The sequence below is a fragment of the Pseudomonas sp. Marseille-Q5299 genome (genome assembly GCF_943737035.1).
Lineage (GTDB): Bacteria > Pseudomonadota > Gammaproteobacteria > Pseudomonadales > Pseudomonadaceae > Aquipseudomonas > Aquipseudomonas putida_E.
Genome location: NZ_CALSFR010000003.1, coordinates 512287 through 734428, shown reverse-complemented (window position 1 = coordinate 734428; position 222142 = coordinate 512287). Strand labels below are relative to the sequence as shown.

Here is a 222142-nt window from a genome sequence, read left to right as displayed (position 1 = left end):
CATCTTCATTGCGCAGGGTTGGCGGCTGGAACACCGGGATGTCATGGGCCACCGCCAGCGCTTTGACCGCGCTTGGCATCAGCTTCTGGCCACGGCCGGCCGGGCGGTCGGGCTGGGTGTAGACGGCCACGATCTCGTAGGGGCTGTCGAGCAGGGCCTTGAGGTGTTCGGCGGCAAACTCTGGAGTGCCTGCAAAGACGATGCGCATGGAGGTCTCGCTTCAAAAAAGAAAAAGGCTTGCCGGAGCAAGCCTTCTGGAAGGTGGGATCAGGCTTGCTGGCGGTGCTGCTTTTCCAGCTTCTTCTTGATCCGGTCGCGCTTGAGCTGCGACAGGTAGTCGACGAACAGCTTGCCGTTGAGGTGATCGAACTCGTGCTGCACGCATACCGCCAGCAGGCCTTCGGCTTCGAGCTCGAAAGGCTTGCCGTCACGGTCCTGCGCCTTGACGCGCACACGCAGCGGACGGTCGACGTTCTCGTAGAAGCCCGGCACCGACAGGCAGCCTTCCTGGTACTGGCCCATGTCGTGGGTCAGCTCTTCGACCGACGGGTTGATGAAGACCCGCGGCTCGCTGCGGTCTTCGCTCAGGTCCATGACCACAATCTGTTTGTGGACGTTGACCTGGGTGGCAGCCAGGCCGATGCCAGGCGCTTCGTACATGGTTTCAAACATGTCGTCGATCAGCTGGCGCAGGGCGTCGTCGAACTCCGTCACCGGTTTGGCGATGGTGCGCAGGCGCGGGTCTGGGAATTCGAGAATGTTCAAAATGGCCATAGGGTCAGGCAATCACTGTGCGTTCGGTTGAAAACTGAGCATACATAATAAAGGGAATCGACGATTTCGGCACCTGGCAAGCTCGTCTAGGGTGTTTATGGGCTTGATAGCGTCCATTTAATGGACAGCTTTTCAAAGTGTTACCCACAAACTTATCCACAGGTTGTGCCACGTAAATGGCCCTGTTTCGATCAAGGATGATCTCTATGCCGTTCAACCATTCGTCGCTTTGCCCGCCTGCCGAACTGGAAGCGCGGTTACGTCTACACCGCCTGCCCGAGACGGGATTGCGTCGTTTTCACACCTTGCTGCAAGCCTTTGGCAGTGCTTCTTCAGCGCTCAGTGCACCGGCGGGTGCCTGGCGTGCGCTGGGCATTGCGCAGGCCACCATCGACGCCCGGCGCAGTGCCGAAGTACGCGACGGGGCGCTGGCTGCAATGGCCTGGATAGAGCATCCGGGCCAGCATTTGCTGATGTGGGACAGCCCTGGCTACCCCGCGCTGCTGGGCGAAATCGATGATGCCCCGCCGCTGCTTTTCGTCGCAGGCGACCCGGCTTTGCTCGAACGGCCACAGCTGGCAATAGTGGGCAGCAGGCGTGCTTCACCCCCGGCGCTCGACACCGCCAAGGCATTTTCCCGTTACCTCTCGCAGGCTGGCTTCACCATCACCAGTGGGCTTGCTTTGGGCATCGACGGTGCCGCTCATCGGGCCGCATTGCAGGCCGGGGGAGGCACGATCGGTGTGTTAGGCACTGGGCTGCAAAAACTTTATCCACAGCGCCACCGTGACCTGGCCAAAGCGATGATCGACAGCGGTAGCACGCTGGTTTCCGAGTACCCGCTCGATGCCGGGCCGCTGCCGGGTAACTTTCCGCGACGCAATCGCATCATCAGTGGCCTGTCACTTGGCGTGCTGGTGGTTGAGGCGAGCCTGGCCAGCGGTTCTTTGATCACAGCCCGCCTGGCCGCCGAGCAAGGCCGTGAGGTTTACGCCGTTCCCGGCTCGATCCACCACCCCGGCGCCAAAGGCTGCCACCAGTTGATTCGCGACGGCGCACTGCTGGTTGAAAGTGTGGGGCAGATACTGGAAAGCTTGCAGGGTTGGCAGAACCTGCCGCCGGCAGTTGTGGATAAACCGTCCCATCCATTGCTTGCCTTGCTGCATGCTGCACCGCAGACCAGCGAGGCACTGGCTGCTTGTAGCGAGCTGCCCCTGGCGCAAGTACTGGCGCAATTGACCGAGCTGGAGCTCGAGGGCCGGGTGACCAATGAAGCCGGGCGTTGGTTTGCCCGCGCTGGCTAAGTAAACTGCGCGCATGGCTTAAATGCGGAGAGACACAAATGGTGAGCAGTTGGCGTGTGCAACAAGCCGCGCGTGAGATTCGGGCCGGTGCGGTGATCGCCTACCCGACTGAAGCGGTCTGGGGCCTGGGCTGCGACCCATGGAACGAGGATGCGGTGTATCGCTTGCTGGCGCTCAAGTCGCGGCCTGTGGATAAAGGGCTGATCCTGGTCGCCGACAACATCCGCCAGTTCGACTTCCTGTTCGAGGATTTTCCAGAGGACTGGATCGACCGCATGGGCAGCACCTGGCCTGGGCCCAATACCTGGCTGGTGCCGCACCAGGACCTGTTGCCGGAGTGGGTGACGGGGCAGCATGACACGGTGGCACTGCGGGTCAGTGATCACCCGCAGGTGCGCGAGCTGTGCGCGCTGGTCGGGCCGTTGATTTCCACTTCTTGCAACCCGGGCGGGCGCCCGGCGGCGAAGAGCCGGTTGCGAGTGGAGCAGTATTTCCATGGTGACCTGGACATGGTGCTGGGTGGGGCGCTGGGCGGGCGGAAGAATCCGAGTGTGACTCGTAACCTGGCCACGGGCGAGATCGTTCGCCCGGGTTGACGCTGGCGAGGGCTGCGCCCTCGAATCGCCGGCAAGCCGGCTCCCACAGGGGTTGCGTGTAAGCCGGCTTGCCGGCGAATGGGCCGCAAAGCGGCCCTGAATGCTGCCAGCACATCAGTTTGGGAAAACTCCTACAACCCGCATCGAATACCATCACCTTCTCAGTGGGAAGTCTTGTCTCTAGGCTTCAGACCGTCGCTGAACAACTTGGCGATCGGGTGTGGTAACCCGGGTGGTCTGGAGTCACAGTCTATGGCGGCTGTGCGCGGGAGGCGTTTGCCTGCCGGGGAATGCTCCAGCCCGGTTTACCACCCCGCGTACAGCTGCCACCTAATCCGTGTGGTAACGGATGGATGTCAGCTTCAATCTCTGGAGCTAATCATGAAAAAGCTAGTGCCCGATCCACCACTTCCCTGCACTTCCACCCGCCCCTTCGGCCGCTGCGACGCCGGCCATTCAGCGCTGTTCAGCGTAAACCCCAACATTTCCGCCGCCGACGCCTTGGTCCACGTAGCCCTCTACCTGCGGTGTGCCTACGAGACTGGCTACAAGACGCTCGATTACCTGCGCGAAGAAGGCCGCGGCATGTACTGGTCGAACCTGCATGCGATCGAGATGGCAGAGGGGTTGGTAGAGGCGATGCTTGAAGGTATCGAGTCAGCGCCTGCGCAGCAGAGGTAGCTGTGAGGCTTGCAGGTGCTCGCCTTGGTTTTTGCATTGTTGCGTAGAACGAGCGCCGTCCACACGGCGCTCTATCTCAAAGGCTCTAAAAGCGCCAAGCCAGGCACTCAAGGCAACAAAACAGTCGAACCCACCGTCCGCCGCGCCGACAGTTCGCTCTGCGCCTTGGCCGCCTCGCTCAACGGATACCGCTGCTGGATATCCACAACCACCTTGCCACTTGCGATCACCGCAAACAGGTCATCCGCCATGGCCTGGGTGTTCTCGGCATTGTTGGCATAACTGGCCAAGGTCGGCCGTGTGACATACAACGACCCTTTCTGCGCCAGGATCCCCAGGTTCACCCCGCTCACGGCGCCCGACGCATTGCCAAAGCTCACCATCAAGCCGCGCGGTTGCAGGCAGTCCAGCGAGGTCAGCCAGGTGTCGGCACCCACGCCGTCATACACCACCGGGCACTTTTTGCCATCGGTCAGCTCCAGCACCCGCTTGGCCACATCCTCGCGGCTGTAGTCGATGGTCTCCCAGGCGCCCAGTGCCTTGGCCCGCTCTGCTTTCTCGGCCGAACTGACGGTACCGATCAGCTTGGCCCCCAGCGCCTTGGCCCATTGGCACGCGAGCGAGCCGACGCCCCCGGCGGCGGCGTGGAACAGGATCACCTCGCCCGGCTGCACGGCGTAGGTCTGCTTGAGCAGGTACTGCACGGTCAGGCCCTTGAGCATCACCGCCGCCGCCTGCTCGAAGCTGATGTTGTCGGGCAGCTTGACCAGGTTGGCCTCCGGCAAGGTGTGCACCTCGCTGTAGGCACCCAGCGGGCCGCCGCCATAGGCCACGCGGTCGCCCACTTTCAGGCGGGTGACGCCCTCACCTACCGCCTCGACTACCCCGGCACCCTCGGTGCCCAGGCCTGAAGGCAGCGCAGGCGGGGCATACAGCCCGCTGCGGAAATAGGTGTCGATGAAGTTCAAGCCGATCGCATGGTTACGCACTCGAACCTGCTGCGCCCCGGGCGGTGCCGGGTCGAACTCCACCAGCTGCAATACTTCCGGGCCGCCATGCTGGCTGAACTGGATACGCTTGGCCATCTCGCACTCCTGTTGTCGGGATCGGGAAAGGCCTTCTATCGGACGCCTTTGCTTGATCGCCGTCAACTGCGGCGCGCCAGCTGCCGGTGGTATGCTACGCGGCGAATTCTTCCCTGCCCGTTCCTGGTGACCCGATGACTAGCCGCACCGAGGCCGTGAAAGCCTACCTGCTCGACCTGCAAGACCGCATCTGCTCTGCCCTCGAAACCGAGGACGGGGGCGCCCGCTTCGTCGAGGATGCCTGGGTGCGCGAAGCCGGTGGCGGGGGCCGCACGCGGGTGATCGGCGACGGCAAGCTGATCGAGAAAGGCGGCGTCAACTTCTCCCACGTGTTCGGTAGCGGCCTGCCTCCGTCGGCCAGCGCCCACCGCCCCGAGCTGGCAGGCCGTGGCTTCGAGGCCTTGGGCGTGTCGCTGGTGATCCACCCGCATAACCCGCACGTGCCGACTTCCCACGCCAACGTGCGTTTCTTCATCGCCGAAAAAGAAGGTGAAGAGGCTGTGTGGTGGTTTGGCGGCGGCTTCGACCTGACCCCCTACTACGGCAACGAGGAAGACTGCATCCACTGGCACCGTGTGGCCGAGCAGGCCTGCGCGCCGTTCGGCGCCGACGTGTACCCGCGCTACAAGGCCTGGTGCGACCGTTACTTCCACATCAAGCACCGTGGCGAGCCGCGCGGTATCGGCGGGCTGTTCTTCGATGACTTGAACGAGTGGGGCTTCGATACCTGCTTCGCCTTCATCCGCGCCATCGGCGATGCCTACGTCGACGCCTACCTGCCGATCGTCCAGCGCCGCAAGGACACGCCCTATACCGCTGAGCAGCGCGAGTTCCAGGAGTACCGCCGCGGGCGCTATGTGGAGTTCAACCTGGTGTATGACCGTGGCACCCTCTTCGGCCTGCAGTCCGGTGGCCGTACCGAGTCGATCCTGATGTCGCTGCCGCCGCAAGTGCGCTGGGGCTACGACTGGAAGGCCGTACCTGGCAGCGAAGAAGCGCGCCTGACCGAGTACTTCCTGCAAGACCGCGATTGGCTTGCACAGTAAGCTTGTGGATAACCGAGGAGCCCTCATGGACCAGTACGTCGTATTTGGTAACCCAATCGGCCACAGCAAGTCGCCGTTGATTCACCGCCTGTTCGCCGAACAGACCGGCCAGGACCTGGAGTACGCCACCCTGCTGGCGCCGCTTGACGAGTTCAGCGACTGCGCCCGGGGCTTTTTCAAGCAAGGCAGTGGCGCCAACGTGACCGTGCCATTCAAGGAAGAGGCCTACCGCCTGTGTGACAGCCTCACCCCGCGCGCCCAACGGGCCGGGGCGGTGAACACCTTGAGCAAGCTGGCCGATGGCTCGCTGCGGGGCGATAACACTGATGGCGCGGGCCTTGTGCGCGACCTTACAGTGAATGCCGGGGTTGAACTGACTGGCAAACGTATTCTGATCCTTGGCGCCGGGGGCGCAGTGCGCGGCGTGCTGGAGCCGATCCTGGCGCATGACCCTCAGTCCTTGGTAATTGCCAACCGCACACTGGAAAAGGCCGAGCAGCTGGCACGCGAGTTCGATGAGATGGGGCCGGTGATGGCCAGCGGTTTCGCCTGGCTGCACGAGCCGGTGGACGTGATCATCAACGCCACGTCGGCGAGCCTGTCCGGCGAGCTGCCGCCGATTGCCGACAGCCTGGTCGAGGCCGGGCGCACCGTGTGCTACGACATGATGTATGGCAAGGAGCCGACGCCATTCTGCCAGTGGGCCAGCAAGCTGGGGGCGGCCAAGGTGCTGGATGGGCTGGGCATGTTGGCAGAGCAGGCGGCGGAGGCGTTCTTCATCTGGCGTGGGGTACGTCCGGAAACGGCGCCGGTGCTGGCTGAGTTACGCCGGCAGCTCGCTCGGGGCTGAGATTTATGGGGCCGCTTTGCGGCCCATCGCCGGCAAGCCAGCCCCTACAGGTACAGCGCCGGCCTCAGGCCTTGGCAAGCAGCCCCGACGATCACTCCGCAAATTGGATGGGGCAAAGCTCCACCCCTTCCAGCTTCTGCAATTCCTCGACCACCTGCGGCCTTGCCCGAAGCAAGGTCAGGCTCCCTCCGGCCCGGCGCAACCGCCGTGCCTCGCGGTGCAACATGTCCACACCCGAGTAATCGATGAAATTCACCTGGCGTGCATCGATCACCACATGCGGGCCCTGGCAACGCTGCAGGCGCACCTGCAGGTAGTGCGCCGCACCGAAGAAGATCGACCCGCCCACCCGCAGCACGTCGGCCTGCCCTTCGCGGCTCTGCTGTACGCGTGGCCGTGAAGTGCGCTTGAGGTAGAAGAACAGCGAAGCCAGCACACCGGCATAAATCGCTGTCTGCAGCTCCAGCAGCAAGGTTGCTGCAGCGGTCAGGGCCATAACCAGGAACTCCGACCGGCTGACCCTGAACAGCGCACGGATGCCCCGGTGGTCCACCAGGCCCCAGCAGATCAGCAGGATACTGCCGGCCATGGCCGGTATCGGCAGGTGTGCGATCAACCCTGCACCGGTGACGGCGAACAGCGCCACCCAAAGCGCCGAGAACACCCCGGCCATGGGCGAACGGGCGCCAGCGTCGTAGCTAAGCCCAGAGCGGGTGAAGGAGCCAGAAGACAGGTAGCCTGAAAAGAATGAACCGACGATGTTCGACATACCTTGGGCGCGGATTTCCTGGTCGGCGTCGATCAGCTGTTCGGAGCGTGCCGACAGCGAACGGGCAATCGACAGGCTGGTTACCAGGCCCAGCATGCCCACCGCTACGGCACTGGGCAGCAGGCGCAGTATCAGCTCCACATCCAGTAGCGGCAGTGGGCTGAGTGGGGGGAGCTGGCCGGTGAACGCTGGCACCCGCGGTACATGGCCAAAGAAACCAGGCAGCGACCAGGCCACCAGGCTGATTACGATGAGGCTTATCAACAGGCTCGGCCAGCGTGGCCGCCAAAGTTTGAAGGCCACACCGACAAGGACGGTGCTCAAGCCCAGTATCAGGGACGGCAAGTCGACCTCACCAGCATGGCTTGCCAGGTCTTGTACTGTTTTAAACGCCGTGGCCTGGCTCGGCAAATCCATACCCAGCAGGTTGGGTAACTGGCCGAGGGCAATGACGATGGCGGCGCCCAGGGTGAAGCCAAGCACCACCGAATGGGAAACGAAGTTGACCAGTGCGCCGAAGCGCAGCAGCCCGAGCAGCAACTGGAAGATGCCAGCGAGGAAGGTCAGCAGCAGCACGAGGGTCACGTAATCGGCACTACCGGCCACCGCCAAGGGGCTGATGCTGGCGTAAAGGACGATGGAGATGGCGGCGGTCGGCCCGCAAATCAGGTACCAGGACGAGCCCCACAGGCAGGCGACCAGTACCGGCACGATGGCCGCATAAAGACCGTATTCGGCAGGCAGGCCGGCGATCAGGGCGTAGGCGATCGATTGCGGCAGGGCAAGGATGGCACCGCTCAGGCCGACCAGCAGGTCCTCGCGCAGGCTGCGGCCCGATTGACGGGGCAGCCAGGTCAAGAAGGGCAGCAGGTGGTTTAAGCGGGGCATGGGCAGTTCCTGATTCAAAAGCGCAGGCGAGGGCTTTGCCCTCGTTTCGCGACACAAGGCCGCTCCTACGCCAAATCGTACCCTGCGTGTAGGAGCGGCCTTGCGTCGCGAATGGGCCGCAACGCGGCCCCAGCAACCTAACAGATAAACCAATCAGAGTTTGGCGTTGACAGCCTCTTTGGCATCGCCGCCAGAAGTGGTGGTCACTCCATCAAGCCATTTTTGAAGCAGATCTGGATGCGCCTTGACCCACGCCTTGGCCGCTTCATCGAAACTGATCTTTTTATCCACAACCTCCGCCATGATGCTGTTTTCCATGTCCAGGGTGAATGTCAGGTTACCCAACAATTTTGCGGGGTTAGGGCAGGCTTGTGGATAACCTTTGCGCGTCAGGGTATAGACCTCACCCTTGCTGCCAAACCACTTCTCCCCGCCCGTCAGGTAATGCATCTTCAGTTTCACGTTCATCGGGTGCGGGGTCCAGCCCAGGAAGGTGATGAACTGCTTCTTCTTCACGGCGCGGTCGACCTGCGCCAGCATTGCCTGTTCGCTCGATTCGACCAGCTTCCATTGGCCGAGGTCGAATTCATTCTTGTCGATGATCTGCTTCAGCGACAGGTTGGCGGGCGCGCCTGAGCCGATTCCGTACAGCTTCTTGTCGAACTGATCGGCATGCTGTTGCAGGTCGGCGAAGCTCTTCACGCCGGCATCCCACACGTAATCGGGCACCGCCAGGGTGAACTCGGTGCCTTCAAGGTTGCGCGACAGCTGCTGCACATCGCCATTGGCAACGAACTTGTCATGAAAACCCTGATGCGCCGGCATCCAGTTACCCAGGAAGGCATCGACCTTACCGTCCTTGAGGCCGCCGTAGATGATCGGCACCGCCAGGCTGTCGATCTTCACCTGGTAGCCCAGGCTCTCCAGAAGCAAGCGGGCGATGGCGTTGGTGGTGGCGATATCGCTCCAACCAGGGTCGGCCATCCTTACGGTGCTGCATTGCGCGTCTTCGGCGTGGGCCGTGGCGGTGCCCAGGCTCAGGGCCAGGGCGAACACGATGGTGGAGAACTTCTGCATGGCGGCTTCTCTTCTCAATCCAGGGGTGCGGGCTGTGGATAACGTGCCTTGCGCTCGAGGTCGTCGAGATCGATGTGGTTGCGCATGTACTGTTGGCTGGCATCCACCAGCGGTTGGTGGTCCCAGCTTTTAAGTTTGCCGATGGCCAGCGCTTCGGCCACCAGGCGGCGGCGCCGCTGGCTGGCCAGTACCTGCTGGCGCAGGCTGGGGATATCCCAGCGCTGGCGTGCTTCGTCGACAAATGCCTGCAGCAGCACCTGATGGTCCGGGCTGCCGGTGAGGTTCTCCCGCTCGTGCGGGTCGCGGCTCAGGTCATAGAGTAAACATGGGTCGTCTTCGCTGTACACGAACTTGTACGAGCCACGGCGGATCATCATCAATGGTCCGACGGTACCCTCGGCCATGTACTCGCCGATCACTTGGTCGTGGCCACCCTGCCCTTGCAAGTGGCCGAGCAGCGATTGCCCATCCAGATGCAAGCTTTTATCCACAGTACCGCCGGCAAGCTCGACCAGCGTCGGCAGCAGGTCGCAGGTCGATACCGAGGCACTGACCCGGGCCGGGGCGAAGCGCTTGGGCGCGTGGACCAGCAGCGGCACCCGCGCCGACATCTCGAACCAGTGCATCTTGTACCAGAGCCCGCGCTCGCCAAGCATGTCGCCGTGATCGCCAGAGAAAATGACCAGGGTGTCGTCGGCCAGGTCGCACTCCTCCAGGGTCTGCAACAGCTGGCCGATGTTGTCGTCGATGTAGCTGCAGGCACCGAAGTAGGCACGGCGTGCATCGCGGATCTTGTCCACAGGCAGGGGCTTGTTCCACAGGTCGTACACCTTGAGCAGGCGCTGTGAGTGCGGGTCGAGTTCGTGCTGGCCGAACTCGGCGCGGGGCATTGGGATATCCACACCCTCGTAGCGATCCCAGTAGCGCTTGGGGATGGTGTACGGGTCGTGGGGGTGGGTCATGGACACGGTGAGGCAGAACGGCCGACCATCGTTCTCGCGGACATGGTCGTAAAGGTACTGGCGGGCCTTGAATACCACTTCTTCGTCGAAATCCAGCTGGTTGGTACGCACGCAAGGGCCGGCCTGCAATACCGATGACATGTTGTGATACCAGCTTGCGCGCTCGTCCGGGGCATCCCAGTTAACTGCCCAGCCGTAGTCGGCGGGGTAGATGTCGCTGGTCAAGCGTTCTTCGTAGCCGTGCAACTGGTCCGGGCCGCAGAAATGCATCTTGCCCGACAGCGCGGTGCGGTAGCCGAGCCGGCGCAGGTAGTGGGCGTAGGTCGGGATATCGGCCGGGAAGTCGGCAGCGTTGTCGTAGGCGCCAATACGGCTGGGCAACTGGCCGCTTACCAGGGTAAAGCGCGAGGGTGCGCACAGCGGGCTGTTGCAGTAGGCCGAATCGAACACCACCGCCTGATCGGCCAGGCGGCTCAGGTGGGGCATCTGGATTGGTGAAGGGCCATATATCGGCAAGAGCGGCGCGGCCATCTGGTCGGCCATGATGAACAGGATATTCGGGCGCGTCATGGTTGGCTTCCATCGTTGAAGGTTATGCGAATAGCTTGCCTATCAAGATGCGACTGCAAGTAACATGGGTAAAGCCCATGGCGGGCAATGTCTGGGATTAGTTAAGCTTATGTTTGATCACCTGACCGACTTGTCGCTCGACGCACTGCGCGTTTTCGAGGCCGCTGCCCGCTTGCGTGGTTTCACGGCTGCGGCCCTGGAGTTGGGCACTACCCAGCCGGCGGTAAGCCAGCAGATCAAACGGCTGGAGGCTCGGTTGAACACGCGTCTGTTTGACCGTATCTACCGCGGCATCGCGCTGACCGATGCCGGGCAGGTATTGTTCGAGCAGGTTCATCAAGGCCTGCAGGCCATGGATGACGGCATTGCCCTGGCCAGCGGGCGCAGCCAGCGCGAGGTGCTGCAGGTGGCCACCGACTTTGCCTTCGCAGCGTTCTGGCTGATGCCGCGGTTGCAGCGGTTTCACGAGGCTTATCCACAGGTGGACGTTAGCCTGGTGACCGGTGAGCGCAGCCAGGGGATGCTGCGGCCGGACATCGATGTGGCGGTGTTGTTTGGGGATGGGCGGTTCCATCAAGGCGAGAGCCGCTGGCTGTTCGATGAAGAAGTATTCCCGGTCTGCAGCCCTCGACTGACTCGTGGCAAACCCTTGTCAGCCGTGGCTTTGCAACGTTTGCCACTGCTTCATCTGCGCGGCGAGCAGGCCAGCCGCTGGTTCGACTGGGCGGGGGTGTTTCGTGGCTTTGGCGTGGAAAGCCCGCCGCCGCCCGGGCAGCTACGGTTCGATAACTACACGCTGTTGGTCCAGGCGGCAATTGCCGGGCAAGGGGTGGCGATCGGCTGGCGGCATCTGGTCGATGGGCTGGTCGAGCAAGGGTTGCTGTGCCGGCCGCTGGAGGGGAGCTTGCGCTCGACGCGGGGGTATTACGTAGTGTTGCCGCCGCGCAAGCGGCGTGGGGCGCTGATCGAGCGGTTTGTGGGTTGGCTGGAAGATGAGCGGAATCAGTGATTGGGCCTGCTGCGCAGCCCATCGCCGGCAAGCCAGCTCCCACAGGTCCGTGGCAGGACTTGAGCTCGCGCAGTACCTGTAGGCCCCGGTGCTCTACGTCACGAAGTTCAGATGCTCGCCCCGATGCAGATCCAGCTCGAGCATATCGGCCATCCCCGCCGCCATTCGCTCCAGGTCCATGAGTGCCTGTGGCGCATTGATCAGCGTCCAGTGCAATGGGCTGCGTTGCAGCGCATCCACAACCTGGTCCACGCACTCACGTTCTGCTTCGGTGTACTTGCCCGGCGCATCCAGCACATCGAAATCGCCCACCAGCAGCACCCGGCGTATAGTCGTGCGAGAAAGCCCGGCCACCAACGCTTCGCTCATCTGCCCTTGCGCTGCAAGGTCACCCGGCGCCAGCGCCGACAACAGGGCAATCACCGCCGAGCCCCCTGCTGCGCCCTGCTCCGCCTGGTCGGCATCACCCAGCCCGCCTAGCTTGAAATGCAGGCCCGGGCGCGGCGCATGGCGGTTGAGGTCATCGACCACGGCAGTGACCTCGTGCTGACGTGACAGCAACTCGACCATCAGGGCACTGCCCAGGCTGCTTTGAGCCCCGAACAGCACCAGCTTGAACACTGGGGTTTCGGCATTTTTCACTGCATCACTCCCTTTGCGGGTGGGTGATGGTTTGACCGCAATCAGGAGACATCGTGCAGAGGATCAAGGGCTATCACGCCCACGTTTATTACGACGCATCGACTATCGAGCAAGCGCGTGAGCTGTGCGAGGAGGCGGCGCGGCTGTTCCCCGTGACCATGGGGCGCATGCATGAGAAGCCGGTAGGGCCGCACCCGGACTGGAGCTGCCAGCTGGCGTTCGGGCCGGAGGTGTTGGGGGTGGTATTGCCGTGGTTGGCGTTGTATCGCAAGGGGTTGGTGGTGTTTCTGCACCCGCTGACTGGGGATGAGCTGGCGGATCACCGCGATCATGCGATCTGGATGGGGGCTTTGCGGCCTTTGAAATTATCGGTTTTTGGCGGTTAGCGATGTGTTGGCTTCTTCGCGGACAAACCCGCGAAGAAGCCACACGGCTCAGCGCCGAGCGCCGCGCACGCCTTCAGCCAGCGCAGAGCACAGGCTCAATACATCGGCAACAGCCTGATCGGCGTCTTTGGCCTGGGCGATCTTGTCGACCAGCGCCGAACCTACCACCACGCCATCAGCCAGGCGCGCAATCGCTGCGGCCTGCTCTGGCGTGCGAATGCCGAAGCCAACGCTGATCGGCAGGTCGGTATGCCGACGCAGGCGGGCGATTGCTTCGGTGACGTGCTCGGTGGTTGCCGAGCCGGCGCCGGTCACGCCTGCCACCGACACGTAATAGACGAACCCCGAGCTGCGCTCCAGCACCCGTGGCAGGCGCACATCGTCGGTGGTCGGGGTGGTCAGGCGAATGAAGTCGATGCCAGCGGCCTGGGCCGGGGTAGCGAGCTCAGCATCGTGCTCCGGCGGCAGGTCGACGATGATCAGGCCATCGACACCCGCTTCTTTGGCTTCTGCGACGAATTTCTCTACGCCAAAGCGGTGGACCGGGTTGTAGTAACCCATCAGCACGATCGGTGTGGCCTGGTTGTCGACGCGGAATTCACGCACCATCTGCAGGGTCTTGGCCAGGTTCTGGCCTGCTTCCAGCGCACGCAGCGTGGCCAGCTGGATAGCTACGCCATCGGCCATCGGGTCGGTGAACGGCATGCCCAGTTCGATCACATCGGCACCGGCCGCCGGCAGGCCCTTGAGGATCTGCAGCGAGGCATCGTAGCCAGGGTCGCCGGCAGTGACGAAGGTGACCAGTGCGGAGCGGCCTTCGGCTTTCAGCTCGGCAAAGCGTTGTTCAAGACGGCTCATGCCTGTTTCTCCTGGGCGGCCATGTGGTTCATCACGGTTTGCATGTCTTTGTCGCCACGGCCTGACAGGCAGATGACCATCAGGTGGTCCTTGGGCAGGTTTGGCGCGCGCTTGATCGCTTCAGCCAGGGCGTGCGAGGTTTCCAGGGCCGGGATGATGCCTTCCAGGCGGCAGGTGGCGTGGAACGCGTCGAGGGCCTCATCGTCGGTGATGCTGACGTACTCCACACGCTTCACTTCATGCAGGTAGGCATGCTCGGGGCCGATGCCCGGGTAGTCGAGGCCGGCCGAAATCGAGTGGGCGTCAGTGATCTGGCCGTCACCGTCCTGCAGCAGGTAGGTGCGGTTGCCGTGCAGCACGCCGGGTACGCCACCGTTGAGGCTGGCCGCATGCTTGTCGGTGTGCACGCCATGGCCACCGGCTTCCACACCAATGATCTTGACGCTCTCGTCTTCGAGGAATTCGTGGAACAGGCCCATGGCATTGGAGCCACCGCCAACACAGGCAATCAGGCTGTCGGGCAGGCGGCCTTCCTTCTCTTGCAACTGGGCGCGGGTCTCTTTGCCGATGATCGACTGGAAATCGCGAACCATTGCAGGATACGGGTGCGGGCCGGCCACGGTACCGATCAGGTAGAAGGTGTCGTCGACGTTGGTGACCCAGTCGCGCAGGGCTTCGTTCATGGCGTCTTTCAATGTGCCGGTGCCGGCTGTAACCGGAACGATCTCGGCGCCCAGCAACTTCATGCGGAACACGTTGGCCTGCTGGCGCTCGATGTCGGTGGCACCCATGTAGATCACGCAGGGCAGCCCGAAGCGTGCGGCGACGGTGGCAGTGGCCACGCCGTGCATGCCGGCGCCGGTTTCGGCGATCAGGCGTTTTTTGCCCATGCGCTTGGCCAGCAGCACTTGGCCGATGCAGTTGTTCACCTTGTGCGCGCCGGTGTGGTTGAGCTCTTCACGTTTGAAGAAAATCTTGGCGCCGCCGCAATGCTCGGTCAAGCGCTCGGCGAAATACAGCGGGTTGGGGCGGCCGATGTAGTCGCGCTGGAAGTAGGCCAGTTCTTCGAGGAACTTGGGGTCGGCCTTGGCGGCTTCATATTCGCGGGCCAGATCCAGCACCAGCGGCATCAGGGTTTCGGCCACATAGCGGCCACCGAACGAGCCGAACAGGCCGTTGGCGTCGGGGCCGGGGCGGTATTGGGACTGGGTCATGGGGCGCTCCAGGGCGTAATGAATGAGTGATGGGCTTTACTCTAACCACGGCAAGCCCGGCTGAAAACCGATAAGATTGCGCAAACCTGTCAGGAAAACTCACACGTCAAATGGCCCACGACCTCCCTCCCCTGAACGCCCTGCGGGCCTTCGAAACCACCGCCAGGCTCAATAGCGTCAGCCAGGCTGCCGAAGCGCTGCATGTGACTCATGGCGCCGTGAGCCGGCAGATCAAGGTGCTGGAGGAACACCTGGGCGTGGCCTTGTTCGTCAAGGACGGGCGCGGCATCAAACTCACAGATGCCGGCGTCAGGCTGCGTGATGCCAGTGGTGAGGCGTTCGACAGGCTGCGCAGTGTCTGCGCCGAACTCAGCCGGGATGTCAGCGAGGCGCCATTCGTGCTGGGGTGCTCGGGTAGCCTGCTGGCGCGATGGTTCATTCCCCGGCTTGGGCGCCTGAAGGCGGATTTGCCAGAGCTGCGCCTGCATCTGTCAGCAGGGGAAGGCGACCTTGATCCGCGTCGGCCGGGGCTCGATGCGCTGCTGGTGTATGCCGAACCCCCTTGGCCTGCGGACATGCAGGTACATGTACTGGCCGAAGAGCGTATCGGGCCTGTGTTGAGCCCACACTTTACCGGTTTCGAGCGGTTGCGCAGTGCGCCCGCCGTGGCGCTGCTGGACGAAGCCTTGCTGCATACCACTTCACGCCCGCAGGCGTGGCCGACCTGGGCCGGACAACAGGGGTTGGACCCGGCTGCACTGCAGTATGGGCAGGCCTTCGAGCATTTGTATTACCTGCTGGAGGCGGCCGTGGCAGGGCTGGGGGTGGCTATCGCACCGCAGCCGCTGGTGGCGGATGACTTGCGTGCCGGGAGACTCAGCGCACCGTGGGGCTTTTCCCCTACTGCAGCGGCGCTGGCGCTGTGGGTGCCACGGCGCGCCGCAGACGGGCGCGCCGAGCAGCTGGCGCAGTGGCTGCGCCGCGAACTGGAGCGGCAGGCAGGTTAGTTGCGGCGGTATAACAGGTAGGCCGCGAGCAGGCCGAGCGCGCCGATGGCTACGCCAGCAGTGGTCACCGGGTGCTCCTGAGCATAATCACGGGTTGCGATACCGGTCTGGCGGGTGCGGGTCTTTACTTCCTCATAAGCATCGCTAAGCAGGCTGCGCGAGTGTTTCAACGCGCTTTCGGCGTTGCTGCGGATTGCCTTCACGGACTTCTGCGACTCCTCCGACGCATCATGCTTGAGGCTCTCCAGGCTCTTAAGGAGGCTTTCGATCTCCGCTTCCATGCTTTCCAGGGATGTTTTACGCAGCGAATTGCGGTGCATGGTGACTCTCCTTTGCAGTATGGACTGTATGGATTGCGACTGCGGCCCGGGGCGAAAGTGCGATCGAACTTTCGCCCAGCCTGACGGCTCGCAGGTAAACCAGGCCGGCACTGCTAGGCTCAATTTCACTGTCACCCAAGGAGAGCGCTCATGACCGATCATCACACCTACAAGAAGATCGAGCTGGTAGGTTCCTCGACCACCAGCATCGAAGACGCCATCAACAATGCGTTGGCCGAAGCGGCCAAGAGCATCAAGCATCTGGAATGGTTCGAAGTGGTCGACACCCGTGGCCACATCGAAGGTAACAAGGTGGCGCACTTTCAGGTCACGCTCAAAGTGGGCTTTCGCATCGCCAATAGCTGAAACAGGGTCGGGCTGGCAACGGCCGGCGTGATGGCGTTATACAGACAGGGGCGCCTTTGCCGGCGCCCTTTCCCATTTTCATCTGCACAAGGAAAGCGAGTGATGAAGAAACTGATTCTGGCGGTGGGCCTGATGATGCTGGCGGGTGGCGCGCTGGCGGCGGGCAAGCCTTGCGAGGAGCTCAAGGCCGAGATTGCCGCGAAGCTGGATGCCAAAGGTGTGAAGGGCTACACACTGGAGATCGTCAGTAAGGGCGATCCCGCTGGCAAGGTTGTGGGGAGCTGTGAAGGTGGCAGCAAGGAAATTGTCTACCGGCGTGGTTGAGCGCTGGCCCAACCGCCAGCAAGCCTGCCCCACTGCGTTTCCAATATCTCGCGGCCTTGGAGTTCCCAGTGGGAGCCGGCTTGCCGGCGATTGGGGCCTACTCAGATTTCAAGGCTTGCGCCAACAATTCATAAGACCTGATCCGGTCCTCATGCTCATACAGGTCGCAGGTAAAGATCAGTTCGTCCGCCCCGGTCTGCTCCAGTAGCACCTCGACCTTGGCCCTCACCTTCTGCGGGCTGCCGATCATCGCCAGGCCCAGGAAACTACCCACCGCATCGCGCTCATGTGGCAGCCACAACCCATCCATGCTCGGTACCGGCTTGCGCTGCATCAGGCTCTGCCCGCGTATCAGGGCAAGAATACGCTGGTACACCGAAGTGGCCAGGAACTCGGCCTTGTCGTCGGTTTCGGCCACCACCATCGGAATGCCCAGCATCACGTAAGGCTTGTCGAGCGTGGTAGAGGGCTTGAAATGGTCGCGGTAGATACGGATCGCCTCATGCATGTAGCGCGGCGCGAAGTGCGAGGCGAAGGCGTAGGGCATGCCGCGCATGCCGGCCAGCTGTGCGCTGAACAGGCTGGAGCCCAGCAGCCACATCGGCACCTCGGTGTCGTGGCCAGGTACGGCGATCACTTTTTGATCATCTGTGCGCGGGCCCAGGTAGCGCGACAATTCTTCGACATCGTCCGGGAAATCGTCGGCGCTGCCCGAACGCTCCCGGCGCAGGGCGCGTGCGGTCATCTGGTCGGAGCCCGGCGCACGGCCCAGGCCCAGATCGATACGCCCTGGATAAAGGCTGGCCAACGTGCCGAACTGCTCGGCGATCACCAAGGGGGCATGGTTGGGCAGCATGACGCCACCCGAGCCGACACGGATGGTTGAAGTACCCCCCGCCAGGTAACCGATCAGCACCGAGGTCGCGGAGCTGGCGATGCCGTCCATGTTGTGGTGTTCGGCAACCCAGAAGCGGTTGTAGCCAAAGCGCTCGACATGCTGGGCCAGGTCCAGCGAATTGCGCAACGCTTGCGCCGGGCCGGAGTCGGCCCGCACTGGCACCAGGTCGAGGGTGGAAATTTTCAGGTCACGCAGCTGCGTCATTGGAGCCTCCGCAAAAGTGATTGGCCGAAGGCCTTTTAAACTCTGTATGGGCACATTCGGAAGATTCAATGCTTGCGGTGCGATTGATCTGAACTTGCCGAAGGTGAGTAGCCTCTGAACCCATAGATACGTAACCGAGTGACCAGGAGGCATCATGAAAAAGACTGCATCGGCGATCTGGCAAGGTGGCCTGAAGGACGGCAAAGGCGTTATTTCGACTGAAAGCGGCGCGCTAAAGCAGAACCCCTATGGTTTCAACACCCGCTTCGAAGGCTCGCCCGGCACCAACCCAGAGGAGTTGATCGGCGCGGCCCATGCCGGCTGCTTCTCGATGGCGCTGTCGATGATGCTCGGCGAGGCGGGCCTGACGCCCGACCGTATCGATACGATCGCTGAAGTGACCCTGGAAAAACAGCCTGATGGCTTTGCCATCACTGCTGTGCACCTGGTGCTGAAGGCCAAGGTTCCTGGCGCGAGTGAAGCCCAGTTCCTTGACATTGCCAACAAGGCCAAAGCAGGCTGCCCGGTGTCCAAGGTGTTGAACGCGAAGATCAGCCTGGACGCCACCCTGGTGGGCTAAGCGGCGCAACAGCTTCGGTTTGCTGTAGTCTAAACAGCATCGGCAGCGCAGCTGCCCATCCAGGAGCCGTGCCATGATACGCGTCGCAATCGCCGTGTTGGCGTCTCTGTTGGCCACATCTGCCGTGGCGGCGGTCAAGCCGTGTGAGGAACTGAAGGCCGAGATCGAAGCCAAGATCCAGGCTCAGGGTGTGCCGTCGTACACGCTGGAGATCGTGCCCAACAGTGAGGTCAAGGATCAGAACATGATCGTTGGCAGCTGTGATGGCGGGACCAAAAAGATCATTTATCAGAAGAACGAATGATCGCCAATTGAAACCGGGGCTGGTAAGCAGCCCCCCGGTTTCAGGGAATGCAGAACACATTGCTGGGTTCGTTGACCACCACTGTGCGGTTGGCGTCGTACAGCAGCACCTGTGGTTCCATTACTGGTGCACGCGCCTCCAGGCGATAGCGTTCGCCTGCCTTGAAATCGTCAAAGCGCACGGTCAGGTAACAGGTCCGATCCCTGGGCTGGCTCATCATGCCGCCCCCGTAGATTTCATAATCGAAGCGCACCACCAGTTCGTGCTTGCCAGGTGTGACCTGGAAGTAACGGCCGTCCTCCAGGCGCTTGCCATCGAGCTTGTCCGCCATGATGACTCGGCCGGGCGTGATGGTGTAGAGGTCGACCCAGGCCTGCTTGGGGTCTACGGGGGGCAAGGGGCTGGCGCATGCCCCCAATGCACTGAGGGCCATCAGCATCATGGGCTGGCGCATGGCGAAACTCCCACTTGCGATTCACAAGTTACAAGCATAGCGCCGTTTGCGGGCTTCAGGTGCGTTGGCAGCCCGCCGGCAGGCCTTGGCTGAGCAGTTTCTGCTGGTGGTCATAGAGCTTGATCCAGGGCCGGAAGCCGATGCTGCCTGCTTGCAGTTGATAACGCTGGCCGGCGTTGAAGCCCTTGAAGGTCAGATTGAGCTGGCAGTCGCGCCACAACGGTTCCCCGACCGGGCCGATATTGCTGGGTGTGACCGGGAACTGGTAGCGGACGGTCAGCTCGTGGCTGCCGGGCTGAACCTCGAAATAGCGGGTGTCTGCCCAATCGCGCTCGTCCACCTGCACCGCGTGCAGCGAGGTTTCGTCGTGCGGGGTGAGATCGATCCATGCCTGGTTCGGGTCCGGGTCGGGCAGGGTCGAACAGGCAGACATCAGCAGCATTGAGCTGGCGATGAACAGTGCACGCATGGCGAAACTCCCCCTTGGCGAGATAGTCTTGGAGCGCATCGGCCGTGAGCGAATGGATAGCCCAAGATGGTCTGGTTTTTTCTTTTGAAGCGCTCAGGCCCTGGGCCACTCGACCGCGTTTTCAGCACTTTGGTTCCCGTGCTGGGCGCCTTTCTGCTCAGTGGTTGCAGCAGCCTTGCCTATTACGGCCAGTTGGCCGATGGCCAGTGGCAACTGTTGCGTGCACGTCAGCCGGTGGAGCGAGTACTCGCCGACCCGGCCACCAGCCCGCAGTTGCGGGCCCGTCTGCAACACGCCGAGCAGGCGCGGCTGTTCGCCAGCAAACGACTGGGCCTGCCGGACAACGGCAGCTATCGGGTGTATGCCGACCTTGGGCGGCCCTATGTGGTGTGGAATGTGTTTGCTACGCCTGAGCTCTCGCTGCAACCGGTGACGCACTGTTTCCCTGTTGCCGGTTGCGTCGCCTACCGCGGTTATTACCAGCAGGGCGCGGCCCGCGGCGCGGCGGCGGTGATGCGTCAGGCGGGCATGGATGTCTATGTGAGCGGTGTCGAGGCGTATTCGACGCTTGGCTGGTTCGACGACCCGATCCTGTCGTCGATGGTCGGCTGGGGTGATGAGCGCCTGGCCACGTTGATCTTCCACGAACTGGCGCATCAGCGCGTCTATGTGCAGGACGACACGGAGTTCAACGAGTCCTTCGCCACGTTCGTCGAGCAGGAAGGAACGCGGCAATGGCGCGCCGCCCGTGGGCTTGAAGCGACTCAGGGTGAGCAGAGCCTGCAGCGTGACCAGTTCATACGGCTGATTCTGGCCAGCCGCGAGCGGCTGCAGGCGCTCTATGCCGGGCCGCTGGATGATGCGCACAAACGTGCGGCCAAACAGGCAGAATTCGACCGGTTGAGGCGCGATTATCGCCAGGTTCGAGATAGCCAGTGGGCTGGGGACAAGCGTTATGACGCCTGGATGTATGGGCCGATGAGCAATGCCAAGCTATTGCCGTTTGGGCTGTATGACCAATGGGTGCCGGCGTTTGCGGCGGTGTTTCGCGAGGCTGGGGGGGATTGGGTACGCTTCTATCAGAAGGTAGAAGCGCTAGGACGGTTGCCGGCCGAACAGCGCAAGGCGGTGTTGGCTCGATTGGTGGCGAGTCAGTGAGCGCTGGGGCCGCTTAGCGGCCCATCGCCGGCAAGCCGGCCCTTACATACGCGCTCAGGCCTTGATGAACGCCTGATGCATCTCAGCCAAGGTGGCGTAGTGGAATTCAGGCGTGTGGGCCTTCAGTTCTTCTTCGCTGCCGAACCCATACCCCACTGCCACTGCCTGCAACCCATTGCTGCGCGCCCCGATCAGGTCGTGCTTGCGGTCGCCGATCATCAGGGTCTGCGCCGGGTCCAGCCCTTCCTCGTCCAGCAGGTGGCGAATCAGCTCGACCTTGTTGGTGCGGGTGCCGTCCAGTTCGCTGCCGTAAATCACCTTGAAGTGATGATCGAAGGCGAAGTGCCTGGCGATCTCACGGGCGAATTCCCAGGGCTTGGACGTCGCGATGTAAAGCGTGCGGCCCTGACCGTTCAGGGCCTGGAGCAGTTCCGGCACACCTTCGAAGACCAGGTTTTCGTAAAGGCCTGTGACACGGAAGCGTTCCCGGTAAAAATTCACCGCCTCCCACGCCTTGGCTTCATCGAAGCTGTAGAACTGCATGAAGGCCTGTAGCAGGGGTGGGCCGATGAAGTGCTCGAGGCGCGCCAGGTCCGGCTCGTCGATGCCCAGTTTGGCCAGAGCGTACTGGATCGAACGGGTAATGCCCAGGCGCGGGTCGGTCAGGGTGCCGTCAAGGTCGAAAAGGATATTCTGCTGGTGCATGGTGGTCTCGGTAGTCAGGTTCATTCCGGGCGGTCGTAGCCTTCGGCCAGGTGCTGGTCCTTGAGCTTCACGTAGTTACCGGCGCTGTAAGGGAAAAAGGCGCGTTCCTTGTCGGTCAGTGGCCGTGCCTGCTTTACCGGGCTGCCCACATACAGGTAGCCGCTCTCCAGGCGCTTGCCGGGCGGCACCAGGCTACCGGCACCGATGATCACCTCGTCTTCGACGATGGCGCCATCCATGATCGTGCTGCCCATGCCGACCAGAATGCGGTTGCCAAGGGTACAGCCATGCAGCATGACTTTGTGGCCGATGGTCACTTCGTCGCCGATGATCAGCGGGAAGCCGTCCGGGTTGAACGGGCCGGCGTGGGTAATGTGCAGCACACTGGCGTCCTGCACGCTGGTCCTTGCACCGATGCGGATGCGGTGCATGTCGCCGCGAATCACCGTCAAAGGCCATACAGAGCTGTCTTCACCGATTTCCACGTCACCCAGAACCACTGCCGAACGGTCGACGAAGGCCCGTGGCCCAACTTTCGGAGTGTGTTGCTGGAAGCTACGAATGGCCATGATAGGGTCTCTCATCTGTGCCGATAGGCAGGCTGCCTGCTGCGGTCGGCGTCGATTGTAATTAAGATGGGGCAGTGTTTCTTCTGCCAAGGTAGCCAAACCGTGAGTGCGAACAACCCGCTTCTGCAGTCTTATGATCTGCCGCCCTTCTCGGCGATCCGTGCCGAACACGTGCTGCCGGCGATCGAAGAGATCCTGGCCGATAACCGTAAAGCCATTGCCCAGATCCTCGAAAAGCAAGGCAAGAACCCCACCTGGGCCGGCCTGGTGCTGGCCATGGACGAGCTCAATGACCGCCTGGGCGCTGCCTGGAGCCCGGTCAGCCACCTCAATGCGGTGTGCAACAGCAAAGAGCTGCGTGAGGCCTACGAGTCCTGCCTGCCGGCGCTCAGTGCCTACTCTACCGAACTGGGCCAGAACCGTGCGCTGTTCGAGGCCTATGAGGCACTGGCCAACAGCCCTGAGGCCGCAGGTTTCGATGTGGCGCAAAAAACCATCCTCGAGCATGCACTGCGTGACTTCCGCCTGTCGGGCATCGACCTGCCACCCGCCCAGCAGCAGCGTTACGCCGAGGTGCAGAGCAAGCTCAGCGAGTTGGGCAGCCGTTTCTCCAACCAACTGCTCGACGCCACCCAGGCCTGGACCAAGCACGTTACCGACGAAGCCGCGCTTGCCGGCCTGACCGATTCGGCCAAGGCGCAGATGGCTGCTGCCGCCCAGGCCAAAGGCCTCGATGGCTGGCTGATCACCCTGGAATTCCCCAGCTACTATGCGGTGATGACCTACGCCAGTGACCGCGCCCTGCGTGAAGAGCTGTACGCGGCCTACTGCACCCGCGCCTCCGACCAGGGCCCGAATGCCGGCCAGTTCGACAACGGCCCGGTGATGCGCGAGATCCTCGACCTGCGCCAGGAACTGGCCGGGCTGCTGGGCTACAAGAACTACGCCGAGCTGAGCCTGGCCACCAAGATGGCTGAGTCCAGCGATCAGGTGCTGAGCTTCCTGCGCGACCTGGCCAAGCGTTCCAGGCCGTTTGCCGCCCAGGACCTGGCGCAGCTCAAGGCCTATGCCGCCGAGCAAGGTTGCCCCGAGCTGGCCAGTTGGGACGCCGGTTACTTCGGTGAGAAGCTGCGCGAGCAGCGCTACAGCGTGTCCCAGGAAACCCTGCGCGCCTACTTCCCGATCGACAAGGTGCTGTCCGGCCTGTTCAGCATCGTCCAGCGCCTGTACGGCATCGAAATCGCCGAGCTCAAGGGTTTCGACAGCTGGCACCCGGACGTACGCCTGTTCGAAATCAAGGAAAACGGCCAGCACGTCGGCCGCTTCTTCTTCGACCTCTATGCCCGCGCCAACAAGCGTGGCGGTGCCTGGATGGATGGTGCCCGCGACCGTCGCCGTACCGCTGGTGGTGAGCTGCAAAGCCCGGTGGCCAATCTGGTGTGCAACTTCACGCCCGCTGCGCCTGGCAAGCCTGCGTTGCTGACCCACGACGAAGTCACGACCCTGTTCCACGAATTCGGCCACGGCCTGCACCACCTGCTGACCCGTATCGAGCATGCTGGCGTGTCTGGCATCAATGGCGTGGCTTGGGATGCGGTCGAGTTGCCGAGCCAGTTCATGGAAAACTGGTGCTGGGAGCCGGAAGGCCTGGCACTGATCTCCGGCCATTACGAAACGGGGGCTGCCCTGCCCCAGGACCTGCTGGACAAGATGCTGGCGGCGAAGAACTTCCAGTCCGGCATGATGATGGTGCGCCAGCTGGAGTTCTCGCTGTTCGACTTCGAGCTGCACGCCAGCCACGGCGACGGCCGCAGTGTGCTGCAGGTGCTTGAAGGCGTGCGCGACGAGGTGACGGTCATGCGCCCACCGGCGTACAACCGCTTCCCGAACAGCTTTGCGCACATCTTCGCTGGCGGTTACGCGGCGGGCTACTACAGCTACAAATGGGCCGAAGTACTGTCGGCTGATGCCTTCTCACGGTTCGAGGAAGAAGGCGTGCTCAACGCCGAGACAGGCCGCGCCTTCCGCGAGGCCATTCTGGCCCGTGGCGGTTCGCGCGAGCCGATGGTGCTGTTCGTCGACTTCCGTGGCCGTGAGCCTTCCATCGATGCATTGCTGCGCCACTGTGGGCTGAGTGAGGGCGCGGCGGCATGAGCGAGGTAGCTGTGAACAAAACCAAGAAGCGCTTCATCGCCGGGGCGGTCTGCCCGGCGTGCAGTGAGCCGGACAAGCTGATGATGTGGAGCGAAGACGACGTGCCGCACCGTGAGTGCGTAGCCTGTGGCTTCACCGACACCTTGAATGAACAGGGCCTGTCGGTACCCAAGGAACTTGGGACGCGGGTCAACCACCTGGCGCCCAAGGCGGCGCCGGCCAAGGTGCAGACGGTGCAGTTCTTCCCCAACCCGAAGCTCAAGAAACCGGCCGAGTAAGGCCTGCCCGCCTGCGTCGGGGTGGTAGATATTCAAGCCTCTACCGCTCCGCCAGGCAGGCATGCTCGCCCGCTCATGAACCTGAGCAAGGCGATGCACCATGAACAATCCCCTCCTGCAAAGCAGCAACGCCCCTATTGATTTCCCTTCGATAACCCTGCAAAACATGGCCGCTGCTTTCGACCATGTGCTTTCGGCGCATGAGCAAGGTATCGCGCGCATCATCGAACGACAGCAGGCACAGCCCACCTGGGACGACCTGGTGCTCGCCGTGGATGAGCTGGACGCGCAGTTGTCGGGCACGTTGTATACCGTCATCCCGCTCGTGGGCCGGGACCAGGACTGGGCCGAATCCATTCTGGGGTTCTATGGCAGAACAGTTGCGCGTTTCGAGCAGAAAGATACCGACAGCAGGCTGCATGCCTTGTATGAACGGTTGGCGCGCAGTGACATCGGCATCAACCTGGCCGCGATGAAGCGCGCTACCTTGCGCTGGCATCTCGACAGGTTTGCAACCAGTGGCGCAGCGTTGGACGAACACGACAAAGCCCGCCTCGCCGAGCTGCAAGCGCAGATCGGTACGTTGCGGGAGGCCTTTGTGCGCGATATCGACCGGCCGGGGTTGCTGATCGAGGACGAGGCCGAACTGATTGGTCTTTCGCAACGGTTGCGAGATGAGCTGGCCGCCCGGGCCAGCGAGGCTGGCTTGCAAGGTTGGCTGGTTGCCTGTGAAAGCGCCCCAACCGAGGCGGTGCTTCGGCAAGCGAAGCACCGCCCCCTGCGCGAAAAGCTCTACCGCGCCTTCCACACCCGTGGGGTCGATAATGACCTGCAGGAGGACAACGGTACGCGTTTGCAGCGTTTGGCCGAACTGCTGGATGACAAAGCCCGCCTGCTCGGCTTTGCCAGCCACCTCGAGCTGAGCCTGAGTACCAAAAGTGCCGGCTCGGTCAGCGCTGTTCGGGGTTTTCTGCAAACCCTCGCAGCCAGCGTACGACCCGCCCTGCAACGATGGCGTGAGGGCGTTGGGCAGAAGGCGCTCGTGCAGGGCCTCACGCGCGTGCAGCCTTGGGATGTCATTCACCTGCAGGCATTGCCGGCGCATGCGCAACCGAGTGAGGTGTTTCGCGAGCACTTCCCCTTGAGTGCCGTGGTCACTGCACTGGCCCGGCTGGCGCAGCAGCTGTTTGGGCTTGAGCTGCGTCCAGCCCGAATGCCTGCCTGGGATGCCAGCGTGCAGACCTTCGAAGTCTGGCAAGACCAAGCGCCTATCGGCCTGTTCTATCTGGACGCCGTGCAACACGCCGGGAAACAGGCTGACGCCGTGTTCACCACGTACGTGCGCAACCGGCGTATTGATGCCGAGGGTATCTACCATGCAGCGGTGGTGGTGGTTAACAGTGACATCCCCGCAGCGTTGGGCGAGAGTGAGCCGCTTTTGGACCACCTGGCATTGCGCAAGCTTTATCACGAGTTTGGCCATGCCTTGCATCACTTGCTGGTCCGCACCAGCAACAATGTCATGTCCAATGTTTCGGAGCTGGGCACCGATGGCATGGAACTGTTCGGCAAGTTGGTGGAGCGCTGGGTGTGGGATGCAGGCTACCTGGCCAGCATCGCCGTGCCGGACCAGTCTGGCAGTAGACTGAGCACGGCTGGCGCTGCAGCGTACCTGAAACAGTTCAAGCAGCAGGGGATCGAGGAAATTGGCCGCGACCTGAGCCTGGCGCTGTTCGACCTGGACCTGCACGGCACGCCGTATGACGGCAGAACGCTCGAGCAGCGGCTCGACGATGCCCGGGAGCGATGCGGCTATTGGCCATTGGCAGATTTCGAGCACCCCGCGCATGCCTTCGACCATCTGGTCAGCGGATACGATGCTGGCTATTACGCTTACCTGTGGGCCGATGTGCACGCGTTTGACCTGTTTACCCGTTTTGAAACGAACGGTTTGCTTGACCGCGCAACGGGCCAGGCGCTTGCGCAGGCATTGTTCGAGCCCGGCGCTTCGCGGCCACTGCGCGAGGGCCTTGAAGCCTTCCTTGGGCGCGCCCCAAGCCATGCCCCCTACCTGAGTTGGCACGGGCTGGCCTGACCGGAGGTGCTGGCAAGATGAGCCTTGCCCCTATACTGTTCATATATACAGCATAGGGCTTGGCGATGAATCCTCCAGCACCACAGAAAGGCCGTGGGACGGCGCATAATCCACACAACCGCTTCGCCCCGAGCCATTCGGTGGCTGAGGATGACGGCTGGCATCAGGAGGTTCCATTGACCCAAGGCACCGAGGTGCGGGTTGAAACGGCCAAGACGATCATCAGCCGCAACACCTCACCCGACCTGCCCTTCGATCGCTCCATCAATCCCTACCGAGGCTGCGAGCATGGTTGCATCTACTGCTATGCCCGCCCCTCGCACGCCTATTGGGACTTGTCCCCAGGGCTGGATTTCGAAACCAAACTGATCGCCAAGACCAATGCCGCCGAGGTGCTTGCCGAGCAACTCAGCAAGCCGGGCTATGTGTGCGCCCCCATCAACCTGGGTGCCAACACAGACCCCTACCAGCCGATCGAACGTGAGCACCTATTGACCCGGCGCTTGCTGGAAGTGTTGTTGCGTTTTCGCCACCCGGTGACCATCGTCACCAAAGGTTCGCTGGTATTGCGTGACCTGGATTTGCTGGCCGAAATGGCCAGCCAGCGGTTGGTGCGGGTGATGATCAGCCTGACCACGCTGGACGACGGCCTCAAGCGGGTGCTCGAGCCGCGTGCGGCCTCGCCCAAGGCCAGGTTGCGGGCAATCCGGGTGCTGCGCGAGGCGGGTGTGCCGGTGGGCGTGTTGTGTTCGCCGATGATTCCCATGATCAACGACAGCGAACTGGAGCACCTTTTGGACGCCGCCAAGGAGGCTGGCGCGCAGAACGCAGCCTACATGATGTTGCGCCTGCCGCTGGAAGTGGCACCGCTGTTCGAGCAGTGGCTGCAGGACCATTACCCGCAGCGCGCCAGCCATGTGTTGAGCCTGATTCGCCAGAGCCGGGGTGGCGAGCTGTATGACAGCCGCTTCGGTGCGCGCATGCGTGGTGAGGGTATTTTCGCAGAGCTGCTGGCGCAACGCTTTGCCAAGGCCATGCGCAAGCTGGGCATGGAGGGGCGGGAGGGGCAAATGCTGGATTGTTCGGCGTTCTGTCCCCCCGGTGGGCAAATGGCATTGTTTTGACCCTCAATGCAACTAATCCAAGCACATAATCTTATTCAGGGCTCTTGGCATTTGATGTGTTTTTGCTATTATTCAATTCCCGCCTTATCTATCTGGAACACCCGTTCTAGAGCCTCCGAATTAAGTTTCAGTTAAGTTTTCCCCGCTAGCGTAGGAAACCAGTCCACGAAGACTGTGATCTATGGCCTGTGCGTGTCATCTAATTCCTCGCATAGCCAGAATCTTTCACCGGTAAAATGGATTTACCAACTCACCGTCAAGAGGATGAATCATGCCCGTCAAGGACCCATCCAAGGTCGTTCCGCAGGCCCCCGCGGAGAGCGCCGATGCCGCCCTCAAGCACATCGTCGACGGCTTCCTGCGTTTCCACCATGACGTCTTCCCCGAGCAGCAAGAGCTGTTCAAGAAGCTCGCCACCGCGCAAACGCCGCGCGCCATGTTCATCACCTGTGCCGACTCGCGCATCGTCCCCGAGCTGATCACCCAGAGCTCGCCAGGCGACCTGTTCGTGACCCGTAACGTTGGCAACGTGGTACCGCCGTATGGCCAGATGAACGGCGGCGTTTCCAGCGCCATCGAGTACGCCGTGTCGGCGCTGGGCGTGCACCACATCATCATCTGTGGCCACTCCGACTGCGGCGCGATGCGTGCGGTACTCAACCCGCAATCGCTGGCCAAGATGCCGACCGTTTCCGCCTGGCTGCGTCATGCCGAAGTGGCACGCACCGTGGTCGAGAACAACTGCTCCTGCGGCAGCGAGCATGAAACCATGCAGGTGCTGACCCGCGAAAACGTCATTGCCCAGTTGCACCACCTGCGCACCCACCCGTCGGTGGCGTCGCGCCTTGCGGCTGGCGAGCTGTACATCCATGGTTGGGTCTATGACATCGAGACCAGCCGGATCGAAGCCTACGATGCCGCCAGCGACAGCTTCATGCCCCTGGCCGCCGGTGAGCCGGTGCCCTGCGCGACTCCGAGAGGCCGCTACTAAGCGACCCATCCACCGCTAGAACCTTGATAGCCGGCTGCACCCCGCAGGGGTGTGGCGCGGCCTTCGGCTGCCTTGAATTCCCTGACTGCCCTGCCGGCATGCTCGCTGGCGGCCCGCGCCTGCGCGTTTGTCAGGGGCCAAACGTGCCCATGGCCAGAGGAAAGGCCATGTGACAGAGAAAGGAGAAACACGGTGAACATTACACAGTTGAAAGCGGCCTTGCCGCGAGAGTTGCTGGCGTCGGTTGTGGTCTTCCTGGTGGCCCTGCCCTTGTGCATGGGCATTGCGATCGCTTCGGGCATGCCTCCTGCCAAAGGCCTGATAACCGGCATCATCGGCGGTATCGTGGTGGGCTTTCTGGCCGGTTCGCCACTGCAGGTCAGTGGCCCTGCCGCGGGCTTGGCCGTGCTGGTGTTCGAACTGGTGCGCCAACACGGCGTTGCCATGCTCGGGCCGATCCTGCTGCTGGCGGGGGTGTTGCAATTGCTGGCCGGGCGTTTGCGCCTGGGCTGCTGGTTCCGCGTCACCGCCCCGGCGGTGGTGTACGGCATGCTGGCAGGTATCGGTGTGCTGATCGTGCTGTCACAGGTGCATGTGATGTTCGACACCGCGCCGCAACCTTCGGGCTTGCAGAACCTGATCGGGTTCCCCGCTACAGTGGCTAGCGCCCTGCCCTTTGAAAGTGCCGGCAGTGGCTGGCAGGCCGGCCTGCTCGGTGTGGGGACCATCGCCGTGATGTGGGGTTGGGAACGCTTGCGGCCACAGCGGCTGCGGTTCGTACCTGGGGCCTTGCTCGGTGTGGCGGGCATGACGTTGGTCAGCATGTGGCTGGCACTGCCCGTCAATCGCGTGCAAGTGCCGGCAGACTTGACCGAGGCCATCGACTGGCTGCGCCCCGAGGATTTGCTGCAACTGGCTGATCCGACCTTGCTGGTGGCCGCCTTCGCCCTGGCTTTCATCGCCAGTGCCGAAACGCTGTTGTCTGCCGCGGCGGTGGACCGCATGCACAGCGGCCAGCGCTCGGACTTCGACCGTGAACTTTCCGCGCAGGGTATCGGCAACATGCTATGCGGTGTATTGGGCGCGCTGCCGATGACCGGAGTGATCGTCCGCAGTTCGGCCAATGTGCAGGCAGGCGCGCAAACCCGTGCATCGGCGATCCTCCACGGCTTGTGGCTGTTGGCTTTCGTGGTGGTCTTGAGCAGTGTGCTGCAGCAGATCCCGGTGGCAAGCCTGGCGGGCGTGCTGGTTTACACCGGTATCAAGTTGGTGGACTTCAAGGCCTTTCGTGGGCTTGGCCGCTACGGTCGCATGCCCATGTTCACCTATGCAGCTACCGCGCTGGCGATCATCTTCACGGATCTGCTGACCGGTGTACTGCTGGGCTTTGCCCTGACGCTGCTGAAGCTGGCACTCAAAGCGGCCCGCCTGAAGATCAACCTGCTCAGCCTGGACCGGCCGGGGCACATGGAGCTGCGGCTCACCGGCGCCGCCACCTTTCTCAAGGTGCCGGCACTGACCCAGGTGCTGGAAACGGTGCCCCCTGGCACTCAGCTGCACGTACCTCTGGCCAACCTCAGTTACATCGACCACTCGGTACTGGAGTTACTGGAAGATTGGGGGCGTACACAGCGCAGCGCCGGATCACGCCTGCTCATAGAGCCGCGTGGGCTCAAGCGGCGTATCGAAGGGGGCTTGCGCACTGCGGCAGAGTGTTGAGGTCAGTCTTCCTCGACGACACGGATGGAGGGCGAGCCGGGCCAGGTACCGTACAGGTTGATGGTCCGGCTGCCGCCAACCCACTGGCTGAGGGGCGTCGCCCAGTGCCGCTTCAACGTTTGATTGGCGCCCAGGTTGACGAATTCGGCGCTGAAGTCGAGATTCCTGGCGCCGAGCGGAATGGTGAAGTTATGCGACAGGCCGCCGGAAATGGTCATCGGGCCAACCGTGGTGCGGCGTTCACCTGGCCGATCATAGGCAATCGATACCTTGGTGATGTAGGTGGTGGCGGAAGTGGCCTTGCTGTCGACATGCAGTTGCAAGCTGCCAACTTTGCGCACCCAGATCGGAATGATCATTCTGTCGGGGCCAAAAGAGGCAAAGCTGTAGGCCACAGGCAGCGGGATGGTCGCAACCTGGCCATCTTGCGCAGGCAGCGTGTGCGATTCCACCGAAGCGGTATCGCGGATGGAAATGAACGTTGCCCCACCTTTGCCTGAAATACCGTCTTCGCCCAGCAAGGTGTTCAGGCCGCTGGCTGAACCCGAAAGGGCGAATTTGGCATTCTTGCTCTTGGCCCCGGCATTCACGCCGCTACTGGCCAGAATGACGCTCGTTACCACGCCAAAACCTTCTGCAATCCTGCCATTGCTGGCCATGCCGACTTTCTCGGCCTGTGCATATAGCCAATCGTACTGGTCGTGGATCAAGGCCAGGTCACTCAGACGTTGCTCACCATGAAGGGCAAACTCCGAAGCGATCGACTCCTCTTTACCGAAGTTCCACTCTAGCGTCAGGTCTGGCTTGACCTGAGCGCCGGTGGCAGGGTCGATCACCGTCCCTGAAACATTGGCCTTGGTCTCCCTGCGTGATACGTCCTTGGAGCTGATGGCCCAGCGGCGCCCTTGCTGAACATTGGAAATCTGCACGGTGGGCAACGCTTCGTTGACCAGGGTGAAATCGCCGGAAGCCGGGTCGATGATGCCCACTGCACCGGGTTTGATGACCGGGTTGAGGGCCCAGTTGCCCCAAAGGGTGGAGCGGCTGCCGCGTAACAGGTCCGTGTAGAGCCTGTTCCATTTGATGCTCATGGTTCTTCCTCGCCTTGTTAGGTCAATGCCTACCCGATAGGGGGGGGCGGGAAGAATCTATCTGTGCGCGGTACAGCCGATCAGTTGGAGCCTGTTCCCATGGGGCTGCTGGCAGCGCTCAGGCCGGCTGGCCCAGTTCGACACCCAGCTGGCGCGACAGGCATGGCCAGCGTTTCCAGGCCTCGCCAGTCTTCGGGCTGCTCAAGGTTTCCCGGTAGGCTTCTACGGATTCGGTAGCAAAGCTTTCCTCGTTGAGCATTTCATCCACCGAATGGTGCACCACCTCATCGAGCTGGTTGGCGAAGGTCTCTCCGATCAGTTGATGGGCAATCAAGTTGGCCATGGTGGTATCGAATGGGATCAGTGGTTGCTGGAAGTGGCGGATATAAAGGTCGTTCACCTCCTCCACCAGACGGTGCGCCAGGTAGGCTTCATCCAGCAGGCAGTCCAGGCCCACGTGCCCTTGCATCACGCTCGGCGGCTGCAGGAAATAGGCTTCGGCGATCTTCAGTACAGGTTTGATCTGCGACTCGATACCGGCCTCGAGCGCCACCGCGTGGGCAGCCTCCAGCAACTCCGGCACCTGGTCGATATAGGCGCTGACGAAGCGCGCCAAAGTACCCTGGGCGTCCTGCTCAGGCAGTTGGATCGAGGGGTGCAGATGGGGCAGTTGCAGCTCGAGACGCTCTTTCAGTTGGCCGGTATGGCGTTCGTGATCGTGGGCTTGGCTTATTTGCTCGCGTACAGCAGCGATGTTCATGACAACTCCAGGGACAATACGTTTCAAACGGAAGACACTAAATTAGCTCGGTATACAGAATACCTAAGACGCATTTGTTATAAATCGCGCAAACGTGTGCGCTGTTGGGTATATGCAGATGCCACCATTATGCCACTTAGCGTCTAGAGCAGGCCTTGCAGGCGATTTCGCGATTTCATGAAGATCATTTCACCTGCGTCGTTGCGTGCCATTGGTCGCTGTCTATACTCGGGTTGAACGTGATTCGCTGATGAGGCCCGACTGCTTTTCGCAGGGGCTCGGTCGTCGAAGCCAGGCAGTCTTGACCGCCGTTCCCTCTTGCCGCAGGCCACGCCTCCGGGACAACAAGAATTAGAAGGGGAACCCGCAATGATGCGACATCCACCAGTCTGGATGGGCCTCCTGTTGTGGTTGGTTTTAGGTCAGGCCAACGCCGCCTGGACCGTGAACATGGCGCCGGGGGCGACGGAAGTCTCCAACGCCGTGTTCGACCTGCACATGACCATCTTCTGGATCTGCGTGATCATCGGCGTCGTGGTGTTCGGCGCGATGTTCTGGTCCATGGTCATCCACCGCCGTTCCACCGGCCAGCAAGCTGCGCATTTTCACGAGCACACCTGGGTGGAAATCCTGTGGACCGTGGTCCCCTTGCTCATCCTGGTGGCCATGGCCATCCCCGCCACCAAGACCCTGATCGATATCTACGACGCCAGCGAATCGGACATTGATATCCAGGTTACGGGCTACCAGTGGAAATGGCACTACAAATACCTGGGCCAGGACGTGGAGTTTTTCAGCAACCTGGCCACCCCTGCCGACCAGATCCAGAACAAGGCGCCCAAGGATGAGCACTACCTGCTTGAGGTCGACCAGCCGCTGGTGCTGCCGGTAGGGGCGAAAGTGCGCTTTCTGGTGACGGCCGCCGACGTGATCCATTCCTGGTGGGTACCGGCTTTCGCGGTCAAGCGTGACGCCATCCCAGGCTTTGTCAATGAAGCCTGGACGCGCGTCGAGAAGCCCGGCATCTATCGCGGCCAATGCACCGAACTGTGTGGCAAGGACCACGGTTTCATGCCGGTGGTGGTGGAGGTCAAGTCCAAGGCCGACTACGACACCTGGCTCGGCGAGCGCAAGGCCGAGGCGGCCAAACTCAAGGAGCTGACCAGCAAGGAATGGACCCTTGAAGAGTTGGTCGCGCGCGGCGACAAGGTTTACCACACCACCTGCGTGGCCTGTCACCAGGCAGAAGGCCAGGGCCTGCCGCCGATGTTCCCGGCTCTCAAGGGCTCGAAGATCGCCACCGGCCCCATAGATGCCCACTTGAACATCGTCTTCCACGGCAAGCCCGGTACCTCCATGGCGGCCTTCGGCAAGCAACTGTCTGAAGTCGATATCGCCGCCGTGGTCACCTACGAGCGCAACGCCTGGGGCAATGACAAAGGCGACATGGTCACACCGAAGGACGTGCTGGCGCTCAAGCAGGCACAAGCGCAATGAACCGGGTTACTCGCGGCAGTCAGTGGGCTGCAGGAGACAGGACATGAGTGCAGTGATCGACGACCACGCCCACGGCCATGAGCATGCCCACGGCCCGGCAAAGGGCTTGATGCGCTGGGTGCTGACCACCAACCACAAGGATATCGGCACGATGTACCTGTGGTTCAGCTTCATCATGTTCCTTCTTGGCGGCTCGTTCGCCATGGTGATACGCGCCGAACTGTTCCAGCCCGGGCTGCAGATCGTCGAGCCGGCATTTTTCAACCAGATGACCACCATGCACGGCCTGATCATGGTGTTCGGCGCAGTGATGCCGGCCTTCGTCGGCTTGGCCAACTGGATGATCCCGCTGATGATCGGCGCGCCGGACATGGCCCTCCCGCGGATGAACAACTTCAGTTTCTGGCTGCTGCCGGCAGCGTTTCTGATGCTGGTATCGACCCTGTTCAGCCCTGGTGGCGGGCCGAACTTTGGCTGGACCTTCTACGCCCCGCTATCGACCACCTATGCCCCCGCCAGCGTGACCTTCTTCATCTTTGCCATCCACTTGATGGGTATCAGTTCGATCATGGGGGCCATCAACGTCATCGCCACCATTCTCAACCTGCGCGCACCGGGCATGACCCTGATGAAAATGCCGCTGTTCGTCTGGACCTGGCTGATCACGGCCTTCCTGCTGATCGCGGTGATGCCGGTGCTGGCCGGTGTGGTGACCATGATGCTGATGGATATCCACTTTGGCACCAGCTTCTTCAGCGCCGCCGGTGGCGGTGACCCGGTGCTGTTCCAGCATGTGTTCTGGTTCTTCGGCCACCCAGAGGTGTACATCATGATCTTGCCGGCCTTCGGCGCGGTCAGCTCGATCATCCCGGCGTTCTCGCGCAAGCCGCTGTTCGGCTACACCTCGATGGTCTATGCCACGGGTGCGATCGCATTCCTGTCGTTCATCGTCTGGGCGCACCACATGTTCGTGGTCGGCATCCCGGTGGTGGGTGAGTTGTTCTTCATGTACGCGACCATGCTCATTGCCGTGCCCACCGGGGTGAAGGTGTTCAACTGGGTCAGCACCATGTGGGAAGGCTCGCTGACCTTCGAGACGCCGATGCTGTTCGCCATCGCCTTCGTCATATTGTTCACCATCGGTGGGTTCTCCGGGCTGATGCTGGCCATCGCGCCGGCAGACTTCCAGTACCACGACACCTACTTCGTGGTGGCGCACTTCCATTACGTGCTGGTGCCTGGGGCGATCTTCGGCATCTTCGCCTCGGCCTATTACTGGCTGCCGAAGTGGACCGGCCACATGTACGACGAAACCCTCGGCAAGCTGCATTTCTGGCTGTCGTTCATCGGCATGAACCTGGCCTTCTTCCCCATGCACTTCGTTGGCCTGGCCGGCATGCCGCGGCGCATTCCTGACTACAACCTGCAGTTCGCCGACTTCAACATGGTGTCATCGGTCGGTGCGTTCATGTTTGGTGCCACGCAGATCTTCTTCCTGTTCATCGTCATCAAGTGCATTCGCGGCGGCGCGCCGGCCCCGGCCAAACCCTGGGATGGTGCAGAGGGCCTTGAGTGGTCGGTCCCTTCGCCGGCGCCGTATCACACCTTCCAGACGCCACCGGATGTGAAATAGGTAACCGCCCATGACCGGCCAACCGCTCAAACGTCTGGTGCTGCGCCTGCTGATGCTGACGGTGGTGATGTTCGCCTTCGGCTTTGCCCTGGTGCCGATCTACGACGTCATGTGCAGGGCCTTCGGCATCAATGGCAAGACCGGCGGGCAGTATGAGGGTAGCCAGGTCAGCGATCCGACGCGTTCGGTGCGGGTGCAGTTCATGTCGACCAATGCCGGCGACATGGTCTGGGACTTCTATGCCACTGCCGACCAGCTCGCGGTCAACCCGGGGGCCGTCAACCAGATGATCTTCGTGGCTCACAACACCACTGACCGGCCGATGAGCGCCCAGGCCGTACCCAGCATCACACCGGCCGAGGCCGCGGCGTATTTCCACAAGACCGAGTGCTTCTGCTTTACCCAGCAGGTGCTGCAGCCCGGCGAACGTATCGAGATGCCTGTGCGCTTCATCGTCGACCGGGACCTGCCGGCCAGCGTGAAGCACCTGACACTGGCCTACACCTTGTTCGACATCACCGCTCGCCACCCGCCGGTCGCGCATGTCGCGCCCCAGGACGTTCAGGGCGCCCGTTAAGGGAAGGAGAACAGCAATGGCAAGTCATGACCACTACTACGTCCCTGCGCAGAGCAAGTGGCCGATCATTGCCACCATCGGCATGTTCGTCACGGTGTACGGCCTTGGCACGTGGTTCAACGACCTCAAGGCTGGCCACCCTGACTCCCATGGGCCGCTGATTTTCTTCGTCGGTGCCCTGCTGCTGGCCTACATGCTGTTCGGCTGGTTCGGGGCGGTGGTTAAGGAAAGCCACGCCGGGCTGTATAGCGCGCAGCTGGACCGCTCGTTCCGCTGGGGCATGAGCTGGTTCATCTTCTCCGAGGTGATGTTCTTCCTGGCCTTCTTTGGCGCGTTGTTCTACGTGCGGGTACTGGCCGGGCCATGGCTCGGTGGTGAAGGCGACAAGGGGGTCGCACACATGCTGTGGCCCAGTTTCGAATTCACCTGGCCCCTGCTCAATACCCCGGACCCCAAGCTGTTCCCGCCGGCCAAGGACGTCATCGACCCTTGGCACCTGCCTTTGATCAACACCATTTTGCTGGTCAGTTCGAGCGTGACCATCACCATCGCCCACCATGCACTGCGACGTGACCACCGTGGGGCGCTGAAGCTGTGGATGGCAATCACCATCCTGCTGGGGTTGAGCTTCATCGCGCTGCAGGCCTACGAATACTTCGAGGCCTACACCAAGTTGGGCCTGACGCTGGGCTCGGGGATCTACGGCGCAACCTTCTTCATGCTCACAGGCTTCCACGGTGCCCACGTTACCTTGGGCACGATCATTTTGATCGTCATGTTCGTGCGCATCCTGCGTGGGCACTTCAACCCGGACAAACACTTCGGCTTCGAGGCGGCAAGCTGGTATTGGCACTTCGTCGATGTGGTGTGGGTCGGTTTGTTCATCTTTGTATATGTGCTGTGAAGGGCGACGCAGCCCTTGTAGGAGCGGCCTTGTGTCGCGAAAGGGCCGCAGCGCGGACCCTGGATGTCGGCTCAAACGCATAAAGTGCCGGGGCTGCTCTGCACCCCTTTCGCGACACAAGTGGCGCAGAGAAGCTTAAAAAGGAGCGTGGGAGACCAACTGGCCACTGATGAGGCCATAAGCAACCAAGGCGATGGTCAGGCAGGCCAAGGTGACACGCACGGTCAGTGCCTTGAGCAGGCGGGTCGAGTTCTCATCGTCCTTGACCAGAAACACCAGGCCGCTGAACAGGCTGGCAATGGTGGCCAACAGCATCATGACAATCGCGGCCTTGAGCATGGCGTTTCTCCGGGGGGATGCGGTGATGTGGATAAGTATAGCGAGGCGCCCGTGAGGCCGTTTCGCCCGGGCTGGGTACCCACCCTGGTAGTGCTTGCGCTGCTGCCGGGGTTGATTGCCCTTGGCTGCTGGCAATTGGGCCGAGCCGACGAAAAGCGCGCATTGCTGGCCAACCATGCCGAGCGCAGCGTCGACGCGCCGCTTTCCGCGGCCCAGTTGCAGTTGAGCAACGATACCGCCTTCCGCCGTGTGCACCTCTACGGCCGCTTCGATGCCGAGCACAGCATGCTGCTGGACAATCGCATGCGCGACGGCCAGGCAGGCGTCGAGTTGCTGCAGCCCTTTCTCGACCAGCCCAGCGGCTTGTGGCTGTTGGTCAACCGTGGGTGGTTGCCCTGGCCCGACCGCCGCGTACCGGTGCCCTTCGACACCCCTGCGCAGGCTCTGGCCCTGGATGCCTCGGTATACGTAGCACCCGGCAGCACCTTTCAACTACACCCCGACCCCGTTGGGGGCCAGTGGCCGCACCTGCTGACGGCCGTGAACCCTGCACAACTGTGGCAACAGCTCCAGCGCGAAGGATTTGCCCATGAGCTGCGCCTGCAGCCCGGCCCGGCGGCTTACCGCCTGGACTGGCCAGTGGTGGCCATGGGGCCGGAGAAACACTTGGGCTATGCCGTGCAGTGGTTCGCCCTGGCCACCGCCCTGGTGCTGCTCTACCTCTACTTTGGCTGGCACAACAAAAAGGAGAACCGCCATGGCCGCCACCACCACTCCACTGGACCTGCCTGAACGTCGCAAACCCAGGGCCCGCGGGCGTTTGCAGCTGATCCTGATTCTGCTGGTGGTGCTCGGCCCGATGATCCTGGCCACCAGCATGTACAAGCTCAAGTTCTGGGTGCCGGAAGGCCGAAGCTATCACGGGACGATGATCGGCAATGGCCAGAGCCGCAGCGATATCGGCATCGCTGGCGAAGACGCACGTTGGCAACTGCTGGTCAGCGCCCCAGAAAGCTGTGCCGAAGACTGCCAGCGCCTGGTTTACCTGGCGCGGCAGATCCAGATTGGCCTTGGCCGGGACGCCAGCCGTGCCAGCCATGCCCTGGCCGCTGCCCAACCGTTGAGTGCCGGCTACCAGGCCTTGCTGGGGCGCGAGTACCCACAGCTGCAGCGTTATCCACTCGATACGCAGCGCTACCTTCAGAAGGTAGGAGACCCCGCGCCGCAGCTGTGGATCGTCGACCCGCACGGCAACCTGGTGCTGCGCTATGACGGCAAGGTCAGCGGCAAGCATGTACTGGATGACCTGCGCCACCTGCTCAAGCTGTCCAACATCGGCTAGGAGCCCTGCCATGGCCAGACCCGGATTCCGCCTCGCTGTGTTCGCCACCCTGCTGGCGCTGCTGGTCGTACTGCTCGGTGCCTATACCCGTCTGACCCATGCTGGCCTGGGCTGCCCAGACTGGCCTGGCTGCTATGGCTTCATCAGCGTGCCGAAAACCGACGCGCAGCTGGCCCATGCCGAGCTGCACTTCCCCGAGCACCCGGTGGAGGTCGCCAAGGGCTGGGCCGAGATGGTCCATCGTTACTTTGCCGGCACGCTCGCCTTGGTGATTGCCTTGCTCGCCTTCCAGGCCGTGCGCCGGCATTCGCGCGACGGCCAGCCCTACCGCCTGCCGGTGCTGTTGCTAGGCGTTGTACTGGCCCAGGCGGCATTCGGCATGTGGACAGTGACCCTCAAGCTGTGGCCGCAGGTCGTCACCGCACACCTGCTGGGTGGCTTCACTACCCTGGCCTTGTTGTTCCTGCTGGCGCTGCGCCTGTCACGGGCCTTTGCACCGTTGCCTAAATTACCGCTGAGCTTGCGGCGGATTGCTGCCTTGGCGCTGCTGGTGGTGATCGGCCAGATTGCCTTGGGCGGCTGGGTCAGTTCCAACTATGCGGCCGTTGCCTGCACAGACTTGCCGACCTGCCATGGCCAGTGGTGGCCGGCAGCGGACTTCAGCAACGGTTTCCACCTGACCCAGCACGTCGGCCCCAACTACCTGGGCGGGCAACTGGACAGCGATGCGCGCACGGCCATCCACATCAGCCACCGCCTGGGCGCGCTGCTGGTCACTGGTGTGCTGCTGATGCTCAGCTGGAAGCTGCACCGCTGTGGCTTGCCTGGGTTGGGGCGCCTGGTACTGCTGGTGCTGGCGCTGCAGGTAGGCCTGGGCATCAGCAATGTGCTGCTGCACCTGCCTCTGGCGGTGGCTGTGGCGCATAACGCAGGCGGCGCCCTGTTGCTGCTGAGCATGGTGCTGGTCAACTACCGTATCCGCGTCGTCGACAAGGTGCGCGTGGGCCAGGGCTGGCGCCTGACGCCGGTGACAGGCGTGGGCGCGGCCCATCACTTGAGGAACGACTCGTGGCGACGCTTCTAACTGCGCAGCGTGCAGGCTGGCGCGACTATCTGGAGCTGACCAAGCCCAAGGTGGTGGTGCTGATGCTGATCACCTCGCTGGTGGGCATGTTCCTGGCGACCCGTGCCGGGGTACCTTGGAGCGTGCTGTTGTTCGGCAACCTGGGGATTGCCCTGTGCGCCGGGGGCGCTGCGGCGGTCAACCATGTGCTGGACCGGCGCATCGATGCGCTGATGGCCCGCACCCACAAGCGGCCGCTGGCCCAAGGGCGGGTCGCGCCACTGCCGGCGCTGCTGTTCGCCCTCGCCCTGGCGCTGCTGGGCATGGCCCTGTTACTGATGTTCACCAACGCCCTTGCCGCCTGGCTGACGCTTGCCTCCCTGCTCGGCTATGCGGTGCTCTACACCGGCTTTCTCAAGCGTGCGACGCCGCAGAACATCGTTATCGGTGGCCTTGCAGGCGCGGCCCCGCCGCTGCTTGGCTGGGTGGCAGTAAGTGGCCAAGTCAGTGCCGAGCCCTTGTTGCTGGTGCTGATCATCTTCGCCTGGACGCCGCCGCACTTCTGGGCCCTGGCCATTCACCGCAAGGAGGAGTATGCCAAGGCCGATATCCCGATGCTGCCGGTAACCCACGGCGAGCGCTACACCAAGCTGCACATCCTGCTCTATACCCTGATACTGCTGGCGGTGACCCTGCTGCCCTACGCCATCCACATGAGCGGCCCGTTGTACCTGGCCTGCGCCCTCGCCCTTGGCCTGCGCTTCCTGCAATGGGCCTGGGTGTTGTACCGTGGCAGCCGGCCGCACGCGGCGATCGGCACCTTCAAGTACTCTATCGGCTACCTGTTCGCGCTGTTCATTGCGTTGCTTGTTGACCACTATCTGTTGCTGAACCTATGACCCGAACCCAGAAAACCGTCTTCATCCTCGTTGCCCTGGTCGCGTTGATCATGGGCCTGACCGTCAACAAGGTGCTAAATGGCAGTGACCAGCCAAACCCCACCGAGCTGATCGATGCCGGCATCATCCTCTTGCCGCAGAGCCGCACAGTTGCCGACGTGACCATGACCAACCAGGACGGCCAGCCGGTGCAGCTCGACGATCTCAAGGGCAAGTGGTCGCTGCTGTTCTTTGGCTATACCTATTGCCCGGATATCTGCCCCACCACCCTGGCCCAGTTGCGCCAGGTGAAGAGCGAGCTGCCCAAGGAAGCGGTCGACCGGCTGCAGGTGGTACTGGTGAGTGTCGATCCGAACCGCGACACGCCGAACCAGCTCAAGCAGTACCTGGGTTATTTCGACAAGGATTTCGTCGGGGTGGTGGGGTCGATCGAGGATACCCAGAAGCTGGCCAATGCCTTGAGCATTCCGTTCATTCCGGCGGATACCAGCAAGCCCGGATATACCGTGGATCACAGCGGTAACCTGGCGATTGTCGGGCCGGATGGACGTCAGCGTGGGTTCATACGCGCGCCGTTCAACAACCAGAAGCTGGTGGCGCAGTTGCCGGGCCTTGTGAAGCGGGATTGAGATTGCTGGCCTGCTTTGCAGGCCATCGCGACACAAGGCCGCTCAACAAGGAACCGCGCTCTTCTGCAGGAGCGCGCGGTCCTGTTGCAAGACGGTATCAAGTCCCGGACTTGATCCTGGTCCAGGCCCGCGTCCTCGCCCGCTCTGCCTCACGCGTCAAAGGCTTGAGCGTATACAGCTTGGCCATCGCCTCCGCCGTTGGATACAGGTTGGGGTTGTTGCGGATCGCTGGGCTGACCTGGTCCGTCGCATCCTTGTTCGGGTTCGGGTACCCGACAAAGTCGCTGATCGGCGCAATCACCTCTGGGCGCAGCAGGTAGTTGATGAACGTATGCGCATCCTCCGGGTTGGCAGCGCCCTTCGGAATCGCCAGCATGTCGAACCAGATCGGCGCGCCCTCCTTGGGCAAACGCATGTCCACCACCACACCGTTTTTCGCATCCCGGGCGCGGTTTGCTGCCTGGGAGAAGCTGCCGGAATAACCAACGGCAACGCAGATGTCACCGTTGGCGATATCCGCCATGTACTTGGAAGAGTGGAAGTAGGTGATGTAGGGGCGGATCTTCTGCAGCAGAGCCTCGGCTTGCTTGTAGTCATCCGGCTTGCTGCTGTTGGGGTCCAGCCCCAGGTATTGCAACGCCAGCGGCAGGATCTCTGATGGCGAGTCGAGCAGCGCTACGCCGCACTGCTTGAGCTTGGCGATGTTCTCTTCCTTGAAGAGCAGGTCCCAGCTGTCCACGGGGGCCTTGTCGCCCAGTACCGCCTTGACCTTGTCCGGGTTGAAGCCGATCAGCACCGTGCCGTACATGTAGGGCACGGCGAACTTGTTGCCTGGGTCGTTGGCCTCGATGAGCTTCATCAGTGCCGGGTCCAGGTGTTGCCAGTTCGGCAGCTTGCTGCGGTCCAGTGGCTGGAACACCCCCGCCTCGATCTGCTTGGCGAGAAAGACGTTGGACGGTACTACCACGTCGTAGCCGGAGTTGCCTGTCAGCAGCTTCGCTTCCAGGGCTTCGTTGGTGTCGAAGATGTCGTAGACCAGCTTGACGCCGCTGTCCTTCTGGAAGCCGGTCAAGGTTTGCGGGGTGATGTAATCGAACCAGTTGTAGACGCGCAAGGTGCGCTGTTCGGCTTGTGCCTGGACGGCGCCGGTGAACAGGGTGGCAGCTATGAGTGGGGCGAGCAGGCGCTTGAGTCGGGCCATTATCGGGCTCCTGGCTGGGCGAGCTGGAAGCCTTCCAGCACATTGACCGCGTTGATACCGATTTCTTCCACTGCGTAGCCGCCTTCCATCACGAACAAGGTCGGCTTGCCGAGCTGGGCGATGCGTTTGCCCATCTCCAGATAGTCCGGGCTGTCCAGCTTGAACTGGGAGATAGGGTCATCCTTGAAGGTGTCCACGCCCAGAGAGATGACCAAAACGTCGGCATCGTAATCGGCGATGCGCCGGCAGGCGTCTTCCAGCGCGGCGCTCCAGGCTGCCCAGTCGCTGCCGGCAGGCAGCGGGTAATTGATGTTGCAGCCTTCGCCCGCGCCTGCGCCGGTTTCGTCCGCGTAGCCCAGGAAGAACGGGAACTCGTCTTGCGGGTCGCCGTGGATCGAGGCGAAGAACACGTCATCGCGCTGGTAGAAGATGTCCTGGGTGCCATTGCCATGGTGGTAATCGACGTCAAGGATAGCCACCTTGGCCCTGCCTTGGTCGAGGAAGGCCTGGGCAGCAATCGCGGCGTTGTTCAGGTAGCAGTAACCTCCCATGACCTCGGCGGCGGCGTGATGCCCTGGTGGGCGGCACAGGGCGAAGGCCGCATGGGCGCCTTGCTCGATTGCAGCTTGGGCGGTGAGGGCAACCTGTGCTGCGCTGTAGGCGGCCTGCCAGGTGCCTGCGGTGATGGGCGCGCCGGCATCGAAACTGTAGTAGCCCAACTCGCCATGCAGGCCGGTGGGTTTGACTTGGCGCAAGGTGCGTGCCGGCCAGGTGAAGGGCAACAAGTCGCCCTCCTGACCCAGCGCCGCCCAACGTGCCCAGGCACCTTCGAAGAAGTCGAGATAGTCTGCGCTGTGGATGCGCTGCAGTGGTGCACGGCCAAAATCGGTCGGGGCCTGGACATCACCGAGGTTGCGCTTTTTCACCTGCTCGAGCACATGGTCAGCACGCGAAGGCATTTCGAAGCAGGGCATCAGCTTGCCGTCGATCAGCTCGCAGCGGCCGTGGTGCAGGCGGTGGTCATCGGAATAGATCGTCAGCATTGTTGTTCTCCGGTAGTACTGGCGTTGGCCCATTTTCACGGGCTGCCGGGCGCGGGAGAACGACGCAAACGGCCAAAAGGGGATCGATGTGGCCAAGCTCGCCGGCCTTGATCAACCTCGGAAATGGCTGGGCGCCACACCGCTCCAACGCTGGAAGGCATGCCGGAAGCTTGCCGTCTCACTGAACCCCAAGCGCTCGGCAATTCGGTAGATCGGCATCTGCCCCTCGGCCAGCAGCTGCTTGGCTCGCTCGAATCGCAGCTCATCGAGCAGCTGTTGATAACTGCTGCCCAGCGCCTGTAAGTGCCGGCGCAAGGTACGAGACGAGCAGTTCATCTGCCGCGCCAAGCCTTCCAGGCCGGGGGCAGCGTCCAGTTGCTGCAGCAGTAATTGGCGTATCCGCCCCAGCCAGGCCTGGCGCCCGGTGAATTCAAGGTTCAGGCGCCGGCAGCGCTCGCTCATGGCTTTGTGGGTGATCGGGTCGGCCAGGGGCAGTGGGGCGTCCAGCCAGCGCCGCTCGAAAGCAAAAGCGTTGTCCGGCGCGTCGAACCCGAGCGGGCACGGGAAAGCATCGGTATAGCGGGCGTGATAGTCGGGCCGAGCATGTTCGAAACGCGCGCCGAGCAGCGGCAGCGGGCGGCCCAGCAGGTCGTCACAGATGACTTTGAGCGAGACCAGGCAGAACTCGGCATTGAAAGCGGCCAGCGCCGGGAGGTCGCGGTATTCATCGGCGCTAAGCCAGATGCGCTGGCCATCGTCTATCAGGCGTAAGCGAAAGACTGTTCCCAGCAGTGCCGGATACTGCAAAGCAAGGCGCAAGGCGTCACCCAAAGTGGCACTGGAGAGCAGGGCGTAACCCAGCATGCCGTAGCACGACACATGCATGCGTCTGCCCAGCTCCAGGCCAATGTCTTCACGCCGTGCCACGGCGTTGGCGCATACCTGCAGCTCTTGCTGGGTGGTGATGCGGGCATCGGCATGGCCAAGGTCTGCCGGGCCTATACCGCTGCCAGCCAGCAGCGCCGTTGCCTCGCACCCCTGTTCCTGAAACAGGTTGAGGATCAGCGAAACCGCGTTGAGGGTGGTCAGGTGGCTGTGCAGCATGCTCGCTATTCCCGGGACAGGTATGAATAGATGAGCAATTTGCATGCCGTTATCGCAATCGGCGTTGACTCGCGGAAGGTACAATGCCCGTGGCGATCATTAAAGCCACCGGCCAGGAGCCCAGTGTGACTGCGCTACGCACTTGGCTCCCGCCGAGGGGCTTAAGGATGCAGCCAGAAAGGCTTGGTTACATTGGCGCGACGTCCCGGCATTGCCTGGCCAAGCGTCATCCGCTTTGGTTTGCCGGCGATCGGGTTCACCTGGAAAGCAACGATAATCATCTTGGCGCTTAGACGGCACTCGAAATGACGACGGCCAACATATCCGCCAACGTATCTGTCCAGAAATTTGCTGTGTCGAATTTACCGGCGCCTCCATAACTCGTCATTCCGTTTCCGCTGCGGTAGAGGGTGCAAACAACAACTTCATCATCTGCTATCGAGTTTTCATCGTAGGTTTTTGACCTATTCAGCGAGCGACCTTGATCCGCGTTCTTGATGGGCCAGGGTATCCCGTGGTCTGGCATGGAACTTCCCCGCATCCACATAATACGGTCGTTTTCTTCTTTTGCCGCTTTCATTTTTGCAGCTTGACTATCAATCGTATCCCATTTTGGCTTGGCTATCCGCTCCAGGAAAACGTCCTGCCCTCTCAATGATTTGATAACTGGCGCTAAAACTTCATTGATGGTGTCAGCCTGGTTTATATAGAACTCTAGTGGCAAAAGCATGTAACTGCTGTCATAAATATTTGCAGGGATGGTGTTGCTTTTCACGATCACCACCATGCGTAGTTTTCTGATTTTTTCTCCTAATTCGACTACGGATCCAGGAAAAAGCTTATGGGCGAGGACTGGCAGAACGAAGGTATCACCTTGCCTTTTTGCTTCCCCGCTATTCCAGGTGCCCATCAGCAGGGTGGTATCAGAGGGATCATAAATGAAGTTTTTATCGAGTAGCCCCTCGTAGCTGGAAGCATTGCCTAAACTATAGTCGCCCAGGCGATGTTCAGGGGAGTGCGGACTGGCGGGGTCTTCAATAACATAAGGATGAGTTTCAAAGCCTGTCCGAGGAGCCTTTACGATGCGAGTGATTTTATAGTTTTTCATGACACGTCTCTTTGAGGAGTTGGTAGTCCGAATGCTAATTTCACTCAATGGCTGCGGCAACTGGTAAAAATGATAGTTTTGACAGGTAAACAAGGGCAGTGGCGCTAAGCTAATTTGAGGCCCTTATTCGAAACGACATTCAGATATAAAAGGTGGTGGGCTTCCGGAAAGAGATTTCTCACCCCCAAGAGAAAGAACCTGCTGTTCCGCTTGTCTTAGGCAGGCGCAGTCATCGCTTCACAATCCCAAGCGGTGGTGGGGCTTTGGTTTGCTCGCACGAATATCACCCATCAATCCGGCGTCCTTGTTTGCGTCTTTCCCGGATTGCGTGAAGAACAAAAAAAGGGCCCGGAGCGTGCGCTCGGGCCCTTGAAAGGTCGAGAGGTGTCTAGTCCCTCAAACCTGGTGAGACTGTTTGCAGCAGCCGGGTTACGCCTTCAGCGGAACCAGACGTGGAGCGATCATGTTTTCCGGGCGCAGGATGTCGTTGAGCATCACTTCGTCCAGCAGCTGTTCTTCGCGCACCAGTTCCAGCACACCACGGCCGGTTTCCAGGGCTACGCGGGCGATACGGGTGGCGTTTTCGTAGCCGATGTAGGGGTTCAGGGCGGTGACCAGGCCGATCGAGTGCTCGACCAGTTCACGGCAGCGCTGTTCGTTGGCAGTGATGCCGACGATGCAGTGCTCGCGCAGCATGTCCATGGCACGCTGGAGCAGGCGGATCGAGTCGAAGATCTTGTAGGCGATCAGCGGCTCCATCACGTTCAGCTGCAGCTGGCCACCTTCGGCGGCGACGGTCAGGGCCAGGTCGTTGCCCATGATGGCGAAGGCAACCTGGTTGACGGCTTCCGGGATGACCGGGTTGACCTTGCCTGGCATGATCGAGCTGCCTGGCTGGCGCGCTGGCAGGTTGATCTCGTTGATGCCGGTGCGTGGGCCGCTGGACAGCAGGCGCAGGTCGTTGCAGATCTTCGACAGCTTGACCGCAGTACGCTTGAGCATGCCGGAGAACAGCACGAAGGCGCCCATGTCGGAGGTGGCTTCGATCAGGTCGGCAGCCGGTACCAGCGGCTGGCCGCTGATGGTCGCCAGGCGCTGTACGGCCAGGGCCTGGTAGCCAGGGTCGGCGTTGATGCCGGTGCCGATGGCGGTACCGCCCAGGTTGATTTCGGTCAGCAGTTCCGGGGCCAGCGAGCGCAGGCGCTGCAGGTCTTCGGTCATGGTGGTGGCGAAGGCGCGGAATTCCTGGCCCAGGGTCATCGGCACGGCGTCCTGCAGCTGGGTGCGGCCCATCTTCAGTACGTGGTCGAACTCTTTACCTTTGGCAGCGAAGGCCTGGATCAGGCTGTCGAGGCTGGCCAGCAGCGCGTCGTGGCCCAGCAGCAGGCCCAGACGGATGGCGGTCGGGTAAGCGTCGTTGGTCGACTGCGCCATGTTCACGTCGTTGTTCGGGTGCAGGTACTGGTACTCACCCTTCTGGTGGCCCATGGCCTCCAGTGCGACGTTGGCGATGACTTCGTTGGCGTTCATGTTGGTGGAAGTACCAGCGCCACCTTGAATCATGTCCACAACGAACTGGTCGTGGAAGTCACCGCGGATCAGGCGGGCGCAGGCCTCGCTGATGGCGGCGTGCTTGGCATCGCTCAGGTGCCCCAGCTCGCGGTTGGCGTCGGCAGCGGCCTGCTTGACCATGGCAAGTGCCACGACCAGCTTCGGGTAGTGCGACAGCGGAACACCGGAGAGATGGAAGTTGTTGGCAGCGCGCAGAGTCTGGATGCCGTAGTAGGCATCGGCAGGGACTTCAAGGGTACCAAGCAGATCTTTTTCGACGCGGAACGATGCAGCGGAGGACATGATGGATATCATCTCGATTTTGACCCGGCACATGCCGGAATGGCGCCAATCCTAGGCCTTAAGGGGATTTTGCGGCCAATGCTGTTGCACGCTAACCTATGCACAAACGGCATAGTGTTTGATGTGACGCCAATTGACATTCGAGCGTGTTCCATTTTGGTGCATGCCGGGAGATTCGCTTAGTGAACCTAGAAAGCAAATGGCTGGAAGACTTCAGTGCGCTGGCCGCCACCCGTAGTTTTTCCCAGGCGGCGGAGCGCCGTTTCGTCACCCAGCCGGCGTTCAGCCGACGTATTCGTAGCCTGGAGGCGGCGCTTGGCCTGACGCTGGTGAATCGTTCCCGCACGCCCGTCGAGCTGACGGCGGCTGGTCAACTTTTTCTGGTTACGGCGCGCACAGTTGTCGACCAGTTGAGCGAAGTTCTACGCCATTTGCATCATCTTGAAGGTGGCCAGGGCGAGGTGATCCAGGTGGCGGCGGCGCACTCGCTGGCATCAGGCTTTTTCCCTCGCTGGGTTGCACAACTGCGTAACGATGGTTTGAACATCGCCACACGGCTGGTAGCCACCAACGTCGGTGATGCTGTGCATGCCTTGCGCGAAGGCGGCTGCGATTTGATGCTGGCTTTCTATGACCCGGATGCGGCGCTGCAGATGGACGCCGAAATTTTCCCGTCGCTGCACATGGGGACCACCGAAATGCTTCCCGTCTGCGCCGTGGGGGCCGATGGAAAGCCGATGTTCGACCTTGAGGGCGATGCCAGCGTACCGTTGCTTGCTTACAGTGCCGGCGCCTTCCTTGGCCGCTCCGTGAGCCTGCTGCTGCGCCAGCGTAATTTGCGTTACACCACGGTCTATGAAACAGCCATGGCTGACAGTTTGAAGAGCATGGCGTTGGAAGGCATGGGCGTTGCCTGGGTGCCCCGGCTTTCAATGCGTGGCGAACTGGAGCGTGGCGAGTTGGCCATCTGCGGAGGGGCCCAGTGGCATGTGCCACTGGAAATCCGCTTGTATCGCTGTGCATTGGTGCGCAAGGCCAACGTGCGCCTGCTCTGGCGCAAGCTCGAGTCCGCTGGTGCTCAAGGTGAAGGCTCAGTGTGAGTTGTACTTGAGGTAGTCGGCGATGTTCGCCCGGTTCTTGTCGCTGTACCGGTAGCAGTTCGATCGGGCCGGAATTCGGGGGTGTGTGTAGGTTTCGCACACCCATCCGTTGAACTTCAGTTCGGCGTCTTCATGCGTGGCGGAAAGCAGATGGCCGATTTCATGGGCGGCGCTGCTGTAAGCGGCCAATGAGGCGATGGCGGTGTTCTGTTTGAAGTACGCCAGGCCCGCATTGTAGTTAAGCCCGCTGTGGTCATAGCTGTTGCGCGTCATCAGCAGGTGCTTGTTCATGAACGAGAAGGGGTGGTTCGAGGTCAGTTCAAGCACTCCTTGGGTGAACGCCTCAAGAATCTGACTCGATGGCACGCCTTGATAATCAATATCGGTGATGCCGGGCACGTTGCGTCGCAAGATCAGTTCCGTGGGGTGGGAGGTGAAACTGCGCATCTCATCGAGCCAGTGCTGAAAGTAATCGTTGTGCAATTGCTCGTCGCTGATGCTGGCCAGTTCGTCGTGAAGGTAAACGGTCACAACCAGCGACTTGGCCGCTACTGCGCAAGGCAGCTGCAGGGACAGCAGGAGGCTGAAAAAGAACGTGAGGGTCTTGGGCATGGCGATTCTCCAAGGAGATTGAAATTGGCGGGCGCAATCGTCACCACCCGGAATGCCTTTCGGCAGTGGGAAAAAGTTGTCCCACGAGACAGCTTGCCCTTTGATCCGACATGTGCTTGTAGGGGTGGGCGGGCCGACTTGAAATACGCTACAATCCCGCGCCTTCGGCCGACCCGGTCGATTCAGAATCCGTATGACAAGCCACGCCGGTCCACCTGCGTGGCTTGTTGCTTTTAGCGCGCCAGAAGGCGCTTGCAGGAGAGGCTCGACGATGAGTGCACTGGTTGGCGTGATCATGGGCTCCAAGTCCGATTGGTCCACCCTTAGCCACACCGCCGATATGCTGGAAAAACTCGGCATTCCCTACGAAGTGAAGGTGGTTTCCGCCCACCGCACCCCGGATCTGCTGTTCCAGTACGCTGAAGAAGCCGAAGGGCGTGGCATCGAGGTGATCATCGCCGGCGCTGGTGGCGCTGCGCACCTGCCTGGCATGTGCGCCGCCAAGACCCACCTGCCGGTGCTGGGTGTGCCGGTACAGTCGTCGATGTTGTCGGGTGTCGACTCGCTGCTGTCGATCGTGCAGATGCCTGCCGGCGTACCGGTTGCCACCCTGGCCATCGGCCGTGCCGGCGCGGTCAACGCCGCGCTGCTGTCGGCGAGCATCCTCGGTGCCAAATACCCGCAGTATCACGCGGCGCTCAAGCAGTTCCGCACCGAGCAGACCGACACTGTGCTGGACAATCCAGACCCACGTCAGGCTTGAGGCTGAACCCATGAAGATCGGTGTTATCGGTGGCGGCCAGCTGGGCCGCATGCTGGCTCTGGCGGGCACCCCGCTGGGCATGAACTTCGCCTTCCTCGACCCGGCGCCGGACGCCTGCGCGGCGCCACTTGGCGAGCACCTGCGTGCCGACTACGGCGACCAGGACCACCTGCGCCAGCTGGCAGACGAAGTCGACCTGGTGACCTTCGAGTTCGAAAGCGTCCCGGCCGAGACCGTCGCCTTCCTCTCGCAGTTCGTCCCGGTGTACCCGAGCGCCGAAGCGCTGCGTATCGCCCGCGACCGCCTGTTCGAGAAGAGCATGTTCCGCGACCTGGGCATTCCAACCCCGGCCTTCGCCGACATCCTCTCGCAGGCCGACCTTGATGCGGCGGTGGCCAGCATCGGCCTGCCGGCCGTGCTCAAGACCCGGACCCTGGGTTACGACGGCAAGGGCCAGAAGGTTCTGCGCACCCCTGAAGATGTGGTGGGTACCTTTGCCGAGCTGGGCAGCGTGCCGTGCCTGCTGGAAGGCTTCGTGCCGTTCACCGGCGAAGTGTCCCTGGTGGCCGTGCGAGCACGCGATGGCGAAACCCGCTTCTACCCGTTGGTGCACAACACCCACGAGAGCGGCATCCTGCGCCTGTCCGTGGCAAGCCAGGCGCACCCTCTGCAGGGCCTGGCCGAAGATTATGTCGGCCGTGTGCTCAAGCAGCTGGACTATGTGGGTGTGATGGCCTTCGAGTTCTTTGAAGTCGACGGTGGCCTCAAGGCCAACGAGATCGCGCCGCGTGTGCACAACTCCGGGCACTGGACCATCGAAGGCGCCGAGTGCAGCCAGTTCGAAAACCACCTGCGCGCCGTTGCCGGCCTGCCGCTGGGTTCGACTGCCAAGGTTGGCGAGAGCGCCATGCTCAACTTCATCGGTGAAGTGCCGGCAGTGGACAAGGTCATCGCCATCGATGACTGCCACCTGCATCACTATGGCAAGGCCTTCAAGGCCGGGCGCAAGGTCGGCCACGCCACCTTGCGTTGCCAGGACATGGCCACCCTCGAGCGCAAGATTGCCGAAGTAGAGGCCCTGATCAGCAACTGATCGGGCATCTGATCGAACTTCTGCAAGCGGTTCGCCCTCTGAAATGGCAACAAGCCAAAGCGCTGTCTAGGCTTTGGCTTGCTCCATCTTCACTGCAGAGGGATTGCCATGGGTATCATTGGAACTATCTTCATCGGCCTCATCGTTGGTCTGCTGGCGCGCTTCATCAAGCCCGGTGACGACAGCATGGGCTGGATCATGACCATCCTGCTGGGTATTGCCGGCTCCTTGATCGCCACGTATGGCGGCCAGGCGCTGGGTATTTACCAGGCCGGGCAGGCAGCGGGCTTCTTCGGCGCGCTGGTGGGTGCCATCGTCCTTCTGGTGATCTACGGATTCATCAAGAAACGCTGAATACTGGTTAGAATGCCCGGCAATTCATCCGAGTTGCCGAGCATCTTCATGCGTGCGTTATTCCTCATCCCCATGCTCCTGGCCAGCTCCCTGGCCCATGCCGAACTGCCTGAAACCGACTGGCTCGAGCTGATGCCCAAGTCGGACCAGAAAGCCCTCGAGCAAATGCCCGAGATCGACCACAACTCGCCGGAGGCGATGGGTACCTTCACCGACAAGGGCGGCTTGAAGCAAAGCAAGGGCCTGCCGGCGGTGATGTACTCGACCAAGACCGTGGCCGCCATGAATGGCAAGGAAATTCGTCTCGGTGGTTACCCCGTGCCGCTTGAAAGCGATGCCAAGGGCAACAGCACGCTGTTCTTCCTGGTGCCGTACCCGGGCGCCTGCATCCATGTACCGCCGCCGCCACCCAACCAGCTGGTGCTGGTGCGCTATCCGAAGGGCTTGAAGATCGATGACATCTACACGCCGTTGTGGGTCAGCGGGACGTTGAAGGTGGAAAAGGTCAGCAACGACCTGGCCGATGCGGCGTATGCGCTGGAAGCCCGGAAGGTGAGGGTGGTGGAGGACGCTGACCTGTGAAGGGGCTGCTCCTGCAGGTATGCGCGATCTCTGAGCGGCCTTGTGTCGCGAAAGGACCGCACAGCGGTCCCAGGCAGTTGAATCAAAGCGCTACGCTGCCAATTGCCACTTGCAGCGAATGGAACGCCCCAGGCTTCAACTCCACCACATCGTCCCAGACATTCGCCGTCTCGATGCACAGCATCCGCTGCCAGCCATCATCGGCCATGTCAGGCAAATCCCGGGCTCTGTCGGTCCATGGGTTCCAGATCACCGCTGAACGTGAACCGCTGCTGGTCAGGGTAATGCGCCGGTTCCAGTGCGGGTCGACAATGCTCAGTTGTGCAGGCGTATTCAGGTAGATGCGATCGGTCTCACCGGTGAACGTCAGCGCACCCTGCTGCTGGCGCTGTTCCCAGTCAGCCAGGGTCTCGATGTAGCCCAGCCCGTCGACACCCTCGACGCGCGCCTGGCGCACATCGCTGACGGCAAAGTAGCTGTGCAGGGCCTGGCTGATGGTGACAGGGGTATTGCCCCTGTTACGGCTGGTGAGGGTCAGTTCAAGCGCATCACCCATGACGATCAGCAGCTTCAGCTCCACATCATGCGGCCACTCTGGCAGATCGCCCTGGGCCTTTGGCAGTTCGAATTCGATGCGCAGCGCGCCGGCTGCCTCTTCGATGCCCAACAGTTGCCAGTCACATGTGCGGGCCAACCCATGGGCGGGAGCCTGCGTGCCACGGTACATGCCCTGAACGGATTCGGGGTTGCGCTGCAGGTTGCCGAACCACGGCCAGCACACCGGCACGCCTGCGCGCACCGACTTACCCTGACGGAACATGGCCTGGTCACTCAGCCACAGCAGCGGCGGCTCGCCAATGTGCTGGTAGCTGAGGATCTGGGCGCCTTGCTGGGCGATCAGTAGTTCGGCACGGTCGCTGGTGATACGCCAGCAGTTGAGTTCGCCGTGTTGCTCGGTTACGACCTGGTAGGTAGCCATTGCGCTCGTCTCATTGATTGCCTGTGGGCCTTGGACCCGGTGCCTTGCAATGAGTTTACCGCTCGCGTGGCTTAGCGACGAGGCACCGAGCGGGTGCGGCCGCTGCCATCGATGGCGACGAAGACGAACACTGCTTCGGTAACCTTGCGCCATTCGCTGGACAGCGGGTCGTCGCTCCACACTTCGACCATCATCTGGATCGAGCTGCGGCCGATTTCCAGCGTCTGGGTATAGAACGACAGTTGTGCGCCCACGGCCACAGGCACCAGGAAGGCCATGCGGTCAATGGCCACTGTTGCCACCCGGCCACCCGCGACGCGGCTCGCCATGGCAGTGCCTGCCAGGTCCATCTGGGCGACCAGCCAGCCGCCAAAGATGTCGCCAAAACCGTTGGTTTCGCGGGGCAACGCAGTGATTTGCAGGGCCAGGTCGCCTTGCGGGATAGGATCTTCTTGTTCGAGCTCAATCATGCGGTGGGGCCTCTGACCCGTGACGCTTTCGTTGGTGTGGCGCAAAGGCCGAGTAAACGATTCAGCTTGAAACATACTACGCCGATTTCGTTTCGCTGGACGGCCGTAGGGAAATTCTGCGAAACCGCCTGACTTAAAAGACCGGCGTTTTCGCACAACATCCCACCGTGGCGGCAACGTTTTCCTACGAACGGGCAGTATATATAGCCAAACGCTCAGCGACGACCGTGCAGTCATGAATATCTGTATGGATTTTGTATCGCTTTCAGCACGCCCCGGCAATTTGCTATCTTCGCCTGTCACCGCCAGAAGCCGCGTGCCAAGCGGCCTGCATGCCCTACAAGAGAAGAACAAGCAATGACCTCCGTGCCGAGCAGTATCGAGCAGCCCTCGCGGCCGCTGACCCGCAGTGACTACAAGACCCTCTCACTGTCCGCGCTAGGCGGAGCCCTTGAGTTCTACGACTTCATCATTTTCGTGTTTTTCGCCACGGTGGTCGGCAAGCTGTTCTTCCCGGCCGACATGCCCGAGTGGCTGCGTCTGATGCAGACCTTCGGCATTTTCGCCGCTGGCTACCTGGCCCGGCCGCTGGGCGGCATCATCATGGCCCACTTCGGCGACCTGCTTGGGCGCAAGAAGATGTTCACCCTGAGCATCTTCATGATGGCCCTGCCAACGCTGATCATGGGCTTGCTGCCGACCTATGCCCAGATCGGCATGTGGGCACCGATCCTGTTGCTGTTGATGCGCGTGATCCAGGGTGCGGCGATCGGGGGCGAAGTGCCTGGCGCCTGGGTGTTCGTGTCCGAGCATGTGCCAGCGCGCAACACCGGCTATGCCTGCGGTACCCTGACCGCCGGCCTGACCGCTGGCATCCTGCTTGGCTCGCTGGTGGCGACGCTGATCAACACGGCCTACAGCGTTGAAGAAGTCGCCGAATACGCCTGGCGCATCCCGTTCCTGCTTGGCGGTGTGTTCGGCCTGTTCTCGGTGTACCTGCGCCGCTGGCTGCACGAAACGCCGGTATTCGCCGAGATGCAGCAGCGCAAGGCGCTTGCCGAAGAGCTGCCGCTGCGGGCCGTGCTGCGTGATCACCGCGGGCCGATCATCCTGTCGATGCTGCTGACCTGGATGCTTTCTGCCGGCATCGTAGTGGTCATCCTGATGACACCGGCGTTGTTGCAGAGCATCTACCACATCAGCCCCACCGACTCGCTCAAGGCCAATAGCCTGGCGATCGTGCTGCTTAGCCTTGGCTGCATCGGCTCTGGGAGCCTGGCCGACCGCTTTGGTGCCGGCCGCGTCTTCGTGATCGGCAGCCTGTTGCTGCTGGTGACATCCTGGACCTTCTACCACAGCCTGCCGACCCACCCGCAACTGCTGTTCCCGCTGTATGCCATCACCGGCCTGTGCGTAGGCGTGATCGGCGCGGTGCCCTATGTGATGGTCAAGGCGTTCCCGGCGGCGGTGCGCTTCAGCGGCCTGTCGTTCTCCTACAACGTGGCCTACGCCATTTTCGGCGGCTTGACGCCGATGGTGGTGACCGCGCTGCTCAAGGTCAGCCCGATGGCGCCTGCTTATTACGTAGCGGGCCTGTGCGCCGTCGGTCTGGTTGTCGGGCTGTATTTGCTGTCGAAAAAACGCTGATATCGCTCTAGCCCCCACGCTTGCAACATTTTGAAAGGCCATCCTGGGTATCCAGTGATGGCCTTTCATCCAATTGTCATATTGGAGTCATATCGTATTCATGCGGCCTGCAGATACTTGGGCCCGATCCATCCAACATCCCAATATTCCTGCTAGGAGCAAGGCATGAAACTGAAGCGTTTGATGGCGGCCCTCACCTTTGCCGCCGCTGGCGTTGCAACCGCCAACGCGGTAGCCGCCGTCGACCCTGCGATCCCGACCTACACCAAGACTACCGGTGTTTCGGGCAACCTCTCCAGCGTCGGTTCCGACACCCTCGCGAACCTCATGACTCTGTGGGCCGAGGCCTACAAGAAGGAATATCCGAACGTCAACATCCAGATCCAGGCTGCCGGCTCCTCCACCGCGCCACCCGCGCTGACCGAAGGCACCGCCAACCTTGGCCCGATGAGCCGCAAGATGAAGGACGTCGAGCTGCAGGCCTTCGAGCAGAAGTATGGCTACAAGCCGACCGCCATCCCGGTCGCCGTCGACGCCCTGGCCGTGTTCGTACACAAGGACAACCCGATCAAGGGCCTGACCATGGCTCAGGTCGACGCGATCTTCTCTTCCACTCGTCTGTGCGGCGCCAAGGCCGACGTCAAGACCTGGGGCGACCTGGGCGTGACCGGCGACCTGGCCAACAAGCCAGTTCAGCTGTTCGGCCGTAACTCGGTATCGGGTACCTACGGTTACTTCAAGGAAGAGGCCCTGTGCAAAGGTGACTTCAAGCCTAATGTCAACGAACAGCCCGGCTCGGCGTCGGTCGTGCAGTCGATCAGCTCCTCGTTGAACGGCATCGGCTACTCGGGTATCGGCTACAAGACTGCCAGCGTCAAGACCGTAGGTCTGGCCAAGAAGGAAGGTGGCGAGTTCATCGAAGACAACGAGGCCAATGCCCTGAACGGCACCTACCCGCTGTCGCGCTTCCTGTACGTATACGTCAACAAGGCCCCGAACAAGCCTCTGGCCCCGCTGGAAGCCGAGTTCGTCAAGCTGGTGCTGTCGCAGGCTGGCCAGCAGGTCGTGGTGAAGGACGGCTACATTCCGCTGCCGGCCAAGGTGGTCGACAAGACCCTGGCTGACCTGGGCCTGTCCCACGCCGGTAACGTTGCAAAGAAGTAAGTAACTGAGGAAAAGGCCGGCACTGAAGCCGGTCTTTTCCACGAATTCTCGGTCCGAAGCCAGGGCTCCTGAGCGGCGGGCTTTTTTGCGTCAACGCACTGTCATGTTTTTGTCATACGGGACCGCTAGGGTGTGCGCATGAATGATCTGGCCAACTCCACCATGACCCAAAAATCCCCTCCCGAGCGGATTGATTTCAATACGCCCGAGTTGCAACGCAAGCGCCGCATGCGCGCGCTCAAGGACCGCCTGACCCGCTGGTATGTACTGGTGGGCGGGCTTGCCGTGCTGGCAGCCATCACGCTGATCTTCTTCTATCTGGCCTACGTGGTGCTGCCGCTGTTCCAGGGCGCCGAGCTGACCAGCAAGAAGGCCCTGGAGCCGACCTGGCTGCAGCAGGATGCCGGTAAGCCGCTGATGATCGCGCTCGAAGAGCAGAACCTGGTCGGCATGCGCGTCTCGGACAAGGGGCAGGCACTGTTCTTCGATACCAAGACCGGTAACGAGCTCAACCGCGTCGACCTGCCGCTGCCGGCAGGCACCCAGGTCAGCTCGATCAGCACCGACCAGCCGGGCAGCCCGCTGGTAGTGCTGGGCTTGTCCAATGGTCAGGCGCTGGTGTTCCACCACACCTACAAGATCACTTACCCGGACAACAAAAAGACCATCACCCCAGGCATCGACTACCCGTACGGCCAGGAGCCGTTCGTGTTGGATGAGCAGGGCCGCGCGCTGGAGCACGTCAGCGTCAACGTAAACGGCGATACCCTGATGCTGGCCGGTTCCACCGGCGCGCACCTGCAGGTGGTCGAGCTGACGCGCACCGAAAACCTGATGACCGAAGAGGTCACCACCGAGCAAAACCGCATCGAGCTGCCGCAAATGACCGAGGTGGTGAAGAACATCTTCATCGACCCGCGCCAGCAGTGGCTGTACGTGATCAACGGCCGAGCCACCGCGGATGTCTTCAGCCTGCGCGACAAGAGCCTCAATGGCCGCTACAAGCTGTCCGAGAGCGCTGACACCGAGATCACCGCCACCGCGCAACTGGTCGGCGGCATCTCGCTGATCATCGGTGACTCCAAAGGCGGCCTGGCCCAGTGGTTCATGGCCCGTGACCCGGATGGCGAATCGCGTTTCAAGCAGATCCGTACCTTCCAGATGGGCAAGGCGCCGATCGTCCAGATCGACGCCGAAGAGCGCCGCAAGGGCTTCATCGCCCTGGACGCCGAAGGCAAGCTGGGCGTCTTCCACAGCACCGCGCACCGCACCCTGCTGGTCGAGCCTGCTGCCGAAGGCCCGGGTATCCTGGCCCTGTCGCCGCGTGCCAACCGTATCTTCATCGAAGAGGGCGGCAAGCTGCTGCCACTGAACCTGAAGAACCCGCACCCGGAAATTTCCTTCAGCGCACTGTGGGGCAAGGTCTGGTACGAGAACTACGACGAGCCCAAGTACGTCTGGCAGTCGACGGCTTCGAACACCGACTTCGAGCCTAAGCTGAGCCTGTCGCCCCTGACCTTCGGTACCCTCAAGGCCGCGTTCTACGCGATGATCCTGGCGGCTCCGCTGGCCATCGCTGCAGCAATCTACACCGCTTACTTCATGGCCCCGGGCATGCGCCGCAAGGTCAAGCCGGTGATCGAACTGATGGAAGCGATGCCGACGGTGATCCTCGGCTTCTTCGCTGGCCTGTTCCTCGCGCCGTACCTGGAAGGGCACCTGCCGGGTGTGTTCAGCCTGTTCCTGCTGATGCCGTTCGGCATCCTGCTGGCGGGCTTCACCTGGAGCCGCCTGCCTGAGTCGATTCGCCTGCGCGTGCCGGATGGTTGGGAAGCCGCCATCCTGATCCCGGTGATCCTGTTCACCGGCTGGTTCGCCCTGACCATGAGCCCGTACCTGGAAACCTGGTTCTTCGGCGGCGACATGCGCCTGTGGATCACCAATGACCTGGGTATCACCTACGACCAGCGCAACGCCCTGGTAGTGGGTATCGCCATGGGCTTTGCGGTCATCCCGAACATCTACTCGATCGCCGAAGACGCCGTGTTCAGCGTGCCGCGCAGCCTGACCCTGGGCTCCCTGGCCCTGGGTGCGACGCCGTGGCAGACCTTGACTCGTGTGGTCATCCTCACTGCCAGCCCGGGTATCTTCTCGGCGCTGATGATCGGCATGGGCCGAGCGGTGGGCGAGACCATGATCGTGCTCATGGCCACCGGCAACACCCCGGTGATGGAGATGAACCTGTTCGAAGGCATGCGTACCTTGGCCGCCAACGTGGCGGTGGAAATGCCCGAATCCGAAGTCGGCGGCAGCCATTACCGTGTGCTGTTCCTCGCCGCTCTCGTGCTGCTGATGTTCACCTTCATCATGAACACCTTGGCCGAGCTGATTCGCCAGCGTCTGCGCAAGAAATACTCGTCGCTTTGATAGAAAGGTAGAGATCCGTGAAAAAGGATTCCCTCAAAGGCTGGTTCAAGAGCGGCGCCCCAGGCGTCTGGATCAGCGGTGGCGCGGTCGCCATGGCGGTCATCATGACCGTCGGCCTGCTGGCCGTGATCGCTGTACGCGGCTTGGGCCACTTCTGGCCCGCCGACCTGGTCCAGGCCACCTACAAGGTGCCGGGCCAGGGTGACCACGTCATCGTCGGTGAAGTGGTTCAGAAAGAAGAAGTGCCCCGCGTCCGCCTCAAGGGTGCCGGCCTGCCGGTTCCTGACGAAGGCCCGGAGTTCATGACCCGTGAGCTGATCAAGGTGGGTAACCGTGACCTCAACGGCAGTGACTTCACCTGGGTGGTCGGTGAATGGTTGGTCGATGAGCAGCGCCCGGTCGACCTGATCGCCCTGGAGCGCCGCGAATGGGGCAACTTCTACGGCTACCTGGTGAGCGTCAAGGAACAAGGCCGCGTGGTCGCCGAGGGCGCTGGCGCCTGGGACGAGCTGCAGGCACGCCTGAAACGCGCCAACCAGCTCAACAGCGAGCTGCAGCAGCTTGAGAAAAAAGACATCGGTGCCATCAACCATGGCCTTGAGCGCCTGCGTCTGCATGGCCGCAAGCTGGAGCTGGAAGGCAAGCTGGACGCTACGGCCCAGGCCGACATGGATGCCGAACGTGCCGAGTTGAACAGCCGCTACAAGGCCATCGAAGACCGCCTCAGCAGCCTGCATCAGGCCTTCTCCCGCGACAGCCTGGTCGCTCGCGACGGCAACGGTCGCGAAGTGGAGATCAACCTGAGCAAGGTCGTGCACGCCATCCAGCCTAACGCCATGTCCGGCTTTACCAAGATGGGCACCTACTTCGCCAAGGTCTGGGAGTTCCTCAGCGACGATCCTCGTGAAGCCAACACCGAAGGCGGTATCTTCCCGGCTATTTTCGGTACCGTGATGATGACCCTGATCATGGCCGTGATCGTCACCCCGTTCGGCGTGCTGGCGGCGGTCTACTTGCGCGAATACGCCAAGCAAGGCCCGGTGACGCGCCTGATCCGCATCGCCGTGAACAACCTGGCGGGCGTTCCGGCCATCGTCTACGGCGTGTTCGGCCTGGGCTTCTTCGTCTATGTGCTGGGTGGTTCGATCGACCGTCTGTTCTTCCCCGAGTCGCTGCCGGCACCGACCCTGGGCACGCCAGGCCTGCTGTGGGCATCGCTGACCCTGGCGCTGCTGGCTGTGCCGGTGGTGATCGTGGCCACCGAGGAAGGCCTGGCGCGTATTCCACGCACCGTGCGTGAAGGCTCGCTGGCGCTTGGCGCGACCAAGGCCGAGACCCTGTGGAAAATCGTGCTGCCAATGGCCAGCCCGGCGATGATGACCGGCATGATCCTCGCCGTGGCCCGTGCCGCTGGTGAAGTGGCGCCGCTGATGTTGGTCGGCGTGGTCAAGCTGGCGCCGTCGTTGCCGCTGGACGGTAACTACCCGTACCTGCACCTGGACCAGAAGATCATGCACCTGGGCTTCCACATCTACGATGTCGGCTTCCAGAGCCCCAACGTCGAGGCCGCGCGGCCGTTGGTATACGCCACTGCGCTGCTGCTGGTGATGGTAATCGCCACCCTTAACCTCTCGGCGGTGTGGATCCGTAACCACCTGCGCGAGAAGTACAAGGCCCTCGACCACTGATTGATGCTTTAAGCCACAAGCGGCAAGCTCCAAGAGGAGTGCCGCTTTGCCCTAACTTGCAGCTTGCAGCTCAAAGCTTGCAGCTACAAACGGAGTGAGACCATGCAGCAAGAATCCCACACCCACGGCATCGACATGGCTGCCCTGGGCCGCGACAAGCAGAGCCTGCGCCTGGCCGAAGAGACCGTGGCCATCGAAGTACCCGGCCTGAGCCTGTATTACGGTGACAAGCAGGCGTTGTTCGATGTCAGCATGAACATCCCCAAGCAACGCGTGACGGCTTTCATCGGCCCGTCCGGCTGCGGCAAGTCGACCCTGCTGCGCACCTTCAACCGCATGAACGACCTGGTTGACGGTTGCCGTGTCGAAGGCGCCATCAACCTGTACGGCAACAACATCTACCGCAAGGGCGAGGACGTGGCCGAGCTGCGCCGCCGCGTGGGCATGGTGTTCCAGAAGCCAAACCCGTTCCCCAAGACCATCTACGAGAACGTGGTGTATGGCCTGCGTATCCAGGGCATCAACAAGAAGCGCGTGCTGGACGAAGCGGTCGAGTGGGCACTGAAGGGCGCGGCCCTGTGGGAGGAGGTCAAGGACCGCCTGCATGACTCGGCGCTGGGCCTGTCCGGCGGCCAGCAGCAGCGTCTGGTGATCGCCCGTACCATCGCCGTCGAGCCTGAAGTGCTGCTGCTCGACGAGCCTTGCTCGGCACTGGACCCGATCTCGACGCTGAAGGTCGAAGAGCTGATCTACGAACTGAAATCCAAGTACACCATCGTTATCGTGACCCACAACATGCAACAGGCGGCCCGTGTTTCGGACTACACCGCGTTCATGTACATGGGCAAACTGGTCGAATTCGGTGATACCGACACCCTGTTCACCAACCCGGCGAAGAAGCAGACCGAAGACTACATCACCGGTCGCTACGGCTAACGGCGCTGTTGGGCGCGCCTGCGGGCTTTGAGCTTCAAGCTTCGAGCTTCAAGAAAAAGCAGCCAGCGCGGAGCCAGGAAACGACACGAACTACTTGAGGCTTGCAGCTTGCAGCTTCGCGGAGCTAAACGATGATCAACAAAGAAAGCCTGACGCACCACATTTCCCAGCAGTTCAACGCCGAACTCGAAGAGGTGCGCAGCCACCTCCTGGCCATGGGCGGGCTGGTCGAGAAACAGGTCAATGACGCGGTCACCGCGCTGATCGAGGCCGACTCGGGCCTGGCCCAGCAGGTGCGTGAAGTCGACGAGCAGATCAACCAGATGGAGCGCAACATCGACGAGGAGTGCGTGCGCATCCTCGCCCGTCGCCAGCCGGCGGCCTCCGACCTGCGCCTGATCATCAGCATTTCCAAGTCGGTGATCGACCTGGAGCGTATTGGTGACGAATCGACCAAGATCGCCCGCCGCGCCATCCAGTTGTGCGAAGAAGGCGAGTCGCCGCGCGGCTACGTCGAGGTGCGCCACATTGGCGACCAGGTGCGCAACATGGTGCGCGACGCACTGGATGCCTTCGCCCGCTTCGATGCCGAGCTGGCTCTGTCGGTTGCCCAGTACGACAAGACCATCGACCGCGAGTACAAGACCGCCCTGCGTGAACTGGTGACCTACATGATGGAAGACCCGCGCTCGATCTCGCGGGTGCTGAGCGTCATCTGGGCCCTGCGTTCGCTGGAGCGTATCGGCGACCACGCGCGTAACATATCGGAACTGGTGATCTACCTGGTGCGCGGTACCGATGTACGCCACATGGGCCTCAAGCGCATGAAGGCCGAAGTTCAGGGCACCGCTGGCGATGAGGCCGAAATTGTTAATGTTCCGGCTGAACCGGACGATAAATAAGATTGCTCCCGAGCATCGACGCCCGGCCTTCGCCGGGCGTTTTCGTTTGCGCTTGAGCAGTCAGCAGGCACCCGCGAACGATGCAAAGAAGTCCCGGCGTGATCCAGGTGTTGGCAAATGGCCACCAATCGGCGGTAGGCTAGTCGGGATTCAAGAGGAGTATCGATGAGTAAAGTCAATGTGCTGGTCGTGGATGACGCCCCGTTCATCCGTGATCTGGTGAGGAAGTGCCTGCGTAATGCCTTCCCGGGCATGGTCATCGAAGATGCGGTCAACGGCCGCAAGGCCATGGCCATGCTGGGCAAGGAAACCTTCGACCTTGTGCTGTGCGACTGGGAAATGCCCGAGATGTCCGGCCTTGAGCTGCTGACCTGGTGCCGCCAGCAGCCAGAAATGAAGAGCCTGCAGTTCATCATGGTGACCAGCCGCGGCGACAAGGAAAACGTCATCCAGGCCATTCAGGCGGGCGTCTCCGATTTTGTCGGCAAGCCATTCACCAACGAGCAGTTGCTGACCAAGGTGAAGAAAGCCCTGACCAAGATCGGCAAGCTTGAAAGCTTGGTCGCCGGTGGCCAGGCGCGGGTGAATTCGGCGTTCGCCAACGATTCGCTGAGCGCGCTGACCGGGGGCAAACCTGAAGCGGTCAAGGCCGCGCCTGCTGCGGCTGCGCCGGCCAAGCCGTTGATCAATGCACCGAAACCGCAGACGGCCGCCGCAGCCGCTGCGCAGACCGGGCGTGGACAAGGCCAGCTGCGCCTTTCCAGTGGTACTCAGCCTTGTGTGATCAAGGCGCTGAGCCTTAAGGAGGCGTTGCTGGTGGTACGTCGCAGTGCAGTGCTGCCACAGGTGCTCGAAGGCGCTGTACTGGACCTTGAGCAGGGCGAGAGCGCTGAAGTTGCCCGCCTGAATGGTTACCTGCATGCCATTGCGGCATTGGAGCCGAAACCTGAAAGCGACTGGCTGCAACTGACCTTCAAATTCGTCGACCAGGATGCACAGAAGCTCGACTACCTGTCGCGGCTGATTGCCCGCGGCACTACGCAGAAGCACTTCACCCCCGGCGCCTAGTTTCGTCGTACTCCGACCCTGTTGGAGCGGCCTTGTGTCGCGAAAGGGCTGCAGCGCAGCCCCCCAGCCATTCTTGCCGCGCTGCAAAACGGGGCCGCTGTGCGGCCCTTTCGCGACGCAAGGCCGCTCCTACAGGGCTGCGGCGGTCTTCCGACCAACTGTCATACCGCTCCCAGATCCCACTGCTAGGCTTCGATAGAACATCACTGTCAAAAAGCCACTATCATGCCCGCCGCCGCCCGCCTGCTGCTGTTCTGTGCCTCGCTCACGGCCTCGGCGTCGAGCCTGGGCATGACCATTTACAAGACCACTGACAATTTCGGGGTGGCTTCCTATTCCGAGCGCCCCAGCCCAGGGGCAAAGGCTCTGGAGCTGGGCGAGCCGATGTTCGAGCAGGTTGAGGGTCAGGTACGCCTGCAAACCGAGCCGTTTCCGGGCGGCGTGCGCTTCCTGGTGCGTAATGAGCTGTACGTGCCCATGCAGGTTGAACTGCGCGTCGATCAGTTGGCCAATGCCTTCGGCGGCAACGGCCCGCGGATCGTGCGAGCCGTAGTCGGGCCACGCTCGACCAAGGTGCTCAGCTCGGTGTTGGCGGCCCCCGGCGGGCCGCTCCGTTATGCCAGCAAATTTCAGTACGCCATGGGTGACCCTGGTCAGCGCTCGCAGGCTTATCGTTATCCTTTCCCATGGAAAGGCGGCCCTTTCCGCCTGACTCAAGGGCCCAACGGCCGCTTCAGCCATTACGGTCCCAAGGGCCGTCATGCCATGGACATCGCCATGCCGGAGGGCACCCCGATCATTGCGGCGAGGGGTGGGATGGTGGTGAAGATCGAGAACAGCCAGAGCGGAAGAGGTACCAACCCCTCGGGCAATTTCGTGCGCATCCTTCACCCGGACGGCACGATGGGAGTGTATCTGCACCTGATGCGCGGTTCAGTGGTAGTGGCCGAGGGGCAGCAGGTGGCGTTGGGGCAGGCGTTGGCCAAGTCGGGCAATACCGGCAACAGCACAGGCCCTCACCTGCATTTCGTGGTGCAGCGCAACGTCGGCTTGGCGCTGGAGTCGATCCCCTTCCAGTTCGACCGGCCGATTGGCGGTTTGCCGAACTTTACTGCGGGAAATCCCTGAAATTGCTTGCCTGGCTGTGATTTATAAGCTACATAAATGCTTATGAAGAGTATCAAACAAACGACCACCTTCAGAAACTGGGAGCAGAAGCTCCGAGACAAACAGGCAAGGGCGATCATCGCTGCACGTGTATTTCGTTTAGCGCATGGTTTAGCTGGTGATGTCCAGCCGGTGGGCCAAGGCGTTAGTGAACTGCGCATCCACCACGGCCCCGGTTACCGAGTGTATTTCCAGCAGCGTGGAAATCAGCTTGTCCTGTTGTTGTGTGGTGGAGACAAGAGCAGCCAGGCGCGAGATATCGAGACAGCTAAAGGCTTGGCCAGTCAGTGGAGGGACGACGAGTGAAAGAGCAATTCTATGACTATGACCCAGCCGAAGCGTTGACGGACGCTGAGTCCATTGCCGTCTTCATGGAAGACGCTTTTGAAACGGGTGATGCTGCCTACATCGCACAGGCCCTTGGCGTAGTAGCTCGGGCTAAAGGAATGTCTGCCATTGCGAATGAGGCAGGTGTATCCCGAGAGCACCTTTACCGGTCCTTCTCGGAAAAGGGTAACCCTACGCTTAAAACTATGCTGGCCGTGATGAGGGCCGTTGGTTTGGACCTGACGTCTCGCAAGCACGTGAAATCTGCACACTGAACACAAGCATCCACGGGGCCGCCAAGCGGCCCCGCCAGCTCAGCCGAGCTTGAGCACCTTGGCCAGCACGATCTTGGGCCCTTTCATCTTCTTGATGATGATGCGCAGGCCTTCGACTTCCAGCACTTCCTCTTCCTCAGGCACGCGCTTTAGCGTTTCGTAGATAAGCCCGGCCAGGGTTTCCGCTTCGATGTGGTCAAGGTCGATGCCCAGCAAGCGCTCCACCTTGAACAGCGGCGTGTCGCCACGCACCAGCAGCTTGCCTGGCTGGTAGGCCAGGATGCCGCGCTCGGTCTTGCGGTGTTCGTCCTGAATGTCGCCCACCAGCACTTCCAGCACATCTTCCATGGTCAGGTAGCCGATCACCTTGCCATCGGCCTCCTCGACCAGCACGAAGTGCGCGCCGCCCTTGCGGAACTGTTCCAGCAGCTGGGACAACGGCATGTGCCGCGATACACGCTCCAGCGGGCGGGCCAAGTCTTCGAGGTCAACGGTTTCCGGCAGGTGCTCGAGTTCGGCCAGTTCCAGCAGCAGATCCTTGATGTGCAAAAGCCCGGTGAACTCCTCACGCTCGGCGTCGTACAGCGGATAGCGGCTGAACTTGTGGCGGCGCACCAGAGCCAGGATTTCCTTGAGTGGCGCATGGGCGTCGATGCTGACCATGTCTTCACGCGAGTTGGCCCAGTCGACCACTTCCAGCTCGCCCATCTCCACGGCCGAGGCCAGCACACGCATGCCCTGGTCGCTCGGGTCCTGGCCACGGCTGGAGTGCAGGATCAGCTTGAGCTCTTCACGGCTGTAATGGTGCTCGTGGTGCGGGCCAGGCTCGCCCTGGCCGGCAAAGCGCAGGATGGTGTTGGCACTGGCGTTGAGCAGGTAGATGGCCGGGTACATCAGCCAGTAGAACAGGTAAAGCGGCACCGCGGTCCACAGCGACAGCAGTTCGGGCTTGCGGATCGCCCAGGATTTGGGCGCCAGTTCACCGACCACGATGTGCAGGTACGAGATGACGAAGAACGCGACGAAGAACGAGACACCCTTGATCAACTCTGGCGTGTCCACGCCCAGGTACGCCAGCAGCGGTTCGAGCAGGTGGGCGAATGCCGGCTCACCGACCCAGCCAAGGCCCAGGGAGGCGAGGGTGATACCCAGCTGGCAGGCCGACAGGTAGGCGTCGAGCTGGTTGTGTACCTTGCGCAGGATGCTGCCGCGCCAGCCGTGCTGCTCGGCAATGGATTCGACACGCGTTGAGCGCAGCTTGACCATGGCGAACTCGGCGGCTACGAAAAAGCCGTTGAGCAGCACCAGGAACAGGGCAAAGAGAATCATGCCGAAATCGGCGAATAACGAGGTGAGGCTGATACCAGGGGAAGGGTCCATGATGGATTTTTTACGGGGTCCGTCTTTGGGGAAGGTAGAAAAAAAGTGCCAGCTTTTGCTGGCACAGGGGGGTCAATGTAGCGGCTGGGGCGGCAAAAGCAAAGTGGCCCTTGGAATCAAGCGTCACCGTTAGCCAGTTGTGCGGGGGCAAAGTGACAGGTGAAGGTACTGCCATGGCCCGGTACGCTGCTGATCTCAAGGCGCCCGCGATGGCGCATGAGCACATGCTTGACGATCGCCAGCCCCAGGCCGGTGCCTCCTGTGTTGGACGCGCGGCTGGAGTCGACGCGGTAGAAACGTTCGGTCAGGCGCGGCAGGTGCTTGGCGTCGATACCGACCCCCGAGTCCTGCACTGACAGGTGGGCGCCCTGGTCGTCGGCCCACCAGCGGATACGGATGTTGCCTTCGTCCTGGGTGTACTTCACCGCGTTGAACACCAGGTTGGAGAAAGCGCTGCGCAACTCCGACTCGCTGCCTTTGAGGCGAAGGCCCGGCGCTGCCTCCAGGGTAATGCGCTGGTTGCGCGGCCCGGACAGCGCCTGGGCGTCGCTCATGATCGCACCGAGCAGGGTGTCGACCGCCACCGGCTGGTTGTCCGACGGGTAATCGGTGGCTTCCAGCTTGGCCAGCAGCAGTAGGTCGTTGAGCAGGGCCTGCATGCGCGAGCCTTGCTGGCTCATCTGCTGCAACGCCCGGTTCCAGCGCGGGTTCACGTCTTCGACGTTATCCAGCAGGGTTTCCAGGTAACCGGCTATCACCGTCAGCGGTGTACGCAACTCGTGCGAGACGTTGGCCACGAAGTCCTTGCGCATCTGTTCGAGCTGATGGATGCGAGTAACGTCGCGCACCAGCATCAGGTGTTCGTTGTTGCCGTAGCGGGTGAGGTGCAGCTGCACGCGCATGCGGTCATTGATGGGGGAGGGAATTTCCAGCGGTTCGGCAAAGTTCTGCGACTCGAAGTATTCCTTGAAGCGTGGGTGGCGTACCAGGTTGGTGACCGGCTGGCCGCCATCTTGCGGAGTCTTGAAGCCCAGCAGGGTTTCTGCGGCGCGGTTCCACCATTCCAGGTTGCCGTCGCTGTCGAGCATGATCACCGCGTCGCGCAGTGCGGCCGTGGACTCCTGTACCCGGTCGATCACTGCCTGCAGACGGCCGCGTACGCGCTGGTCGCGGCGTTGCAGGTGGTAGATGCTGTCGAACACCTCGCCCCACAGGCCATAGCCGTCGGGCGGTGCTTCGTCGGGCTGATGGTTGCGCAACCAGTCATGCAGGCGCAGCAACTGTTTGAGGGTCCAGCCCAGGTACAGGCCCAGGCCGATGGCCAGGCTCCAGCCGTAATAACCGCTGACCAGGCCGCCTATCAGGCAGACAGTGATCAGCAGGAGCAGGTGGCGAATGAGGGTTGCGTGCCAGTTCTGGTTCAATTGACAGATCCTTCGGATCCAGCCGCAAGCTGCGAGCTACAAGCTGCAAGAAGAAGCGGATCGGTGATGCTGATAGTCCTTTTTCCAGCCTGGATGCTGCTGGCTTTTCCTTGCAGCTTGAGGCTGGAAGCTCGCAGCTAGCTTTTGGTCGAGAAGCGGTAGCCAGTGCCCCGGACGGTTTGTACCAGATTTTCGTAGGCTTCACCCAGTGCCTTGCGCAGGCGGCGGATGTGCACATCGACGGTGCGTTCCTCGACGTAGACGTTGCCACCCCAGACCTGGTCGAGCAACTGGCCCCGGGTGTAGGCGCGTTCCTGGTGGGTCATGAAGAACTGCAGCAGGCGGTATTCGGTAGGGCCCATTTCGGCCGGCTTGCCGTCGATGGTCACGCGGTGGCTGATCGGGTCGAGCAGCAGGCCGCCGACTTCGATAGGGGCTTCGCTGTCGCTTGGGCCGGCGCGGCGCAGCACGGCCTTCAGGCGCGCCACCAGTTCACGAGGCGAAAAGGGTTTGGTGATGTAGTCGTCGGCGCCGACTTCCAGGCCCTGGATCTTGTTGTCCTCTTCGCCCTTGGCGGTGAGCATGATGATCGGGATATCGCCGGTGAGCTCATCGCGCTTGAGGCGGCGAGCCAACTCGATGCCGGAGGTGCCCGGCAGCATCCAGTCGAGCAGGATCAGGTCCGGTTTACGGTCGACGATGATTGCGTGGGCCTGTTGGGAGTTCTCGGCTTCCAGGCAGTCATAGCCGGCCATTTCCAATGCAACGGCGATCATCTCGCGAATGGGCGCTTCGTCGTCGACGATCAGAATGTTTCTGCCAACCATGCTTTAAACCTCTCCTGGAATATCGGGTCTGGCCCGCATTAGATAACGGAATTATTGCAGCTGTGTGACAGGGTGTTGGCCATTCTGGCGACATTGCATGACTGGGCTAGGCTTTGAGGGGCCGCTGCGGCGGCTGTTCGAACTCATTCCACCCCCCGAATTCACGGTGATTCCAATGACACGACACACGCTGAGCTGGATGGCCCTTTGCGCTGCACTGGCACTGCCCGGGGTAGCGTCGGCCCACCATGCCATGGAGAAGGACGGCATGTGGGTCGATCACGCGGGCATGACGCTGTACACCTTCGACAAGGATGCTGGCGGCAAGTCGATGTGCAATGGCGAGTGCGCCACCAACTGGCCGCCGCTGCTGGTCAAGGCCGATGACGAGCCTGCCAAGGACAAGTGGTCGGTGGTGATGCGCGACGATGGCAAGAAGCAGTGGGCATATGACGGCAAGCCCCTGTATACCTTCGTGAAGGACAAGAAGGCTGGGGACATGACCGGTGATGGTTTGAAAGACGTCTGGCACGTCGCCAAGCCTTGAGATGGCTGGGGCCGCTTTGCGGCCCAATCGCCGGCAAGCCGGCTTCCACAGGGTGGCTTGCCGAGGTTGTGTTCAGCGCAGGGCGTAATCGAGCACCACACCCATGAATACCAGCAGCCCCGCCCAGTGATTGTGCAGAAACGCCTTGAAGCACGACTCTCTGTCCAGCTTGCGCGTCGACCAGTACTCCCAGGCAAAGCACAGTGCGGCACCCAGCAGCCCAAGGTGGAACCAGCCACCCAGCTCGAAGCGGCTTCCCGCCAGCAACAGGCAGCCCAGCGACAGCATCTGCAGGGTCAGAATGATCACCCGGTCGGACTCGCCGAACAGGATCGCGGTCGATTTCACCCCGATCTTAAGGTCATCGTCCCGGTCGACCATGGCGTAGTAGGTATCGTAACCCACCGTCCACAGCAGGTTGGCGATGTACAGCAGCCAGGCGCTGGCCGGCAACTCGCCGCCGGCGGCAGTGAAGGCCATGGGGATACCCCAGGAATACGCAGCCCCCAGCACTACCTGCGGGTAATAGGTGTAGCGCTTCATGAACGGGTAACAGAACGCCAAAGCCACCGCGCCGAATGACAGCCACACAGTCTTGCTGTTGGTACACAGCACCAGCAGGAAGCTCACCGCCACCAGGATCCCGAACAGCGCCAGCGCCTCGCGTGGCTTGACCCGGCCACTGGCCAGCGGGCGGTCGGCGGTGCGTTTAACGTGGCCATCGACCTTGCGATCGGCGAAGTCATTGATGCAGCAGCCAGCGGCACGCATCAGCACCACGCCTAGGCCGAAGATCAGCACGTTGGCCAAGGTGGGCGAACCAAGGCCTGCAATCCACACCGCCGTCAGGGTCGGCCACAGCAGCAGGTAGATGCCGATCGGCCGGTCCATGCGACTGAGCTGGATGAAGTCCCAGGCGCGCGGGTGCACGCGGTTGAGCGACTTGAGCAGTTGCAGGTACATCAGCAGTTTTCCTCCTTGGCTGCTTGCCACAGTGCCGGCAGGAATACTTCGGCCACCAGCAGATCGAGGCCATCGCGCTCGAAGCGCGAGCGCCGCCCCCACAACCCTGCATGGGCCGCTTCGACAGGTAACCACTGCTGTGGATAAGTGCACACTTCAATGGGGTGACGGATGAACGCCTGGTCGCAGAACAACAACTCGCCCAGCGAACGGCTGCCCAAGGTTTCCAGGTGCAAACCGCCGTGTTCCAAGGCGCTACGGCTGGCCACACTGCGGGCGAAGACCCACGGCTGACCATGGCCGCGCAAGTACACCTCGCGCACCCAGCCTTCAGCGCCTGGCGCGATACCCAGCGCCAGGCATTCGTCATCGCGCAGCGCCTGCCAGCCCTCGAACAGCGGAGTGACGCTGAAATGATCGTGAGACAGTCGGGTAAGGCGGCGAGTCAGGGAACCTTCGTCGAACAGCCAGTCGAGGGCAGGCTGGTCGGTATCGACCGCCAGTTGTGGATACGCCAGCCACGCGACAGCGGCTGCTTGCGGGGATTCGTACGACACGTCGATATGCTTGATTAGAGCCAGAGAGGCGGCGAGCTTAGCATGATTGCCCCAACTGCTTGCATAATGCCCGCGTAAGGGCCCTGAGCCCGATTGACATAGCCTGAGCCTGTACCGAGGAACGACAAATCATGAAGAAGTGGCAGTGTATTGTCTGTGGCCTGATCTACGACGAGGCCCAAGGATGGCCGGATGACGGCATCGCGCCGGGTACCCGGTGGGAGGATGTGCCGCAGGATTGGCTGTGCCCCGATTGCGGCGTCGGCAAAAGCGACTTTGAAATGATCGCCATCGGCTGATCGCCATGCTGTTCAACCAAGAGGAAAGCACGAAATGACGTCCCCCGTGGTCATCATCGGGACCGGCCTGGCCGGCTATAACGTCGCCCGTGAGTTTCGCAAGCTCGATGGCGATACGCCGCTGCTGCTGATTACCGCCGACGACGGTCGCTCCTATTCCAAGCCCATGCTTTCTACCGGCTTCGCCAAGCAGAAGGACGCGGACGGCCTGTGCATGGCCGAGCCGGGGGCCATGGCCGAGCAACTCAAGGCGGTTATCCGCACCCACACGCGTATCAGCGGTATCGACCCTGGCCACAAGCGCCTGTGGATTGGCGAAGAAGCGGTGGAGTATCGCGATCTGGTGCTGGCCTGGGGCGCGCAGACCGTGCAGGTGCCGGTGGAGGGTGACGGGGCAGATCATGTGTTCCCGGTCAATGATCTGGAAGACTACGCACGTTTGCGTGCTGCCGCGGCTGGCAAGCAGCGTGTACTGATCCTCGGGGCCGGCCTGATCGGCTGCGAGTTCGCCAATGACATGCGCCTGGGTGGCTTTGAGGTCGATGTGGTGGCGCCGTGCGAGCAGGTCATGCCGACCCTGTTGCATCCTGCCGCTGCCGCTGCCGTTCAGGGTGGGTTGCAAGGGCTGGGCGTGCGTTTTCACCTGGGCCCCGTACTCACTCGCCTGCAGCAGGTGAGCGAAGGCCTTGAGGCGCATTTGTCCGATGGCAGCGTGATCGCCTGCGACCTGGTGGTATCGGCCATCGGCCTGCGCCCACGCACCGACCTTGCCGCTGCAGCCGGCCTGCAGACCAACCGCGGCGTAGTCGTGGACCGCCAACTGCGCACCTCCCACGGCAACATTTTCGCACTGGGCGACTGTGCTGAAGTCGAAGGTATCAACCTGCTCTATGTGATGCCATTGATGGCCTGCGCTCGAGCCCTGGCCCAGACTTTGACAGGCAACCCGACGCAGGTCAGTTACGGGCCGATGCCCATCACTGTGAAAACACCGGCTTGCCCGTTGGTGGTTTCGCCGCCGCCGCCTGGTTGCGAAGGTACCTGGCAGGTGCAAGGGCAGGGCAGTGACCTGAAAGTGCTCTGTCACGCTGCTGACGGCCAGTTGCTGGGCTATGCCCTGACAGGCAGCGCCGTCATGGAAAAACTGGCCCTGAACCGGCAGCTGCCTGCGCTGATGGCGTAAACAGCGGGCGTTCTGTCGGATTTATCCTGTAGTTGACCGCACAATGGCCGCCCAGATACTGGCGCGGCCCCGGTCGGCGTGCCATTCTCACTTCCGTCTGCCGCAGATTAGAGCCTGCGGTGCCTTGAACGCTGCTTCACGGGCAGCACGGCAATAACAACAAGAATTCCCGTCAAAGAGGCTTCATTATGCGTAAACCAGAACTCGCCGCCGTCATCGCCGAAAAGGCCGATCTGACCAAGGAAAAGGCCAATCAGGTGCTCAATGCCATTCTCGACAGCATCACCGGTGCGCTGGACAAAGACACCGTGACCCTCGTCGGCTTCGGCACTTTTGAAAAACGGCATCGCGGCGCCCGTACCGGCAAGAATCCTCAGACCGGTGAGCCGGTAAAGATCAAGGCCAGCAATACTGTGGCCTTCAAGCCTGGCAAAAACCTGCGTGACAGCGTCAATGTGCCCGCCAAGCCGGCCAAGAAAGCCAAATGACCGACGCTTGACTTGCAGCCTCTGCTCAAACGGGCGCCTCAGTGCGCCCGTTGTGCTTTCGGAAAGCATCGAGCTGCGAATGTGCGTAAATAGTTCAGGAAACGGATAAACTGTGCGCTTCGGTCATTTTATATTCGAGGCGCGTTGATGAAGTTCCGCTTTCTTCTCTGGGCCATGGGGTTGTTGATGGCCAAGGCCAGCCGTAACAACCCGGCATTTCAGCAGCAACTCAAGGACAAGGACCTGGTGTTCCAGATGCAGACGCTCGATGGCAAGGTTGCCCGGCACTTCATCGTCAGTGGCGAACGCATCAGCAGCAAAGGTGGCGCTCATCCGCAGCCAGCCTTTGCCATTGCCTTCAAGGACGCTGCCTATGGCTTCGCCACGATGCAGGCGAGCAACAAGCAGTTGGCGTTCATGCAGGGCATTCAGGACAAGAGCATCCAGATCAAGGGCAATCCGGCGCTGGTGATGTGGTTCCAGGGTTTGATGAAATACCTGAAACCGAAGAAGAAAAAAGGCTGAACAGCTGGGGCTGCTGTGCAGCCCCAACGTTTTCAGTGCGGTGCGTTGAACTGCGACGCCAGTTCGCGCAGCAAACTCTCGGCCTCGAGCACCTTGTTCACGACGTCCTCAGCTTTCTCCCGGGTAATGCCCAGGCGCTCCAGCAATTCGTCGGGGATCGCCTCCTGCGGCCCCGAGCCGATGCCGCGGCAGCGCAGCAGGCGGGTCGCCAGGCACACCAGGTTGGGGTACGCCGAGTATTCGCCGTCATAGGCAGGATCATGCTGGAAGCGCAGCGCGGTCGACAGCTCTTCGGGCATGTCCCACAGCTTCATCAGCCAGGCGCCGATCTGCTCGCGGCTGATACCCAGCAGGTGCTGCTCCACATAGGTGTGGCACAGGTGCGGGTTGACCTCCAGATGGCGGCAGATCAGCGAGAAGTGCGGCGGGAACACATGCGCCAGCAGCAGATAGCCGAAGTTGTGCAACAGCCCGGCCAGGTAAGTCAGGCCGGCTTCAGGGCGTTCGGCCCGAGGCATGGCCCGGGTCAGGCCTTCGATGATCGCCGCGGTGTAGATCGACTGCTGCCAGTAAGGCGTCGCCTGTTGCGGGTGGTCCTTGGGCAGGCTCAACGTCTTGCCCAATGCCAGGCCCAGGGCCAGGTTGATCACCAGATCGAAGCCTAAGACGCGGACGATGGCATCTTCCACCGAGCGGATCTTGCCTGGGGAGGCGTAATAGGGCGAGGCTGCCCAGCTGACCACCTGTGCGGCCAGGGCCGGGTCGGTTTCGACCACGCCGGTGATGTCGTCGATGCTGGCATTGGGGTCGACCCGCAGCTTGATGATTTTCTGCGCCGTATCGGCCAGCGGCGGTATCTCGATGGTTTCTTCCAGGCGCTTCTGGATGCGGCGGGCGGTGAATGCCTGCACTGCTAGGGTAATCTCCCTGGAGTCATCATCCGGGCGGTCGAGATTGGGGCGGATTTCCCTGACGGGTTGGCCGAAAGTGCCAGCGCTGGCCTTTTGCATCATGTGCTTGAAGTCGTCACGCTGGATTTCCAGCAACAGACCGGCTTCGCCGGACTGGATCAGCAGGCGTTCGGCATCGAGCAACTTGCCCTCATAGAGGCAGGGCGAGCTGGTCAGCGCCGGAATCGCAGGCAAGGCCTTCAGATGGTGCTTGTCGAGCATCTGCTTCAGGCGTTGTACAGGCACGGCTTTGAGCTTGCGGCCCGTCAGCTCTTCCAGACGATTGAGGTCCAGCAGCTTGCTCTGCGGGAACAGCACCATCAATGCGCCGATCTCGTCATCCAGCAGGATCGCCTGTACCCGTGAAGCAGCCGGCAGTTGCGTATGCTCTGGCACCTCGCGATAGGCAACACCCAGTTTTTCGAGCAACAGCCGGATGACAGACGGTGCGTGTGGGGTTGCGGTGTCCAGGGCAGCTTCAGTCATGGTCCGTATCCACTGATTCTTTTAAACGCGAAGTATAACCAGTCTGGTCGCAAAGCTGGATCCATTCTGGTACTGACGTCACACTTGGCCATATTGCTGGCCGTGGCGCAGCCAGCGGTCGAGCAGCGGGCTGACGTGCTCGGGCCAGCGTGCAATGAGGGCTTGTGCGGCGTCGCGCACGGCTGGCAACAGGTCGGCATCGCGCATCAGGTCGGCGACCTTGAATTGTAACAAGCCGGTCTGGCGCGTCCCGAGCATCTCGCCCGGGCCGCGCAGCTCCAGGTCCTTTTCAGCGATGACGAAGCCGTCGTTGGTTTCGCGCATGATCCCCAGGCGTTCGCGGCCGATCTGCGACAGCGGCGGGTGATACAGCAGCACGCAGTGGCTCACCGCGCTGCCCCGGCCTACCCGGCCGCGCAACTGGTGCAGTTGGGCAAGGCCCAGGCGTTCGGGGTTCTCGATGATCATCAGGCTGGCGTTGGGCACGTCCACACCCACCTCGATCACCGTGGTTGCGACCAGCAGTTGCAGGTCGCCTTGCTTGAATTCGGCCATCACCGCGGCCTTTTCCGTAGGTTTCATGCGCCCGTGGATCAGGCCCACGCGCAGTTCACCCAAGGCGCTGCCCAGTTCCTCGTAGGTACTCTCGGCTGCCTGGCAGGTAAGTTCTTCGGACTCTTCGATCAGGGTGCAGACCCAATAGGCCTGGCGCCCTTCGGCGCAAGCGGCGCGCACCCGCTCCACCACCTCGAAGCGCCGGCTGTCGGCGACCAGCACGGTGTTCACCGGCGTGCGCCCTGGCGGCAGTTCGTCGAGCACCGAGGTGTCGAGGTCGGCATAGGCGCTCATCGCCAGCGTGCGCGGGATCGGCGTGGCGGTCATGATCAGCTGGTGCGGGCACAGTTCGCCTGCAACACCCTTCTTGCGCAGGGCCAGACGTTGTTGCACACCAAAACGGTGCTGTTCGTCGATAATCGCCAGGGCCAGGTGCTTGAATTGCACTTCTTCCTGGAACAACGCGTGGGTACCCACCACCATCGGCGCACCGTTGGCGATCTGTTCCAGGGCGCTGGCGCGGGCTTTGCCCTTGAGCTTGCCGGCCAGCCAGGCGACTTCCAGGCCCAGCGGCTCCAGCCAGCGCTTGAAGGTGATGTAGTGCTGCTCGGCGAGAATCTCGGTGGGCGCCATCAGCGCCACCTGGTAGCCGGCCTCCAGTGCCTGCAGCGCCGCCAGTGCGGCAACCACGGTCTTGCCGGCGCCGACATCGCCCTGTACCAGGCGCATCATCGGCTCGGCCTGGCTCAGGTCGTAGGCGATTTCATCGGCTACCCGCTGCTGTGCGCCGGTCGGCTTGAAGCCCAGGTTGGCCAGATACTGCACCTGCAGGCTATTGGCCTTGGGCAGAACCGGAGCGCGCAAGCTGCGCAGGCTTTCACGCAGGCGCTGTTGCGACAGCTGGTGGGTGAGCAGCTCTTCGAAGGCAAGGCGATGCTGGGCCCAGTGCTGGCCTTCGGCAAGCTCATCAAGGTCGGCATCGGCCGGAGGGTTGTGCAGGTAGCGGATGGCATCGTCCAGCGGTGCCAAGTGGTAGTCCCGGGCCAGTTCGTCCGGCAACCAATCCGGCAGGCTGCGTGGGCCAAGCATATCCAGGCTCTGCTGGCAGAGCAGGCGCAGGCGCTGTTGTGTGAGGCCTTCGGTGGACGGGTAGATCGGCGTCAGGGTCTGCTCGACCGGCGGCGGCGGCTCGTCGCCATTGAGTGCACGGTACTCCGGGTGGTAGATCTCCAGGCCCGAGGCGCCGGGGCGGGCCTCGCCATAGCAGCGCAGGTGGGTACCGCGCTTGAGGCCTTCCTTCTGCGCATTGCTGAAGTGATAGAAGCGCAGGCTGAGCACGCCGCTGCCATCGCCCAGGCGCACGACAAGGCTGCGGCGTTTGCCCATGGTCACATCGGCGCCACTGACCACGCCTTCGATCACGGCGTCCTGGCCGGGACGCAGGGCGCCGATAGGCACCACCCGGGTGCGGTCCTGGTAGCGCAGCGGCAGGTGGAACAACACGTCCTGCAGGTTTTCCAGGCCGACCTTGGCGAGCTTCTGCGCCATGGCTTCGCCTACGCCCTTGAGCGCGGTGACAGAGACCTTCGACAGCTCAGTCATGACTCAGGCCGGTTGTTCCACAGCGGGCTTGGCTACCGAGCAGAGGCGAATCGAGTCGGCAAGGATCTCGATGGCCTTGGGCCGCGGGAAGCTGGCGCGCCAGGCGATGGCTACGGTGCGGAAGGGTGCCGGTGCGGTAAGCGGGCGCACTTCGATGACCCCCGGCGCGTAGTGGTGGCTGTGCACCGCCGAAAGCGGCAGGATCGACACGCCCAGGCCCGAAGCGACCATATGGCGGATGGTTTCCAGCGAGCTGGACTCCACCGTGGTGTGCTTGGCGCCTTCGCCGCCTTTGTTCAGCGTTGGGCAGGCCTCCAGAACCTGGTCGCGGAAGCAGTGGCCCTCGCCGAGCAGCAGCAGGCTCTTGTCGTTGAGCATGGCGGTGTCGATGGTCTTTTTCGCCGTCCAGGGGTGGTCGGCGGGCATCAGGGCACAGAATGGCTCATCGTACAGTGGCAGCGTCAGCACGTCGGCTTCGTTGAACGGCAGGGCGATGATCACTGCGTCGAGTTCACCATTGCGCAGTTTTTCGCGCAGCACATGGGTGAAGTTCTCTTCGATGTACAGCGGCATCTGCGGTGCCACGCGGTGCAGCTGCGGGATCAGGTGCGGGAAGAGGTAAGGGCCGACGGTGTAGATAGCACCGACCTTGAGCGGGGCGGTGAGCTGGTTCTTGCCGGCCTGGGCCAGTTCGCGGATGCCCTGCGCCTGCTCCAGTACCTTCTGTGCCTGGGCGACGATGCTTTCACCGACTGGCGTCAGGCGCACCGCGCTCTTGCTGCGCTCGAAGATCAGCACGCCAAGCTCGTCCTCAAGCTTTTTGACACCGACGGACAGGGTGGGCTGGCTGACATGGCAACGCTCGGCGGCGTGGCCGAAGTGCTGCTCCTGGGCGAGAGTGACGATGTAGCGTAATTCTGTGAGGGTCATAACGTGCGTCCATGAAGTTGCGAGCCCAGCATAGCGGCTGCAATCGATAGACGCACGTTATCAGACTTACCGATTTGTGACAGAAACAAAAGTATCAGCGACGATCCAGCGAGTAGACGAACGGTGCCACTACTTCGATCGTGCCATTGTTGAGCAATTCGGCAGGCGGCTTGGGTACCTTGCCGGCCCGGCGGATCATTTCCAGGGTTGCCCGGTCCAGTGCCGCGCTGCCCGAACCACCGGCCATGGAGTACGAGACCACCTTGCCTTCGGCGTCGACCACGAAGCGCAGGCGGTTGATGCCCTGAAGGCCCCGGCGGCGTGCGTCTTCCGGGTAGCGCTTGTACTTCGCCAGGTGGCGCAGCAGGTCGCTCTGCCACGTCGGCAACGCTTTGCTGTTCGCGGCAATGCTGGGTGCCGGTGCCGCGGACTTCTGCGGTGGCGTGTTGGTTGGCGGCGTGTCCACGACCTGTTCTTTGGTCGGTGGCTCATCCTTGGGCGGCTCAGGCTTTTTCTCAGGCTTCGGCGGTTGAGGCTTGGGTTTGGGCTTGGGCGGCTTGGCGATGGCGATCTTTGGTTTGGGCGCTTCGGCCACCTTGGGCAGCGGCGGCTCTTCGACTGGTGCCGGTGGCTGTGGAGCGGCCTTCGGTGGTGGTGGCGGTGCGGGCTCGGGCAGCGGTGCCAGTTCGACCATCATGGCTGCCGGGGGCAGCTCGACGGCCTGGGGCACCGACCAGTTGAGCGTGAGCAGCACAGCGACGGCATGGACACCCAGCACAAGTGCCAGGCTGCCGCTGTAACGCGCCAGATTGTGCCGCGTCTTCGTCATTTCTTGGCTGCCGTCTCGAGACCTACCAGACCGACTTTGAGGTAGCCGGCCGCGCGCATGTTGTTCATCACTTCCATCAGGTCACCGTAATCCACGCCTTTGTCGGCCTGGAAGAAGATGGTGGTTTCCTTGTCGCCCTTGGTCTTGGCATCGAGCATCGGGCCAAGCTGGCTGGGTGCAGGCACCTGATCGTCACCGACATACAGCTTCTGGTCGGCCTTGACGCTGACGAACACCGGCTTCTCCGGCCTCGGTGCCGGCTTGGCGGTCGAGGCCGGCAGGTCGACCTTGATGTCGACCGTGGCCAGGGGCGCGGCCACCATGAAAATGATCAGCAGTACCAGCATCACGTCGATGAACGGCGTGACGTTGATTTCGTGGTTTTCGGCGAGGTCGTCGCCACCTTCGTTCAGATGCAGGCCCATGGCTTACCCCACTTTCACCATGTGCGGGGCGACGCGCTCGCCACCCTGGTGGTCCAGGTCTCGGCTGACCAGCAGCAGGACCTGCGCTGAAGCGTCGGAAACCTGGGCTTTGTAGCCGGCGATGGAGCGGGCGAAGACGTTGTAGATAACTACGGCCGGGATCGCTGCGACCAGGCCCAGGGCGGTGGCCAGCAGTGCTTCGGCGATACCGGGGGCAACGACGGCCAGGTTGGTGGTCTGGGTTTTGGCGATGCCGATGAAGCTGTTCATGATGCCCCACACGGTACCGAACAGGCCGACGAACGGCGCGGTGGAGCCGATGGTGGCGAGCACGCCGGTGCCGCTGCTCATGTTGCGGCCGCTGGCATGCACCAGGCGCTCCAGGCGGAAGCTCACGCGTTCCTTGATGCCCTCTTTTTCACGGGCGTTGGCCGACAGTCGCATTTCTTCCAGGGCGTCGTGGACCAGCGTGTGGGCCAGGGTGCCTTCCTTGTTTGAGACCTCGCTGGCTTCCTTGAGGCTGGCAGACTTCTTCAGCTGTGCGATTTCGCCGCGCAGGCGACGCTTGGCGCCCATCAGCTCGAAGCCCTTGGCGATCCAGATGGTCCAGGTGATGATCGAGGCAATGGCCAGGCCGATCATGACCGCTTTCACCACCACGTCGGCGTTCTTGTACATACCCCATGGGGACAGGTCATGGGCCATGCCCAGCGAAGTGTTCTCGACCACGGCTTCGGTGCTTGGGGCCGCTGCCGCCGGCGCATCGAACGGCGTAGCGGCCTGAACGTCGCCAGCAGGTGCCTGGCTTTCGGTGGCTGGGGTGGTCGGTGCGCTTGCAGCTGCTGGGGCGCTGACGTTGGTATTGGGCTCATCGGCCATAGCCGCTGGGGCCAGCACCAGGCTGAACATCAGCGCGGCAATGGCGCGCCAGGCGCGTGACGGGGTTGGCGAAGCGGAAGTGTGAGTAGGTGTCATGCTGGCCGGACCTGATGAAGAAAAAAGTGTGCGTTCTCCAAGGCCTCGAGATAGGCCGAGAACAGATAGGGGTGCCATTATTGCAAGTAATTCTTGTTAACAAAAGTAATCTCGTTGCTTTTTTCGCCCATGGTCTAGCCGCCTATCGTGTAATCCGGCTAGCCTGATCCTTTGGTCTAGGGAGTTAAGTGATGTCAGACCGTTCCGTATTGATCGTAGGTTGTGGTGATGTCGGCGGCCGGCTGGCCCGCCAATTGCTCGCCCGTGGCTGGCAGGTAAGCGGCCTGCGCCGTTCGGTCGAACACCTGCCACAGGGTGTTGTACCGATCGCTGCCGACCTGTCCGATTCGGGCATGCCCCAGGCTTGGCCACAGCATTCCCCGGATTATCTGGTGTATTGCGTAGCCGCCAGCCAGCACGATGAGGCGGGTTATCAAAGCGCTTACGTTGAAGGCTTGCGTCACGTGCTGGGTTGGCTGGCCGAGCGTGGGCAGCGCCCGCGCCGCCTGCTGTTCGTGTCCAGCAGCAGTGTGTTTGCACAAAAGGATGGGGAGTGGATCGATGAGACCGCACCTACCGAGCCGCAAGGCTATTCGGGGCGTGTGATGCTGGAGGCTGAGCGGCTGGCCCTGGCTGGCGGCATGCCGGCAAGCATCGTGCGCCTGACGGGGATCTATGGCCCAGGGCGTGAGTGGCTCCTCAGCCAGGTGCGTCAGGGCTATCGGGTGGCGACCGAGCCGCCGCTGTATGGCAACCGTATCCATGCCGAGGATGCCGCAAGCCTGCTGGCGTTCCTGCTGCAGGCCGATGCCGATGGTGTGGCGTTGGACGATTGCTATATAGGCGTTGATGACGACCCTGCGCCACTGGCCGATGTGGTTGGCTGGTTGCGAGCTTACATGGGCGTTACCGAATGGTCCGATGAGCAGCGGGTGCGCCGCACCGGCAGCAAGCGCTGCAGCAATGCCCGGGTGCGGGCATTGGGTTGGGTGCCGGAGTATCCGAGTTACAAGGAAGGTTACGCGGCGATCCTTAAAGGCGAAGGCTGAAGCCTGCTGTGTTGCTGCTGGCCCTATCGCCGGCAAGCCGGCGATTAGGCCAGTGAAACCAGGCGCGACTTGGGTCAGTCTTTCTCCAGCACCCACTGGCGGGTACCGGCTGCCAGTTGCGGGATTTCATCGGGCTGTGCGCGGTTGAGCGCCTGGAAGATCTCCAGCTTGTCGCCATCGCGCTTGAAGATGAATGGCGCGCCCCGTTGGTTGCGCTCAAGCCAAAGGCTGTCGTTGCTGCCCCCCATGCTTGCGCAATCGCCGGCCAGGCACAGGGCGTAGCGGTCAGGGCCGGGCAGGCCGGTGACGCCGCCGTTATCGGTGAACCGGACGACGCTACCTGTGCCCTGGCCTTCGACAATCTTCCAGTCCCCGCCGAGGTACGCTTGGTACAGTGCTTTCTCGAAGCTGCTGCCCAACGGCACATTACCGGGCTGTTTGGCGCGGACGAAACTGCGTTCGGCACCTGTTGTGTCCGTGGCTTTCAGCTCGTCGCCATCCAGCGCCAGCTGTTCGGTCTGGCCGCCCGGGAAGTTGGCCTGCCATTGCTTGTCAGCGGCGCTCAATTGGCCGTCGGCGGCCTCGAAACCATTGCTGTAGCTGGCCTGCTGGCTGGCCACATCGAGTTTCCACTCGAAGATGGGGCCGTGCTCATTGAGGGCCTGGCGCAGGCTGCCACCTTTGACGGCGGCGTTGATGGCGTCCTGGTTGATCCAGGTGCCGTTGAAATCTTCGGGTTTGTGGCTGGCGCAGCCGCTCAGAAGCAGGGCTGCCAGCGCGAGGGGCAGTGCTTGACGCATGGTAGGTTAACCTTGAACTGAAAGGTGACGGGCAAGGCGCCCGTCACCTGCGGCATCAATCGATGACCAGGATGGCGTCCATTTCTACCTGGGCGCCTTTTGGCAGCGCGGCAACGCCAATGGCGGCACGGGCTGGATACGGCTGCTCGAAGTAGCGGCCCATCACTTCGTTGACCTTGGCGAAGTGGCTCAGGTCGGTGAGGAAGATGTTCAGCTTGACGATGTCCTTGAACGAACCGCCGGCGGCTTCGGCAACGGCCTTGAGATTCTCGAAGACCTGTACGGTCTGGGCTTCGAAGCCCTCAACCAGTTCCATGGTGTTCGGGTCCAGCGGAATCTGGCCCGACATGTAAACGGTATTGCCGGCCTTGATCGCTTGCGAGTAGGTACCGATGGCGGCAGGGGCCTTGTCGCTGTTGATGACGGTCTTGCTCATGATGACTCCTTGCGGTTGGCGGACTACGCACGCATGCGGGTGATGCGGACCACGCCGGTCAGCGTACGCAGCTTCTTGATCACACGAGCCAGGTGCACGCGGTCGTGCACGCTGACCACCAGTTGGACAACGCTGATGCGGCCGTCGCGTTCGTCCATGCTGATCTTCTCGATGTTGCCGTCGGCGGCATTGACGCTGCTGGCCAGCAGGGCAATCAGGCCGCGCTGGTGTTCCAGCTCGACACGCAACTCGACATTGAATTCGCCGGTGATGTCCTTGGCCCAGGAAAGCTGTACGCACTTCTCCGGGTTATGGCGGATTTCACTGATATTGCGGCAGTTCTCCAGGTGCACGACCATGCCCTTGCCTGCCGACAGGTGGCCGACGATCGGGTCGCCCGGGATGGGCGTGCAGCACTTGGCATAGCTCAATACCAGGCCTTCGGTGCCGCGGATCGCCAGAGGGCCTTCCGGTGCGGGGAGCTGTTCGCCTTCGGCTGACAGCAGGCGGCGGGCCACCACATAGGCCATGCGGTTGCCCAGGCCAATGTCTTCGAGCAGGTCTTCGATCAGCTCCAGGCGGTACTCGGCGAGAATCGCGTTGATACGCTCCTGAGGGATTTGCTCGAGGCTGCTGTCGAAACCGGTCAGCACCTTGTTCAGCAGGCGCTCGCCAAGGTTGATCGACTCGGAGCGTCGCTGCTGCTTGAGTGCGTGGCGGATGTGCGTACGGGCCTTGCCGGTGACCACGAAGTTGAGCCAGGCCGGGTTGGGCCGCGCGCCCGGGGCGCTGACGATCTCGACCGTCGAACCGCTCTGCAGCGGCTCGGACAGCGGCGCCAGGCGCCGGTTGATGCGGCAGGCGATGCAGCTGTTGCCCACATCGGTATGCACCGCATAGGCGAAATCGACGGCGGTGGAGCCTTTGGGCAGCTCCATGATCCTGCCTTTGGGCGTGAAGACATAGACCTCGTCAGGGAACAGGTCGATCTTCACGCTCTCGATGAATTCCAGCGAGTTGCCGGCACGCTGCTGCAGCTCGAGGATGCCCTTGACCCACTGGCGAGCGCGCGCATGGTTGCCTTTGGGCTGCTCGTCGTCGTTGGACTTGTACAGCCAGTGTGCGGCGATGCCATTGTTGGCCATCTCTTCCATTTCGCGGGTGCGGATCTGGATTTCGATGGGCACGCCGTGCATGCCGAACAGCGTGGTGTGCAACGACTGATAGCCGTTGGCCTTGGGGATCGCAATGTAGTCCTTGAAGCGCCCGGGCAGCGGCTTGTACAGGTTGTGTACGGCGCCGAGCACGCGGTAGCAGGTGTCGACCTTGTCGACGATGATGCGGAAGGCGTACACGTCCATGATCTCGGTGAAGGCGCGGCGCTTGCCGCGCATCTTCTTGTAGATGCCATAGAGGTGTTTCTGCCGGCCGCTGACCTCGCCTTGAATACCGTCGGCGGCCAGGCAGTTGGCCAGCGAGTGTTCGATCTTGGCGACGATCTCTTTACGGTTGCCGCGTGCGCTCTTGACCGCCCGGTGGATCAGCGACGAGCGCATCGGGTGCATGGCCTTGAAGCCGAGGTCTTCAAACTCTACGCGCACAGTGTGCATGCCCAGCCGGTTGGCGATGGGCGCGTAGATTTCCAGGGTTTCCTTGGCGATGCGTCGGCGTTTTTCGCCAGACAGCACTTCCAGGGTACGCATGTTGTGCAGGCGGTCGGCCAGCTTGACCAGGATCACGCGGATATCGCGGGCCATGGCCATGGCCATCTTCTGGAAGTTTTCAGCCTGCGCTTCGGCCTTGGTCTCGAAGTTCATCTGGGTCAGCTTGCTGACCCCATCGACCAGCTCGGCAACCGTTTCGCCAAACTGCTGGCTGAGGGCTTCCTTGGCGATGCCGGTGTCTTCGATCACGTCGTGCAGCATGGCCGCCATCAGGCTCTGATGGTCCATGTGCATGTCGGCGAGGATGCTGGCCACGGCCAGCGGATGGGTCACATAGGGCTCGCCGCTGCGGCGGCGCTGCCCATCGTGTGCCTGTTCGGCGTAGAAATAGGCCCGGCGAACCAGATTGACCTGCTCGGGGCCCAGGTAGGTCGACAGCCGTTCGGCTAAGGCTTCTATGCCCGGCATGGTTTGACCTCTTGCCGAGGAAGAGGGCCTTGCGCCGCGCGACGTCGACCAGGCATCGATCAGACAGCCTCGTTGGACTCGTCCTCGAACGCGGCGAAGACCGGATCCTCGGTGACGATCTCTTCAGCGGCAATGAATTCGTTGGTGACGATGCCTTCTGCGATTTCACGCAGGGCAACGACGGTCGGCTTGTCGTTTTCCCACGCTACGCGTGGCTCTTTGCCGCCGGTAGCCAGCTGACGGGCGCGCTTGGTCGAGAGCATGACCAGCTCAAAACGGTTATCCACGTGTTCCAGGCAGTCTTCAACAGTTACGCGGGCCATGGTCTTCCTCAGTAGCAAATGCGATGGGCGTGCAGCCCAATATGGGCAGGCGGACTCGATAGTTTAAAAAATCACCAGCCAATAGGGAAGCGCTGTTTTGCCGGATACCCCATCAGGCCTGCATCCCTCACCCTGTGGATGCGGGCTTGCCGGGGCGCCGAACCACCGCGAAAGGGCCGCGACAGACACCTTCATCTTGTATCTCACAACATCGCGCCGCGCAACCTTGGGGTCAGCTCTTCGAACAATGTCTGCACCGAGCGCAAGGCCCGGCAATCGGGCCGGGTCAGCAGCCACAGTTGGGTGTCGCAACCGGCCAGCGGTCCGCTCAGCGCCTCGACCCCAGGCAGTGCATGGACCATGTAGTCGGGCAGCGCCGCAACGCCCAGCCCCGTGCTTACCAGCTGTGCAATGGTCGACATGCTGCTGCACTGGTAGCGCGGGCTCAGCCCGGGGTACTGCTGATTGCGCCAGACCACGGTGGGGTGGTCCTGCATGGAGTCGTCCGGGGCTATCCATGGCACGCTGTTGTGGGACTCGTCCAGGCGCTCGCGCCATTGCGGCTGGCCACAGATCACATAGGACGTCGAACCCAGGCAACGGCCGACCAGGTGCTCGGGCGGCGTATTGGTCAGGCGCAGAGCGATGTCGGCATCGCGCCTGCTGAGGTTGGCGAAGGTGTTGGACGTGCCCATCTCCAGCGACAGAGCCGGGTAATTGGGCATGAACTCGGCCAGCGCCGGCAGCAGCAGGCTGTGCATTACCGCCTCAGTGCATGTCAGACGAACGGTGCCGCTCACCACCTGCTCGCCACTGGTCATGGCGATGCGCGCAGCATCCAGCGCCTGCTCGGCCCGTTCGGCCTGCTCGGCCAGGGCCTGGGCGGTGTCGGTCGGCAGGTAGCCCTTGCGGCTCTTGACGAACAGTGCGGTGCCCAGTGCCGACTCAAGCCGGCGAATCGAACGGAACACGGTCGAAACATCGACCTTGAGCAGTTCGGCGGCCTTGGCCAGTGAGCGCCCGCGCTCCAGGGCCAGGACCAGGGAGAGGTCGGCGTGGGTGATCTGATATTGCATTGGTGCACGCTCTACTTGCCGAAATGCCAATGTCTGTTGCGTTGAGGCCATTTTATAGTGGAACTGCCCCCGGGAATCAATGCGCCCGGTCGGGTAACCAATCCCCACGATGGGAAAGTTAAAAAAACAACAGCTGCAACCATCGTCGCCCGTGAGGCGCCAGCCGTATCCCCACATCGCCGCAGCACATCAAAGGATGTACACCATGACGTCGGTCACCCCGTGCGCCAGTTCTTCCAGCGAGATGAAAGACTTCCTCCAGGCCCATCCGGACACTCAGTACGTCGATCTGCTGATCTCCGACATGAATGGCGTGGTACGTGGCAAGCGCATCGAGCGGGCCAGCCTGCACAAGGTGTACGAAAAGGGGATCAACCTGCCGGCATCGCTGTTCGCCCTGGATATCAATGGCTCGACCGTGGAAAGCACCGGGCTTGGGCTGGACATCGGCGATGCCGACCGGATCTGCTACCCGATCCCCGGCACGCTCTGCAACGAACCCTGGCAGAAGCGCCCGACCGCCCAGTTGCTGATGACCATGCACGAGCTCGAGGGCGAGCCGTTCTTCGCCGACCCACGCGAAGTGCTGCGCCAGGTGGTGAGCAAGTTCGATGACCTGGGCCTGGACATCTGCGCCGCGTTCGAGCTGGAGTTCTACCTGATCGACCAGGACAACCTCAACGGTCGTCCGCAGCCGCCGCGCTCGCCCACTTCGGGCAAGCGTCCGCAGTCGACCCAGGTCTACCTCATCGACGACCTCGACGAATATGTCGACTGCCTGCAGGACATGCTGGAAGCGGCCAAGGAGCAGGGCCTGCCGGCCGATGCCATCGTCAAGGAAAGCGCGCCCGCGCAGTTCGAAGTCAACCTGCACCACGTTGCCGATCCGCTGAAGGCGTGCGACTACGCGATCCTGCTCAAGCGCCTGGTCAAGAACGTCGCCTACGACCATGAAATGGACACCACGTTCATGGCCAAGCCTTACCCAGGCCAGGCGGGCAATGGCCTGCACGTGCATATTTCGCTGCTCGACAAGAAGACTGGCAAGAACATCTTTGCCCATGACGACCCACTGCAAAGCGATGCTCTGCGCCATGCCATTGGTGGCGTGCTGGAGACCATGCCAGCGTCGATGGCCTTCCTGTGCCCGAACGTCAACTCGTACCGTCGCTTTGGCGCCCAGTTCTACGTGCCGAATGCGCCGAGCTGGGGATTGGACAACCGTACCGTAGCGGTTCGCGTGCCGACCGACAGCAGTGAAAACGTGCGCATCGAGCACCGTGTAGCGGGCGCCGACGCCAACCCTTACCTGATGCTCGCGGCAGTTCTCGCGGGGATCCACCATGGCTTGACCAGCAAGGTCGAGCCTGGCGCGCCGATTGAAGGCAACTCGTACGAACAGCTGGAGCAAAGCCTGCCGAACAACCTGCGCGACGCCTTGCGCGCGCTGGATGACAGTGAAGTCCTCAACCAATACATAAGCCCGGACTACATCGATATCTTCGTGGCCTGCAAGGAAAGTGAGCTGGCCGAGTTCGAAGTATCGATCTCCGACCTCGAGTACAACTGGTACCTGCACACGGTGTAAGCCCATGAGCGCAATTGCGGTCCCCTTGATCGGTGTCAGCGCCTGCCGTCAGCAGGTGGGGAAGAACTCGTCGCACACGGTGGGCGACAAGTATGTCGAGGCGGCCGGCTTTGCCGGGCTCCCGCTTATCCTGCCGGCCCGCGACGGGGGCAGCGACACGCAGGCGTTGCTGGCACGGCTCGATGGCATTCTTTTTACCGGCTCGCCTTCAAATGTCGAGCCGCATCATTACAATGGCGCCCCCAGCGCGGAAGGTACCCGGCACGATCTTGCACGTGACCGCCTGACCTTGCCGCTGTTGCAGGCGGCCATTGCCGCCGGCGTGCCGGTGTTCTGTATCTGTCGTGGTTTCCAGGAGTTGAACGTGGCCCTAGGCGGCAGCTTGCACCAGCGCGTGCACGAACTGCCGGGCTACCTGGACCACCGTGAACCTGAGGACGCACCCCTGGAGGTGCAATACGGCCCTCGTCATCCCGTCGGCATTGCGCCTGGCGGGGTATTCGAGCGCCTGGGCCTGGCTGCGCAGTTCGAGGTCAACTCGCTGCACAGTCAGGGCATCGACCGCCTGGCCCCGGGCCTGAGCGTCGAGGCAAGGGCCCCGGATGGCCTGATCGAAGCGGTGTCGATGCCTGACGCGCCTGGCTTTGTGCTTGGCGTGCAGTGGCACCCGGAATGGCGTTTTGCCGACAACCCGGTCTCCACACGCCTGTTCCAGGCGTTCCGCGAGGCCTGCATTGCCCATGCTGCACGGTAGGGTCGTTACCCGAAGGTCTTGGATGACTGATACCGATACGCAAGCTTTCAATGAGTGAAAGCGCCTTGTTCGCAGGGCCTGTGACAACAATTCCAATAGTTACGGCAAATACTCATGAGCGATTACACAGAAGCTGGCCGCCCACCCGATGTGGCCGATTCAGGCAGCACTCAGCGCAGCAAAGGTTTGGCAAAAGGCCGTCTTGGCCTGTTGGCCAGCGTGGTGCTGGGCATTTCGACTATCGCCCCGGTCTATACCCTGACCGGTGCCCTTGGCCCCACCGTGCGGGAGGTCGGCGAGCACCTTCCGGCCGTCTTCATCGTCGGCTTCCTGCCCATGCTGCTGGTCGCCCTGGGCTACCGTGAGCTGAACGCGGCGGAGCCGGACAGCGGTACTTCCTTTACCTGGTCGGCCCGCGCCTTCGGCCCGATGATCGGCTGGATCGGTGGCTGGGGGCTGGTCGTTGCCACCACCATCGTGTTGTCCAACCTGGCCGGGGTGGCCGTTGATTTTTTCTATCTGTTCCTGGCTCAGATCACCGGTAACCAGGCGTTGGCTGCCTTGGCGGATAACCTGCTGATCAACATCACCACCTGTTGCGTGTTCATCGCCATGGCGGTGTGGATCTGTTGTCGCGGCATGGCCACCACCATGAACGTGCAATATGGTTTGGTGGCCTTGCAACTGCTGGTGCTGATCGGCTTTGCCTTCGCCGCCTTCAGTGAGACCACCGCGCCAGCGCCGCTGGAGTTCGACCTGGCCTGGTTCAACCCCTTCGGCGTGGAGTCGTTCTCGGCCTTTGCCGCTGGCCTGTCGTTGTCGATCTTCATCTTTTGGGGGTGGGACGTGTGCCTGACCGTCAGTGAGGAATCGATCGGCAGCGACGAGGTGCCGGGCAAAGCGGCGACCTGGACCGTGCTGCTGATTCTTGGTCTGTACCTGCTCACCGCCATCGCCACCCTGCAATTCGCGGGGATCAGCGAGCAAGGGCTGGGACTGAACAACCCGCGTATCCAGGAGAACGTCTTTGCCCACCTGGCCGGGCCAGTCATGGGGCCGCTGGCGATCCTGATGTCCATCGCCGTGCTGGCCAGCACCGCCGCTTCGCTGCAGTCGACCTTCGTCTCTCCGGCGCGCACGCTGCTCGCTATGGGTTACTACGGTGCGGTGCCAGAGCGCTTTGCCAAGGTTTGCCCGCGTTCGCAGACGCCACGTTACGCAACCATCTGTGCCGGCGTTGCCGCAGGCCTGTTCTACGTGACCATGCGTACCCTCAGCGAAAACGTGCTGGCGGACACCATCACCGCCCTGGGCATGATGATCTGCTTCTACTATTCGCTGACCGCGTTTGCCTGCGTGTGGTATTTCCGCCACAGCCTGTTCGACAGCCTGCGCCACTTCTGCATGCGCGGCCTGTGCCCCCTGTTGGGTGGTGTGATCCTGTCGGTGATCTTCGTGCGCACCGCCATCGACAGCGCGTCGCCGGATTTCGGCAGTGGCTCGCATGTGGCTGGCGTAGGATTGGTGTTCGTGATTGCGGCGATCATTTCGGCACTGGGGATAGTGCTGATGATGCTGTCGCGGATGCGCGCGCCGGCTTACTTCCTGGGGGCCACCCTGCGACAGCAGGCGACTCTGCAGCTGCAGGAATAATGCTGGGTGGGGCGCGTTGCGCCCCAACACCCCGCGGTAGGCGCGGCCTTGTGTCGCGAAAGGGCCGCAAAGCGGCCCCAACTGTCTCTATCTTCAGCCGATCAACTGCTTGAGCAATGCCCCGTGCCGATCCTGCTGCTTGCTCAACAGCAAACGGTTCGAGCGGAACACGGCCTTCAACTCCTCCAGCGCCACATCGAAGTCGTCGTTGATGATGACGTACTCGTACTCGTCGTAGTGCTGCATTTCGCTGACGGCCTCTTTCATGCGGCCGGCAATGATCTCATCGCTGTCCTGCCCACGCCCGTCCAGACGCTGGCGCAGCGCCTCCAGGTTGGGCGGCAGGATGAAGATCGAACGGGCTTCGGGCATCAGCTCGCGCACCTGACGGGCGCCTTGCCAGTCGATTTCCAGAATCAGGTCATCGCCCCGGTCCAGCACTTGCTGCAGCGTGCTACGCGAGGTGCCGTAGAAGTTGCCGAACACTTCGGCGTGTTCAAGGAAGTCGTTCTTGTCGATCAGCGCCTTGAATTCGTCATGGCTGACGAAGTGGTAGTTGACGCCGTGCTCCTCGCCCGGGCGTTTGCCGCGCGTGGTGTGCGAGACAGAAACGCTGACGCGTTTGTCGTCCTTGATCAGGGCGTTGACCAGGCTGGTCTTGCCGGCACCTGACGGGGCCGAGACGATATATAGGGTGCCGCTGCTGTGGTTCATGGTAGGGGTGGCCTTACTCGATGTTCTGTACTTGTTCACGCATCTGTTCGATCAGTACCTTCAGGTTGACCGCCGCTTGCGTGCTACGCGGGTCGAAGGCCTTGGAGCCCAGGGTATTGGCCTCGCGGTTGAGCTCCTGCATGAGGAAGTCCAGGCGCCGGCCAGCGGCCCCGCCGGACTTGAGCACCCGGCGTACTTCATTGACGTGGGTGCTGAGGCGGTCCAGCTCTTCGGCAACGTCACTCTTTTGTGCCAGCAGCACCATCTCCTGCTCAAGCCGTTGCGGGTCGAGCTCGGCCTTGAGGTCGCCGAAGCGGTCGATGATCTTCTGCCGTTGTGCGGCCAGCATCTGCGGTACCAGGGCACGCAGGGTGGTGACCTCGGTGGCCATGCTGTCCAGCCGCTCGTTGATCAGGCGTGCCAGCTCCTGGCCTTCGCGCAGGCGCCCGGCCTTCAATTCGGCCAGGGCCTCGTCGAACAGTGCCACGGCTTCGGCATTGAGCGCCTGCGGGTCGCTGGCGTCGGCCACCAGCACGCCCGGCCAGGACAACACTTCCAGCGGGTTGAGCGGCGCCGGCTGCTTGATCAGGCCGGCCACTTCTTCGGCGGCGGCGACCAGTTGTGCGGCACGCTCGCGGTCGACCTTCAGTGGTTTGCCGTTGCTGTCTTCGTGCAGGCGCAAGGTGCATTCGACCTTGCCGCGCGACAGGCCTTGGCGCAGACCCTCACGCACCGCGCCTTCCAGGTCGCGCAGGGCGTCGGGCAGGCGCAGGTGAGGTTCAAGGTAGCGGTGGTTGACCGAGCGCAGTTCCCAGACCAGGGTGCCTTGGCTGCCTGCGCGCTCGACACGAGCAAAAGCGGTCATGCTGTGCACCATGGGGAGTACCTCGCGTAGATGATGTGAACGGGAAAGCCTTTCGGCTGCAAGGCGCAGGATTGTAGCGCAGTGCGCCCTTGGCGCCCAATCCGCCCATGTTACAGAGCCCTCATCGGCCGGTGGGAAAAGGCGACAGGCTGTGCGCGGCCCGACAATAAGCATGTCCTCACCGGGCTACGGGCTTTATAATGCCGGGCAGATTCAAAGTCCCAGTACAGGTATCCCAGATGAAACGTCCAAGTGGTCGCGCCGCCGATCAGCTCCGCTCGATCCGCATCACCCGCAACTACACCAAGCACGCCGAAGGGTCGGTACTGGTCGAGTTCGGTGACACCAAGGTCATCTGCACGGTCAGCGTTGAAAACGGCGTACCGCGCTTCCTCAAAGGCCAGGGCCAAGGCTGGCTGACCGCCGAGTACGGCATGCTGCCGCGCTCCACCGGTGAGCGTAACCAGCGCGAAGCCAGCCGTGGCAAGCAGGGTGGTCGCACCCTGGAAATCCAGCGCCTGATCGGCCGCTCGCTGCGCGCCGCGCTGGACATGAGCAAGCTGGGTGACATCACCCTGTACGTCGACTGCGATGTGATCCAGGCCGATGGCGGCACCCGCACCGCGTCGATCACCGGCGCCATGGTCGCCTTGGTCGATGCCCTGGCAGTGATCAAGAAACGGGGTGGCCTGAAGGGCGGCAATCCGCTCAAGCACATGATCGCCGCCGTATCGGTGGGCATGTACCAGGGCGAAGCCGTACTCGACCTGGACTATCTGGAAGACTCCGCTGCCGAGACCGACCTGAACGTGGTCATGACCAGTGCCGGTGGTTTCATCGAAGTGCAGGGCACTGCAGAGGGTGCGCCGTTCCAGCCCGAAGACTTCAACGCCATGCTGGCGCTGGCGCAGAAGGGCATGAACGAGATCTTCGAACTGCAGCAGGTCGCTCTGGCCGACTGATTGATCCTGCAGGTATGAAAAAGCCGACTTCAATGTCGGCTTTTTCGTATCTGAACAGTGCTCAGATGGTCAACGTCCAGTCATAGTCGACGATCAGCGGCGCATGCTGCGAGAAGCGCGGCTGACGCGGCAGGCGGGCATTGCGCACGAAGCGGCGCAGGCCCGGGGTGAGGATCTGGTAGTCGAACCGGTAGCCCAGGTTGAGCATCTCGGCCTGCTCGTTGTCCGGCCACCAGCTGTACTGGTCACCTTCACGGCTGACTTCGCGCAGGGCATCCACATAGCCCATGTCGCCAGTGATCGCATCCATCCAGGCACGCTCAGGCGGCAGGAAGCCTGGCGACTGCTGGCTGTCACGCCAGTTCTTGATGTCGAGCTTCTGCTGCGCCACGTAGAACGAGCCGCAATAGATGTACTCACGACGCTTGCGCCGCTGCTTGTCCAGGTACTTGGCGAAGTCGTCCATCAACTTGAACTTCTGGTTCAAGTCGTCGTCGCCGTTCATGCCCGAAGGCAATAGCAGGCTGGCAATACTGACTTTGTCGAAATCTGCTTGCAGATAACGCCCGTAACGGTCGGCTGTCTCGAAGCCCAGGCCGGTGATGACTGCCTTGGGCTGCATGCGCGAATACAGTGCCACGCCACCTTGGGCGGGTACCTCCGCGTCGCAGGCATAAAGGAAATAGCCATCGAGCTGGAAAGCTGGGTCGTCGAGTTCAAAGGCCGAGGCGCGGGTATCCTGAAGGCAGATGACGTCGGCATTCTGGGCTTGCAACCAGCTGAGCAATCCACGCTCGGCTGCAGCCTGAATGCCATTTACGTTCACACTGATGATCCGCATAAATGGCCCCAAAAATCTCGTGCGTGTATGATACCCGAGCTCAACCCATTTAGCTAAATCCGTGGTGTCCGGGACTTTCCATGCAGCCGTATCAGCGCGACTTCATCCGTTTTGCCATCGATCGCGGCGTTCTGCGCTTCGGTGAATTCACCCTGAAATCGGGGCGTACCAGCCCGTATTTCTTCAATGCCGGCCTGTTCAACACAGGTTCTGCCCTGGCTCAGCTGGGGCGTTGCTACGCGGCGGCCATCGTCGACAGCAAGATCCCGTTCGACGTACTGTTCGGCCCGGCCTACAAGGGTATCCCGCTGGCTGCGGCCACCGCCGTGGCCCTGGCCGAGCAACATCAGCTGGACGTGCCGTGGTGCTTCAACCGCAAGGAAGCCAAGGATCACGGCGAAGGCGGCAGCCTGGTCGGCGCGCCACTGGCCGGTGACGTCCTGATCATCGATGACGTGATCACCGCTGGCACTGCCATCCGCGAGGTCATGCAGATCATCAATGCCCAGCAGGCCAAGGCCGCTGGCGTGCTGATCGCGCTCAACCGCGAAGAGCGCGGCAATGGCGAACTGTCGGCGATCCAGGAAGTGGAGCGTGACTTCGGTATCCCGGTAGTCAGCATCGTTTCGCTGACCCAGGTGCTGGAGTTCCTGGCCGATGATCCGCAGCTCAAGCAGCATCTGCCGGCGGTCGAGGCCTATCGGGCGCAGTACGGGATCTGATTGCGGCTCGGTAATGAAAAAGGCGACCTTCGGGTCGCCTTTTTTATCTGTTGCCTTTTACGGCCCTATCGTCGGCAAGCCGGCGATAGGGCCAGTGCAGGCGATCAGCGTGGCTTGCGGTTGCTGATCAAGGTGCCCACGCCGCTGTCGGTGAAGATCTCCAGCAGCACCGCATTCGGCACGCGGCCGTCGATGATGTGCGAGCTGTTCACGCCACCCTGGACCGCTTCCAGCGCGCACTTGATCTTCGGCAGCATGCCGCCGTAGATGGTGCCGTCGGCGATCAGTTCGTTCACCTGCTCGGTGGTCAGGCCGGTCAGGACCTGGCCTTGCTTGTCCATCAGGCCGGCGATATTGGTCAGCAGCATCAGCTTCTCGGCTTTCAGTGCCTCGGCCACCTTGCCGGCCACCAGGTCGGCGTTGATGTTGTACGACTCACCGTTGGCACCCACGCCGATTGGCGCGATCACCGGGATGAAGTCGCCTTTGACCAGCATGTTCAGCAGGTCGGTGTTGACGCTGACCACTTCGCCGACGTGGCCGATGTCGATGATTTCCGGCTGGGTCATCTCCGGCGTCTGGCGGCTCACGGTGAGCTTCTTGGCGCGGATCAGCTCCGCGTCCTTGCCGGTCAGGCCGATGGCGCTGCCGCCGTGGCGGTTGATCAGGTTGACGATGTCCTTGTTGACCTGGCCACCCAGCACCATTTCAACCACGTCCATGGTCGCCGCGTCGGTGACACGCATGCCGTCGATGAAGTGGCTTTCGATCGACAGGCGCTTGAGCAGGTCGCCGATCTGAGGGCCACCACCGTGCACGACCACCGGGTTGATGCCCACGGCCTTCATCAGCACGATGTCACGGGCAAACCCGGTCTTGAGCTCCTCGCTCTCCATCGCGTTGCCGCCGTACTTGATCACCAGGGTCTTGCCGACAAAACGGCGAATGTAAGGCAGTGCTTCGGACAAAACCTCGGCTACATGGGAAGCGGCATCGCGATCGAGGGTCATGCAGGGCTCCTGTAAGGAACAGATAGTCGGTCAGAACGGCAGTTGCAGCTCAGGGGCAACCCGCAGCAACTGGGCGCGGAAAACATCCTTGATACGTTGCAACTCGGCGTCGCTTTCGGCCTCGAAGCGCAGCACCAGCACCGGCGTGGTGTTGGAGGCGCGAACCAGGCCCCAGCCCTGGGCATAGTCGACCCGCACACCGTCGATGGTGGTCAGGCTGGCTTGGCCCCAGTCGGCGTCGCGTTGCAGTGCATCAATGATGCTGAATTTACCCTCGTCGGTCACATCAATATTGATTTCCGGCGTGGAAATGTCGTTCGGGAATGCGGCAAACAGGCTTTCGGCGTCCTGGCCAGCCTTGCTGAGGATCTCCAGCAGGCGTGCGGCGCTGTAGATACCGTCGTCGAAACCGTACCAGCGCTCCTTGATGAAGATGTGCCCGCTCATCTCGCCGGCCAGCAGCGAACCTGTCTGCTTCATCTTCTTCTTGATCAACGAGTGACCAGTCTTCCACATCAAGGCGCGGCCGCCGTGTTGTTCGATCAGCGGTGTCAGGCGGCGGGTGCATTTGACGTCGAAGATGATCTCGGCCCCCGGGTTACGCGCCAGCACGTCCTGCGCGAACAGCATCAGCAGGCGGTCGGGGTAAACGATGCTGCCGGTGTTGGTCACCACACCGACGCGGTCACCGTCGCCGTCGAAGGCCAGGCCGATATCGGCACTGGTTTCCTTGACCTTGGCGATCAGGTCTTCAAGGTTTTCAGGCTTGCCCGGGTCCGGGTGGTGGTTGGGGAAGTTGCCATCCACCTCGCAGAACAGTGGGATGACTTCGCAGCCCAAGGCTTCGATCAGCTGCGGTGCGATAACGCCGGCAGCGCCGTTGCCGCAGTCCACCACCACCTTGAGCTTTTTCGCCAGCTTCACGTCAGCGACGATTTGCTTGAAGTAGCGCTCGAGGATCTCGACCTTTTTCACACTGCCTTCGCCACGGGTCAGGTCGTTGGTTTTCAGGCGAGTCAGCAGGGCCTGGATCTGTTCGTTGGCCAAGGTATCGCCAGCGATCACGATCTTGAAACCGTTGTAATCCGAAGGATTGTGGCTACCGGTGAGCATCACGCCGGACTTGCCGGCCAGGACATTGGCAGCGAAATACAGCGCCGGGGTCGGCACCAGACCGACGTCGCTGACCTGGCAACCGGCATCGGCCAGGCCTTTGATCAGTTGCTCGACCAGCATCGGGCCGGACAGGCGGCCGTCGCGGCCGACGGAAATCTGCGGCTCGCCTTGGGCGAGCGTCTGCGCGCCAATGGCGCGGCCGATCCAGTAGGCGGTTTCGGCGTGCAGGGTCTTGCCGACCACGCCGCGGATGTCATAGGCGCGGAAGATGCTGTCGGGCAGTGCGGGGACCAGGTGGGCCATGTCGTTCATCTCTGGAAGCTCCATTAGTCAAAGGCTTTCTGGGCAGGCGCAAACTGAACGCTTGGACGGTGGTTTCATCAGAGAGTTCGCCATCCATGGCCTGAACGGTCGCCGGTCGGCTCAGTGGCTGCCGGAATGGCCGAAGCCGCCGGTGCCGCGCTGGCTTTCATCGAAGGCCTCGACGACTTCAAAATGCGCTTGCACTACCGGTACCAGCACCAGCTGAGCGATGCGCTCGCCAACGGCGATGGTGAATGGCGTGTTGCCACGGTTCCAGCACGACACCATCAGCTCGCCCTGGTAATCCGAGTCGATCAGGCCGACCAGGTTGCCCAGCACGATGCCATGCTTATGGCCCAGACCCGAGCGCGGCAGGATCATCGCGGCCAGGCCCGGGTCGCCGATGTAGATCGACAGGCCGGTAGGAATCAGCAGGGTCTGCCCCGGCTCCAGGACGGTGTCCTCTTTGAGCAGGGCGCGCAGGTCCAGGCCGGCGGAGCCAGGGGTGGCGTATTGCGGCAGCGGAAATTCACTGCCCAGGCGTGGGTCGAGGATCTTGGCTTGAAGAGCGTGCATGTAACTTATTGAACCTGGTTGAGCCGTTCGGCGATGAAGGCGACCAGTTGCCGGGCAATCTTGCCTTTGCTGGTCTGCGCGAAGAGGGTTTGATGCTGCTGGCGGTCGATCACGGTCAGGGCATTTTCCTCGCTGTTGAAGCCGATGCTGGGGTTGGCCACATCATTGGCGACGATCAGGTCGAGGTTCTTGTCCTTGAGCTTGCGCGTGGCGTAATCGAGCAAATGTTCGGTCTCGGCGGCGAAGCCGACGCTGAACGGGCGGTCGGTGCGGCCAGCGATGGTGGCAAGGATATCGGGATTGCGCACCATCTGCAGCAGCATGCCGTCGGCGGTCGTAGGATCTTTCTTGAGCTTCTGTGTGGCAACGACCTCCGGGCGGTAGTCCGCGACCGCTGCCGAGGCGATGAACAGGTCGCACGGCATGGCCGCCTCGCAGGCTGCGAGCATGTCCCGCGCGCTGACCACGTCGATCCGGTTGACCCGGTCAGGGGTCTGCAGGTGCACAGGGCCGGTGACGAGGGTCACCCGGGCACCCGCTTCTGCGGCCGCCTCGGCCAGCGCGAAGCCCATCTTGCCGGAGCTATGATTGGTGATGTAACGCACCGGGTCGATGTTTTCCTGGGTTGGCCCGGCGGTGATCAGCACATGTTTGCCGGTGAGCGCCTGGCGCTTGAAGCTCTCGGCGGCGCACCAGGCCAGGTCGGTGGCTTCGAGCATGCGGCCAAGGCCCACGTCGCCGCAGGCCTGGCTGCCGGAAGCCGGCCCGAACACCTGGATGCCACGGGTCTTGAGCAGGTCGAGGTTGGCCTGGGTCGCCGGGTCGCGCCACATGGCCTGGTTCATGGCCGGGGCCACTGCCACGGTGGCGTCGGTGGCCAGTACCAGGGTAGTCAGCAAGTCGTCGGCCATGCCTTGGGCCATGCGGGCCATGAGGTCGGCGGTGGCGGGGGCGATCAGCACCAGGTCGGCCCATTTGGCCAGTTCGATGTGGCCCATGGCCGCTTCGGCGGCAGGGTCGAGCAGATCCATGTGTACCGGGTGGCCGGACAGCGCCTGCAGGGTCAGCGGGGTGATGAATTCAGCACCACCACGGGTCATGACGACGCGCACTTGCGCGCCGTGCTCCAGGAGTCGGCGAATCAGCTCGGCGCTCTTGTAGGCGGCAATGCCGCCCCCGACGCCGAGAACGATGCGCTTGCGATACAGCCGCTGCATAGGCTTGCCTTTTTCCAGAGAGAGCGGGCAGCGACGAACAGGATTGCCTGCGGCAGAACGTCGCATGTACGAGGCGAAATAGATTAACACAGGGCCTAAACGTGTCGCAGCAGGGCGCAAAGGAGATGCAATGAAGATAAGCGAGTGGCCAGCCGAGGAGCGGCCCAGGGAAAAGTTGATGCAGCGAGGGGTGGGCAGCCTTTCGGATGCCGAATTGCTGGCCGTGTTTCTCGGCTCTGGCGTGCGGGGCCACAACGTCGTGGAGCTGGCGCGGGGGTTGCTCGTCAAGTTCGGCGGCTTGCGCCAGTTGCTTGAAGCTGACAGGGACGCATTCGTGGGGGCGCTCGGGCTTGGGCCGGTGCGGTATGGCCAATTGCAGGCGCTGCTGGAGATCGGGCGGCGCAACCTTGCCACATCGATCGAGCGCGACTGCGCTCTGGAGAGCCCTTTTGCGGTGCGCAGATACCTGAAAGCCATGCTGCGTCATGAGCCTAGCGAAGTTTTTGGCTGCCTGTTTCTGGATAGCAAACACCGGCCGTTGGCTTTCGAAATCCTGTTCAGAGGGACGATCGACCGGGCCAGCATCTACCCGCGGGAAGTGGTGCGCCGTGCGTTGATGCACAACGCTGCGGCGTTGATCCTTTGCCACAACCATCCTTCGGGCAACAGTGAGCCGAGCCAGGACGACGTGCACATGACGCTTGCATTGAAGCAGGGGTTGGCGCTGATCGATGTGCGGGTGCTCGATCACATCATCGTGGGTGATGGGGAGCCGCTGTCGATGGTGGAGCAGGGGTGGATTGTCGCTTAGTGGCTGCCTGTTTGCAGGCTCGACCAATCTCCGGCAAGCCGGCATTTGGTCGAGCCTGCAAAGCCAGGGTTCAGCGCTTCACCGAAACCTTGCTGAAATCCAGCCGCCCGAACGGGCTTGCCTGGTAACCCTCGACGCCCTCGCGCAACAGCGCTGCCGCCGTCGGGTGCGCCAGCGGTACCCACAGCGCCTGCTGCTGGATCAGCGTCTGCGCCTGCTGGTACAACCGGCTGCGTACGCTCTGGTCGTTGGTGGTACGCCCTGCACTGATCAACTGGTCCAGCCGGCTGTCGCAGAACCGCGCGAAGTTGGTCCCCGACTTTACCGCCGCACAGGAAAACTGCGGGCTGAGGAAGTTGTCCGGGTCGCCGTTGTCGCCGGCCCAGCCCATGAACAGCAGGTCATGCTCGCCAGCCTTGGCCCGACGGATCAGCTCACCCCATTCGATCACGCGGATTTCGGCCTTGATGCCGATCTTGGCCAGGTCTGCCTGGAGCATCTGCGCGCCCAGGCTTGGGTTGGGGTTGAGCAGGCTGCCCGACGGGCGGGTCCAGATCGTGGTGCTGAACCCTTCTGCGTAACCGGCCTTGCTCAGCAGCGCCTTGGCTCGCTTGAGATCCAGCGGGTAGTCGGGCAGGTCCTTGGCATAGCTCCAGGTGTTGGGCGGGTAGGGGCCGTTGGCGGCGGTGGCGGTGCCTTCGAAAACGGCCTTGAGGTAGGCCTGCTTGTCGAAGGCCAGGTTGATCGCCTGGCGCACTTCGGGTTTGTCCAGCGGCGGGTGCTCGCTGTTGATGGCAACGAAAGCGGTCATGAAGGCCGGTGTCGTGACGACCTTGAGGTTACCGTCCTTGCCTGCTTCGGCAACGTCCAGGGGCTTGGGTGACAGGGCCACCTGGCATTCACCACGCTTGAGCTTCTGCAGGCGTACGTTGGCATCGGTAGTGATGGCGAAGATCAGCGGATCGACCGCAGGCTTGCCATCAAAGTAGTCCGGGTTGGCGCGGTAGCGCACCACGGCGTCCTTCTGGTAGCGCTGGAAGACGAACGGGCCGGTGCCGATCGGCTGGCTATTGAGCTTCTCCGGGGTGCCTGCCTTGAGCAGTTTGTCGGCGTACTCGGCGGAGTAGATCGAAGCAAAGCCCATGCTCAAGGTGGCCAGGAAGGTCGCATCGGGGTGGGTCAGGGTGAAGCGTACGCTGTTCGGCTCCGGCGCCTCGATCGACTTGATCAGGCTGCCCAGTTGCAGTGATTGGGCGTGCGGGTAGCCACCCGGTGCGGTCTTGTGCCAGGCGTGGGCGGGGTAGAGCATGCGCTGGAAGCTGAATAGCACATCGTCGGCATCGAGGGCGCGGGTTGGCTTGAAATAAGGCGTGGAGTGGAATTTGACCCCTTCACGCAGCTTGAAGTCGTACACCAGGCCGTCAGCCGACACTGTCCAGCTTTGCGCCAGGCTGGGGACGACCTTGCCTTGGCCTGCGTCGAACTCGACCAGGCGGTTCATCAGTACGTCGGCCGAGGCGTTGGTGGTGGTCAGCGAGTTGTACTGGACCACGTCGAAGCCCTCGGGGCTGGCTTCGCTGCAAACGCTCAGTGGCGCGGCCTGGGCGATGCCGGTAGCAAGCAGGGAGGTGAGCATTAAGGAAAGGGCGGCGGCACGCATCGTGACTCCTTGGCTGTCAGTGGCCCATCTGCCAGTGCAGTCTGGAAACGTCCTACCCTAGTGTGCGCATCAGGAAATGACCACCCTCTTTTTCTACCGGCTGGCGACGAGTGGTCGACAGTTCGCCGGGCTAGCCGCTATGCTGCTCGCGCACGATTTGTCTCCGACAGATGCTCATCAGCAGTTGTTGCAATGCAGTCTTTCTGGTATAAAGCAGCGCTCTTTTCTAGGGGCTCGGCCTGTCGCATCAGCGGATCCGGTCGGTAAGACCTCCAGAATCACGGCGCCTGGCGCCAAAGACTGAGAGATTAAGCGGCCAACCCATGCCGGGTTGGGCATGTGGTTTTAGAGGGCTGAGTCATGTCGAGAGTCTGTCAAGTTACTGGTAAGGGTCCAGTAACCGGGAACAACATTTCCCACGCAAACAACAAAACCCGTCGTCGTTTCCTGCCGAACCTGCAGCACCACCGTTTCTGGGTTGAATCCGAGAACCGTTTCGTGCGTCTGCGCGTATCTGCCAAAGGCATGCGCGTCATTGACAAGCGTGGTATCGACGTAGTGCTGGCCGAGCTGCGTGCTCGCGGCGAAAAGTTCTAAGGAGAACGTCATGCGTGAATTGATCCGTCTGGTTTCGAGTGCTGGCACTGGCCACTTCTACACCACCGACAAGAACAAGCGCACCACCCCGGACAAAATCGAGATCAAGAAATACGATCCCGTTGTTCGCAAGCACGTGGTGTACAAGGAAGCCAAGATCAAGTAATTGATCGGCGACCTGAAAAAACCCGCATCCGAAAGGACGCGGGTTTTTTTTTACGTGGATGCCAACAAGAAAGGGGCTCCGTCTGGAGCCCCTTTCTTGTAGCGATCAGCAGTGGGTATCAGCTGATGTGCAGGCCGTCGATGGTACCGCCAGCGTCGACACGGATCATCACCCTGTCGGAGCGTATGTCCTTGCTGGTGATGTCGTGTGGGCCGGCGGCGGTCGTCAGGCCGGTCAGCTCGAGGATGTAAGGCTTGACGCTTTCTACATACTGCGAGCCAATCACGTGACGAGCGGCGCCGAGGATGTCGGTAGTCATGATGATTCTCCTTGGATTGTCCTGAATTGGACGCTGCAAGGATCACGCTCTTGGCTTGCCGGGCTGTGGTAATTAATCACCACGCCGGCGTCGCACTCATTTCTGCTCGAACATCACATAAATCTTGCGGCACGGCTCCAGCACTTCCCAGGTGCCCTTGAAGCCGGCCGGAATGACAAACCGATCACCGGCACGCAGGGTCTTGGCGCCGCCATCCGGGTCGCGCAGTACCGAAACGCCCTGCACGATCTCGCAGTATTCATGCTCGGTGTAGTTCACTGTCCACTGCCCGACCTCACCTTCCCAGACACCTGCGGCGAACTGTCCGCACGGGGTGGAATAATGGTTGTAGACAGCCTGGTCCGGCTCGCCCTTGAGGATTTTTTCTGCCGCGGGACGGTAGCGTTCAGCCTCGGTGAGGACTTGGGCGAAGTCGATGATGCTGGCGATGTTCATGGTGCAGCTCCTATTTTTGTTTAATAAAATGCACATCAGTAGGCTTTTAGGCCTTATGTGTCAAATATATTGATAGTTTGCACTGGCTGGTTTAGGGTATCGCTTGCCAGTGTGCGCTTGTCGCCCGGCCAGAATTCTGACAACGCCTGTGAGTCCTCAGTGCGGCGTTGCACCTAAACAAGAGGAGGAGTTTCGTATGACCACCCTGACTCGTGCAGACTGGGAGCAACGTGCCCAGCAACTGAAGATCGAAGGACGTGCCTTCATCAACGGCGAATACACCGACGCCGCATCCGGTGAAACCTTCGACTGCCTGAGCCCGGTCGACGGACGCTTCCTGGCCAAGGTTGCCAGCTGCGACCTGGCCGATGCCAATCGCGCTGTGGAAAACGCCCGCGCAACGTTCGATTCCGGCGTCTGGTCGCAGCTGGCCCCGGCCAAACGCAAGGCCAAACTGATCCGCTTCGCCGACCTGCTGCGCAAGAACGTCGAAGAGCTGGCGCTGCTGGAAACTCTGGACATGGGCAAGCCGATCGGCGACTCCTCCAGCATCGACGTGCCGGGCGCGGCCAATGCCATCCACTGGACCGCCGAAGCCATCGACAAGGTCTACGACGAAGTCGCGCCGACCCCTAGTGATCAGCTGGGTCTGGTTACCCGCGAAGCAGTTGGCGTGGTCGGTGCCATCGTACCGTGGAACTTCCCGCTGCTGATGGCCTGCTGGAAGATCGCACCAGCCCTGGCCACCGGTAACTCGCTGGTACTCAAGCCATCCGAGAAGTCGCCGCTGACCGCCATCCGCATTGCCCAGCTGGCCATCGAAGCCGGTATCCCGGCCGGTGTGCTGAACGTGCTGCCAGGCTACGGCCACACCGTCGGCAAGGCCCTGGCCCTGCACATGGATGTAGACACCCTGGTGTTCACCGGCTCGACCAAGATCGCCAAGCAGTTGATGGTGTATGCGGGCGAGTCGAACATGAAGCGTATCTGGCTGGAAGCCGGTGGCAAGAGCCCGAACATCGTCTTTGCCGACGCTCCGGACCTGCAAGCCGCCGCCGAAGCTGCTGCCAGCGCCATCGCTTTCAACCAGGGCGAAGTTTGCACCGCAGGTTCGCGCCTGCTGGTCGAGCGTTCGATCAAGGACAAGTTCCTGCCCATGGTGGTCGAAGCGCTCAAGGGCTGGAAGCCAGGTAACCCGCTCGATCCGCAGACCACCGTCGGTGCGCTGGTCGACACCCAGCAGATGAATACCGTGCTGTCGTACATCGACGCCGGCCACAAGGACGGCGCCAAGTTGCTGGCCGGTGGCAAGCGCACCCTGGAAGAGACTGGCGGCACCTACGTCGAGCCGACCATCTTCGACGGCGTGACCAACGCCATGAAGATCGCCCAGGAAGAAATCTTCGGCCCCGTGCTGTCGGTCATCGCCTTCGATACTGCCGAAGAAGCCATCGCCATTGCCAACGACACGCCGTATGGCCTGGCCGCTGGCATCTGGACGTCGGATATTTCCAAGGCCCACAAGACTGCCCGTGCCGTGCGCGCCGGCAGCGTCTGGGTCAACCAGTACGATGGCGGCGACATGACCGCGCCGTTCGGTGGTTTCAAACAGTCGGGCAACGGCCGTGACAAGTCGCTGCATGCACTGGAGAAGTACACCGAGCTGAAAGCGACCTGGATCAAGCTGTAAATCCAGGGGGGCTGCGCTACAGCCCCAACGACAGCCGGGCCGGTTCACACCGTCCCGGCTGTGTCGTTTCTGCCATTCAAGAATTCTGCCTGGGAGGCTGCTATGCGCTGGGGAACCTACTTTGCCGTGCTGGCATCGGTGCTGAGCGTCGGGCTCGCGCTCGGCGTGAGCATGCCGCTGGTGTCCCTGCGCCTGGAGGCCTGGGGCTACGGTAGCTTCGCCATCGGCGTAATGGCTGCGATGCCCGCGCTGGGCGTGCTGATTGGTGCCAGCCTGGCCAGCCGCCTGGCCGGCTGGGTCGGCGTGCCTTCGGCTATGCGCCTGTGCCTGTGGGGCGGGGCATTGTCGATTGGCCTGCTGGCGGTGCTGCCCAGCTACCCGCTGTGGCTGGCGCTGCGCTTGCTGATCGGCATGTCGTTGACCGTGGTGTTCATCCTTGGTGAGAGCTGGATCAACCAGTTGGTGGTCGAGCAGTGGCGTGGGCGCCTGGTGGCGCTGTATGGCAGCAGCTATGCCTTGAGCCAACTGGCAGGGCCGCTGGTGCTGGGCTTTCTCGGCTCCGACGATGACTTTGGCTTCTGGGCTGCGACCGGCCTGCTGCTGCTATCGCCCTTGCTGCTGTTGGGTCGTGGCGGCGCGCCGAGTACCGAGGCCTGCAGCGTTACCTTCAGCGACCTGTTCGCCTTTTGTCGCCGGCTGCCGGTGATCGCCTGGGCCATCGCGCTGTTCGCTGCCTTCGAGGCGATGATCCTCACCCTGTTGCCGGTGTATTGCCTGCAGCAGGGCTTCACCACCGAGCTGGCGCTGTTCATGGTCAGTACCGTGGTGGTTGGCGACGCGGTGCTGCAGTTGCCGATTGGCGCCTTGGCCGACCACATGTCGCGGCGCGCACTGTTCACCGGTTGTGCCGTGACCTTGCTGTGTTCCAGCCTGGCGATTCCGTTGCTTGTGCACACGCCGGCGATCTGGCCGTTGTGGGTGCTGTTCGGGGCCAGTGCCGGTGGCCTGTTCACGTTGTCGCTGATACTGATCGGCGAGCGTTATCGGGATGATGCACTTGTGCGGGCCAATGCTCATGTGGCGCAGCTGTGGGGTATCGGCTGCCTGCTGGGGCCGTTGCTGGCCGGTGCGGGTAGCCAGTGGCTCAGTGGCCATGCGTTGCCGCTGCTGATGGCAGTTGGGGCGGCCGGGTTGGTGGTGTTGACCCGGCGGCGCGGTGCCTTCGAGCCTGCTGCCGCCTGAGGCCCTGCGCTACAGCATTTTCTCCAGCCCGACGGCCTTGCTGATCCACGCATTGAACCGCCGCCAGAGCCCGCCGGGCTCTGCCGTCAGGGTGTGCAGGTGGCCGTTGTCCTCGGTCACCCAGGCCAGCTTGTCATTCTCTAGCCTGACCTGATAACTCAGCGCAGGCGCCATGCCCTGAACGGCCAGCTCGCGGGTGTATTCGGCCAGCTCCGGGCTGTCCACCAGCACCCCGACCTCGGTATTCCACAACACCGAACGCGGGTCGAAATTGAACGAGCCGATGAAAGTCTTGTGTCGGTCGAACACGATCGCCTTGCTGTGCAGGCTGGAATCCGAACCGCCGTGGAAATTCAGGCGCCCGGCACTGGGGTCACCCGGCTGGCGGCGCAACTCGAACAGCTGCACGCCGTGTTCGAGCAGCGCCCGGCGGTAGGGCGCATACCCGCCATGCACGGCCGGTACATCGGTGGCCTCCAGCGAGTTGGTCAACAGCTTGACCGACGTTCCGGCGTCCGCACGGCCGGTCAGGTACAGCAGCCCCGGCTCGCCAGGGACGAAATAGGCCGAAACCAGGATCAACTCGTGGTGCACGTTTGCCAGGTCAGGGGCCAACTGCTGGCTCATCAGCAGGTGCGGGTCTGGCTCATCGTCTGCCAGCACCTTGCTCGGTGCATCCCACAAGGCCTGGCTGTGGGCCCAGATCAGCTCATTGCGCCAAACATCCAGCCGAGGCTCCGACTGATAGGCCATCAGGCGGTCATACAGCGCCTTGCGCTGCACCCGCGCCTCGGCCAGCGACACCTCCAGGCGGTGGCGGCTGGCGCGCAGGTCGGCGGCATCCGGCAGTTGCCAGAGGAAGTCAGTCACGGGCCGGCTCAGGGCACTGTTCCAGTACTGGTCGAAGCTGTGCCCGAGCTGTTCGGCCACCGGGCCCACGCCGAGCATGTCGATGTCAGTGAAATTCAGGTTGGGCTCAGCATCGAAATACTCATCGCCCAGGTTGCGCCCGCCGACGATGGCCATGCTGTTGTCCACCAGGAACAGCTTGTTGTGCATGCGCCGGTGCTGGCGCGACAGGTTGAACAGGCGGCCCACCGCGCGCGTCACCCCCGTGCTGCGGCCCAGATGCAGTGGGTTGAATACGCGGATCTGGATGTTCGGATGGGCGTCGAGGGTGCCCATGATGGTGTCCAGGCCGTCGCTGGTGGTGTCGTCCAGCAGGATGCGCACGCGTACGCCTCGGTCGGCGGCGCGCAGCAGTTCATGGACCAGGGCCCGGGTGCTCAGGCCGTCGTGGACGATGTAGTACTGCAAGTCGATGCTGGCCTGCGCGTTGCGGATCAGCTCAGCGCGGGCACGGAAGGCCTCGTTGCTGTTGGGCAGCAGACGGAAACCGGACCGTCCTTCATAGGGTGCGGCCTGGCGCAGCACCGAGCGGCCGAAGGCTGAATCTTTGGCCGGCAGTGCCTGGCTGGTCTCGCGGGGTGTACCGACGCTGGCGCAGCCTGCAAGGCCGAGCAGCACCAGCAGCAGGGGCAGAGCTCGCTGGAGTCTCAAGTGTGGATCGTCCTGTGCGGCAAAGGCTTGAGAGGTTGGACCGTATAGGGCGGCGCAAAGTTACCCGTCGGTGTTACTTTGATCCAGTAGACGAAGGGCGGTTTCTCCCACTTTGCGCACCGCGTCCTCGATCTGCGGTGTTGGCCGCGCGGCGAAATTCATCCGCAGGCAGTGGCGGAACTTGCCTGAGGCCGAAAAGATGCTGCCCACGGCAACCTGCACGCCCTGTTCCAGTAAAGCGCGGTTCAGCCGCAACGTGTCGAAATGCTCTGGCAGCTCCACCCACAGCATGAAGCCACCCTGAGGCCGGCTGACGCGCGTGCCAGGCGGGAAGTAACGGTTTACCCAGTCGCTCATCAGGTCGCGGCCGCGCTGGTACTGGCTGCGCATGCGCCGCACATGGGGGTGGTAGTGGCCGCTGGCGATGAAATCGGCAATCGCCAGCTGCGGCTGGGTGGCCGTGCTGCCGGTGCTGATGTACTTCATGTGCAGCACCCGCTCCAGATAGCGCCCTGGCGCCACCCAGCCAATGCGCAGGCCCGGGGCTAGCGTCTTGGAAAACGAACTGCACAGCAGCACGCGACCGTCGTCGTCGAACGACTTGAGAGTGCGCGGGCGGGGGTAGGTGTAGGCCAGGTCGCCATACACATCGTCTTCGAGGATGGCGACGTCATAGCGCTGGGCCAGGTTCAGCAGGGCCTTCTTGCGTGCCTCGGGCATGATGTAGCCAAGCGGGTTATTACAGCTTGGCGTGATCTGGATGAGCTTGATCGGCCACTGCTCAAGCGCCAGTTCCAGGGCTTCCAGGCTGATGCCGGTGATCGGGTCGGTGGGGATCTCCAACGCCTTCATGCCCAGGCCTTTGAGTGTTTGCATGGCGCCGTGAAAGCTCGGCGAATCGACCGCGACAATGTCGCCCGGCTCGCACACCGCGCGGATGCTGCACGACAACGCTTCGTGGCAGCCGGTCGTCACCACCAGGTCCGCCGGGCCCAGGCGGCAGCCAGAGTCCAGCACCAGGCGGGCAACCTGCTCACGCAGAGCGAGGTTGCCATGGATGTTGTCGTAATACAGCCCCGGCATGTCCTGGCGCCGGCTGAGCTGGGCGAGGCTGCGCAACAAGGGCTTGAGGCTCGGGCTGTCGATGTCGGGCATGCCGCGGCCGAGCTGTATGACGTCTTGACGAGGTGTGCTGCGCACCAGCTCCAATACCTGTTCCCACTGCGAAATGTCCACGGGTCGCTGGGCAGGGCGGCTGACGGCGGGCAGTGCGGCGAGGTGGCGATGGTCGTTGACGAAGTAGCCGGACTTGGGGCGTGGCGACACCATGCCGTTGTCTTCCAGCAGGCGGTAGGCCTGCTGCACCGTACTCAGGCTGACCCCATGTTCCACGCTCAGGGCGCGCACCGATGGCAGGCGCTGGCCGGGGCGGTACAGGCCTTGCTCGATACGGGTGCCGAGCAGCTCGGCGAGGTTCAGGTAGAGCGTCACGGCATACTCCTGTGCTCGATTGCAAGCACGACCAGTACAGTTGCGTAGAAAATACAGCATTCAGCCGCAGATCCGCCAATTCTGTATGGGAATAATAAGCCTGTATTGAATCTGTATTGCCGGTGCTGGCAGCGCGCATGCTTTCTCCACAGTAACCACTGAATGGGAGAACGCAGCGATGGGTGGCATGAGCGATGTGCGCTTGCAACTGTTGGCCAGGGAACTGGAAGCCGGGCAGCAGGCCAAGGTGTTCAACGCCCCGCAAGGGATGGGGCGTTGGGGCCTGATGCTGCATCGCTGGCACACCCGCAGGGCGTTGCTGCAGTTGACCGATGAGCAGTTGCGCGATGTTGGGCTGAGCTGGGAGCAGGCCTTGACCGAGGGGCGTAAACCCTTTTGGAAAGACTGATCAACATGACACTGCGCGGTCCATGCAGGACCGTTCAGGTCTCAAGTCAGCTCTTTGAGCCTGTGCCACAACATCCCCAACGCCAGCAGCGGCGAGCGCAGGTGTTTGCCGCCAGGGAAGGTGATGTGTGGCACCTTGGCGAACAGGTCGAAGCGCCCGCTTTGCTGGCCGCTGATGGCTTCACCCAGCAGGCGCGCTGCCAGGTGAGTGGCGTTGAGCCCATGGCCAGAGTAGGCCTGGGCGTAATAAACATTCGGCTGGTTGGCCAGGCGGCCGACCTGTGGCAGGCGGTTGGCGCCGATGCCGATCATCCCACCCCACTGGTAATCGATGCGCACATCGGCCAGTTGCGGGAACACCTTGAGCATCTTCGGCCGCATGTAGGCGGCAATGTCCTGTGGGTCGCGCCCGGAGTAATGGCAGGCACCGCCGAACAGCAGACGGTGGTCGGCGGACAGGCGATAGTAGTCCAGCGCCACGCGCTGGTCGCACACCGCCATGTTCTGCGGCAGCAATTGGCGCGCGCGTTCCTCACCCAGCGGTTCGGTGGCGATGATGTAGCTGCCGGCTGGCAGCACTTTGCCGCCCAATTCGCGGTTGAGGCCGTTGTGATAGGCGTTGCAGCACAGCACCAGGGTTTTGGCGCGCACCCGGCCTTGGGCGGTGTGCACCTTCACTTCGGGGCCGTACTCGATGCGGCTGACCTCCGATTGCTCGTATAGCTGCACACCAAGGCGGCTGGCCACGGCCGCTTCGCCAAGCGCCAGGTTGAGCGGGTGTAGGTGCCCTGAGCCCATGTCGATCAGGCCGCCGACATAACGGTCGGAGCCGACCACGCTGTGGATATCATCTTTATGCACCAGGCGCAGTTCGTGACGGTAGCCCAGGCTGCGCAGTTCATCGGCGTCTTCGGCGAAGCCTTGCAGCTCGCCGGGTTTGTTGGCCAGGTCGCAGTAACCCCAGGTCAGGTCGCAGGCGATGGCGTGGCGCTCGACCCGCTCACGGACGATGTCCACGGCTTCCAGGCCCATCAGCTTCATGCTGCGTACGCCTTCTTCACCGATCACCGCAAGGAACTGCTCCAGGCCGTGACCGACGCCCCGGATAAGCTGGCCGCCATTGCGCCCGCTGGCCCCCCAGCCGAGCTTGCGCGCTTCCAGCAGGATCACCGACAGGCCGCGTTCGGCCAGCTCGATGGCGGTGTTCAGGCCCGAATAGCCGCCGCCAACGATGCACACGTCGGCGCTGTGCTCGCCTTGCAGGAACGGGTGATCGGGGTGTGGCGCGCTGCTGGCGGCGTAGTAGGAGGCGGCGTGCTGCGCGCTGTGGATCATTGGCGGGTCCTGGGTGTCGAGACAGAAGTGGGAGGATAAGCCGGGCTTTCGGGGTCGGGCAACCGGCCTCATTCGCGGCAGGCCGGCGATGAGGCCTATAATTCAGTCTCAATCTTCAATGTGTTCCTCGCCATGTCCTGCAACCGCCACAAGATCCAGTTCCTGCGTGAACTCATCCCTTCCTTCGAATGCGAGCCCGGTTGCCACGACTGTTGTGGCCCGGTTACCACGTCAGCCGAAGAGATGGCCCGCCTGCCGCGCAAGTCGCAGGCTGAGCAGGATGCGGCGCTGCAGCGCCTGGACTGTGTGCACCTGGGGCCCAATGGCTGCACCGTGTATGAAGAAAGGCCGATGATCTGCCGCCTGTTCGGCACCACCCCGCGCATGGCCTGCCCACGCGGCCGTGGCCCGCAACAGATGATCGAGCCGCAAGCCGAGCAGCTCGTCCACCGGTTCATCGCCACCACCCGGCAGGTGCTGGTTTAGCGTCAGTCCGGGATCGGCAGGCAGAGGCTTTCCTTCACCTCCTCCATCACGATGTAGCTCTTGGACTCGCGCACGTGCGGCAGCTTGAGCAGGATGTCGCCCAGCAGCTTGCGGTACGAGGCCATCTCCGAAATGCGTGCCTTCACCAGGTAATCGAAATCGCCCGACACCAAGTGGCATTCCAGCACGTGTGGCAGCTTGAGCACCGCGCGGCGGAACTCCTCGAACGTGTCGCCCGACTTGTAGTCCAGGCTGATTTCCACGAACACCAGCAGGCTGCCCTTCAGGTGCTGAGGGTTGAGCCGGGCGTTGTAGCCCATGATGATGCCCTCACGCTCCAGGCGGCGTACGCGCTCGGTGCAAGGGGTGGTGGAAAGCCCAACTTTCTCGCCCAGTTCGGTGAAGGAAATGCGCCCGTCATTCTGCAGGATCCGCAGGATGTTGCGGTCGATCTTGTCCAGTTCACGTTTGCTCTGGTGCTGGGTTCTCATAGGGGATGCCCCTCCGTGAAAGGCGATTTTGCCGAGAATTCTCGCCAAATATAGGCTTTTATATAGTGAATTGCACTGGGCTGTAATTTTTATACTGCGCGCATCCATGCCATATCAACAAAAATGCGGTGCGCCGCGTGCGAGGGATCAACGATGCGAGTTCTGGTACTTGGTAGCGGTGTAATCGGAACCGCCAGTGCCTATTACCTGGCCCGGCAAGGTTTTGAAGTGACTGTGGTCGATCGCCAACCGGCGGTGGCGATGGAAACCAGCTTCGCCAACGCAGGCCAGATCTCGCCCGGCTACGCCTCGCCCTGGGCTGCTCCAGGCGTGCCGCTCAAAGCCATCAAGTGGCTGCTGGAGCGCCACGCGCCATTGGCCATCAAGCTGACCGGCGACGTTGACCAGTACCTGTGGATGGCACAGATGCTGCGCAACTGCACCGCCAGCCGCTATGCAGTGAACAAGGAGCGCATGGTGCGCCTGTCCGAGTACAGCCGCGATTGCCTCGACGAACTGCGCGCCGAAACCGGTATCGCTTACGAAAGCCGCACTTTGGGCACTACCCAGCTGTTCCGCACCCAGGCTCAGGTTGATGCTGCTGCCAAGGATATCGCTGTGCTCGAGCAGTCGGGCGTGCCCTACGAGCTGCTGGACCGTGATGGCATTGCCCGCGTCGAACCGGCCCTGGCTGGGGTCAAGGACATTCTTGCCGGCGCCCTGCGCCTGCCCAACGACCAGACCGGCGACTGCCAGCTGTTCACCACCAAGCTTGCAGAAATGGCCCTCAAGCTGGGTGTCGAATTCCGCTTTGGCCAGGACATCCAGCGCCTGGACTTCGCCGGTGACCGAATCAATGGCGTATGGGTCGACGGCAAGCTGGAAACCGCCGATCGCTACGTGCTGGCGCTGGGCAGCTACTCGCCGCAGATGCTCAAACCGCTGGGCATCAAGGCGCCGGTGTACCCGCTCAAGGGTTATTCGCTGACCGTGCCGATCACCAACGCCGACATGGCGCCGACCTCGACCATTCTCGATGAGACCTACAAGGTTGCCATCACCCGTTTCGACAACCGTATCCGTGTCGGTGGCATGGCTGAGATCGCCGGTTTTGACCTGTCGCTTAACCCGCGCCGGCGCGAAACACTGGAGATGATCGTCAACGACCTTTATCCTCGCGGCGGTGACCTGAGCCAGGCCAGTTTCTGGACCGGTCTGCGCCCGGCGACCCCGGATGGAACCCCGATTGTGGGTGGCACCGCATTCCGTAACCTGTTCCTCAACACCGGCCACGGTACCCTGGGTTGGACCATGGCCTGTGGTTCCGGGCGCCTGCTGGCTGACCTGATTGCACGCAAAAAGCCGCAAATCAGCGCTGAAGGGCTGGATATTTCACGGTATGGCAAAACCCGGGAAGTCGCCAAGCAAGGCCATACGGCGCCAGTGCATCAGTAATCGGCCTGCGATACCGGCCTCATCGCTGGTACGGCGGCTCCTACACTGACCCTGTGGGAACCGGCTTGCCGGCGATGAATCCAACACTGTTTTCAACCTGAACCACCATAAGGCTGCCGCCATGCGTCCCGCCCGTGCCCTGATCGACCTCCAAGCCCTGCGCCACAACTACCGCCTTGCCCGTGAACTGACCGGCGCCAAGGCCCTCGCCGTGATCAAGGCCGACGCCTACGGCCACGGCGCCGTGCGTTGCGCCCTCGCGCTGGAAGCCGAAGCCGATGGCTTTGCCGTTGCGTGTATCGAAGAGGCGCTGGAGTTGCGTGCTGCGGGTATCAAGGCTCCGATGCTGCTGCTTGAAGGTTTCTTCGAAGCCAGCGAGCTTTCGCTGATCGCCGAGCATGACCTGTGGTGCGTGGTGCATTCGCTGTGGCAGCTGGAGGCCATCGAAAAGACGCCCGTGCACAAGCCATTGACCCTCTGGCTCAAGCTCGACAGCGGCATGCACCGTGTCGGCCTGCACCCCAAGGACTATCACGAGGCTTACCAGCGCCTGCTGGCCAGCGGCAAGGTTGCGCGCATCGTGCTGATGAGCCATTTCGCCCGTGCCGACGAACTGGATGCCGACGCCACTGCGCAACAGATTGCCGTGTTCGAGGCCGCCCGCCAGGGCTTGGCTGCCGAATGCAGCCTGCGCAACTCGCCCGGCGTACTGGCCTGGCCGCATGCCCCCAGCGACTGGGTGCGCCCTGGCATCATGCTGTATGGCGCAACACCGTTCGAGGTGGCGCAAGCCCAGGCCGAGCGCCTGCAGCCGGTAATGACCCTGCAATCGCGGGTGATCAGCGTGCGAGAGTTGCCTGCTGGCGAGCCGGTGGGCTATGGCGCCAAGTTCATCAGCCAACGCCCCACCCGGGTGGGCGTGGTTGCCATGGGCTACGCCGATGGCTACCCCCGCCAGGCGCCGACCGGTACGCCGGTGATGGTCGCCGGCAAGCGTTGCCAGCTGATTGGCCGCGTTTCCATGGACATGCTGTGCATCGACCTGACCGACGTGCCCGAAGCGACCATCGGCAGCCCGGTCGAGCTGTGGGGCAAGCACGTGTTGGCCAGTGAAGTCGCCATGCACGCAGGGACCATCCCCTACCAGATCTTCTGCAACCTCAAACGCGTGCCGCTGGACTACTTCGGCGAATGACACGCTGAAGCGGACAGCCTGAGGGGCGGTGTGTTGTAAATACTGAACGGCATTGCCATGATATCGTTCACATTCACCCCGCCATCTCACCGTTTCAGGAGGCTCCAGCTTTGGACGTCGGCGAACGACTGCAAGCCATCCGCAAGCTCAAGGGCCTGTCCCAGCGTGAACTCGCCAAGCGTGCGGGCGTGACCAACAGCACCATCTCGATGATCGAGAAGAACAGTGTGAGCCCCTCGATCAGCTCGCTGCGCAAGGTGCTAAGCGGTATTCCCATGTCCATGGTCGAGTTTTTCTCCGTGGAACTGGAAGCTGAAAGCCACGCCCAGATTGTCTACAAGGCCCACGAGCTGATCGACATTTCCGACGGTGCGGTGACCATGAAGCTGGTGGGCAAGTCGCATCCCAACCGTGCCATTGCCTTCCTGACCGAGGTCTACCCGCCGGGTGCCGACACCGGAGCCGAGATGCTCACCCACGATGGCGAAGAAACCGGCATCCTCCTTGAAGGCCGGCTGGAACTGGTGGTGGGCACCGAGACCTTCATCCTCGAAGAAGGTGACAGCTACTACTTCGAGAGCACCCGCCCGCACCGTTTTCGCAACCCTTTCGATGAGCCGGCGCGGCTGATCAGTGCTGCAACGCCGTCGAACTTTTGATCCAGCGCAGTGCATTGATTCGGCAATACCCCTTTCCTGAGTAGGGTCGTTTCACGGCTTCCGGGTTCCCGCTATACTTTTCAACGCTCGCATTACCGTGGCCGCGGGCGTGATTAGCCACCATGAGGGTGTTCGCGTGAACCAAATCAAGAAGATGCTGGCCGTACCAGCAGCCGTATTCGCCCTTTGGGCAATGAGCGCAACCGCTGCGACCAATGATGACATTGCCAAACGCCTTGAGCCGGTTGGCCAAGTGTGCGTCCAGGGCCAGGAATGCAAGGGCATGGAGGTGGCCGCTTCGGCTGGCGGTGGCGGTGCCAAGACACCGGATGAAATCATCGCCAAGCATTGCAATGCCTGCCATGGCAGCGGCCTGCTCGGCGCGCCGAAAATTGGCGACACCGCCGCCTGGAAAGAGCGCGCCGATCACCAGGGCGGCCTTGACGGCATCCTGGCCAAGGCCATCACCGGGATCAACGCCATGCCCCCCAAGGGCACCTGCGCCGATTGTTCGGATGAAGACCTCAAAGCGGCCATCCAGAAGATGTCCGGGCTTTGAGCCTGGGTTGAGTTGCCAATAGCCCGCCTTGCATGGCGGGCTTTGTCTTTGCGCAGGCAACGAACCCGCGCCGGTTCATGTCCAACCCCTGAACCCACGGAAGATTCAGGAGGCCACGATGCACCTATGCTCCATCGACCAGGCAGTCGAGCAGGTCTTGTCGCGCTTGCCCGCGCATATCCACATGGGCCTGCCGCTGGGTCTTGGCAAACCCAATGCCTTCGTCAATGCGTTGTACGCCCGGGTGCGTGACCTGCCAGAGCGCCGGCTGACGATCTACACGGCCTTGTCGCTTGGCCGCCCACCTTTGGGCGACGGCTTGCAACGGCGCTTGCTCGAGCCCTTCATCGAACGTGTGTTCGCCGATTACCAGGAGCTCACCTATCTCGCCGACCTGCGCAACGACCAGTTGCCGCCGAACATCCGCGTCGAGCAGTTCTTCATGCAGCCCGGCGGCCTGCTGCACAGTGATTGCGCGCAGCAAGACTACGTCAGTAGCAACTACAGCCACGCAGCCCGCGATATCAACGCCAAGGGCCTCAACCTGATTGCGCAACTGGTAGCCGCCACGCCGGAAAAGCCGGTGCACTTGAGCCTGGCCTGCAACCCCGACATCACCCTCGACCTGCTGCCGATGATCGCCAAGCGCCGCGAGGCCGGTGAAACCATCCTCATGCTCGGGCAGGTGCATGCCGAACTGCCCTACATGCCTGGTGATTCGGAGTTGGGCATGGAAGCGTTCGACCTGCTGATCGATCAGGTGGAGCAACGTCGGCTGTTCTCCACACCGAACATGCCGGTTACCACCCAGGACCATTGCATCGGCCTGCACGCCAGTACCCTGGTGCGCGATGGCGGCACCCTGCAGATCGGCATCGGCGCCATGGGTGATGCCGTGGCCGCTGCGTTGCTGGCGCGCCAAGGCGACAATTCTGGTTACCGGGCACTGATGGGTGAGCTGGATGTAGGGCCATGGCAAACCCTGATCGAGCGGGAAGGGGGGCTCGATGCTTTCGGCCAAGGCCTCTACGGTTGCAGTGAGATGTTCGTCAACGGCCTGCTGGCTCTCGCCGAAGCCGGGGTGGTGCGGCGCCCTGCTGACGAGCAAGGCGTGCTGGTACACGGCGGCTTCTTCCTCGGCCCGCAGGCGTTCTATCAACGCTTGCGGGAGATGCCGTTGGAGCAGCGCGCTCAGTTTGCCATGACGCGCATCAGCTTCATCAACGAGCTGTATGGCCAGGAAGAACTGAAGCGCCGCCAGCGGCGTGATGCCCGCTTCATAAACACAGTGTTCACCATGACCCTGCTCGGCGCGGGTGTAGCCGACCAGCTGGAGGATGGCCGCGTGCTCAGCGGCGTGGGCGGGCAATACAACTTCGTTGCACAGGGGCACGCGCTGGAGGGCGGGCGATCCATCCTCTTGCTGCGCAGTTGGCGCGAGGCGGGAGGCGAGGTCAGCTCAAACCTGCTCTGGGCCTACGGCCATTGCACCATCCCCCGGCACTTGCGCGACATCGTCGTGACCGAGTACGGCATCGCCGACTTGCGTGGGCAGAGCGACAGCGAAGTGATCGCACGGCTGCTGGCGATCAGTGATTCGAGGTTCCAGGGCGAGCTGATCGAGCAGGCCAAGAAAGCCGGCAAGCTCGCAAAAGACTTTCAGCTGGATGCGCGGTTTACCGACAACACGCCTGAGCGACTTGAGCAAATCAGGGCACGGCATGCGCGGCTGTTCCCGGAGTATCCGTTGGGGACTGATTTCACGGCCGAGGAACGGGACTTGTTGCGGGCTTTGAACTGGCTCAAAAGCAAGTTCAGGTTGAGCGAGGTGCTGGAGCTGGGCAAGGCAGCGCTGGATGCGCCGGGGCCGGAGGGGTATACGGCGCAGTTGGCGCGCATGCAGCTGGATGAGCCACGAGGGCTCAAAGACGAGCTGTATCAGCGGTTGCTATTGGCAGGATTGGCGGCGACGCGGTGATTGCTGGGGCTGCTTTGCAGCCCATCGCGACACAAGGCCGCTCCAGCACGGTGGTCCTGTAGGAGCGGCCTTGCGTCGCGATGGGCCGCATAGCGGCCCCAATGGCTGTCACTCGATGAAGCTGACCACGCCACCTTCCAGCGACTTCACCCGGGCCAGCGATTCAACGCGGTAACCCTGGCCGTCCAGCTCGGCACGGCCACCCTGGAACGACTTCTCGATGACGATACCCAGGCCGGCCACGGTGGCACCGGCCTGCTTGATGATCGAGATCAGCGCCTGCGAGGCTTTGCCGTTGGCCAGGAAGTCATCGATCACCAGCACGCGATCGCTGCTGTTGAGATGGCGCGGCGAGATCGCCACGGTGTTCTCGGTCTGCTTGGTGAAGGAATACACCGAGGCAGTCAGCAGGTTTTCGGTCAGGGTCAGGGACTGATGCTTGCGTGCGAAGATCACCGGAACGCCCAGCTTCAGGCCAGTCATCACCGCCGGCGCAATACCCGAGGCTTCGATGGTGACGATCTTGGTCACACCGGCATCGGCGTAAAGGCGGGCGAACTCGTCACCGATCAGCTGCATCAGCGCAGGGTCGATCTGGTGGTTGAGAAACGCATCGACTTTGAGAACCTGATCGGAAAGCACGATGCCTTCGTCGCGAATCTTCTGCTGCAGTGCTTCCACTGTGTATCTCCGATGTAGCAAAGGTGGCCGCAAAGAGCGGCAGAGTTAAAGAGTAATGGTTGATCAGCGTTTGAGCATTGCCCGGATATCGGCCAGTGCGTTGTTGCCACGCGCGGCTTTGACTTCCACTGGCGCATCGTCCAGGCCTTCCCAGGCCAGGTCGTCCGGCGGCAGTTCGTCGAGGAACCGGCTGGGCGTGCAGTCGATGATTTCGCCGTACTGCTTGCGTTTGGCAGCGAAGGTGAAGGCCAGGGTCTGGCGGGCGCGGGTAATGCCCACGTAGGCCAGGCGGCGTTCCTCTTCGATGGTGTCGGCTTCGATGCTCGAGCGGTGGGGGAGGATTTCCTCCTCCATGCCCATGATGAACACGTAAGGGAATTCCAGGCCTTTGGACGCATGCAGGGTCATCATCTGCACGCCCTCGGCGTTTTCTTCCTCTTCCTGCTGGCGCTCGAGCATGTCGCGCAGCACCAGCTTGCCGATGGCGTCCTCGATGGTCATGTCACCCTCTTCGTCCTTCTCGAGGGTGTTCTTCAGCGCTTCGACCAGGAACCAGACGTTGCTGATGCGGAACTCAGCAGCCTTATCGCTGGCCGTCTGCTGGCGGATCCAGTTTTCGTAGTCGATGTCGCGGATCATCTCGTGCAGCGCGGCAATCGGGTCTTCCAGGGCGACCTTGTGGCGCACGCCGTCGAGCCAATGCTTGAAACGCTGTAGACGCTCGGTATAACGCGCGTCCAGGTGCTCGCCCAGGCCCAGTTCCTCGCTGGCGGCATACATCGAAACGCCCCGTTCGGTGGCGTAGTTGCCGAGCTTTTCCAGGGTGGTCGAGCCGATCTCGCGGCGCGGTACGTTGATCACCCGCAGGTAGGCGTTGTCGTCATCCGGGTTGACCAGCAAGCGCAGGTAGGCCATCAGGTCCTTGACCTCCTGACGGCCGAAGAAGCTGTTGCCGCCCGACAGGCGATACGGCACCTGGTGATGCTGCAGTTTCAGCTCGATCAGCTTGGCCTGGTAGTTGCCGCGATAGAGGATGGCGAAGTCGCTGTAAGGGCGGTTGGTGCGCAGGTGCAGGGTGAGGATTTCCATGGCCACACGCTCGGCCTCGGCTTCCTCGTTCTTGCAGCGGATCACACGGATCTCGTCGCCCACGCCCATCTCGCTCCACAACTGCTTCTCGAACGCATGCGGGTTGTTGGCGATCAGCACGTTGGCGCAGCGCAGGATGCGGCTGGTGGAGCGGTAGTTCTGTTCGAGCATGACGATTTTCAGGGAAGGGTAATCCTCCTTGAGCAGCATCAGGTTCTCGGGGCGCGCACCACGCCAGGCGTAGATCGACTGGTCATCGTCACCTACCACGGTGAACTGGTTGCGCATGCCGATCAGCATTTTCACCAGCAGGTACTGGCTGGCGTTGGTGTCCTGGTATTCGTCCACCAGCAGGTAGCGCACGCGGTTCTGCCAGCGCTCCAGCACTTCGGGGTGCTCCTGGAACAGCTTGACCGGCTGCAGGATCAGGTCGTCGAAGTCCACCGCGTTGAACGCCTTGAGCGTGCGCTGGTAGTGGGTATAGACGATGGCGGCGGTCTGCTCGCGCGGGTTTCGCGCTTTTTCCAAGGCTTCGGCGGGCAGAATCAGGTCGTTCTTCCAGGCACCGATCATGTTCTTGATCTCGTCGATGCCGTCGTCGCCGGAGTATTCCTTCTGCATGATGTCCGACAGCAGCGCCTTGATGTCGGATTCGTCGAAGATCGAAAAGCCCGGCTTGTAGCCCAGCTTGTCGTGCTCCTTGCGTATGATGTTCAGGCCCAGGTTGTGGAAGGTACATACCGTCAGGCCCCGGCCTTCCCCCGGGCGCAGCAGGGTGGCGACCCGCTCCTTCATCTCGCGCGCAGCCTTGTTGGTGAAGGTCATCGCGACGATGTACTGAGCACGGATGCCGCAGTTCTGGATCAGGTGGGCAATCTTGCGCGTGATCACGCTGGTCTTGCCGGAGCCTGCACCGGCGAGCACCAAAAGAGGGCCGCCGACGTAGTCACGGGCTTCCTGTTGCCTGGGATTGAGTCGGGACATGCTAGAAACCGGGGGTCGCCAGAAAATAGCCGCGCATTCTAACAGGCATGGGGCCATTGTGGCGCGACCGTCTGACGTCTGAGTCAGACTTTGTATCGCGCATAGCATTAGTCAGGCTCATGCTATTCATGGAAAAAATCGTATTTGCTGGTTTAACCACTTTCGAGCAGGATGCACGTCAAAATGTGTCGGGACGCGCTGTGGGCAAGGATATGTCTAAAAGTGAAAATCATTTTCATTTCTGCAGTAGCATACCCGGCCTCCCTCGTGCCACCGTCCCCGCTTTAAGGAGCCCGCTTGTCCACGCCTGTCGAACCTTTGCGTTTGCTGTTGTTGGCTGATGAGCCGGAATGGGCCGCCGTGTTGCGCGAATGCCTGCTGCCGCTGAACGGTGCGGCGGTACTGCTGACTGCGCCCAACTGGGCAGCAGTCGACAGCCTGTTCAGCCAAGACCGCCAGGCCGTGATCCTGGCCACCCAGGCCCTGCAACCCGCGCCGGGGCGCTGCGAGCTGCCAACCATCCTGTTGCTCGACGATGAGCCGGTGGCCCCACCCACGGGCGTCAGCGACTGGCTGGTGCGCAGCCAGCTCAATGCCGATGCGCTGCGCCGTTCGCTGCGCCACGTGCGCGAACGTGGCGTGCTGGTGGCCACCTTGCAGCGCCTGGCCGAGCAGGACCCGCTGACCGGTATCGCCAACCGCCAGGGTTTTCAGGCCCTGTTGACGGCACGGCTGGCTGAGAATGACGGGCGCGGGGTAGCCCTCGGGCACCTGGACCTGGACAACTTTCGTCATGTCAACGATGCCCTCGGCCACCAGGGTGGCGACCGGCTGATCCTGCAGGTGGTGTCACGCCTGAAGCAGCAACTGGAGGCCGGCGACCAGCTGGCGCGCCTGGGCAGTGATGAATTTGCCCTGCTGATCGACACCCGTCGCGACACCGGCCGGGCCGAGCGCATCGCCGAACGCATCGTCGAAGCCCTGGCCGAGCCTTACTGGATCGACGGCGAAAGCCTGTTGCTTGGCTGCAGCCTGGGCCTGGCCCACGCCCGCGCGCAAAGTGGCGCCGACCCGTTGATGTGGCATGCGCACATCGCCATGCGCCAGGCCAAGAGCAGCCAGGGCTGTACCTTTCATGTGTTCAATGAGCGGATCAACCGCAACGCCCGCAGCCTTGCCGACCTGGAAGGCGAACTGCGCAGGGCCCTGCGCCGTGATGAACTGGAGCTGCACTACCAGCCGCGACTGAACCTGGCCGATGGCAGCATCGTCGGCCTGGAGGCGCTGGTGCGCTGGCGTCATACCGAGCGCGGCCTGTTGCCGCCGAGCGAGTTCGTGCCGCTGGCCGAGCAGAGCGGGCTGATCGTACCGTTGGGCTACTGGGTTATCTCCCGTGCCCTGCGTGATATGCAGGCCTTGCGCGAGAGCGGCCTGGCACCACTGCACATGGCGGTCAACCTGAGCTTTCGCCAGTTCCAGGACAGCCAGCTGCTGGCCACCCTGAGCCGGCTGATCATCGAGCATGGCGTCGATGCCCGCTGGCTGGAGTTCGAGCTGACCGAGACGGCGGTCATGCGCCGCAATGAGCTGGTCCGCCAGACCATGGATGCCCTGGGGCGCCTGGGCGTGCGCTTCTCGCTCGACGACTTCGGGACCGGCTTCTCATCCTTCGTGCACCTGAACAGCCTGCCGATCACCTTGCTGAAGGTCGATCGCAGCTTTGTCGCCGAAATGGAGATGCGCGAGGAAAACCGCAAGCTGGTGCACGCGATGATCAACCTGGCGCACAACCTCAACCTCGAGGTGGTGGCCGAGGGCGTTGAAAGCCCTGAGCAGATGGCTTTGCTACGTGAGTTTGGCTGTGACCAGGTGCAGGGGTTTCTGGTCAGCAAGCCACTGCCGGTGGATGAGCTGGTGGAATATCTGTCGAGAAGCACCCCGGCTCAGGTGGTGAGTCTTTGAAGCTGTAGGGGAGGGCTTTGCCCTCCTTTCGCGACGCAAGGCCGCTCCTACGCAGATGGTTGTGCAAAGCTCCACATCAGTGGAAGACAGGGAATCGTGCTCGAACTATGCTTTTTCATGGACTCGCCCTCGCTGCCGTTGGCTTCTTAGAACGCCACCGTGGCACTGTGATGCCTCGGCGGGGGCGAGTCCATCGATTACAAGCAGTGCAAGACAGCACCGGCAATCATGCAGGTATCACCGCTTTTCCAGTCACCCCCGCCTTCCCCAGCATCCGCTTCATCCGCCATTCAAAGGCCAGGGTCAGCGCCACCGAAGCACACGCCAGCCCCAACGCCAGCCCCCACCACACACCGACCGCACCGCCACCCAGGTTGAAGGTCAGCAACCACGCACTCGGCGCTCCGACCAGCCAGTAGCAGCAAAGCCCGATCAGGAAGGTGGTCTTGGCGTCCTTCAACCCACGGATCGAGCCCATGGCAATGGTCTGCACGCCATCGAACAGCTCGAACCACGCCGCCACCATCAGCAAGCTCACCGCCAACTGGTAGATCGGCGCAAACGCCGGATCATCGCCATCGATGAACAGGCTCACCAGCATCTCCGGGCGCAGCCAGAACAGTGCCGCGAAGGCGAACATGATCAGCGCGCCAAAGCTGATGCCTACCCGCCCGGCACTGCGCGCCGCCAGCAGGTTGCCGGCACCGTAATACAGCCCTACCCGCATGGTCACTGCATACGAGAGCCCGGTCGGCACCATGAACGCGGTCGAAACGATCTGCAGGGCAATCTGGTGGGCCGCAAGCTCGGTGCTGCCAAGCACACCCATGCACAGGGCGGCAAAGGCGAACAGGCCGACCTCCACCATGTAGGTGCCCCCAATCGGCAAGCCCAGGCGCCACAGCTCGCGCAAGGCTGGCAGCGAAGGGCGCGACAGGCCCTTGCGCAGTGGGTAGGCCGCGTAAGCCGGGTGCCAGCGGATGTACAAGGCCAGCGCGATGGCCATGCCCATCGACACCACGGCGGTAACCAGGCCGATGCCCATCAGGCCAAGCTTGGGCAGGCCGAACATGCCTTCGATCAGTGCGACGTTGAACAGGTAGTTGAGCACCGTGCCGACCAGGCTGATGACCATCACCGGGGTCGAGCGGCCCAAGGCGCTGGTGAAGCCGCGCAGGGCCATGAAAGTCAGGTAGCCCGGCAACGCCAGTGGCAACAAGGTAAGGAACTCGGTGGCCGCAGCAACGTTTTCAGGCTGTTGGCCGAACAGCAGTAACACCGGTTTCAGGTTCCACAGCGCCAGTGCGGCCACCAGCGCCAGCCCCCAGGCCAGCCACAAACCGTTTTGCGCCAGCCGGGTGGCGCCCTCGATGTCATTGGCTCCCTTGCGGATCGCCACCAAGGTGCCGACCGCGGCGATTACCCCCAGGCAGAAGATCGACACGAACGAATAGCTCGCCGCCCCCAGCCCGCCGCCGGCCAGCGCCTGGGGGCTGATGCGGGCCATCATCAGGGTGTCGGTCAGCACCATCAGCATGTGCGCCAACTGCGAGGCAACCAGCGGCCCGGCCAGGCGCAGCAAAGCCTTGAGTTCTGTGGTGGGCGCAACGTGCATGGGGGCGGTCCTTCCGACTCTGTGAGCGAGGGACGATTCTGAGGCTTCGGTCAACTTTGCACAAAAGGATAAAAACGATGATTGGCATGAGTTGAACTCATGCATATATGATTCTACGCATTCCTTCTCTGCCCCGTATGCAGGTGCCATATGTCCCGTCAGCTGCCTGCGCTGTATGCGCTGCGCGCATTCGAAGCCGCCGCCCGGCTCAGCTCGTTCACCCGTGCCGGCCAGGAGCTTTCGATCACCCAGAGTGCGGTCAGCCGACACATCCGTACCCTGGAGGAGCACTTTGCCTGCCGCCTGTTCATCCGCAGCGGCCGTAGCCTGCAATTGACCGAAGCCGCGCGGGTGCTGCTGCCCGGCGTGCGTGAGGGCTTTGCCGCGCTGGAGCGCGCGTGCGACACCTTGCGAGGAGAGGACGACATATTGCGCATGAAGGCGCCGTCGACGCTGACCATGCGTTGGCTGCTGGCGCGCCTGAGCCAGTTCCGGCACTTGCAGCCGGGCAATGAAGTGCAATTGACTAGCGCCTGGATGGATGTCGACCACGTGGACTTCAACCAGGAACCTTTCGACTGCGCGGTATTGCTCAGTGACGGCGTTTTTCCGCCGGACTGGGAGGTACGCCGGCTGTTTTCCGAGCTACTGATCCCGGTGGGCGCGCCCGACCTGCTCAAGGAAGGCCCTTTGGACGAACGCCGGCTGGCCGGGATCGAACTGCTGCACCCGACCCCCGACAAGCGTGACTGGCGCGAATGGCTGGAGCGCATGGGGCTGGCAGACACTGTTTCACTCAAGGGTGGGCAGGTGTTCGACACGCTGGAACTGGGGATGATCGCGGCGGCGCGTGGCTACGGGATATCCATGGGTGACCTGCTGATGGTCGCCGAAGATGTCGCGCATGGTCGTTTGAGCCTGCCATGGCCGACGGCGGTGCCCAGCGGCATGGATTATTACCTGGTGTGGCCGCGGACCCGGCCGGGTGGTGAGCGGTTGCGGCGGTTGAGCGTGTTTTTGCAGGAAGAGGCGCAGGCGGTGAATTTGCCGGCTGTGCACATCCTGCCGACTATTTGATTGCCTGCACTGGCCCTGTCGCCGGCAAGCCGGCTCCTACAGGTGGGGCGGTGCAGACGAAGAAAACGTTTGCGAATATCCGGGTCCGACACTCAAGTATTTGCCAGCGACGCCGATCTAGTTGCACCAGCGTCCCGGAAGAGGGCGCGATTCTCCGTTGACAACAGCGGTCGGTCGGGGTGATCAGGATGATCCGGGCCGCCTGCCAGGAGCTTCCCATGTCTCAACCGCGTGCCCGAATCGCCTCGCAGCTTGGTATCGCCCTCGCCATCGTGCTGGCGCTGGTGATCACCGGCAGTACTCTGTTCGCCCTGCGTTCCCTGGACGACGCTAACCTCACCACTCGCCAGGAACACCTGGCCAGTGAAGCGCGACTGTTGGCCGATCAGCTTGAAACCTTCCACGGTTCGCTCAAGGACAACACCCAGCGCCTGAGCGGCCTGTTCGAGCGCCGCTTCGCTTCGGGGCTGTCGCTGCATGCCGGCGAAACCGTGCAGGTGGCCGGCCAGGCCACACCGGCGCTGTACCTGGGTGATCACCTGCTCAACAACGACTTCCAGCAGGTCGATGAATTTCAGCAGATGACCGCAGGGGTAGCGACCCTTTTCGTACGCAGCGGCGACGACTTTGTACGCATTAGCACCAACCTGAAAAAGCAGGATGGCAGCCGGGCCATCGGCACCCAGCTCGACCGCCAGCACCCGGCCTACGCGAAACTGATGGCTGGGCAGACCTACGTCGGCCGTGCCCTGCTGTTCGAGCGCAATTACATGACCCGTTATGTGCCGGTGACTGATGGCAGCGGGCGGGTGATCGCGGTGCTGTTCGTTGGCTTCGACTATACCGACGCGCAGAACGCGCAGTTCGCCAACCTCAAGCGCTTCCGTATTGGCGATACCGGCTCGCTGGCCTTGCGCGACGAGCAGGGCAAGTGGCTGGTACCCCCGGCCAATGCCGACCAGCCTCTGTACAGCGCTTCTGCGCCCTTTGCCGAAGGCCCTTGGACGGTAGTAGCCAGCATGCCCTTGGAAGAAATCCGCGCGGTGACCTGGGATGTTGGCTTGCGCCTGGCCATCGGCAGTTTGCTGGCGATGTTGCTGGCAGTGGCCGCCACGCTGTGGCTGTTGCGCCGCAAGTTGCGCCCGCTGGATGACCTGGTGCGCCAGGCCGAGGCGCTGGGCGCAGGCGACCTGAGCGCCCGCCTGGCCGTGACCAGCCATGACGAGATCGGCCAACTGGCACGCAGCTTCAACAAGATGGGCGAAGCGTTGGCGACCATGGTCGAACACATTCGCGGGGCCTCCGAGCAGGTCAGCGGCCGCGCCCGCTCGCTGTCTGGCCTGTCGGCCGGTGCCTGCGAAGGCATGGACCAGCAGTCCGGCGAAATCACCAGCATGGCCGGTGCGGTAGAGGAGTTCAGCGCCACCTCGATGAACATCGCTGACAACATGGCGGGCACCGAGCGCATGGCCCGTGACAATGCCCAGCAGACCCGTATTGGCCGTAGCGCGATGGATGAAGCGTCGAGTTCGTTGCGCCAGATCGCCGAGGCACTGGGTGGCACTGCAACCGTGATGGACACACTGGGTGCACGCTCCCAGGAAATCGGCGGCATTGTCGGGGTGATTACCGCCATTGCCGAACAGACCAACCTGCTGGCGCTCAACGCGGCCATCGAAGCGGCGCGCGCAGGGGAGCAGGGCCGTGGATTTGCCGTGGTGGCTGACGAGGTACGTGGCCTGGCAGCCCGTACGCGTCAAGCGACCGATGAAATCTCCGTGATGATCGCCAGTATCCAGCAGCAGACCGGCCATGCCATCAGCACCCTGGAGCAGGGCAATCAGTTGATGCAGGAAGGCCTGGCACGCAACGACAAGGTGGCCGAGGCGCTGGCGCGTATTGACGAGCAAAGCCGCGTCGCGGGTGAGCAGTTTACCGTGATCAGCACTGCCACCCAGGAACAAAGCAGCACCGCAACCGTGCTCAGCCGCAACCTGCAGAGCATTGCCCAGGCCAACAGCGAACAGCGTGACGTGGCCAATGAGCTGGCCTTTACCGCCAAAGAGCTGGAAGGGCTGGCGGCGCAGTTGCGCCAGGAAGTCGATCGGTTTCGTTGAAACCCCAGGGGCCGCTGCTACACCCCCCCGGTAGGAGCGGCCTCGTGTCGCGAAAGGGGCGCAAGGCGCCCCCAACAATCCTGACCCTTACCCCAACGCCAGGTTCAACGCCTGCGCACAAGCCTGCAACGAGCGTTTCTCACTCTGCGCATACAACGCCAGCTCATCCTGCACCTGTAGCCCCAACGCCGCCTCGAAGGCCTCGCGGTTGGCGTTGCTGCCATACTCCGCCTGGGCATCGTCACCCAGGTTGGACTGGAAGATCCCCGCCGCGCTCACCGGCAGGAAGTCCTCGTAGACCAGCGCCTCGAAGTGCACATGGCCCGCCTCGATCAAACCCTCCAAAGTGGTCGGGCGATCAGCCTGCTCGCGTGCAGCCAGGCCCTTTTCGGTCGCGAAATAGCGGAAGTACGCCAGCCCTTGCTCACGCATCTGCGCCAGGTCATCCGGGAACTCGGCAAACTGCTCTTTTAGCAGTGCCATGTAGCGCTCGGCATTGGCCTCGGCCGGTGCACCGCCCAAGGCCGCACGGGTAGCGTCGAGCAGCTTGTCATACAGCTGCCGGCCTTTGGGCGTGAGTGCCGCGCCGCGCTGCTCGATCTCGCCGAAACGTGCGGTGTGGCTGCCTTCGCTACCGTGTTGGTCACTGAACGCAACCTTCTCCTGCAGTGCCTTGAAGCTGGTCTGGCGTAGCAGGATCGGGTGGCGGCGAGTGGGCGGGCCTTCGACAACGGCTTTGGGCGGGATACCCTTGGCCGGCATGCCCAACTGGATCGCATCGATGTCCAGGGTGCGCGGGGTCAGGTGATTGATGTGCGGCCCCTTGAACGCCACCACGTCAGCGATCAGGCGGTGCTGGTCGTGCAACTGCTGGTATTGCTCGGCGGTGACCGTTGCATCCTGGTGCCAGCGGAAGGTATGCAGGGCTTGCTGCACGAACGCTTCGGCGTCGGCCGCGCTCAGGCCGCCATCGCGCTCGCACTGGGCGATCAGCTCAAGGGCGCGGGCGGTGAAAATCTTGCGCTTGGCCAGGAGGGTCTGTGCCAACTCACGCAGTGCGGGATTGTCGATCAGTTCCAGGCGCAGCAGTGAGGTGAATACGCGGAACGGGCTGATGTGCAGTGCCTGTTCGTGCACGGCGCGAAACGCAGTGGAGTGCACAGGCACGCCGGCGCTGCTGAGGTCGTAATACCCGACCGGTTGCATGCCCATGACCGCGAACAACCGGGCGATGGTGGCCAGCTCTTGTGCTGTGCCGACGCGTATGGCGCCGTGGCGCTCCTGGTCCAGGCGCTCGACCTCGCCGGTCCAGCGCAGGGCCTGGGCCACCTCTGGCTGCTGGGCCATGACCTGCTGGTTGATTTCGCTCACCAGCTCCAGCAGCGTGCCGTACAGCGGCACTTCCTGTTTGTACATGAGCGACATGGCGGCAGAGAACTGCGCGCGGATGCTGTCGGGGCTGACGAAATCGTGGGCGGGCATCGCTAGCTTCCTGGTTGGGTTCGGACGCTTACATGAAAGCTGGGAATGCACTATGGCCACAAGCGAAAAAAAGTGGCTGTATCATTCCTTTTTTGATCGATCGTCAGGGCCATTCGCGACACAAGGCCGCTCCTGCTGTTTGTAGGAGCGGCCTTGTGTCGCGAATGGGCCGCAAAGCGGCCCCGGCAATCTCAAGCCTGAAGCTGCTCATGAATCCATTCCACCAATGCCCGCACCTTGGGCACCTCCGCCGCATGCTCGGCATACGCCAGGTAATGCGCCCCGGCACTGTTCATCGCATGATTCCAAGGAATGACCAGGCTACCCTCGCTCAATTCCTTCGCCGCCAGATAGCGTGGCACCAGCGCCACCCCGCACCCGGCCTGCGCTGCGCTCAACGCCATATAGAACGTATCGAAGCGCGGCCCGTGATAGGCGCTGACGCTCTGCAAACCCAGCTCCAAGAACCACTCATGCCAGGCCTCCGGCCGCGACGTGCTTTGCAGCAGCACCAGGTCGGCCAGTTCCGCAGCATCGCCCAGCGTGCGCCCGGCCAGCAGCTCCGGCGCACACACCGGCACCACTTCCTCACGGAACAGCTCCACGCAGGTCGCCCCCGGCCAGGTGCCTTGCCCATAGAAAAACACCACATCCGCCGAGCCCTGCAGCAAGGCAAACGGCTCCATCTCGTTACGGATGTCCAGGTGGATATTCGTGTGGCGCTTGCCGAAGCCTTTGAGGTGCGGGATCAACCAGCGCACGCCAAAACTCGGTTGAGTGGCTACCGTCAATATCTCGGTCTGCTCGCCATAGGTCAGAACGTAGCGGCTGGACATGTCCACCTGCGTGAGGATCTTGTTGACCTCGGCCAGGTACAGGCTGCCGGCGGGGGTCAATTGCAGGCGCCGGCGGATACGCAGGAACAGGTGGTGGCGCAGCATCTCTTCGAGCTGTGCGACCTGCTTGCTGACCGCGCTCTGGGTCAGGTGCAGCTCTTCGGCGGCGCGGGTAAAGCTCAAGTGGCGGGCTGCAGCTTCGAAGCACTGCAGGGCGGTCATGGAAGGCACCAGGCGTTTGGACATAGCGGTCTCTGCGGCTCAAATCATTACCTGACGGAATGATATGCGGAATAAAGGTCGTTTGTTGCACTGGTGTGATCGGATTAATACTGATCCACATCATTTTTCCACCCCATCACCCGATGTAGGAGAAGCACAATGGTTGCTGGATTGCTCGAGCGCCTTGGCGTTGCCGCCACGGCTTACACCCAGGGCGACTACCCTGTTCACACCCCGATCGACGGTAGCCAGATCGCCTCGGTGAAACTGCTTGGCAAGGCCGAGACCACCGCCCGCATCGACCAGGCGCAGAGTGCCTTCGAAGCCTGGCGCAGCGTGCCGGCCCCGCGCCGTGGCGAACTGGTGCGCCTGTTCGGTGAAGTGCTGCGTGAACACAAGGCCGACCTGGGCGAACTGGTGTCGATCGAAGCTGGCAAGATCACTCAGGAAGGCCTGGGGGAAGTCCAGGAAATGATCGACATCTGCGATTTCGCCGTTGGCCTGTCACGTCAGCTGTACGGCCTGACCATCGCGTCCGAGCGCCCTGGCCACCACATGCGTGAAAGCTGGCACCCGCTGGGCGTGGTCGGCGTGATCAGCGCCTTCAACTTCCCGGTTGCCGTATGGGCCTGGAACACCGCGCTGGCCCTGGTGGCCGGTAACTCGGTGGTATGGAAGCCTTCCGAGAAGACCCCGCTGACCGCGCTGGCATGCCAGGCGCTGTTCGAAAAAGCCCTGAAAGCCTTTGGCGATGCCCCGGCTGGCCTGGCACAGCTGGTCATCGGTGGCCGCGAAGCCGGCGAAGCCCTGGTGGATGACCCGCGCGTGCCGCTGGTCAGCGCTACTGGCAGCACCCGCATGGGCCGTGAAGTCGGCCCGCGCGTTGCTGCCCGTTTCGGCCGCAGCATCCTGGAACTGGGCGGCAATAACGCCATGATCCTGGCGCCGAGCGCCGACCTGGACCTGGCCGTGCGTGGCATCTTGTTCTCCGCTGTGGGCACCGCCGGCCAGCGCTGCACCACCCTGCGCCGGCTCATCGTGCACCGCTCGATCAAGGACGAAGTGGTTGCCCGCATCAAAGCGGCTTTCGGCAAAGTGCGCATCGGTGACCCACGTAAAGACAACCTGGTGGGCCCGCTGATCGACAAGCTGTCGTTCGATGCCATGCAGGGCGCGCTGGCCAAGGCCCGCGACGAGGGTGGCCAGGTATTCGGTGGCGAGCGTCAGCTGGCCGACCAGTTCCCGAACGCCTATTACGTTTCGCCGGCCATCGCCGAGATGCCCGCGCAGAGCGATGTGGTGCGCCATGAAACCTTCGCGCCGATCCTCTACGTGCTGGCCTACGATGACTTCGAAGAGGCCCTGCGCCTGAACAACGAAGTGCCACAAGGCCTGTCGTCGTGCATCTTCACTACTGACATCCGTGAGGCCGAGCGCTTCCAGAGCGCCTCGGGCAGCGACTGCGGCATCGCCAACGTCAACATCGGCACCAGCGGTGCCGAGATCGGCGGTGCATTCGGTGGCGAGAAGGAAACCGGCGGTGGTCGTGAGTCGGGTTCCGATGCCTGGAAAGGCTACATGCGTCGCCAGACCAACACCGTGAACTACTCGCGCGAGCTGCCGCTGGCGCAGGGTATCGTGTTCGACTGATGCTGCATGGCCGGGGGCTTTGCCCCCGGTTCGCCGGCTTGCCGGCGACTGGGCTGCGCAGCAGCCCCAACAAGAACAATATCGCTGGAGCCGGCCATGTCCGAACTGCGTCAACAATGCTTGTGGGAACACGTCAGCCAACCGACCGTCGCCGCCCAGGCTCTGGCCGGTGAACACAAGGCCGACGTCTGCGTCATCGGCGGCGGCATTACCGGCCTTTCGGCGGCCATCCACCTGCTCGAACAGGGCAAGTCGGTGATCCTGCTGGAGGCCTGGAAGATCGGCCACGGCGGCTCCGGGCGCAACGTCGGCCTGGTCAACGCAGGCACCTGGATCCGCCCCGACGATGTCGAGGCGACTCTAGGCCAGAAGCAGGGCAGCCGCCTGAACAAAGTGCTCGGTGAGGCCCCTGGCGAAGTGTTCGCCATGATCGAGCGCCTTGGCATCGACTGCCAGGCACAGCACAAAGGCACCCTGCACATGGCGCACAACGCCACAGGCATCGCTGACCTCGAAGCACGCCATGAACAGTGGCGCCGCCGCGGTGCCGATGTGGAGTTGCTGACCGGCGCCCAGTGCCAGGAATACTGCGGCACCGACAAGATTTCCGCCGCGCTGCTAGACCGCCGCGCCGGCACCATCAACCCCATGGGTTACACACAGGGCCTGGCCGCTGCGGTTGCGCGCCTGGGTGGCAAACTGTTCCAGCAATCGGCCGTCGAAGGCCTGGAGCGCGACGGCGATGCCTGGCGGGTCAAGACTGCACGCGGTTCGGTGCGCGCCGACAAGGTCGTGATCTCCACCGGCGCGTACACCGAGGGCGACTGGAGCAACCTGCAAAAGCAGTTTTTCCGCGGTTACTACTATCAGGTGGCCTCCAAACCGCTGCACGGCGCTGCAGCCGACAAGGTCCTGCCCCATGGTCAGGGCTCGTGGGACACCCGCACGGTGCTCAGCAGCATCCGCCGCGATGATCGAGGCCGTCTGCTGCTCGGCAGCCTTGGACGGGTCGATAACAAGCCTGCGTGGTTCGTGCGCAGTTGGGCTGACCGTATCCAGAGCCATTACTACCCGGAGCTGGGCAAGGTCGAGTGGGAGATGCACTGGACCGGCTGCATCGACTTCACCCCCGACCACCTGATGCGCCTGTTCGAGCCGGCGCCCGGGTTGGTCGCGGTGACGGGCTACAACGGGCGGGGCAATACCACCGGCACCGTGATTGGTCGGGCGTTCGCCGAGTTTCTGCTCAAGGGTGAGGCGGATAGCCTGCCGATCCCGTTCTCGCCGATGACCGGGGTGAGTGCGCCGTCGTTGCGCACGGCGTTCTACGAGTCCGGGTTCTCCCTGTACCACGCGGGGCAGTGTTTGCGGGTAGTGCTGTAAGGTTGTCCCACGACACTGACTGTAGGAGCGGCCTTGCGTCGCGAAAGGGGCGCGCAGCGGCCCCAGGTATTCAGCGGCGCTGCAGCAATTGCCCGGGCTGCTATGCAGCCCTTTCGCGACGCAAGGCCGCTCCTACAAATAAGGCCGTGCGGGAAATCAGTTTATCTGTGCAACCAGCTGAGGAAGCCCCCTTTCTTGATCAGGGTCGGCTTCTGCAGCAACAAAGACTCCCGGCTCTGCCGTCGGAACCGTTGCAATTTGGTCAACGCCGTCTGCACCTCGCCGCGCTGTACCAGGCAGGTGCGCACCTGCTCCTTTTCGATGCGATACAGCACGCAGCTGGTCAGGGTACGGAATTCGGCAAACGAGTCATCCTCATCGATGATGCCCTCGATCCCCAGCACCTCCCCCGGCCCCATGCGCCCGGCTTCCAGCAATTTGTCGCCATCGCGTATCGCCGCCGAAACCACCCCGCTACCGATCACCAGCAAATGATCGGAATGCTCGCCAACGCCCAGAATCACTTGGTCTGCCAGGTACTCGACGGCAGTCATGCGCTGGCTCAAGGCATCGCGCTCCTCGTCAGTCAGCGAACGGAACACCCGTACCTCGTCCAGCACTTCACGCTGACGGCTGCGCGGCGGCATGGCCAGGTCAACGTTCCACATCACGCCACTGGCCTCCAGGTGCCGATGTGCAAGGTCAAACAGCTGGTTGCGCGCCTCGGTCTTGCCACCCATGTCGGCGACAAAGCCGCTGGCTTCGTACTCCACCGACTCCAGGGTGGAGACCTTCACCGTCACCTTCGGCTTGGGTGAGGCAAGAATGGCGCTGGTGCCCTGCAACGCCTTTTCCAGCGCATCGAACACCCGTTTAGGCCGCACTTTGGCCGGCACCACCACACTGACCGACACCCCATGCACATCGGCCGGGCGGCTGTGGTTGAGCAACTTGGCCTTGGCCGCCACCGAGTTGGGGATCACCGCCAGGCTGCCTGAGCCCGTGAGCAGGCGCGTTGCTCGCCAGTCGATGTCCAGCACCTTGCCTTCGGTACCGTCAATGGAGATCGAGTCGCCGATCTGGTAGGGCCGCGTGGTATTCAACACGATGCCACTGAACACGTCGGCCAAGGTGCTTTGCAGCGCCAGGCCGATGACGATGGCCATGACCCCCGAGGTGGCCAGCAGGCCTTTGACGGGCAGTTGCAGCACGTAGCCTGCAGCAGCCACCACAGCTGCCAAAAAGATCAGCGCCCCCAGCACATCCTGCAACAAGCGCCCGCCATGGCTGCCACGCGCCCCCAGCAGCAGGCCGAACACCACGGTCACCGTACGCGCGCCGAACAGCCACCAGCCTATCGTCAGCACTGTGGCCATGAGGTTGCGCGACACGTCGTCGACCCAGGGCGGCGGTTGCAGCGGGCTCATCCCAGCGGTCACCAGAACCCAGCTGAACACCAGGAAAATCGCCAGCCGCGCGCCGATGCGCCAGGCTCGGCGCTGAACAGGGATCAGTTGCCACAGTACGAGGTCGAGCAGTATCAGGGCGCAGCCGAGCAACAACGGGGACGACTGGATGAAAGCCAGCATGATGGTCTCGGGGTGAGGGGAGGGCTGGAGGTAGTAATAGAGCAGGTTTGGCGGGCTAGCAATGGGCATCTCGCTGCGCCCAATCAGCAGCAAATCCATTGCCAATCAAGCGTTCCAAAAATAGAACGCTAAAGCCAAAAACCACTATCTACCGCTCCAAAGGTGATGGTTTTAATCTTCTCCCATCAACGCGAAACACCCAACTTACTGAACATCAAAACCCTTAGGAGCACGACCATGACCAACTTCAAATACAACCGCCTGAACAAAGACGACGCCGCTGTTCTGCTGGTCGACCACCAGGCTGGCCTGCTGTCCCTGGTCCGTGACATCGAGCCGGATGCGTTCAAGAACAACGTGCTGGCTCTGGCTGACCTGGCCAAGTTCTTCAACCTGCCGACCATCCTCACCACCAGCTTCGAACAAGGCCCTAACGGCCCGCTGGTACCAGAACTCAAAGCACTGTTCCCGGACGCCCCGTACATCGCCCGCCCTGGGCAGATCAACGCCTGGGACAACGAAGACTTCGTCAAGGCAGTGAAGGCCACCGGCAAGAAGCAGCTGATCATCGCCGGTGTAGTGACCGAGGTGTGTGTGGCGTTCCCGGCGCTGTCGGCACTGGAAGAAGAGTTCGAGGTGTTCGTGGTGACCGATGCCTCCGGCACCTTCAATGCCATGACCCGCGACGCCGCCCACGACCGCATGAGCCAGGCTGGCGCACAACTGATGACCTGGTTCGGCGTGGCATGTGAGCTGCACCGCGACTGGCGCAACGACGTCGAAGGCCTGGCGGCGCTGTGCTCCAACCACATTCCGGATTACCGCAACCTGATGACCAGTTACAACGCCTTCAACGCCGGCAAGTAAGCCGACCGCCCCGGGCACCGACAGCGGTGCCCGCGCAGGGCAGCACACCCATCCAATCCTGCGCCCGTCCGTTGTTGCACAGTGGATGCGGGCAAGCTCATCCCAAGGAACGCCGATGAACACCGCACTCCAAGACAACCGCAACGTGGTGACCCTGGTCATCCAGCACAAGGTCCGCGCCCAGGCGCTGGCCAGCTACGAGGCTTGGCTCAAGCGTACGGTCAGCACCGCACGGCGGCAGCCGGGGCACCTGGATGTCAATGTGATCCGCCCGGACGACGGCGGGCTGCACTTCACCACCGTGGTGCGCTTCGCAGATGCCAGCCTGCTGCAGGCCTGGGTCAACTCCAGCGAGCGCCAGACGCTGGTCAACGAAGTACTGCCGCTGCTCGAAGGCGGCGACCACACCCAGGTGCACGAAGACCCGGAGTTCTGGTTCACACCGCCCAGCACTACCTCCGCGCAACCACCGCGCTGGAAGCAGGCGCTACTGACCTACCTGGTGATCTGCCCGATGACCATGATCATCCCGCAACTGCTGGCGCCGTTTTTCGCACGCTTCCCACAACTGGGCGGGGTGATCACCGGCAACCTGATCGTCAACCTGTTCGTCATCCTGCCCGTGGTGTTTTTCATCATGCCGTGGGTAACCCGTCGCTGCGCCAACTGGCTGCGCAGCTGATCAATTTTTGACCTCGACATTTTCAAGGAGATACCGACATGACTACGCTCGTTACCCGCGATGGCACTTCGATCTATTACAAGGACTGGGGCACCGGCAAGCCCGTGTTGTTCAGCCATGGCTGGCCGTTGGATGCCGACATGTGGGACTCGCAGATGGAGTACCTGGCTAGCCGCGGCTACCGCGCCATTGCCTTCGACCGTCGTGGTTTCGGCCGTTCGAGCCAGCCGTGGAACGGTTATGACTACGACACGTTCGCTGACGACATCGCCCAGCTGATCGAGCACCTTGACCTGCGCGACGTGACCCTGGTGGGCTTCTCCATGGGTGGCGGCGATGTCAGCCGCTACATTGCCCGCCACGGTAGCGAACGCGTTGCCGGCTTGGTGCTGCTGGGCGCGGTGACGCCGGTGTTCGGCAAGCGTGACGACAACCCGGACGGTGTCGATACCTCGGTATTTGACGGCATCAAGGCTGGACTGCGGGCGGATCGGGCGCAGTTCATCGCCGATTTCGCCACGCCGTTCTATGGGCTGAACCATGGGCAGCAGGTGTCTCAGGGTGTGCAGACGCAGACCCTGAACATTGCCCTGATGGCTTCGATAAAGGGCACGCTGGATTGTGTGAGTGCGTTCTCCGAAACCGACTTTCGCCCAGACATGGCCAAGATCGATGTGCCGACCTTGGTGATCCACGGTGACGACGATCAGATCGTACCGTTCGAGACCACCGGAAAGCGGGCTGCGGAGTTGATTCGCGGGGCTGAGCTGAAGGTGTACAGCGGGGCGCCGCACGGGTTTGCAGTGACCCATGCGCAGCAGCTCAATGAAGACCTGTTGGCGTTCCTGAGCCGCTGAATAAGCGGGGGCCGCGTTGCGGCCCATCGCCGGCCCCGGCAGCACAAAATGTGAACAGGGCTAACCTTCATCAACCCACCGCACACCCCTGCAATCCCTGGCCAGGCTTGAACCGGCATGCTCCGCAGTTGCCCCAGCCACCGCCGCACCCAGACGGAGAAGAAGATGTCCCAGGACCCCAACGACAAGACCCGTCGCCAGTTCCTCGCCACCAGTACCGTGCTCGGTGCCGCCGGCGCGCTCTGGTCCGCATTGCCCTTCACCGGCGCCGCCGGCTCCGCCCACGCATCCATCCAAGGAGGTTCCATGACCGCCGACCTGATCCTGTTCAACGGCAAGCTGCATACAGTCGACCGTGAAAAGCCCACAGCCACCGCCGTCGCCATCAAGGATGGCCGCTTCATTGCCGTGGGCAACGACGCCGAGGCCATGGCCCACAAGGGTGCTGCCACGCAGATCATCGACCTGAAGCAGCGCACGGTTATCCCGGGCCTGAACGACTCGCACCTGCACCTGATCCGCGGCGGCCTGAACTACAACCTTGAACTGCGCTGGGAAGGTGTGCCGTCGGTGGCCGATGCCCTGCGCATGCTCAAGGACCAGGCGGCGCGTACGCCAACCCCGCAATGGGTGCGCGTGGTCGGTGGCTGGAACGAATTCCAGTTCGCCGAAAAACGCATGCCCACCCTGGAAGAAATCAACCAGGCTGCCCCCGATACCCCGGTGTTCCTGCTGCACCTGTACGACCGCGCACTGCTCAACCGCGCCGCGCTCAAGGCCGTGGGCTACAGCAAGGACACGCCAAACCCGCCGGGCGGTGAAATTCAGCGCGACAAGTTCGGCAACCCGACCGGCATGCTCATCGCCCGCCCCAACGCGATGATCCTTTACGCAACCTTGGCCAAAGGGCCGAAGCTGCCGCTGGAATACCAGGTCAACTCGACCCGCCAGTTCATGCGTGAGCTCAACCGCCTGGGCCTGACCAGCGCCATTGACGCAGGTGGCGGCTACCAGAACTTCCCTGACGACTACTCGGTGATTCAGGAGCTGGCCGACAATAACCAGCTGACCGTGCGCATCGCCTACAACCTGTTCACCCAAAAGCCCAAGGAAGAGCTGGACGACTTCAGGAAGTGGACCTCCAGCGTCAAGCTGCACAGCGGCACCGACTTCCTGCGCCATAACGGCGCCGGTGAGATGCTGGTGTTCTCCGCAGCCGACTTCGAGGACTTCCTCGAACCGCGGCCGGACCTGCCGCAAACCATGGAAGAAGAGCTGGAACCGGTGGTGCGCCACCTGGTCGAGCAGCGCTGGCCGTTCCGCCTGCACGCTACGTACAACGAATCGATCACGCGCATGCTCGACGTGTTCGAGAAGGTCAACCGCGACATCCCTTTCAACGGGCTGCCATGGTTCTTCGACCACGCCGAGACCATTACCCCGCAGAACATCGAGCGCGTGCGTGCGTTGGGCGGTGGTATTGCCATCCAGGACCGTATGGCCTTCCAGGGTGAGTACTTCGTCGATCGCTATGGTGCGAAGGCCGCCGAGCAGACCCCGCCGATCAAGCGCATGCTCGAAATGGGTGTGCCTGTGGGCGCCGGTACCGACGCCACCCGGGTCTCCAGCTACAACCCGTGGACTTCGCTGTACTGGTTGGTCAGCGGCAAGACCGTAGGCGGTATGGAGCTGTACCCGGAAGGGCTGAGCCGCGACACCGCACTGCAACTGTTCACCCAGGGCAGCGCCTGGTTCTCCAGTGAGCAGGGCAAGAAAGGCCAGATCAAGGTTGGCCAGCTGGCGGACCTGGCGGCCCTGTCGCTGGACTTCTTCAGCGTTGATGAAGAGGCGATCAAGGGCATCGAGTCGGTACTGACTATCGTTGACGGCAAGGTGGTGTACGGCGCTGGCGAATTCGACAGGCTTGGCCCGCCACAGGTGCCGGTGCTGCCGGAGTGGTCGCCGGTGGCCAAGGTGCCTGGGCACTGGCGCGTGGGTACGCCATCACTGGCTGCAACGGTGCACCAGTGCAGCGGGCCTTGCGGGGTGCATGCGCACAGCCATGAAAAGGCGCGGCATTCGAGTGTGCCGGTGAATGACTTCCAGGGCTTCTGGGGAGCCTTGGGGTGTTCGTGCTTTGCGTTTTGAGCTGATGTAAGAAAGGGCGCTCTGCGGTAATGCCAGTCAGTTAGTTATCAGGGCTGCTACGCAGCCCATCGCCGGCAAGCCGACTCCCACAGGGCCTGTAGGAGCTGGCTTGCCGGCGATGAGCCGCAAAGCGGCCTCCAATCGCTTACCTGACGGGTATCAACGCTGTCTGTTCTTGGCGATCTCGATATCGTCCATCAGCGCTTTGGCCAACAGGCTCAGATAGTCGGCTGCTGCCAGCAGCTTGTGGTCATCCTCCATGTCGCCTTCACGCACCAGGTGCTTGATGTAGCTGAGCAGCACGGACACCTGTTCGTAGGCATCGTCTATGGGAATGCCGGGCTGCACACGCAGCAGATCAACCGGCGGGTTACCCACATCGAGGAAAGTCGCCACGCCAACGGTGGTCAGGACCTTGGGTTCGTCTGTCATGGCTTCACTCCTCGGCCCGTTGGCCAAACAGCCGAGCGTGCACGTGCTCGACCAGCGAATGGGCGATCTCGCTGGCATGCATGGCATTGCTCAGCATGTTCAGGCCAGGTTCGCCTGCGCGGGCGCGGCAGTGTTCGTCGATGGTTTCGATGACGCCGCGCAACAGCTCGCTGGCATGGGCCAGGGCGTCGGGCGGGTACATGTCGGACTGGACGGTGAAGAATGGGGTAGTGACGGGTTTACGGCTGGGTGGATCGGGTACGATCTTCTTCATGGCTTGTAACCTTTGTTCGGCTTATGGAAACCGCCACCTGAATCTTTCTCACGGATTGTGGGTGGCAGCCGTACGCAGGGTGAGAAACCGAGGAACAAAGGCAAAACTCGGCCAGGCGTAAGCCTGCCCGCGCACGGCCGCCATAACGACGATGCCTTGTATCAGTCGGGTTCTCACACCCGGTCACCGAAGTGACCCGAAAACGTTATCCCTGAGGCATTTCCCCGACAACAGCGATACTTCAGCAGCGCTCGTAGGATAATTCCCAAGCAGGTCGATGCTGAAGCATTTGATTTCAGGTTCAGAAATGTCTTACGGCTATTGGTCCTTGCACGATTGTCTTAGGCAGCCGCAATCCCCAGAATTGCCCGCCACACACTGTTCTCCCACAGGACCTGTAGGAGCTGGCTTGCCGGCGATGGGCCGCAAAGCGGCCCGCAATCGCTTACCTGACGGGTATCAACGCTGTCTGTTCTTGGCGATCTCGATATCGTCCATCAGCGCTTTGGCCAACAGGCTCAGATAGTCGGCTGCCGCCAGCAGTGTTCGTCGATGGTTTCGATGACGCCGCGCAACAGCTCGCTGGCATGGGCCAGGGCGTCGGGCGGGTACATGTCGGACTGGACGGTGAAGAATGGGGTAGTGACGGATTTACGGCTGGGTGGGTCGGGTACGATCTTCTTCATGATGTAATTCCTATTTTTTCAAAATGGGAACTACCACTCGAATCTTTCTCACAGATTGTGGGTGGCAGCCGTACGCGGGGTGAGAAAACCGAGGAAAAAACGGCAAAAACCCGGCCGAGCCGAAGCCCGCCCACGTACGGCAACCATTACGGTGCTGCTGTTTTATCGGTCGGGTTTCTCACACCCGGTCGCCTGAGCGACCCGAAAACGTTATCCCTGAGGCATTTCCCCGACAACAGCGATACTTCAGCAGCGCTCGTAGGATAATTCCCAAGCAGGTCGATGCTGAAGCATTTGCTTTCAAGTTCAGAAATGTCTTACGGCTAGAGACCCTATCGCTGCTACTGGTCTAGGCCATGTCGCTGAACGCGAATTCCTCCGCCAAGTGATCGATCAGCGACCGCACCGACGGCAGCAACCCACGCCGCGAAGGGAAGATGGCGTGCACGATGCCGCAGCGAGGGTGCCACTGCGGCAACAGCTCCACCAAACGGCCTTCGGCCAGGTCTTCGCGCACCGCCACCCGTGGCAGGTGCGCGATACCAACTCCGGCCACCACGAAATGGCGCAGGGCAAACAGGTCATCGGTGACCATGCGCGGTGTGTGCGGGATCACGATGCTGCGGCTCATGTCCTCGCCCTGGAACAGCTCCCACTGGTACTCGCGCTGGGCGCTACCCCAATGCACGCTGGGCAGTGTGCCGAGCAACTGCGGGTCGAAGCCCTTGGGCAAGTGCTCCAGATACTGCGGGTGCCCCACCAGGCACTGGGTGCTGTTGCTCAGCACTTTCATCACCATGTCGGTGTTTTCCAGCGGCGGGAAGCGCACGCGCAGCGCTACGTCGAAGCCTTCGTGCAGCAGGTCGACGCGGCGGTTGGTGCTCTCGATGAACAGCTCTACCTGCGGATACTTGAGCATGTAGCGGGTGAGCATTGGCCCGACCCAGGAGTTGAGCAGGGTAGTCGGGCAGCTGATGCGCACCAGCCCGCGCGGCTCGCTGCGGTTGCGCTCGATGATTTCTGCCGCGCCCTCGGCCTCTACGCGCATGGCCAGGCAACGGTTGTAGTAGGCCTGGCCGATCTCGGTGAGCGAACAGTGCCGGCTGGTGCGGTGCAGCAGGCGCACGCCCAGGCGGTCCTCAAGGTCGGCGATGCGGCGGCTGAGTTTCGACTTGGGCATGTCCAGCGCCCGCCCGGCCGGTGCGAAGCCGCCGTGCTCGACCACTTGGGTGAAGTAGTAGAGGGAGTTGAGGTCTTCCAATGATCGTTCTCCAGGTGGAACGCTAGGGGCAATTTTCGCAGTCTATCGCTTTTGCCGGAGCGCCAAATCAGTTGCCCTTGAGAACAGGCTGGCCAATCCGGAAACTTGCCTGACGCTCAATCCGCATCCGAATCAAACAACCGCTCCAACTCAACCCGCGCTTCCTTGGCCGTCTGCATCACCTTGGCCCGGTCATCACGCACCTGCCCCTGCGCCTCCAGCACTTCTTCGTCATGCTGGGCAAACCGATCGATGCGGTCCGCCGCCTGTTCACTGCTCAGCCCTAACCCGACCAGCGCCCGGCGGGTCATTTCCAGGCTCGAATAGAACGTCTCGCGAATCGGCTCTGCGCCCACGTCTACCAGCTTGTGCACATGCTGCCGGTTACGCGCGCGTGCCAGTACTTTAAGGTGTGGGTACAGGCGCTTGACCCGCTCTGCAGTGCGTGTGGTCACTTCCGGGTCGTCGATGGTGATGACGAAATACTCCGCCTCGCCGACCTTGGCTGCATGCAGCACCTCGGGGCGCTGCGGGTCGCCGTAGAACACCGGGGCCTGTTCGAGCATGCGGGTCATCTCGATGGCGTCCACCGAGGTTTCCAGGGCGACGAAGGGGATTTTCTGCGCCCGCAGGATCCGCGAGACGATCTGCCCCATGCGGCCCATGCCGACAATCACCACGCGTGGGGCACCGGCATCGATGGCCTTGTATTGCTCGGGTACTTCGCGGGCAGGTTGCGTGCGCTTGAGGGCGCGGGCGCAGCCGAGCATCAGCAGCGGGGTGATGGCCATCGACAGGGTGATGGTCATCAGCAGCAGGTCGTAGGTCTGGGTGTCGAACAGGCCCTGGTCCTTTCCCAGCTTGAACACCACGAAGGCGAACTCACCACCGGTGGCCAGTACCATCCCCAGGCGCAGTGCGCTGGCGCTGTGCAGGCCACCGGCCAGACGGCCGATGCCGATCAGCAGTACCAGTTTGACCGTCACCAACAACAGTGTCAGGCCCAGCAGCACCAGCGGCATTTCCAGCAGCAGGCTCAGGTTTGCGCCCATGCCGACACTCATGAAAAACAGCCCCAGCAGCAGGCCTTTGAACGGTTCGATCTGCGATTCCAGCTCATGCCGGTATTCCGAGTCGGCCAGCAGCAGGCCCGCGAGGAAGGCGCCCAGGGCCATGGAAATGCCTGCTTCCTCCATCAGCCAGGCGGTGCCGATCACTACCAGCAGCGCGGTGGCGGTGGACACTTCCGGTATGCCGGTGCGGGCCACGATGCGGAACACCGGGCGCAGTAGGTAGCGCCCGCCGACGATCACCACAGCGATGCTGGCGAAGACGTTCAGGCCATTTTGCAGGCTGTCACCGTGGCTGGTGTCCGGGCCGCTGGCGGCCAGCAGTGGCACCAGGGCGATCAGCGGGATCGCGGCTATGTCCTGGAACAGCAAGATGGCGAATGCCAGGCGGCCGTGAGGGGCGTTGAGCTGCTTGCTCTCGGCCAGGCTCTGCAGGCCCAGGGCGGTGGACGAAAGGGCCAGGCCAAGGCCTACCACGATGGCGGCAGAGAGTGACTGGCCGAAGCCGAACAGGGCGATGGCGCCGATGAGTGCGCCGGTCAGCAGCACCTGTGCAGTACCGACGCCGAACACTGACTTACGCATCAGCCACAGGCGCTTGGGCGACAGTTCCAGGCCGATGATGAACAGCAGCAGGACCACGCCCAGCTCGGAAATGTGCGCCACGCTTTCGGTGTCGCGGATCAGGCCCAGGGCCTGTGGGCCGATGGCCACGCCAGCCAGCAGGTAGCCGATAACGGCGCCCAGTTGCAGGCGTTTGGCCAAGGGTACGGCGAGGACGGCGGCGAGCAGGAAGATCACCGCGGTTTGCAGAAGGCTGCCTTCGTGTGGCATTGGCTCGAACTCCATGAGCTGCCGGGGCAGCGTTAGAACAGTGTGGCGGGCAATTCTGAGGATTGCGGATGGTTCAGACAATCTGCCTGCGGCAAGAAACATTGTCCCGATTGATGTGACAGTCCGGGTCGACCTCGTGGCGAGGCTTCCTGCGAAAGGACCAATAGCCGTAAGACATTTCTGAGCCTGAAACCAAATGCTTCAGCATCGACCTTTTGGGAATTATCCTGCGAGCGCTGCTGAAGTATCGCTGTTGTCGGGGAAATGCCTCAGGGATAACGTTTTCGGGTCACTTCGGTGACCGGGTGTGAGAACCCGACTGATACAAGGCATCGTCGTTATGGCGGCCGTACGTGGGCGGGCTTTCGCCTGGCCGAGTCTTTGCCAATTTCTCCTCGGTTTTCTCACCCCACGTATGGCTGCCACCCTTAATCTGTGAGAAAGATTCAGGTGGCTGTTTCCTTAAGCCGAACAAAGGTTACAAGCCATGAAGAAGATCGTACCGGATCCACCTAGCCGTAAACCCGTCGCTACTCCATTCTTCACCGTCCAGTCCGACAGCCTGATGGCCAAAGCGCTGATGAACGATATCGAGATCGCCAAGAACAGGCAGCGTTAACCTTCAGTGCACCATCGCCGGCCCGCCAGCGATGGTGCAAGGGGCTCAGCCCAGGCCGAGCAGATCCACACCCAACTGGAAGGCCACCCACAACGCCAGCCCGGTCGCGAATGCCAGCGCGATGTTTTCGAACAGGTTGTTGCGGTATTCCTTGCTGAGCAGCGACTTTTGGTTGGACATGATCAGCAGGCCCAGCGAAATGACGGGCAAGCCGATGATGTTCAACGCACTGACGCCAATGGTCAGGGTCACGAAGTCGGGCATGCCCGGTATCGACCAGATCAGCGGCGTGACCAGAATGAACAGCATGAACCACTTGTGCATCGGGTCTTTGTGGAACTCTTTGCCGTAACGCTCGCGCCGCTGCGGCTGTACATGCTGGAAGGCATCGGTAATCAGCATCGGGAAGGCCGTGGTCTTGCCGGAAATGCTGGCAAACAGCGTGGCGAACACGCCGATGAAGAAGATGTACCAGCCGATCGGGCCGAAGAAGATTTCCAGCGCCTTGCCAAGGTCGCCGAGGGTTTTCACTTCGATGCCGTTTGGCCGCAGGATTTCTGCGCCGACGATCCAGATGGCCAGGTTGATGACGATACCGACGAACACCGCGAACAGCAGGTCGTTGCGCTGGATGCGTTTGTGTTGCGGGCCGACCCAGCCCTTCTGGCGCATCACGTACGGGTGCACGAAGTTGGCCACCGAGCCTGCCACCGCGCCGATCACCGAGACCGCCACCAGCAGCGCCCCGTGCACGCCTTCGTCAGCCGGGATGCTGAAGCCGATAGTACCTTTGACGATACCGGCCACATCCGGGCCAGACATCACGGCCAGTGCCAGAAACGCCAGCGTCATCACGGCGAGCAGGACCTTCATCACGCCTTCGATCATTGCGTAGATGTTGCGCCCGACCAGCATCCACACAGCCAGCACCACAGCCATCGAGCACAGCAGCGGATAGTCGATGCGCAACAGCATCGCCAAGGCTTCGCCGGCGCCCTTGATCATGTAGGCGTTCATCAGGTGGCCCATCAGCAGTGCATAGGCCAGCATGAACCAGGCAAATACGGGGTGCAGTTGCGCATACCCCTGAAGGATGGTCATGCCTTGGTTATTGCACAGCTGGAAGCGGGCGATGATGTTGACGATCAGGTATCTGAGCAGCAGCGAAACGGCCAGTACCCACATCATGGCGTAACCGTAGTTGGCGCCGGCCACGGATGAGGTTATCAGATCACCTGCGCCAAGCCAGGACAGCACCGCGATGATACCTGGGCCCAGCAGTTTGATCAGCCGTGTTACACGGCCTTGAGAGGGTGTGGCAGCACTGCCCTCGGCCGAATGAATGCTCGACATGGGGATGTCTCCGATTATTGTTCTTGTTAAACGAGCGCAGTCGAACACAATAGATAGGATGTCGTACAACTACATTTTGTTTTCAAATGTTTCTAAGTATTACAGATTTTAGGTGATGCCTTGTTACTACTGGTGTCGCGAGCAGATGCCTCGAAAGTGCCAGTATCCTGCAAATTAAAAAGGCCGTTTGCACGGCCTTCTGCGAACTCGCATGGGCATTTAGTTCTGGTTGCCTTGAGCGTTGTCTGGTTGGTAGTAGCGAATGCTCCGGACCTGGCCAGTGCTGTCCCGGTAGGTCATGGTCGCGGTGCTTGCCTGGTCTTGGATTTTGGCCGAGGGGGCGAGGCTGATCACTTCGGCGATGTCCAGGTTCATGCCGTAGTGGTAGGGCGTCGCTTCGGTGGGCTGGGCAAAGGCGCCGGCGCTGGTGCCCAGTGCAAGGGTAGCGAGGGTGAGTGCGAAAACGGTGCGAAGGGTCATGGTCGTTCTCCAGATTCAGTAAGGGGTGGCGACGATTGCTTGCTGTCTGGAACCAATGTTGCGCGCAATTAGTTGGCGCGCAAAATATATTGCTGCTATGGGCAGCATTGAGTGCGCATATGAGGGGCAGGCCGCAGGGCTAATGACTACCGGGCCGGTACTGCAGGGCTTCGGCCAGATGCGCCCTGGCAATCGTGCTGGCCCCCTCCAGGTCGGCCAGCGTGCGCGCTACCTTCAACAGCCTGTGTGCGGCGCGCAGGGAAAGCGTCAGGCGCTCGCAGGCACTCTCCAGCCAGGCCTGGTCGGCAGCGCACAATTCACAGTGCCGGCGCAGCCCCTCGAGGTCCAGAAACGCATTGGCACAGCCTTGCCGCCGGTGCTGCACCTCGCGCGCCTCGGCCACCCGGGCCGCCACATCGGCACTTGTCTCGCCGCAAGGTTGATTGTTGAGCGTGGTGGTTTCGCGCGCCACGGTCAGGTGCAGGTCGATGCGGTCCAGTAGCGGGCCGGAAAGCTTGTTGCGGTAGCGCTGGATCTGTTCGGTGCTGCAGCGGCAGCGGCCCGTGGGGTCGCCCAGGTAACCGCAAGGGCAGGGGTTCATGGCCGCCACCAATTGGAAGCGCGCCGGAAAGCGTACTTTGTCCCGTGCCCGGGCAATCACGATCTCGCCAGACTCCAGCGGCTCGCGAAGCACCTCAAGTACACGGCGCTCGAACTCCGGAAGCTCATCCAGAAACAGTACCCCATGGTGCGCCAGGGTGATTTCACCGGGTTGTGGCCGGCTGCTTCCGCCTACCAGCGCGGGCCCGGACGCTGAGTGGTGCGGATGGCGAAACGGCCGTTGCGGCCAGCTATCAAGCGGTTTGTGCCCGCTTACCGACTGGATGGCTGCCACTTCCAGCGCTTCATGCTCATCCAGCGGCGGCAGCAGGCCGGGCAGGCGGCTGGCCAGTAGTGTCTTGCCCGTGCCGGGCGGCCCCGTGAACAGCAGGTTATGCGCACCTGAAGCCGCCAGCAGCAAGGCACGCTTGGCGGCCACCTGGCCCTGCACCTCGCTGAGGTCGGGGTAAGGGCGGCTGTGCAGCAACAGACCGTTGGCGGCAAAGGGGGGCAGCGGCACCTGGCCGTTGAGGTGCGCGACCAGTTCCAGCAGGTGCCCCACGGCGTACACCACCAGCCCACCCGCCAGGCTCGCCTCTTCGGCGTTTTCCCGCGGCACCACCAGTGCCCGGCCAGCCTCCCGCGCCGCCAGTGCAGCAGGCAGCACGCCCTGCACCGGTCGCAGCTTGCCCGAAAGCGCCAGCTCGCCCAGGCATTCGATGTCGGTCAATGTGGCCACCGGCACCTGGCCGTCAGCGGCAAGGATGCCCAGGGCGATGGCCAGGTCGTAGCGCCCGCCGTCCTTGGGCAGGTCTGCCGGTGCCAGGTTTTGGGTGATGCGCCTTTGCGGGTAGTTCAGCCCGGAGTTGACGATGGCGCTACGCACCCGGTCCTTGCTTTCCTTGACGGTGGTTTCGGGCAGGCCGACCAGGGTGAGGTGGGGCAGGCCGTTGGCCAGGTGGGTTTCGACGCTGACAGCAGGTGCCTGCACGCCAACCTGGGCGCGGCTGTGGACGAGGGCAAGGGACATGGACGCTCCGTTGTCGCGAATAGGGGGCCGCTTCCTGCGGCTGGCTCAAGCATAGTGAGTGGCCTGATGGCCCTGCAGAAAAAAGTGCTTCCATGTCTTTCTGCAGGGCGGTGAAGACGGAGAAATCTTTTTGACACTCGTATTACCCATCCCTAGTCGCGCTGGCCTGGCATTGGTCGTCGACGGCGAGCTGCTCAACCAGGCCGGCGTACGGGTTGCCTCTGGCCGCACGCGTAAACGCTGTAAATGGTTCCTTGCCGCCAAGGGCTACGCCGCTACTATGACCATATTGAATGCAACCCGTCATCCCGCTGCGCTCCATGAAGCCCACATTCCAAGCGACTACCTGAAGCCCGATGCTGCGCTCCCGATTTCTTTCTGGAGCCAGTCCGCCATGATGCGTCCCGACAGCAAAGTCGAACCTTTCAGACGATCCCGTACTACTCAAGTAGATGTTGCTTGAGGCCTACGAAGCACGCTTGCGCGAGCAGGAAGTCAACGAAGCCTATGCCACCCAAATCGTCGACCTGTAAGAACAGATCAAGCTGCTGCGGGATCGGTTGTTCAACCGCAAATCCGAGCAGACGGTCGATCCCAATAGGCCGCGACTGGCAATGTTCAACGAGCCGGAAAGCGAGCCGTTGCTGGCCGTGGTTGAGGATGCGGACGAAGAAGTCGTTGTCCCAGTCAAACGTCGTGGCAAGCGCAAATCGTTGTCGGCTGAGCTGCCACGTGTTGAAGTCATCCACGACTTGCCCGAGCACGAGCTGACCTGCGCCTGCGGTTGCCGCAAACATGTGGTTGGCGAGGAAACCAGCGAGCAGCTCGATATCGTGCCGATGCAGATCCGCGTGCTCAAACATGTGCGCAAGGTCTACGGCTGCCGTGGTTGTGAAGCGGCGCCGGTCACCGCCGACAAGCCAGCCCAGTTGATCGAAAAGAGCATGGCCAGCCCCAGCGTGCTGGCCATGCTGTTGACCACCAAGTATGTCGATGGCTTACCGCTGCACCGTTTTGAAAGCGTACTGTCCCGGCATGGCATCGAAATCCCCCGGCAAACCTTGGCCCGCTGGGTGATCCAGTGCAGCGAACACTTCCAGCCGCTGCTGAACCTGATGCGTGAGCGGTTGTTGGAAAGCCCGGTGATTCACTGCGATGAAACGCGGGTGCAGGTGCTCAAGGAACCGGATCGCGACCCGACCAGCCAGTCCTGGATGTGGGTGCAGGCCAGCGGGCCACCTGATCGACAAGTCGTGTTGTTCGACTACACCACCAGCCGTGCGCAGGAGGTACCGTTGCGCCTGCTGGAGGGCTATCGCGGTTATGTCATGACCGATGATTACGCCGGTTACAACGCGTTGGCATTACAGCCCGGTGTCGAACGGTTGGCGTGCATGGTTCATGCACGACGCAAGTTTGTCGAGGCGCAAAAGGTGCAGCCCAAAGGCAAGACGGGACGTGCCGATGTGGCGCTGGCGATGATCAACAAGCTGTATGGCATCGAGAGTGAACTCAAGGATGTCAGCGATGACCAGCGGTTCATCGGTCGCCAGGAAAGAAGCCTGCCGATCCTCGGCCAGTTGAAAAGCTGGCTGGACAAGACGCAGTCCCAAGTCACACCGCAAAGCGTGCTGGGTAAGGCGGTGCAGTATCTGGCGAACAACTGGAGCCGGCTGGAACGCTATGTCGAGGCCGGCCATTTGCCGATCGACAATAACCTGGCAGAGCGTGCGATAAAGTCGTTTGTCATCGGGAGCAAGGCCTGGTTGTTCAGCGACACGCCCAAGGGTGCTGCGGCCAGTGCACAGATCTACAGCCTGGTCGAGACCGCGAAGGCCAACGGCCAAGAGCCCTATACGTGGCTGCGCCACGTACTGGAGCGGTTGCCGCATGCCTCGTCGGTAGAGGACTACGAGGCGCTGCTGCCGTGGAACTGCTCACCGGAGATGCAACGGTAAATCGAAGCTCCATCTGGTGGTAGGTGGGGTTCATGGATCGCACTCGGTTGAGACCGCCAAGGTCAACGGCCAGGAGCCCTATACGTGGCTGCGCCACGTACTTGAGCGCCTGCCGTATGCATCGTCGGTGGCCGACTACGAAGCTCTTCTGCCGTGGAACTGCTCGCCAGAGATGCCACGGTAACCTGCTGCCCCATCATGTGATAGGTGGGGTTCATGGATCGCACTCCCTGGATGAACATGGTTGAGCGCTTCTTCCGGGATATCACCGTTTACCTGGGTGACGGCAGCTTCAGTTCCACACGTGAGGTGGCCAGTTCCATTACCGCGTTTTTAGCGCTGCACAACGCTCAGCCCTGTCGGTACGTCTGGAGCGCCAAAGGTGAAGATATCTTGCGCAAGATCCAGAGGGCCCGAGAGGCTATGGCACGCGAGAACAAAGAGAACGTTTTATCTGAGACAGGACACTAGCTGTGACCAGTGCTGGCGACAACCAGGTTGCTTATGTCAGACTATATAACAATGAAAGGAAAATTCGAAGCCATATGTTAATGCCCGCCCCCATCAGTGTAGGAGCGGGTGTTAGGAAGACCCTTAGTTATCGAGGTGATCTTCACATTCTATCTTTTCATCTTGCCAGTACTGATCGGTGGGGCCATAGAACCTGTACCCGAAAGGCAAGGCCAGATATTTTACAAGGTCAGGACGCTTATTGACTACATGCTGTAGATGTAATGTCTGAAGGCTTTCAAGATTACCATCGTACCGGTCTGTAGACAGCCACCAACCTGACATGTGATCCGGACTGGGGTACCGCACGCCCTCTGTTGCCTCTCCTTCCAGTACACCTGCGGAAACGACGACCAGTTGTTCAAACCGGGGGGGAGTGTAGGTTGCCGCCAGTTTTCGACAAACTTCGTGCTGAGCGTGCCATAGTTTAAGCGTTCTGGTGATGCCTGGCTCGTATTCAGTACTATTGGGTTTCTGTTCCCAAAAACTCAAGATGTTATTGTCCGCCAGTTGTACTTGTGTGATCCAAGAACCATAAGACAAGGTCCCGCCGGAGGTGATGCACTGTCCGGACGCAACGATTTCATAAACAAAATTAAGAAATTCATCGGCTAGTGGGCGTAGTGAAAGATCATCGAAAGTAACGCACAATTCGAAGTTCGCCACCTGCAAAAGCCCAGAGGTGCTGATAGTGCGGCCTGAGTTAGACTCTACAATGGTGTATTTCATAACTATTTTCTCGTTGCCCCTCTAACCTGACCGCCTTGCACTCTACTGCATGTCAGGCAATGAGGGTAGAGGCGTTGTGGGTTGCCCGCGGCGTTGAGGGCACTTGGCGTTTGATGGTCAGGTACGAAATTCCCGCTTTTGGTACCAGGATCCGTGTTGCCGCACGTATGGCAGCCACTTTTTTTCCCGATGCCATTGATCTGGTCTCGCTCTGATTTTGACCAGTCTCTTCCCGGCCCGCGTGCAGGAATGGACTCGCCTGCAAATGAGCCTGGCTTCAAGGTATCGCGAGGTGGCGAATTTGAAGTGTCTGACTCATTGTGCATGTTTCCCGGTGAGGGCAGTGGTGTGTCATGGACGTGTGTTGGGTTAAGTACTATGCCTTGAAAACTTGGTGTTGTTAAGGCGCCATGGGATAGTGTATCTGCAATATTCTTCGCGACATAGCCTGCTGCCAGAGAGGCCGCTATTGGAAGTATGTACTCGAGAATCGGAATCGCTAAAATTGCAAATTCGCCATCAGGGTCAATATATTTGTTCGGATTATTATTGGTGTAGGCGTAGCGATTGAAGCTATGCAGGTTATCGATTTGGAAGTCGACGGGATCGACCCCCATGAACCGCCCCAACACTGGGTCATAGTAACGCGCTCCCATGTAAGAGAGCCCGGTGCTGTCGTCGTGGACCTTGCCGTGAAAGCCGATGTCATTGTCAGTGCTGACCGACGAGCGCGTCAGCTTGTCGCCGTAGGGTTTGTAACTTTCTTTCCATTTCAGGTTACCTGCAGCATCTGTGGCCGCGATGGGGCTGCCGGAAATGTCGTTGTGGTAGTAGGTGACCACCGCAGCCATTGTGTTGTTGACTATGCCCATGCACAGAAGCGTGACGCACAGCGCCTTGGCAATCTTTCTCAGCGTGTTCATTGGATTAGTCCCTGGCTTCCATTCAAGGGCTTACGCGGTCAGCGATACGTTTGTCGCCGAGGTAGATGTATTCGGTGAGGGTGGTGCCATCGAGCTCAATCAACTGCTTGCCATCAGCGTCATGCATCTCGTACACCTTGCGCCCAGCCTTGGTCACACTGCTGCGCTGGTTGATAGCGTCGTACTGGTAGGCGACCTTACTGGCGGCAACCGCGCAGTTGATGCACACCAGGTTGGGCACGCCGTCGTAGGTGTAGTGGGTGCCTGCGCTGCTGACGATGTTGCCGTACAGGTCGTAGGTGAAGCTCCCGGCGCGCTGGCCGCTGACTGATGCCAGGCGGTTTTGGGCGTCGTAGGTGTAACTGAGACTGGTGGTGCCGTAGGTCTGCTTGAGTAGGTTGCCGACACCGTCATAGCTGATGGCACCTGTGCCCCAGAAACCAGCGGCACTGGTCAGGCGGTTGATGCCGTCGTAGCCCAGAGTGCGGTTGAAGCTGCTGTCGACCGAGTCGCGGATGGTCGCCAGGTTGCCGGTGCCGTCGTAGGTGTAGGCACTGTTGAGGTAGGTGGCGCCACCGGTCTTGGCAGTGCTGAAGGTGGCCGGCCACAGGCGCGAGGTTTGCGTATAGCTGGTGGTGGTGCCGTTGGCGTAGGTGATCTGGTTGATCATGCCAGAGGGCCAGTAGGTGACCTTGTTGACATAGCCAGACACCGTGGTCGGTCGTCCGAGCACATCGGGGGTGTAGTTGACCACGCGGCCGGACTGCGGGTAGGTGATGCTGACAAGCTGGTCGTTGGCGTTGTAGGCGTACTTGGCGGTGAAGGTTTTGCCGTCCAGGGTGAGGCTTTGCTGGATCAGGTTGCCTGCCGCGTCGTAGACCATGGCCCGGTTGCCGCCGGTACTAGTACTGGCCAGCAGCTTGCCGGTCTTGTCGTAAGTGTTGGTCACAGCCGGAGTGATACCGGGATAGGTCACGCTCTTCAGGCGGTCCTGACCATCGTAGGTGTAACGGGTAACGCCCGAGGCACCGACCTGTTTGTTCGTCATGTTGCCTGCCACGTCACGGCCATAGACCGTCTTGCCAGTTTCCGGGTTGGTCACGCTGGTTAGGTAGCCGTTGGCGTTGTAACCGTAGGTGCGGGTGAAGGCACCCTGCTTGACCGTGATGATGCGGTCGGCGGTATCACGGGTGAGGGTGACGTTGGCACTCGGCTCGGAGGCGGTGATAGCCATTAGCTGCAATTGGTCGGGATTGCCATAACCACGGTAAGTCTCGGTGGTGGCCTTGCCGCGCTCGTCGGTGACGGTACGGCTTCCAGCGCCATAGGCAATGGCCTGGTAGCTTGTGTCGGCGTTAGTCACACGGGTGACGCGGCCGAGGGCATCGTACTGATAGCGGGTACCGGTGGTGGCCCCAGGGTCGGACGTGAAGGTGAGGCGATCCAGACCGTCATATTGATAGCGCGTAGTGATGCCTCCCAGGGTGATGCTAGCGACACGGCCGAATGGGTCATACTGAGTGGTTTCGATTAGAGAGCCGCGGGTGACGGTTTTTTTTGTAGAGGTATATGCAATGGTCTTGACGTTGCCCAGCGGGGCAGTGATGGAGGTGATCCTGTTCATGCCATCATAAGTGTATCTGGTGAGATGGCCCTCGCCGTTAGTCTCGGCCGTTATTCGACCCGCAGCGTCGACTACTCGGGAGAGGCTTACACCCTCGGGCTGAACTTCGGTTTGAGGAGTGCCGAACTTGTAATTCGAAAACTTATACTGACGGTTGCCGGGGCGCGTCTGGGTCTCCAGGTTGCCTTCGGAATCGTAGGTGTAGCTGGTGATGACACCATTGTAATTTTCACTAAGAAGCTTTCCGTTGATGTTATAGCTGCGACTAATCGATCTTCCGGGGTACGACTCGGTCAATGGCTGACCGATGATCCATTTGTTTGGGTCATTGAACCACGTGTATGTAGTGGTACGGCTGCCGCCGTTAGGACCGGTTTCGCTCTTGCTACCGGGGTTTCCGTAGGTGTCATAACCGGCATAAGTAGTGGTGTATTTCGCGCCGTTGCGGGTGACAGTCTTGATCTGCAGGTCGGCCGCCCATACCTTTTGATCAGAAACGACCCCACCCTCGATGACAGCTCTCCAACTGGCCTGGAGCTCCCGAGAGATCCAGTTATAGGTTTCCACGCTGCCGTCTGGAAGGTTTACCTCCATTAGCTGACCAACTTTCCAAGCGTTGTTCTGATAGGTCGCAGGTGGCAGGCCGTGGGGTAGATCATTGGTGCGAGAGTAGCCGGCTCCCATGTACTTGAACGTAGTCGTACCCTCCGGGCCAACTACTCGGGTGACATCCAGCTGTCCGGCTTCGCCTTTGGTGTATGCATAGCTCCAGCTTTCGCCGGTCGAGCGCACCTTCGACACGATTTGCTCGCGTCGTATGGACATGTCGTAACCCGTTCGATTACCAGATGGGCCGGACATTAGGTGCTTGCGAATTACCATTGATCCATAGCCGTAACTGATGCTGCCGCCCGTCGGGTAAGTAATGCCGATGAGCTTTCGTGCGGCGACGGTCTGTGCGTTAAGTGGTGTGAATGCATCCGTGGAGTCAGAGTAAAGAAATTTCCCGGCCTGATAGCGGTATTGCCAGCTATCACCAGAAGGAAGCGTCACTTTTGACAGAACACGGGAATTGTTGGCATCAGCAGTTAGGTAGCTATAGCTCCAGTTTCGACCAGCGCTATCGCTGATACTGAGGAGTCGTGAGGTGCCGCTTTCGTAATTGAACGTCACGCTGCGACCGTCGTTGGCAGAAATGCGTGTCAGTACATGCCCGCGTTCGAAGTATGCATCGGACTGCCTGAAAACACGCCCGGGATAGACGGTTGAGGGTAAGGTGTACTGTGGGGGTTTAGAAGTGACGTAGGTATAGTCGAACTTGATCCAGTTTCCATGCAGATCAGTGGCCTTCTTGGCATCCATGTAGGTGACAGTCGACTTGATTGGCATGAGTGGTTCTGGATAGTAAGGGCCGTCATCGATCACATCACTGGTACCTTCAATGCCCCCTTGACGATCGGTGTTCCAATTTCCGAAATCGTAGACAATACCCTCCGGGGAGCGAGCGCTTACCAGCATGTTGCTACAGAAACTTCCGAGTTGTGGGGTGTTCTTCCGGACCCGCCGCCACTGGAAAAGACCTGCTGTTGGGAACCGTCTGGTAGTTCTAGGAACAGTCCGAGCGGACTGTACGCTGAGACTGCGGCACCTGTGCAAAGGTCCCCGCCTAGCGGGCTCTTGGAATAGATCTGCTTCTCAGGGGTGACGAGAGAGTTGAGAATGAAATTGTTTCCATGAACCAACCGTGGCGCGGCGCGCAAGCGCCAGCCGGGCCCGAGTGCTATCCAATTAAAGGATTGTCGATATGACTGATTGAGGGATGCACTGACTGCACTTGTGTTGTAGGTTCGGTAGACCTTGATGCCAAGGTCAGATGGACCAGGCAGGCTGACGTCGAGATGCTTAATCACCAAGCTTCCGCTGGAAGGATCGACGGTTTCCACTTCTCGGAAATCATAGTCCCCTTTGGGTTGTGACACTGTTTCTTCGTATGGTCCAGTAGCGTAGGCGGAAGTCTGCCAGACTAAGACAGCAAGCAGCACGCTAAATGCGTGCCAACGGTAAGTGTTTTTAGATCTCATACAATTCCGTTTGATTATTCGATTACGGGTAAATCGACCAGTTTAAGTCGTAGGTTTCGCCAATTCAGACGATGAGGCTGTTGAGCCGCCAAGAGGCGGCCGTTAAATGACGCGGTGAAATGTGTGGGGCCTGTTTTGAATGCCTAGTGCTTACAGATAAACACGCGAGCGATGCACGGTTGTACTTGTCAGTGTGATCAACTGAAAATGACATTCAGTCTGTATCTACAAACGCACTTGAGGATCGACGCGCTGGAGTTTGTAGGATAGAGAGGAGATAAGGGGTCCGCCTTGACATTTTAATCCATTAAATTACGTAGATCAGGTTGCTCGCTTTCTGCGACCCGAACAAAGACGGGATCGCATGCTATGTGTAATGATGGCCATTTGCAACTGCTGGCGGACTTACTACCCGTGTTCGAGGTCATGAAACGATTTTCCAGGGGCAGAGCAACACCTGGTATCTCAACGGCTAGGCTGATTAGTCGGACGCGCCAGCGTGGCATGGCTTTGATATTGGTCCTTTGGCTGCTGGCGGTATTAGGCCTGATGGTCACGGGCGTGGTGGCTACACAGCGTATTGAAATCCGCCAGAGCCATGCAGAGTTGCAGCTTGGCAAGGCCGTGCTCGCTGCCGAGGGCGGGCTCTCGCTGGCAGTGCATGAACTGCTGCAAGCCCCCGAGGGCTTTATGGCCAATGGCCAAGTGTACCCCGCAACTCTCGATGGCGTGACACTGGCGCTTTCGGTGCGAAGCGAACACGGCAAGCTGGATCTCAATTTCGGTAATCTCGATTACATCGCCCGTTTTTTCCAAGCCATGGGGGCCAGCCCGGTAGAAGCGAATGTATTGGTCAACCAGATGCATGCACGCCGGGATCAAGGTGAACCGCTGCAGCATCTCGAAGACTTGATCGACGTCACCTCCATGGACACTGCACTTTATCAACGCATCTTGCCCTACGTGACATTGTGGGGAGGCGACGGCGTACCAGTTGCTGCTTTCGCCGATCCGGTTTTGAGCAAGGCGATTGGCCTGCCAAAGGCGCAGGAACTGAATGGCAATCCAGGCTCGGTCGTGAGTATCGATGTGCAGGCAACTCTTGCCGATGGTTTCAGTGCGGGGCTGCTAGCGACGGTGCTGGTTACCCCGGATAACACCGAGGCCGGTGTTTTCAAGGTATTGCACTGGCAAGAGCGGTAAGCTGAGCGAAGATTTCCAAGGTGGGTGCAAATTGCTATCATCAGCCGATTTTTCGGTTTCCGCTTTCCGGAAACACCGCCGGAAGCCGTGGATATGGACGTCGACGATAGCCTTGTGGAGCACCTGATCGAAGGTGGCATCCTCACCCGAGATGCTCTCGGGCAGATCGCAACAGTGCGTGCGCAGCAGCCGGAGGGCAGCGTTACCGACTGGTTGTTGCGCCTGGGCTTGCTCTCGGAAGCCAGTTTGGCGCAGGCATGGTCAGCCATTCTGGGCTGGCAGCGTTTCGATCTCCAAGCATCCGCCACGCCGGACACTGCTTTGCCACCCTTGCCATTGCGTTTTCTCAACCATCACTGCGTCGTCCCGGTCGGTATGACCTCTGACGGGCAGTTGCAGGTGGTTGTCGCCCGCCCGGCTGAGCCTTATCCGCTTAGTGCAATAGCGTATGCGACCGGGTTGAAGGTACTGCCGCTGGTGGGGACCCGAAGCGAAATTGAACAGATGATCGAAGCCATCTACGGTCAGGGCCGTACGGCGATGGGATCGCTGGTCGAGCAGTTCGAGGACATGCAAGGTCCCGAAAATACCGATCTTCTCAAGGACCTGGCTTCCGAGGCCCCAGTTATCCGGTTGGTCAACCTGATCCTGCAACGGGCCATGGAGCTGCGCGCATCGGATGTACATATCGAACCGTTCGAAAACCGCCTGAAGGTGCGTTACCGAGTGGACGGAATGCTGCGTGAAGCAGAGTCCCCGCCGGTGCGCTCGGCTGCTGCAGTCATCTCTCGTATCAAGATCATGGCCCGGCTGGATATTGCCGAGCGTCGCTTGCCTCAGGATGGGCGAATTGCCCTACGCCTGGCAGGGCGACAGATTGATTTGCGGGTATCGACACTGCCTACCAGTTTTGGTGAGTCGGTTGTTCTGCGCTTGCTCGACCGTAACAGCGTAACTCTAGATTTTTCGCAGCTAGGGTTTACCGGCGGCTACCTGGACAGGCTGCTGGAGGTGCTGGAGCAGCCAAACGGCATCCTGCTGGTCACGGGTCCAACCGGCTCCGGCAAGACCACCACGCTGTATACCGCATTGGCGCGGCTTAACATCACGGAACGCAAGATCATCACGGTCGAGGACCCCGTCGAGTACCAACTCGACGGGGTCAACCAGTTGCAGGTCAAGCCTGCCATCGGGCTGGACTTCGCGACTGCGCTGCGCTCGATAGTCCGGCAGGACCCGGACGTGATCATGATTGGCGAAATCCGAGACCTGGAAACCTGCCGTATCGCCATTCAGTCAGCGCTCACCGGGCATTTGGTGCTCTCCACGCTACACACCAACAGTGCGTGTGCCAGCATCACCCGCTTGCTGGATATGGGCGTGGAGAGCTACCTGCTGGCCTCCACCCTGAACGGTGTGCTGGCGCAGCGCTTGCTGCGTCGGCTAGACCCTGGCGAGTGTGAAGCGTACGAAGCCCCGTCAGCGCTGGTCCGTGAGCACCGCCTGGAGCAATACACCGATGAACGACCGATCCGCTTGTACCGGCCGCGGGCGGATGCTGCAAGTAGTGGTTACCGGGGGCGTGTAGTGGTCAGCGAACTGTTGGTCATGTCCGAGCGCGTTCGCGCCTTGTTGATGGAGCGGGCCGACAGCAGCGCACTGGAGCGGGTCGCCCGCGAGGAAGGTTTGCGCACATTGTATGAGGATGGGCTGCGCCTGGCCCTTGCCGGTGTGACCAGCCTCGAGGAAGTGCTGCGCGTCACGCGTGACGAGGGTGAGCTCGCAGCATGATCCGTTTTCGCTACCAGGCCATCGATGGTCAAGGCCAGCGCCAGGCAGGCCATTTTCTGGCAGAGAGCCACGCTCAGGTGATTTCTGGCTTGCAGTCGCAGGGGCTGTGGGTTGTCGACGTGCGCGCGGCGCAAGGGCATTGGCATCGGATGGTCGGCGCACGTCGTCAACTCGATCAGGCTGCCCTGGTGCACTTTACCGAGCAACTCGCCACTCTGCTCGAAGCAGGGCAGCCGCTGGAAAGCGCATTGGCCTTGCAGGCCCGACAGGCAAGCCGTCAGCCTCAGCGTGAACTACTTGAAGGCTTGCTCGCCCAGGTCAAGGCAGGTGCCTCGCTGTCGTCGGCCATGGGGCGACAGAGCAAGTTATTTTCACCTTTTTACTTGAGTCTGGTTCGCGCAGGCGAGGCGACGGGGACGCTCGGCGATGCTCTGGCTCAACTGGCAGTCTACCTTGGGCGTGCCCAGGCTCAACGCAGCGAACTGATCAGCGCGCTGATCTACCCCGCATTTTTGGTCGCGGGAGTACTGGGTTCGTTGACGCTGTTGTTGGCGTATGTGGTACCGCAATTCGTACCGGTATTCAGTGACCTCGGTATCGCGCTGCCCATGCTTACCGAGGCGATTCTGTGGCTGGGTGAGGGATTGGCACGCTGGGGGTTGTTCGCTGCATTGTGCTTGGCAATTTGTATCTGCTGTGCGTTGCTTGCCCTTCTTGACCCGCACAGACGTCAGGCACTAGATGCTTGGTTGCTGCGCCGTGGTGCCTTCGGAGTGTTCCTGCAGGCTTTGGACACCGCCAGGCTGGCTCAGACCTTGGGCACCCTGCTGGACAAGCGCGTGGCCTTGCTGGCCAGTCTCGATATCGCCCGGCAGGTCGCCAGCAACCGGGCCATGCAGGCAGCGCTTGGCAGGGCTGCCGATGAAACTCGCGAAGGTGCACCGCTGGCAGTGGCCCTGGCCCGTACCGGGGTGTTTCCGGAACTTGCGGTACACATGATCGGGGTGGGTGAGCAATCTGGTCAGTTGGACTCAATGTTGCTCAAGCTCGCACATATCTATGACAAGCAGAACCAGACCCGGATCAAGCGTTTCATGGCGGCACTGGTGCCGACCTTGACGCTGGTGATGACCCTGCTGGTGGCACTGATCATGCTGGCGATCCTGCTGCCGCTGATGAGCCTGACCAGCAATATCTGAATGCAATTCACAAGGAGCTGTCGTGACCAAACGTCGTCGCAACCAAGGGTTCACCCTGTTGGAAATGCTGGCTGTGATCGTACTGCTGGGGATCATCGCCACCATCGTGGTACGCCAGGTTGGCGGCAATGTCGATAAAGGCAAGGTAGGGGCGGGTAAGGCGCAATTGGCCAGCCTGAGCATGAAAATTGAAAGCTACGCCATGGACGTGGGTGCGCCACCGGCTGATCTGGCCGACCTGCTGGCCAAACCGGCGAATGTACCGGGCTGGCAGGGTCCTTATGTCAAGCAGAGCGAATTACGTGACCCGTTTGGCCATGCCTTTGCCTACCAGAGTCCGGGCGAGCATGGCAGCTTCGACCTGGTTTTCCTGGGGCGCGACGGCAAAGCAGGTGGCGAAGGTAACGATACGGATGTGGGCAATTGGCAGTAGCGTTGCGCCAACGTGGGTTCACCCTCTTCGAACTGCTGGCAGTGATGGCATTGGTTGCCATTGCTTGTGCGCTGCTGGGGACGGCTGTCACTCGCGGCCTGGCTGGCGCGCGCGAGCGTCAGGCGCCAGGCGAGTTGCTGCAGGTGCTGCGTGAGGCGCGGGTACAGGCACGGCGTGAGCGTCATCGCGTCAGCGTGTATTTCGATGTGCCTGCGTTGTGCTACCGACGAGAGGCGGGCAAACCTCGCTGCCTGCCCCCGAGCCTGCAATGGCAACTTCACGTCGCGGCCACGCCGACAGGCGCCGAGCCGGCCATTCATTTTTACCCGGACGGCAGTTCGAGCGGCGGCAACGTGTTGTTGCGCTTGGCCGGGCGCGAGCAACGTATCGATGTCAGTTGGCTGACCGGTGTTGCGAGCCTTGAGGCGGTGCGTCCATGAGGCGTGGTAATCGCCAGCAGGGCGGTTTTACCTTGCTCGAGATGATGGCTGCGATGGTGCTGCTGGCGCTGGGCTTGACGGTGCTGATGAGCACATTGGGCGATGCCTCGCGCGACCAGCTACGGGCAGAGGCCAGAGGCAGCATGGCCCAGGTCGCCCGGTCACTGATGGCAGAGCTTTCGCTGCAAACCTTGCAAACAGGTGCCCAGGAGGGCGAGCGCGATGGTTTCCAATGGCACTTCGAATGCACATTACGTGACAGCTTGCCGGGGATCGGCTTGTACCATCTGGCCCTGACGTTACGCCAGGGCCAGCGTGAGGAGCATTTTTCTACGCTACGCCTGCAACGCTTTGCACAGGCTGAAGCACCATGAAGCGCACGCGAGGGTTCACCTTGCTGGAGGTGCTGGCTGCGCTCAGCCTGCTTGGTCTTTTGATGGTGTTGGCTGCTACCAGTTTCAGAAGCACCGGCATCGCAGCCGAGCGAAGCCAGCGCGCCGCTGAGCGCATGGAGCAAATTCTTGCCGCCCAGCGTTTCTTGCGCCAGTCACTTGAAGGCATGCGAGAAACGCCTCGTTTCGTGGGTGAAGCCAAAAGAATCGAGTACCTCGCCGCCGTGCCATTGGGGCTGGGTGGCCAGCCCAAAATGCACCATTTGCAGTTCCTGCCTGACCAGGTTGATAGCTGGACGCTGCACATAGCGTTTTTCGACAAGGACAATGCCGAACCCTGGGGCGAACCTCAGGTTCTGACCGACCACCTGCGCGACGTGCGTATCGCTTATCGAGGCATGGATGACATGCGCCGTGACAGCGGTTGGCTGGAGCACTGGCCATGGCCACAGCGTTTGCCACGCCTGGTACGCATTCAGGCGCGTGGCCAGGGGGGCATGCCGTGGCCAACCTTGAGCGTGGCGGTGCGCACCAATCAAAAGACAGGGATCGGGCAATGAGCACCCCACAGTGGGCATCACGTGATTGGCGCGCAGCAAGTGAGAGGTTGCGCGAGCGCTGGGAGCGTTCTGCGCTGTCAGTTTTCTTTAGCTGGTGGCGGTGCGAGTTGGCAGGGTGCATTCCAGCGCCGCTCAAGCAGAAATTCAAGGCCGCTGAACTTCGCCCGGGGCTGCGTTGGCCACTGTCAAAAGTTGCAGAAGCTGGCCCTGCACGGACGGTATCGTTGTTGCTGGAGCCAAATCTGGTACTGCAATGCGATGTGCAATTACCGCGTATGCCCAGGTACGCCTTGGTCAAGGTACTGGCCCATGAGATCGACCGGTATACGCCACTCACCAGCACTGAAGTGTACTTTGCTGTGCAAGTGTTGGGGGGCGTACCTGTTGGCCCAACCATGGATGCAAGGCTGACTGTAATGCCGCGCAGCCGCCTAGATGGCATTGTACGCAAGGCACTGGAGCTGGGTGTTGATGTAGCGAGCGTTGATGTGGTCGACAGCCAGGGTCGGCCGCAAGGTATTGATCTTTTGCCGACAAGCGTCTCTGTGCAACGGGACAAGCGTACACGTACTGTCCGAAATGGCTTGGTGGCAAGCGCGTTGATCCTCCTGCTGGCCTGCATGAGCGCCTGGGTCCAGCGCAGTGAGCAAGCGCTGGAGGCGCGGCGTGCACAATTAGCCGACATCCGCGCTAATGCCCTGCAGGTGGATGCCATGCGCAAGCAGTTGCAGGCACGCAGTGAAGTGGAGCGTGCCTTGCGTTTACGTGAGACACAGCGGCTTGGCAGCGTGGCGCTGCTCGATTTGTTGACCCGTTGCGTACCTGAGCAGGCCTGGCTCGATAGCCTGCGCGTCGGTGCCGAGGGCCAGCTTGTGCTTACCGGTACCAGCTCGCGAGCGAGCGATTTACCGGCATACATGAGCGAATGCGCCGGCCTGCTGAAAGCAGGCTTGCAAGGTGGCATTCAGCCCGAGCCGGGAACAGGCCGCGAGCGCTTCACCTTGCACGCCCGCTTGCCAGGAGGTGAGTGATGACTGCCATGAAACTGAGTGCCAATGCTCGTCGGTTCAGCGCTCTTGCGCTGGCAGCTTTGATGCTGACGCTGGTATACGGCCTGACGATTCACTCATGGTTTGTCGAGCCACTGCTGAAAATCAGCGAAGAAGAAGCACTGCTACTGGCGTCCTATGAGCGTTTTTCCCGGTTGGAAGCGCAGCGTGACGGCGTCAAGGCGCAGTTGGACGCCGTATCAGCGTCACCGCTGGCCGAAGGTAGCCTGTTAACTGGCCCGGAGCCGGAGGCTGCGCAAGCGCAGCTTATGCAGTTGGTGGTCGATCGCCTGGACCTGCAACCAAGCAGTGGCTTGCCCTGCAGTGTGCTTAATCGGGTGCCCGAGCCTGTGACCAGGCAAGGACAGTTGCGCCGGATCGTGGTGCAGGCAGAACTGGAGTGCGGCCCCCAGGCCTTGGCGACCACCTTGCACAGACTGGAAAGCGAAGCGCCCTTCCTGCTGGTAGAAACCATGGATATCCGTCGACTGTTACAGTCGCAGGTCGACGGGCCTGCATTGCACCGGTTGGCCATCAACCTGCAACTGGTGGGCTATCTGGGACAAACGGATGGGAAAGCGCATGAATGACTACCGCCGTTTGCTCATGGCTTGGCTGCCTTACCTGTTGCCGGTGTTGCTGCTGAGTGCACTGTGGCTTTACCTCCTGGTTACTGAAACTCCCGTGCAATGGCCTGCCCCCGTTAATGCGTCTAAACCGGTGGCGGTGCAGGCTGAAGCTCCGGCACCGGGCGAGTCCCACGTGGTTGATTTGCAGACTTACTCGGCTGTGTGGGAGCTCCCTCTATTTGCTGACCAGCGACGACCAGACCCTCTTGACCCCAACGCAGGTACGCCACCCCCAGCCCTAAATGACCTGGTGCTCACTGGGGTAATTGTCGCCCCGCCTTTACGTGTGGCGTTGCTCAAGCAAAGTGGCGACCAGGTGCTTTCGGCCAAGGAAGGCGATGCGCTGCCCAATGGCTGGTCACTCGCCCACATTGATGAACAGAAAGTCGAGCTGACCTACGGCGAAAGCCGCCAAACCCTGGAAATCAGCAGCCCGAAGCTGCCGATGCCGATTGAATGAATGTGCTTCTAGTTATTGCTCAAGGATACTGATTTCGTGGTCTGCCGATTTGCCTTTTCCTGCCTGACCGCCTTGGTGCTGCAAGGCTGCGCTACACCTGCCCATCCACCCAGGCAGGCGGATGACCTGATTCGTGAGGGACTTGCCGGAACGGGCAGCGAGCGGCTGCCGGACAACATTCCTGCAGCGCTCGATGTACCTGCATTGCCAGCACCAGCGTCTGCCCCCGCTGCAGCTACCCGCCAGCAAATTTTGAGAGGTGACCGCCAGTTCGTTGCCAAAGTGCCCGTGCGTAGTCGCAGTAACCCGGCAGCTCAAGAAGGGCAGATCAGCTTCAATTTCGTCAATCAGCCGATCGCTGCAGTGATCAATACCGTGCTGGGTGATGTGCTGCAGGCGGATTACAGCATCGGCCAGGGAGTGACAGGCGAAGTGTCGTTCTCCACGGCCAAACCCGTGGACAAGGGCCAGGCGCTGTCGATTCTGCAAACCCTGCTCGCCTGGACCAGCAACGCGCTGGTGCTGCAGGACGGGCGCTACTGGGTGGTGCCCGCCAGCCAGGCGGTGGCAGGGCAGATGACCCCGCAAGTGCGCGTACCCGCACCAGGCAGTGGCCTTAGCGCCCGGCTGTTTGTGCTGGACTACATCTCGGCAGTGGAAATGCGCAAACTGTTGAAGCCATTTGCACGTGAAAATGCCTTCCTGCTCGTTGATGCCTCGCGCAATGTGCTGGTACTCAGCGGCACCCCGGATGAGCTGGCTAACTATCAGGACACCATCGATACCTTCGACCTCAACTGGTTAAAAGGGATGTCTATCGGGGTTTTCGGTCTGCAGCGGGCCAACGTTGCCGAATTGATGCCCGAGCTCAACCAGTTGTTCGGGCCTCGGGGGGCCACGCCGTTAGCGGGGATGGTGCGCTTTCTACCGATCGAACGGACCAACGCCATCGTCGCGATCTCGTCGCAACCCGAATACTTGAACGAGGTCGGCCGCTGGATCGACACCATCGACCAGGGCGGTGGCTACGAGCCGCAGATGTACGTGTACGACGTGCGCAACATGAAGGCCAGTGACTTGGCGCGTTACCTGCGGCAAATCTACGCCAACGAGGCACCGGGGAGTGGTGGACAGGGGCAGGTGGCGCCAGGACTACGTACCTTGACCTTGTCGTCTGACCGCGGCATGGGGTCTGCCAGTGGGGGCATGCCGATGTCCAGCGCGCGGGATGTCATGGCCAAGCCAAGGCACGCTGAGCAGGGCGATGACGATGCCAGAGAAGAGGAGGATGGGCAGCTGTCCGCTACCGGGCAGGCTAGCAATGGCCAGGTCGACAACCTGGTGCGTATCACCGCACAGCGTGGCAGCAATCAGTTGCTGGTGCGCTGCCGACCGACCCAATGGCAGGAGATCCAAACTGCCATCCGACGCCTGGACAACCCGCCGCTGCAGGTGCAGATCGAGACACGCATTCTTGAGGTTAGCCTGGAAGATGGCCTAGACCTGGGCGTGCAATGGTACCTCGGGCGCCTGGCGGGTAACTCCGGTACCAAAGGCATCGAGAACGCTTCGGGCAGCCAGGGCGCTCTGGGCGGTGGTGGCGCAGGCTTGAAAGCCACCGACTCGTTGTTCTATTCGTTTGTCAGCAGTAACTTGCAGGTGGCATTGCATGCCTTGGAAATTGGCGGCAACACGCGGGTGCTATCGGCGCCATCGTTGGTGGTGATGAACAACCAGAACGCACAGATCCAGGTGGGTGACAACATCCCGATCAACCAGACCAGCATCAATTTGGACAACACCTCGGTCACTACCAGCAGCGTGCAATACTTGCAGACCGGGGTGATCTTGGATGTATTACCTCGGATCAACCCGGGCGGACTGGTGTACATGGACATCCAGCAACAGGTCAGCGATGCCAGCAAGCTGCGGGACAGTAATGGCAACCCAAGTATCTCAACCCGGGCAGTATCCACCCAAGTGGCTGTGCAAAGTGGCCAGACGGTGTTGCTGGGGGGCTTGATCAAGCAGAACGAGGCCGAAAGCCAGAGCCGTGTACCTTGGTTAGGTCGAGTGCCGGGATTGGGCTGGCTGTTCAGCGATACTCAGCGTAGTCATACGCGTACCGAGCTGATCGTACTGATTACGCCTAAGGTAGTAAGCAACACCAGTACGGCACGGCTGGTTACGGATGAATATCGGCAGCAATTGCAGCTGATTCGTCCGGATGTGAGCGGTGGCTAATGTGACTTAATCACTCTTCAGGTAGGGCTCAGCCAAGCGTAGGCAGTAATTCGCCATCTAAACTTTCTAACCGAGGAGTATCCGACTGCCTGCCCAACGCTTGGGTGAACTCAGAGCCTGCGGAAATGGTTTGGTCATTGATGGTAATAGTTGCTTGGCCGTCCAGCAGAACGCCTAGATCTCTTGCGATCACGAACGCGGATTTCTGGATGTGTGCATCCATCGCGGATTTGTCTATGCCGGCTGCTTGGAGCTTGGTTGAAAGTCCGAGTAACGCATCGACCGCTTCGACTTTCAAAGGCATCGCTGATACCTTTCCTTCGGTCGTATGGTTCTTGTACATCCAGGATGCTGTTTCTTTGACGAAGGATATGAGTAGGTCGATCACTTTCGACTCTCCGAAACCTTCACCCACAGGCTGCCAGATTCAATTTTCGAAATGCGCAATGGATGATCGCTTTCGGAGACTGACAGCAGCATACAAAGCTCGGTGTAGAGTGCCTGGACGGCGAGTAAGCGTCGACCAAAGTCTTTCAAATCAAAATGCGCAGGTAGCCAGATCGTTATCGGAGCCTCGGCGCTGCCAGCGACATCATGGTTGCCTACAAGGTTTTCAATCATCTGCAAGGATTGCATGAGGGTTTGGAATTTGACGTTCAAGTCTTGTGCGGCAAGAACAACTGGCAGCGCGTTGAGGCCTGTGCCATTAGTGATAAATACGTCGTAGAGGTCCGAAAAAGCTTCAATGTGTTGTTTGAGGCTCAGGATGAGCTCAGGGCTTTGGGGTTGGCTGAGCTGTAACTGTGTCAGTGCCGCTTGAAAATGCTCCAAGCCCTTAAACAAATGACGTTGACTGAACGTCGCTGAAGTCATCTGATGGACTCGAGCCAGATGAGCGTTAACTCGTGCTGCACCTTCGCTCTGTGCAGCGCCACCTGCTGCAATTTTGGCCATTGGGCCGGACATTGCTTGTGCAGATTTGGCTAGTTCCGCGACAAGGGTAAGAAAGGGTCGAAATTTTTCTGACTCAGCGAAAAACTACCCAATCCTACGATGGAGTTCGAACGAATACATGGACTGTCCTCAAAGCCTCTAAAATGCCAATACCTGTTACTCCTTCTTCATACTCGCGTTGAGATTAGTGTATTGGCACTCACATCGGAAAGTCAGCCGGCTTCACATGTAAAGCAGGTCCTGATCGACCAGCTGTGTGCCAAGCTGGTGCATGAGACTTCGCGTGGTGTCACCACGTCAACCTCACGGTAACCGCCTCTCTCATTGAGGCATAGGAAGGCCTAACCCGTGACGCGCACTTCTGCGGTGCAACCGGTCTTTCGCCTAGGAAATACGCACCTTGTAAACCACTTTTTTTCACTGTAAACCACTGTGGTTAACAGTGAAAAAAAGTGGTTTACAAGGTGCGGCTAGCGATGCCTTCAGGTGTGTTCTGCATCAGTTATCAGAACCACATGAAGCATGCATCACCTCATTCGTTCGTCAGTGCGGAAACTGCGGCCGGCTCAGCCGGTTTTCACATATCTCGGTACCTTGATCGTCTCCATCGAGAGCAGGTAGAGCGTGAAAAGCCGAATGAAGTCGACGTCGGCCAAGATCTTGAAACTCAGAGGATTCGGGGTATGGGAGACGTACCTTTCGTCAGATCCCAAGCTTGGGACTGAGGGGGGCCAATCCATACCTGCGGCTGTGCCACAAGCCCCAACCGATATCAATTGGTGAGCCATCGATCGCCCCCTACTGATCAGTACGTCGTCGCCATCCAGGCAATATTCGGTCTTTGCTCGCCGTCGATGTGAACCCAGCCCAGGTGCTGGAGAACGGGTAGCCATAAGATTGATGCCTCTCTTCCTCTACCTAAGGACCAGAAAGATTGAACTTGAGCGCAGCACAGCCGCTGTCGAGAAGCCGACTGAGGCCTCGTAGAGGTGCTCACCTCTCAAGGGGCGCGTCTCTAGCAGCGTGCTACTACCCGTTGTAACCTACCTCATCTGATGCAACGAATGCTCAGCTTTAGTCAAGCAGCTCAGGTCTTAGAGTTGTCGCTCAGCCAGTTTGTGGGATAGGGATCCACGAACCTATGGTCATCTTGCGTTCTACAACACTTTAATGATTGGAGCTGTAGCGATTTTTAGCTATTATCGTGTGCCCTTTCATAGCTTTTGGCTGAGATTTTAAATTGTTTTATAAGCTGCTCGTGCGTACTCGACTTTGTTGTTTCGTAGGATATAGAAAGCTACCTGCGATTGGGCGGCTAATGCCGCTGCCTGCTATCAGTGCCATCTCGACAACCACCATTGCAATTGTCGCAGTGATTATTTCCATTGAGCAAATGGAGGCTAATAACACGACGTCTGCAAAAGGAGTTTACAAAGAATATTTAAGTCTAGCATTTGCTAATCCAAAGTACTCCGCGGCTTCTTTTCCTATATTGGCTCCTCGGTATCTTAATTTCGAGTACGGATCCGATAAGCGCGAGGCATACGAGTTTTTCGTTTCTTTTTTGCTGAACTCGGCTGACGAGATTCTTAGTACGCCGGAAAAGGACCACTGGAAGGCAACACTGGTGGTTCAATTTTCCTACCATGCGTTATATTTAAATTCCGGTGATTTTGTGCCTGGGTCATATTTGTGTGAAACCAGAGATTTAGTGGCTCAAGGTGTTGAAGAGTATGCCAAGAGGCAGAGGGATTTCAACTTGCTCATGAATACCGTAAAGCTGAATGATAGTGTCAAATGTACGGATAAAGAATGGCGCGACGAGGGAAATTAAAGGCAATAGTTATTGGTGGGTTAATTGGGTTCCATTAGCGGGTCGAACTAAGGCAAATATAAAAAACAAGCGCGAATCTCTTTCGGAGGAGAAGGCAAGGAGATGAAAGGTGTCGTAAAAGTAAGGCCTGTTATGCCTTCTCAAGGGAGGGTTCAAACTTCGGTCAGTTGCACTCTCTGCTCAGTAAGTTTGTGGGGATGGGTTATGTGATTGCGTTTTTCTCAGGTGCGGAGACACCAGATAGCTGATTGGCCAGTTCAGGTTTGGCGTCTGCCTGAGGCGTGAGCGCAATTTACTATTATTATCAGTTGTTTATGCTTAGAGGGCTCACTAGTCTTGCCAGCCTAGAGATGCCATAAAACGAGACTTGACTGCACCGTCAGGCAATTCGTGAAAAAATGATAAGAGCAGCTTGAACTGTTGGAAACGGACCCAGCGCTCTGAGTCATTCGCTTCATCCTCGTTCTCCTCGGAGTACACATCGTTATAGAAGCTTTTGGCCACTTGCGCCATACGCTCTAGAACACTCTCTGGATAGCCAGTGGAAAAAATCTCACCTGCACGCTGACGAAAGTTTACATAATCAGGCACTACCCCTCCCGTGCACTCCTTAAGCGCAAGATTCAAATCATTAAGCAATTCTTGAGCTTTACGTTCAAAATACTGTGCATGCTCACTTGGAGAATCTAGGATTTCCAGAATCTCATTGAAAATAAGTTCGATACCTCTAGAAATTTCGGATAAGCTTAACCAAGACTCGTCATTGTCGCAATATCGTCGGGTGGCCATTCGAATGTAAGCCAATCGTTCGCAAGCCGGGGGGTGGGTGTCACCGAAATCCATTCCGATTTTTTCGAGACATTGGTAGATTAGTAGCATGAACTCGATACCGGCATACCTCAATTGCAGAGTGGTGGCGAAGTCTGGAGAGTCCTCGTCTCTATATCCCAATACCAAACTCGCTCCAAAAAAATCGGCAGCAAATTCATCGAGGTGTGCTAGAACGTCAGCTCGTATAATGTCGTTCGGTAGCTTTTCCAGCATACCGGGTGTGTCCGACAAAATGTGGCCAACCTCGTGACAAAGCAGAAATGCCTCTGCCTCCATGGCTAATGTGTTTGCGACCTTCATTTGATCATTGTTGATCGAATATTGCGGACCGAATGCGACATTTGTTTCTTTAAACCACCAAAAGACCTCTGCTATTAATCTGGCAGTTTCGTGCAGCCCAGCCTCAATAGGTTGCTCACCGATTTTGAAGCGGGTAGCGATGATTCTTGATAATCGGTAGACGAACTCCCTCATTCCCGTACTGAATAGAATGGCGTAGCCATTATCTAGAGTTTTAATTTTTACGTCGGGGATTGGGTCGTCTATTGCGCCTATCGCTATTACTTCGGATTCCAGTAATGTAATAAGCGCAGGATCAAGTCTGGGGTTTAAATGGTCGATTAAAACCTTCGTCCAATCCCTTTCGTTAATTTCTTTAAGGAGATCTGATAGGCTCAAGCTGGCTGCTTTGCAAGCGGAAACAATACCAGGAGGAATATCTTCTTCCGTGTAAACACGGCGCTTCACGCTTGACTGGATGAATGCAACGTATTCTTTTGGTGTCATTGCGGAGCTCGCTTGAACTTTACTTTGATACCAGCTTGCATACCAACCTCGAGCTTTCCGATGAGAGCAATGCTGCCTTTACCATTAACTCCGAGCGATACTTCGATTTCATCGACGCAATAACCAGACTTCGCAACAGGTTGCTCGTCCAGCATAGTTTGGAACTTATTAAGCACCGCTTTGAGGTTTTCGCTTAATATTTCCAGATCTACTTCAGTCGTGCTTACTTTTGGTCGACTAAGCGACGGCAGGGCATTGCGTGTTGCCGGATCGCTTGTTTCGATATCCCAGACTTCGATGCTGCCCAATCCTCTAGACATAAAAATTCCTAGTAGCGCCTGTAGGACTCACGCGGAAAATAGGCGTGAGGCTAAATGCGAATGGTAGCATTGCGCCACTCTTCTGTATTGAAGTGATTTTCTGCTGTTAACATCATGCGGGTGTCCGCCGTCGTTTGTCGGCAGTGTCTCAAAGGCAGAGCGTAAATGGATTGCACCGAGGGCGATGCAGGGCTTCTGAGTAGAGCATAAATCTACCTATGAGCAGTAGACACACGCTTCCCGCCCTGATTAGTTGTGGCAACAGCATGGATCTATGCCTCTTGGTCCACCTAACCCCTGCACCGGGCGCAGCTTGCCCGAAAGCGCCAGTTCGCCCAGGCATTCAATGTCGGCCAATGTGGCCACCGGCACCTGGCCGTCAGCAGCAAGAATGCCCAGGGCGATGGCCAGGTCGTATCGCCCGCCGTCCTTGGGCAGGTCTGCCGGTGCCAGGTTTTGGGTGATGCGCCTTTGCGGGTAGTTCAGCCCGGAGTTGACGATGGCGCTGCGTACCCGGTCCTTGCTTTCCTTGACGGTGGTTTCGGGCAGGCCGACCAGGGTGAGGTGGGGCAGGCCGTTGGCCAGGTGGGTTTCGACGCTGACAGCAGGTGCCTGCACGCCAACCTGGGCGCGGCTGTGGACGAGGGCAAGGGACATGGACGCTCCGTTGTCGATGATGAGGGCGCCGCTTCCTGCGGCTTGGCCAAGCATAGAGAGGGTAGGGGGAACAAGCGCAAGAAGAGTGCGTCCTTGTTTTTCAGGTCAGGGATCTCCCCTGCTTTTCATACAATCTGACAAACAATGGATCCAATAACTTTGCGCCCGGCAAAGCTATGGCTTAGTGTTCAACCGTTACTGCCTTGCCAAGGGATGGCAATGCATCTCCTCCAAATGGACTTGAGGTACTGCCCGTGCAAACGCTCATTCGCACCCGCCAGCAGATCCTGGAGCGGGTAAAGGCCAAGGAGTTCGCTGAACTCAACCATTTCTTCGATAACCTTCAGGCGCAGTGGCGGCAAGCGCGCCCAGGGGAGTGCCCGGCCTACCTTGAGGCTGTTCAGGGGCACATGCTGGTCGACTGGGATGTAGAAGGCAGCAAGGCCCTCACACAACGCCTCAAAGCCTGGATCGATGCCTGCCCCAAGGCTTATCACCCGCAGGTAGCCATGGGCTTTCACTGCTTCAATCGCGCTTGCCGTATTCGCGGTACGGTTGCCGCCAATGAGGTGTCCGCAGCGCGCTGGCTGGCCGCCGAGCAGGCCTGCGAAATGGCCGCTGGGCACTTCCTGCGGGCCATTGAGCGTTGCGCGCAGCCTGTAGCGGCGGCGATCGGTATGTTGCAGATCAGTGCGCACTTTCGTGAACCGGGCTGGCTGGTGGAGCTGTTTCATGGCCGGCCGGCGCGCTTTCGGCCCAGCGCCCATGCCGATGTCGAAGTGCAGGAGGCTGCGGCACCGCTACTGGTCAAATATGGGCTGGCACCGCTGGTTGAGCTGCCGCAAGTGCTGCCGTTGTGCCTGAGTGCCCGCCTGCCCGCTGAGCAGGAACCTGCGCGGGACTACTGGCTGCGCCATGCCTTGAACTGGTTCCCTGGCTGCTTCGAGGTGGTCGAGGCCTATGCCAGCTACCTCACACCCCGTTGGGGCGGTAGTTATGAGGCCATTGATGCCGTGGCCAGCGGCCCTTTGTGCCGGGGCTGGCCTGAAACCCTGCGTAATGCAATCCGCTGGCTGGCACTTGAGGATCAGTTCCGGCTGCCTCCTGCCGATCAGGTGCAGCAAGTCACGGCTTGGCAGCGAGTCTTCGAGCGGTGGATGCAACGCGAGCTCAGGCCAAAGGAACGCGCCACGCTCATGGCCCGGCGAGGGGCTTTTCGCCGCTTTTCGCTAAAGGATTACCCCGGTGCGATGCACGACTTCGTCGCTTCTGTGGCGCTATACCCCGATCAGGGCTTCGTACCGGCCATTGGTGAGCCGTTCTACAGCTTTGTTTGCCTGGTAGTGGCCCATGGCGTGCAAGACGATGCGCACAGCTTGCGTATCGCCATCGAGCGGTTAAGCGAAAACCGCAGGCAAGCGGCGGCCTGTGCGTTGCGGTCCGTGGGGCACCAGTTCGGGTTGTGGGGTTTCAGGCAATGCGCCGAGCAGGCGCGTATCTGGCTGCACGCTGCGGTGAAACGGCAGTGCGGGCGCGAGGGGCTGGGCTTTGATGTACTCGAGGTAGCCCGCCTGCTTTGGGCCGCCAAGTATTACGAGGCCGCGTATTTCCTCTACAGGCAGTGTGCCGAGTGCAAGTTGCCCGATGCCGCAGCCGCGCTTTACGCGCTGCATTGCGGTCGGCTCGAGGGAACGCCGGAAGACTACATAGACTCTGGGGCAGCAGCGCATTGGCTGCTGTGTGCCGCGCAGGCAGGCAGCCAGATGGCCAAGTACGACCTGGCCTGCCAACGCATGCGTAATGACCAGAACTTGAGCGAGCGTAGCGCGATGCTGGCGGTAAGGCGCTTGCTGCTCGATTGCCTAGGCAACGAGGCGCTCGATGCCCAGGCCCGCTTGCAGTTGGCCATTCTGCAGCGCCAGTTCGGCGACCCCCGGGAGCGCGCAGAGGCGGTCGCCTACCTGCTGGACCTGGTGCACTACCCTGATTGCGCGATAGCCGGGCGTGCAAGCGCGGAGCTAGGCCTGGCCTGGATGCACGGGCATGGTACGCGCAAGCCGAGCCGCTTCGCGGCCATCGAGTGGGCCAACCGTGCGGCCGCGCTGCAGCCGGGGGATTCGGCCATCGAGGGCATTCAGGCCCGGATTCGCAACTCGCACAACCTGTTCAGGACGCTGTTCACGGTGTGCGGTGCAACGCTGTTTCGAGGGGACCTGCATGCCAGTGAGCTGCCGCCCAAGCCAAGCAGCCAGGCACCCGGCCGGCTACGGGCTCCCGCGTGAGGGCGGGGCGCGGAGCTTAATCCTGTGCCGCGGGTGCCATGCGGGCTTCCAGCTCGGCGACCTGCTTCTCCAGGGCCTCCAGGCGCGCACGGGTGCGGGCCAATACGACCATCTGGCTGTCGAATTCTTCACGGCTGACCAGGTCCAGCTTGCTGAAGGCACCTTGCATCAGCACCTTGAACTGGCTTTCCAGTTCGGCGCGGGGCTGGGCGGTATCGCCACTGAACAGGCGCGAGGCCTGGTCGCTCAGGGCATCGAGAAGGGCTTTGGGCGCGAGCATGATCGGCTGTCCACTGCTGACGGGAAATGGCCGGCAGTGTAACACGGGCCCGTTTTGCGTTCCGTTGCACATTTTTCGAGCAGTCCCGCGCAATGCTGCGCACCAAGACTGTGCATCTTTTCAGTGCTGGCGACTGGCCAAGCCTGACTCTTCCACGCAACTGCCTGTTTTTCGGCGCTTTAACGGAACTGGCAAGGTTTCTGCAAAGACCTGTACGAGCCATGCACTGATGCAGTTCCTTGTGACCAGGCAGTGCGCACGCGGAGCCGGATGCCGACGACGCGTTACAAAGCCAACCGCTGCGCTTAGACTTGAGACGGGTTTGTTTTCCTGGGGCAAGTCCACCAAATCGGGAGAGAGTTTCATGAAGCTAGTCACAGCCATCATCAAGCCGTTCAAGCTGGACGACGTGCGAGAGTCACTGTCGGAAATCGGCGTGCAGGGCATCACCGTCACCGAAGTAAAAGGCTTCGGTCGGCAGAAGGGTCACACCGAGCTGTATCGCGGTGCGGAATACGTGGTCGACTTCCTGCCCAAGGTGAAGATCGACGTCGCCATCGACGACAAAGACCTCGATCGAGTGATCGAAGCCATCACCAAGGCTGCCAACACCGGCAAGATCGGTGACGGCAAGATCTTCGTGGTGAATCTGGAGCAGGCAATCCGCATCCGTACCGGCGAAACCGATACCGACGCGATCTAAGCGCCCAAAAAAAGCCTCACCAAACCCAACGCCCCAGGAGAAAACAACATGACTCTGCGTAAGATCGCAGGGCTAGGAGCCCTATTGTCCCTCGTAATGCCGGGCCTCGCCCTGGCAGAGGAGGCTGCCGCCCCAGTACTGAACTCCGGTGACACCGCCTGGATGCTGACTGCCACGGCGCTGGTGCTGTTCATGACCATTCCGGGCCTGGCCCTGTTCTACGGCGGTATGGTGCGTTCGAAGAACGTACTCTCGGTGATGATGCAATGCTTTGCCATCACCGGCCTGATGAGCATTCTCTGGGTCGTTTACGGTTACAGCATGGCCTTCGATACCACTGGTATGGAAAAGGGCGTGCTCAACTTCAATTCCTTCGTCGGCGGCTTCTCCAAGGCGTTCCTCAGCGGCGTAACGCCGGACGGCCTGACGTCGGCTGCCGCACTGTTCCCTGAAGCGGTCTTCATTACCTTCCAGATGACCTTCGCCATCATCACCCCGGCGCTGATCGTGGGTGCCTTCGCCGAACGCATGAAGTTCTCGGCGATGCTGGTGTTCATGGGCATCTGGTTCACCCTGGTCTACGCACCGATCGCGCACATGGTCTGGAGCGGTGATGGCGCGCTGATGTGGGACTGGGGCGTGCTCGACTTCGCTGGCGGCACCGTGGTGCACATCAACGCCGGTATCGCCGGCCTGGTCTGCTGCCTGGTATTGGGCAAGCGCAAAGGCTACCCGACTACCCCGATGGCCCCGCACAACCTGGGCTACACGCTGATGGGCGCAGCCATGCTCTGGATCGGTTGGTTCGGCTTCAACGCCGGCTCCGCCGCAGCCGCCAACGGCACTGCCGGCATGGCCATGCTGGTGACCCAGATCGCTACCGCTGCTGCAGCGTTGGGCTGGATGTTCGCCGAGTGGATCGGCCACGGCAAACCGAGCGCCCTGGGCATCGCCTCGGGTGTGGTCGCCGGCCTGGTTGCCATCACCCCGGCTGCCGGCACCGTGGGCCCGATGGGCGCCCTGGTGATTGGCCTGGTGTCTGGCGTGCTCTGCTACTTCTGCGCTACCACCCTCAAGCGCAAGCTGGGTTATGACGACTCCCTGGATGCCTTCGGCGTGCATGGCATCGGCGGCATCATCGGCGCGATCCTCACCGGTGTGTTCGCGGCACCGGCCCTGGGCGGCTTCGGCGCGGTCACCGATATCGGTGCGCAGGTCTGGATCCAGGCCAAGGGCGTGATTTTCACCGTGGTCTACACCGCCATCGTCACCTACGTGATCCTCAAGGTGCTGGACGTGGTGATGGGCCTGCGGGTCAACGAAGAAGAAGAGTCGGTCGGCCTCGACCTGGCTCAACACAACGAACGCGGTTACAACCTGTAACTGCGACGCTGGAAAAACTTGCCCGGCTTGCCGGGCATTTTTTTTGCCTGTTTTTTGCCATTTCCCGCAGAGCAAACGGTTTATCAGTCACGTTCGCGACGTAAGCCAAAAACTTACAACAAGCAGGGCGTTTATGGAGCTTTGCTTTTTCCACGGGCGCGCTAGAATGCGCGCCGAGAGGTGTTGCACGAGTTGTCCGCACGCTTCGTCAGCCTTTGCTAGGCTTGCCAATAGCGTGTGGCCAGCAAGGGCTGCAAGGTTTTGTCAGGTCCTGCCAGGAGCAGGGCCTGCCGGGCGGGGCGTCCCATCAGGAGTGCCGTCCCAAGGGCAGTGGCCAACCCACGGCCAGTTGAATTTTCACTGGTGGCTGCCGGTCTACGGCTGCACTGGTCTATAACTAACCTGCTTTTCGCAAGTCATGAGGTAGAACATGAGCGACGACGATCTGGAAAATGATGACCTCGAAGTAGGCGACGAAGACGAGGCTGATGATAGCCTCGACGCTGCGGCTGGCGATGGCGCCGAAGACGCTGGCGATGACGACAGCAGCCCGGCACCGGTTGCCAAGGGCAAATCCAAGGCGGCTGTCTCGGTAGACGAGATGCCGAGCATGGAAGCCAAGCAAAAGGAGCGTGATGCCCTGGCCAAAGCGATGGAAGAATTCCTTTCGCGCGGTGGCAAGGTGCAGGAAGTCGAGGCCAACGTAGTCGCCGACCCGCCCAAGAAGCCGGACAACAAGTACGGCAGCCGCCCTATCTGAGTGGCTGAACACCAAAAAGCCCGCCGTCGCTGCGGGCTTTTTTGTGGCTACTGGTTTCACTGCCGCAAAGCGGCCCCTGTCAGCGCCAGCGCGCAAGTATGTCGGGCAGCTGCGACAGGCGCTGGACTTCGGCATCCGGCGGCGCTTCCCCCAACCAGGCCTTGCCCTGGGGGTTGAACCACACCGCACGCAAGCCTGCGCGCTGGGCGCCGCCAATGTCATCACCGGGGTGATCGCCAACATGCACGGCGGCACTGGCCTCTACTTCGCCACGCTTCAGCGCTTCGATGAAGGGCGCCGGGTCTGGTTTGCCTATCCCCAGGTCCTCGGCGCACAGGGCGAAGCGGAAGTAATCGGCCAGGCCCAGGCGGCGTACGTCGGCATTGCCATTGGTGACCACGCCCAGGGTGTAGTGGTGGCGCAGAATTTCCAGCACCGGCTGCACTTCGGGGAACACCTCGACCTGATGTCGGGCATGCAAGAACACCTCAAACCCTTCGTTGGCCAGCTCCTGAGCGTGCTTTTCGCTGTATCCCACCTCTTCCAGCGCATGGAACAGCACGCGCCGGCGCAGGGCGCTGATACGGTGCTTGAGGCCCGGCTCGGCCTGCACCAGACGTTCGCGGATGGCGAACAGGTGTTCCACCGGCACGCCGCCAAGTATGGGAGCATTGGCCTGCAGCCAGTCGCGTAGCACGACTTCCGCGCTGGCAATCACTGGCGCGGTGTCCCACAGGGTGTCGTCAAGGTCGAACGTGATCAGCTTGATGCTCATGAGTCTGTGCCTTTGCTGCGTTTGGCCCGTGGGTGGGCGCTGTCGTACACCGCGGCCAGGTGCTGGAAGTCCAGGTGGGTGTAGATCTGCGTGGTGCTGATGTCGGCATGGCCGAGCATTTCCTGCACCGCCCGCAGGTCCTGGGACGATTCCAGCACATGGCTGGCGAATGAATGGCGAAGCATGTGCGGGTGCAGGTGCTGGCCCAGTTCGCGTTCACCGGCTGCCTTGACCCGCATCTGGATAGCCCGTGGCCCCAGGCGATTGCCTTGGCGGCTGATGAAGACGGCGCCGTCACGCGGGCCGCCGATGCCGCGCAGCCGCAACCATTGCTGCATGGCTTCGCGCGCCTTGCGGCCGACGGGCAGCACGCGCGCCTTGCCACCTTTGCCGAGCACCTGTACCAGGCCGGCAGCAAGGTCCAGGTGCTCAAGGTCGAGGTTGGTCAGCTCGGACAGGCGCAGGCCAGAGGAATAGAACAGTTCGAGGATGGCCTGGTCGCGGCGGGCGATGAAGTCGTCGTCCACGCCGCCGTCGAGCAGTTGCAGGGCGCGGTCGGTGTCCAGCACCTTGGGCAGCCGGCGCTCGCCCTTGGGCGCGCTCAGGCCGCTGGCGGGATCGTGCTGGCAAAGGCCTTCACGGTTCAGGTAGCGATACAGCCCGCGTACCGCCGACAGTAGCCGCGCCAGGCTGCGCGAGGACTGCCCCTGATGATGCTGGCGGGCGATCAGTTGGCGCAGTTGCTGGATCTGCAAGGCGCCCCAGCCCGCGATGCCTTGGGTGTTGCAGTATTCGATGACCTTTTCGAGGTCGCGGCGGTAGGCCAGCAGTGTGTGTTCGGACACCTGGCGCTCGTTGCGCAGGTGGGCGCAATAAGCCTCCAGCTGGCGTTCCATCAGCGCACCGGGCGCAGGGGCTGGGTAACGCGCGGGACCACGCGGCCGAGCACTTCGGCGATGTAGCCAAGGAACAGGGTGCCGACGCTGCTCTTGTAGTGTTGCGGGTCGCGGCTGCCTATTGCCAGCACGCCGTGCAACCCTTGGTACTCCAGGGCAGCGACGGCGCTGGAGCCCACTTCATGGTGCTGCTCCTCACCGAACAGGAAGGCCAGTTCGTGCTCACGCAGGTTGCCACTGACTGTCTTGCCGCCGCCCAGCAGCCCGCCGATGGCCTGCTGGGCCTCGGCATTACTGACCCAACGGCCGACCGGCGCTGCATGGTCACCGAACAGGATCAGGCTGACGAACGGGACCTGGAACTCCTGGCGCAGGCTGTCTTCGACCGCCATGACCACTTCTTCCAGGCTGCCGGCATCGAGCAGGTCGAGGATCAGCCGGCGAGTCTTTTCGAACAGCCGGTCGTTGTCCCGGGCCACGTCCATCAGTTGCGACAGGCGATGGCGCATCTCGATGTTGCGATCGCGTAGCAGTTTGAGCTGGCGTTCCACCAGCGACACGCTGTCGCCACGCTGGTGAGGGATACGTTGCTCGACCAGCAGTTCGTCGTGTTCGGCGAAAAAGGTCGGGTGGGCGCGCAGGTAGGCGACCACCGCTTCGGCATCGAGCTCACTGGACTGCTGGGGTACAACCTTGGGCTGATCGGTCATGGCGGTTACTCGCTTAGAGACGAACCTGTCCTTCGTAGACGCGTACGGCTGGGCCAGTCATCAACACGGACGTGCCGGGGCCGGCCCACTCGATGTGCAGGCGCCCACCAGGCAGGTCCAGGGACACCGGAGAGTCCATCCAGCCCTGGCTGATGGCTGCCACGGCTGCTGCACAGGCACCGGTGCCGCAGGCCTGGGTCTCGCCGGCGCCACGTTCCCATACCCGCAGGTTGGCGCGGTGGCGGTCAACGACCTGGAGGAAACCGGCGTTCACCCGCTGCGGGAAGCGTGGGTGGTTCTCGATTTTCGGGCCCAGGCCATGAACCGGCGCAGTACGTATGTCATCGACGCGCAGCACGGCATGCGGGTTACCCATGGACACGGCAGCAATAGAGTGCAACTCGCCGTCGACTTCCAGCGGGTAATTGAGCGCCTGCTCATCAGCGACGAATGGGATTTCGGCGGGAATGAAGCGCGGCGGGCCCATGTCGACACACACCTGGCCGTCGTTCTGCACGTCCAGCTCGATGATGCCGCCCTTGGTTTCAACACGGATGCGCTTTTTCGCGGTCAAGCGTTTGTCCAGCACGAATCGTGCGAAGCAGCGCGCACCGTTGCCGCATTGCTCCACTTCCGAACCGTCGGCATTGAAGATCCGGTAGCGGAAATCCACTTCCGGATTGTTCGGTGCCTCGACGATCAGCAGCTGGTCGAAGCCGATGCCGGTGTGGCGGTCGCCCCATTGCTTGGCGTGCTTGGGCTGGATGTGTGCGTGCTGGCTGACCAGGTCCAGGACCATGAAGTCATTGCCCAGCCCATGCATCTTGGTAAAACGCAGAAGCATGGGGTCACTCCGGCAGCAGGCTTTCGCCAGCGTACAGTTCGGCGATGGTCTCGCGACGGCGGACTTCGAAAGCCTGATCGCCGTCGACCAGGATTTCCGCACAACGGCCACGGGTGTTGTAGTTCGAGCTCATGACGAAACCATAGGCGCCCGCGGACTGCACGGCCAGCAGGTCACCTTCGGCCAGGTTCAACTGGCGGTCCTTGGCGAGGAAGTCGCCGGTCTCGCAGATTGGCCCGACCAGGTCGTAGGCACGGCCTTCGCCCTCACGTGGGGTGACCGCGCTGACGCCCATCCAGGCCTGGTACAGGGCTGGGCGGATCAGGTCGTTCATCGCCGCATCGATGATGGCGAAGTCCTTGTGTTCGGTGTGCTTGAGGTATTCCACGCGGGTCAGCAGGGCACCGGCGTTGGCCACGATGTAGCGGCCCGGCTCGAACACCAGGGCCAGGTCACGACCGCCGACGCGCTCGCGGATGGCCTTGATGTAATCGGCTACCAGTGGCGGCTCTTCGTCGCGATAGCGCACGCCAACACCGCCGCCCAGGTCCAGGTGGCGCAGGTGGATGCCGCAATCGGCCAAGCGGTCGACCAGGTCCAGCAGGCGGTCGAGGGCGTCGAGGAAGGGCTCTACGGTGGTCAGCTGCGAGCCGATGTGGCAGTCGACACCGACCACTTCCAGGTTGGGCAGCTGCGCGGCACGCACGTAGATGGCTTCGGCGTCGGCGATGGCGATGCCGAACTTGTTCTCTTTGAGGCCGGTGGAAATGTACGGGTGGGTGCCGGCATCGACGTCCGGGTTGACCCGCAGCGAGACCGGGGCAACCTTGCCCATCTCGGCGGCAACCACCTGCAGGCGCTCCAGTTCGTCGGTGGATTCGACGTTGAAGCAATGAACGCCGACTTCCAGCGCCCGGCGCATGTCTTCGCGGGTCTTGCCGACGCCGGAGAACACCACACGGTCAGCCCGCCCACCGGCGGCCAGTACCCGCTCCAGCTCACCGCCGGAAACGATGTCGAAGCCTGCGCCCATGCGAGCCAGAACGTTCAGCACGCCAAGGTTGGAGTTGGCCTTGACCGCGAAGCACACCAGGTGCTCGATACCTTGCAGGGCATCGGTATAGCTGCGGTACTGGGCCTCGATGTGGGCGCGCGAGTACACGTAGGTGGGGGTGCCGAAACGTTCGGCGATGGCCGACAGGGCCACGCCCTCCGCGAACAGTTCACCGTCGCGGTAATTGAAAGCGTTCATCTGATTTCCTTACTGCTCTGGCGTTTGCTCGGGCTCGATTGGCTGCTCATCCTGTGGCTGGACAGGCTGAGCGTGCTGGTGCTGATGCGACTTCTGGCTGCCCTTGCCGTCCTTGCCGTCTTCTGGCAGGTACAGGGGGCCTTTCTGACCGCAGGCCGAAACGAGGCAGGCAACCGCGACCAGCGCCGCGAGCGAGGAAATCAGGCGCTTCATGGGTGAAATCCTTTGAAATATGCAGTATTGCGCCCGAGTATACCGAGCGACTGCCGGATTGCCTATGCAAGAGCCGGTCCGCCGGGCGGGCAGAAATTAGCCACAAGCGGCGAGCGGCAAGCGGCAAGAAAAAGCGCTCAGGTGTACGCTGTGCTTTTTCTTGCCGCTTGGAGCTCGCCGCTTGCGGCTGGCGCCAAGCGCCCGTATCGTGCCCGGCCTGCCTGTAACGCAGCCAATTTCGAGGTTCCTGCAATGAGTTTGAGCGAAGCGCGTTTCCATGATCTGGTCGACGCCACCCAACAGGCCCTGGAAGACCTGTTCGACGAGAGCGGCCTGGACCTGGACATGGAGAATTCCGCCGGCGTCCTTACCATCAAGTTCGACAACGGCAGCCAGCTGATCTTCAGCCGCCAGGAGCCACTGCGTCAGCTTTGGCTGGCCGACCGCTCCGGTGGCTTCCACTTCGACTACGACGAAGAGAGCGGCAAGTGGGTCTGCGAGAAGAGCGATGAGCTGCTGGGTGAGATGCTCGAGCGGATTGTCTGGGAGCGGGCCGGCGAAAAGCTGGACTTCGACGAGATCTGAGATGAGTGCCCCGGCGCGGCCCGCCAAGCCGCTTTACAGCAACGTCAGCCCAGCGGTGCCGTCGCCGTGCATCAGCGTGTGCCGGCTGGATGAACAGCGCGTTTGCACCGGTTGCCATCGCCATGTCGAGCACATTCGTGAGTGGCGCTCGGCCGACGACGAACGGCGCCGGCAGATTTGCCGCGAAGCCGAGGCCTTGCGCGCGCAGGCTTGAGTATTTGCCCGGCTGTGGTAGTGTCGGGTTATGCGTCGGTGACGCCAAAGCACTCATCAAACCCCGCCCTCTGGGCGGGGTTTTGCTTTATCTGCCCCTAGAAAACCAACTGTTCAATGGAGTCTGACTGGATCATGAGCACCAAGCCTTCCCTCATCCTTACCCGATTGGACGTGCAGCGTCTGGAGCGCCTGATCGACAGCCTCGACGAAAGTACCCCGGGTGTGCTCGCCCTGCAGGACGAGCTGGACCGCGCCGAGCAGGTGGTCGGTCACGAGGAGGTGCCGGCTGGTGTTGTGACCATGAATTCGCGCGTGCACTGCCGCGAAGAAGCCAGTGGCAAGGACTACCACCTGACCCTGGTGTATCCGAAGGATGCCGGCGGCGAAGGCAAGGTATCGATCCTGGCGCCGATCGGTTGCGCACTGCTGGGCTTGTCGGTGGGCGAGCAGATCGACTGGCCTGCGCCGGGGGGCAAGACCCTCAAGCTCAAGTTGCTGGCCGTCGAGTACCAGCCTGAAGCTGCGGGCGATTTCGACCTCTGAGGGTTCAAGGCTCCAGGGTTGCCTGCAACTGCGCCAGGCCATCGTTCAGAGCCTGCTCCAGCTCGCGCTTGTAGCGCAGGTAGAGGACGGTCGAGCCCCGTTCGTCATCGAGCAGTTCGGACAGGTCAAGATCTGTGATGTAACAGCGGTAGTGCCCGGCGCTGCGGCGCTGGCTGAGAATCTGTCGGGCGACCACGGTATAGAGCTCATCGCCATGGTCAAGCTCGGAAAACTCCTGCTGATTGCAATAGAGCGTGACATGCATGTCATCGCCCGTGCCGGCCTGGAGGATGGCCTGCACCTCGTAATACGGCTGATCATTGAGGTCGTCTGGCGTTGGCCGCGGCTCTATGCTGCGGGCCTTGCCCGGCCCCGAGGGCAGCAGTTGCGCATAGTGGGTCTGCAATGGTGCTTGCTGCAGGTTGTCCAGCGGCACGCGTGCGTCGTGGCGCATTACCATCGAGCGCAGAAAGCGCTGCAGCGGCAGCAGCAGGTGGTTTTCGTCGTGCAAGGGCAGGCGTTGCTGCCACAGGGCATTGTACTCATCCAGCACGTACAGGTCGGCCCAGCCCTCGAGCAGGCGGTAGAACACCTGGATGCAGCCGGGGCGTGCGTTTTCCAGTACCAGTGGCAGGTCGTGGTCCTGCAGGGCATTGGCATCCAGGTACAGCGGGCTGTAGGTGCTGCGTTCTTCGCCCAGGCATTCGAGTACGGCCTCATGCTCTGCGAGGGTGGTCAGGCTGACCTGGCCGGGCAGCAGTTCCAGCACGTGTGTGTGCTGCGCCACCTGCAGCAGGTAGCGGTGGTTGCGCCCCTGATCTAGCAACAGCTGCACCGTGTCGAAAATCTCCTCGACCCGCTGGCTGATGGCCTGGGCGCGGTTGTGGCAGAAACAGCGCACCCGCACGCGCGGCCGGTGCCTGCGCTGGCCGAGGCTGTTGAGGAAATCGCGCAGGCAACGTGCCAGGGCGTGCTCGCCGTCGTAACGCTGGACCAACACTTCGTTCCAGCTGTTGAGGGTAATCTGGTCGAGGGTCAGCACCAGGTTTTCGCGAACGCCCGCGTAGCTCAGCGAGTCGGTTCGCTCGGTGGTCATCAGGATGTTCAAGTCGCGATGGTGTTGCAACGGATCGACACCGACGTTGACCAGCAGCAGAATCTCGTTGGCCACGCTCGGTTGCAACAGGCGCACTTCACTGACGGTTTCCAATGGCAGAGGGATGCTCTGCTGCAGGCTGCCGAGCAGGTTGAACAGCTCGAACTCGTTCAGGTCACTGGCGCCGGGGTGCAGCGCCAGGCGCGTGGTGCTGTCGATGACGCCGTTGCGGTGTGCCCAGGCCAGCAGCTCGATCAGCTCTCGGCAGCGTTTGATCGGGCTGAAGTGCTCCCATTCGTGAACACTGAGGTTACCGTTGTACAGGCCCCAGTGATGGCTGCCCGGTTCCTTGCGGTTCGGCGACTGGACCAGGGTCAGGGTGTCCTCGGCGAGGTCCGGGGCAATGCCGGGGTTGATCACTTCTATCTTGCCGGCACGGCGCTCGAACGCGGCATAAAGGCGCCGGCCCAGCACATTCAGGTCGCGCTGGTCGGCGCGGCTGCTGGCATTGTTGTTTTGCGCGAACTGGCTGAGGAAGCGGTAGCTATGGTTCAGCTCAGCAACCAGCTCGCGGCGCTCCACGGCGACCTGACGCACTTTCCATTGGCTGCGGCTGTCGAGCAACGCCAGTTGGCGCTCGTCCCAACCCCACTCATCGACCAGGCGTTTGAGCAACCGGCGCTGCCAGCCGTTGCTTCGTGCGCGGTCCAGGCCGCTGAGTTTCTTATTGACCTTCAGGTAAAGGCTGCGCCTTGCCAGCTCCAGCCGCCTGGTTTCACCGCGCGCCTGCAGGTAGCGTTCGATGCGCCGGTAAACCATTACATAGGGATCGAGCGCGTCGAGGTCGAGGTGGTTGGCAAATACCGCCTGCTTGTAGTCCAGGCTCAGGCAGCGCACGGCTGGATGTTCGCTGGCGTAGGCCTCGGTCAGCAACAGCTTGAGCAGTGACTTGTAAGGTGAGTCGATACCTTTGAACAGCTGCCACAGGCCAGCGCCGACGAATTCGCCGGCCGGGATGTGGGCCAGGTTGCCGAGATCGAGGGCATCGGTGCTGCGGATGAAACGCTTGGACAGCAAGGTTTCGGTATAGCTGCTGTAGTTGTGCTCTTCATACGCCGGCACCAGCCACCAAAGCGGTGTGCGCCCGGCCAGCCAGATGGCCGTGCGGTAGAACTCGTCGAGCAGCAGGTAGTGCTGGGTGGTGCCACAGTCGTCAGAGCTCAGCTGGCTGTCGCGCAGGCCTTGGGCGAAGCTTTGCGGGTCGATCAGGAAGCAGTGTGCTTCGGCGCCCAGGCTGGCGGCCCAGGTTTCGAGCAACTGGCATTTGCGTCGCAGTTCATCGAGCTGGCTGTCACCCAGGCCGGGGGCATGACAGACCCACAGGTCGATGTCGCTTTGCTCAGCCTGGGCCAGCGTGCCAAGGCTGCCCATCAGGAACAGGCCGTGGATCGGGCGGTTGGGGTTGCCCAGGCGTGTCTTGTACGTGAACGATCGCGCCAGGCGCTGGCCTTCGGCGATCAGGCTGGCATCGGGCTCGAAGCCCGATACGCCGGCCGGGGTGCTACCTGAAACATAGCCAGGCAGCAGCGGGTGGTTGACGTGAAACAGCAGTGGTAGCAGGGTCAACACCTGTTGCTGGCGGGTCGAAAGCCCATCCATGGCGCGCTGTAGCCGGCCTGTGTTCAATTGCAGAAACCGCGCACGCAATTTCGCCAGCACCTTGCGGTCGATGCCTTCGTCGATATCGGGGCGGATTTCGTGGGGGTGGGTCATTGCACACTCAGGGCAGGCCGGGGGAGCTCTGGCGAGTTTAGCCTGAGTAATGCACTCGGATAAGCGGCAATTGGAGTTTTGACGCCATTTTTCTTGCGCCTTGGCGGGCCCCATCGCCGGCTTGCCAGCGATGGGGCGGGGCAGGTTTATGCCGGCTGGGGCGACTTGAGAATGTTCAGCAGCAGTTGCACGCTTTCGACTGCGTCATGCCCAAGGCTGGTGAGGTAACCGCCATCGGGCTGATCGGTCAATTGCTTTTCATGCAGGCGTCGAGCTGCTGCGACCAGTGCGGGGGAGGCATTGGCGTGAATCTTGATGCCTTCCTGGCTGCTGTCCAGGTTGAACAGGGCAAGGACTTCCAGTTCAGCAATCAGTTCGGGGGTGAAGGACATGGCGACTCCTGACTTCCAGACGAGGATGGCGGCACCGCCAGCGGTGCCTGACCCTGGAGTGTAGCCGGGTTATTCGTCCTCGCCTTGATCTGCCTCAGGTGGCAGCTCGGGCAGAGCGCGCAGGGCGGTTTCGTACCACTCGGTGTTGAACGGACGGTCCTCGTCGAGCATGTTGTCGATCTCGATGGCCAGCACGTGGGCCATGAGGTTGAGGATGTCTTCGCGCTCGTAGCCAACCAGGCTCAGCTTGTTGAACGTAGCCTTGGCTGCCGGCGGTTCGCCGCTTTCGATCTGGTTTTCGATGGCCTGGGTCAGCGTCGCCTCGGCGAAGGCTTCGTCGTCATTGTCGATGTCGGTGGGCTCGCTCATGGCGCTACTCCTGTGATTGGGCACACAGTGTGCCATGCCCGCGTCGGCAATGCCCGGTCATCGACCGGGTGCATGACGCTGGTCAGGCACTGGCGTAACGAGCTATAAAAGCCCGGCCAACCCCCTACGGCCTGGAGGCTGTTACCCCATGCTCAAGCTTCACGGATTCTCGGTCAGCAACTACTACAACATGGTCAAGCTTGCCCTGCTGGAAAAGGGCCTGCCGTTCGAAGAGGTCACTTTCTATGGTGGTCAGTCGGCTCAGGCGCTGGACGTCAGCCCGCGCGGCAAAGTGCCGGTGCTGCAGACCGAACACGGCTTGCTCAGCGAAACCGGTGTGATTCTCGACTATATCGAGCAGACCCAGCCGGGTAAGGCGCTGCTGCCAGCCGACCCGTTCGAGCAGGCCAAGGTGCGCGAGCTGCTCAAGGAGATCGAGCTGTACATCGAGCTGCCGGCCCGTACCTGCTATGCCGAGTCGTTCTTTGGCGCGGCGGTAGAGCCCTTGATCAAGGAGCGCGCGCGTGCGGATCTGCTGGCGGGGTTCGCCACGTTGAAGCGCAATGGCCGTTTTGCACCCTATGTAGCCGGTGAACAACTGACGATTGCCGACCTGATGTTCTGCTTCTCGGTCGACCTGGCTTGTGCAGTAGGCAAGAAGGTGCTGAACGTCGACTTCCTCGCCGACTTCCCTGAGGCCAAGGCGCTGCTGCAGAAAATGCACGAAAACCCGCACATGGCGCGGATCGTGGCAGACAAGGAGGCGGCGATGCCGGCCTTCATGGAGATGATTCGCAGCGGTAAGCGCTGAAGACCAGGGCTGCCTTGCAGCCCAATCGCCGGCAAGCCGGCTCCTACTGGTACTGCACAGGGCTTGAAGCCGATGCGGTCGAGTGGGAGCCGGCTTGCCGGCGATCGAGGGCCAAGCCCTCGCAATGGCGCTTAGCGCGAAGCCAGCAGCGCCTTGCCACGTACAACGGCAGCGCGCACCTGCGCTGGCGCAGTGCCGCCAATGTGGTCGCGGGCATTCACCGAGCCTTCCAGGGTCAGCACGGCGAATACATCCTGCTCGATCTGGTCGCTGAACTGGCGCAGTTCGTCCAGGCTCATCTCGGCCAGGTCCTTGCCGGTGTCGACGCCATACTTCACGGCATGGCCGACGATTTCGTGGCAATCACGGAACGGCAGGCCGCGGCGCACCAGGTAGTCGGCCAGGTCGGTGGCGGTAGAGAAGCCGCGCAGGGCCGCTTCGCGCATGATCGCGTGGCGTGGCTTGATGGCTGGGATCATGTCGGCAAAGGCACGCAGCGAATCGCGCAGGGTATCGGCGGCGTCGAACAGCGGCTCCTTGTCTTCCTGGTTGTCCTTGTTGTAGGCCAGCGGCTGGCCTTTCATCAAGGTCAGCAGGCCGGTCAGGGCGCCGAACACACGGCCGCTCTTGCCACGCACCAGCTCCGGCACGTCCGGGTTCTTCTTCTGCGGCATGATCGAGCTGCCAGTGCAGAAACGGTCGGGCAGATCGACGAACTGGAACTGGGCGCTGGTCCACAGCACCAGCTCTTCGGAGAAGCGCGACAGGTGCATCATCGCCACGCTGGCGGCAGCGCAGAATTCGATGGCGAAATCACGGTCCGAAACGCCATCCAGCGAGTTGCCGGCAACGGCTTCGAAACCCAATAGCTTGCAGGTCAGCTCGCGGTCGATCGGGTAGGTGGTGCCAGCCAGCGCAGCGCTGCCCAGAGGCATGCGGTTGGCGCGCTTGCGGCAGTCGACCAGGCGCTCGTAGTCACGGCTGAGCATTTCGAACCAGGCCAGCAGGTGGTGGCCGAAGGTGACTGGCTGAGCGGTCTGCAGGTGGGTGAAGCCCGGCATGATGGTTTCGGCTTCACGCTCGGCCTGTTCCAGCAGGCCCTGCTGCAGGCGGGTGATCTCGGCCAGAATCAGGTCGATCTCGTCGCGCAGCCACAGGCGGATGTCGGTGGCGACCTGGTCGTTGCGGCTACGGCCGGTGTGCAGCTTCTTGCCGGTGATGCCGATGCGGTCGGTCAGGCGTGCTTCGATGTTCATGTGCACGTCTTCGAGGTCGACGCGCCAGTCGAAATTGCCGGCCTCGATTTCACCCTGGATGGTGTTCAGGCCATCGATGATGGTGTCGCGCTCGGCATCGCTGAGTACACCGACCTGCGCCAGCATGGTGGCGTGGGCGATCGAACCCATGATGTCGTGGCGGTACAGGCGCTTGTCGAAATCGACCGAGGCGGTGAAGCGGGCGACGAAGGCGTCGACGGGTTCACTGAAGCGGCCGCCCCAGGACTGATTGGTCTTGTCGGTGCTCATGGATTCACTCGTTGAAGGCGTGAACGAAAAAGTGGCGCCGATAATAGCAGGGTTGGGCTTGTGGCCGAAGGACGCCGGTCGACAGAAATCTGCAGAAAACAGCGCTCAATGCAGGCGAAGACGATATTCAACGATTGAACGGCAGTGTTCCACGGACCGTCTACAGTTGGACAAAGGACTGGCAGCGAATCTGCCGGCGCAGTGAATCTTTGGCCATCGTATTGGTCTAGAGCGTGACCGCAGTGTCGCTCGACCTGCAACTGTCTACGCTATACCTGTGCGAGACTCACTCAGGAATCCAGAGCAATTATGAATGTCCTGATCGTTGATGACGAACCCCAAGCCCGTGAACGCTTGACGCGGTTATTCGGGGAACTGGAGGGGTACACCGTGCTGGAGCCCAGCGCCACCAACGGCGAGGAGGCCCTGGCCCTGATCGAAAGCCTCAAGCCCGATGTGGTCCTGCTGGACATCGGCATGCCGGGCCTCGATGGCCTGCAGGTCGCGGCCCGCCTGTGCGAGCGCGAAGCGCCACCGTCGGTGGTGTTCTGCACCGGTGACGATGAATACGGCGCAGAGGCTTTCACGGACAGCACCCTCAGCCATGTAACCAAACCGATCCATCCCCATGCCCTGCGCGATGCCTTGCGCAAGGCTGAGAAACCCAGCCGTACGCAGTTGGCGGCGCTGACCCGGCCGGGCAGTGAAGGGGGTGGCCCGCGCAGCCATATCAGCGCGCGTACGCGCAAGGGCATCGAGCTGATCCCTTTGCCGCAGGTGATCTATTTCATCGCCGACCACAAATATGTGACGTTGCGCCATGAAGCAGGTGAAGTGCTGCTTGATGAGCCGCTCAAGGCCCTGGAAGATGAGTTCGGCGAACGCTTCGTGCGTATCCACCGCAACGCCCTGGTAGCCCGCGAGCGCATCGAACGCCTGCAGCGCACGCCGCTTGGGCATTTTCAACTGTTCCTCAAAGGCCTGGATGGTGATGCCTTGACTGTCAGCCGCCGGCATGTGGCTGGCGTACGCAAGATGATGCAGACGCTCTGAGCCCTGCAGGGCCCTCATCTCCGGCAAACGGCGATGAGGGCGCACAAGGCAAAACTGGATCGTGACCCACATCTGCTAGCGATACCGACGGAGCTGTTATCATCGGCGGCATTCCTAAGTATTGGGGCGTTCCATGTCCACTCGCGAAATCCGCATTGCCACCCGTAAAAGTGCCTTGGCCCTGTGGCAGGCCGAATACGTCAAAGCCCGCCTCGAACAGGCGCACCCTGGCCTTCTGGTGACTCTGGTGCCCATGGTCAGCCGCGGCGACAAACTGCTCGACGCGCCGCTGGCGAAGATCGGCGGCAAAGGCCTGTTCGTCAAGGAGCTGGAAACCGCCCTGCTGGACAATGAGGCCGACATCGCCGTGCATTCGATGAAGGACGTACCCATGGACTTCCCCGAAGGCCTGGGTCTGTACTGCATCTGTGAACGTGAAGACCCGCGCGATGCCTTCGTTTCCAACCATTTTCCCAGCCTTGAGGCTCTGCCTGCCGGTAGCATCGTCGGCACCTCCAGCCTGCGCCGTCAGGCCCAGTTGCTGGCGCGCCGCCCTGACCTGCAAATCCGCTTTCTGCGCGGCAACGTCAACACTCGCCTGGCCAAGCTCGATGCCGGTGAGTATGACGCCATCATCCTTGCCGCGGCGGGCCTGATCCGCCTGGGCTTCGAAGAGCGCATCACCGCCAGCATCAGCGTCGACGACAGCCTGCCGGCCGGTGGCCAGGGCGCAGTGGGCATCGAATGCCGTAGCGCAGACAGCGAGATCCATGCGCTGTTGGCGCCTTTGCACCACGCCGATACCGCTGACCGTGTGGTGGCCGAACGAGCGTTGAACAAGCACTTGAACGGCGGCTGCCAGGTACCGATTGCCTGCTATGCCGTGCTCGAAGGCGAGCAACTATGGCTGCGCGGGCTGGTTGGCCAGCCCAGCGGTGGGACCCTGCTGGTGGCTGACGCCCGTGCACCGCGGGCATCCGCCGAAACGTTGGGGGTGCAGGTGGCCGAAGACCTGCTGGGCCAAGGTGCCGCGGCCATTCTCAAGGAAGTCTACGGTGAGGCCGGGCACCCGTGAGCCCCTGGCGCCTGTTGCTGACCCGTCCTGAAGAGGACTGCGCGGCGCTGGCGCAGACGCTGGCAGCTGCCGGCATTGCCAGCGCCTGCCTGCCCTTGCTGGCGATCGAGCCAGTGCAACCGGACGCTCGGCAGCGCCAGCAGCTTGCCGGGCTAGGGCAGTGCCAGGCCATGATCGTGGTCAGTAAACCTGCAGCCAGGTTGCTGCTTGCGCAACTCGCACAAGCAGGGCTGCAGCCCCCTTCAGCCGGATGGTTCACTGTAGGTGAAGCCACGGCGGCGGTGTTGCAGTCTGCGGGGCTGACGGTGACTTACCCTGCACAGGGTGACGACAGCGAAGCCTTGCTCACGCTCCCGGCCTTGCACGAGGCTATGGCGGGGCCTGCGCCACGTGTCCTGATCGTGCGTGGTGTAGGGGGTCGCGAACTGCTGGCCGAGCGTCTTGCAGAGCAAGGTGCTAGTGTCGATTATCTGGAACTGTATCGTCGTTGTCTGCCGGTGTATCCGGCGGGCACGCTGGTGGGTCGCATCGAAGCGGAACGCCTGAACGGCGTGGTGGTCAGCAGTGGGCAGGGTCTTGAACACCTGCAACGGATGGCCGCTGCCGATTGGCCGCGTGTGGCGCGCTTGCCCTTGTTCGTGCCGAGCCCCAGGGTGGCCGAGCAGGCCAGGGCCGCAGGGGCACAACAGATTGTGGATTGCCGTGGCGCGAGTGCCACGGCCTTGCTGGCAGCCGTGCAGCGCAGCGCTGCACCTGCCTCTTAAGGCGCTAAGCTCAGAGCGACGCGCCCCCATGCAAAGGATGGATACGTGAGCGAAACTGTCTTGTCCCACAATGATCAGCCGTCGGCGCAGGAGCCGACGCAACCCGTCACCCCCCCACCTGCCAAACGTTCCGGCACAGGCCTGGCCTTGCTGGCATTGTTGGTGGGTGCCGCTGGGGTCGCAGTGGGCGGGTGGGGTGTCTGGCAGGTGCGGCATCTGCAAGGCAGTGAGCTGAGCCAGGGTGAGCACCTCGAGGCGCTTAGCCAGCGTGCCGCTGCACTGCAGCAGCGCGAGCAACAGATCAGTGCCCAGTTGGCCAGCCTGCCGGCAGCCAGCGAACTGGAAGACCGCCGCCGCCTGGTGGCGCAGTTGCAGGGTGACCAGCAGCGCTTGAGCCAGCGGCTTGAAACCGTGCTTGGCGAAAGCCGCAAGGAATGGCGCCTGGCCGAGGCCGAGCACCTGTTGCGCCTGGCCACCCTGCGGCTTTCGGCCCTGCAGGACATCACCAGCGCCAAGGCCCTGGTCGAAGGCGCCGACGAAATCCTGCGCGAGCAGAGCGACCCTGGCTCGTTTGCCGCGCGGGAGCAGTTGGCGCGTAGCCTGGCAACGCTCAACAGCACCCAGCAGCCGGACCGTACCGGTTTGTATCTGAAGCTGGCTGCCCAGCGGGAGTTGGTGCAGCAGCTCAACGCCCAGTCGCCGGAATTCGACAGCGATGCCGATGCCGTCGGTGCTTTGACCGCCGATGGCGATGGCGCCAGCCGCCTGGCGCAGTGGTGGGCGGAGATTTCCAAGTACTTCCAGATCGATTTCAACGCCGACGACAACGTCCGTCCGTTGCTGGCCGGGCAGTCGCTCAACCAGTTGCGCCTGGCCCTGAGCCTGACCATCGAGCAAGCCCAGTGGGCTGCGCTCAATGGCGACGCCAAGGTCTACACCCAGGCGCTGGATGATGCGCGCAGTGTGCTGGTGGCCAATTTCAACGCTGACAACCCGCAGAGCAAGGCCATGCTCGAAAGCCTCAATGCGCTGGCCGAGCAACCGGTGTCGGTGGTTACCCCGGACCTGAGCGAAAGCCTGGCTGCGGTGCAGGCGTATATCCAGCGCCGCCATCTGCCTGCCGAGGGTGAGGGGAGCAAGCCATGAAACGTGTGTACCTGCTGGCCGTGCTGGCGATCGTGATCGCTGCGGCACTGGGCATCGCGGTGGCCAAGCACAGCGGCTACGTATTGATTTCCTACGGTGGCTTCCGTTACCAGTCCGGGCTGTGGGCGGCGCTCGCGGCGCTGGTTGCCGTGCTCGCACTGTTGTGGCTGCTGCGCTATCTGGTTGGGCTGGTGCTGACGTCCAGTGGTGTGGTCAACCCCTGGTCGCGACGCAACCGCAGCCGCCGCATTCGCATCGCAATCGAGCAGGGCCAGCTGGACCTCGCCGAGGGTCGTTGGGCCAGCGCCCAACGTCACTTGCACCGCGCTGCCGAGGCCGAACGCCAGCCATTGCTGTATTACCTCGGTGCCGCGCGTGCGGCCAATGAACAGGGGCGAACGGAAGACAGGGACAACCTGCTCGAGCGTGCACTGGAGCGTCAGCCCCAGGCGGAACTGGCGGTCGCCCTGGCCCATGCGCAATTGCAGATGGACCGTGGCGAAAGCGATGGCGCCCTGGAAGCCCTGCTGGCCATGCAGGAGCGGCACCCGCACAACAATCAGGTCTTGCGCTTGTTGCAGCGCCTGTATCTGGAGCGCGGCGACTGGTCGGCGTTGATTCGCCTGTTGCCCGACTTGCGCAAGGGCAAAGTGCTGCCGGCCGAGGAACTCGCTGCACTGGAACAGCGTGCCTGGGGTCAGAACCTGGGGCTTGCGGCGACCCGTGGCGACGATGAGCAAAGCGCCCGTCAGTCGTTGGAGCGCGCCTGGCAACAGCTGACTGCGGCCCAGCGTCAGGAGCCCCGGTTGGTGCTGGCTTATGCCGAACAACTGCGCCAGGTGGGCGCTCAAGGCGAAGCCGAACAGGTACTACGCGCTGCCCTCAAGCGTGACTACGAAAGCCACCTTGCGCGCCTGTATGGCCTGGTGCGCGGCGATGATCCGGCGCGTCAACTGCAAACAGCCGAGGGCTGGCTCAAGGCGCATCCCCAGGACCCGAGCCTGTTGCTGACGCTTGGACGCCTTTGCTTGCAGAACCGCCTTTGGGGCAAGGCGCGCGATTACCTGGAAAGCAGCTTGCGCATGGAGCGCAACCCGGAAACCTGCGCCGAACTGGCCCGGCTGCTGGCTGGCCTCGGTGAGACCGAACGCAGTAACCAGCTGTTCCAGGAAGGCCTGGGCCTGCTTGATGAGCGGTTGTTGGCCCTGCCATTGCCCGAGGCCGTGCGCGCCTGAGAGGCCCTATGAGCCCGCACTGAAGGCGGGCTCATGGGGTGGTTGCTGAGTCTCGCGATACCTGTTTTCTTCTGAAATGCGCTTCGCAAGAAATTTCCCACAATGCGAGTGGAAATTTCTTCTACCCCTCAGTGACTTATCTCCCCTGTAGTGCCTTGAAACAAAGCACATCTTTCCTCTACCGTTCCAAGCCACTCAATTTGCCCCGGGACCACCACCTTTCATGTTGCCGGCCCGCTTGCGCACGTTTTTTCTACCGGCCTGCCTTGCCTCGTTGGCGGTGCTGGTCGCGTCCTTTTACCTGGAGCGCACCCTCGGTCTGGTGCCTTGCCCGCTGTGCTTCAGCCAGCGGTTTCTGTTGGGCGTGTATGCCATGATCTGCCTGTGTGCGGCCGTGCATGCGTCGGGCGTTGCCGCTGTGTGCCAGTATGCGCGAGCAGCCCTGGGCTGTTCGGCAGCCGGGGCCCTGCTGGCGGCCAGGCATGTCTGGATACAAGGGGAAATTGGTACAAGCCACGAGTGCCCGGCGCCTTTCTGGCATGTAGTGGAAAGCTCCTGGCGTGAAGCGGCCCGTCAACTCTTGCTCGGCGGCCCCGATTGCAGCTCGTTGACCTGGAGCTTTCTTGACCTGACCTTGCCCGAATGGAGCCTGCTGGCCTTCTTGCTGCTGGCAGTGCTGCCCTTGACCTGCCTGCTGGCGTATCGTTTCCGCACACTGGGCAAAGCTTGAGTTGGCGCGGCTGCGGTAGCCGGCACGACCAGTGGTGATACCCCAGGGTATTAAACACTTGTATGAACTTTGTCTGCTGCGTACCTTGAAGGGCAGCACGCGCGGGAATAATCTCCCAGCACGCATACCAAAAACACAACTGCTCGATGCCGTCCTGCTGATGTCACCTTTGTACCGCACGATCGGGGTGCGAGGTGCAGCGGCATCTACCCAGAAGGGAAGAGATCGCCATGCTCGATAGTTGTCAGAACGCCCAGGAACGCTGGGGTGGGGTTCACAAGCTGATCGACACCTGGCTCAAGGAGCGGGAGGAGTTGGTTCAGGCCTTCGGTGCCTTGCGCGATGCCAAGCCGGCATTTGCGGACAAGGACAAGAGCCGCGACTTTTGTGCGGTGCTTGTCGATTACGTGTCAGCCTGGCATTTCGAGGTCAGTGAACAACTGGTCACCGAGGCCAAGGCGTTTGGTGACCAGAAAGCGCTGAAGCTGGCTGAAGAGATCAACCCGCGGATCAATGACATTACCCAGATTGCGCTGGCTTTCAATGACCATTGCGAGAAAGGTGATTGCAAGGACACTGAGCGCTTCGCCGATAAACTCGGCAAGCTCGGCAGCCTGCTGCACGAACGCTTCGAGCTCGAAGACTGCCTGATCGAGGTGTTGCACAACGCGCACAAGGAAGAAGACGCGGTCCAGGCCTGAGGGTCGACGTCAGCCGCCGACCGCCAGCAGCTCGATTTCGAACACCAGAGGTGTATAGGGCGCGATCAGATCACCCGCGCCCTCGGCACCGTAGGCTTGTGCCGAGGGGATCACCAGGCGCCATTTCGCTCCTGCTTTCATGTGTGGCAACGCCACCTGCCACCCTTCGATGACCGAGTCCAGGCTGAACCACTGTGGCTGCAGGTTCTGATCGAACACCGTGCCGTCAGGCAACTTGCCTACATAGCGTACTTGCACCTTGCCCTTGGGGTTGGGCTGCGCGCCGATACCACTTTTCAGTTCACTGTAGAGCACGCCCTCAGGCAGCTCATGCACACCGGCGCGTGCGCGTTCATTGGCCATGAAACGCGCCTCGATAGCTTGCAGTTTTTCCACTTCGGCTTGCACGGCGGCGTTGTTCGCCTGTTCTTCATGCTGCTGAAGAATGGCTTGCATGCGAGCCTTGTCGAGTTTGAGGGGCTGGTTCTGATAGGACTGGCGAAGGCCTTCAACCAACGCCTCCAGCTGCAATCCAGGCACTTCCTGGCGCAGTCGCTCTCCAAGGCTTGCGCCCAGGCTGTAGGCCACGTCGTGATCGCTGGCAGGAGCCGTTTCGGGGGCGGCGAGTGCGATAGGAGCCGCCAGGCACAGGCCGATAAGAAGATAACGAGGCATGGTCAACTCCGAGCTCAAGAGCTGCGAAGTATGCCAGCCTTGTTGCTTCGATTTGCGTAAATGTCGGCAACGATTTGCTAAGCAACTACACTTTCACGCAGCTGCAAGACAACAACTTTGCCCAGGCATGCAACGCGGCGCCAACGATACTGTCAACATGCCCTAGCGGCGGTAGCAGCACAAGCATAGTATTAGCCGCAAACTCGTCAGCCAGGAGGTAAACCATGTCGGCCAAGAAGAAGCCTGTAAGTACGCCGTTACACCTGCTCCAGCAACTTTCGGGCAGCTTGCTCGAACACTTGGAAGATGCCTGCTCGCAAGCGCTGGCTGATGCGGAAAAACTGCTGGCAAAGTTGGAAAAGCAGCGCGGCAAGGCCCAGGAAAAACTGCACAACGGTCGCCTGAAGTTGCAGGACGCGGCCAAGGCAGGTAAAGCCAAGGCCCAGGGCAAAGCCCAGAAAGCCATTGGTGAACTTGAGTCGTTGCTCGACTCGCTCAAAGAGCGTCAGACGCAAACCCGTACTTATATTCAGCAACTCAAACGCGATGCCCAGGAAAGCCTGAAGCTGGCCCAGGGTGTAGGCAAGGTGCGTGAGGCTGCTGGCAAGGCACTGGACCAGCGGGCTGTGGCAGCCAAATCGGCTAAGCCAGCCACTGCAAAAGCGCCTGCCAGAGCAGCGGCCAAACCTGCAGCAAGGCCGGCCGCCAAAGCTGCCGCAAAAGCGCCTGCCAAGGCCGCCGCTGCCAAGGCGCCGTCGCGCGCTGCTGCCAAGCCTGCTGCCGTAAAAGCCCCGGCCAAGGCTGCGGCTAAACCTGCAGCCAAACCGGCCGCTGCCAAAGTGGCTGCAGCCAAGGCGCCATCGCGCGCTGCTGCGGCCAAGCCAGCTACCACCAAGGCCCCGGCCAAAACCGCTGCTGCCAAGCCTGCCGCCAAACCAGCCGCTTCCAAAGGGGCTGCGGCTAAACCGGCCGCGGCCAAAGCGCCGGCTAAAACCACTGCAGCCAAGCCCGCTGCGAAAGCTGCCGCCAAGCCTGCAGCCAAGCCCGCTGCGAAAGCTGCCGCCAAGCCTGCAGCCAAGCCTGCAGCCAAGCCAGCCGCCAAAGCTCCGGCCAAGGCTGCGGCCAAACCTGCCGCTGCCAAGCCGGTCGCCAGCAAACCGGCTGAAGCCAAGCCGGCTACGCCTGCGGTGACCAACTCGGCAGGCCCCGCTACCCCGGCGCCGTCCTCGGCACCGGCAAGCACCTCGCCTCAGACGCCGTCTTCGGCCTCCTGAAGCCCTGTGGCGGCGACTCGCAGCTGAGCCAGCGAGTCGTGGCCACGGACCTGGTCGGGCGCCAGCCTGGCCAGCCAATCGTCTGCGGGCTCAAGCGAGCCCGTGGGCCATTGCCTTGCGCATTCCTCAAGGCGTTGCAGCAAGCGCTTCTCCGCCTGCAGTTCCAAGCCCTTTACGTGCTCACGCAACGCCTCCAGGTGCAGGTCATGCTGTGCGGCCGTCCGCCATTGCTGGCGCAAACTGCGTAGCGGCGTTACCACTTCAGTTTGCCAAGGCTCGGCAATGGCGCGCAAAGCGTCGATTCGCCCGGCTTCTACGGCGACACCTCGGGTTTGCAGCCAGCTCGCGCACAGCAGCAGGCACACATCGCCCCCCTCGGCCTGCACGCTCAGGCAAGCCGCTTCGACTCCCGGCCGGGCATACAGGGCCAGGGCGTAATTCCACAGGTCGGTGTACATGATTCCACTTACGCTCCGGGTCGAGGAAGCTGGTAGACTCCGCGACCATCATGATCAGACTATCCAACCTCACTTTACAGCGTGGTCCGCAGCGCTTGCTAGAAGGCGCCGAGATGACCCTGCACGCCGGTCACAAGGCCGGCCTGATCGGCGCTAACGGCGCCGGAAAATCCAGCCTGTTCGCCTTGCTGCGCGGTGAGCTGTCGCCTGATGGTGGCGACTGCCAGCTGCCGGGTGACTGGCGCATCGCCCACATGCGTCAGGAGGTCGATACGCTCGATCGCCTGGCCGTGGACTATGTGCTCGATGGCGACGCGCGCCTGCGCAAGGTCCAGGCCGAGCTCGCCGTGGCCGAGACGGCCCACGACGGCACGGCCCTGGCACGCCTGCACAGTGAGCTGGAAAGCGCTGACGGCTATACCGCCGATGCCCGTGCGCGCAAATTGCTGGCCGGTCTTGGTTTTACCAACGAGCAGATGGACCGCCGCGTCGGCGACTTCTCCGGTGGCTGGCGGATGCGCCTGAACCTGGCCCAGGCCCTGATGTGCCCATCCGACCTGCTGCTGCTCGACGAACCGACCAACCACCTGGACCTCGATGCGATCCTGTGGCTCGAAGACTGGCTCAAGGGCTACCCGGGCACGCTGTTGCTGATTTCCCACGACCGCGATTTCCTGGATGCTGTTGTCGATCATGTATTGCACGTCGAGCAGCGCAAGCTGAACCTGTACAAGGGTGGCTATACCGCCTTCGAACGCACCCGTGCCGAGCGCCTGGCGCAGCAGCAGCAAGCCTACGAGAAGCAACAGGCCCAGCGTGCGCACATGGAAAAGTACATTGCCCGCTTCAAGGCCCAAGCCACCAAGGCCCGTCAGGCGCAGAGCCGGATCAAGGCCCTGGAGCGCATGGAAGAGCTGTCGGCGGCGCACGTCGATTCGCCGTTCGACTTCGTTTTCCGTGAATCGCAGAAGATTTCCAGCCCGCTGCTGAGCCTTTCCGAAGGCTGTCTGGGCTATGGCGACAAGGCGATCCTCGACAAGGTCAAGCTGCAGCTGGTGCCCGGTGCGCGCATCGGCCTGCTGGGCCCTAACGGCGCCGGCAAGTCGACCCTGATCAAGAACCTTGCCGGCGAACTAGCGCCGCTGTCGGGCCGCCTGGTGCTGGGTGAGAACCTGGCAGTCGGTTACTTCGCCCAGCATCAGCTGGACTCGCTGGACGACAAGGCTAGCCCGCTGTTGCACTTGCAGCGCATTGCGCCGGCCGAGCGCGAGCAGACCCTGCGTGACTTCCTCGGCGGGTTCGACTTCCATGGCGACCGCGTGGACGAGCCGGTGGTGAATTTCTCCGGGGGCGAAAAAGCCCGCCTGGCGCTGGCCCTGATCGCCTGGGAGCGGCCAAACCTGCTGCTGCTCGACGAACCGACCAACCACCTGGACCTGGAAATGCGCCTGGCGCTGACCATGGCGTTGCAGGAGTTTGCCGGTGCCGTGGTAGTCGTGTCCCACGACCGCCACCTGCTCAAGAGCACCACCGACGATTTCCTGCTGGTGGCCGATGGCAAGGTCGATACCTTCGATGGCGACCTGGACGACTACAGCCGTTGGCTGGTCGAGTACCGGCAGCGCAGCGCACCGGCGAGCAACGCGCCGGCCAACCCGGACAAGACCGACAAGAAGGCCCAGCGCCAGGCCGCCGCTGCCTTGCGCCAGCAACTGGCACCGCACAAGAAGGCTGCCGACAAGCTGGAGGCCGAGCTCAACCAGGTGCATGCGCAACTGGCCGAGATCGAAACCGCCTTGGGCGACAGCGGCCTCTACGAGGTGGCGCGCAAAGATGAACTGCGCGACCTGCTGGCCCGCCAGAGCAAGCTCAAGCAGCGTGAAGGCGAACTCGAGGAAGGCTGGATGCAAGCCCTGGAAACGTTGGAGAGCATGCAGGCCGAGCTTGAGGCGCTGTCCTGAAGCCTGGGTTGGCGCAGGCTTGAGGGCTAGATCGCTATAGGATTTGCGGATGCCAGGCCGGGCATTTACAGCACACCCGAAATACCCGGCTTGCCTTTGAACTCTGCAAAATTCGCTGGTTATTTTTTCGCCAAAACCTTAGCTTAACGTTTTGCAACATATGTTCGAGCGAGGTGTGTGATGTCGATGGAAGTGTGGTCGGGCTTCTTTGCCGCGTGTTGGGTGATCAGCCTTTCACCCGGGGCCGGGGCGATCGCCTCGATGTCCAGCGGCCTGCAATATGGTTTCTGGCGCGGCTACTGGAACGCGCTGGGCCTGCAGATTGGCCTGGTCGTGCAGATTGCCATCATCGCAGCGGGTGTCGGCGCCATCCTTGCCGCTTCCGCTACAGCGTTCACCATCATCAAATGGTTCGGCGTCGCCTACCTGGTCTACCTGGCCTACAAGCAATGGCGCGCTTTGCCGATGGACATGACCGATGAGTCCGCCGTGCGTCCGATCGGCAAGCCGTTGAGCCTGGTGTTCCGAGGTTTCCTGGTCAACGTCAGCAACCCCAAGGCGCTGGTGTTCATGCTCGCTGTACTGCCGCAGTTCATCAACCCGCATGCTCCGCTGTTGCCACAATACGTGGCGATCACGGTCACCATGGTCACCGTCGACATGCTGGTGATGGCGGGTTATACCGGCTTGGCTTCGAGGGTGCTGCGCCTGTTGCGCACCCCCAAGCAACAGAAGCGTTTGAACCGGACGTTCGCGGGCTTGTTCATTGGTGCTGCCACGTTCCTGGCGACCTTGCGCCGCGCACCTGTCTGACCGATTTGCGGGGCCTTGCGCAGGCCCCTCATTTCTCTCGGTCCATCATCCCCTTGAGCAAGTCCAACGGCATCGGAAACACGATGGTCGATGTCTTGTCCCCGGCAATCGACCCCAGCGTCTGCATGTAGCGCAACTGCATGGCCCCCGGCTCCTTGCTGAGCATCTGCGCGGCCTGCATCAACTTCTCGGACGCCTGCAGTTCCCCTTCGGCGTGGATGACCTTGGCCCGGCGTTCACGCTCGGCTTCGGCCTGACGGGCAATGGCGCGGACCATCGATTCGTTGAGGTCGACGTGCTTGATCTCGACGTTGGCCACCTTGATGCCCCAGGCATCGGTTTGCGCGTCCAGCACCTGGCGAATATCCAGGTTCAACTGCTCGCGCTCGGCCAGCAGCTCGTCCAGCTCATGTTTGCCCAGCACCGCACGTAGCGTTGTCTGCGCCAGCTGGCTGGTGGCGACCAGGAAGTCTTCGACCTGGATGATCGCCTTCTGAGGGTCGAGCACGCGGAAATACAGCACCGCATTGACCTTCACTGACACGTTGTCGCGGGTGATCACATCCTGCGGCGGTACATCCAGCACCACGGTGCGCAGGTCCACCCGAACCATCTGCTGGATCACGGGGATGAGCAGGATCAGCCCTGGGCCTTTGACCTGCCAGAAGCGCCCCAGCTGGAACACCACGCCGCGCTCGTATTCGCGCAAGATACGAAACGCCGACAGCAGTAAGACGCCCAGCAGCATCAGCAGGGCGCCGAAACCCAATTGCATGAACATCGTCATTCTCCTTGCGCCGTAGGAGCAGCAGCGCTCACTTCGAGCATCACGCCATGACGCGCGGTGACCCGCACCTGCTGGCCGAGCTGCAAGGGCGTAGTGCACTGGACCTGCCATTGTTCGCCCTGGGCCATTACCGCGCCACAGAACGGATTGCCTGCCACCACCTGAGAGACACTCACCAAGCTGCCGACCAGGCCGGCATCACCGCTGACCAAGGCCCGCTTGCGAGCTTTGAGGGCCATGCCCAACACGCCACCGATCAACAATGCCGAGAGCACCGCCAGGCTCGCGATCAACGCCAGCGGAATGCCAAAGCCGGGGGCGTCGGTGTCTATCAGGATGACCGCGCCCACCACGAACGCCACGATGCCGCCAAAGCCGACCACACCAAAACTGGGCAGGAACGCCTCGGCGATCATGAATGCGATACCGAGCATGACCAGCGCGACACCGGCAAAGCTCACCGGTAGCAATTGCAGGGCATACAGCGCCAGCAACAGGCAGATGCCACCGACCACGCCGCCCACGCCGGAGCCAGGGTTCATGAACTCGAACAGCAGGCCATAGACGCCGATCATGATCAGAATCAGTGCCACGCTGGGGTTGGTGATCACGGCCAAGAGGCGCGTGCGCCAGTCCGGCAGATGCTCGGCCAGGTTGGCGTCGCGGGTCTGCAACTGGCGCGGCTGGTCAGCGGCGATCAGGGTCTTGCCGTCGAGCTGGCGCAGCAGGTCAGGCAGGTCGTTGGCCACGTGGTCGATCACCTTCTGCTTGAGCGCTTCGCTGGCCGACAGGCTTACCGCTTCGCGTACAGCCTTTTCCGCCCAGTCGGCGTTGCGCCCGCGCAGCTGCGCCAGGCCGCGGATATAAGCGGCTGCATCGTTCACCTGCTTGCGCGCAAGGGCTTGTTCATTGGTGTCGGGCTTGGCCTTGTCATCCTTTGGTGTACCTGCAGGGCCGCCAATCTGCACGGGGGTGGCGGCGCCGAGGTTGGTCCCCGGCGCCATGGCCGCCACGTGGCTGGCATACAGGATGTAGGTGCCAGCGCTGGCAGCACGGGCACCGCCTGGGGCAACGAAGGTCGCAACCGGCACGGGGCTGGCGAGGATGACCTTGATGATCTGGCGCATGGCGCTGTCCAGGCCGCCGGGTGTATCCATGCGGATCACCACCAGTTGCGCGCCTTGTTCCTTGGCATGATCCAGGCCGCGCATAACATAGTCGGCGCTGGCCGGCCCTATGGCATCGTCGATGCTCAGCACCCAGATAGCCCCGGGCGCAGCCTGGCTGCCCGGTGCAAAGCCAAGCATCAGCACCAATAACCACCAGCGCCAGCAGCGAGCGATCACCTGTCGTCACCTTGTTCGCTTCTATACCCCAAGTTTAGCCATGCCTACCCAGGCAGGGCCTAAAATTGGAGATGGGGGCGAAACCGGAGGTGCATCATGCGAATGGCCAAGACCCTGCAGCAGCGCCTGGACCAGGCCAACTGCGACTACGACATCATTCCCCATCCCCACTCGGCGACCAGCCTGGAATCGGCGCGTACGGCTGGTGTGCCGGCCGAGCGGGTTGCCAAGTCGGTCATGCTCGACGACCGCCATGGCAACTACATCATGGCGGTGCTGCCTGCCAATCGGCACCTGGACATGAGCAAGGTACGCATGTCTGGCGCCTGGCAACTGACCCGCGAAAGCGGCCTGCCGAGCTTGTTCGGTGACTGCGAGCGTGGCGCCATCCCGGCAATGGGTGACGCTTATCAGATAAAGATGCTGCTCGATTCGAGTCTTACCCGCCAGGGCGATGTCTACCTGGAGGCAGGTGACCACGATCACCTGATCCACATGAGCATGGAGCAGTACCTGAAACTGGTGCCGCAAGCCGAAGTACGCGAGCTGTGCTGATGTTCTCAAACCAATGCCGGGCTGGCGTCGTGGACGGCCCGCCCGGTACCCAGGAGGAAACATGGAAGCGCCTACCCACCACTTTTCCGAGCTGTTCAAGCAGTTGGGCTTGCCCGACGATCCTCAGAGCATCGATCAGTTCATCACCAGCCATTCACCGCTGAAAAACGAGATCAAGCTGGTGGATGCGCCGTTCTGGAGCGACTCCCAGCGCGCTTTTCTCAAGGAGAGCATCATTGAAGATTCCGATTGGGCAGTGCCCTTCGATCAACTCAACGAAGCGTTGCGCCGCCCCCGCAAATAAAGCGCCGAGCGGCACCTGACGAGTGATCGGCCGTTGCTATGCTCAGGAAAACAATAAGGGGATATGCGCGATGAAAGATCCCTACGCACCAGGTTTCTGGTGCACCGTGACCATCCTGGGCACCCTGACGGCCGGTTACTTCTACGGTATCCGCCATACACACCAGATGAGCCAGGCTGTGCAGTTTCTGTACGCTGCGGCGGCAGTCGCGGCGGCGGTCGCGCTGCTGGGCCTGACGTGGATCGCCTGGCAGCAACTGCACCTGAACAAGCGCGAGGTGATTCAGGGGCGAACATTGCTGACCATCTGGAACACCAAGGTAGCGCTACGCCGGGTAGAGACGGTTTTCGACCGGTATTTCTGGGGCAGCTATTGGCACTCGGGGCGCACCTTCGAGGAAGTGATGGGCGAGCTCAAGGGCACACCCCTGGAGCAAAGCCTGGATGCGCTCAAGCGCCAGTGCCGGGTGCTGGACCGCGAGATCCACGACCATCAGCATCACTGGCTGGCCAACGCCCGCGATCTCTCCAGTGTGGCCACGGCCATGGCACGCGAACGTTACCAGCTCGACCTGTGCGAGCCCTCGAGCAGTGGCCAGGGCAACACCGCAGTGCTCAATCGTGACCTTGAAGTGCTGGTTTACACCTGGTCGGCGCGCCTGCGCAGCTTCGACCATCAGTTGGACGAACTGGAGCGCGCTTACCATTGAGGGTGGTCATTCGCCGCGGATGTACTGCTCCAGCTGCAGGATCAGGCTGGCCTGTTCGGCGATGGTTTCCTTGACCAGGTCGCCGATCGACAGCAGCCCGAGCAGCTCGCCATTGCTGACCACTGGCAGGTGGCGCAGGTGGCGGTTGGTCATCAGGTTCATGCAGTACTCAAGATTCTGCTTGGGCTCCACCGTGACCACAGGAGCACTCATGATTTCCCGCACTGGCGTGGCCGCCGAAGAGCGCCCCTTGAGCACGAGCTTACGGGCATAGTCACGCTCGCTGACGATTCCCACTACCTGGTTGTTCTCCACCACCGGCAGCGCACCGACGTTTTTCTCCGCCAGCATTTTCAGGGCGTCGAGCACCGAGTCATCAGGGCCGATGGTGTAGACGGTCTGGTGCTGGGACTTGGTCTTGAGGATTTGTTCGACGTTCTTCATACAGGCCTCTGCGGGTGGAAAAAACGAGCTCTTGGAGTAACTAAAGCATCCGGCACGGTGGCCTGCACGGCAATGCAGGAAACGGCATCGAGTCGATTGAAAAACGTCATGGCTGAAGTCGGTGCGTGGTGAGGCAGTGGTCAGGCTTGAGGCCGCAGGTGGGATGTCGAATCGGATGGGGCAATATTCACGATAATCTGTGACAATGCATGTCAAGTTGCCATCACTCAGTCCTCTTTCGGCAAGGAGCCGCAATGCACCGTGTGTTTCGCCTTACAGCGCTAAGCTGTGCCTTCATCACCGCTGCCGGGTGCAGCACTCAGCAGATGGACACTATTTCTAAGAAAGTCAAAGACATTGGCAGGGACTACGGCATGCCGGTGCTCTGTGGTGTCGGTGTGGTGGCCGGTGGAGCTGCCGGTTACGCCCTCAAAGGCAAGGACGGCATCTTGCCGGGTGCTGCCGTAGGCGGCGCGGTGGGTTGCGTCGTGGGTTATGTCTGGCAGTCCCGACTGCAGGAGCTGGATCGCATCGCCAAGGAAGAAAACCTGAAGATCACCACCGAGAAGCTGACCGTGGCCTCGGCCGCCGTGGTAACCGCTGTGCCCGAGCAGGCAGGGTTGGTGACCCAGATCGAAGACAGCGGCATGTTCGCCACCGGCTCTGACCAGTTGACCCCAAGCGGCCAGCGCGCCGTGGCCAAGCTGGCCCAGATGTATGCCAAGCCTGCCGCCACCGATAAGCAGGCCGCCGCCAAGGAGTCGCAGGATCGTCGCCTGCTGATCGTCGGCCACAGTGATGCTGTGGGTAACGCCGAGTTCAACCAGAAGCTGTCTGAGCGCCGCGCCAAGACCGTGGGCAAGGTCATGCTGCAGGCGGGCATTCCCGCCAATGCGATCTACTACCAGGGGGCCGGAGCCTCGCGACCGATTGCCGACAACAGTGACCCGCTGTTGCGTGGCCAGAACCGCCGAGTGGAAATCGTCGAGCTGGCCAACGAACAGGCCCTGGTGATGCGGGCCCAGGCAGAGGCGAGCAACACGCGCTACCTGCACTATGGCACCTCGACCGCAGCCAAACCCAAGGCTGCCGGCAGCGCTCGGGCCAGTAGCACGCCGGCACAGGCCAAGCCGACCGGGCGGGAGACCGCAATGCCCGGTACGGGCGTCGCCAGCACCCCTGGCCGCACCAACCCCACGAAAGCCGCTGCCCGGCCGCAAGTCGATTTCGCTGGCACGCCGGTGGCCAGCTACAACTGGACCATGGCCCAGAGCATCAAGCCCAAACAGAGCGGTTTCACCTTGATCAGCAGCGCTTATGCCGCGCAGATGCCGATGTCGAGCTGTGAGGCCGACAGGCCGCGCAACGCTGGCGAGGTCCTGAGCATGGTCAACGACCAGCCGCTGCAGCGGCGCGCTACCAAAGACTACCTGCCCGGTTATAACAACCGCGTCTGGGCCAATCTGGTCAATGGGCACCTGGTGACGGTGTCGCCGGTATCGATCCTGCGCGAGAACGCCAAGGTCGATCGCCAGCCGATCCTTCAGCTGGTCGAAGATTACAAGCTGCCCACGCAGCACAAGCCACGCACGATGAAAGCCGTGGCCAACACCTATGAAGGCGAAAGCGAAGTGCTGTACCGGGTCTTCGCCAGTGATGCCCAGGCATCGATTTCCTGCATGGATATCGTGTTCAGCAAGGGCAATGCCCAGGCCAGTCAAGGTGCCTTGTTCTATGCCGCCGGCGGTGATGCTTTCGTCGCTGCTTACAAGCCGATCCCGGCCACCAAATAACCCAGTCAAGGACGTCCTGAATGGAAGACTTTTCGCTAGCTGCACTCAAATCATTGATTCTCGCCAATCAGTTGTTCACCGCCGGCCTCCTTTCGCTGCTGGTTACTGCGCTGATCGTGCGTAAATACTGGGAGGAGGTGTCCTACTTTCTCATCCGTGTCTGGCACAGCCTCCCCCTGATCGGTACGGTGGCCCGGCTGTCGCGCAAGCGTTCCTCGGTCGACAGCGATGGCTGGATCAACCACGAAGTGACCTTGTCCAAGCCGTACTACGGCCAGTACAAGAAGTACATGAAGGGCGTCAACGCCTACAATGCCTCCCTTGACTACCTCGCCAAGGCCGGTGAGGCCGGGCGCTCGCCGCGCCCGGGTTGGGTGCTGGTGCTGGTGCTGATGCTGGTGCTGATCGAGGCCATGGGTTTTGCCTACGTCCTGGCGGGCTGGATGAACATGGATGCTTCTACCAATGACCGCCATTGGCTGACCGCCGGCACTGCGATCCTGCTCGCCGTCGCCTCGGCGTTCTTCGCCGAAGCCGCCGGCCATACGTTGCACCACAACAGCCTGATCGCCCGTGCACGCCACTGGTGGCAAGGTGAAGAGCCTACCAAGCGCTCGCGTTCGCTGAAGGCTGGCAAGGCGATCAACCTGGAAGACTCTTTCTCCGACGCGGACAAGCCGGACTACGAGCAACTGCTGGTACGGGTGAAGGACGTCAATTCCAACGTCTCGCGCAAGTTCGTCTGGCTGGTGGTCTGTGGTGTGTTCGTGGCGGCCATGGCCGTGGGGGCATTCGTCGTGCGCTCGGCGACCCTGGACAGCATCGAGACCGAGATGGTCAACGGTATGCGCGCAGAGTCCGCAGCGCAAAGCTCCAGTGCAGGTTCCCCGTTTGACCTGCCAGCAGAATCCCAGGCCATCAACGATGAGGCCGACAACGCCACCATCGATGACAAGATGCAAGCGATACGCCAGGCCAGCCTGACCACCTACATCATGCTGTCACTGATCTACATCGCTATTCAGGGCATCAGCATCTGGCTGGCCAGCCGTTACTACTTTGCCGGCACCCACTCGCCAACCGCCTGGCGCCTGACCCACGAGTACGCCACCGCCGAGGAAATGCTCGACGCGATGGATCAGAAGCGTCATGCCATTGCCAGCCACGCCGACGACAAGCTGCGCCGCCTGCAGACCTCGCTGTCTGGCCGCGACCACACCGACGCCGCTGTGCTGCACGCGCTGGAAGGTGAGAACACCGCACATCGCAACTTCCTCGCCTACGTCGAGTACAAGGCCGGCAAGGTCGCGCCCCAGGCAGTCAAGCCAAAACCTAGCGTTGAAGCCGCTGCGCCAGCGCCTGCCGCGCAACCTGTAGCCCCCGCCCCGGTTGCGCAGCAGGCTGCTGTATTCGAGCCTGTCGCAGTGCCCTTGGCCGAGCCTGCCGCCCCTGCCGAAATCAAGGCTTCGGACTTCCACGACATGACTGGCCTGCCTGAAGAGAACCTGGCTGCCGCCAGCCGTGCGCTGAATGTCAGCGAGGCACAACTGCGTGACATCCGCGAGCAACAGCAGGCGCTCAAGGCGCTTGGCCTGTTCCCTGCGAAAAAGGAGGGCATGCTGTCATGAGGCTTGCCAAGGCCCTAATCCTTGCGCTGGCGTTGCCTTGCGCAGCACTGGCTGCTGAGCGCAATGACCTGCAGAGCTGCTACACGCGCAATGGTCTGGCTGACATCAAGCCTGCAGCGTCCGGGCGCGAGCTGGTGGTGATCATCGATCAGACCATCCCGATGCCTGAAGACCTGCAGCGCAGCAGCTGGGGCCAGATCGACCGGTTCGTTCAGCCGGGCGATCGCGTCAGGCTCTATACATTCTCAGCGTTCTTGCCGGGGGAGTATCAGCGCCTGGTGTACGCCGGTGAGCTGGACATGCCGTTGCAGGGCGAGGTTCGCGACGACGTCAACATGCGCAAGCTGAGGGGCCTGGATCAGTGCCTGGCGACCCAGAAGAAAGCGTTCCAGGCCGGCTTCGGCGGGCTGTTCGTCAAAGGGCTGCGTGACGCTCGCCAGGATATCCCCAAGAGCGAAATCATGAACACCTTGCGCCGGGTTGGTGAGGACATGAGCAAAGAGCAGGGTGTCCAGGAGCGGGTGGTGTATCTGATTTCGGACATGCTCGAGCATTCGGACTACACCAGCTTCTATGCGGCAAACCAGATCAAGCAGCTCAATGTCAGTAATGAACTCAAGCTGGCACAGAGCAAAGGGCTGTATGCGGACCTGCAGGGTGCCAGGGTGTATGTTTCCGGTGCAGGCCTGGTTACCGATGCGGTGAAGCATGCCTACCGATCGGGCAAGACCATGGATGCGTTGAACGATTTCTGGGCGCAATACCTGAATGCGTCCAACGCGACCCTGGAAGGTTTCGGCACGCCGAGCCTGAGTACTGATCTTCGCTAAGCAGGGAGGGGCTGCAAACCAGCCCCGGTCCGCCAACGAAAAAGCCCCGGGCGCAGGCCCAGGGCTTTTGTATATGGCGCACTCGGCGGGATTCGAACCCACGACCCCTGCCTTCGGAGGGCAGTACTCTATCCAGCTGAGCTACGAGTGCAACGCGCACGCATGATACCCATCTGATTCGATTGCGTCCATCGCCTTGATCTTTGTCCATTTTTCCTGATCCAGGCGCACTTGCGCGACGCACACCAGATTGCGCAATTTTTGCGCAATCACCTCGGCCCGATGCCTGCTCAGCCCGCCGATACCTATTTCGATGTCCAGCAAGTCATCTTGCTGGCTGACTTGCACGCTGTGCGGCGTCAGAAACTGCAGGGCGAACAGGTTGAGTACCCGGCACAGGGTATCCGGCTCGGCTTCGGCTTGCAGGCGATAGCACACGTTGCTGTGGCTACTGCTGGCGGCCCAGACATCGGTTCGGGGCAGGGGGCGTTCGAATGGGTTCATGCTGGTCTCCGCAAAGGTGGGAGAAATTCTGGCAGGTTGATGCCGGCTTTTTTTCGCTATTATTTGATGAATCAGCCGTTCAGGCGAATTGGTTGATTCGAAAAATATAAGCTTGGGGAATTTTTAATGCAAAGCGATCTGGATGCGTATGACCGGCGGATTCTCGAGCTTCTTCAGGAGGATGCGTCACTGTCCAGCGCGCAGATTGCCGAGCGCGTAGGGCTGTCGCAGTCGCCGTGCTGGCGCCGTATTCAGCGGCTCAAGGAAGAGGGGGTCATCCGGGGGCAGGTCACCCTGCTCGATCGCAAGAAGGTCGGCCTGAACACGCAGATCTTTGCCGAGGTGAAACTGAACGCCCATGGTCGCTCCAACTTCACCGAGTTCACCGAGGCGATCCGGGGCTTTCCAGAGGTGCTGGAGTGTTATGTGCTGATGGGGTCAGTAGACTTCCTGTTGCGTATCGTCACGCAGGATATCGAGGCTTACGAGCGGTTCTTCTTCGAAAAGCTGTCGAACGTACCGGGGATTCAGGAGGTGAATTCCATTGTGGCGCTGTCGGAGATCAAGTCCACCACCAGCCTGCCGCTGATGCGCTGATGCTGTCGCCGGCAAGCCGGCCCCCACTGGGTTTGCGCTGAGCTTGAGAGCCGCGGGGTAACCTGTGGGGGCCGGCTTGCCGGCGATGATGCACAAGGGGATGTCAGGCCTTGAGCAGATGTTTCCAGCCACGGCTCTGATCAATCGCACGGGCTTGTTCCACGCGGGCCTCCAGCAGCTCGCCAGGCTCTTCGGCCAGTGGCAGTTCAGCCAGCTCATGCAGCTTTTTCAGATCGCCATACAAGCGGTCCATCTGCGGCGCCTCGAGTACCTGGCGCGCATGGTGCAGCCAGGCCAGCAACTGTTCGATGCGCGGCAGTTGTTCTGCCAGGTCTTCCGGGCGTTGAGTGTAAAGCGGTAGCTTCAGCGCACGGCCTTCTTCGCCCAGCAGGTGTGCCACCCAGCTGGCCAGTTGCGCCTTGCCCTGGCGTTCGCCACGGCCCTTGCGCTCTGCGGTCCAGGCGCGGGCCAGCAGCCAACGTGATGTTTCCAGGGAGAATTGGCCCCAGCGCACGTCCTCGAGCTCTTCGAGGAACTGCTCTGGCGCGGCGCGACGGATGTCTTCGTCGTCATTGCCGGCCTGTACCAGCGGGCGCCAGTCTTCCAGCAGCGCGTCCAGGCTGGCGCGCAGGTCACGCGTGCTGGCACGCGGCGCGGCCTGGCCAAGGCTTGCGACCAGTGCACGCAGTTCTGCCAGGCACTGCACCCAGTCCTGCAGCAGGCGCCAGTGGCCATTGTGGCGATATTGCTCGGCCAGGCGCTGGCTGCTGCCCAGCAGTTGCCAGGCGAGGGCAGCGAAGGCATCGTCGACCGGCATTTCGGCGTCCAGTTCGGTGCTTGGCAGGCCCAGCTCATAGCTGTCCGGCTCCAGCAGTCGGTAGCCGCGCTCGGCCTTGCTGATGTCGCACGGCATCAGGGGCAGGCTGGCGGCCAGCTCGGCGGCCAGCTCCAGCAGTGCCTCGGGGGCACCTTCGCGCAGTTCCAGCTCCAGCTCGCAGATCTCTTCCTTGCGCTTGCCGGCAATCACGAAGCCCTGGTCCAGCGCTGCCTCGATCACTACTTTGCTCTTGCCGCGGCCCCAGGCGATCTCAGCGAATTCGCGGGTGAAGTCGGTGGTGAACAGCGGTTTGATGGATTTTTTGTCAAGTTCGGCCAGTTGCTCAGGCCAGCAGGTGGCGTCGAGCTTTTTCAGGTCGAGTTTGACTTTGTCCAGGTGCCACTCGTATTCGTTGCGTTCGGACAGGCCGGCGACGCTTTGGCCACGGCACTTCAAGGTCTGGATGATCACCTCGCCGTCGCGGCGCAGGCGCAGCGCCACTCGGGCAGCAGAAAGGTCGCGCTCAGGGGTGTCGAAGTACTGGTTGAGCAGCTCGCGGGTCTGCCAGCCGGACTTGTTGCGCTTTTTCAGCAGAGGGTGCTCGCGCAGTGCGGCCAGGGTGTCGCGGCTGGCGCGGAGCTTGAGTTCGGTTTCTTTGTGCATCGCAGGCTCGAAGAGGGGCGTGATTGCCGTGCAGTCTACAGCAGTGTGCCGGCAACGGTTTATTCCTTACGGCGGATGGCCCTATGATGGGCAATGCTTCCGAGGAGTTCGCGCATGCCGTTGCCCACGCTGAAAGACCAGTTTGCCGCTTTGATCGCCGCGCCCTCGGTCAGCTGCACCCAACCTGCCCTGGACCAGTCCAACCGCCAGGTCATCGACCTGCTGGCAGGCTGGTTGGGCGACCTGGGGTTCAGTTGCGACATCCAGCAGGTCAGCCCAGGCAAGTTCAACCTGTTGGCCAGCCGTGGCACTGGCCCGGGCGGGCTTGTGCTGGCTGGCCACAGCGACACCGTGCCGTATGACGAGCAGTTGTGGACGAGCGACCCACTCAAGCTGACCGAGGCCGATGGCCGCTGGGTGGGCCTGGGCAGCTGCGACATGAAGGGTTTTTTCGCCTTGATCATCGAAGCGGTGATTCCGTTGCTGGAGCATGACTTCAAGCAGCCGCTGCTGATCCTCGCCACCTGCGACGAAGAAAGCTCGATGTCCGGTGCCCGCGCCCTGGCCGAAGCGGGTCAGCCGCTTGGCCGTGCGGCGGTCATCGGTGAGCCGACCGGCTTGCGCCCGGTCCGCATGCACAAGGGTATCCTCATGGACCGCATCGACATTCTCGGGCGCAGCGGCCATTCCTCTGACCCAAGCCTTGGCCGCAGCGCGCTGGAAGCCATGCACGCGGTGATGGGTGAGCTGATGGGCCTGCGCCGGCAATGGCAGGACACCTACCGCAACCCGCAATTCACCGTGCCCACGCCGACCATGAACTTTGGCTGCATCCACGGTGGCGACAACCCCAACCGTATCTGCGGCCAGTGTGCCCTGGAGTTCGACCTGCGCCCACTGCCAGGCATGGATGTAGAGCAGTTGCGTGCGGCCATCCGTGAGAAGCTTCGGCCGGTGGCCGAGCGCCATGAGGTGCGTATCGACTACGCGCCGCTGTTCCCCGAGGTGCCACCGTTCGAACAGGCGGCCGATGCCGAACTGGTGCAGGTGGCCGAGCGCTTGACCGGCCATCGCGCCGAAGCGGTGGCGTTCGGTACCGAAGCGCCTTATCTTCAGCAACTGGGTTGCCAGACCATCGTTCTTGGCCCTGGCGACATTGCCTGTGCCCACCAGCCGGGCGAATACCTGGAAATGTCACGAATCGAGCCTACCGTGCGTCTATTGCGTGACCTGATCCGGCACTATTGCCTGAATTAAACGTCCACCCTGCTGATTCGTCTTTGCCTAGAGGAGACCGCGCGTGACCGCAAGCCTGTTCCGACGATGATCCTGAACGCCGTGTGATCCAACGTTCTCCGTCCACTTTATCCACAGGCCCTGTCATGCCCGATTACGTCAACTGGCTGCGTCATGCCTCCCCGTACATCAATGCTCATCGCGACTGCACCTTTGTGGTCATGCTCCCCGGCGATGGGGTGGAACACCCGAATTTCGGCAATATCGTCCATGACCTGGTGTTGCTGCACAGCCTGGGCGTGCGCCTGGTGCTGGTGCATGGTTCGCGCCCGCAGATCGAGAGCCGGCTGGCCGCCCGTGGCCTGACCCCGCACTATCACCACGGCCTGCGCATCACCGATGCCGCAACCCTGGACTGCGTGATCGACGCCGTGGGTGCCTTGCGCCTGGCCATCGAAGCGCGCCTGTCGATGGACATCGCCGCCTCGCCGATGCAGGGCTCACGCCTGCGCGTGGCCTGCGGCAACCTGGTGACTGCCCGCCCTATCGGCGTGCTCGAAGGGGTGGACTACCACCACACCGGTGAAGTACGGCGCATCGACCGCAAAGGCATCAGCCGCCTGCTTGACGAGCGCTCGATTGTGCTGCTTTCGCCGCTGGGCTATTCGCCGACCGGTGAGATCTTCAACCTGGCCTGCGAAGACGTGGCCACCCGCGCCGCCATCGAATTGGGTGCCGACAAGCTGTTGCTGTTCGGCGCCGAACCCGGGCTGCTGGATGAGAGCGGCAAGCTGGTGCGTGAGTTGCGCCCGCAGCAGGTTGCACCACACCTGGCGCGGCTGGGCAGTGATTACCAAGGCGAGTTGCTCGATGCCGCCGCCGAGGCCTGCAAGGGCGGCGTGGCGCGTAGCCACATCGTCAGCTATGCCGAGGACGGCGCACTGCTCACCGAGCTGTTCACCCGCGGCGGTGGCGGCACGCTGGTGTCGCAGGAGCAGTTCGAAGTGGTGCGCGAGGCGACCATCGAGGATGTGGGTGGTTTGCTGGAGCTGATCAGCCCGCTGGAAGAGCAGGGCATTCTGGTGCGACGCTCACGTGAAGTGCTGGAGCGTGAGATCGAGCAGTTCAGCGTGGTCGAGCGCGAGGGCATGATCATCGCGTGCGCGGCGCTGTATCCGATTGCCGATTCCCAGGCTGGTGAGCTGGCGTGCCTGGCAGTGAACCCGGAGTACCGCCATGGCGGGCGCGGTGATGAGCTGCTGGAGCGGATCGAGAGCCGGGCGCGGGCGTTGGGGTTGAATACCCTGTTCGTGCTTACCACCCGGACCGCGCACTGGTTCCGCGAGCGAGGCTTTGCCCCCAGTGGGGTAGAGCGGCTACCGTCGGCGCGAGCATCGCTGTACAACTACCAGCGCAATTCGAAAATTTTCGAAAAGTCTCTGTAAGCCAGGGAATCGAGTGCCCTGCCAACCCATGAAAAACGCCGCCCCAGAGGGCGGCGTTTTCATTTACACGGTATGCAGGTACCAGTTGTACTCGAGGTCGGAGATCGAATGCTCGAACTCCTCCAGCTCGCTCTCCTTGCACGCGACGAAGATGTCGATGTACTTCGGATCGATGTACTTGTTCAGGATCTCGCTGTCGTCCAGCTCGCGCAGGGCATCGCGCAGGTTGTTCGGCAGGCTCTGCTCCAGCTGCTCGTACGAGTTGCCTTCGATCGGCTCACCCGGCTCGACCTTGTTGGTCAGGCCATGGTGCACACCAGCCAGTACGGCGGCCATCATCAGGTACGGGTTGGCGTCGGCGCCGGCCACGCGGTGTTCCAAGCGTACGGCGTCGGGCGAACCGGTCGGCACGCGCAGGGCCACGGTACGGTTGTCCAGGCCCCAGCTCGGCGCGTTCGGCACGTAGAACTGGGCGCCAAAGCGACGGTACGAGTTGACGTTCGGGCAAAGGAACGCCATCGACGCAGGCAGGGTCTCGAGCACACCGCCGACAGCATGACGTAGCGCGGCGTTCTGCTCGGGATCCTCGCTGGTGAAGATGTTGTTGCCATCCTTGTCCAGCACGGAAATGTGTACATGCAGGCCGTTGCCTGCCTGGCCCGGGTAGGGCTTGGCCATGAACGTGGTGTCCATTTCATGGTCGTAGGCGATGTTCTTGATCAGGCGCTTGAGCAGCACTGCATAATCACAGGCCTTGAGCGGGTCGGGGACGTGGTGCAGGTTGACTTCGAACTGTGCCGGGGCGCTTTCCTTGACGATGGCGTCGGCCGGAATGCCTTGTTCCTTGGCGCCTTCGAGGATGTCCTGCAGGCAATCGGCGTATTCGTCGAGGTCGTCGATCAGGTATACCTGGGTCGACTGCGGGCGCTTGCCCGAGATCGGCGAGCGTGGTGGCTGTGGGCGGCCGTTCACGTTCTCCTGGTCGATCAGGTAGAACTCCAGTTCGAACGCGGCGCAGATGGTCAGGCCCAGGTCGTCGAACTTGCTCACCACCTGACGCAACACTTCACGAGGGTCGGCGAAGAACGGCTCGCCTTCAAGCTCGTGCATGGTCATCAGCAACTGGGCGGTCGGGCGTTTCTGCCACGGCTCGTTGCAGAGCGTGTCCGGGATCGGATAGCAGATGCGGTCAGCATCGCCGATGTCCAGGCCAAGCCCGGTGCTTTCGACGGTGGACCCGTTGATATCGAGGGCGAAGAGGGAGGCCGGCAGGTTGATGCCTTTCTCGTAAACCTTGTGGAGGCTGGTGCGCTCTATGCGCTTACCGCGCACCACACCATTCATATCTGCAATCAGAAGGTCAACGTAGAGAACCTCAGGATGTTCCTTAAGGAACGCGTTCGCTTCGTTAAGCTGAACGGCACGCGGGGGTACCGACATGATGCAACACCTTTGTTGTTAAAAATATCAATCAAGGGGGGCTTGCAGGACCAGTCAATCGAAAAGCCTTACTGATGTCAAGCCAACCCCATGATGCCCTGAAATGGCACATCGACGGCAGATTTGCTGCATATCGGGGCGTGCCATTATCCGCTATTTCCCTGACAAAGGGCTATCTCCGACAAGCCGTGTTTTATTTTTTACGGAGGTGTTGTGTAAAAAAATGAACAAGGCTAAGCTCGGTCTCAACCCAAAACACAATAATACGAGGGTCACATGGTCCGCTTGTCGCGACCTGAAAGCGCTGCCTGTGCAGTGCGCTCGGGTATCCCTGCCGTTGCGGCACGCATCAATTGCGCGGTGGTCGCACTGGCCGCAATAATTGACGCTTTGCGCTTCTGGACTACCCCTCGTAGCGCCGTTTCGCTTCCTTTCTTGTATTCCTGCCCTTCGAACTCATTACGGACACGCTTGTTTCCAGTGTATCCACTGTGCTCCTGCGTGGGGGTTTTTGCTTTAGCAACCCACTCCATCCAGAATCAATGCGCGGACCACATTACCTCCTGAGGTATCTATGAGTAACAACCTCGACCAGCTCACCGATTGGTTGAAAGAGCACAAGATCACCGAAGTCGAATGCCTGATCAGTGACCTGACTGGCATCACCCGCGGCAAGATCTCGCCGACCAACAAGTTCATCGCCGAGAAAGGCATGCGCCTGCCCGAGAGCGTGTTGCTGCAGACCGTGACCGGCGATTACGTCGATGACGACATCTATTACGAACTGCTCGACCCGGCCGACATCGACATGATCTGCCGGCCCGATGAGAACGCTGTGTTCCTCGTGCCGTGGGCCATCGAGCCTACCGCCCAGGTCATTCACGACACCTACGACAAGAAGGGCAACCCGGTCGAGCTGTCGCCGCGCAACGTACTGAAGAAAGTCCTGCAGCTTTACGCCGACAAGGGCTGGCAACCGATCGTCGCGCCAGAGATGGAGTTCTACCTGACCAAGCGCAGCGAGGACCCGGACTTCCCGCTGCAGCCGCCGGTAGGTCGTTCAGGCCGCCCGGAAACCGGCCGCCAGTCGTTCTCCATCGAAGCGGCCAACGAATTCGACCCGCTGTTCGAGGACGTCTACGACTGGTGCGAGCTGCAGCAACTGGACCTCGACACCCTGATTCACGAAGACGGCACGGCGCAGATGGAAATCAACTTCCGTCACGGCAACGCCCTGCACCTGGCCGACCAGATCCTGGTGTTCAAGCGCACCATGCGCGAAGCGGCGCTCAAGCACAATGTGGCCGCCACCTTCATGGCCAAGCCCATGACCGGCGAGCCGGGCAGCGCCATGCACCTGCACCAGAGCGTGGTCGATTCGGTCACCGGCAAGAACATCTTCAGCAATGAAGACGGCAGCATGAGCGAGCTGTTCCTGCACCACATCGGTGGCCTGCAGAAGTTCATCCCCGAGGCGCTGCCGCTGTTTGCCCCGAACGTCAACTCGTTCCGCCGCTTCCTGCCAGACACTTCGGCCCCGGTAAACGTCGAGTGGGGCGAGGAAAACCGCACCGTCGGCCTGCGCGTACCGGATGCCGGCCCACAGAACCGTCGCGTCGAGAACCGCCTGCCAGGCGCCGATGCCAACCCTTACCTGGCCATCGCTGCGAGCTTGCTGTGCGGCTACATCGGTATGGTCGAAGGTATTGCCGCCAGCGCGCCGGTGCAGGGGCGCGGCTACGAGCGGCGCAACCTGCGCCTGCCGCTGACCATCGAGGACGCCTTGGAACGCATGGAAGTCAGCCGCGCGCTGACCCAGTACCTGGGCAAGAAATTCATCACCGGCTACGTTGCCACCAAGCGCGCCGAGCATGAGAACTTCAAGCGCGTCATCAGCTCTTGGGAGCGTGAGTTCCTGCTGTTTGCTGTGTGATCAACCCCTGAGGCCGCCCGCCGGCGGCCTGTGGACCCTGGAGAAGCACATGAGCGTCAAAAACCCGCAAACCCGTGACTGGCAAACCCTGAGCGGCGAGCACCACCTTGCACCTTTCAGTGACTACAAGCAGCTGAAGGAAAAGGGGCCGCGCATTATCACCAAGGCGCAGGGTGTGCATTTGTGGGACAGCGAGGGGCACAAGATCCTCGACGGTATGGCCGGCCTGTGGTGCGTCGCGGTGGGTTATGGCCGTGAAGAGCTGGTGCAGGCTGCCGAAAAGCAGATGCGCGAACTGCCGTACTACAACCTGTTCTTCCAGACGGCCCACCCGCCTGCGCTGGAGCTGGCCAAGGCCATCACCGACGTGGCGCCCGAGGGCATGACCCATGTGTTCTTCACAGGCTCCGGCTCCGAAGGCAATGACACCGTGCTGCGCATGGTCCGCCACTACTGGGCGCTCAAGGGCAAGCCGCAGAAGCAGACCATCATCGGCCGCATCAACGGCTACCACGGCTCGACCGTCGCCGGTGCAAGCCTGGGCGGCATGAGCGGCATGCACGAACAGGGCGGCCTGCCGATCCCGGGCATCGTGCATATCCCGCAACCGTACTGGTTCGGTGAAGGCGGCGACATGAGCCCGGACGACTTCGGGGTGTGGGCGGCCGAGCAGCTGGAGAAAAAGATTCTGGAAGTGGGCGAGGACAACGTCGCAGCTTTCATCGCCGAGCCGATCCAGGGCGCCGGCGGCGTGATCATCCCGCCAGAAACCTACTGGCCGAAGGTCAAGGAGATCCTCGCCAGGTACGACATCCTGTTCGTCGCTGACGAAGTGATCTGCGGTTTTGGCCGTACCGGCGAGTGGTTCGGCTCCGACTACTACGACCTCAAGCCCGACCTGATGACCATCGCCAAAGGCCTTACTTCCGGTTACATCCCCATGGGCGGTGTGATCGTGCGTGACAAGGTGGCCAAGGTGCTCAGCGAAGGCGGAGACTTCAACCACGGTTTCACCTATTCCGGCCACCCGGTGGCGGCTGCGGTAGGCCTGGAAAACCTGCGCATCCTGCGCGACGAGAAGATCGTCGAGAAGGTCCGTACGCAAGTGGCACCCTACTTGCAGAAACGTCTGCGTGAGCTGCAGGACCACCCGCTGGTGGGCGAGGTACGCGGCCTGGGCCTGCTCGGCGCGATCGAGCTGGTCAAGGACAAGGCCTCCCGCAGCCGTTACGAAGGCAAGGGTGTGGGCATGGTCTGCCGCAATTTCTGCTTCGACAACGGCCTGATCATGCGTGCGGTGGGTGACACCATGATCATCGCTCCACCCTTGGTGATCAGCCATGCAGAGGTGGACGAGCTGGTGGAAAAGGCGCGCAAGTGCCTGGACCTGACCCTCGAAGCGATCCGTTGAGCGCCTGCTAGGCTAGCGATGTGACATTAAGTCGTTACAAGGGGATGGTTTCCTTGAAACAGCGCCTTGTAACTTGCCAGACTAGCGGCTGTTTCAGTCGCCCGGCGCTCTGCACGGTAGGTTCTGGCTGCTGAACAGATGGCTAAATAAAAAATTCTGGAGCATGACGCATGAAGAAAATGGGCAAGACGTTGCTGGCCGCCGCCCTGATGGGTGCCATGGCCACCGCTGTACAGGCTGAAGACAAGGTGCTGAACGTCTACAACTGGTCGGACTACATCGCTCCGGACACCATCGCGAAGTTCGAAAAACAGACAGGCATCAAGGTCAAGTACGACGTCTTCGACAGCAACGAAACCCTGGAAGCCAAGCTGCTGGCGGGCAAGTCCGGCTATGACGTGGTCGTACCGTCCAACAACTTCCTGGCCAAGCAGATCAAGGCGGGGGTCTACGAAGAGCTCGACCGCTCCAAACTGCCGAACTGGAAGAACCTCGACGAAGACCTGCTCAAGGCCGTCGGTGACGCCAGCGACAAAGGCAACAAGCACGCTTTCCCTTACATGTGGGGCTCGATCGGCATCGGCTACAACCCGGAGAAGGTCAAGGCCGCGCTGGGCGTCGACAAGATCGATTCGTGGGACGTCGTGTTCAAGCCTGAGAACATCGAGAAACTCAAGAGCTGTGGCGTGAGCTTCCTCGACGCCCCGACCGAAATGCTGCCAGCCGCGCTGCACTATCTGGGGCTGCCAAGCGACAGCACCAAGAAAGAAGACCTGAAGAAGGCCGAGGACCTGTTCCTGAAGATTCGTCCTTCGATCACCTACTTCCACTCGTCCAAATACATCGGCGACATGGCCAACGGCAACATCTGCGTGGCCGTCGGGTACTCGGGTGACCTAGAGCAATCCAAAGCCCGCGCACATGAAGCCGGTGACAAGGTCAAGGTCGACTACATCATCCCGAAAGAAGGCGCCGGCACCTTCTACGACATGGTCGCCATCCCCAAGGATGCCGAGCACAAGGACGCCGCCTACAAGTTCATGGACTTCCTGATGCAGCCGGAAATCATGGCCGAGATCACCAACGCCGTACGCTTCCCGAACGGTAACGCGGCTGCGACCCCGTTGGTGGACAAGGACATCACCAGCGACCCGAGCATCTATCCACCTGCCGACGTGAAAAAGCACCTGTACGCGATCGCCGCGCCAGAAGCTGCTGCCCAGCGTCTGATCACCCGCAGCTGGACCAGGATCAAGTCGGGTAAGTAAGCCCGATGCAAGACCTCTGGGCCGGGGTTTTCCGGCCCAGAGCCGGTGAATGGCAATTGATGATTGCGGCATCGTGGCTGCGAGGGTAAGTTGCGCGCCGGTTTTGCGTGCGCGGCAGCGCTGCGCCGTTACCAAGGCACTGATTGTGAGGACCACCCACTTGTCTATTTCTGTATTACGCAAAGCCTTGATGGCTGGAGCGGGCCTGACGCTGGCATGCAGCGTCCAAGCGGCGCCTACGGTGCACTTCTACAACTGGTCCGACTACATTGGCCCGACCACGCTCGAAGACTTCGAGAAAGCCACGGGTATTAAACCTGTGCAGGACGTGTTCGACTCCAACGAAACCCTGGAAGGCAAGCTGCTGGCCGGCAACACCGGTTATGACGTGGTAGTGCCGTCCAACCATTTCCTCGGCAAGCAGATCAAGGCGGGCGCGTTCCAGAAGCTCGACAAGAACCTGCTGCCCAATTATTCCAACCTGGACCCGGCGTTGATGAAGCGCCTGGAAAAGAACGACCCAGGCAACCAGTACGCCGTGCCTTACCTGTGGGGCACCAATGGCATCGGCTACAACGTCGACAAGGTCAAGGCGGCACTGGGCGTGGACACCATCGATTCCTGGGCCGTGCTGTTCGAGCCCGAGAACATGAAGAAGCTCTCCCAATGCGGCGTGGCGTTCCTGGATTCGGCGGATGAAATGCTGCCGGCGGTGCTCAACTACATGGGGCTGGACCCCAACAGCACCAACCCCAAGGACTACGAGAAGGCCGAGCAGAAGCTGCTGGCGGTACGCCCGTACGTAACCTACTTCCACTCGTCCAAGTACATCACGGACCTGGCCAACGGCGACATCTGCGTCGCGGCAGGTTTTTCCGGCGATGTGTTCCAGGCCAAGGCCCGCGCTGAAGAAGCGAAGAAGGGCGTGAACCTGGCCTACGCGATTCCCAAGGAAGGCGGCAACCTCTGGTTCGACGTGCTGGCGGTCCCCAAGGACGCCAGGAACGTCAAAGAGGCTCACGCCTTCATCAACTATTTGCTGAAGCCTGAGGTTATCGCCCAGGTCAGTGATTACGTCGGTTACGCCAACCCGAACCCCAAGGCTGGCGACCTGATGGACCAGGCCGTGAGGACTGACGCCGCGGTTTACCCACCGCAGGAAGTGCTGGACAAGATGTTCGTCAACAGTGAGTTGCCACCGAAGGTGCAACGTTTGATGACCCGCAGCTGGACCAAGGTCAAGTCGGGCAAGTAACAATCCAGGCCCGCCGCCAAAGCAGGGGCGGGCACACAAATCTTGTTGGGAGTTTCACTCATGGCAGTTGCCTCCGGTGCCTATAAGAAAGCCCTCGAGGGTGGCCAGCAACCCAAGCAGGTGTTGGTCAAGATCGACCGGGTCACAAAAAAATTCGACGAAACGGTAGCGGTGGACGATGTGTCGCTGGAGATCCGCAAGGGCGAAATTTTCGCCCTGCTCGGTGGCTCCGGTTCGGGCAAGTCGACCTTGCTGCGCATGCTGGCCGGTTTCGAGCGCCCGACTGAAGGGCGTATTTTCCTCGATGGCGTAGACATCACCGACATGCCGCCCTACGAGCGGCCGATCAACATGATGTTCCAGTCCTACGCGCTGTTCCCGCACATGACCGTGGCGCAGAACATCGCCTTCGGCTTGCAGCAGGACCGGATGCCCAAGGCCGAGATCGACGCCCGCGTGGCCGAGATGCTCAAGCTGGTGCACATGACCCAGTACGCCAAGCGCAAACCGCACCAGCTCTCCGGTGGTCAGCGTCAGCGTGTGGCCTTGGCCCGTTCGCTGGCCAAGCGCCCCAAGCTGTTGCTGCTCGACGAGCCAATGGGCGCGCTGGACAAGAAGCTGCGCTCGCAGATGCAGCTGGAACTGGTCGAGATCATCGAGCGCGTGGGCGTGACCTGCGTGATGGTGACCCACGATCAGGAAGAGGCCATGACCATGGCCCAGCGCATTGCCATCATGCACTTGGGCTGGATTGCCCAGATCGGTTCGCCTGTGGATATCTATGAGACGCCCACCAGCCGCCTGGTGTGCGAGTTCATCGGTAACGTCAACCTATTCGAGGCCGAAGTGATCGACGATGCCGAAGGCCATGCGCTGATCGCCTCGCCGGAGCTCGAGCGCAAGATCTACGTTGGCCACGGTGTGTCCACTTCGGTTGAAGACAAGCACATCACCTACGCCCTGCGCCCGGAAAAAATGCTGGTGACTACCGAGCAGCCGGATTTCGAGCACAACTGGTCGCGCGGCAAGGTCCATGACATCGCCTACCTGGGCGGCCACTCGGTGTTCTACGTCGAGCTGCCCAGCGGCAAAGTGGTCCAGTCTTTCGTCGCCAACGCCGAGCGCCAGGGCACCCGCCCGACCTGGGGCGATGAAGTGTACGTCTGGTGGGAAGACGACAGCGGCGTGGTACTGCGGTCATGAAACTGCGCAAGCTCAAGCGAGCCTTCCAGCGCCTTATCCCCGAGGGGCGGCACCTGGTGATCGGCGTGCCGTTCATCTGGCTGTTCCTGTTCTTCATGCTGCCGTTCTTCATCGTGCTGAAGATCAGCTTTGCCGAAGCCGACGTGGCGATCCCGCCGTATACCGAGATCTACAGCTACGTCGAAGACAAGGTGCAGCTGGTAATCAACCTGGCCAACTATGGCCTGTTGACCGAGGATGAGCTGTACATCTCGGCCTATCTGGGCTCGCTGAAGATGGCCTTCATCAGCACCGTGCTGTGTTTGCTGATCGGCTACCCGATGGCCTATTCGATTGCCAACGCACGCAAGGAAACCCAGACCGTGCTGTTGCTGCTGATCATGATGCCGACCTGGACCGCGATCCTGATCCGCGTCTATGCCTGGATGGGCATCCTCAGCAACAACGGCCTGCTCAACGGGTTCCTGATGTGGACCGGGCTGATCGACCAGCCGTTGCAGATCCTCAACACCAACCTGGCGGTGT

Annotated in this window: 220 protein-coding genes, 1 tRNA gene and 6 pseudogenes (2 of these 227 running past the window's edge); 126 read left to right on the top strand and 101 right to left on the bottom strand. The window is 61.6% G+C overall.

All coding sequences use genetic code 11. The features are described from left to right. On the bottom strand, positions 1 to 208 hold the 5' end (the start) of the coding sequence (gene fmt, locus NGJ21_RS12085) for a methionyl-tRNA formyltransferase (RefSeq protein ID WP_039603240.1). 725 nt of this gene lie to the left of the window's left edge; only the first 208 of its 933 coding nucleotides appear in the window; the start codon lies at positions 206 to 208; its stop codon lies beyond the left edge, outside the window. Between the two features lie 59 nt (positions 209 to 267). Further along, positions 268 to 774, bottom strand: a complete 507-nt coding sequence (def, locus tag NGJ21_RS12080; RefSeq protein ID WP_012312039.1) for a peptide deformylase — start codon at positions 772 to 774, stop codon at positions 268 to 270. A 206-nt stretch (positions 775 to 980) separates the two neighbouring features. On the opposite strand from def, the gene dprA reads away from it, so the two are divergent. From dprA to NGJ21_RS12065, 3 genes are all read left to right on the top strand, one after another. Further along, positions 981 to 2078 (top strand): DNA-processing protein DprA, encoded by a 1098-nt coding sequence (dprA, locus tag NGJ21_RS12075; protein WP_251962156.1) that lies wholly within the window; start codon positions 981 to 983, stop codon positions 2076 to 2078. 38 nt (positions 2079 to 2116) lie between these two features. Continuing rightward, positions 2117 to 2674: an L-threonylcarbamoyladenylate synthase type 1 TsaC gene (tsaC, locus tag NGJ21_RS12070; RefSeq protein WP_251962155.1), complete on the top strand. Its 558-nt coding sequence runs from the start codon at positions 2117 to 2119 to the stop codon at positions 2672 to 2674. A gap of 381 nt (positions 2675 to 3055) precedes the next feature. Then, positions 3056 to 3355 (top strand): hypothetical protein, encoded by a 300-nt coding sequence (locus NGJ21_RS12065; RefSeq protein ID WP_182445229.1) that lies wholly within the window; start codon positions 3056 to 3058, stop codon positions 3353 to 3355. Between the two features lie 107 nt (positions 3356 to 3462). Here the strand turns inward: NGJ21_RS12065 and NGJ21_RS12060 are convergent, their stop codons facing one another. Continuing rightward, a complete protein-coding gene (locus NGJ21_RS12060; protein ID WP_119688011.1) occupies positions 3463 to 4440 on the bottom strand; it encodes an NADPH:quinone reductase in 978 nt (325 codons plus the stop codon). Between the two features lie 134 nt (positions 4441 to 4574). On the opposite strand from NGJ21_RS12060, the gene hemF reads away from it, so the two are divergent. Next, positions 4575 to 5486 (top strand): oxygen-dependent coproporphyrinogen oxidase, encoded by a 912-nt coding sequence (gene hemF / locus NGJ21_RS12055; RefSeq protein ID WP_046786806.1) that lies wholly within the window; start codon positions 4575 to 4577, stop codon positions 5484 to 5486. Positions 5487 to 5511: 25 nt separating this feature from the next. Beyond that, positions 5512 to 6336 carry a shikimate dehydrogenase gene (gene aroE, locus NGJ21_RS12050; RefSeq protein WP_046786807.1) on the top strand — a complete coding sequence of 275 codons (825 nt, stop codon included), beginning with the start codon at positions 5512 to 5514 and terminating at the stop codon, positions 6334 to 6336. A gap of 91 nt (positions 6337 to 6427) precedes the next feature. Here aroE and NGJ21_RS12045 read toward each other — a convergent pair whose 3' ends face one another. The 3 genes from NGJ21_RS12045 to betC form a co-directional block, all read right to left on the bottom strand. After that, complete coding sequence (locus NGJ21_RS12045) at positions 6428 to 7993, bottom strand: SulP family inorganic anion transporter (protein ID WP_237859688.1); 1566 nt, start codon at positions 7991 to 7993, stop codon at positions 6428 to 6430. A gap of 153 nt (positions 7994 to 8146) precedes the next feature. Then, entirely contained in the window at positions 8147 to 9070 is a 924-nt protein-coding gene (gene choX, locus NGJ21_RS12040) for a choline ABC transporter substrate-binding protein (protein WP_251962154.1), read from the bottom strand. 14 nt (positions 9071 to 9084) lie between these two features. Then, entirely contained in the window at positions 9085 to 10602 is a 1518-nt protein-coding gene (gene betC, locus NGJ21_RS12035) for a choline-sulfatase (protein WP_251962153.1), read from the bottom strand. A gap of 109 nt (positions 10603 to 10711) precedes the next feature. On the opposite strand from betC, the gene NGJ21_RS12030 reads away from it, so the two are divergent. After that, on the top strand, positions 10712 to 11611 hold the full coding sequence (locus tag NGJ21_RS12030) for a choline sulfate utilization transcriptional regulator (protein WP_115273220.1): 900 nt from the start codon (positions 10712 to 10714) through the stop codon (positions 11609 to 11611). 93 nt (positions 11612 to 11704) lie between these two features. Here the strand turns inward: NGJ21_RS12030 and NGJ21_RS12025 are convergent, their stop codons facing one another. Further along, on the bottom strand, positions 11705 to 12253 hold the full coding sequence (locus NGJ21_RS12025) for an NAD(P)H-binding protein (protein ID WP_046786812.1): 549 nt from the start codon (positions 12251 to 12253) through the stop codon (positions 11705 to 11707). Between the two features lie 53 nt (positions 12254 to 12306). Between NGJ21_RS12025 and NGJ21_RS12020 the strand changes: the two genes are divergently transcribed. Then, entirely contained in the window at positions 12307 to 12639 is a 333-nt protein-coding gene (locus NGJ21_RS12020; protein ID WP_012312051.1) for a DOPA 4,5-dioxygenase family protein, read from the top strand. A gap of 48 nt (positions 12640 to 12687) precedes the next feature. On the opposite strand, the gene trpA is transcribed toward NGJ21_RS12020, so the two are convergent. Continuing rightward, a complete protein-coding gene (trpA, locus tag NGJ21_RS12015) occupies positions 12688 to 13497 on the bottom strand; it encodes a tryptophan synthase subunit alpha (protein WP_251962152.1) in 810 nt (269 codons plus the stop codon). Next, positions 13494 to 14711, bottom strand: a complete 1218-nt coding sequence (gene trpB, locus NGJ21_RS12010) for a tryptophan synthase subunit beta (RefSeq protein ID WP_039603723.1) — start codon at positions 14709 to 14711, stop codon at positions 13494 to 13496. Before trpB ends, trpA begins: the two co-directional genes overlap by 4 nt. A 110-nt stretch (positions 14712 to 14821) precedes the next feature. On the opposite strand from trpB, the gene NGJ21_RS12005 reads away from it, so the two are divergent. Further along, complete coding sequence (locus NGJ21_RS12005; RefSeq protein WP_046786814.1) at positions 14822 to 15718, top strand: LysR family transcriptional regulator; 897 nt, start codon at positions 14822 to 14824, stop codon at positions 15716 to 15718. On the opposite strand, the gene NGJ21_RS12000 is transcribed toward NGJ21_RS12005, so the two are convergent. Continuing rightward, positions 15715 to 16038, bottom strand: a complete 324-nt coding sequence (locus tag NGJ21_RS12000) for an ElaB/YgaM/YqjD family protein (protein ID WP_012312055.1) — start codon at positions 16036 to 16038, stop codon at positions 15715 to 15717. The two genes, NGJ21_RS12005 and NGJ21_RS12000, sit on opposite strands and share 4 nt — an antisense overlap. Positions 16039 to 16188: 150 nt before the next feature. On the opposite strand from NGJ21_RS12000, the gene NGJ21_RS11995 reads away from it, so the two are divergent. Further along, on the top strand, positions 16189 to 16404 hold the full coding sequence (locus NGJ21_RS11995; protein ID WP_012312056.1) for a dodecin: 216 nt from the start codon (positions 16189 to 16191) through the stop codon (positions 16402 to 16404). 102 nt (positions 16405 to 16506) lie between these two features. Then, positions 16507 to 16728, top strand: coding sequence for a DUF1161 domain-containing protein (locus NGJ21_RS11990; RefSeq protein ID WP_046786815.1), 222 nt, complete (start codon positions 16507 to 16509; stop codon positions 16726 to 16728). 97 nt (positions 16729 to 16825) lie between these two features. On the opposite strand, the gene NGJ21_RS11985 is transcribed toward NGJ21_RS11990, so the two are convergent. Beyond that, complete coding sequence (locus NGJ21_RS11985; RefSeq protein WP_125924435.1) at positions 16826 to 17830, bottom strand: LLM class flavin-dependent oxidoreductase; 1005 nt, start codon at positions 17828 to 17830, stop codon at positions 16826 to 16828. Positions 17831 to 17984: 154 nt separating this feature from the next. On the opposite strand from NGJ21_RS11985, the gene NGJ21_RS11980 reads away from it, so the two are divergent. Further along, positions 17985 to 18410, top strand: coding sequence for an OsmC family protein (locus tag NGJ21_RS11980; RefSeq protein WP_012312059.1), 426 nt, complete (start codon positions 17985 to 17987; stop codon positions 18408 to 18410). 73 nt (positions 18411 to 18483) lie between these two features. After that, positions 18484 to 18714 (top strand): DUF1161 domain-containing protein, encoded by a 231-nt coding sequence (locus NGJ21_RS11975; protein ID WP_046786817.1) that lies wholly within the window; start codon positions 18484 to 18486, stop codon positions 18712 to 18714. A gap of 40 nt (positions 18715 to 18754) precedes the next feature. Here NGJ21_RS11975 and NGJ21_RS11970 read toward each other — a convergent pair whose 3' ends face one another. Next, a complete protein-coding gene (locus tag NGJ21_RS11970; RefSeq protein ID WP_046786818.1) occupies positions 18755 to 19168 on the bottom strand; it encodes a PA0061/PA0062 family lipoprotein in 414 nt (137 codons plus the stop codon). Positions 19169 to 19223: 55 nt separating this feature from the next. Then, positions 19224 to 19637, bottom strand: a complete 414-nt coding sequence (locus NGJ21_RS11965; protein ID WP_046786819.1) for a PA0061/PA0062 family lipoprotein — start codon at positions 19635 to 19637, stop codon at positions 19224 to 19226. 84 nt (positions 19638 to 19721) lie between these two features. Between NGJ21_RS11965 and NGJ21_RS11960 the strand changes: the two genes are divergently transcribed. Beyond that, positions 19722 to 20795, top strand: coding sequence for an aminopeptidase (locus NGJ21_RS11960; protein ID WP_251962184.1), 1074 nt, complete (start codon positions 19722 to 19724; stop codon positions 20793 to 20795). Between the two features lie 54 nt (positions 20796 to 20849). Here NGJ21_RS11960 and NGJ21_RS11955 read toward each other — a convergent pair whose 3' ends face one another. Beyond that, positions 20850 to 21500 (bottom strand): HAD family hydrolase, encoded by a 651-nt coding sequence (locus NGJ21_RS11955; protein WP_161872433.1) that lies wholly within the window; start codon positions 21498 to 21500, stop codon positions 20850 to 20852. A 20-nt stretch (positions 21501 to 21520) separates the two neighbouring features. After that, entirely contained in the window at positions 21521 to 22069 is a 549-nt protein-coding gene (locus NGJ21_RS11950) for a gamma carbonic anhydrase family protein (RefSeq protein WP_039603776.1), read from the bottom strand. Positions 22070 to 22171: 102 nt separating this feature from the next. Between NGJ21_RS11950 and prlC the strand changes: the two genes are divergently transcribed. From prlC to NGJ21_RS11920, 6 genes are all read left to right on the top strand, one after another. Next, positions 22172 to 24223, top strand: coding sequence for an oligopeptidase A (prlC, locus tag NGJ21_RS11945; RefSeq protein WP_251962151.1), 2052 nt, complete (start codon positions 22172 to 22174; stop codon positions 24221 to 24223). After that, positions 24220 to 24501, top strand: a complete 282-nt coding sequence (locus NGJ21_RS11940; protein WP_046786820.1) for a YheV family putative zinc ribbon protein — start codon at positions 24220 to 24222, stop codon at positions 24499 to 24501. The genes prlC and NGJ21_RS11940 overlap by 4 nt, the downstream gene beginning before the upstream one ends. Before the next feature lie 100 nt (positions 24502 to 24601). Further along, positions 24602 to 26596: a M3 family metallopeptidase gene (locus tag NGJ21_RS11935; protein ID WP_251962150.1), complete on the top strand. Its 1995-nt coding sequence runs from the start codon at positions 24602 to 24604 to the stop codon at positions 26594 to 26596. Between the two features lie 65 nt (positions 26597 to 26661). Beyond that, a complete protein-coding gene (locus tag NGJ21_RS11930; RefSeq protein WP_251962149.1) occupies positions 26662 to 27720 on the top strand; it encodes a PA0069 family radical SAM protein in 1059 nt (352 codons plus the stop codon). Positions 27721 to 27991: 271 nt separating this feature from the next. Continuing rightward, on the top strand, positions 27992 to 28711 hold the full coding sequence (locus NGJ21_RS11925; RefSeq protein ID WP_012312070.1) for a carbonic anhydrase: 720 nt from the start codon (positions 27992 to 27994) through the stop codon (positions 28709 to 28711). A 192-nt stretch (positions 28712 to 28903) separates the two neighbouring features. Next, complete coding sequence (locus NGJ21_RS11920) at positions 28904 to 30430, top strand: SulP family inorganic anion transporter (protein WP_115273253.1); 1527 nt, start codon at positions 28904 to 28906, stop codon at positions 30428 to 30430. Between the two features lie 2 nt (positions 30431 to 30432). On the opposite strand, the gene NGJ21_RS11915 is transcribed toward NGJ21_RS11920, so the two are convergent. Together NGJ21_RS11915 and NGJ21_RS11910 are read right to left on the bottom strand one after the other, a co-directional pair. Further along, positions 30433 to 31521, bottom strand: a complete 1089-nt coding sequence (locus NGJ21_RS11915; RefSeq protein ID WP_251962148.1) for a hypothetical protein — start codon at positions 31519 to 31521, stop codon at positions 30433 to 30435. 118 nt (positions 31522 to 31639) lie between these two features. Next, positions 31640 to 32281 (bottom strand): hypothetical protein, encoded by a 642-nt coding sequence (locus tag NGJ21_RS11910; RefSeq protein WP_012312073.1) that lies wholly within the window; start codon positions 32279 to 32281, stop codon positions 31640 to 31642. A gap of 369 nt (positions 32282 to 32650) precedes the next feature. Here NGJ21_RS11910 and coxB point away from each other — a divergent pair, with 369 nt between their 5' ends. Genes coxB through NGJ21_RS11890 form a run of 4 tightly spaced genes read left to right on the top strand, consistent with a single transcriptional unit; the run spans position 32651 to position 36892 of the window. Continuing rightward, positions 32651 to 33778 (top strand): cytochrome c oxidase subunit II, encoded by a 1128-nt coding sequence (coxB, locus tag NGJ21_RS11905; RefSeq protein ID WP_115273255.1) that lies wholly within the window; start codon positions 32651 to 32653, stop codon positions 33776 to 33778. A gap of 43 nt (positions 33779 to 33821) precedes the next feature. After that, positions 33822 to 35411, top strand: a complete 1590-nt coding sequence (gene ctaD, locus NGJ21_RS11900) for a cytochrome c oxidase subunit I (RefSeq protein WP_012312075.1) — start codon at positions 33822 to 33824, stop codon at positions 35409 to 35411. A 10-nt stretch (positions 35412 to 35421) separates the two neighbouring features. Then, the gene (locus NGJ21_RS11895) at positions 35422 to 35988 is read left to right on the top strand and encodes a cytochrome c oxidase assembly protein (protein WP_046786827.1); all 567 of its coding nucleotides are present in this window, start codon (positions 35422 to 35424) and stop codon (positions 35986 to 35988) included. 16 nt (positions 35989 to 36004) lie between these two features. After that, entirely contained in the window at positions 36005 to 36892 is an 888-nt protein-coding gene (locus tag NGJ21_RS11890; protein WP_046786828.1) for a cytochrome c oxidase subunit 3, read from the top strand. A gap of 135 nt (positions 36893 to 37027) precedes the next feature. Here the strand turns inward: NGJ21_RS11890 and NGJ21_RS11885 are convergent, their stop codons facing one another. Next, the gene (locus NGJ21_RS11885; protein ID WP_012312078.1) at positions 37028 to 37231 is read right to left on the bottom strand and encodes a twin transmembrane helix small protein; all 204 of its coding nucleotides are present in this window, start codon (positions 37229 to 37231) and stop codon (positions 37028 to 37030) included. Positions 37232 to 37282: 51 nt separating this feature from the next. Here NGJ21_RS11885 and NGJ21_RS11880 point away from each other — a divergent pair, with 51 nt between their 5' ends. From NGJ21_RS11880 to NGJ21_RS11860, 5 genes are read left to right on the top strand one after another with little or no spacing between them, the layout of a single operon-like run. After that, on the top strand, positions 37283 to 38023 hold the full coding sequence (locus tag NGJ21_RS11880) for an SURF1 family protein (RefSeq protein WP_251962147.1): 741 nt from the start codon (positions 37283 to 37285) through the stop codon (positions 38021 to 38023). Continuing rightward, positions 37989 to 38573 (top strand): PA_0111/PP_0108 family redox-active disulfide protein, encoded by a 585-nt coding sequence (locus NGJ21_RS11875; RefSeq protein WP_046786830.1) that lies wholly within the window; start codon positions 37989 to 37991, stop codon positions 38571 to 38573. The genes NGJ21_RS11880 and NGJ21_RS11875 overlap by 35 nt, the downstream gene beginning before the upstream one ends. A gap of 10 nt (positions 38574 to 38583) precedes the next feature. After that, the gene (locus tag NGJ21_RS11870) at positions 38584 to 39657 is read left to right on the top strand and encodes a COX15/CtaA family protein (RefSeq protein WP_115273257.1); all 1074 of its coding nucleotides are present in this window, start codon (positions 38584 to 38586) and stop codon (positions 39655 to 39657) included. Then, the gene (cyoE, locus tag NGJ21_RS11865) at positions 39642 to 40535 is read left to right on the top strand and encodes a heme o synthase (protein WP_119688035.1); all 894 of its coding nucleotides are present in this window, start codon (positions 39642 to 39644) and stop codon (positions 40533 to 40535) included. Before NGJ21_RS11870 ends, cyoE begins: the two co-directional genes overlap by 16 nt. Continuing rightward, entirely contained in the window at positions 40532 to 41164 is a 633-nt protein-coding gene (locus NGJ21_RS11860; protein WP_115273259.1) for an SCO family protein, read from the top strand. Before cyoE ends, NGJ21_RS11860 begins: the two co-directional genes overlap by 4 nt. Positions 41165 to 41261: 97 nt before the next feature. On the opposite strand, the gene NGJ21_RS11855 is transcribed toward NGJ21_RS11860, so the two are convergent. The 5 genes from NGJ21_RS11855 to aspA all read right to left on the bottom strand — a co-directional run bounded on the left by NGJ21_RS11855 (position 41262) and on the right by aspA (position 47474). Further along, entirely contained in the window at positions 41262 to 42365 is a 1104-nt protein-coding gene (locus NGJ21_RS11855) for a polyamine ABC transporter substrate-binding protein (protein ID WP_115273260.1), read from the bottom strand. Continuing rightward, a complete protein-coding gene (locus NGJ21_RS11850) occupies positions 42365 to 43408 on the bottom strand; it encodes a histone deacetylase family protein (RefSeq protein WP_046786833.1) in 1044 nt (347 codons plus the stop codon). The genes NGJ21_RS11855 and NGJ21_RS11850 overlap by 1 nt, the downstream gene beginning before the upstream one ends. A gap of 111 nt (positions 43409 to 43519) precedes the next feature. Continuing rightward, entirely contained in the window at positions 43520 to 44512 is a 993-nt protein-coding gene (locus NGJ21_RS11845; protein WP_115273261.1) for an AraC family transcriptional regulator, read from the bottom strand. A gap of 289 nt (positions 44513 to 44801) precedes the next feature. After that, complete coding sequence (locus tag NGJ21_RS11840) at positions 44802 to 45620, bottom strand: hypothetical protein (RefSeq protein ID WP_174141085.1); 819 nt, start codon at positions 45618 to 45620, stop codon at positions 44802 to 44804. Positions 45621 to 46049: 429 nt separating this feature from the next. Beyond that, positions 46050 to 47474 carry an aspartate ammonia-lyase gene (aspA, locus tag NGJ21_RS11835; RefSeq protein WP_042111854.1) on the bottom strand — a complete coding sequence of 475 codons (1425 nt, stop codon included), beginning with the start codon at positions 47472 to 47474 and terminating at the stop codon, positions 46050 to 46052. Positions 47475 to 47656: 182 nt separating this feature from the next. Between aspA and NGJ21_RS11830 the strand changes: the two genes are divergently transcribed. Beyond that, the gene (locus tag NGJ21_RS11830) at positions 47657 to 48574 is read left to right on the top strand and encodes a LysR substrate-binding domain-containing protein (RefSeq protein WP_182445235.1); all 918 of its coding nucleotides are present in this window, start codon (positions 47657 to 47659) and stop codon (positions 48572 to 48574) included. On the opposite strand, the gene NGJ21_RS11825 is transcribed toward NGJ21_RS11830, so the two are convergent. Continuing rightward, positions 48566 to 49186, bottom strand: coding sequence for a hypothetical protein (locus tag NGJ21_RS11825; RefSeq protein ID WP_115273263.1), 621 nt, complete (start codon positions 49184 to 49186; stop codon positions 48566 to 48568). The genes NGJ21_RS11830 and NGJ21_RS11825 overlap by 9 nt on opposite strands. A 271-nt stretch (positions 49187 to 49457) precedes the next feature. Between NGJ21_RS11825 and purE the strand changes: the two genes are divergently transcribed. The 4 genes from purE to NGJ21_RS11805 all read left to right on the top strand — a co-directional run bounded on the left by purE (position 49458) and on the right by NGJ21_RS11805 (position 51978). Beyond that, complete coding sequence (gene purE / locus NGJ21_RS11820; RefSeq protein WP_003253304.1) at positions 49458 to 49949, top strand: 5-(carboxyamino)imidazole ribonucleotide mutase; 492 nt, start codon at positions 49458 to 49460, stop codon at positions 49947 to 49949. Positions 49950 to 49959: 10 nt separating this feature from the next. Continuing rightward, on the top strand, positions 49960 to 51042 hold the full coding sequence (locus tag NGJ21_RS11815) for a 5-(carboxyamino)imidazole ribonucleotide synthase (protein WP_046786838.1): 1083 nt from the start codon (positions 49960 to 49962) through the stop codon (positions 51040 to 51042). Positions 51043 to 51150: 108 nt separating this feature from the next. Next, positions 51151 to 51396 carry a GlsB/YeaQ/YmgE family stress response membrane protein gene (locus NGJ21_RS11810; protein WP_046786839.1) on the top strand — a complete coding sequence of 82 codons (246 nt, stop codon included), beginning with the start codon at positions 51151 to 51153 and terminating at the stop codon, positions 51394 to 51396. Positions 51397 to 51444: 48 nt separating this feature from the next. After that, on the top strand, positions 51445 to 51978 hold the full coding sequence (locus NGJ21_RS11805; protein ID WP_196997276.1) for a DUF3299 domain-containing protein: 534 nt from the start codon (positions 51445 to 51447) through the stop codon (positions 51976 to 51978). Between the two features lie 82 nt (positions 51979 to 52060). Here the strand turns inward: NGJ21_RS11805 and NGJ21_RS11800 are convergent, their stop codons facing one another. After that, on the bottom strand, positions 52061 to 52957 hold the full coding sequence (locus tag NGJ21_RS11800; protein ID WP_251962146.1) for a D-hexose-6-phosphate mutarotase: 897 nt from the start codon (positions 52955 to 52957) through the stop codon (positions 52061 to 52063). Between the two features lie 71 nt (positions 52958 to 53028). Then, positions 53029 to 53427 carry an acyl-CoA thioesterase gene (locus NGJ21_RS11795; RefSeq protein ID WP_003253317.1) on the bottom strand — a complete coding sequence of 133 codons (399 nt, stop codon included), beginning with the start codon at positions 53425 to 53427 and terminating at the stop codon, positions 53029 to 53031. Between the two features lie 357 nt (positions 53428 to 53784). Between NGJ21_RS11795 and NGJ21_RS11790 the strand changes: the two genes are divergently transcribed. The 10 genes from NGJ21_RS11790 to NGJ21_RS11745 all read left to right on the top strand — a co-directional run bounded on the left by NGJ21_RS11790 (position 53785) and on the right by NGJ21_RS11745 (position 65028). Next, entirely contained in the window at positions 53785 to 55074 is a 1290-nt protein-coding gene (locus NGJ21_RS11790) for an MFS transporter (RefSeq protein WP_237859712.1), read from the top strand. Positions 55075 to 55239: 165 nt separating this feature from the next. Beyond that, positions 55240 to 56238, top strand: a complete 999-nt coding sequence (locus NGJ21_RS11785) for a phosphate ABC transporter substrate-binding protein PstS (protein WP_012312096.1) — start codon at positions 55240 to 55242, stop codon at positions 56236 to 56238. Positions 56239 to 56376: 138 nt separating this feature from the next. Further along, on the top strand, positions 56377 to 58665 hold the full coding sequence (locus NGJ21_RS11780; RefSeq protein WP_251962145.1) for an ABC transporter permease family protein: 2289 nt from the start codon (positions 56377 to 56379) through the stop codon (positions 58663 to 58665). Between the two features lie 17 nt (positions 58666 to 58682). Beyond that, the gene (gene pstA / locus NGJ21_RS11775; RefSeq protein WP_115273266.1) at positions 58683 to 60353 is read left to right on the top strand and encodes a phosphate ABC transporter permease PstA; all 1671 of its coding nucleotides are present in this window, start codon (positions 58683 to 58685) and stop codon (positions 60351 to 60353) included. Positions 60354 to 60455: 102 nt separating this feature from the next. Then, the gene (gene pstB, locus NGJ21_RS11770; protein WP_012312099.1) at positions 60456 to 61289 is read left to right on the top strand and encodes a phosphate ABC transporter ATP-binding protein PstB; all 834 of its coding nucleotides are present in this window, start codon (positions 60456 to 60458) and stop codon (positions 61287 to 61289) included. 131 nt (positions 61290 to 61420) lie between these two features. Further along, positions 61421 to 62191 carry a phosphate signaling complex protein PhoU gene (gene phoU / locus NGJ21_RS11765; RefSeq protein WP_251962144.1) on the top strand — a complete coding sequence of 257 codons (771 nt, stop codon included), beginning with the start codon at positions 61421 to 61423 and terminating at the stop codon, positions 62189 to 62191. A gap of 165 nt (positions 62192 to 62356) precedes the next feature. After that, the gene (locus NGJ21_RS11760) at positions 62357 to 63259 is read left to right on the top strand and encodes a response regulator (protein WP_046786845.1); all 903 of its coding nucleotides are present in this window, start codon (positions 62357 to 62359) and stop codon (positions 63257 to 63259) included. A 225-nt stretch (positions 63260 to 63484) separates the two neighbouring features. Further along, a complete protein-coding gene (locus tag NGJ21_RS11755; protein ID WP_046786846.1) occupies positions 63485 to 64387 on the top strand; it encodes a peptidoglycan DD-metalloendopeptidase family protein in 903 nt (300 codons plus the stop codon). 42 nt (positions 64388 to 64429) lie between these two features. Next, positions 64430 to 64732, top strand: a complete 303-nt coding sequence (locus tag NGJ21_RS11750) for a type II toxin-antitoxin system RelE/ParE family toxin (protein WP_046787063.1) — start codon at positions 64430 to 64432, stop codon at positions 64730 to 64732. Further along, positions 64729 to 65028 (top strand): addiction module antidote protein, encoded by a 300-nt coding sequence (locus NGJ21_RS11745; RefSeq protein ID WP_046786847.1) that lies wholly within the window; start codon positions 64729 to 64731, stop codon positions 65026 to 65028. Before NGJ21_RS11750 ends, NGJ21_RS11745 begins: the two co-directional genes overlap by 4 nt. 39 nt (positions 65029 to 65067) lie before the next feature. Here the strand turns inward: NGJ21_RS11745 and NGJ21_RS11740 are convergent, their stop codons facing one another. The 3 genes from NGJ21_RS11740 to phoB all read right to left on the bottom strand — a co-directional run bounded on the left by NGJ21_RS11740 (position 65068) and on the right by phoB (position 68659). Continuing rightward, the gene (locus tag NGJ21_RS11740; RefSeq protein WP_046786848.1) at positions 65068 to 66408 is read right to left on the bottom strand and encodes a hemolysin family protein; all 1341 of its coding nucleotides are present in this window, start codon (positions 66406 to 66408) and stop codon (positions 65068 to 65070) included. A 116-nt stretch (positions 66409 to 66524) separates the two neighbouring features. Further along, a complete protein-coding gene (gene phoR, locus NGJ21_RS11735) occupies positions 66525 to 67832 on the bottom strand; it encodes a phosphate regulon sensor histidine kinase PhoR (protein ID WP_251962143.1) in 1308 nt (435 codons plus the stop codon). A 137-nt stretch (positions 67833 to 67969) separates the two neighbouring features. Then, positions 67970 to 68659 (bottom strand): phosphate regulon transcriptional regulator PhoB, encoded by a 690-nt coding sequence (gene phoB, locus NGJ21_RS11730; protein ID WP_012312105.1) that lies wholly within the window; start codon positions 68657 to 68659, stop codon positions 67970 to 67972. Between the two features lie 175 nt (positions 68660 to 68834). On the opposite strand from phoB, the gene NGJ21_RS11725 reads away from it, so the two are divergent. Beyond that, on the top strand, positions 68835 to 69206 hold the full coding sequence (locus tag NGJ21_RS11725; RefSeq protein WP_039604143.1) for a COG4315 family predicted lipoprotein: 372 nt from the start codon (positions 68835 to 68837) through the stop codon (positions 69204 to 69206). A 72-nt stretch (positions 69207 to 69278) separates the two neighbouring features. Here the strand turns inward: NGJ21_RS11725 and ubiA are convergent, their stop codons facing one another. Both ubiA and NGJ21_RS11715 read right to left on the bottom strand, forming a co-directional pair. Further along, entirely contained in the window at positions 69279 to 70169 is an 891-nt protein-coding gene (gene ubiA, locus NGJ21_RS11720; protein ID WP_115273269.1) for a 4-hydroxybenzoate octaprenyltransferase, read from the bottom strand. After that, a complete protein-coding gene (locus NGJ21_RS11715; RefSeq protein WP_119688041.1) occupies positions 70169 to 70726 on the bottom strand; it encodes a chorismate--pyruvate lyase family protein in 558 nt (185 codons plus the stop codon). The genes ubiA and NGJ21_RS11715 overlap by 1 nt, the downstream gene beginning before the upstream one ends. A gap of 131 nt (positions 70727 to 70857) precedes the next feature. On the opposite strand from NGJ21_RS11715, the gene NGJ21_RS11710 reads away from it, so the two are divergent. The 4 genes from NGJ21_RS11710 (at position 70858) to NGJ21_RS11695 (ending at position 73221) form a co-directional block, all read left to right on the top strand. After that, on the top strand, positions 70858 to 71025 hold the full coding sequence (locus NGJ21_RS11710) for a rubredoxin (protein WP_012312109.1): 168 nt from the start codon (positions 70858 to 70860) through the stop codon (positions 71023 to 71025). 34 nt (positions 71026 to 71059) lie between these two features. Then, positions 71060 to 72208 (top strand): NAD(P)/FAD-dependent oxidoreductase, encoded by a 1149-nt coding sequence (locus NGJ21_RS11705; protein ID WP_251962142.1) that lies wholly within the window; start codon positions 71060 to 71062, stop codon positions 72206 to 72208. Between the two features lie 188 nt (positions 72209 to 72396). Continuing rightward, positions 72397 to 72696 carry an HU family DNA-binding protein gene (locus NGJ21_RS11700; protein WP_039605050.1) on the top strand — a complete coding sequence of 100 codons (300 nt, stop codon included), beginning with the start codon at positions 72397 to 72399 and terminating at the stop codon, positions 72694 to 72696. A 147-nt stretch (positions 72697 to 72843) separates the two neighbouring features. Then, complete coding sequence (locus NGJ21_RS11695; protein ID WP_039605049.1) at positions 72844 to 73221, top strand: helicase; 378 nt, start codon at positions 72844 to 72846, stop codon at positions 73219 to 73221. 32 nt (positions 73222 to 73253) lie between these two features. On the opposite strand, the gene NGJ21_RS11690 is transcribed toward NGJ21_RS11695, so the two are convergent. The 6 genes from NGJ21_RS11690 to exbB form a co-directional block, all read right to left on the bottom strand. Continuing rightward, on the bottom strand, positions 73254 to 74657 hold the full coding sequence (locus NGJ21_RS11690; protein WP_115273271.1) for an aminoacyl-tRNA deacylase and HDOD domain-containing protein: 1404 nt from the start codon (positions 74655 to 74657) through the stop codon (positions 73254 to 73256). Positions 74658 to 74735: 78 nt separating this feature from the next. Further along, positions 74736 to 76814 (bottom strand): ATP-dependent DNA helicase RecG, encoded by a 2079-nt coding sequence (gene recG, locus NGJ21_RS11685; RefSeq protein ID WP_196997284.1) that lies wholly within the window; start codon positions 76812 to 76814, stop codon positions 74736 to 74738. Positions 76815 to 76817: 3 nt separating this feature from the next. Beyond that, complete coding sequence (locus NGJ21_RS11680; protein WP_012312115.1) at positions 76818 to 77744, bottom strand: hydrogen peroxide-inducible genes activator; 927 nt, start codon at positions 77742 to 77744, stop codon at positions 76818 to 76820. A 94-nt stretch (positions 77745 to 77838) separates the two neighbouring features. Then, positions 77839 to 78573: an energy transducer TonB gene (locus tag NGJ21_RS11675; RefSeq protein ID WP_039604282.1), complete on the bottom strand. Its 735-nt coding sequence runs from the start codon at positions 78571 to 78573 to the stop codon at positions 77839 to 77841. Continuing rightward, positions 78570 to 78998, bottom strand: coding sequence for a TonB system transport protein ExbD (gene exbD, locus NGJ21_RS11670; RefSeq protein ID WP_012312117.1), 429 nt, complete (start codon positions 78996 to 78998; stop codon positions 78570 to 78572). Before exbD ends, NGJ21_RS11675 begins: the two co-directional genes overlap by 4 nt. Positions 78999 to 79001: 3 nt before the next feature. Then, complete coding sequence (gene exbB, locus NGJ21_RS11665; RefSeq protein WP_251962141.1) at positions 79002 to 79973, bottom strand: tonB-system energizer ExbB; 972 nt, start codon at positions 79971 to 79973, stop codon at positions 79002 to 79004. 191 nt (positions 79974 to 80164) lie between these two features. Here exbB and NGJ21_RS11660 point away from each other — a divergent pair, with 191 nt between their 5' ends. Continuing rightward, positions 80165 to 81022, top strand: a complete 858-nt coding sequence (locus tag NGJ21_RS11660) for an SDR family oxidoreductase (RefSeq protein WP_125924404.1) — start codon at positions 80165 to 80167, stop codon at positions 81020 to 81022. A 74-nt stretch (positions 81023 to 81096) separates the two neighbouring features. Here the strand turns inward: NGJ21_RS11660 and NGJ21_RS11655 are convergent, their stop codons facing one another. The 5 genes from NGJ21_RS11655 to NGJ21_RS11635 all read right to left on the bottom strand — a co-directional run bounded on the left by NGJ21_RS11655 (position 81097) and on the right by NGJ21_RS11635 (position 85789). Beyond that, positions 81097 to 81822 carry a hypothetical protein gene (locus tag NGJ21_RS11655; RefSeq protein WP_161872411.1) on the bottom strand — a complete coding sequence of 242 codons (726 nt, stop codon included), beginning with the start codon at positions 81820 to 81822 and terminating at the stop codon, positions 81097 to 81099. 55 nt (positions 81823 to 81877) lie between these two features. Then, complete coding sequence (gene ridA, locus NGJ21_RS11650; protein ID WP_012312121.1) at positions 81878 to 82258, bottom strand: deaminase RidA; 381 nt, start codon at positions 82256 to 82258, stop codon at positions 81878 to 81880. Between the two features lie 23 nt (positions 82259 to 82281). Beyond that, positions 82282 to 84390: a bifunctional GTP diphosphokinase/guanosine-3',5'-bis pyrophosphate 3'-pyrophosphohydrolase gene (spoT, locus tag NGJ21_RS11645; protein ID WP_046786862.1), complete on the bottom strand. Its 2109-nt coding sequence runs from the start codon at positions 84388 to 84390 to the stop codon at positions 82282 to 82284. Between the two features lie 59 nt (positions 84391 to 84449). Beyond that, complete coding sequence (rpoZ, locus tag NGJ21_RS11640) at positions 84450 to 84713, bottom strand: DNA-directed RNA polymerase subunit omega (protein WP_012312123.1); 264 nt, start codon at positions 84711 to 84713, stop codon at positions 84450 to 84452. A gap of 203 nt (positions 84714 to 84916) precedes the next feature. Beyond that, positions 84917 to 85789, bottom strand: coding sequence for a LysR family transcriptional regulator (locus tag NGJ21_RS11635; RefSeq protein ID WP_046786863.1), 873 nt, complete (start codon positions 85787 to 85789; stop codon positions 84917 to 84919). A 244-nt stretch (positions 85790 to 86033) separates the two neighbouring features. Here NGJ21_RS11635 and NGJ21_RS11630 point away from each other — a divergent pair, with 244 nt between their 5' ends. The 3 genes from NGJ21_RS11630 to NGJ21_RS11620 all read left to right on the top strand — a co-directional run bounded on the left by NGJ21_RS11630 (position 86034) and on the right by NGJ21_RS11620 (position 89784). Further along, a complete protein-coding gene (locus NGJ21_RS11630) occupies positions 86034 to 87377 on the top strand; it encodes a glutamine synthetase family protein (RefSeq protein WP_414156850.1) in 1344 nt (447 codons plus the stop codon). 4 nt (positions 87378 to 87381) lie between these two features. Continuing rightward, positions 87382 to 88131: a gamma-glutamyl-gamma-aminobutyrate hydrolase family protein gene (locus NGJ21_RS11625; protein ID WP_251962139.1), complete on the top strand. Its 750-nt coding sequence runs from the start codon at positions 87382 to 87384 to the stop codon at positions 88129 to 88131. A gap of 114 nt (positions 88132 to 88245) precedes the next feature. After that, the gene (locus NGJ21_RS11620; protein WP_115273277.1) at positions 88246 to 89784 is read left to right on the top strand and encodes an APC family permease; all 1539 of its coding nucleotides are present in this window, start codon (positions 88246 to 88248) and stop codon (positions 89782 to 89784) included. Positions 89785 to 89877: 93 nt separating this feature from the next. Here the strand turns inward: NGJ21_RS11620 and gmk are convergent, their stop codons facing one another. Continuing rightward, the gene (gene gmk, locus NGJ21_RS11615; protein WP_174141076.1) at positions 89878 to 90498 is read right to left on the bottom strand and encodes a guanylate kinase; all 621 of its coding nucleotides are present in this window, start codon (positions 90496 to 90498) and stop codon (positions 89878 to 89880) included. Between the two features lie 13 nt (positions 90499 to 90511). Further along, the gene (locus tag NGJ21_RS11610) at positions 90512 to 91375 is read right to left on the bottom strand and encodes a YicC/YloC family endoribonuclease (RefSeq protein ID WP_039604571.1); all 864 of its coding nucleotides are present in this window, start codon (positions 91373 to 91375) and stop codon (positions 90512 to 90514) included. A gap of 227 nt (positions 91376 to 91602) precedes the next feature. Between NGJ21_RS11610 and rph the strand changes: the two genes are divergently transcribed. Further along, a complete protein-coding gene (rph, locus tag NGJ21_RS11605) occupies positions 91603 to 92325 on the top strand; it encodes a ribonuclease PH (RefSeq protein WP_046786868.1) in 723 nt (240 codons plus the stop codon). Positions 92326 to 92386: 61 nt separating this feature from the next. Here rph and crc read toward each other — a convergent pair whose 3' ends face one another. Then, entirely contained in the window at positions 92387 to 93166 is a 780-nt protein-coding gene (gene crc / locus NGJ21_RS11600) for a catabolite repression control protein Crc (RefSeq protein WP_012312131.1), read from the bottom strand. An 80-nt stretch (positions 93167 to 93246) separates the two neighbouring features. On the opposite strand from crc, the gene pyrE reads away from it, so the two are divergent. Further along, a complete protein-coding gene (gene pyrE / locus NGJ21_RS11595) occupies positions 93247 to 93888 on the top strand; it encodes an orotate phosphoribosyltransferase (RefSeq protein WP_011536401.1) in 642 nt (213 codons plus the stop codon). Between the two features lie 104 nt (positions 93889 to 93992). On the opposite strand, the gene argB is transcribed toward pyrE, so the two are convergent. The 4 genes and pseudogenes from argB to coaBC all read right to left on the bottom strand — a co-directional run bounded on the left by argB (position 93993) and on the right by coaBC (position 98110). Further along, the gene (gene argB / locus NGJ21_RS11590) at positions 93993 to 94898 is read right to left on the bottom strand and encodes an acetylglutamate kinase (protein WP_046786869.1); all 906 of its coding nucleotides are present in this window, start codon (positions 94896 to 94898) and stop codon (positions 93993 to 93995) included. Between the two features lie 30 nt (positions 94899 to 94928). Further along, positions 94929 to 96302: pseudogene (locus tag NGJ21_RS11585) on the bottom strand (phosphomannomutase/phosphoglucomutase); the annotation flags it as partial. A gap of 135 nt (positions 96303 to 96437) precedes the next feature. Further along, positions 96438 to 96893 carry a dUTP diphosphatase gene (gene dut / locus NGJ21_RS11580; RefSeq protein WP_012312134.1) on the bottom strand — a complete coding sequence of 152 codons (456 nt, stop codon included), beginning with the start codon at positions 96891 to 96893 and terminating at the stop codon, positions 96438 to 96440. Between the two features lie 5 nt (positions 96894 to 96898). Next, positions 96899 to 98110 (bottom strand): bifunctional phosphopantothenoylcysteine decarboxylase/phosphopantothenate--cysteine ligase CoaBC, encoded by a 1212-nt coding sequence (coaBC, locus tag NGJ21_RS11575; RefSeq protein ID WP_174141075.1) that lies wholly within the window; start codon positions 98108 to 98110, stop codon positions 96899 to 96901. Between the two features lie 130 nt (positions 98111 to 98240). On the opposite strand from coaBC, the gene radC reads away from it, so the two are divergent. Then, positions 98241 to 98921 (top strand): RadC family protein, encoded by a 681-nt coding sequence (gene radC / locus NGJ21_RS11570; RefSeq protein WP_119688048.1) that lies wholly within the window; start codon positions 98241 to 98243, stop codon positions 98919 to 98921. A gap of 70 nt (positions 98922 to 98991) precedes the next feature. On the opposite strand, the gene NGJ21_RS11565 is transcribed toward radC, so the two are convergent. Then, positions 98992 to 100581, bottom strand: coding sequence for an ABC transporter substrate-binding protein (locus tag NGJ21_RS11565; protein WP_251962138.1), 1590 nt, complete (start codon positions 100579 to 100581; stop codon positions 98992 to 98994). A 360-nt stretch (positions 100582 to 100941) separates the two neighbouring features. Here NGJ21_RS11565 and rpmB point away from each other — a divergent pair, with 360 nt between their 5' ends. Further along, a complete protein-coding gene (rpmB, locus tag NGJ21_RS11560; RefSeq protein ID WP_012312138.1) occupies positions 100942 to 101178 on the top strand; it encodes a 50S ribosomal protein L28 in 237 nt (78 codons plus the stop codon). Between the two features lie 10 nt (positions 101179 to 101188). Further along, positions 101189 to 101344, top strand: a complete 156-nt coding sequence (rpmG, locus tag NGJ21_RS11555; RefSeq protein WP_003253507.1) for a 50S ribosomal protein L33 — start codon at positions 101189 to 101191, stop codon at positions 101342 to 101344. 118 nt (positions 101345 to 101462) lie between these two features. On the opposite strand, the gene NGJ21_RS11550 is transcribed toward rpmG, so the two are convergent. Both NGJ21_RS11550 and NGJ21_RS11545 read right to left on the bottom strand, forming a co-directional pair. After that, entirely contained in the window at positions 101463 to 101663 is a 201-nt protein-coding gene (locus NGJ21_RS11550; RefSeq protein WP_115273281.1) for a hypothetical protein, read from the bottom strand. A gap of 96 nt (positions 101664 to 101759) precedes the next feature. Next, on the bottom strand, positions 101760 to 102119 hold the full coding sequence (locus tag NGJ21_RS11545; protein ID WP_115273282.1) for a cupin domain-containing protein: 360 nt from the start codon (positions 102117 to 102119) through the stop codon (positions 101760 to 101762). Positions 102120 to 102315: 196 nt separating this feature from the next. On the opposite strand from NGJ21_RS11545, the gene NGJ21_RS11540 reads away from it, so the two are divergent. Both NGJ21_RS11540 and NGJ21_RS11535 read left to right on the top strand, forming a co-directional pair. Beyond that, a complete protein-coding gene (locus tag NGJ21_RS11540; RefSeq protein WP_046786878.1) occupies positions 102316 to 103809 on the top strand; it encodes an aldehyde dehydrogenase in 1494 nt (497 codons plus the stop codon). A 102-nt stretch (positions 103810 to 103911) separates the two neighbouring features. Continuing rightward, complete coding sequence (locus NGJ21_RS11535) at positions 103912 to 105051, top strand: MFS transporter (protein ID WP_046786879.1); 1140 nt, start codon at positions 103912 to 103914, stop codon at positions 105049 to 105051. Positions 105052 to 105060: 9 nt separating this feature from the next. On the opposite strand, the gene NGJ21_RS11530 is transcribed toward NGJ21_RS11535, so the two are convergent. Together NGJ21_RS11530 and NGJ21_RS11525 are read right to left on the bottom strand one after the other, a co-directional pair. After that, the gene (locus NGJ21_RS11530) at positions 105061 to 106611 is read right to left on the bottom strand and encodes a phospholipase D family protein (RefSeq protein ID WP_251962137.1); all 1551 of its coding nucleotides are present in this window, start codon (positions 106609 to 106611) and stop codon (positions 105061 to 105063) included. Positions 106612 to 106671: 60 nt separating this feature from the next. Next, positions 106672 to 108102, bottom strand: a complete 1431-nt coding sequence (locus tag NGJ21_RS11525) for an aminotransferase-like domain-containing protein (protein ID WP_161872405.1) — start codon at positions 108100 to 108102, stop codon at positions 106672 to 106674. 178 nt (positions 108103 to 108280) lie between these two features. Here NGJ21_RS11525 and NGJ21_RS11520 point away from each other — a divergent pair, with 178 nt between their 5' ends. After that, on the top strand, positions 108281 to 108511 hold the full coding sequence (locus tag NGJ21_RS11520; RefSeq protein WP_046786882.1) for a DUF1127 domain-containing protein: 231 nt from the start codon (positions 108281 to 108283) through the stop codon (positions 108509 to 108511). Positions 108512 to 108552: 41 nt separating this feature from the next. On the opposite strand, the gene NGJ21_RS11515 is transcribed toward NGJ21_RS11520, so the two are convergent. Next, the gene (locus NGJ21_RS11515) at positions 108553 to 109845 is read right to left on the bottom strand and encodes an NAD(P)/FAD-dependent oxidoreductase (RefSeq protein ID WP_237859725.1); all 1293 of its coding nucleotides are present in this window, start codon (positions 109843 to 109845) and stop codon (positions 108553 to 108555) included. A 132-nt stretch (positions 109846 to 109977) separates the two neighbouring features. Between NGJ21_RS11515 and NGJ21_RS11510 the strand changes: the two genes are divergently transcribed. Continuing rightward, on the top strand, positions 109978 to 110331 hold the full coding sequence (locus tag NGJ21_RS11510) for a YkgJ family cysteine cluster protein (protein WP_125924395.1): 354 nt from the start codon (positions 109978 to 109980) through the stop codon (positions 110329 to 110331). 2 nt (positions 110332 to 110333) lie between these two features. Here the strand turns inward: NGJ21_RS11510 and dadR are convergent, their stop codons facing one another. Beyond that, positions 110334 to 110822, bottom strand: a complete 489-nt coding sequence (dadR, locus tag NGJ21_RS11505; protein WP_003258963.1) for a transcriptional regulator DadR — start codon at positions 110820 to 110822, stop codon at positions 110334 to 110336. 153 nt (positions 110823 to 110975) lie between these two features. Between dadR and dadA the strand changes: the two genes are divergently transcribed. From dadA to NGJ21_RS11480, 5 genes are all read left to right on the top strand, one after another. Then, positions 110976 to 112277, top strand: coding sequence for a D-amino acid dehydrogenase (dadA, locus tag NGJ21_RS11500; RefSeq protein ID WP_046786885.1), 1302 nt, complete (start codon positions 110976 to 110978; stop codon positions 112275 to 112277). 121 nt (positions 112278 to 112398) lie between these two features. Further along, positions 112399 to 113472 (top strand): alanine racemase, encoded by a 1074-nt coding sequence (gene alr, locus NGJ21_RS11495; protein WP_174141070.1) that lies wholly within the window; start codon positions 112399 to 112401, stop codon positions 113470 to 113472. 110 nt (positions 113473 to 113582) lie between these two features. Then, a complete protein-coding gene (locus NGJ21_RS11490; protein WP_039603621.1) occupies positions 113583 to 114131 on the top strand; it encodes a cupin domain-containing protein in 549 nt (182 codons plus the stop codon). 154 nt (positions 114132 to 114285) lie between these two features. Then, complete coding sequence (locus tag NGJ21_RS11485; RefSeq protein ID WP_046787067.1) at positions 114286 to 114690, top strand: c-type cytochrome; 405 nt, start codon at positions 114286 to 114288, stop codon at positions 114688 to 114690. A gap of 118 nt (positions 114691 to 114808) precedes the next feature. Then, positions 114809 to 116668 carry an acetyl-CoA hydrolase/transferase C-terminal domain-containing protein gene (locus tag NGJ21_RS11480; protein WP_251962136.1) on the top strand — a complete coding sequence of 620 codons (1860 nt, stop codon included), beginning with the start codon at positions 114809 to 114811 and terminating at the stop codon, positions 116666 to 116668. 108 nt (positions 116669 to 116776) lie between these two features. Here the strand turns inward: NGJ21_RS11480 and NGJ21_RS11475 are convergent, their stop codons facing one another. After that, positions 116777 to 117349: a xanthine phosphoribosyltransferase gene (locus tag NGJ21_RS11475; protein WP_012312153.1), complete on the bottom strand. Its 573-nt coding sequence runs from the start codon at positions 117347 to 117349 to the stop codon at positions 116777 to 116779. Positions 117350 to 117412: 63 nt separating this feature from the next. After that, positions 117413 to 119422: a DNA helicase Rep gene (rep, locus tag NGJ21_RS11470; protein ID WP_012312154.1), complete on the bottom strand. Its 2010-nt coding sequence runs from the start codon at positions 119420 to 119422 to the stop codon at positions 117413 to 117415. A gap of 297 nt (positions 119423 to 119719) precedes the next feature. Here rep and NGJ21_RS11465 point away from each other — a divergent pair, with 297 nt between their 5' ends. Continuing rightward, on the top strand, positions 119720 to 121384 hold the full coding sequence (locus tag NGJ21_RS11465) for a putative bifunctional diguanylate cyclase/phosphodiesterase (RefSeq protein WP_115273291.1): 1665 nt from the start codon (positions 119720 to 119722) through the stop codon (positions 121382 to 121384). 226 nt (positions 121385 to 121610) lie between these two features. Here the strand turns inward: NGJ21_RS11465 and NGJ21_RS11460 are convergent, their stop codons facing one another. Further along, the gene (locus NGJ21_RS11460; RefSeq protein WP_046786890.1) at positions 121611 to 122999 is read right to left on the bottom strand and encodes a NorM family multidrug efflux MATE transporter; all 1389 of its coding nucleotides are present in this window, start codon (positions 122997 to 122999) and stop codon (positions 121611 to 121613) included. Positions 123000 to 123149: 150 nt separating this feature from the next. Between NGJ21_RS11460 and NGJ21_RS11455 the strand changes: the two genes are divergently transcribed. The 3 genes and pseudogenes from NGJ21_RS11455 to NGJ21_RS26065 all read left to right on the top strand — a co-directional run bounded on the left by NGJ21_RS11455 (position 123150) and on the right by NGJ21_RS26065 (position 126193). Further along, positions 123150 to 124076 (top strand): LysR substrate-binding domain-containing protein, encoded by a 927-nt coding sequence (locus NGJ21_RS11455; RefSeq protein ID WP_251962135.1) that lies wholly within the window; start codon positions 123150 to 123152, stop codon positions 124074 to 124076. 188 nt (positions 124077 to 124264) lie between these two features. After that, a pseudogene (locus tag NGJ21_RS26070) lies at positions 124265 to 125335 on the top strand (Cache 3/Cache 2 fusion domain-containing protein); the annotation flags it as partial. After that, on the top strand, positions 125333 to 126193 hold the full coding sequence (locus NGJ21_RS26065) for a methyl-accepting chemotaxis protein (protein WP_371316822.1): 861 nt from the start codon (positions 125333 to 125335) through the stop codon (positions 126191 to 126193). The pseudogene NGJ21_RS26070 and the gene NGJ21_RS26065, both read left to right, overlap by 3 nt. 87 nt (positions 126194 to 126280) lie before the next feature. Here NGJ21_RS26065 and hglS read toward each other — a convergent pair whose 3' ends face one another. Both hglS and NGJ21_RS11440 read right to left on the bottom strand, forming a co-directional pair. Next, positions 126281 to 127675 (bottom strand): 2-oxoadipate dioxygenase/decarboxylase HglS, encoded by a 1395-nt coding sequence (gene hglS, locus NGJ21_RS11445; protein ID WP_251962134.1) that lies wholly within the window; start codon positions 127673 to 127675, stop codon positions 126281 to 126283. Positions 127676 to 127866: 191 nt separating this feature from the next. After that, on the bottom strand, positions 127867 to 128757 hold the full coding sequence (locus NGJ21_RS11440; RefSeq protein WP_251962133.1) for a LysR family transcriptional regulator: 891 nt from the start codon (positions 128755 to 128757) through the stop codon (positions 127867 to 127869). Positions 128758 to 128892: 135 nt separating this feature from the next. On the opposite strand from NGJ21_RS11440, the gene amaB reads away from it, so the two are divergent. Further along, the gene (gene amaB, locus NGJ21_RS11435) at positions 128893 to 130383 is read left to right on the top strand and encodes an L-piperidine-6-carboxylate dehydrogenase (RefSeq protein ID WP_046786895.1); all 1491 of its coding nucleotides are present in this window, start codon (positions 128893 to 128895) and stop codon (positions 130381 to 130383) included. A 96-nt stretch (positions 130384 to 130479) separates the two neighbouring features. Continuing rightward, the gene (gene amaA, locus NGJ21_RS11430) at positions 130480 to 131766 is read left to right on the top strand and encodes an L-pipecolate oxidase (protein ID WP_046786896.1); all 1287 of its coding nucleotides are present in this window, start codon (positions 130480 to 130482) and stop codon (positions 131764 to 131766) included. A 161-nt stretch (positions 131767 to 131927) separates the two neighbouring features. On the opposite strand, the gene NGJ21_RS11425 is transcribed toward amaA, so the two are convergent. Continuing rightward, the gene (locus tag NGJ21_RS11425) at positions 131928 to 133355 is read right to left on the bottom strand and encodes a mechanosensitive ion channel family protein (RefSeq protein ID WP_251962183.1); all 1428 of its coding nucleotides are present in this window, start codon (positions 133353 to 133355) and stop codon (positions 131928 to 131930) included. Between the two features lie 237 nt (positions 133356 to 133592). Here NGJ21_RS11425 and ycaC point away from each other — a divergent pair, with 237 nt between their 5' ends. The 4 genes from ycaC to NGJ21_RS11405 all read left to right on the top strand — a co-directional run bounded on the left by ycaC (position 133593) and on the right by NGJ21_RS11405 (position 137909). Next, positions 133593 to 134222 carry an isochorismate family cysteine hydrolase YcaC gene (gene ycaC, locus NGJ21_RS11420; protein WP_012312166.1) on the top strand — a complete coding sequence of 210 codons (630 nt, stop codon included), beginning with the start codon at positions 133593 to 133595 and terminating at the stop codon, positions 134220 to 134222. Positions 134223 to 134337: 115 nt separating this feature from the next. Continuing rightward, positions 134338 to 134904 (top strand): antibiotic biosynthesis monooxygenase, encoded by a 567-nt coding sequence (locus tag NGJ21_RS11415; protein WP_012312167.1) that lies wholly within the window; start codon positions 134338 to 134340, stop codon positions 134902 to 134904. Positions 134905 to 134942: 38 nt separating this feature from the next. Then, on the top strand, positions 134943 to 135761 hold the full coding sequence (locus NGJ21_RS11410) for an alpha/beta fold hydrolase (RefSeq protein WP_039604835.1): 819 nt from the start codon (positions 134943 to 134945) through the stop codon (positions 135759 to 135761). Positions 135762 to 136067: 306 nt separating this feature from the next. After that, on the top strand, positions 136068 to 137909 hold the full coding sequence (locus NGJ21_RS11405; protein WP_161872432.1) for an amidohydrolase: 1842 nt from the start codon (positions 136068 to 136070) through the stop codon (positions 137907 to 137909). Positions 137910 to 138068: 159 nt separating this feature from the next. Here the strand turns inward: NGJ21_RS11405 and NGJ21_RS11400 are convergent, their stop codons facing one another. From NGJ21_RS11400 to NGJ21_RS11380, 6 genes and pseudogenes are all read right to left on the bottom strand, one after another. After that, positions 138069 to 138341 carry a DUF3077 domain-containing protein gene (locus NGJ21_RS11400; protein ID WP_251962132.1) on the bottom strand — a complete coding sequence of 91 codons (273 nt, stop codon included), beginning with the start codon at positions 138339 to 138341 and terminating at the stop codon, positions 138069 to 138071. Positions 138342 to 138345: 4 nt separating this feature from the next. After that, complete coding sequence (locus NGJ21_RS11395) at positions 138346 to 138615, bottom strand: hypothetical protein (protein WP_251962131.1); 270 nt, start codon at positions 138613 to 138615, stop codon at positions 138346 to 138348. 459 nt (positions 138616 to 139074) lie between these two features. Then, positions 139075 to 139158: pseudogene (locus NGJ21_RS26060) on the bottom strand (DUF3077 domain-containing protein); the annotation flags it as partial. Beyond that, the gene (locus NGJ21_RS11390) at positions 139134 to 139301 is read right to left on the bottom strand and encodes a hypothetical protein (protein ID WP_251962186.1); all 168 of its coding nucleotides are present in this window, start codon (positions 139299 to 139301) and stop codon (positions 139134 to 139136) included. The pseudogene NGJ21_RS26060 and the gene NGJ21_RS11390, both read right to left, overlap by 25 nt. Positions 139302 to 139650: 349 nt before the next feature. Continuing rightward, complete coding sequence (locus NGJ21_RS11385) at positions 139651 to 140562, bottom strand: LysR substrate-binding domain-containing protein (protein ID WP_115273303.1); 912 nt, start codon at positions 140560 to 140562, stop codon at positions 139651 to 139653. Positions 140563 to 140678: 116 nt separating this feature from the next. Then, positions 140679 to 142466, bottom strand: coding sequence for a monovalent cation:proton antiporter-2 (CPA2) family protein (locus tag NGJ21_RS11380; RefSeq protein WP_237859735.1), 1788 nt, complete (start codon positions 142464 to 142466; stop codon positions 140679 to 140681). A 487-nt stretch (positions 142467 to 142953) separates the two neighbouring features. On the opposite strand from NGJ21_RS11380, the gene NGJ21_RS25880 reads away from it, so the two are divergent. Beyond that, the gene (locus tag NGJ21_RS25880; RefSeq protein WP_256658419.1) at positions 142954 to 143085 is read left to right on the top strand and encodes a hypothetical protein; all 132 of its coding nucleotides are present in this window, start codon (positions 142954 to 142956) and stop codon (positions 143083 to 143085) included. Between the two features lie 45 nt (positions 143086 to 143130). Here the strand turns inward: NGJ21_RS25880 and NGJ21_RS11375 are convergent, their stop codons facing one another. The 3 genes from NGJ21_RS11375 to NGJ21_RS11365 all read right to left on the bottom strand — a co-directional run bounded on the left by NGJ21_RS11375 (position 143131) and on the right by NGJ21_RS11365 (position 146548). Continuing rightward, on the bottom strand, positions 143131 to 144438 hold the full coding sequence (locus NGJ21_RS11375; protein ID WP_012312181.1) for an Nramp family divalent metal transporter: 1308 nt from the start codon (positions 144436 to 144438) through the stop codon (positions 143131 to 143133). Between the two features lie 219 nt (positions 144439 to 144657). Further along, entirely contained in the window at positions 144658 to 144918 is a 261-nt protein-coding gene (locus tag NGJ21_RS11370) for a DUF2790 domain-containing protein (protein ID WP_251962130.1), read from the bottom strand. Between the two features lie 139 nt (positions 144919 to 145057). Then, complete coding sequence (locus NGJ21_RS11365; RefSeq protein ID WP_012312183.1) at positions 145058 to 146548, bottom strand: YifB family Mg chelatase-like AAA ATPase; 1491 nt, start codon at positions 146546 to 146548, stop codon at positions 145058 to 145060. A 130-nt stretch (positions 146549 to 146678) separates the two neighbouring features. Between NGJ21_RS11365 and NGJ21_RS11360 the strand changes: the two genes are divergently transcribed. The 4 genes and pseudogenes from NGJ21_RS11360 to NGJ21_RS11350 form a co-directional block, all read left to right on the top strand. After that, positions 146679 to 147011 (top strand): hypothetical protein, encoded by a 333-nt coding sequence (locus NGJ21_RS11360; RefSeq protein WP_251962129.1) that lies wholly within the window; start codon positions 146679 to 146681, stop codon positions 147009 to 147011. Continuing rightward, positions 147001 to 148506: pseudogene (gene tnpC / locus NGJ21_RS11355) on the top strand (IS66 family transposase). Before NGJ21_RS11360 ends, tnpC begins: the two are co-directional and overlap by 11 nt. Before the next feature lie 16 nt (positions 148507 to 148522). Then, positions 148523 to 148690 carry a transposase domain-containing protein gene (locus NGJ21_RS25920; RefSeq protein WP_353506382.1) on the top strand — a complete coding sequence of 56 codons (168 nt, stop codon included), beginning with the start codon at positions 148523 to 148525 and terminating at the stop codon, positions 148688 to 148690. 47 nt (positions 148691 to 148737) lie between these two features. After that, positions 148738 to 148977 (top strand): annotated as a pseudogene (locus NGJ21_RS11350) (IS630 family transposase); the annotation flags it as partial. A gap of 123 nt (positions 148978 to 149100) precedes the next feature. Here NGJ21_RS11350 and NGJ21_RS11345 read toward each other — a convergent pair. The 4 genes from NGJ21_RS11345 to NGJ21_RS25915 form a co-directional block, all read right to left on the bottom strand. Next, positions 149101 to 149745 (bottom strand): immunity protein Imm33 domain-containing protein, encoded by a 645-nt coding sequence (locus NGJ21_RS11345; RefSeq protein WP_251962128.1) that lies wholly within the window; start codon positions 149743 to 149745, stop codon positions 149101 to 149103. Between the two features lie 2 nt (positions 149746 to 149747). Continuing rightward, entirely contained in the window at positions 149748 to 150668 is a 921-nt protein-coding gene (locus NGJ21_RS11340; RefSeq protein WP_251962127.1) for an RHS repeat domain-containing protein, read from the bottom strand. Between the two features lie 22 nt (positions 150669 to 150690). Further along, positions 150691 to 152292, bottom strand: coding sequence for an RHS repeat domain-containing protein (locus NGJ21_RS11335; RefSeq protein ID WP_251962182.1), 1602 nt, complete (start codon positions 152290 to 152292; stop codon positions 150691 to 150693). Between the two features lie 1508 nt (positions 152293 to 153800). Next, entirely contained in the window at positions 153801 to 154373 is a 573-nt protein-coding gene (locus NGJ21_RS25915) for a DUF6531 domain-containing protein (protein ID WP_353506381.1), read from the bottom strand. A gap of 504 nt (positions 154374 to 154877) precedes the next feature. Between NGJ21_RS25915 and NGJ21_RS11325 the strand changes: the two genes are divergently transcribed. The 11 genes from NGJ21_RS11325 (at position 154878) to gspD (ending at position 164773) form a co-directional block, all read left to right on the top strand. Further along, the gene (locus NGJ21_RS11325) at positions 154878 to 155576 is read left to right on the top strand and encodes a type II secretion system protein GspK (protein WP_251962126.1); all 699 of its coding nucleotides are present in this window, start codon (positions 154878 to 154880) and stop codon (positions 155574 to 155576) included. Between the two features lie 93 nt (positions 155577 to 155669). Beyond that, positions 155670 to 157367, top strand: a complete 1698-nt coding sequence (locus tag NGJ21_RS11320; RefSeq protein ID WP_251962125.1) for a GspE/PulE family protein — start codon at positions 155670 to 155672, stop codon at positions 157365 to 157367. Beyond that, positions 157364 to 158566, top strand: coding sequence for a type II secretion system F family protein (locus NGJ21_RS11315; RefSeq protein ID WP_251962124.1), 1203 nt, complete (start codon positions 157364 to 157366; stop codon positions 158564 to 158566). The genes NGJ21_RS11320 and NGJ21_RS11315 overlap by 4 nt, the downstream gene beginning before the upstream one ends. Positions 158567 to 158588: 22 nt before the next feature. Then, positions 158589 to 158999 (top strand): type II secretion system major pseudopilin GspG, encoded by a 411-nt coding sequence (gspG, locus tag NGJ21_RS11310; RefSeq protein ID WP_286010433.1) that lies wholly within the window; start codon positions 158589 to 158591, stop codon positions 158997 to 158999. Next, positions 158990 to 159439 carry a prepilin-type N-terminal cleavage/methylation domain-containing protein gene (locus tag NGJ21_RS11305; RefSeq protein WP_251962123.1) on the top strand — a complete coding sequence of 150 codons (450 nt, stop codon included), beginning with the start codon at positions 158990 to 158992 and terminating at the stop codon, positions 159437 to 159439. Before gspG ends, NGJ21_RS11305 begins: the two co-directional genes overlap by 10 nt. Continuing rightward, positions 159436 to 159813 (top strand): type II secretion system protein, encoded by a 378-nt coding sequence (locus NGJ21_RS11300; protein WP_251962122.1) that lies wholly within the window; start codon positions 159436 to 159438, stop codon positions 159811 to 159813. Before NGJ21_RS11305 ends, NGJ21_RS11300 begins: the two co-directional genes overlap by 4 nt. Then, positions 159810 to 160391, top strand: a complete 582-nt coding sequence (locus NGJ21_RS11295) for a prepilin-type N-terminal cleavage/methylation domain-containing protein (protein ID WP_251962121.1) — start codon at positions 159810 to 159812, stop codon at positions 160389 to 160391. The genes NGJ21_RS11300 and NGJ21_RS11295 overlap by 4 nt, the downstream gene beginning before the upstream one ends. Positions 160392 to 160666: 275 nt before the next feature. Further along, complete coding sequence (locus NGJ21_RS11290; RefSeq protein ID WP_251962120.1) at positions 160667 to 161422, top strand: PilN domain-containing protein; 756 nt, start codon at positions 160667 to 160669, stop codon at positions 161420 to 161422. After that, on the top strand, positions 161422 to 162030 hold the full coding sequence (gene gspM, locus NGJ21_RS11285) for a type II secretion system protein GspM (protein ID WP_251962119.1): 609 nt from the start codon (positions 161422 to 161424) through the stop codon (positions 162028 to 162030). Before NGJ21_RS11290 ends, gspM begins: the two co-directional genes overlap by 1 nt. Beyond that, the gene (locus NGJ21_RS11280) at positions 162023 to 162529 is read left to right on the top strand and encodes a hypothetical protein (protein ID WP_251962118.1); all 507 of its coding nucleotides are present in this window, start codon (positions 162023 to 162025) and stop codon (positions 162527 to 162529) included. Before gspM ends, NGJ21_RS11280 begins: the two co-directional genes overlap by 8 nt. Before the next feature lie 36 nt (positions 162530 to 162565). Further along, positions 162566 to 164773 (top strand): type II secretion system secretin GspD, encoded by a 2208-nt coding sequence (gene gspD / locus NGJ21_RS11275; RefSeq protein WP_251962117.1) that lies wholly within the window; start codon positions 162566 to 162568, stop codon positions 164771 to 164773. Between the two features lie 28 nt (positions 164774 to 164801). Here the strand turns inward: gspD and NGJ21_RS11270 are convergent, their stop codons facing one another. Further along, positions 164802 to 165161, bottom strand: a complete 360-nt coding sequence (locus NGJ21_RS11270) for a hypothetical protein (RefSeq protein WP_251962116.1) — start codon at positions 165159 to 165161, stop codon at positions 164802 to 164804. Beyond that, positions 165158 to 165727 carry a hypothetical protein gene (locus NGJ21_RS11265; RefSeq protein ID WP_251962115.1) on the bottom strand — a complete coding sequence of 190 codons (570 nt, stop codon included), beginning with the start codon at positions 165725 to 165727 and terminating at the stop codon, positions 165158 to 165160. The genes NGJ21_RS11270 and NGJ21_RS11265 overlap by 4 nt, the downstream gene beginning before the upstream one ends. A gap of 1318 nt (positions 165728 to 167045) precedes the next feature. On the opposite strand from NGJ21_RS11265, the gene NGJ21_RS11260 reads away from it, so the two are divergent. Next, positions 167046 to 167561, top strand: coding sequence for a hypothetical protein (locus NGJ21_RS11260; RefSeq protein WP_251962114.1), 516 nt, complete (start codon positions 167046 to 167048; stop codon positions 167559 to 167561). A gap of 330 nt (positions 167562 to 167891) precedes the next feature. Here the strand turns inward: NGJ21_RS11260 and NGJ21_RS11255 are convergent, their stop codons facing one another. From NGJ21_RS11255 to NGJ21_RS11245, 3 genes and pseudogenes are all read right to left on the bottom strand, one after another. Further along, positions 167892 to 169178 carry a phage exclusion protein Lit family protein gene (locus tag NGJ21_RS11255; protein ID WP_251962113.1) on the bottom strand — a complete coding sequence of 429 codons (1287 nt, stop codon included), beginning with the start codon at positions 169176 to 169178 and terminating at the stop codon, positions 167892 to 167894. After that, complete coding sequence (locus NGJ21_RS11250) at positions 169175 to 169498, bottom strand: Pepco domain-containing protein (RefSeq protein WP_251962112.1); 324 nt, start codon at positions 169496 to 169498, stop codon at positions 169175 to 169177. The genes NGJ21_RS11255 and NGJ21_RS11250 overlap by 4 nt, the downstream gene beginning before the upstream one ends. A 291-nt stretch (positions 169499 to 169789) precedes the next feature. After that, positions 169790 to 170155, bottom strand: a pseudogene (locus NGJ21_RS11245) (magnesium chelatase domain-containing protein); the annotation flags it as partial. A 254-nt stretch (positions 170156 to 170409) separates the two neighbouring features. Between NGJ21_RS11245 and NGJ21_RS11240 the strand changes: the two are divergent. Next, a complete protein-coding gene (locus NGJ21_RS11240; protein WP_251962111.1) occupies positions 170410 to 172437 on the top strand; it encodes a DUF4034 domain-containing protein in 2028 nt (675 codons plus the stop codon). Between the two features lie 16 nt (positions 172438 to 172453). On the opposite strand, the gene NGJ21_RS11235 is transcribed toward NGJ21_RS11240, so the two are convergent. After that, complete coding sequence (locus tag NGJ21_RS11235; RefSeq protein WP_012312185.1) at positions 172454 to 172717, bottom strand: accessory factor UbiK family protein; 264 nt, start codon at positions 172715 to 172717, stop codon at positions 172454 to 172456. Positions 172718 to 173081: 364 nt separating this feature from the next. On the opposite strand from NGJ21_RS11235, the gene glnK reads away from it, so the two are divergent. The 3 genes from glnK to sutA all read left to right on the top strand — a co-directional run bounded on the left by glnK (position 173082) and on the right by sutA (position 175563). Continuing rightward, complete coding sequence (gene glnK, locus NGJ21_RS11230) at positions 173082 to 173420, top strand: P-II family nitrogen regulator (protein ID WP_002555808.1); 339 nt, start codon at positions 173082 to 173084, stop codon at positions 173418 to 173420. A gap of 48 nt (positions 173421 to 173468) precedes the next feature. After that, complete coding sequence (locus NGJ21_RS11225; protein ID WP_046786947.1) at positions 173469 to 174803, top strand: ammonium transporter; 1335 nt, start codon at positions 173469 to 173471, stop codon at positions 174801 to 174803. Positions 174804 to 175233: 430 nt separating this feature from the next. Continuing rightward, positions 175234 to 175563, top strand: a complete 330-nt coding sequence (gene sutA, locus NGJ21_RS11220; protein ID WP_046786948.1) for a dormancy-specific transcriptional regulator SutA — start codon at positions 175234 to 175236, stop codon at positions 175561 to 175563. A gap of 79 nt (positions 175564 to 175642) precedes the next feature. Here sutA and NGJ21_RS11215 read toward each other — a convergent pair whose 3' ends face one another. The 6 genes from NGJ21_RS11215 to lptM are packed head-to-tail and all read right to left on the bottom strand — an operon-like array spanning position 175643 to position 180253. Beyond that, positions 175643 to 176338, bottom strand: coding sequence for an HAD family hydrolase (locus NGJ21_RS11215; RefSeq protein WP_161870894.1), 696 nt, complete (start codon positions 176336 to 176338; stop codon positions 175643 to 175645). After that, entirely contained in the window at positions 176335 to 177234 is a 900-nt protein-coding gene (gene xerC, locus NGJ21_RS11210) for a tyrosine recombinase XerC (RefSeq protein ID WP_012312189.1), read from the bottom strand. The genes NGJ21_RS11215 and xerC overlap by 4 nt, the downstream gene beginning before the upstream one ends. Next, positions 177234 to 177944: a DUF484 family protein gene (locus tag NGJ21_RS11205; protein ID WP_012312190.1), complete on the bottom strand. Its 711-nt coding sequence runs from the start codon at positions 177942 to 177944 to the stop codon at positions 177234 to 177236. Before NGJ21_RS11205 ends, xerC begins: the two co-directional genes overlap by 1 nt. A 13-nt stretch (positions 177945 to 177957) precedes the next feature. Further along, complete coding sequence (gene dapF / locus NGJ21_RS11200; protein ID WP_046786951.1) at positions 177958 to 178788, bottom strand: diaminopimelate epimerase; 831 nt, start codon at positions 178786 to 178788, stop codon at positions 177958 to 177960. Between the two features lie 4 nt (positions 178789 to 178792). Further along, the gene (gene lysA, locus NGJ21_RS11195) at positions 178793 to 180040 is read right to left on the bottom strand and encodes a diaminopimelate decarboxylase (protein WP_174141053.1); all 1248 of its coding nucleotides are present in this window, start codon (positions 180038 to 180040) and stop codon (positions 178793 to 178795) included. 9 nt (positions 180041 to 180049) lie between these two features. Next, positions 180050 to 180253 (bottom strand): LPS translocon maturation chaperone LptM, encoded by a 204-nt coding sequence (gene lptM, locus NGJ21_RS11190; RefSeq protein ID WP_012312193.1) that lies wholly within the window; start codon positions 180251 to 180253, stop codon positions 180050 to 180052. A gap of 252 nt (positions 180254 to 180505) precedes the next feature. On the opposite strand from lptM, the gene cyaY reads away from it, so the two are divergent. From cyaY to rnk, 3 genes are all read left to right on the top strand, one after another. Further along, entirely contained in the window at positions 180506 to 180838 is a 333-nt protein-coding gene (gene cyaY / locus NGJ21_RS11185) for an iron donor protein CyaY (protein ID WP_251962110.1), read from the top strand. Between the two features lies 1 nt (position 180839). After that, entirely contained in the window at positions 180840 to 181052 is a 213-nt protein-coding gene (locus NGJ21_RS11180) for a DUF1289 domain-containing protein (RefSeq protein ID WP_251962109.1), read from the top strand. 134 nt (positions 181053 to 181186) lie between these two features. Continuing rightward, positions 181187 to 181597, top strand: a complete 411-nt coding sequence (gene rnk / locus NGJ21_RS11175) for a nucleoside diphosphate kinase regulator (protein ID WP_012312196.1) — start codon at positions 181187 to 181189, stop codon at positions 181595 to 181597. A gap of 4 nt (positions 181598 to 181601) precedes the next feature. On the opposite strand, the gene NGJ21_RS11170 is transcribed toward rnk, so the two are convergent. The 3 genes from NGJ21_RS11170 to NGJ21_RS11160 form a co-directional block, all read right to left on the bottom strand. Further along, positions 181602 to 184466 (bottom strand): class I adenylate cyclase, encoded by a 2865-nt coding sequence (locus NGJ21_RS11170; RefSeq protein WP_251962108.1) that lies wholly within the window; start codon positions 184464 to 184466, stop codon positions 181602 to 181604. Between the two features lie 146 nt (positions 184467 to 184612). After that, on the bottom strand, positions 184613 to 184858 hold the full coding sequence (locus NGJ21_RS11165; RefSeq protein ID WP_012312198.1) for a TIGR02647 family protein: 246 nt from the start codon (positions 184856 to 184858) through the stop codon (positions 184613 to 184615). A gap of 69 nt (positions 184859 to 184927) precedes the next feature. Beyond that, a complete protein-coding gene (locus NGJ21_RS11160) occupies positions 184928 to 185227 on the bottom strand; it encodes a hypothetical protein (RefSeq protein ID WP_046786954.1) in 300 nt (99 codons plus the stop codon). A 148-nt stretch (positions 185228 to 185375) separates the two neighbouring features. On the opposite strand from NGJ21_RS11160, the gene NGJ21_RS11155 reads away from it, so the two are divergent. Beyond that, positions 185376 to 186038, top strand: a complete 663-nt coding sequence (locus NGJ21_RS11155; protein ID WP_251962107.1) for a glutathione S-transferase — start codon at positions 185376 to 185378, stop codon at positions 186036 to 186038. A 131-nt stretch (positions 186039 to 186169) separates the two neighbouring features. Here the strand turns inward: NGJ21_RS11155 and argH are convergent, their stop codons facing one another. Continuing rightward, positions 186170 to 187564: an argininosuccinate lyase gene (gene argH / locus NGJ21_RS11150; protein WP_115273312.1), complete on the bottom strand. Its 1395-nt coding sequence runs from the start codon at positions 187562 to 187564 to the stop codon at positions 186170 to 186172. 309 nt (positions 187565 to 187873) lie between these two features. On the opposite strand from argH, the gene NGJ21_RS11145 reads away from it, so the two are divergent. The 7 genes from NGJ21_RS11145 (at position 187874) to NGJ21_RS11115 (ending at position 194268) form a co-directional block, all read left to right on the top strand. Further along, on the top strand, positions 187874 to 188617 hold the full coding sequence (locus NGJ21_RS11145) for a LytR/AlgR family response regulator transcription factor (RefSeq protein WP_115273313.1): 744 nt from the start codon (positions 187874 to 187876) through the stop codon (positions 188615 to 188617). A 133-nt stretch (positions 188618 to 188750) separates the two neighbouring features. Then, positions 188751 to 189692, top strand: coding sequence for a hydroxymethylbilane synthase (gene hemC, locus NGJ21_RS11140; RefSeq protein ID WP_046786957.1), 942 nt, complete (start codon positions 188751 to 188753; stop codon positions 189690 to 189692). After that, positions 189689 to 190456, top strand: a complete 768-nt coding sequence (locus tag NGJ21_RS11135; protein ID WP_115273314.1) for a uroporphyrinogen-III synthase — start codon at positions 189689 to 189691, stop codon at positions 190454 to 190456. Before hemC ends, NGJ21_RS11135 begins: the two co-directional genes overlap by 4 nt. Positions 190457 to 190501: 45 nt before the next feature. Continuing rightward, a complete protein-coding gene (locus NGJ21_RS11130) occupies positions 190502 to 191602 on the top strand; it encodes a uroporphyrinogen-III C-methyltransferase (RefSeq protein ID WP_251962106.1) in 1101 nt (366 codons plus the stop codon). Then, a complete protein-coding gene (locus tag NGJ21_RS11125) occupies positions 191599 to 192837 on the top strand; it encodes a heme biosynthesis protein HemY (RefSeq protein WP_046786960.1) in 1239 nt (412 codons plus the stop codon). Before NGJ21_RS11130 ends, NGJ21_RS11125 begins: the two co-directional genes overlap by 4 nt. A 223-nt stretch (positions 192838 to 193060) precedes the next feature. Continuing rightward, positions 193061 to 193567 carry a disulfide bond formation protein B gene (locus NGJ21_RS11120; RefSeq protein WP_046786961.1) on the top strand — a complete coding sequence of 169 codons (507 nt, stop codon included), beginning with the start codon at positions 193061 to 193063 and terminating at the stop codon, positions 193565 to 193567. Positions 193568 to 193797: 230 nt separating this feature from the next. Further along, a complete protein-coding gene (locus NGJ21_RS11115) occupies positions 193798 to 194268 on the top strand; it encodes an Rsd/AlgQ family anti-sigma factor (protein ID WP_046786962.1) in 471 nt (156 codons plus the stop codon). Positions 194269 to 194277: 9 nt separating this feature from the next. Here NGJ21_RS11115 and NGJ21_RS11110 read toward each other — a convergent pair whose 3' ends face one another. Beyond that, positions 194278 to 194943 carry an FKBP-type peptidyl-prolyl cis-trans isomerase gene (locus NGJ21_RS11110; protein WP_046786963.1) on the bottom strand — a complete coding sequence of 222 codons (666 nt, stop codon included), beginning with the start codon at positions 194941 to 194943 and terminating at the stop codon, positions 194278 to 194280. 224 nt (positions 194944 to 195167) lie between these two features. On the opposite strand from NGJ21_RS11110, the gene NGJ21_RS11105 reads away from it, so the two are divergent. Beyond that, the gene (locus NGJ21_RS11105; RefSeq protein ID WP_204919356.1) at positions 195168 to 196217 is read left to right on the top strand and encodes an AlgP family protein; all 1050 of its coding nucleotides are present in this window, start codon (positions 195168 to 195170) and stop codon (positions 196215 to 196217) included. On the opposite strand, the gene NGJ21_RS11100 is transcribed toward NGJ21_RS11105, so the two are convergent. Beyond that, on the bottom strand, positions 196193 to 196675 hold the full coding sequence (locus tag NGJ21_RS11100) for a TIGR02444 family protein (protein WP_174141049.1): 483 nt from the start codon (positions 196673 to 196675) through the stop codon (positions 196193 to 196195). The genes NGJ21_RS11105 and NGJ21_RS11100 overlap by 25 nt on opposite strands. Before the next feature lie 50 nt (positions 196676 to 196725). Between NGJ21_RS11100 and NGJ21_RS11095 the strand changes: the two genes are divergently transcribed. After that, positions 196726 to 198636 (top strand): ATP-binding cassette domain-containing protein, encoded by a 1911-nt coding sequence (locus NGJ21_RS11095; RefSeq protein WP_046786966.1) that lies wholly within the window; start codon positions 196726 to 196728, stop codon positions 198634 to 198636. Between the two features lie 180 nt (positions 198637 to 198816). Further along, a complete protein-coding gene (locus NGJ21_RS11090; RefSeq protein ID WP_251962105.1) occupies positions 198817 to 199449 on the top strand; it encodes a LysE family transporter in 633 nt (210 codons plus the stop codon). Between the two features lie 28 nt (positions 199450 to 199477). On the opposite strand, the gene NGJ21_RS11085 is transcribed toward NGJ21_RS11090, so the two are convergent. Further along, positions 199478 to 200230, bottom strand: coding sequence for a slipin family protein (locus NGJ21_RS11085; RefSeq protein WP_012312214.1), 753 nt, complete (start codon positions 200228 to 200230; stop codon positions 199478 to 199480). 2 nt (positions 200231 to 200232) lie between these two features. Then, the gene (locus NGJ21_RS11080; RefSeq protein WP_204919358.1) at positions 200233 to 201582 is read right to left on the bottom strand and encodes an NfeD family protein; all 1350 of its coding nucleotides are present in this window, start codon (positions 201580 to 201582) and stop codon (positions 200233 to 200235) included. A 96-nt stretch (positions 201583 to 201678) separates the two neighbouring features. Between NGJ21_RS11080 and NGJ21_RS11075 the strand changes: the two genes are divergently transcribed. From NGJ21_RS11075 to NGJ21_RS11065, 3 genes are all read left to right on the top strand, one after another. After that, positions 201679 to 202137, top strand: coding sequence for an aminoacyl-tRNA deacylase (locus NGJ21_RS11075; RefSeq protein ID WP_039601719.1), 459 nt, complete (start codon positions 201679 to 201681; stop codon positions 202135 to 202137). Positions 202138 to 202198: 61 nt separating this feature from the next. Next, entirely contained in the window at positions 202199 to 202441 is a 243-nt protein-coding gene (locus NGJ21_RS11070) for a DUF2789 domain-containing protein (protein WP_012312217.1), read from the top strand. A gap of 70 nt (positions 202442 to 202511) precedes the next feature. After that, positions 202512 to 203150: an NADH:ubiquinone oxidoreductase subunit N gene (locus tag NGJ21_RS11065; protein WP_115273320.1), complete on the top strand. Its 639-nt coding sequence runs from the start codon at positions 202512 to 202514 to the stop codon at positions 203148 to 203150. Positions 203151 to 203156: 6 nt separating this feature from the next. On the opposite strand, the gene NGJ21_RS11060 is transcribed toward NGJ21_RS11065, so the two are convergent. After that, positions 203157 to 203594 (bottom strand): CBS domain-containing protein, encoded by a 438-nt coding sequence (locus NGJ21_RS11060; RefSeq protein WP_012312219.1) that lies wholly within the window; start codon positions 203592 to 203594, stop codon positions 203157 to 203159. A gap of 326 nt (positions 203595 to 203920) precedes the next feature. On the opposite strand from NGJ21_RS11060, the gene NGJ21_RS11055 reads away from it, so the two are divergent. Genes NGJ21_RS11055 through NGJ21_RS11045 form a run of 3 tightly spaced genes read left to right on the top strand, consistent with a single transcriptional unit; the run spans position 203921 to position 207845 of the window. Next, entirely contained in the window at positions 203921 to 205387 is a 1467-nt protein-coding gene (locus NGJ21_RS11055; protein WP_251962104.1) for an OmpA family protein, read from the top strand. 20 nt (positions 205388 to 205407) lie between these two features. After that, positions 205408 to 207015, top strand: coding sequence for a hypothetical protein (locus NGJ21_RS11050; RefSeq protein ID WP_115273322.1), 1608 nt, complete (start codon positions 205408 to 205410; stop codon positions 207013 to 207015). Further along, a complete protein-coding gene (locus tag NGJ21_RS11045) occupies positions 207012 to 207845 on the top strand; it encodes a hypothetical protein (protein ID WP_115273323.1) in 834 nt (277 codons plus the stop codon). Before NGJ21_RS11050 ends, NGJ21_RS11045 begins: the two co-directional genes overlap by 4 nt. Positions 207846 to 207919: 74 nt before the next feature. Here NGJ21_RS11045 and NGJ21_RS11040 read toward each other — a convergent pair. Next, a tRNA-Arg gene (locus NGJ21_RS11040) sits at positions 207920 to 207996 on the bottom strand. Beyond that, positions 207987 to 208349: an ACT-like domain-containing protein gene (locus tag NGJ21_RS11035; RefSeq protein ID WP_125923602.1), complete on the bottom strand. Its 363-nt coding sequence runs from the start codon at positions 208347 to 208349 to the stop codon at positions 207987 to 207989. Before NGJ21_RS11035 ends, NGJ21_RS11040 begins: the two co-directional genes overlap by 10 nt. A gap of 126 nt (positions 208350 to 208475) precedes the next feature. Here NGJ21_RS11035 and NGJ21_RS11030 point away from each other — a divergent pair, with 126 nt between their 5' ends. After that, complete coding sequence (locus NGJ21_RS11030) at positions 208476 to 208946, top strand: Lrp/AsnC family transcriptional regulator (RefSeq protein ID WP_046786973.1); 471 nt, start codon at positions 208476 to 208478, stop codon at positions 208944 to 208946. Between the two features lie 103 nt (positions 208947 to 209049). Here the strand turns inward: NGJ21_RS11030 and NGJ21_RS11025 are convergent, their stop codons facing one another. Beyond that, positions 209050 to 210426, bottom strand: coding sequence for a CYTH domain-containing protein (locus NGJ21_RS11025; protein WP_046786974.1), 1377 nt, complete (start codon positions 210424 to 210426; stop codon positions 209050 to 209052). Positions 210427 to 210540: 114 nt separating this feature from the next. Between NGJ21_RS11025 and argE the strand changes: the two genes are divergently transcribed. Further along, positions 210541 to 211683 (top strand): acetylornithine deacetylase, encoded by a 1143-nt coding sequence (gene argE / locus NGJ21_RS11020; RefSeq protein WP_115273325.1) that lies wholly within the window; start codon positions 210541 to 210543, stop codon positions 211681 to 211683. Positions 211684 to 211808: 125 nt separating this feature from the next. Further along, positions 211809 to 213107: an amino-acid N-acetyltransferase gene (argA, locus tag NGJ21_RS11015; protein ID WP_012312225.1), complete on the top strand. Its 1299-nt coding sequence runs from the start codon at positions 211809 to 211811 to the stop codon at positions 213105 to 213107. A gap of 63 nt (positions 213108 to 213170) precedes the next feature. Here argA and NGJ21_RS11010 read toward each other — a convergent pair whose 3' ends face one another. Continuing rightward, positions 213171 to 214547 (bottom strand): glutamine synthetase family protein, encoded by a 1377-nt coding sequence (locus NGJ21_RS11010; protein WP_012312226.1) that lies wholly within the window; start codon positions 214545 to 214547, stop codon positions 213171 to 213173. A gap of 272 nt (positions 214548 to 214819) precedes the next feature. Next, positions 214820 to 215080, bottom strand: a complete 261-nt coding sequence (locus NGJ21_RS11005) for a hypothetical protein (RefSeq protein WP_115273326.1) — start codon at positions 215078 to 215080, stop codon at positions 214820 to 214822. A 41-nt stretch (positions 215081 to 215121) separates the two neighbouring features. On the opposite strand from NGJ21_RS11005, the gene NGJ21_RS11000 reads away from it, so the two are divergent. The 6 genes from NGJ21_RS11000 to NGJ21_RS10975 form a co-directional block, all read left to right on the top strand. Further along, positions 215122 to 216480, top strand: coding sequence for a glutamine synthetase family protein (locus tag NGJ21_RS11000; RefSeq protein ID WP_012312227.1), 1359 nt, complete (start codon positions 215122 to 215124; stop codon positions 216478 to 216480). 49 nt (positions 216481 to 216529) lie between these two features. After that, positions 216530 to 217891, top strand: a complete 1362-nt coding sequence (locus tag NGJ21_RS10995) for an aspartate aminotransferase family protein (protein ID WP_251962103.1) — start codon at positions 216530 to 216532, stop codon at positions 217889 to 217891. Between the two features lie 170 nt (positions 217892 to 218061). After that, positions 218062 to 219159 carry a polyamine ABC transporter substrate-binding protein gene (locus tag NGJ21_RS10990; RefSeq protein ID WP_046786978.1) on the top strand — a complete coding sequence of 366 codons (1098 nt, stop codon included), beginning with the start codon at positions 218062 to 218064 and terminating at the stop codon, positions 219157 to 219159. Positions 219160 to 219319: 160 nt separating this feature from the next. Beyond that, on the top strand, positions 219320 to 220414 hold the full coding sequence (locus tag NGJ21_RS10985; protein WP_046787079.1) for a polyamine ABC transporter substrate-binding protein: 1095 nt from the start codon (positions 219320 to 219322) through the stop codon (positions 220412 to 220414). Positions 220415 to 220474: 60 nt separating this feature from the next. Continuing rightward, the gene (gene potA, locus NGJ21_RS10980; protein WP_012312231.1) at positions 220475 to 221617 is read left to right on the top strand and encodes a polyamine ABC transporter ATP-binding protein; all 1143 of its coding nucleotides are present in this window, start codon (positions 220475 to 220477) and stop codon (positions 221615 to 221617) included. 35 nt (positions 221618 to 221652) lie between these two features. Next, positions 221653 to 222142 carry the 5' portion of an ABC transporter permease subunit gene (locus NGJ21_RS10975; protein WP_172655290.1) on the top strand. It continues 392 nt past the right edge of the window, so only the first 490 of its 882 coding nucleotides appear in the window; its start codon is at positions 221653 to 221655; the stop codon falls past the right edge of the window.

Excerpts from the sequence above, each read along its gene's own strand:
- NGJ21_RS11965 (WP_046786819.1), bottom strand. The coding sequence starts at position 19,637 with ATGCGTGCACTGTTCATCGCCAGCTCAATGCTGCTGATGTCTGCCTGT.
- NGJ21_RS11280 (WP_251962118.1), top strand. The coding sequence starts at position 162,023 with ATGAATGACTACCGCCGTTTGCTCATGGCTTGGCTGCCTTACCTGTTG.
- NGJ21_RS11850 (WP_046786833.1), bottom strand. The coding sequence starts at position 43,408 with ATGCTGACGATCTATTCCGATGACCACCGCCTGCACCACGGCCGCTGC.
- NGJ21_RS11915 (WP_251962148.1), bottom strand. The coding sequence starts at position 31,521 with ATGAGCATCAAATGGAACAGGCTCTACACGGACCTGTTACGCGGCAGC.
- alr (WP_174141070.1), top strand. The coding sequence starts at position 112,399 with ATGCGTCCCGCCCGTGCCCTGATCGACCTCCAAGCCCTGCGCCACAAC.
- NGJ21_RS11120 (WP_046786961.1), top strand. The coding sequence starts at position 193,061 with ATGTTGCCGGCCCGCTTGCGCACGTTTTTTCTACCGGCCTGCCTTGCC.
- NGJ21_RS11315 (WP_251962124.1), top strand. The coding sequence starts at position 157,364 with ATGATCCGTTTTCGCTACCAGGCCATCGATGGTCAAGGCCAGCGCCAG.
- NGJ21_RS11815 (WP_046786838.1), top strand. The coding sequence starts at position 49,960 with ATGAAGATCGGTGTTATCGGTGGCGGCCAGCTGGGCCGCATGCTGGCT.
- NGJ21_RS11155 (WP_251962107.1), top strand. The coding sequence starts at position 185,376 with ATGCTCAAGCTTCACGGATTCTCGGTCAGCAACTACTACAACATGGTC.
- pyrE (WP_011536401.1), top strand. The coding sequence starts at position 93,247 with ATGCAGCCGTATCAGCGCGACTTCATCCGTTTTGCCATCGATCGCGGC.
- NGJ21_RS11790 (WP_237859712.1), top strand. The coding sequence starts at position 53,785 with ATGACCTCCGTGCCGAGCAGTATCGAGCAGCCCTCGCGGCCGCTGACC.
- dadA (WP_046786885.1), top strand. The coding sequence starts at position 110,976 with ATGCGAGTTCTGGTACTTGGTAGCGGTGTAATCGGAACCGCCAGTGCC.
- glnK (WP_002555808.1), top strand. The coding sequence starts at position 173,082 with ATGAAGCTAGTCACAGCCATCATCAAGCCGTTCAAGCTGGACGACGTG.
- recG (WP_196997284.1), bottom strand. The coding sequence starts at position 76,814 with ATGACTGAGCTGTCGAAGGTCTCTGTCACCGCGCTCAAGGGCGTAGGC.
- NGJ21_RS11090 (WP_251962105.1), top strand. The coding sequence starts at position 198,817 with ATGTCGATGGAAGTGTGGTCGGGCTTCTTTGCCGCGTGTTGGGTGATC.
- NGJ21_RS11980 (WP_012312059.1), top strand. The coding sequence starts at position 17,985 with ATGAAAAAGACTGCATCGGCGATCTGGCAAGGTGGCCTGAAGGACGGC.
- NGJ21_RS11260 (WP_251962114.1), top strand. The coding sequence starts at position 167,046 with ATGCCGCTGCCTGCTATCAGTGCCATCTCGACAACCACCATTGCAATT.
- NGJ21_RS11000 (WP_012312227.1), top strand. The coding sequence starts at position 215,122 with ATGAGTAACAACCTCGACCAGCTCACCGATTGGTTGAAAGAGCACAAG.
- NGJ21_RS11690 (WP_115273271.1), bottom strand. The coding sequence starts at position 74,657 with ATGACTGAAGCTGCCCTGGACACCGCAACCCCACACGCACCGTCTGTC.
- ycaC (WP_012312166.1), top strand. The coding sequence starts at position 133,593 with ATGACCAACTTCAAATACAACCGCCTGAACAAAGACGACGCCGCTGTT.
- NGJ21_RS11700 (WP_039605050.1), top strand. The coding sequence starts at position 72,397 with ATGCGTAAACCAGAACTCGCCGCCGTCATCGCCGAAAAGGCCGATCTG.
- phoU (WP_251962144.1), top strand. The coding sequence starts at position 61,421 with ATGATCAACAAAGAAAGCCTGACGCACCACATTTCCCAGCAGTTCAAC.
- NGJ21_RS11895 (WP_046786827.1), top strand. The coding sequence starts at position 35,422 with ATGACCGGCCAACCGCTCAAACGTCTGGTGCTGCGCCTGCTGATGCTG.
- NGJ21_RS11030 (WP_046786973.1), top strand. The coding sequence starts at position 208,476 with ATGCAAAGCGATCTGGATGCGTATGACCGGCGGATTCTCGAGCTTCTT.
- phoB (WP_012312105.1), bottom strand. The coding sequence starts at position 68,659 with ATGGTTGGCAGAAACATTCTGATCGTCGACGACGAAGCGCCCATTCGC.
- NGJ21_RS11760 (WP_046786845.1), top strand. The coding sequence starts at position 62,357 with ATGAGTAAAGTCAATGTGCTGGTCGTGGATGACGCCCCGTTCATCCGT.
- NGJ21_RS11070 (WP_012312217.1), top strand. The coding sequence starts at position 202,199 with ATGGAAGCGCCTACCCACCACTTTTCCGAGCTGTTCAAGCAGTTGGGC.
- xerC (WP_012312189.1), bottom strand. The coding sequence starts at position 177,234 with ATGGAACGCCAGCTGGAGGCTTATTGCGCCCACCTGCGCAACGAGCGC.
- NGJ21_RS11875 (WP_046786830.1), top strand. The coding sequence starts at position 37,989 with ATGGCCGCCACCACCACTCCACTGGACCTGCCTGAACGTCGCAAACCC.
- NGJ21_RS11885 (WP_012312078.1), bottom strand. The coding sequence starts at position 37,231 with ATGCTCAAGGCCGCGATTGTCATGATGCTGTTGGCCACCATTGCCAGC.
- NGJ21_RS11100 (WP_174141049.1), bottom strand. The coding sequence starts at position 196,675 with ATGTACACCGACCTGTGGAATTACGCCCTGGCCCTGTATGCCCGGCCG.
- NGJ21_RS11095 (WP_046786966.1), top strand. The coding sequence starts at position 196,726 with ATGATCAGACTATCCAACCTCACTTTACAGCGTGGTCCGCAGCGCTTG.
- NGJ21_RS11985 (WP_125924435.1), bottom strand. The coding sequence starts at position 17,830 with ATGACGCAGCTGCGTGACCTGAAAATTTCCACCCTCGACCTGGTGCCA.
- NGJ21_RS11755 (WP_046786846.1), top strand. The coding sequence starts at position 63,485 with ATGCCCGCCGCCGCCCGCCTGCTGCTGTTCTGTGCCTCGCTCACGGCC.
- NGJ21_RS11750 (WP_046787063.1), top strand. The coding sequence starts at position 64,430 with ATGAAGAGTATCAAACAAACGACCACCTTCAGAAACTGGGAGCAGAAG.
- NGJ21_RS11115 (WP_046786962.1), top strand. The coding sequence starts at position 193,798 with ATGCTCGATAGTTGTCAGAACGCCCAGGAACGCTGGGGTGGGGTTCAC.
- coaBC (WP_174141075.1), bottom strand. The coding sequence starts at position 98,110 with ATGCAGCGGCTGTATCGCAAGCGCATCGTTCTCGGCGTCGGGGGCGGC.
- NGJ21_RS11540 (WP_046786878.1), top strand. The coding sequence starts at position 102,316 with ATGACCACCCTGACTCGTGCAGACTGGGAGCAACGTGCCCAGCAACTG.
- argE (WP_115273325.1), top strand. The coding sequence starts at position 210,541 with ATGCCGTTGCCCACGCTGAAAGACCAGTTTGCCGCTTTGATCGCCGCG.
- NGJ21_RS11855 (WP_115273260.1), bottom strand. The coding sequence starts at position 42,365 with ATGGCCCGACTCAAGCGCCTGCTCGCCCCACTCATAGCTGCCACCCTG.
- NGJ21_RS11340 (WP_251962127.1), bottom strand. The coding sequence starts at position 150,668 with ATGAACACGCTGAGAAAGATTGCCAAGGCGCTGTGCGTCACGCTTCTG.
- NGJ21_RS11680 (WP_012312115.1), bottom strand. The coding sequence starts at position 77,744 with ATGACCCTCACAGAATTACGCTACATCGTCACTCTCGCCCAGGAGCAG.
- NGJ21_RS11035 (WP_125923602.1), bottom strand. The coding sequence starts at position 208,349 with ATGAACCCATTCGAACGCCCCCTGCCCCGAACCGATGTCTGGGCCGCC.
- NGJ21_RS11625 (WP_251962139.1), top strand. The coding sequence starts at position 87,382 with ATGAGCGCAATTGCGGTCCCCTTGATCGGTGTCAGCGCCTGCCGTCAG.
- choX (WP_251962154.1), bottom strand. The coding sequence starts at position 9,070 with ATGCAGAAGTTCTCCACCATCGTGTTCGCCCTGGCCCTGAGCCTGGGC.
- NGJ21_RS11375 (WP_012312181.1), bottom strand. The coding sequence starts at position 144,438 with ATGTCGAGCATTCATTCGGCCGAGGGCAGTGCTGCCACACCCTCTCAA.
- NGJ21_RS11205 (WP_012312190.1), bottom strand. The coding sequence starts at position 177,944 with ATGACCGATCAGCCCAAGGTTGTACCCCAGCAGTCCAGTGAGCTCGAT.
- NGJ21_RS11545 (WP_115273282.1), bottom strand. The coding sequence starts at position 102,119 with ATGAACATCGCCAGCATCATCGACTTCGCCCAAGTCCTCACCGAGGCT.
- NGJ21_RS11520 (WP_046786882.1), top strand. The coding sequence starts at position 108,281 with ATGGGTGGCATGAGCGATGTGCGCTTGCAACTGTTGGCCAGGGAACTG.
- pstB (WP_012312099.1), top strand. The coding sequence starts at position 60,456 with ATGCAGCAAGAATCCCACACCCACGGCATCGACATGGCTGCCCTGGGC.
- NGJ21_RS11660 (WP_125924404.1), top strand. The coding sequence starts at position 80,165 with ATGTCAGACCGTTCCGTATTGATCGTAGGTTGTGGTGATGTCGGCGGC.
- NGJ21_RS11705 (WP_251962142.1), top strand. The coding sequence starts at position 71,060 with ATGACGTCCCCCGTGGTCATCATCGGGACCGGCCTGGCCGGCTATAAC.
- rep (WP_012312154.1), bottom strand. The coding sequence starts at position 119,422 with ATGTCCCGACTCAATCCCAGGCAACAGGAAGCCCGTGACTACGTCGGC.
- trpA (WP_251962152.1), bottom strand. The coding sequence starts at position 13,497 with ATGAGCCGTCTTGAACAACGCTTTGCCGAGCTGAAAGCCGAAGGCCGC.
- NGJ21_RS11515 (WP_237859725.1), bottom strand. The coding sequence starts at position 109,845 with ATGATCCACAGCGCGCAGCACGCCGCCTCCTACTACGCCGCCAGCAGC.
- NGJ21_RS11930 (WP_251962149.1), top strand. The coding sequence starts at position 26,662 with ATGAATCCTCCAGCACCACAGAAAGGCCGTGGGACGGCGCATAATCCA.
- hglS (WP_251962134.1), bottom strand. The coding sequence starts at position 127,675 with ATGCCCGCCCACGATTTCGTCAGCCCCGACAGCATCCGCGCGCAGTTC.
- NGJ21_RS11440 (WP_251962133.1), bottom strand. The coding sequence starts at position 128,757 with ATGTCCAAACGCCTGGTGCCTTCCATGACCGCCCTGCAGTGCTTCGAA.
- NGJ21_RS11225 (WP_046786947.1), top strand. The coding sequence starts at position 173,469 with ATGACTCTGCGTAAGATCGCAGGGCTAGGAGCCCTATTGTCCCTCGTA.
- NGJ21_RS11085 (WP_012312214.1), bottom strand. The coding sequence starts at position 200,230 with ATGTTCATGCAATTGGGTTTCGGCGCCCTGCTGATGCTGCTGGGCGTC.
- NGJ21_RS11180 (WP_251962109.1), top strand. The coding sequence starts at position 180,840 with ATGAGTGCCCCGGCGCGGCCCGCCAAGCCGCTTTACAGCAACGTCAGC.
- rnk (WP_012312196.1), top strand. The coding sequence starts at position 181,187 with ATGAGCACCAAGCCTTCCCTCATCCTTACCCGATTGGACGTGCAGCGT.
- NGJ21_RS11810 (WP_046786839.1), top strand. The coding sequence starts at position 51,151 with ATGGGTATCATTGGAACTATCTTCATCGGCCTCATCGTTGGTCTGCTG.
- dapF (WP_046786951.1), bottom strand. The coding sequence starts at position 178,788 with ATGCTTCTGCGTTTTACCAAGATGCATGGGCTGGGCAATGACTTCATG.
- NGJ21_RS11415 (WP_012312167.1), top strand. The coding sequence starts at position 134,338 with ATGAACACCGCACTCCAAGACAACCGCAACGTGGTGACCCTGGTCATC.
- NGJ21_RS11635 (WP_046786863.1), bottom strand. The coding sequence starts at position 85,789 with ATGCAATATCAGATCACCCACGCCGACCTCTCCCTGGTCCTGGCCCTG.
- NGJ21_RS11335 (WP_251962182.1), bottom strand. The coding sequence starts at position 152,292 with ATGAACAGGATCACCTCCATCACTGCCCCGCTGGGCAACGTCAAGACC.
- NGJ21_RS11990 (WP_046786815.1), top strand. The coding sequence starts at position 16,507 with ATGAAGAAACTGATTCTGGCGGTGGGCCTGATGATGCTGGCGGGTGGC.
- NGJ21_RS11480 (WP_251962136.1), top strand. The coding sequence starts at position 114,809 with ATGCACCTATGCTCCATCGACCAGGCAGTCGAGCAGGTCTTGTCGCGC.
- dprA (WP_251962156.1), top strand. The coding sequence starts at position 981 with ATGCCGTTCAACCATTCGTCGCTTTGCCCGCCTGCCGAACTGGAAGCG.
- NGJ21_RS12060 (WP_119688011.1), bottom strand. The coding sequence starts at position 4,440 with ATGGCCAAGCGTATCCAGTTCAGCCAGCATGGCGGCCCGGAAGTATTG.
- NGJ21_RS11805 (WP_196997276.1), top strand. The coding sequence starts at position 51,445 with ATGCGTGCGTTATTCCTCATCCCCATGCTCCTGGCCAGCTCCCTGGCC.
- gspM (WP_251962119.1), top strand. The coding sequence starts at position 161,422 with ATGACTGCCATGAAACTGAGTGCCAATGCTCGTCGGTTCAGCGCTCTT.
- NGJ21_RS11795 (WP_003253317.1), bottom strand. The coding sequence starts at position 53,427 with ATGATTGAGCTCGAACAAGAAGATCCTATCCCGCAAGGCGACCTGGCC.
- NGJ21_RS11075 (WP_039601719.1), top strand. The coding sequence starts at position 201,679 with ATGCGAATGGCCAAGACCCTGCAGCAGCGCCTGGACCAGGCCAACTGC.
- NGJ21_RS11065 (WP_115273320.1), top strand. The coding sequence starts at position 202,512 with ATGAAAGATCCCTACGCACCAGGTTTCTGGTGCACCGTGACCATCCTG.
- NGJ21_RS11860 (WP_115273259.1), top strand. The coding sequence starts at position 40,532 with ATGACCCGAACCCAGAAAACCGTCTTCATCCTCGTTGCCCTGGTCGCG.
- NGJ21_RS25915 (WP_353506381.1), bottom strand. The coding sequence starts at position 154,373 with ATGAGATCTAAAAACACTTACCGTTGGCACGCATTTAGCGTGCTGCTT.
- betC (WP_251962153.1), bottom strand. The coding sequence starts at position 10,602 with ATGACGCGCCCGAATATCCTGTTCATCATGGCCGACCAGATGGCCGCG.
- lptM (WP_012312193.1), bottom strand. The coding sequence starts at position 180,253 with ATGAAGCGCCTGATTTCCTCGCTCGCGGCGCTGGTCGCGGTTGCCTGC.
- trpB (WP_039603723.1), bottom strand. The coding sequence starts at position 14,711 with ATGACCCAGTCCCAATACCGCCCCGGCCCCGACGCCAACGGCCTGTTC.
- NGJ21_RS11290 (WP_251962120.1), top strand. The coding sequence starts at position 160,667 with ATGCCCAGGTACGCCTTGGTCAAGGTACTGGCCCATGAGATCGACCGG.
- NGJ21_RS11010 (WP_012312226.1), bottom strand. The coding sequence starts at position 214,547 with ATGTCGGTACCCCCGCGTGCCGTTCAGCTTAACGAAGCGAACGCGTTC.
- rpoZ (WP_012312123.1), bottom strand. The coding sequence starts at position 84,713 with ATGGCCCGCGTAACTGTTGAAGACTGCCTGGAACACGTGGATAACCGT.
- NGJ21_RS11460 (WP_046786890.1), bottom strand. The coding sequence starts at position 122,999 with ATGCACGTTGCGCCCACCACAGAACTCAAGGCTTTGCTGCGCCTGGCC.
- NGJ21_RS11110 (WP_046786963.1), bottom strand. The coding sequence starts at position 194,943 with ATGCCTCGTTATCTTCTTATCGGCCTGTGCCTGGCGGCTCCTATCGCA.
- ubiA (WP_115273269.1), bottom strand. The coding sequence starts at position 70,169 with ATGTACCTGCAACTGCTCAAGTCGCTCAACCGCGTGCACCCGCGCGCC.
- NGJ21_RS11825 (WP_115273263.1), bottom strand. The coding sequence starts at position 49,186 with ATGCCCAAGACCCTCACGTTCTTTTTCAGCCTCCTGCTGTCCCTGCAG.
- ridA (WP_012312121.1), bottom strand. The coding sequence starts at position 82,258 with ATGAGCAAGACCGTCATCAACAGCGACAAGGCCCCTGCCGCCATCGGT.
- NGJ21_RS12005 (WP_046786814.1), top strand. The coding sequence starts at position 14,822 with ATGGCCCACGACCTCCCTCCCCTGAACGCCCTGCGGGCCTTCGAAACC.
- NGJ21_RS11535 (WP_046786879.1), top strand. The coding sequence starts at position 103,912 with ATGCGCTGGGGAACCTACTTTGCCGTGCTGGCATCGGTGCTGAGCGTC.
- NGJ21_RS11935 (WP_251962150.1), top strand. The coding sequence starts at position 24,602 with ATGAACAATCCCCTCCTGCAAAGCAGCAACGCCCCTATTGATTTCCCT.
- NGJ21_RS11695 (WP_039605049.1), top strand. The coding sequence starts at position 72,844 with ATGAAGTTCCGCTTTCTTCTCTGGGCCATGGGGTTGTTGATGGCCAAG.
- rpmG (WP_003253507.1), top strand. The coding sequence starts at position 101,189 with ATGCGTGAATTGATCCGTCTGGTTTCGAGTGCTGGCACTGGCCACTTC.
- NGJ21_RS11610 (WP_039604571.1), bottom strand. The coding sequence starts at position 91,375 with ATGGTGCACAGCATGACCGCTTTTGCTCGTGTCGAGCGCGCAGGCAGC.
- NGJ21_RS12045 (WP_237859688.1), bottom strand. The coding sequence starts at position 7,993 with ATGCCCCGCTTAAACCACCTGCTGCCCTTCTTGACCTGGCTGCCCCGT.
- NGJ21_RS11710 (WP_012312109.1), top strand. The coding sequence starts at position 70,858 with ATGAAGAAGTGGCAGTGTATTGTCTGTGGCCTGATCTACGACGAGGCC.
- NGJ21_RS11050 (WP_115273322.1), top strand. The coding sequence starts at position 205,408 with ATGGAAGACTTTTCGCTAGCTGCACTCAAATCATTGATTCTCGCCAAT.
- NGJ21_RS11950 (WP_039603776.1), bottom strand. The coding sequence starts at position 22,069 with ATGGCCATTCGTAGCTTCCAGCAACACACTCCGAAAGTTGGGCCACGG.
- NGJ21_RS25880 (WP_256658419.1), top strand. The coding sequence starts at position 142,954 with ATGAAGAAGATCGTACCGGATCCACCTAGCCGTAAACCCGTCGCTACT.
- NGJ21_RS11630 (WP_414156850.1), top strand. The coding sequence starts at position 86,034 with ATGAAAGACTTCCTCCAGGCCCATCCGGACACTCAGTACGTCGATCTG.
- exbB (WP_251962141.1), bottom strand. The coding sequence starts at position 79,973 with ATGACACCTACTCACACTTCCGCTTCGCCAACCCCGTCACGCGCCTGG.
- NGJ21_RS11970 (WP_046786818.1), bottom strand. The coding sequence starts at position 19,168 with ATGCGCCAGCCCATGATGCTGATGGCCCTCAGTGCATTGGGGGCATGC.
- NGJ21_RS11955 (WP_161872433.1), bottom strand. The coding sequence starts at position 21,500 with ATGCACCAGCAGAATATCCTTTTCGACCTTGACGGCACCCTGACCGAC.
- NGJ21_RS11295 (WP_251962121.1), top strand. The coding sequence starts at position 159,810 with ATGAAGCGCACGCGAGGGTTCACCTTGCTGGAGGTGCTGGCTGCGCTC.
- cyaY (WP_251962110.1), top strand. The coding sequence starts at position 180,506 with ATGAGTTTGAGCGAAGCGCGTTTCCATGATCTGGTCGACGCCACCCAA.
- NGJ21_RS11060 (WP_012312219.1), bottom strand. The coding sequence starts at position 203,594 with ATGAAGAACGTCGAACAAATCCTCAAGACCAAGTCCCAGCACCAGACC.
- argA (WP_012312225.1), top strand. The coding sequence starts at position 211,809 with ATGCCCGATTACGTCAACTGGCTGCGTCATGCCTCCCCGTACATCAAT.
- crc (WP_012312131.1), bottom strand. The coding sequence starts at position 93,166 with ATGCGGATCATCAGTGTGAACGTAAATGGCATTCAGGCTGCAGCCGAG.
- dadR (WP_003258963.1), bottom strand. The coding sequence starts at position 110,822 with ATGAGAACCCAGCACCAGAGCAAACGTGAACTGGACAAGATCGACCGC.
- NGJ21_RS11995 (WP_012312056.1), top strand. The coding sequence starts at position 16,189 with ATGACCGATCATCACACCTACAAGAAGATCGAGCTGGTAGGTTCCTCG.
- purE (WP_003253304.1), top strand. The coding sequence starts at position 49,458 with ATGAGTGCACTGGTTGGCGTGATCATGGGCTCCAAGTCCGATTGGTCC.
- NGJ21_RS11005 (WP_115273326.1), bottom strand. The coding sequence starts at position 215,080 with ATGGAGTGGGTTGCTAAAGCAAAAACCCCCACGCAGGAGCACAGTGGA.
- NGJ21_RS11380 (WP_237859735.1), bottom strand. The coding sequence starts at position 142,466 with ATGCCACACGAAGGCAGCCTTCTGCAAACCGCGGTGATCTTCCTGCTC.
- NGJ21_RS11165 (WP_012312198.1), bottom strand. The coding sequence starts at position 184,858 with ATGTCCTTCACCCCCGAACTGATTGCTGAACTGGAAGTCCTTGCCCTG.
- NGJ21_RS11485 (WP_046787067.1), top strand. The coding sequence starts at position 114,286 with ATGCTGGCCGTACCAGCAGCCGTATTCGCCCTTTGGGCAATGAGCGCA.
- amaB (WP_046786895.1), top strand. The coding sequence starts at position 128,893 with ATGGTTGCTGGATTGCTCGAGCGCCTTGGCGTTGCCGCCACGGCTTAC.
- NGJ21_RS11215 (WP_161870894.1), bottom strand. The coding sequence starts at position 176,338 with ATGAGCATCAAGCTGATCACGTTCGACCTTGACGACACCCTGTGGGAC.
- ctaD (WP_012312075.1), top strand. The coding sequence starts at position 33,822 with ATGAGTGCAGTGATCGACGACCACGCCCACGGCCATGAGCATGCCCAC.
- NGJ21_RS11780 (WP_251962145.1), top strand. The coding sequence starts at position 56,377 with ATGAATGATCTGGCCAACTCCACCATGACCCAAAAATCCCCTCCCGAG.
- rph (WP_046786868.1), top strand. The coding sequence starts at position 91,603 with ATGAAACGTCCAAGTGGTCGCGCCGCCGATCAGCTCCGCTCGATCCGC.
- NGJ21_RS10990 (WP_046786978.1), top strand. The coding sequence starts at position 218,062 with ATGAAGAAAATGGGCAAGACGTTGCTGGCCGCCGCCCTGATGGGTGCC.
- NGJ21_RS11250 (WP_251962112.1), bottom strand. The coding sequence starts at position 169,498 with ATGTCTAGAGGATTGGGCAGCATCGAAGTCTGGGATATCGAAACAAGC.
- NGJ21_RS11890 (WP_046786828.1), top strand. The coding sequence starts at position 36,005 with ATGGCAAGTCATGACCACTACTACGTCCCTGCGCAGAGCAAGTGGCCG.
- NGJ21_RS11055 (WP_251962104.1), top strand. The coding sequence starts at position 203,921 with ATGGACACTATTTCTAAGAAAGTCAAAGACATTGGCAGGGACTACGGC.
- NGJ21_RS11390 (WP_251962186.1), bottom strand. The coding sequence starts at position 139,301 with ATGAAGAAGATCGTACCCGACCCACCCAGCCGTAAATCCGTCACTACC.
- NGJ21_RS12030 (WP_115273220.1), top strand. The coding sequence starts at position 10,712 with ATGTTTGATCACCTGACCGACTTGTCGCTCGACGCACTGCGCGTTTTC.
- NGJ21_RS11125 (WP_046786960.1), top strand. The coding sequence starts at position 191,599 with ATGAAACGTGTGTACCTGCTGGCCGTGCTGGCGATCGTGATCGCTGCG.
- NGJ21_RS12000 (WP_012312055.1), bottom strand. The coding sequence starts at position 16,038 with ATGCACCGCAATTCGCTGCGTAAAACATCCCTGGAAAGCATGGAAGCG.
- NGJ21_RS11550 (WP_115273281.1), bottom strand. The coding sequence starts at position 101,663 with ATGACTACCGACATCCTCGGCGCCGCTCGTCACGTGATTGGCTCGCAG.
- NGJ21_RS12065 (WP_182445229.1), top strand. The coding sequence starts at position 3,056 with ATGAAAAAGCTAGTGCCCGATCCACCACTTCCCTGCACTTCCACCCGC.
- rpmB (WP_012312138.1), top strand. The coding sequence starts at position 100,942 with ATGTCGAGAGTCTGTCAAGTTACTGGTAAGGGTCCAGTAACCGGGAAC.
- NGJ21_RS11145 (WP_115273313.1), top strand. The coding sequence starts at position 187,874 with ATGAATGTCCTGATCGTTGATGACGAACCCCAAGCCCGTGAACGCTTG.
- NGJ21_RS11045 (WP_115273323.1), top strand. The coding sequence starts at position 207,012 with ATGAGGCTTGCCAAGGCCCTAATCCTTGCGCTGGCGTTGCCTTGCGCA.
- radC (WP_119688048.1), top strand. The coding sequence starts at position 98,241 with ATGAAGATAAGCGAGTGGCCAGCCGAGGAGCGGCCCAGGGAAAAGTTG.
- argB (WP_046786869.1), bottom strand. The coding sequence starts at position 94,898 with ATGACCCTCGATCGCGATGCCGCTTCCCATGTAGCCGAGGTTTTGTCC.
- aspA (WP_042111854.1), bottom strand. The coding sequence starts at position 47,474 with ATGTCCTCCGCTGCATCGTTCCGCGTCGAAAAAGATCTGCTTGGTACC.
- NGJ21_RS11740 (WP_046786848.1), bottom strand. The coding sequence starts at position 66,408 with ATGGACCCTTCCCCTGGTATCAGCCTCACCTCGTTATTCGCCGATTTC.
- NGJ21_RS11870 (WP_115273257.1), top strand. The coding sequence starts at position 38,584 with ATGGCCAGACCCGGATTCCGCCTCGCTGTGTTCGCCACCCTGCTGGCG.
- NGJ21_RS11910 (WP_012312073.1), bottom strand. The coding sequence starts at position 32,281 with ATGAACATCGCTGCTGTACGCGAGCAAATAAGCCAAGCCCACGATCAC.
- NGJ21_RS11510 (WP_125924395.1), top strand. The coding sequence starts at position 109,978 with ATGTCCTGCAACCGCCACAAGATCCAGTTCCTGCGTGAACTCATCCCT.
- NGJ21_RS11405 (WP_161872432.1), top strand. The coding sequence starts at position 136,068 with ATGACCGCCGACCTGATCCTGTTCAACGGCAAGCTGCATACAGTCGAC.
- NGJ21_RS26065 (WP_371316822.1), top strand. The coding sequence starts at position 125,333 with ATGGGCGAAGCGTTGGCGACCATGGTCGAACACATTCGCGGGGCCTCC.
- amaA (WP_046786896.1), top strand. The coding sequence starts at position 130,480 with ATGTCCGAACTGCGTCAACAATGCTTGTGGGAACACGTCAGCCAACCG.
- NGJ21_RS11455 (WP_251962135.1), top strand. The coding sequence starts at position 123,150 with ATGTCCCGTCAGCTGCCTGCGCTGTATGCGCTGCGCGCATTCGAAGCC.
- NGJ21_RS11170 (WP_251962108.1), bottom strand. The coding sequence starts at position 184,466 with ATGACCCACCCCCACGAAATCCGCCCCGATATCGACGAAGGCATCGAC.
- tsaC (WP_251962155.1), top strand. The coding sequence starts at position 2,117 with ATGGTGAGCAGTTGGCGTGTGCAACAAGCCGCGCGTGAGATTCGGGCC.
- gmk (WP_174141076.1), bottom strand. The coding sequence starts at position 90,498 with ATGAACCACAGCAGCGGCACCCTATATATCGTCTCGGCCCCGTCAGGT.
- NGJ21_RS11725 (WP_039604143.1), top strand. The coding sequence starts at position 68,835 with ATGACACGACACACGCTGAGCTGGATGGCCCTTTGCGCTGCACTGGCA.
- potA (WP_012312231.1), top strand. The coding sequence starts at position 220,475 with ATGGCAGTTGCCTCCGGTGCCTATAAGAAAGCCCTCGAGGGTGGCCAG.
- NGJ21_RS11105 (WP_204919356.1), top strand. The coding sequence starts at position 195,168 with ATGTCGGCCAAGAAGAAGCCTGTAAGTACGCCGTTACACCTGCTCCAG.
- NGJ21_RS11840 (WP_174141085.1), bottom strand. The coding sequence starts at position 45,620 with ATGAAAAACTATAAAATCACTCGCATCGTAAAGGCTCCTCGGACAGGC.
- NGJ21_RS11325 (WP_251962126.1), top strand. The coding sequence starts at position 154,878 with ATGGCTTTGATATTGGTCCTTTGGCTGCTGGCGGTATTAGGCCTGATG.
- aroE (WP_046786807.1), top strand. The coding sequence starts at position 5,512 with ATGGACCAGTACGTCGTATTTGGTAACCCAATCGGCCACAGCAAGTCG.
- NGJ21_RS11845 (WP_115273261.1), bottom strand. The coding sequence starts at position 44,512 with ATGCTGCACAGCCACCTGACCACCCTCAACGCGGTTTCGCTGATCCTC.
- NGJ21_RS11345 (WP_251962128.1), bottom strand. The coding sequence starts at position 149,745 with ATGAAATACACCATTGTAGAGTCTAACTCAGGCCGCACTATCAGCACC.
- lysA (WP_174141053.1), bottom strand. The coding sequence starts at position 180,040 with ATGAACGCTTTCAATTACCGCGACGGTGAACTGTTCGCGGAGGGCGTG.
- NGJ21_RS11785 (WP_012312096.1), top strand. The coding sequence starts at position 55,240 with ATGAAACTGAAGCGTTTGATGGCGGCCCTCACCTTTGCCGCCGCTGGC.
- NGJ21_RS11365 (WP_012312183.1), bottom strand. The coding sequence starts at position 146,548 with ATGTCCCTTGCCCTCGTCCACAGCCGCGCCCAGGTTGGCGTGCAGGCA.
- NGJ21_RS10995 (WP_251962103.1), top strand. The coding sequence starts at position 216,530 with ATGAGCGTCAAAAACCCGCAAACCCGTGACTGGCAAACCCTGAGCGGC.
- NGJ21_RS11370 (WP_251962130.1), bottom strand. The coding sequence starts at position 144,918 with ATGACCCTTCGCACCGTTTTCGCACTCACCCTCGCTACCCTTGCACTG.
- NGJ21_RS11265 (WP_251962115.1), bottom strand. The coding sequence starts at position 165,727 with ATGGCCAAAATTGCAGCAGGTGGCGCTGCACAGAGCGAAGGTGCAGCA.
- NGJ21_RS11975 (WP_046786817.1), top strand. The coding sequence starts at position 18,484 with ATGATACGCGTCGCAATCGCCGTGTTGGCGTCTCTGTTGGCCACATCT.
- NGJ21_RS11800 (WP_251962146.1), bottom strand. The coding sequence starts at position 52,957 with ATGGCTACCTACCAGGTCGTAACCGAGCAACACGGCGAACTCAACTGC.
- NGJ21_RS11410 (WP_039604835.1), top strand. The coding sequence starts at position 134,943 with ATGACTACGCTCGTTACCCGCGATGGCACTTCGATCTATTACAAGGAC.
- NGJ21_RS11025 (WP_046786974.1), bottom strand. The coding sequence starts at position 210,426 with ATGCACAAAGAAACCGAACTCAAGCTCCGCGCCAGCCGCGACACCCTG.
- NGJ21_RS11675 (WP_039604282.1), bottom strand. The coding sequence starts at position 78,573 with ATGACGAAGACGCGGCACAATCTGGCGCGTTACAGCGGCAGCCTGGCA.
- NGJ21_RS11255 (WP_251962113.1), bottom strand. The coding sequence starts at position 169,178 with ATGACACCAAAAGAATACGTTGCATTCATCCAGTCAAGCGTGAAGCGC.
- NGJ21_RS11235 (WP_012312185.1), bottom strand. The coding sequence starts at position 172,717 with ATGCTCGCGCCCAAAGCCCTTCTCGATGCCCTGAGCGACCAGGCCTCG.
- NGJ21_RS11565 (WP_251962138.1), bottom strand. The coding sequence starts at position 100,581 with ATGCGTGCCGCCGCCCTTTCCTTAATGCTCACCTCCCTGCTTGCTACC.
- NGJ21_RS11300 (WP_251962122.1), top strand. The coding sequence starts at position 159,436 with ATGAGGCGTGGTAATCGCCAGCAGGGCGGTTTTACCTTGCTCGAGATG.
- argH (WP_115273312.1), bottom strand. The coding sequence starts at position 187,564 with ATGAGCACCGACAAGACCAATCAGTCCTGGGGCGGCCGCTTCAGTGAA.
- NGJ21_RS11925 (WP_012312070.1), top strand. The coding sequence starts at position 27,992 with ATGCCCGTCAAGGACCCATCCAAGGTCGTTCCGCAGGCCCCCGCGGAG.
- NGJ21_RS11160 (WP_046786954.1), bottom strand. The coding sequence starts at position 185,227 with ATGAGCGAGCCCACCGACATCGACAATGACGACGAAGCCTTCGCCGAG.
- NGJ21_RS11320 (WP_251962125.1), top strand. The coding sequence starts at position 155,670 with ATGGACGTCGACGATAGCCTTGTGGAGCACCTGATCGAAGGTGGCATC.
- NGJ21_RS11400 (WP_251962132.1), bottom strand. The coding sequence starts at position 138,341 with ATGACAGACGAACCCAAGGTCCTGACCACCGTTGGCGTGGCGACTTTC.
- NGJ21_RS11655 (WP_161872411.1), bottom strand. The coding sequence starts at position 81,822 with ATGCGTCAAGCACTGCCCCTCGCGCTGGCAGCCCTGCTTCTGAGCGGC.
- NGJ21_RS11940 (WP_046786820.1), top strand. The coding sequence starts at position 24,220 with ATGAGCGAGGTAGCTGTGAACAAAACCAAGAAGCGCTTCATCGCCGGG.
- coxB (WP_115273255.1), top strand. The coding sequence starts at position 32,651 with ATGATGCGACATCCACCAGTCTGGATGGGCCTCCTGTTGTGGTTGGTT.
- dut (WP_012312134.1), bottom strand. The coding sequence starts at position 96,893 with ATGCACGCTCTTCAAGCCAAGATCCTCGACCCACGCCTGGGCAGTGAA.
- def (WP_012312039.1), bottom strand. The coding sequence starts at position 774 with ATGGCCATTTTGAACATTCTCGAATTCCCAGACCCGCGCCTGCGCACC.
- exbD (WP_012312117.1), bottom strand. The coding sequence starts at position 78,998 with ATGGGCCTGCATCTGAACGAAGGTGGCGACGACCTCGCCGAAAACCAC.
- spoT (WP_046786862.1), bottom strand. The coding sequence starts at position 84,390 with ATGCCGGGCATAGAAGCCTTAGCCGAACGGCTGTCGACCTACCTGGGC.
- hemC (WP_046786957.1), top strand. The coding sequence starts at position 188,751 with ATGTCCACTCGCGAAATCCGCATTGCCACCCGTAAAAGTGCCTTGGCC.
- NGJ21_RS11395 (WP_251962131.1), bottom strand. The coding sequence starts at position 138,615 with ATGAAGAAGATCGTACCCGATCCACCCAGCCGTAAACCCGTCACTACC.
- hemF (WP_046786806.1), top strand. The coding sequence starts at position 4,575 with ATGACTAGCCGCACCGAGGCCGTGAAAGCCTACCTGCTCGACCTGCAA.
- NGJ21_RS11620 (WP_115273277.1), top strand. The coding sequence starts at position 88,246 with ATGAGCGATTACACAGAAGCTGGCCGCCCACCCGATGTGGCCGATTCA.
- NGJ21_RS11425 (WP_251962183.1), bottom strand. The coding sequence starts at position 133,355 with ATGCTGGCTTTCATCCAGTCGTCCCCGTTGTTGCTCGGCTGCGCCCTG.
- sutA (WP_046786948.1), top strand. The coding sequence starts at position 175,234 with ATGAGCGACGACGATCTGGAAAATGATGACCTCGAAGTAGGCGACGAA.